Here is a 228,189-nt window from a genome sequence, read left to right on the forward strand (position 1 = left end):
ACGACGTATCGAGCCGATACATCGCGCCGACACCAGGGACGGAGCAGGGTGCCCCGCCGGACCGACGTGATCGAGCTCGCCGTACTCGGCGTCCTCGAGGACGCGCCCATGCACGGCTACCACCTGCGCAAGCACGTGACCGCCCTGCTCGGCCCGTGGCGGGCCGCGCTCAGCTTCGGCACGCTCTACCCGACGCTGCGCCGGCTGCAGGCGGGCGGGTACGTCCGGGCCCAGGGCTCCCCGGTGGCCGCGGCCGGCGGCGTCACCCCGACCAAGGTCGTCTACCAGGTCACCGAACCCGGCCGGGCCCGCTTCCGGGAGCTGCTGGCCCACCCCGGGGCGGCGCTGGGCGACGACGACGCGTTCGGCGTCAGGTTCGCGTTCTTCGCCCGGCTGGCCCCGGCGGACCGGGTGCGCGTGCTCGAGCAGCGCCGCGCCCGGCTGCTGGACCGCCTCGAGCACGCCCGCGGCCGGGGCTGCGCGGAGCCCGCGGATTCCCGCGACCCGTACCGGAGGGCCTGGGCGCAGCGCGGTGTCGCCTCGGTCGAGGCCGAGCTGCACTGGACCGACGCGCGCCTGGCCGCCGAGCGCGCAGGCGTGGACAGCCCCTCCACCGGGTAGCAGCCCCCGACGCACCCGCAGACCACCTGAAGACCACCCGAACCGCACCAGCACCCCGCACCATCCCCACGACCGGGTCACCGGTCACGAACAGGAGACAACGCATGGGTTCCATCCGTCTCGCCGTCGTCGGCGTCGGCAACTGCGCCGCCTCGCTCGTCCAGGGCGTCCACTACTACGCGGACGCCGCGCCGGACACCGAGGTCCCCGGCCTGATGCACGTCGAGTTCGGGAAGTACCACGTGCGCGACATCGAGTTCGTCGCCGCGTTCGACGTCGACGCCAAGAAGGTCGGCTTCGACCTGTCCGAGGCCATCGGCGCCAGCGAGAACAACACGATCACCATCTGCGACGTGCCGCCGCTGGGCGTCACGGTCCAGCGCGGCCCGACCCTGGACGGGCTGGGCAAGTACTACCGGGAGACCATCGAGGAGTCCGACGCCGAGGCCGTCGACGTGGTCGCCGCCCTGCGCGCCGCGAAGGCCGACGTCCTGGTCTGCTACCTGCCCGTCGGCTCCGAGGACGCGGCCAAGTTCTACGCCCAGTGCGCCATCGACGCGGGCGTCGCGTTCGTCAACGCGCTGCCCGTGTTCATCGCCTCCGACCCGGAGTGGGCCGCGAAGTTCACCGCGGCCGGCGTCCCGATCGTCGGTGACGACATCAAGAGCCAGGTCGGCGCCACCATCACCCACCGGGTGCTGGCGCGGCTGTTCCAGGAGCGCGGCGTGGTGCTGGACCGGACCTACCAGCTCAACGTCGGCGGCAACATGGACTTCAAGAACATGCTCGAGCGGGACCGCCTGTACTCCAAGAAGGTCTCCAAGACGCAGGCCGTCACCAGCAACGTCGACCACGACCTGGGTGCGCGCAACGTGCACATCGGGCCGAGCGACTACGTGCAGTGGCTCGACGACCGCAAGTGGGCCTACGTCCGGCTCGAGGGCCGTGCGTTCGGCGACGTCCCGCTGAACCTGGAGTACAAGCTCGAGGTCTGGGACTCGCCCAACTCCGCCGGCGTCATCATCGACGCGGTCCGCGCGGCCAAGATCGCCGCCGACCGCGGCCAGGGCGGGCCCGTCATCGCCGCCAGCACGTACTTCATGAAGTCCCCGCCCGAGCAGAACCCCGACGACGTCGGGCGCACCATGCTCGAGGCGTTCATCCGCGGCGAGTGACACCGCCGGCCGGCCGGGAGCCCCGCGAGGGCTCCCGGCTGTCCCGGGTCTACCGGCACTCCCTGACCCGGTTCCTGGTCTTCAGCGGGATCGGGCTGTCGTTCGACCTGACGGTGCTGGCGCTGCTGGACACGTTCACGCCGCTGCCGTACCAGGCCAGCGTGACCATCGCGTTCGTCCTGACCTACTCGCTGAACTTCATGCTCAACCGCTGGTTCGCCTTCGACGCCGCCCACGGCCGGGTCGCGGGCCAGCTGGGCCGGTTCCTGCCGCAGGTCACCGCCGACTACCTGCTCGTCGTGTTCGGGGTCACGCTGCTGGTCGAGCTGGGCCTGCCGCTGCTGCCCGCCCGCGTGCTGTCGGCGTTCACCAACGCCGTGCTCGACTACTGCGCCTACCGCTGGTGGACGTTCCGCGACGGCGCCGGCGGGGGCGGGGTGCCCGGTCGGGGCCACGAGGTCGACGGGCCGCACGACCCGGACCCCCGGCGGACGACGCCCGCGTGAGCCGGACCAGCCGCACCGGGGGCTTCGCCGAGGTCCTGCGCTCGAGCCCCTACCGGCGCCTGCTGTCGGTCCGGCTGGCGAGCCAGCTGGGCGACGGCGCGTTCCAGGCCGGGCTGGCCAGCTTCGTGCTCTTCAACCCCACCGAGGCCCCCACGGCCCCGCTGGTCGCCGGGGCCCTGTCGGTGGCGGTGCTGCCCTTCACCGTGGTGGGCCCGTTCGCCGGCGTGCTGCTGGACCGCTGGTCGCGCCAGCGGGTGCTGCTGGTGAGCAACCTGGTCCGGGTGGTCCTGGTCACGCTGGTGGCCGGGGTCGTGCTCGCCGGCGGGGGCGCGTTCACCGGGGGCGTCCTGGTCGCGCTGTACGTGCTGGTCCTGGCCACCCTGACCGTCAACCGGTTCCTGCTGGCGGGGCTGGGCGCGGCCCTGCCCAAGACCGTCCCGGCGCGGCTGCTGGTGCCGGCGAACTCGATCACGCCCACGCTGGGCACCGGGGCGTTCGGCACCGGGTTCGGCCTCGGTCTGCTGGTCCGGCTGCTGGTGGGCGCGGCGCCCAGCACCGACGCGGCGGTCCTGCTGCTGGCGGGCGGGCTGTTCCTGACTGCGGCGCTGCTGGCCCTGCGCATCGACCGCCGGGCCCTCGGCCCGGACGAGCGGACCGCGGCCAGCTCGACCGAGGCCGTCGCCGCGGTCCTGCGGGGCCTGCGGGAGGGAGCGGTGCACGTCTGGCACCGACCCGCCGCCCGCAACGCCATCGCCGTGGTGGGGGCGCACCGCTTCGCGTTCGGGCTGTCGACGATCGCCACGTTCCTGCTCGCCCGCGGCTACCTGTCCGACGACGTGGACGTGGGCCTCGGGATCCTGGGCCTGGCCGGGGGCGCCGCGGCGGCGGGGGCGCTGCTGGCGGCCGCGGCGACCCCGACCGCGACCCGGTGGCTGGGCGCCCTGCCGGGGCGGCGGCGGTTCGGGCTGGGCGGCCTGGACGCCTGGGTGGCCGCCGCGCTGCTCGTAGCGGCCGGAGTCGAGGCCCTGTACACGCTGGGGGTGGCGGTCTGGTCCCTGACCGCGGGCGCCCTGGTGCTGGGGCTGTGCGGCCAGGTGGTCAAGATCGCCGCCGACACGCACGTGCAGACCGGCGTGCTGGAGTCGGTGCGCGGCCGGGCGTTCGCCTTCTACGACGTCGTGTTCAACGCCGCGTTCATCCTCGCCGCGGCCCTGGGGGCGCTGGTCATCCCCGACGACGGCTACTCACGCCTGCTGTACGGCGCCATCGCGGCGCTGTACCTGGTGACGGGGCTCAGCTACGTCCGCGTGACGCGCCGGGCCGGACCGGTGGCCCGCGAGGGCCGCCCCGGCCGGGTGGCTCAGGAGTAGCGGCCGAACACCTGCACGCCCCACAGGCGTCCGCGCGAGTCGACGACCCGGCCGATGCCGACGCTGGAGAAGTTGCCCAGCATGTTGGCGCGGTGCCCGGAGCTGTTCATCCACATCGAGTGCAGGACGTCCTCGGGACGGGAGTGCCCGGCGCCCACGTAGCCGACGTTCTCCGCGGCGCTCATCCAGCCCGAGGGGATCTGCGAGCTGTAGCGGGGGTTGTGGCGCAGGCTGCCGGAGCGGGCGAGCTCGGCGGCCCAGGCCTGGGCCACCCTCGCCAGCGACGTGGCCCGGTACAGCTTGCGCCGCCCCGCGCGGACCCGCGAGACGTCCAGGCTGTTGTACATCCGGGTGACCCCGGCGGCGGCCGGGGCCGCCGTCAGCAGGGACCCGGCGCCCAGCGCACCCAGCGTGAGCCCGCCGGTCAGCAGGGAGCGGCGGTCGAAGGCGGACGTGGTCGGCTCGGCGGTCTCCATGCCCCGACCCATCGGCACGGGCGCCGGGAGCCTTGAGGAGACGACGAGTCCTGCATCGCTACGTGTTTGTCTTAGCACGGAGCGTCACGATACAGCCTGTCAGCGGTTGGCTGACTCCGGCTGCTCGGCCCACCAGCGCCGCAGCTCCGCCTCGGCGGCCCCCGCGTCCAGCGGCCCCGTGTCCAGCCGCACCGCGAGCATGTGCTTGTAGGCGCGCCCGACCACCGGGCCGGGGGCGAGGTCGAGCAGCGCCATGATCGCCGTCCCGTCCAGGTCCGGGCGCACCGCCTGCAGCTGCTCCTGCTGCTGGATCACGTCGATGCGGCGCTCCAGGTCGTCGTAGGCCAGGCGCAGCCGCTGGGCCTTGCGGGCGTTGCGCGTGGTGGAGTCCGAGCGCGTCAACCGGTGCAGCCGCGGCAGCAGCGGCCCGGCGTCGGTCACGTAGCGGCGCACGGCCGAGTCGGTCCACGACCCCTCGCCGTAGCCGTGGAAGCGCAGGTGCAGCTCGACGAGGCGGGCGACGTCCTTGGTGGTCTGCTTGTCGAAGCGCAGCGCCTTCATCCGCTTGGCCGTCATCTTGGCCCCCACCACCTCGTGGTGGTGGAAGCTGACCCCGCCGCCGGGCTCGAACCGACGGGTCGCCGGCTTGCCGACGTCGTGCATGAGGGCGGCCAGCCGCAGCACGAGGTCCGGGCCGGGCACGACGGCGTCGGGGTCGCGGTGGTCGTCCTCCAGCGCGATGGCCTGCTCGAGCACGGTCAGGGTGTGCTCGTAGACGTCCTTGTGCCGGTGGTGCTCGTCCACCTCCAGGCGCAGCGCGGGCAGCTCCGGCAGCACGAGGTCGGCCAGGCCGGAGCCGACCAGCAGCTCCAGGCCCGCGCGGGGGTCGCGGCCCAGCAGGAGCTTGACGAGCTCGTCGCGCACCCGCTCGGCGGAGACGATGGCGATGCTGCCGGCCATGTCGCGCATGGCCGCGAGCGCCGCCTCGTCCGGCGCCATGCCCAGCTGCGAGGCGAACCGCGCGGCCCGCATCATGCGCAGCGGGTCGTCGCCGAAGCTCCGGTCGGGCGCCCCCGGGGTGCGCAGCCGGCGCGCCACGAGGTCGTCGGTGCCGCCGAACGGGTCGACGAACTCCAGGTCCGGCAGCCGCACGGCCATGGCGTTGACCGTGAAGTCCCGCCGCTCGAGGTCGTCGGTCAGCGACGACCCGAACACCACCACGGGCTTGCGGGTCTCGCCGTCGTAGGCGTCGGTGCGGTACGTCGTGATCTCGACGACCTGCTCGCCCTTGCGGGCCCCGATGGTGCCGAAGTCCCGGCCCATGTCCCAGGTGGCGTCGGCCCAGCCGGCGACCACGCGCTCGATCTGCTCCGGCCGCGCGTCGGTGGTGAAGTCCAGGTCGGGCGAGACCCGGCCCAGGAAGGCGTCCCGCACGGGCCCGCCCACCAGCGCCAGCTCGTGGCCGGCGTCGACGAAGCGGCGACCGAGCTCGTCGGTCAGCGGGGACAGCCCGGCGAGCGCCTTGGTGGCGCGGCGCAGGGCGGCGGAACGGTCTTCGGGCACGGCGGTCAAGCGTGCCACGGCCACGCAGGTGCTCGCCGTACCCTGGTGCGATGACGCCGCCCCCGACCAGGACCGAGGTGTCCTCGGGCGGTCTGGTGGTCGACATGGCGGCCGACCCGATGCGCGTGGCGGTCATCTGCCGCCGGAACCGGTCCGGTCGCCTCGAGTGGTGCCTGCCCAAGGGCCACCTCGAGGGCGAGGAGACGCCCGAGCAGGCCGCCGTCCGCGAGATCGCCGAGGAGACGGGCATCGACGGCCGCGTCCTGGACTCCCTCGGCGCCATCGACTACTGGTTCTTCGCCGACGGGCACCGGATCCACAAGACCGTGCACCTGTTCCTGCTGCAGGCCACCGGCGGCCGGATCACCGTCGAGAACGACCCCGACGCCGAGGCCGTCGACGCGGCCTGGATCGGTCTGGACGTGCTGGAGGACCGGCTGGCGTTCCCCAACGAGCGCAAGGCGGTCCGGGCGGCGGTGGCGCTGCTGGACGGACCCGTCGCGCGTCGCGCCGGCGGCCACGGGTGACCACGACCGGACAGGGCGCACCCCCCGGTCCCCGCCAGGGGCTCGCCCGCGCCACGGCGGTCATGGCGGCCGGCACGCTGGTGTCCCGCCTGCTCGGGCTCGTCAGCAAGGCCGTGCTGGCCGTGCTGCTCGGCACCACGGCGGCCAACCTGGCCTCGAACGCCTTCGACGTCGCCAACAAGCTGCCCAACCTGATCTACGCCCTGGTCGCCGGGGGCGCCCTGAACGCCGTGCTGGTGCCGCAGATCGTGCGCGCGGACCGCGGCGGGCCCCGCGGCCGCGAGTTCCTGGACCGGCTGTTCACCATGGCCGTGGTCGGGCTGCTGCTGCTGACCGTGGTCCTCACGCTGCTGGCGCGGCCGCTGGTCGGGCTGTACACCGGCGGGGAGTGGGCCGCGCCGCAGTTCGACCTGGCGGTCGCCTTCGCCCTGTGGTGCCTGCCCCAGCTGTTCTTCTACGGCGTCTACACGCTGTTCGGGCAGCTGCTCAACGCCCGCGGCTCGTTCGGGCCGTATATGTGGGCCCCCGTGGTCAACAACGTCGTGGCCATCGCCGGGCTGCTCGTGTTCTGGGGCCTGTTCGGGGTGCAGCAGCTGTCGGACCCGCTGACCTGGACCCCGGCCATGGTCGCGCTGCTGGCCGGGTCGGCGACGCTGGGCGTCGTGGCCCAGGCCGCGGTCCTGCTGTGGCCGCTGCGGCGCATCGGGTTCTCCTACCGGCCCCGCTGGGGCCTGCGCGGCGTCGGCTTCCGCAGCGCCGGGGTGGTCGCCGCGTGGACGTTCGCCGGCATCGTGGTCAGCCAGCTGGTCTTCGTCCTGGTCTCGCGGGTGGGTGCCGCGGCGAGCGCGGCGACCGAGGGCACGGCGCAGGCCGCCGTCACCGCCTCGAACTCCGCCTGGACCTACGCGTTCCTGCTCTACATGCTGCCTCACGGCCTGCTGGCGGTCAGCCTGGTCACGGCCGTGTTCACCCGGGTCAGCGGGGCCGCCCAGGCCGGGGACACCGCCGGGGTCGCGGACAGCACCCGCCGGATGATGCGCGTGCTGCTGGTGGGCATCACGCTGCCCGCGGCCGGGCTGGTGCTGTTCTCCGCCGAGATCACGGCGCTGCTGTTCCGCCAGTTCGGCGAGCAGGCGGACGTCGTCGGGCACGTGACGGTGGCCATGGCCCTGGGCCTGCCGTTCTTCAGCGTGCTGTACCTGGTGCGGCGGGTGTTCTACGCCTACGAGGACGGCCGCACGCCGTTCCTGGTCACCCTGGCCACCGCGGGCGTCTGGGCCGCCGGGACGCTCCTGGTGCCCTACCTGCTGCCGCCGACCCAGTGGGTCGCGGGCGTCGCGGTGTCCATGACGCTCGGCGAGGTCGCCGGGCTCGTGGCCGCCGTGTGGTTCCTGCACCGGCGCACCGGCGGGCTGGGCGTGCGCGGCTTCCTGTGGGTGCTGCTGCGGCTGGTCCTCGTGCTGGCCGTCGTCGGACCGCTCGCCGTCCTGGCCGCCGGCGCGGCCGGGGGGACCGGTTCGCAGCCCGAGGCCCTGCTGGCCCTGCTCGCCGGCGGCACGGTCCTGGTGCTCGGCTACCTCGTCGGCACCCGGGTGCTGCGGGTCGGCGAGACCACTGAGCTGCTGCGGACGTTGCGCGGCCGGTTCGCCCGAGCGGGTGGCGGGTCCTCAAGCCGGACCTGACCGCGGTCGACGTCCCGGACATGCAGAAGGTCCGGACGGTGCGTGCCCCCGACGCCGGTGACGTCGTCGTCGGCTGGCTGGTCCGGCTGGTGGCGGTCTTCGCCGTCGTCGGCGTCCTGCTGTTCGACGGCGTGTCGCTGGGCATCGCCGAGCTGGCCGTCACCGACACCGCGGCCGCCGCGGCCCGGGCCGCCGGCCAGGAGCTCGACACGGGCGCCACCGCCCAGGAGGCCTACCTCGCCGCCCGCGAGGCCGCCGACACCGACCACGACCTCAACGACGTCCCGGCCGACCGGTTCCAGGTCACCGCGGACGGGGCCGTCACGCTCACGGTCCGCCGGACCGTCCCCACCCTCGTGCTGCACCACGTCCCCGGCAGCGACGCCTGGCTGGTGGCCGAGGCCACCGCCGGCCACGACGCGGGCTGACGCACCCGTGAGGACCACCACCGCTCGGGTCCCGCGCGCCCGCGCGTCGGCCCTGCTCGCCGGCCTGACCACCGTGCTCGTGCTGCTGACGGGGCTGCCGGCGCAGGCCGTGGGCCCAAGCGGCGCGACCCGGGTCCCCGCCGCACCCGCCGTCCCCGCCGCGCCCGCCGTCCCCGCCCAGCCCGCCGTCCCCGCCCCGCCCGGCAGCGCCGAGCTGCGCGAGCAGGTGCGCGAGCTCACCGCCCAGGTGGAGGAGCTCGAGGTGGCCGCCGAGGTCGCCGCCGAGTCGTGGAACGAGGTGCGCTCCGAGCTGGACGTGCTGTCCGTGGAGGAGGTCCGCGCCCAGGTCGAGCTCGACGAGGCGGGCCGCACGCTGGAGGCCGACCGCGGCGCGGCGACCCGCCGGGTCCGGGCCCTGTACCGCAGCGGCGGCACGGTGGGGCTGGCCTGGACGGCCCTGCAGGGCTCGGGATTCGCGCAGGCGGCGACGACGTACCGCACGGCCCGGGTGGTGCTGGCCGCCGACGCGGCCACCGTCGAGGAGTCCGGCCGCAGCGTCGAGGTGGCCGTCGAGAGCTCGACGCAGGTGCAGCAGCTGCGCCGCGAGCGCCGCGCCCTGGAGGCCGAGGCCGAGCAGCGCCGGCTGGAGACCGAGACGACGCTGCAGGCCCGCGAGGCCCTGCTGGCCGGCACGGACCGCGACCTGGTCCAGGCGCTGGAGCGCGAGCGGGTGGAGGCCGAGCTGGCCGCGGTCGCCTACGCCCAGGCCCAGGCCGCCGAACGGGCCGAGGCCCGCGCCCGGGCCGCCGCGCGACCCGCGGCCGGCGGGACGGACGACGAGACGTCCACCACGTCCGCCGGGGCCGTCGCCGGCCCCGCGGGGGGCACGGTGCCGCCGGGCTACGTCGGCGGCGACGTCGACGAGCAGGCGATCATCCAGGCCGCCGTGGCCGCCGCGCCCAGCGCCGCCGCCGCCGAGGCCATCCGCGTCGGGTCGACCCGGCTGGGGATGCCGTACGTCTGGGGCGCGACCGGGCCGTCGACGTTCGACTGCTCCGGGCTGACTATGTGGTCCTACCGCCAGGCCGGGGTCAGCATCCCCCGCACGTCGCGCCAGCAGTACGCCGGCCTGCCCAAGGTGGGTCTGGACGAGCTGCTCCCCGGCGACCTGATCTTCTACGCCAACGGCTCGGCGCCCTCGTCCATCCACCACGTCTCGATCTACCTGGGCGACGGGCTGATGCTCACGGCCCCCCGCACGGGGGACGTGGTCAAGATCAGCGCGGTCTGGCGCAAACCGGTCTACGGCGCGGTGCGCCCCGCCGACTGACGCGGCCTCGACCGCGGCGGCTTCGCCCTACAGTGGTCCGACGGCAGCGCCGGCGTCCTGACGAGCGCCGGTGCGGAGACGACTCGGACTGGAGGCGCTGGTGGACCGGATCGGACCGGGCACTCTCCTCGCTGGCCGCTACCGCCTGCAGGAGCGCGTGCGAGCCGACGAGACCACCTCGTCCTGGCGGGCCGAGGACGCCACCCTCGAACGCCCGGTGGGCGTCACGGTGCTCTCGGCCGACCACGCCCGGGTGCAGAGCACCCTCGACGCGGCCCGGCGGGCGGCCCTGGTCGACGACGCGCGCCTGCAGCGCGTGCTGGGCGTCGGCATCGAGGCCGGCTCCGGCTACGTGGTGCTCGAGTGGGTCACCGGCCAGGACGCGGCCGCCCTCGCCGGACGGGTGTCGGAGCAGGAGGCCGTCCGCATCGTCACCGAGGCCGCCGAGGCGCTGCGCACGGCCGCGACCCGGTCGCTGCACCACGGCCGGCTGGGGCCGCACCAGGTGGTGCGCGCCTCCGACGGCTCGGTCCGGGTGCTCGGCACCGCCGTCGACGTGGCCGCGACCGGGCAGCCCACCCCGGCCGCCGCGGCCCGGCCCGAGGCCCGCGACGTCCGCGACCTGACGGCCGTGCTGTACGCGCTCGCCACCGGCAGCTGGCCCTTCGGTGCGCTGGGTGGCCTGGCCGCCGCCCCGACCGAGCGCGGTCGCCCGGTGCCGGCGCAGCAGCTGCGCGGCGACCTCAGCACCCCGCTGGACCGGCTGCTCGACGAGACGCTGGCCGGCTCCGGGATCGACTCGCTCGACCGGCTGGTGCGGGCGCTGCACGAGACCCGGGCCGCGTCGAGCGCCGCCACCACCCAGGGGGGCCCGGCCCCCGTGGCGACCAGCCCGGCCGCGGCCTCGTCGGCCCCCGGCGCCGGCGCGCCCGACGACACCGACGTGATCACCCCCGTGGCGGCCCGCCCCGGGCCCGGGACCGCCGCAGCGGCGGCCGGCGGTGCGGCTGGGGCGGGAGGCGGGGCCGGGCTCGTCGCCGGAGCCGGGGCGAGCGCTGGGGCCGCGGCTGCGGGTGCCGGGGCTACGGGTGCCGGGGCTGCCGGTGCCGGGGCTGCCGGTGCCGGGGCTGCTGGAGCGACCGGAGCCGCCGCCGGAGCGACCGGAGCCGCCGGAGCCGCGGCCGGCGGTGCGGCCGGGGTGGCCGCGGCCGGGATGGCGGCGGCCGGTGCCTCGGGCCCGACCGTGCCTCCCGTCGCGAGCGCAGCACCGCCCCCCGCGTCGAGCCCCGCCGGACCGCCGACCTCCCCTGGGCCGACGCCTACCGGATCGACGAGCGGGTCCGCCGCGGCTCCCGTCCCCACCTCACCCCCCGCACCCACCGGTCGGGTCCGCAGCGCCGGCCCGGCGCCCGGCCCCGCCCCACGACCTGTGCCGCCGACCCCGGAGGACGACGGCTGGGACCTGCTGCCGGTCGCCGACGACGACTGGGACGGCCAGGACGCCGAGGCCGTCGGCGGCTGGGACCCGGCGGCGTACGGCCCCGACGGGGTCTGGGACGAGCCGCAGCCCTGGGACGACGACCGGTGGCCCGGGCCCGGTGACGACCGCACGGTCGAGCAGCCCGGCGCCGCGCCCGTGCTGCCCGGCGGCCGGTCCGCGCCGCCCCGCCGCCGTCCGGCCGGGGCGGGCACCGGGGTCATCGTGGTGCTGGTCATGGGCGCGTTCGTGGTCGGCGGCCTGGTCTGGGCCCTGGACCGCGTCGGCGACGCCGAGCAGGTCGCCGCCCCCCAGCCCACCGTCACCGAGACCGTGGCCCCGCCCTCGCCCGAGCCCTCCGCCCCACCGGCCCCCGACCCGTCGGTCGAGCCCAGCGAGGCCGTGGTCGAGGTCATCAGCCCCGCCGGCGTGCAGCCCCTGGACCCCCAGGGCGACGGCGAGGAGAACGACCAGGACGCGCCCCGCGCCATCGACGGCGACCCGGAGAGCGGGTGGAACTCGCAGCGCTACAACAGCCAGCCGTTCGGCGGCCTGAAGGACGGCCTCGGCCTGTCGTTCGACCTCGGCGAGGCCCGCGAGGTCAGCTCGGTGATCATCGACGCGCCCGGCTCGGACGGCACGTTCGAGGTCCGGGTCGCCGACGGCCCCGGCTTCGAGGGCTCCACCGTGGTGGCCGAGGGCCAGACCGGGGACGGGGCCGAGGAGATCGAGCTCGACGAGCCGGTGGACAGCCAGTTCGTCCTGGTCTGGTTCACGTCGCTGCCCGACAACGACGGGGACTGGCGCGCGGTCGTCAACGAGGTCGAGGTGCAGGTCCGGTGACCACCGGCGCCAGCGACGCCGGCCTGCTGGACGCGCACCTGGCCGGCGACCCGGACGCCTTCGGGGAGCTGGTCCGCCGGCACCGGGACGTCCTGTGGGCGGTGGCGCTGCGCACCACCGGCAACCCGTCCGACGCCGAGGACGCGCTCCAGGAGGCCATGGTCTCGGCGCTGCGCTCCGTCGAGCGGTTCGAACGTCGCTCGGCCGTCCGGACCTGGCTCTACCGGATCGTGGTCAACGCCTCCCTGGACCGGCTCCGGCGCAACGCCGCCCGACCCAGCACGAGCCTCGAGGGCCACGACCCGGCCCACCCGGTGGACGACGCCGGCCGGGTCGTCGACCGGTTGGACGTGATGACCGCGCTGCAGCAGCTCAGCCCGGGCCAGCGGGCGGCCGTCGTCCTGGTCCACGTCGAGGGCATGTCCGTGGCCGAGGCCGCCGAGGTCCTCGACCTGCCGGAGGGCACCGTGAAGTCGCGCTGCTCACGCGGGCGGGCGCAGCTCGCCGGCCTGCTGGGGCCAGGGAACCACGAGCCTGCGCCGCACGTCGAAGACACGGGCGGACGACGACCAGGGGCCACGACGAGCGGGACGGCAGGTGATCCGACGTGAACGACGACTGGGTGGCACGCCTGCTCGCCGGGTCCGAGCGACCCGTCATGCCGGCCGACGTGGCCGACCGGCTCGAGCGGACGGTCCGCGACCAGATCGCGGGCGGCGCCGCAGCGGTAGACCCCGTCGAGGACGGGGACGTGGCCCAAGACCCGGTCGCCGGGGGCCCTGTGCTGCCCGCGCCCGCCGCCGAGGCGCCGGCCGGGCGCGCACCCGTCGGTGCGTCGGACGGCAGCGGTCACGAGCCGTCGGAGCCTGCTCCCGTCCCCTCGGACAACCGGCCGGTCGAGCGACCGGTGACGGGGTCCCGGCCGGGTGGTGCCACCGACGCCGTCCCCGCACCCGCCGCGCCCGCACCCGCCGTGCCCTCGCCCGCCGTGCCCTCGCCCGCCGTGCCCTCGCCCGCCGTGCCCTCGCCCGCCGTGCCCTCGCCCGCCGTGGTGCCGCCGACCGCAGGCGCGGGCGCCTCGGCGCCGCTGCGCGCCGGCGGGTCCGCGACGGAGGGCGGCTCCGGGACCGGCCAGGCCGACGACGAGCTCGCCCGCGCCCGGGCCGCCCGACCGGCGGGCACGTCACGCCGCGAGCAGCGGGCCGACGACCAGGGTGAGCGACGTCGCCGGCTGCTGACCCGCTGGGTGCCGGTCGCGGCCGGGGTGCTCGTGCTGGGGGCGGCCGGGATCGCCGCCGTCAACGTCCTCGACGGCTCCGGGGCGGACACCACGGCGGCGGACGAGCTGCAGGAGGCCTCGGCGGGCGCCGCGGCCGAGAGCGTCGCCCCCCGCTCGCTGGTCGCCACCGGGACGGAGTACACGACCGCCGACCCCGACGCGTTCGCCCAGCAGGTCCGTGAGCTGGTGGCCCTCGCCTCGACCGGGGACGGCACGGCCGCCGCGACGCCGCAGGAGGACGCCCCGCAGGACGACGCCGACGCCGGGACCCTCTCCGAGGGGGCGGACGACTCCGCGGCGGCCGGCGGGGACGTCACCTCGGCCCGCGCCGAGGCCGCCGGGAGCCCGCTGGCCGACCCCGCCGCACTGACGGAGTGCATCGAGGCGGTCACCGAGGGTGCGGACGACTCCGCCGCCGCGGTGGACCTCGCGGTCGTCGACGGGGTCGAGTCCACGGTCGTCGTCGTCCCCGACCCGGCCGGCGAGCGGCTGTTCGTCTACGTGGTCGGACCCGACTGCAGCGCCGTCGACACCCAGTTCGACTTCTTCAACGTGGTGCCGTGAGGCCCGCCGCCCCCACCGGAACAACCCCGCCTGCTGCCCGGTTGACGACAGCGGACCCCACGAGGAGGACACGGACATGAGCACCACCACGACGCCCGAAGGCGTCCGGCAGGTAGTCGTCGTCGGCTCCGGACCCGCCGGCTACACCGCCGCCATCTACGCCGCCCGGGCCGAGCTGGCCCCGCTGGTCTTCGAGTCGTCGGTCGAGGCCGGCGGCGCGCTGATGAACACCACCGACGTCGAGAACTACCCCGGCTTCCCCACCGGCGTCATGGGCCCGGACCTGATGGAGCAGCTGCGGGCCCACGCCGAGCGCTTCGGGGCCGAGCTCGTGGCCGACGACATCGTCGAGATGCGGCTGGACCGCGACGTCAAGGAGCTCGTCACGGGCTCGGGCGAGACCGTGCGCGCCCTCAGCGTCATCCTCGCCACCGGCAGCGCCTACCGCAAGATCGGCGTGCCCAACGAGGACCGGCTGTCCGGCCGCGGGGTCAGCTGGTGCGCCACCTGCGACGGCTTCTTCTTCAAGGAGAAGGCCATCGTCGTGGTCGGCGGGGGCGACTCCGCCGTGGAGGAGGCGACCTTCCTGACCCGGTTCGCCCGAAGCGTCACCCTGGTCCACCGCCGGGACGAGCTGCGCGCCAGCAAGATCATGCAGCGTCGCGCCTTCGACGACCCCAAGATGCGGTTCCGCTGGAACAGCGAGGTCGTCGACGTGCTCGGCGAGAACGCCGTGACCGGGGTCCGGCTGCGCGACACCGTGACCGGCGAGGAGTCCGAGCTCGAGGTCAGCGGCCTGTTCGTGGCCATCGGCCACGACCCGCGCACCGACCTGGTCAAGGACCAGGTCGCGCTGGACGAGAACGGCTTCATCAAGGTGGACGGCCGCTCCGGGCGCACCTCGCTGCCCGGGGTGTTCGCCGCCGGCGACGTGCTTGACCACGAGTACATGCAGGCCATCACCGCGGCCGGCTCCGGCTGCGCGGCCGCCCTGGACGCCGAGCGCTACCTGGCGGCGCTGTCGGACACCGAGGACACCCTGGAGGCCGCCGCCGAGGCGTTCCCCGAGGCGACCGAGGAGCACCCGACGCCCAGCCTCGCCACCGTCGACTGACCGACCCGGTCCCGACCGCCACGCACCCACCACAGACCACAGAACGGGAGACCGCCACATGGCCACCACCGCCACGACCGACGCCGACTTCGACAAGGACGTCCTGCAGTCCGACAAGCCCGTGCTCGTCGACTTCTGGGCGCCCTGGTGCGGCCCGTGCCGCCAGGTCGGCCCGATCCTCGAGGAGCTCTCCGAGGAGTACGCCGACAAGATCACGGTCGTCAAGGTCAACACCGACGAGAACCCCCGCACCGCGGCCGCGTACGGCGTCGTCAGCATCCCCACGCTGAACGTCTACAAGAACGGCGAGCTGGTCAAGAGCCTGGTCGGCGCGCACCCCAAGCCGCGCCTGGTCAAGGAGCTCGAGGACTTCGTCGGCTGAGCCACGCCCCGTCCCACGGAGCCGTCCCGCCCCCCGGGTGGGACGGCTCCGTCACGTCCGGGCCGTGACACACTCGGCGTGACCGACGGCCGAACGGGAGGACGCTGCGTGACCGGGAACAGGCTCGACCGCTGGCACTCCTCCTACAGCCGTCGTGCCGCCGGCATGACCGCCTCGGAGATCCGCGCCCTGTTCGCCGTGGCCAGCCGGCCCGAGGTGGTGAGCCTCGCGGGCGGCATGCCCAACTTCGACGCCCTGCCGCTGCCGGAGATCGCCGAGATCGTGCGCCGCTGCGCCGCGGAGCAGTCCGCCGTGGCCCTGCAGTACGGCTCCGGCCAGGGGGACGTCGCGGCGCGGGAGCAGATCGTCGACGTCATGACCACGGTGGGCACCGTCTGCGACCCCGACGACGTGGTCGTCACCACCGGCTCGCAGCACGCCCTGGACCTGCTGGTCCGCATCCTCGTCGACCCCGGCGACGTCGTGCTGGTCGAGTCGCCCAGCTACGTGGGGGCGCTGGGCGTGCTGCGCAGCTACGAGGCCGACATCCGCCACGTGGAGACCGACGAGCAGGGAGCGGTGCCCGCCTCGGTGGCCGCCCACGTCGCCGCCGCGCGCGCCGAGGGCAAGCCGGTCAAGGCCGTGTACCTGGTGCCCCACCACCACAACCCGAGCGGGGCCACCACGAGCCTGGCCCGGCGCCAGGAGCTGGTCGAGCAGTGCCGCCGGGACGGCGTGCTGGTCGTCGAGGACGACCCCTACGCCCTTCTCGGCTTCGACACCGACCCGCTGCCCTCGATGCGGTCCCTGGACCCCGAGGGCGTGGTGTACCTCGGCTCCTTCTCCAAGACGTTCGCGCCGGGTCTGCGGGTGGGCTGGGCCGTGGCCCCGCCGGCCATCCGGGCCAAGCTGGTCCTCGCGGCCGAGGCGTCGGTGCTGTGCCCGTCGATGTTCTCCCAGCGGGTCGTGGCGACCTACCTGGCCGACAGCGACTGGCGGGCCCACGTCAAGGTCCTGCGGGGCGTGTACCGGGAGCGTCGTGACGCGCTGCTCGGCGCGCTGGAGCAGCAGGTGCCCGACGCGTCGTTCACCCGGCCCGACGGCGGGTTCTTCACCTGGGTCCGGCTGCCGGGGGACCTGGACGCCACGGCCATGCTGCCCCGGGCCGTCGCCGCCCGCGTGGCCTACGTGCCGGGGACCGCGTTCCACGCCGACGGCCGGGGCCGGCAGCACGTGCGGCTGTCCTTCTGCTTCCCGACCCCGGAACGGATCGTCGAGGGGGTCCGCCGGCTCGCCGGGGTGGTGCGGGCCGAGCAGGAGCTGCACCGGACGTTCGGACCGTCCCTGCAGGACCGGCCAGCGCCCCCGCCCGACGGGGAGTTCGCCCGGCCGGCCTCGGACACGGCATGACCGGCGGGGACCTGGACGTGCTCGTCCTGGCCGGCGGGCTGTCCGCCGAGCGCGAGGTGTCGTTGGCCTCGGGCCGTCGGGTCGTGGCCGCGCTGCACGAGGCCGGGGTGCACGCCGAGGCCGTCGACGTCGGGGCCGACCTGCTCGACGTGCTCCGCCGCCGCGCCCCGGACGTCGTGTGGCCGGTGCTGCACGGCGCGGGTGGGGAGGACGGCTCGCTGGTCCAGGTGCTCGAACTCGTCGGGCTGCCCGTCGTCGGCTCGGCGGCCGGCCCCGCGCGCACGGCCTGGGACAAGACGGCGGCGGCCACCGTGGTCGCACACGCCGGCATCGCCGTGCCGCGCGCCGTCACCCTCAGCCACACCGTGCTGCGGGACCTGGGGGCGGCCGGGATCCTGCCGCACGTCAGCCGCTCCCTGCCCCCGCCCGTGGTCGTCAAGCCGGTGCACGGCGGCTCCAGCCTGGGGGTCGGGGTCGTCCGGCACGAGTCCGAGCTGGCCCGAGCCATGATGGCGGCCCTGGGCCACGACTCCTCCTGCCGGGTGGAACAGCTGGTCAGCGGGGTCGAGGTGGCGGTCGCCGTGGTCGACGACGGCCAGGGACCTCGCGCCCTGCCCCCGGTCGAGATCGCCCCCGACTCCGGCGCCTACGACTACGAGGCCCGGTACACCGCAGGGGCCACGGAGTTCCACTGCCCGGCCCGGCTGCCCGACGACGTCCTGGCCCGGGTGCAGGAGCGCTCGGTGGTGGTCCACCGCGAGCTCGGCCTGGCGCGGCTCAGCCGCAGCGACTGGATCGTCGACGCGGCCGGCGAGCCGTGGTTCCTCGAGGTCAACACGTCACCCGGGATGACGGGGACCAGCCTGCTGCCCCAGGCCGTCGTCGCCGCCGGGGAGTCGTTGCCGCACCTGTACCGCGCGCTGGCCGAGGCCGCGGCCGACGCCGGGGCGGCCGCGCCCGGGCCTGACCCGGCCGGATCGCACACCCCGGCCGGCCAGGTGACGGACGTGCTCAGCGGTAGCTGACGTCCTGCGCGTCGACACCCTGCGCGTCGACGTCCTGCGCGTCGACGCCTTCCGGGTCGCCGACGGTCACGATGTCGTCGGTCCGCCGCCCCGCGGCGTCCGCGGCCGCGGGGACGGCGCCGTCGACGGCAGCCGTGTCGTCGGCGTCGTCTCCGGGGGGCCGCACAACACCGGGGCCGCCGGGGTCGAGCACGGCCAGGATCCGGTCGAGGTCGTCCACCGAGGCGAACTCCACGGTCAGTCGACCGCGGTTCTTGCCGAGGGCCACCTTGACCCGGGTGTCGAGACGGTCCGACAGCCGTGAGGCCACCACGTCCAGCAGCGGCAGGTGGCGCCCGGCCCGGGGCGGACGAGCACGCTGCACCCGGGGGCCCTGGGACGCGACGATCTCCTCCACGGCTCGCACCGACAGGCCCTCGGTGACGACACGGTGGGCGAGCTTCTCGGCCGCCATCGGGTCCTCGAGGGCGAGCAGCGCACGCGCGTGACCTGCGGCGATGACCCCGGCAGCCACCCGGCGCTGCACCGCGGGCGGGAGCCGCAGGAGCCGGATCGTGTTCGAGATCTGGGGTCGGGAGCGGCCGATCCGGCGTGAGAGCTCGTCCTGGGTGCAGCCGAAGTCCTCGAGCAGCTGCTGGTAGGCGGCGGCCTCCTCCAACGGGTTCAGCTCGGCCCGGTGCAGGTTCTCCAGCAGTGCGTCCCGCAGCATGACGTCGTCGTCGGTGGCGCGGATGATCGCGGGCACGGTCGCCAGGCCGGCCTCGGTGCTGGCCCGCCACCGCCGCTCACCCATGATGAGCTCGAACCGGGCCCCGTCGGCGTCGGGCTCAGCCAGCGGCCGCACGACGACGGGCTGCAGCACGCCGATCTCACGGACGCTGTGCACCAGCTCGCCCATGGCGTCCTGCTCGAACACCTGACGCGGCTGCCGGGAGTTGGGGCGCACCCACTCGATCGGGAGCTCGGCGAACGTCGCGCCCGGCACGGGCAGCAGGTCCTGCTCGCCGTCGTCCCGGTCCTCAGGGACGGCCACGGCCGGACCGGTTTCACGTGAAACGCCCGTTGCCTCGGGCACGAGGTCCGTCGACTCATCGGCATCAACGGCTGTTTCACGTGAAACGGCGGCGGCGACCGCGGTCTCGACGTCGCCAGGGGAAGGCACCCCTGCATCCGTCGACTCTGACACCGGCTGTTTGCTGGGTACCGGTTCTGTCGCTTCCTCGTCCGCCACCGCGGGCACCGGCGTCTCCGTCGGCGTTTCACGTGAAACGGGGGCTCGCTCCTCGGGCCGGCCTCCGGGACCCGCCGGGAAGAACACATCGACCGGCCGACTCCGTCCCGTGGTGGGAACGCCCGACGAGTCGGGGGCGGGCGGGATGAGGGCGCCGATGCCGCGACCGAGGCCGCGTCGCTTCTCACTCATGATGTGCTCCTCGGTTCGAGATCTCCTGCGCCGCTTCCAGGTACGACAGCGCGCCGGTGGAGGTCGGGTCGTACGTCATCACCGTCTGCAGGTGACTGGGGGCCTCGCTGACCCGCACCGAGCGAGGGATGCTCGTGCGTAGGACGCGATCGGTGAAGTACTCCCGCACCTGCGCCGCCACGTCGGCCGCGAGCCGGGTCCGGCCGTCGAACATGGTCAGCAGGACCGTGGTCACCTCGAGCTCGGGGTTCAGGTTCTGTCGGACCAGCTCGATGGTCCGCATCAGCTGGGTCACCCCCTCCAGTGCGTAGTACTCGCACTGGATCGGGATGAACACCTCGCGGGCTGCGACCAGCGTGTTCAGGGTCAGCAGGCCGAGGCTGGGCGGGCTGTCGATGATGACGTAGTGCGGTGGCTCGTCGGCCTCCTTGACGTACCGGTCGATCGCGCGTCGGAGCCGGTACTCCCGCGCGACCACGGGCACCAGCTCGATCTCTGCACCGGACAGGTCGAGCGTGGCGGGGGCGCAGGTGACACCGGACAAGGCCGGACTCGGTTGGACGACCTCAGCGAGGTCCATCTCACCCATCAGCACGTCGTAGATGCCGGCGACGTCACCGTGGTGCTCCACCCCCAACGCGGTGCTCGCGTTGCCCTGAGGGTCTGCGTCCACCACAAGGACTCGCAGGCCCCCTTGGGCCAGGGCGGCGGCCACGTTCACCGCGGTCGTCGTCTTGCCGACGCCGCCCTTCTGGTTCGCCACCGTCATGATGCGCGTGTGCGAAGGCGTGGGGAAGGTGCGACCGTGCAGCCGAAGTCGGCGGCGAGCGTCGGACGCCAGCTCTTGGGCGAGGGGCGTCTCGTCGTCCGTGCTCGGCAGCGCCGCCGCCACCTCGTCGCGCCAGTCGTCCGGCCCGGGCGTCGCCGCGGCATCCGTTCCACGTGAAACATCGACCGCGCCGGCCGCGCCCTGACCGTCGGAATCCGCGTCGTCGATCGCGGCACTCACAGCGTCAGTGACACCGCCTACGGCGACCGCATCCTCTGTTTCACGTGAAACACGCTGCGGCGCGGGGGCGTCCGTCTCCGACCCGTTCCGCTCGGCCGATGTCGTAGCAGCCGGACGCACGTGATCCACCGCTTCGCTGCTCTGGGCTACGGTCACCGCGTCCGGGGATGCGGGCTCCGGGCCAGCCGTCCCGTGCTGGGCCGAGGCAGTCGGCACACGGTCACCGTCCCCAGCGGCCGCGGTTTCACGTGAAACGGGAGGCTGATCACCGACCTCAGGGTGCGCGCCCGACTCCAGCTGCTCCGCCACCGCCGTCCTCGCCGCGTCCCGCGCCTCGGACACTCCGACCTCCATCCTGAGCCGGGCGGCGGCCTCGGAGCTGACGTCTTCCCGGTCCGCCTCGTGCATCGCCCCAGGTTCCGATTCCTTGGCCATCCCCGTTTCACGTGAAACACGGTCCGCGGGGCCACCCGGAAGGGCGTCAGCCAACGCGCCGCGCAACGACGACCGTCGTCTCCTCTGCAGAAACCCCACGCCCGCATCGTGCCACGTCGAGACTGGCCACCCGCCACGACGAGCACCGACTGCGGACAGCCTCCGCCTCGTCCACAGCCTGGTCCCCCTTGAGGGCCAGTACCAGCCCGCCGGGACGCACGAGGGGGACGCACATGGGCAGCAAGCGCTCCAGCGGGGCCACCGCCCGGGCGGTCACCACGTCCACCTGGCGGGGACCGATCACCGCCACCTTCCCCCGCGTCACCACGACCTGTGGTGACAGCCCCAGGTCCGCGACGACCTCGTCCAGCCAGGTGGTGCGCCGCAGCAGCGGTTCCACCAGCTCGACCCGAAGGTCCGGTCGCGCGAGGGCCAGCGGGATGCCGGGCAGGCCGGCCCCGCTACCCACGTCGACGACGGACGCCCCAGCCGGCACCAGCTCCTGCACCACGGCGGAGTTGAGCAGGTGCCGCTCCCACAACCGGTCACCCTCACGGGGACCGATCAGACCGCGCTCGGTGCCCGACCCCGCGAGCAGCGCGACGTACCGCTCTGCCTCCGCCAGCCGGTCACCGAACAGCCCGGCGGCCGCCGCCGGCGCCGCAGCCACGCCTCAGGCCGGGTGGATGACGACGAAGCGGTGGGGCTCCACCCCGTCGGAGTCGCTGCGCAGGCCGGCGTCGGCCACGGCGTCGTGCACCGCCTTGCGCTGGTAGGCCGGCATCGGGTCCATCTCGACGCTCTCGCCCTCGGCCTTGACGCGCTCGATGGCCTCCTTGGCCAGGGTGGCGGCCGTCGTGCGGCGACCCTCGCGCCACCCCGCGATGTCCAGCAGCAGCCGGCTGCGCTCACCGGTCCGGGCCTGGGCCGCGAGCCGGGTCAGCTCCTGCAGCGCGTCCAGCACCTCACCGTCCGGGCCCACCAGCACGGCCAGGCCGTCCGCGTCGTCCTTGTCCGCGAGGACGGCGACGCTGGCGCGGCCGTTCTCGACGAAGATGTCGATGTCACCGTCGAGGTCGGCGATGTCGAGGAGCTCCTCGAGGTAGTCCGCCGCCGCGTCCCCCTCCTGGTCGAGCAGCCTCTGCTTGTTCGACGGCTCGGCGCCGTCGGCGCGGTCCCGCGTCGTCGCGGGGGCGTCGGTGCTGCCGTCCTCGTGGACGACCGCCTCGGGAGCAGCGGCGCCTGCGGTGCTGTCGGCCGTGGTGTCCACGGTGCCTCCTAGGAACGCCCCTACGGGGCGGTGCCGGGCCGTCGGGTTCGATCGGCGTTGGTCGGTGCCCGTCTCGACGAGGTGCAACGGCCGGCCGGGGGACGGGTGCCCCGGTCGGCCGTGGTCTCAGGCGGGTCCGGAGGTGGTCTTGCGCTTGCTCTTGGGCTTGCGCTTGGGCTGCTGTCGGACCACCGGGGCGACGGGCTCCACGGCCTTGGGCTCGGGCCGGCCGAGGATCTCGTGCACCGGCTTGCCGGTGCGGGCGGACTTGCGCTCGGCCTTCTTGAGCCGTCGCGCCTCCAGCTCCTTCTCCGCGGGGGAGCCGGGCGCCGGCAGGGACCGGATGACGATCGACTGCTGCACGGCGGAGTAGAGGTTGGTCACGCACCAGTAGATGAGCACGCCGATGGGGAAGGCCACGCCGGACACCGCGAACACCACGGGGAGGATGTACAGCAGCATCTTCTGCTGCTTGAAGAACGGGCTGTCCAAGGCGGCCTGGCTCATGTTCTTGGTCATCAGCATGCGCTGCACGTAGAACTGCGAGGCGGACATGATGATCACGAGCAGGGCGGCCAGCACGTAGGTGCCGGCCCCGGTCGGATCGAGGAACGTGGCCGACAGCTGCGAGCCGAAGATGCGCGCGGCCTGCGCCTCCTCGACCTTGGCCTGGTCGAACACGCCCACCGGGTTGCCGGTGCGGATGCCGTTGAGCACCCGGAACAGCGCGAAGAAGATCGGCATCTGCAGCAGGATCGGCAGGCAGGAGGCGAACGGGTTGGTCTTGGAGCTCTTGTAGAGCTCCATCGTCTCCTTGGTCATCGCCTCGCGCGACGCCGGGTCCGTCTTGCCCTTGTACTTGTCCTGGACCTTCTTCAGCTCGGGCTGGATGATCTGCATCTGCCGGGACGCCTTGATCTGCCGCACGAACAGCGGGATCAGGGCGGTGCGGATCACCAGCACCAGCGCGACGATCGACAGCACCCAGGTGAGGCCGCCGTCCGAGGGCAGCCCGAGCGTGGTCAGCAGGTCGTGCGCCGTCACCATGATCCAGGCGACGGCCCATTCCAGCGGGTAGAGGATGGTGCCGAAGAAGTCGGACATGCGGTCCAGGTCCTCCTCAGGACGTCGTGGTGCTGTCGTGCGTGAGTGCCTCGTCGTTGCCGTGCGTGCGGCCGTGCCGGCCACCACGTTCGGGTACCGGATCCCAGCCCCCGTCGTTCCAGGGGTGGCACCGCAGCAGCCGACGCGTCGTGAGCCAGCTGCCGTGCAGCACCCCGTACCGGCGGACCGCCGTCACAGCGTACGACGAGCAGGACGGCGCGAACCGACACACGGGACCCAGCAGCGGGGACAGGGTCAGCTGGTAGACCCGCAGCAGCAGCACCACGAGCTCGCGTGGCAGGTGCCACAGCAGGCGGCCGACCCGGGCCGCGGACCAGCCGGGGCTGCCGGACCGACCGGGCCCGTGGGCACCGCCCGGCTCAGGCACGCTCATCGGTGAGCACCCCCAGCCGGCGAAGTGCCTGGTCGAGCTGGTGACCCAGGGCCGCGGAGTCCGCGTCGGTGCTGGCCGGCAGCAGCCGCAGGACCAGGTCGACGTCGGCGCTCAGCGCACCGCCGGCGACGAGCCCAGTCAGGTGCGCCTGCAGCCGGCGGCGGGTGCGGTTGCGGCGCACGGCCGACCCCACGGCCCGCGGGGCGACGAACGCGATCCGCGGTCCTCGCACTTGCGTCGACCCGGTCCCGCCGGGCTCGCGCCGCGTCACCGAGGTGACCGCGGAGGCCGTGCTACCCGAGGAGAGCGTGGTGCCCGTGGTGCCCGCCGCCGCTGGGGCGTCCCGGGTCGGACCGGGGGCGACGGGGGCACGGCGCAGGCCGTGCACGACCAGCCCGCCGCTACGGGCCCGGGAACCACGGCGGACGGCGGCGGTGATGTCGGCGCCCCGGCGCAGCCGCCGGTCAGCCGGCAGGGCCACGGCGCACGCGACACACACGACAGCACCCCTGCCACGGTGCCGCCGGGGGGCGCATCCGTGCAGGGGTGCCGGGGTCGGGATCAGGTCGACGGTGTCGTCGTCCTGTCAGGCCGAGAGCTCGCTGCGGCCCTTGGCGCGGCGGGCGGCGAGAATCGCGCGGCCGGCGCGGGTCGACATGCGGGCCCGGAAGCCGTGGGTGCGGGCACGCCGCCGGTTGCTGGGCTGGAACGTACGCTTGCTCACTGGAACCTCTCACCGATCCTCGGGGACTGTGCTCCACCCACGGGGGACCGGGGGCAGACAACCGCACAAAGGTACGTGGCCTGCGTCTACGGGGTCAAACCCCGACCGCGGACGGGACGTAGCGTAGCGGCTCGGGCACCGCGCGGGAGCGACGCCGGAACCGGTCGAGATCGGGTCCGGAGGATGGCTGCGTGACCACGATCAACCGTCTACAGTCGCAGAGCGCCGACGACGAAGACGTGAGGCGCGCGGGACGGCCGGCACGATCAACGGCCTGGGGCGACCGGGCGACTTGCACAGCGGACGCTGCGGCCGTTAGGTTCCGTGCGCTTCCCGGACGCCGTGATCCACACCTGTGGACAGAGGTGTGGACAGACCCATCAGTCGGAGGAAGCCAGTGACAGACGCAGGACCGGCTTCGCCGTCGGAGACGCTCGCCGCCACGTGGGCCGCCAGCATCCAGGCGATGCCGTCCGACCTGTCACCGCTGCACCGGGGCCAGCTCCGCTCGGCCCGGCTGATCGCCCTCGACGGCGACACGGCCCAGGTGGCCGTGGCCTCGTCGTTCGACCGCCAGCTGATCGAGACCAAGCTGCTCGACACCGTCGTGGACGCGTTGAGCGCCACCACCGGCGCCTCCTGGCGGCTGGCGGTCGTGGTGGACCCGCGGCTGGGGGCGCTGGACGGCGAGCACGTGCTGCACGTGGACCAGCACGTCGTCGACCTGACCGGTCGCGACGACGACATGGACCACGACGACCCGGACCTCGACCAGCTCCGCGGCCGCCACGCCGACCGGCGCAACGGCCACTTCGGCGCGCCGACCCGCCGTCGGACGCTGGCCGAGGAGGCCGAGGCACGGCTCAACCCCCGCTACGTCTTCGAGACCTTCGTCATCGGCGCGTCCAACCGGTTCGCCCACGCCGCTGCGGTCGCCGTCGCCGAGGCGCCGGCCAAGGCGTACAACCCGCTGTTCGTCTACGGCGACTCCGGGCTGGGCAAGACGCACCTGCTGCACGCCATCGGGCACTACGTGCAGAGCCTGTACGGCGGGATGCGGGTGCGGTACGTGAACTCCGAGGAGTTCACCAACGACTTCATCAACTCGATCCGCGACGACCGGGCCGCGGCGTTCCACAGCCGCTACCGCGAGGTCGACGTGCTCCTGATCGACGACATCCAGTTCCTGCAGAACAAGGTGCAGACGCAGGAGGAGTTCTTCCACACCTTCAACGCGCTGCACAACGCCAACAAGCAGGTCGTCATCACCAGCGACGTCCCGCCGAAGCAGCTGCAGGGCTTCGAGGACCGGATGCGCAGCCGCTTCGAGTGGGGCCTGCTGACCGACGTGCAGCCGCCCGACCTCGAGACCCGCATCGCCATCCTGCGCAAGAAGGCGATCGTCGACTCGCTCAACGTGCCCGACGAGATCATGGAGTACATCGCGTCGCGGATCTCGACCAACATCCGCGAGCTCGAGGGCGCCCTGATCCGGGTCACAGCCTTCGCCAGCCTGCACCGCCAGCCGCTGACCACCCAGCTGGCCGACGTGGTCCTCAAGGACCTGATCCCGGCCGCGGACCAGCCCGCCATCACGGCGCCGCAGATCATGGCGGAGACGGCCACGTTCTTCGGGGTGACGGTCGAGGACCTGCACGGCAGCTCCCGCTCCCGGGTGCTGGTCAACGCCCGCCAGATCGCCATGTACCTGTGCCGGGAGCTGACCGAGCTGTCCCTGCCCAAGATCGGCCAGGCCTTCGGGGGCCGTGACCACACCACCGTCATGCACGCCGAGCGGAAGATCCGCGGCCTGATGAGCGAGCGGATGGCCGTCTACAACCAGGTCACCGAGCTCACCAGCCGGCTCAAGCGCCAGTCCGGCAACCGCTGACCGCACCCGCCCTGATCCGGGGCATAGCCCTGTCCACATCGTTGTCCACAGGCTGTGTGCACATCAGGTGACCCCGTTCGCACCGTCGGTGGCCACGTCCGGCGACGTTCGGCACCGCCCACGACGCTGTCGCACGGTTGTCCACAGAACCTGTGGACAAGGTGTGCACGACGGGCTCCTGCTGTGGGCGGGGACGCCCGACGCGGGGTCGTCCTTGTGGGCCGAGCCCGCTCGACCGACGCCCTCCACAGCCCGGCCCGTCCAGGTCCCCGCCCGGTCCACAGGTCCTCCACCGGGTCGACGACGGCCGCGGCGGGGACGGCGACGCAGGTGGGCCCGGCGTGGCGCGACGCCCGCCGGCTCGTCGTCCACAGGATCCACACGCCCTATGACTACGACAAGTCCCTACCTGATGTGTTGGCCGACCCGACGCACACCACTGTGGACGGACGAGGACCGGTGAACCGCCGGTGAACACCACCGACGTGCCCAGGACAGGTGCGGCACGGACGGGGCTTCCGACTAGTCTCGGCACTCCGACCCACACCTGTAGGCCGAACCACACCTCGTCCCAGCCCGGGGACGACCAGCTCTGACTCGTGCAGCGCTGCACCACCGATGCGCCACTGGAGGCTCCGTGCGACTGCAGATCGACCGTGACGTGCTCGCGGAGGCCGTCGCCTGGACCACGCGCGTCCTGCCGGCCCGCCCGCCGGTGCCCGTGCTGACCGGGGTCCTGCTGGTGGCGGTGCCGGACGGCCTGCAGCTGTCGGCCTTCGACTACGAGGTCTCGGCGCGGATGACGGCCACCGCCCAGGTGCAGGAGGAGGGCCGCGTGCTGGTGCAGGGTCGGCTGCTGGCCGACATCGCCCGCACGCTGCCCAGCAAGCCGGTGACGCTGTTCCTGGACGGGGCCAAGCTGCGCGTCGAGGCCGGCAGCAGCCGCTTCGCCCTGCCGTTGATGCCGGTCGAGGAGTACCCGCAGCTGCCGCCGCCGCCGGAGCGGGTCGGCACGGTCGCGGGCGAGGTCTTCGCCGCCGCCGTCAACCAGGTGGCCATCGCCGCCGCCCGCGACGAGACCCCGCCGGTGCTCACGGCGGTCCGCGTCGAGATCGACGGCAGCTCGCTCAGCCTGGTCGCGACGGACCGCTACCGGCTGGCGCTGCGCGAGGTGGACTGGCACACCGACGACACCGGCCAGGAGCGGGCGTTCCTGGTCCGGGCCCGCACCCTGAACGAGATCGCCAAGAGCCTGGGCGGCGGCAGCGACGTCGAGATCGGGCTGTCCAGCGGCCCGGGCGAGCTGCTCGGCGTGTCCGCGGGTGGGCGCCGCACCACCGTGCCGCTGATGGACGGGGCCTACCCGCCGGTGCGCCGGCTGTTCCCGGAGTCCTCCGACACCACCGTCGTCGTCGAGACGGCCCTGCTGGTCGACGGCGTGCGACGGATGGCCCTGATCGGCGACCGGGCCCCGGTCCGGCTGACCGTCACCGAGAACGAGATCGTGCTGGACGCCGGCACGGGCGAGGACGCCCAGGCCAGCGACGCCCTCGCGGTGGAGGTCGTCGACGGACCCGGGCTGTCGATCGGCTTCAACACGGGCTACCTGATCGACGGTCTGGGGGCCACGGGCGCCAAGTACGTCCGGCTCGCCTTCACCCAGCCGTCGAAGCCGGTCCTGCTGTCCGGTCATGACACCCCGGACGCGTCGGACTCGCGCGGCTACACGTACCTGCTGATGCCGACCCGGGTGGCAGGTCGCGCCGACGGCTGACGCGCGTCAGCCTGGACGGACGGTCCCGGGCACCCCGACCCGGACCGACCCCGACGAACAGGAGCGACATCGTGCACATCGGCCTGGTGGGTCTCGGCAAGATGGGCGGCAACATGCGCACCCGGCTGCGTGCCGCCGGGATCGAGGTCACGGGCTACGCGCCCGACCCGTCGACCACGGACGTCGACAGCCTCGCCGCCATGGTCGCGGCCCTGCCCGCCCCGCGGGTCGTGTGGGTGATGGTGCCCAGCGGCGACATCACCCGCGGCACCGTGCGCGAGCTGGGTGAGCTGCTCGAGGAGGGCGACCTGGTCATCGAGGGCGGCAACTCGCGCTTCGTCGACGACCGGGTGCACGCGCACGAGCTGGCCGGCAAGGGCGTCCGCTACCTCGACTGCGGCGTGTCCGGCGGCGTGTGGGGGGTGACCGAGGGCTACGGGCTGATGGTCGGCGGCGACGCGGCGGACGTGGAGCGGGCCATGCCCGTGTTCGACGCGCTGCGCCCGGAGGGTCCCCGGCAGGAGGGCTTCTCCCACGCGGGCCCGGTGGGCGCCGGCCACTACGCCAAGATGGTCCACAACGGCGTGGAGTACGCGATCATGCAGGCCCTCGCCGAGGGGTACGAGCTGCTCGAGGCCAGCGACGCCGTCGACGACGTCCCCGCCATCTTCGAGGGCTGGCGTCGCGGCACCGTCGTGCGCTCCTGGCTGCTGGACCTGATGGTCGCGGCCCTGGAGGACGACCCCAAGCTGGCCAAGGTCAGCGGGTACGCCGAGGACTCGGGCGAGGGTCGCTGGACCGTGATGGAGGGCATCGAGAACGCCGTCCCCACCCCCACCATCGCGGCCGCGCTGTACGCGCGCTTCGTGTCGCGGCAGGAGGACAGCCCGGCGATGAAGGCGATCGCGGCGCTGCGCAACCAGTTCGGCGGTCACGCGGTCCGCACGGCGACGGCCGACGAGCCCACGGGCCCGGCGTGAGCCCGTGCACGTCGAGCACCTGTCGCTGACCGACTTCCGGTCCTACCCGGTCGCCGAGGTCCCGCTCGGACCCGGCGTCACCACGCTGGTCGGCGACAACGGGCAGGGCAAGACCAACGTCGTCGAGGCGCTCGCCTACCTGGCCACCCTCGGCAGCCACCGGGTGGCCACCGACGCGGCCCTGGTGCGCGCGGGGGCCGAGCGGGCCGTGGTCCGCGGTCGGCTGCGCCGAGGCGGTCGGGCGGCGCTGCTGGAGCTGGAGATCACGCCCGGCAAGGCCAACCGGGCCCGGGTCAACAAGTCCCCGACCCGCCCGCGCGAGGTGCTCGGCCTGCTGCGGACCGTGGTCTTCGCCCCCGAGGACCTGGCGGTGGTCAAGGGCGAGCCGGACCAGCGCCGCCGCTTCGTCGACGACCTGCTCGTCGCGCTCAGCCCGCGCTTCGCCGGCGTCCGGTCGGACTACGAGCGCATCGTCCGCCAGCGCAGCACCCTGCTCAAGAACGGCCGGGGCCTGCGGGGCGAGGCACGGGACGGCCTGCTCGCCACCCTGGAGGTGTGGGACTCCCACCTGGCCCAGACCGGGGCGGACCTGCTGCACGCCCGGCTGCAGACCCTCGAGCAGCTGAGCCCGTACGCCGAGCAGGCCTACGCCGACGTGTCGGGCGTGCCCGGGGCGCTGACCACGGCCTACCGGGCCCGCGGCCTGCACCCGGGGGTGCGCTCGGCCGACACCTCGGCCCTGCCCGTCCCGCCCACCGACCGCGAGCAGCTGCGCGACATGCTGCTGGCGGCCGTGCAGCAGGCCCGCGGCGCCGAGCTCGACCGCGGCACGACGCTGGTGGGACCGCACCGCGACGACGTCGACCTGGTCGTCAACGGGCTGCCGGCCCGGGGCTACGCCAGCCACGGCGAGTCCTGGTCGACGGCCCTGGCCCTGCGGGTGGGGTCGTTCGACCTGCTGCGCGACACGGGCGGCGAGGACGGCGAGCCCGTGCTGGTGCTCGACGACGTGTTCGCCGAGCTGGACGTCCGGCGTCGGCGTCACCTCGCGTCCCGGGCCGTGCAGGCCGAGCAGGTGGTGGTCACCGCGGCCGTGGCCGAGGACGTCCCCGCCGAGCTGGTCGGCCGGGTGCTGCGGGTCCGGCGGGACCCGGCCAGCGGCATCAGCACCGTGGAGGGCGCGGTCGAGGGCCCGGCGGAGCAGCCCGTGGACCCGCCGGCGGCACCGGTGGAGCCCGTCGAGACGGCGGACGAGGTCGTCGAGACGGCGGACGAGCTCGTCGAGACGCCGGACGAGCTCGCCGAGACGCCGGTCGAGCCGACGGAGCTGCCCGCCGAGGCGTCGGTCGGGACGCGGTCCCAGCCCGCGGATCCGCCGGTGCAGCCGTGAGCGAGCCGCCGGCCGAGGCCGAGCCGGACGCCGTCGGGCTGGCCTGGCAGCGCGCGCTGGCCGCGGCCCGGGCCCGGGGCCTGCGGCCGGGGATGCCCGGCGGGGCGCTGGCCGGACGGGCTCGGACGACCGGACGGTGGCGGGCCGGTCGGGAGGTCACGATGTCCGGGCCGGGCCGTGACGGCCGTGACCCGGCGGGCATCGGCGCCGTCGCCGAGGGCCTGGTCGCGGCGGCGGGCTGGACCGACGCGGTCGCGGTGGGCGGGGTGATGGGCCGCTGGACCGAGGTCGTGGGTCCCGAGGTGTCCGAGCACTGCGTGCCGACGGGCTTCCGGGACGGCACGCTGACCGTGCGGGCGGCCACCACGGCCTGGGCGACCCAGCTGCGCCTGCTCGTCCCCGACGTGCGCCGCCGTCTGGACCAGGTGGTGGGTGAGGGGGTGGTCGGCCACATCGAGGTCCTGGCCCCCGACGCCCCGTCGTGGAAGCGCGGCCGGCTCAGCGTGCGCGGCCGCGGCGCCCGCGACACCTACGGCTGACCAGCGTGGTGGGCGGTGCGGTCGGCGGGGTGGTCGGCGGCGGTCCGGTCGGCGGCGGTCCGGTCGGCGGGCGGGGTGGCCTTTGGGCCGCGGCCGCGTACCGACCAGCGACACGAGACGGGGTCCCGGCGGGCGAGACCGCCCGTGGGCCCCTCCTGTGTCGTCGGTCGGTACGCCCGACCCGCCGCCCGCCGCCCGCCGCCCGACCCGCCGCCCGACCCGCCGCCCGCCGCCCGCCCGCCGCGCCGCCCGCCGCGCCGCTGCAGAGCCGCTTGCCGTGCCGCCCGCCGCCCGCCCCTGACGGCCACGGCGTCTTCGCCGCCGGCGGGGCCGTCGTGGGGGTCCCCACGCGAACGGGGGTCTCGCGGGCGAGAGAGCCCGTGCAGGGCCGCAGAACGACGACCACCGGTGTGGACGGTCGGGTCCGTCGACGCCGCCGGGGTAGACTAGGAGGGTTGTCCGCCATCTGAGGAGCCTTGCCGCGTGACCGACGGGAACCCGACTTCCGAGTCCTCCCCCAGCACCGCACCCGACCAGGCGGCACCGGACTCCGCGTCCGGCTACGACGCCAGCAACATCTCGGTCCTCGAGGGTCTCGAGGCCGTCCGCAAGCGCCCCGGCATGTACATCGGCTCGACCGGTCCCCGGGGTCTGCACCACCTGGTCTACGAGGTGGTCGACAACTCCGTGGACGAGGCGCTGGCGGGGCACTGCGACTCGATCGAGATCACGCTGCTGGACAACGGCGGCGTGCGCGTCGTCGACGACGGCCGCGGCATCCCGGTCGACATGCACCCGGTCGAGAAGAAGCCGGCCGTCGAGGTCGTCCTCACCGTCCTGCACGCCGGCGGCAAGTTCGGCGGCGGCGGCTACGCGGTCTCCGGCGGCCTGCACGGCGTCGGCGTCAGCGTGGTCAACGCGCTGTCCAAGCGGCTCGAGGTCGAGGTCCGCCGGCAGGGCTACCACTGGCGGATGTCCTTCGTCGACGGCGTGCCCACCGGCCCGCTCGAGCGGGGCGAGCCCACCGAAGGCACCGGCACCTCGGTGACCTTCTGGGCCAACGAGGACATCTTCGAGACCGTCGAGTACGACGCGGAGACCCTGCGCAGCCGGTTCCAGCAGATGGCGTTCCTCAACAAGGGCCTCGAGCTGACCATCGTCGACGAGCGCACCGCCCACGTCACCGACGGCGAGGACGTCGTCGACGGCGGCGACCGCAGCGACGCCTCCCGCGAGATGCGGACCACGTACCGCTACGAGGGCGGCCTGGTCGACTACGTCAAGCACCTCAACTCCTCCAAGAAGAGCGACCCCGTCCACGACGAGGTGCTCAGCTTCGAGGCCGAGGCCGACGACAAGCACATCAGCGTCGAGATCGCGATGCAGTGGACGCTGGCCTACAGCGAGTCCGTGCACACCTACGCCAACACCATCAACACGCACGAGGGCGGGGCGCACGAGGAGGGCTTCCGGGCCGCGCTGACCGGGCTGGTCGGGCGCTACGCGCGCGACAACAACATGCTCAAGAAGGACGAGACCATCACGGGTGACGACATCCGCGAGGGCCTGACCGCCGTCATCAGCGTCAAACTGGCCGAGCCGCAGTTCGAGGGCCAGACCAAGACCAAGCTGGGCAACACCGAGGCGCGCAGCTACGTGCAGAAGGTGCTGGGCGACTCCCTCGGCGACTGGTTCGCCGCGCACCCGCGCGAGGCCCGCGACATCATCCGCAAGGCCCAGCAGGCGGCCGCCGCCCGGGTCGCGGCCCGGCGCGCCCGCGAGGCCACCCGCCGCAAGGGCCTGCTGGAGTCCAACTCCATGCCGGGCAAGCTGAAGGACTGCCAGTCCAACGACCCGGCCCGCTGCGAGATCTACATCGTCGAGGGCGACTCGGCCGGCGGCTCGGCCATCGACGGCCGCGACCCCGAGACCCAGGCGATCCTGCCCCTGCGCGGCAAGATCCTGAACGTCGAGAAGGCCCGCCTGGACCGCGCGCTGGGCAGCGAGGCCATCCAGGCGCTCATCACGGCCCTGGGCGCGGGCGTGGGCGAGGACTTCGACGTCTCCAAGGTCCGCTATCACAAGATCGTCCTGATGGCCGACGCCGACGTCGACGGCCAGCACATCCGGACGCTGCTGCTCACGCTGCTGTTCCGGTACATGCGGGGCCTGATCGAGGCCGGCTTCGTGTTCCTCGCGCAGCCGCCGCTGTACCGGATCAAGTGGACCAACGCCGAGCACGAGTACGTGTTCAGCGACCGCGAGCGCGAGGCGCTGGTCCAGGCGGGCACGTCGTCCGGCAAGCGGCTGCCCAAGGACCAGGCGATCCAGCGCTACAAGGGTCTCGGCGAGATGAACTACGAGGAGCTGTGGGACACGACGATGAACCCGGCCACCCGCACCCTGCTGCGCGTCACGCTCGACGACGCCGCGGCGGCCGACGCCATGTTCGGCGTGCTCATGGGTGACGACGTCGAGTCCCGCCGCTCGTTCATCCAGCGCAACGCCAAGGACGTCCGCTTCCTCGACATCTGACGCCTGACCGGCCTGACCGAGCGCAGGCACCCCGGGCCCACCGCACCACGGCCGACAGCCACACCCCCGACGGAGGCACCGCAGCGTGACCGACACCACCGAGATCCCGCCCGGCGACCGGATCGAGCCGGTCGACATCCAGGCGGAGATGCAGAGCTCCTACCTGGCCTACGCCATGAGCGTGATCGTCAGCCGGGCGCTGCCGGACGTCCGCGACGGGCTCAAGCCCGTCCACCGCCGGGTGCTGTACGCGATGTACGACGGCGGGTACCGCCCGGACCGGCAGCACTCCAAGTGCACCCGCGTGGTCGGCGACGTCATGGGCCAGTACCACCCGCACTCCGACACGGCGATCTACGACACCATGGTCCGCCTGGTCCAGCACTGGGTGATGCGGTACCCGCTGATCGACGGGCAGGGCAACTTCGGCTCCCGCGGCAACCAGGGCGCGGCCGCCCCCCGGTACACCGAGTGCCGGCTGCAGACCATCGCGATGGAGATGGTCCGCGACATCGGCGAGGAGACCGTCGACTTCGGCGAGAACTACGACGGCCGCACCCAGGAGCCGCTGGTCCTGCCGTCCCGGTTCCCGAACCTGCTGGTCAACGGCTCGGCCGGCATCGCCGTCGGGATGGCCACCAACATCCCGCCGCACAACCTGCGCGAGGTCTCGGCCGCGGTGCAGTACGCGCTGGACCACCCGGACACGTCCGGCCCGGAGCTGCTGGACGCGCTGATGGAGCGCGTCCAGGGCCCGGACTTCCCCACCCACGGCGTGATCATGGGCAAGCAGGGGATCGAGGACACCTACCGGACCGGTCGCGGCTCGATCACGATGCGCGCGGTCGTCGAGGTCGAGGAGATCCAGGGCCGCACCTGCCTGGTGGTGTCCGAGCTGCCGTACCAGGTCAACCCCGACAACCTCGCCGAGAAGATCGCCGAGATGGTCAAGGACGGCAAGCTGTCCGGCATCGCCGACATCCGCGACGAGACGTCCGGGCGCACCGGGCAGCGGCTGGTCATCGTGCTGCGCCGCGACGCCGTGGCCAAGGTCGTGCTCAACAACCTCTACAAGCACACCCAGCTGCAGTACAACTTCAGCGCCAACATGCTCGCCCTGGTCGACGGCGTGCCCCGCACGCTCAGCCTGGACGGGTTCATCACCCACTGGATCACCCACCAGCTCGAGGTCATCCAGCGCCGCACCGCCTACCGGCTGCGGCAGGCCAAGGAGCGCCAGCACCTGCTCATCGGCTACCTCAAGGCGCTGGAGAACCTCGACGACGTCATCGCGCTGATCCGGCGCTCGGCCACGGTCGAGGACGCCCGCAACGGCCTGATGGAGCTGCTGGAGATCGACGAGGTCCAGGCGCGCGCCATCCTCGCCATGCAGCTGCGCCAGCTGGCCTCGCTGGAGCGGCAGAAGATCGCCGACGAGTACGCCGAGCTCACGGCCCAGATCACCGACTACGAGGACATCCTCGCCACCCCGACGCGGCAGCGGAAGATCGTCTCCACCGAGCTGCAGACCATCGTCGACAAGTACGGCGACGACCGCCGCTCCACGATCGTCCCCTCCGCCGGCGAGGTGTCGATGGAGGACCTCATCCCCGAGGAGGAGGTGGTCGTCACCATCACCCGCGGCGGCTACGCCAAGCGGACCCGGGCCGACTCCTACCGCGCCCAGCGGCGCGGCGGTCGCGGCATCCGGGGGGCGGCGCTGCGCGGGGACGACGTGGTCGAGCACTTCTTCACCACGAGCACCCACCACTGGCTGCTGTTCTTCACCAACCTGGGCCGGGTCTACCGGGCCAAGGCGTACGAGCTGCCCGAGGGGGCGCGCGACGCCAAGGGCCAGCACGTGGCCAACCTGCTGGCGTTCCAGCCCGACGAGCGGATCGCCCAGGTCGTCGACCTGTCCGACTACGAGGAGATGCCGTACCTGGTCCTGGCCACCCGGCAGGGCCTGGTCAAGAAGTCGCGGCTGACCGACTACGACTCGCCCCGCTCCGGCGGGCTGATCGCGGTCAAGCTCCGCGACGGCGACGAGCTGGTCGCGGCGCGGCTGGTCGACTCCGGCGACGACCTGCTGCTGGTGTCCCGCAAGGGCATGAGCATCCGCTTCACCGCCGACGACGAGCAGCTGCGCCCGATGGGTCGTGACACCTCCGGGGTGACCGGGATGCGGTTCCGCTCCGACGACGACCTGCTCAACGCCTCCGTCGTGCCGGCCGGGTCCACCGGTGACGTCATCGTCGTGACCGAGAACGGGTACACCAAGCGGACGCCGGTCAGCGACTACCGGGTGCAGGGCCGCAACGGCTACGGCATCAAGGTGGCCAAGGCCAGCGACGAGCGCGGTGACCTGGTCGCGTCGCTGATCGCCGGCGACGGGGACGAGATGATGGTGATCATGGCCTCGGGCCGGGTGATGCGCTCCCGCGTGGCGGACATCCGCTCCAGCGGCCGCGACACCTACGGGGTCATCCTGACCAAGCCGGGCAAGGACGACGCCGTGATCGGCGCCGCGCTGAACAGCGAGGTCCGCATCGACGACGACAGCGCGGGCGACGGCGAGGCCGACAGCGCGGCCGACGGTGCGGCCGAAAGTGCTGCCGACGGCGCAGCCGAGGTGGCGAACCCGGGCGAAGTGCCCGCAGCGACGGATGACGGGGTACCGTCGTCCGACGAGGAGCCTGACGGCTCGACCCGCGAGGTAACGGGAGGTGACGGGTGAGCACGACCGAGTCTGGTCCCAACTCGCCCACCGCGGTGGGGTCCCGTCCGAGCGGTGCCGAGGCACCGTCGGGCACACGTGCGCAGGGGGAGCGCCCGCAGGGGGAGCGGCCGCACCGGGCCGACGCCCCACGGGGCACGGCTCCCGTCCGCACGACGACGGCGCCGCCGCAGCCGGGCCAGCCCCGTCCGACGGGCCAGCCCCGTCCGACCGGTGGCCAGCCGCCGCTGCGTCCCGGTCAGCCGGGTCAGCCGGGTCAGCCGGTCCGGGGTGGCCAGCCCCGCCCGGGCGCCCCGGTGCCGGCCGGTCAGCCGGGTCAGGCGCGTGCCGGCCAGCCGCGACCGGGTCAGCCCCGACCGGGTCAGGCCCGTCCGGGTGCCCGTCCCGGACCGGCGGCCGCCCGCCCGGTCCGTCGCGGGCCCCGCAAGGCCCGCCTGTCGCTGGCGCGCCTCGACCCCTGGTCGGTGCTCAAGCTGTCGTTCCTGCTGTCGGTCGCCCTCGGCATCGTCGGTGTCGTCGTCACCGCGGTGGTCTGGAACGTCGTGGACGGCATGGGCGTCTTCGCCGACGTCAACGACATCGTCGGTCAGGTCACCGGGGACAGCGACGAGTTCGACATCTACTCCTACGTCGGCTTCGAGCGGATGCTGTCGCTGTCGGTGGTCATCTCGGTGGCCAACGTGCTGATCCTGACCGCCCTGGCCACCCTGTTCGCGTTCGTCTACAACATCAGCTCGGGTCTGGTCGGAGGGCTGCACGTCACCCTCACCGACGAGTGAGCCGCTGATTTCGGTCGGGGTGCCCACCTCGGGTACCCTCAGCAGGCGCGCGAGCGCACGGGCCTATAGCTCAGTCGGTCAGAGCGCTTCCCTGATAAGGAAGAGGTCGGTGGTTCAAGTCCACCTAGGCCCACCCCCCCGTCCACGGTCGGTCCGGCAGCGTCGCCGGCCGGTCGGGACGGTCCTCTCACCGGCCGCGGCCCCCGCCGTCGTGCTGGCCGTCGCGCTGGTCCTGACCGGTTGCGGCCCGGCGGTCGACCAGGCCACCGGTCCGGGTTCGGCACCCCCGTCGCCCACCGTGTCGACCGGCCCGACCCTGGGCCCGGGGGTCCCGTCGGTCGCTCCCTCCCCCGCCGCGCCGCCGACCTCGGCGCCCGCGTCAGCCGGGCCCGCGACCCCGGGGCCGACCGACCCGCCGGCCTCGACCGGCGGGGCAGCTCCGAGCGGTGCGCCCGGACCGACGCCGTCGCGGCCCGTGCTCGGGCAGCCCGGTACCGGGGCGGCCACCCCGGCGCCGTCGTGGCTGGGGACCCGCGCCCTGGCCAGGGCCGGCACCGGGCCGGTCGACCCGCAGGACACCCCGCCGGAGCTGCTCGACCGTCGCATCGTCACCGAGGACGTCCTGCCGCCGCCGCCGGACGAGGAGTTCCGGCACTCGGTCGGCCCGGTGCCCGACGACCTGCTGGCCCGGTCCACCTGGGTCCCGGGCTGCCCGGTCGCGGCCGAGGACCTGCGCCGGGTGCTGGTGGCCTTCTGGGGCTTCGACGGCCGGCACCACACCGGCGAGCTGCTGGTCAACGTCGACGCGGTCGACGCCGTCGTCGCGGCGTTCGAGGCCATGCACGCCGAGCGTTTCCCACTGGAGCAGGTCCGTGTGATCGGGGCCGCGGAGCTCGACGCCGCCCCCACGGGCGACGGCAACGTCACGTCGGCGTTCGTCTGCCGACCCTCGGTGGGCGGCGGGGGCTGGTCGGAGCACGCCTACGGCCGGGCGCTGGACGTGAACCCGTTCCACAACCCGTACGTCAGGAGCCGGGGCCGGGTGGTGATCCCCGAGCTCGCCACCGCCTACACCGACCGGGAGCGGGTCCTGCCCGGCATGCTGGCCGACGACTCGGCCGCCGTGCGCGCGTTCCGCGAGGCCGGCTGGACCTGGGGCGGGGACTACCGCACGCTCAAGGACTGGCAGCACTTCTCGGCCACCGGCGGCTGAACGGCCGTCGTCGCCGCCTCCCGGGCTGCTCTACAGTTGGCACGCACCACCCGTCCGTCAGACCCGAGGAGCAGCATGAAGCGAGTCCTCGTCCTCGCCTTCGCCGGCATCGCGGCCCTCGCCGCGTGGCGGAAGTGGACGGATCGTCGCCACGAGGCCCAGCTGTGGGCCGAGGCGACCGACCCGGTCTGACCCGACGCAGCACCTGTTCGACCCGGACGGCTCCGGGGGCGTGGCGCAATTGGTAGCGCACCTGCTTTGCAAGCAGGGGGTTAGGGGTTCGAGTCCCCTCGCCTCCACTCAGGCCGGGGTCCCTCTCGTCTCGCCACGAAGGGGTCCCGGCCTGTTCCCGTCCGACCGGAGCGCCGCCCACAGCGCCATGTCGACGCGCCGCCCGCCGATCTCCTGGTGCCCGCGCAGCAGGCCCTCCCGTCGGTAGCCGGCGGCCTCGGCCGTGCGCAGCGAGGCCACGTTCCACGGCTCGACGTAGAGCTCGACCCGGTGCAGGTCCGGCCGGGTCCACGCGAAGCCGGTCAGCGCGACGAGCGCGTCGGCGGCGAGTCCTCGACCGCGCGAGCGGGGGGCGATGCTGTAGCCGGCGGAGGCGCGGCCCTGCTCCCGGGCGGTCAGGGTCAGACCGGCGGCGCCGACCGCCTCGTCGGTCTCACGGTCCGTCACGCAGAAGGAGAACCCCTTGCCGGTCCGGGCCCGCTCGTGCTGGCGCGCGATCCAGGCGAGGCCGCCGGCCTCGTCGGTGTCGCGGGGCAGCGACCCGATGGTGGGGACGTAGGGGTCGGTCGCCAGGTCCAGGACCATGGCCAGGTCCCCGGTCCCGAAGGCGCGCAGCCGGACCCGCCCGTGCTCCGGCCCGGGGACCGGCAGCACCAGGACCTCGGGGGACGACACGGCTGCAGGCTGGCAGTCCGTCGCGGCCGGCTCAAGCCACCGCGGGTGCGGACCCGCACGGGCCGGCCTGCTGCGGCAGCATGGAGCCATGACCACCGCGGCCACGTCCGTCCTGTTCGTCTGCGTCAAGAACGGCGGCAAGTCGCAGATGGCGGCCGGCCTGATGCGCCAGCAGGCGGGGGTCGGCCTCGACGTCTCCTCGGCCGGGACCCGGGCGGGCGGTGCGCTCAACCCGCTGTCGGTGCAGGTGCTGCAGGAGGTCGGCGTGGACATCTCGCAGGAGTCCCCGCGCCAGCTCACGGCCGAGCTCGTGGCGGCGGCGGACCTGGTGGTCGTGGTCGGCACCGAGGCCCACGTCGACGGCGTCGATAGCACGCGGGTCGTGGTGTGGGACGTGGACGAGCCGTCCACGCGCGGGATCGAGGGCGAGGAGCGGATGCGGCTGGTCCGCGACGACATCGCCCGCCGGGTCGACGCCCTGGCCGCGGAGCTGCGCGCCCCCTGATCCGCCGGTCCTGATCCGCTCCCACGCAGACCGCGGCGGCGCCGACCCCGCCGCCTACCATCGGGCCATGCCCTCACGAACCGGCGGCCCGCCCCCGACGTCCACCAGCGACCGGGAGCGCGGCCTCCGCGCCGCCGGCCCGACCGGGCGGCGGTGACCGGGATGGGTCTGGACGCGGCGCTGGTCCTGGTGTTCATCCTCGTCGGCGGGCTCTTCGCGGGCAGCGAGATCGCGCTGGTCTCGCTGCGCGACAGCCAGATCGAGGGGCTGCGACGCCGCGGCGGACGCGGTGAGCGGGTGGCCCGGCTGGCCGCGGACCCCAACCGGTTCCTGTCCGCGGTGCAGGTGGGGGTCACCGTCACGGGGTTCTTCTCCGCGTCGTTCGGGGCGGCCACCCTGGCGCCGGCCCTGGCCCCCGGCCTGGTCCGGCTCGGTCTGAGCGAGGGCGCGGCGCAGACCACGGCGTTCATCGGGGTCACCCTGCTGATCGCCTGCTTGTCGCTGGTGCTGGGCGAGCTGGCCCCCAAGCGGCTCGCGCTGCAGCGGGCGGAGGGGCTGTCGCTGCTGGCGGCCGGCCCGCTGGACGTGATCGCCCGGATCCTGCGCCCCGTCATCTGGCTGCTGTCCAAGGCCACCGACGTCGTGGTGCGGCTGCTGGGCGGCGACCCGAACGCCAGCCGCGAGGAGATCGGCGAGGAGGAGCTGCGCTCGCTGGTCCGGGAGCACGAGTCGCTCGACCCGGACGAGCGACGCATCGTCAGCGAGGCCCTCGACCTGGCCGCCAAGTCCGTCCGCGACGTGCTGGTGCCACGCACCGAGGTCATGTTCCTCGACGGCTCCCTGTCCGTGGACGAGGCGCTCGACGTCGCGGTCGACCGGCCGCACTCCCGCTACCCCGTCGCCGGCGAGACCGTCGACGACGTCGTCGGGTTCATCCACGTCCGGGACCTGTACGGCGCGGTCCGGCAGGGCCGCGGCTCGGAGCTGCTGGCCGACAACGTGCGCGAGGTCCCGCTCATGCCGGAGTCCCTGCCGGTGCTGACCGCCATGAGCACCATGCGAAAGGCCGCGGTGCACCTGTCGGTCGTCATCGACGAGTACGGCGGCACCGCCGGCATCGTCACGCTGGAGGACCTGGTCGAGGAGGTGCTGGGTGACATCCGCGACGAGTACGACACCCAGCTGCTGCCCGGCGCGACGCTGCCCGACGGCAGCATCGAGGTCGACGGGCTCACCCACGTCGACGACGTGCGCGACGTCGTGCCGGGCCTCGACCTCGCCCTGACCGCGGCCGGCGAGGGCTACGAGACCATCGCCGGCTTCGTGCTGGCCACCGTCAACCGCATCCCCGAGGTCGGCGACACCGTCGAGACCGGGGGCCACGAGATCGTCGTGGTCGAGATGGACGGCCGCCGGGTGGCCAAGGTCCGGGTCCGACCGGTCGCGGACCGGGTCGACTGACCGCTCGCGGGTCAGGTGGCGCGGACCTGCCCGGGCGAGGCCAGCACCGTCCCCCGGCACAGCGACAGCGCGCCCTGCAGGGCGGAGTCGGCGCCGTGCCGGGCGGCGATGACCTGCGGTGCCCCGGGCAGCCCGGCCGGCCCCAGGCCGTCGTCGCCCTCGTCCAGCAGCAGGTCGCGGACACGGGCCAGGTAGCCCCCGAGCACGACCACCCGCGGCTGCAGCAGGACGCACACGTTGACCAGGGCCAGCCGCAGCCACGCCGCGTTCTCGCGGACCGCGCCCACCGTGGTCGCGTCGCCGGCGTCGTGGCGGGCGAACAGCTCGTCCAGGGCGGCGGGGAAGCCCGCGTCGGCCGCCAGCCCGTCGAGCCCGGCCGCCCGCAGCAGCACGTCCGGCCCGGCCACGGTGACCAGGCAGCCGCGCTTGCCGCACGTGCAGGCCGGTCCACCGGGCACGGTCACCACGTGACCGGGCTGGAACACGAACGCGGTCGTGCCGCGCAGCAACCGCCCGGCCACGACCACCCCGCCCCCGATGCCGGTGTCGGCCTTGAGGTACACCAGGTCGTCGGCCGGTCCGCCGGCGCGCCGCTGGGCCACGGTCTCGGCGTGCGTCGCGGTCTGGGCGTCGTTGAGCACCATGACCCGGCCCGGCGGGTCGGGCAGCCGGTCGCGCAGCAGCGCGGCGAGGTCGACGTCGCGCCAGCCGAAGTCCACCGAGAACGCCACGTGGCCGCTGGTGGGGTCGACGGGCGCCGGCGCGACCACGGCCAGCGCGACCGGCCGTGCGCCGGCCGCCCGCAGGCCGGCCAGGCCCGCCACGGTGGGCGCCACCAGCACGTCGGCCAGGGCCGCAGGGTCACCCACGGGCGTCGACAGCGCCAGGGTGCGGTCGTGCAGCGACCGGCCCGCCAGGTCGGTGCCGACCACCCGCACCTGCCCCATCAGGAACTGCACCACCAGGAACCCCAGGTCGCTGCCGTCGATCTCGACGATCTCGGTCGGCCGACCCCGACGCGGCGGGCGGGGGCCGGCGCCGGGCTCCGACGCCCCGGCTGGTCGGACGAGTCGGGCGTCCCGCAGCTCCTGCACCAGCGACGACACCGCACCCGAGACCAGCCCCGTGGTGGCCGACAGCTCGGCGCGGCTGGCCCGGCCCACCAGGTCCAGGTGCGCCATGACGGCGGCCAGGTTGTGCGCACGCACGTCCTCGCTGCGTGCCGCCCCCGTCACGTGGTCCACGCCCGATCCTGACACGTCGGGGCCGGCGTCCGGGCGGGTCTGGCCGCGGCCCGCACCGCCGGGGTTGTGTCCGGGGTCGTCCGTAACGTCCCGTCATGGCCCGCACGCAGACCCAGCCCCCGGTGACGGACGTCGTCGCCTCGGCGGCGGCGACGGTCGGGACGCTGCAGGACAGGCTGGCGGCGGAGCGGGCGTGGCGGCTCGGCGAGGCCGAGCTGCTCCAGGCGTGCGGCTCGCTGGCCCGGCTGCGGTCGGCGGTGGAGGCTGCCTACCTGTCCGCGGTGGCGGAGGTCGACCGCCGGCGTGGGGGACAGGTCCCCGACGGCCCGCGGGGGGCGGGGACGGGCATCGGCTCCTCCACGGAGTCCTTCCTGCGCACCAGCGCACCGCTGACCCCGGGCCAGGCCCGGTCCGACGTGGCCGCAGCCCGGGCGCTGGCCCCGGACGGCGACCTGGCCGGGCTCGCGCCGCAGCTGGCGCAGGGCGACATCACCCGGGCCCACGTCGACGTCGGCACCCGCTGCCTGGCCCGGATCCCCGCCCACCTGCGCGCGCGTGACGAGCAGCGCGCGGCCATCACCCGGTACTTCGCCGAGCTGGCCCCCACCCGGCACGCGGCCGAGCTGAGGCGGGCCGCGGCCGCGCTGCTGGAACGGCTCGCCCCCGAGGTCGCGGACCGGTTCGACCCGCAGGCCCACGACCGGCGGTTCCTCGACACCACCACGGACCTGACGGGCATGGTCGTGGGGCACTTCGCCCTCGACGCCGTGGCCGGGGCCGCCCTGCTGACCGCGATCGACCTCTGCTCCGCCCCGCTGGCCACCGACGGGGACGGCCGAGACCGGCGCACCGCGCCGCAGCGTCGGGCCGACGCCCTGACCGCGATCGCGGAACGGGCCATGGCCGTCAACGGTCCCGTCCGCGGGGAGCGGCCCCGGATCGCCGTGCACACCACGGCCGAGCAGCTGGTGGGGATCCTGGCGGCCGGCCCGTCGGTGGTCGGGCCGCACGCCGGACGGACGGAGGGCGGTCAGGACCTGGGCGTCACCGCCCTGCACCGCCTGGCCTGCGACGCGGTGCTCCAGCGTGTGGTGTGGGACCAGGACGGCACGGTGCTGGCCTCGGTCCCGCTCGACCTGGGGCGCGAGGCCCGGCTGGCGGACGTCCACCTGCGCCGCGCCCTGGCGGCGCGTGACCGTGGCTGCATCATCCCCGGCTGCCAGGCCAAGCCGGTGCACTGCGACGCCCACCACGTGGTCGGCTGGGCGGAGGGCGGCCCGACCTGCCTGAGCAACCTGTGCCTGCTGTGCGGGTCGCACCACACCGCCGTGCACGCCGGGGTGTGGGTGATCCGCCTCGACGACGACGGCATCCCGTTCGTGATCCCGCCCGAACGCGTCGATCCGCTACGACGCCCCCGCCGCGCCCCGCACCACGACGTGGGTGACCTGCTGGAGGCCTTCCGGCGCGGCCGGGACGACCGGGACGACCGGGACGGCCGGGACGACCGGGACGGCCGGGACGACCGGGACGACCGGGACACGCGTGACGGGCCGGACGCCGACCCACCCTTCTGAGGCACGCGCTGCTGAGGCACGGGCTTCCGACGTACGCCCTCCTGACGCCCGACCCCGCGGACGACGAAGGGCGCCCCCGCCGAAGCGGGGACGCCCTTGATCAGGTGCGGGTGCGGGAACTCAGGACTTCGCGTCGTCCTTGTTGTCGCCCTCGTTCTCGTCCGTGGCCCCGTCGGTCACGCTGTGCTCGCCGGGCGCGATGTCGGCGATGTCCGTCTCGGGCCGCTGCTCCTCGTCCTCGTCCTCCTCCGACGCGGTGTCGTCGTCCGACCCCGTCGTCGGGGCGGCGGGCGTGGAGGTCGGCTGCACGGGCGCCGGCGGGTAGGTCGGGTACGGCTGCGCCCACGGGTCGGTGGCGTCGTCCTGCTTGCGCAGCAGGAACGCGATCACCCCGCCGATGGCCGCGGTGATGCCGAGGAACACCAGCAGCTTGCGGCCCTTGCGGCCCTTCGACTTCTTGGTGGTGGCGACCGCGTCGCCCTTGAGCACGTGCACGGCCCCGGAGCCGCGCTCGCCCGCCGTGGCGCTCGCGGCGGCGGCCGCGGCGGCGGCGGTGCCCACCGTGTCGACGACCTTGGGCAGCCAGCCGTCCACGATGGTGTCGCGGGCGCTGTCCACGGCCGGGGCGATCTTGCCGGCGGCGGCCTCGACCTTGGGCGCGGCGTACTGCACGGTGGCGTCCTTGGCCTGGCGCAGCCGGGGCTCGGCCCACTCCTGCGCGTGCTTGACGCGGGGCTCGGCCCACTCCTGCGCGTGCTTGACCTTGGGCTCGGCCCAGTCGCCGGCCGTCTTGACCTTGGGCTCCGCCCAGCCCTTGGCCGTCTTCACCTTGGGCTCGGCCCACTGCCGCGCGGAGTCGATCCGCAGCTTGGCGGCGGCCTTCTCCGCCGCGACCGCCTCACCGGCGCTGGCGACAGCACGTTCGGCCGCTCGGTTCGCCTTCTTCTCGGCCTTGCGCGCCTTCGTCGTCGTCCTCGACATGGATCCTCCCGAGGTCGTGGTCGTTCCCAGGACACCGTGCCCCGGGCCCATCCTGCCGTGATCAGGCCTCGGACGCACGGGCGCGCCACGCCTGAGACAATGACCGCATGCTTGCGACCCAGACCGCGACCATCACCACCACCAAGGGCGACATCCGCGTCGAGCTCTACGGCAACCACGCGCCCAAGACGGTGGCCAACTTCACCGGCCTCGCCACCGGTGACAAGGAGTGGACGGACCCGACCACGGGCGCCTCCCGCACCGACCCGTTCTTCGACGGCCTCGCGTTCCACCGGGTCATCGCCGGCTTCATGGTCCAGGGCGGCTGCCCGCTGGGCACCGGCACCGGCGGCCCCGGCTACACCTTCGACGACGAGATCCACCCCGAGCTCACCTTCGGCGAGCCCTACCTGCTGGCCATGGCCAACGCCGGCAAGCGCGGCGGCAAGGGCACCAACGGCTCGCAGTTCTTCGTCACGGTCGTGCCGACGCCGCACCTGCAGGGCAAGCACACGATCTTCGGCAAGGTCGCCGACGCCGAGTCGCGTGCGGTCGTCGACGCCATCGCCGCCGCCTCGACCGACAACCGGGACCGTCCCCGCGAGGACATCTCCATCACCGGTGTCCAGCTCTCCTGACCCATCGGGACCGGCCGGGACCGATGGTCCCGGCCGGTCCGACGGGCCGCCGGCGCCGCAGCCGGTGTGCCCGCGCCACCGCGACCGGGTCGCCTACGTGCGGTGCCAGCGCTGCGAGCGGCCGGCCTGCCCGGACTGCCAGCGCCCGGCCGCCGTGGGCATCCACTGCGCGGACTGCGTCCGCGCCCAGCCGGCCGCCGTGGCCCGGACCGTGGCCGGGGCGCCGCTGACGCAGGCCCGCCCCCTGCTCACCCAGACCCTGCTCGGCGTGCTCGTCGTGGTCTGGCTCGCCCAGACCCTGCTCCCGCCCCTCACCGAGGCCCTGTCGTTCCGCCCGGTCCTGTCGGCCGCCGAGCCGTGGCGGTTCCTGACCCTGGGGCTGGTGCACTCCCCCGGCCTGCCGCTGCACCTGCTGCTCAACGGCTTCGCCCTGTGGGTGGTCGGCCGTGAGCTCGAGGCCCAGCTGGGCCGGTGGCGCTACGGCGTGCTGCTGGTCGTGTCGACCTTCGCCTCCGCCGTCGGCGTCCTGTGGCTGACGCCGACCACCTCCGACTCCTGGTTCGGGCTGACCGTCGGTGCGTCGGGGGCCGTGTTCGGGCTGCTGGGCGCCGCGGTGGCCCTCAACGGCCGCCGTGGGGAGCCCGTGCTGCGCCAGGTCGGCGTCCTGGTCGTCCTGGCCGTGGCGGGGCTGCTGCTGCCGAACATCTCGTGGCAGGGCCACCTCGGTGGCCTGGTGGGCGGGCTGCTGGTGGGAGGCGTGCTCGTCCTCGCTCCCCGCGCCCGCCGCACCAGGTGGCAGGTCGTCGGCCTCGTCGCCGTCGTCGTGGGCCTGCTGGTGCTGACCGTGGTGCGCTGGCTGGTCGTCGGTCCCGACGTCCTGGCCTGAGGTCCCGGTCAGGTTGTACACACTGTGGACAACCGCTGGGGACAACTCACACGCGTGTAGTTCCGCAGGTCAGCGCCACCGGGTGGTCATCAGGAAGCCCACCATGGCCAGCGCGAAGCCGATCCCCAGGTTCCACAGGCCCACGCCCGGCACCGGGTAGGCCTGCTGCGTGATGTAGAAGACGACGATCCACACCAGGCCCAGGACCATCAGGCCCACCATCACGGGCACCCACCAGCGCGGGTTGGGCTTGGGGGCGGCGGGACCCGTCGTGACGGGTGCCGTGGCGGCCGGCTTCTTGCGTCGGCTGGACTCGGGCACGTCTGCTCCTCGGTTCGGTGTGACCGGGGACGCGACGCGCCCCGGCTGCTCCGCACAGGGTACGGCGACGGGCACGCACCCCGGCAGGTCACAATGGGGACGATGGACACCGGTGAGGAGCCCACGAGCCCCGTGACCCCCGACGAGGACCGCCGCGGCGGTCGCGCGGGGCTGCTGCGCGCCCTGCGGCAGGGCCCGGGCGCCGGCGTCGCGGTCGTGCTGGGGGCCGCCGGTCTGCTGTTCGCCGCCTCCGGCAGCACGGCGCAGGGCACCGACCTGCGCGACGACTCCGTCGACCTGGCCTCGCTGGTCGGGCAGGAGCGGGCGCTCGCCGAAGGCTCGACCACCCTGGTGGAGTCGCTGCGCGCCGAGGTCGCCGAGCTCGAGGCCGGCACGGCGGGGGCCGACCCGGAGCTGGAGCAGGCCGTGGCCGCGATGAGCGAGGTGGCCGGGATCCAGCCCGTCACCGGTCCCGCCGTCCGCGTGGTGCTCGACGACGCCGACTTCACCAGCCGCCGCGCCGCCCAGGCCGGCTCGCCCGACGACCTCGTCGTGCACCAGCAGGACGTGCAGGCCGTCGTGAACGCGCTGTGGCTCGGCGGGGCCGAGGCCATGATGCTGATGGACCAGCGCGTGATCTCGACCAGCGCCGTCCGCTGCGTGGGCAACACCCTGAGCCTGCAGGGCCAGCCCTACTCCCCGCCCTACGTCATCACCGCCGTCGGCGACCCCGAGGCGCTGCTCGCGGCCCTGGAGGCCTCCCCGACGGTGGACGAGTACCGCCGCTACGTCGACGCGTTCGGCCTGGGCTACGACGTCGACGACATCGGCGAGACCGAGCTGCCCGCCTACAGCGGCCCGCTGGAGATGCGCTTCGCCCGGGTCCGCGACGCATGACGCGGGGCCGGCGGTGATCCGCGCCCTGGTCCGCGGGCTCGGCGAGCTGCTCGTCACCAGCGGGGTGCTCGTCCTGCTCTTCCTGGCCTACCAGCTGTGGTGGACCGACGTCGTCGGGGACCGGGCGCAGCAGCGCACCACCGACGCCCTGGCCCAGCAGTGGGGCGACGCGGCCGCGCCGGAGACCGAGGACGCGGCCTCGGCCGAGGGGACGACCACGGCCGAGGCCGAGCAGGTGCTGGCCGACCTGCCCGCCGACGTCGTCGCCCTGCTGCGGGTGCCGCGCTTCGGCGAGGACTACGTCCGGCCCGTGCTCGAGGGCACGACCGACGCCGTGCTCGAGGACGGCGTCGGGCACTACGACGGGGCGGCGCTGCCGGGTGAGGTCGGCAACTTCGCCATCGCCGGGCACCGCACCACGTGGGGTGCGCCCTTCAACCCCATCGCCGAGCTCGTCGAGGGCGACGCGGTGGTCGTGGAGACCGAGACCGAGTTCCACGTGTACCGGGTGCAGGTCACCGAGATCGTCCTGCCCACCGACGTCCGCGTGATTGCCCCGGTCCCGTCGCAGCCGGGCGAGACCCCCACCGAGGAGTGGCTGACGATGACCTCCTGCCACCCGATGTTCAGCGCCCGGGAGCGCTACGTGGTCCACGCGCTGCTGGAGGCCACCACCCCGCGCGCGGACGGCCCGCCCGACGCGCTGCAGGAGCTCACCTGATGTACGCGGCGCTGTGGCGGCTGCTGCCCGGGCCGCTGGCCGTGCGGGTGGTCCTCGCGCTGCTGCTGCTGGTGGCCGCGGTCACGGCCTGCTTCCTGTGGCTGTTCCCCGCCGTCGCGCCCTACGTGCCGTTCAACCAGCAGACCGTCGAGGAGACCCGCCCGTGACCCAGCCGCCCCCGGTGCACGACCCGTCCGGCACCGTCCCGCCCGCCGGGCCGGGCGTGCGCGTCCTGGTCGTCGACAACTACGACTCCTTCGTCTTCACCCTGGTCGGCTACCTGCGCCAGCTGGGCGCGACGGTCGACGTGGTCCGCAACGACGAGGTGGGCCCCGAGCACGCCGACGGCTACGACGGCGTGCTGCTGTCGCCCGGACCCGGCACACCGGGCGAGGCGGGCATCTGCGTGGCCACCGTGCGCCGCGCGGCCGAGCGGGGCCTGCCGCTGCTGGGGGTCTGCCTGGGCCACCAGGCGCTGGCGGAGGCGTTCGGCGCGACGGTCACGCACGCCCCGGAGCTGCTGCACGGCAAGACCAGCCCCGTGCTGCACGACGGGGCAGGCGTCCTGGCCGGCCTGGCCTCGCCGTTCACCGCCACCCGGTACCACTCGCTGGCCGTGGTCGACGACACCGTGCCGGGCGAGCTGCAGGTGACCGGGCGCACCCACGGCGGGGTCGTCATGGCCCTGCAGCACGAGTCGCTGCCGCTGTTCGGGGTGCAGTTCCACCCCGAGTCCGTCCTGACCGAGGGCGGGCACCGGCTGCTGGCCAACTGGCTCGCCGTCCTGGGCGACACCGACGCGCCGGCCCGCGCGGAGGGCCTCAGCCCCCTCGTTCGCCGCTGACCCACCCCCGGGGCCGCCGCTGACCCACCCCCGGGGCCGCCGCTGACCCGCCGCCGGGGCCGCCACCGAAGCAGGCGGCCCCGGGTCGGACCCGGGACGGACCTGCCTCAGCCGCCCTCGGAGGGCTCGCCGGACGGCTGGCCGGTGGGCTCACCGCTGGGCTCCGGTTCCGGCTCGGGGTCGGGCTCGGGCTCGGGGCTGGGCTCGGGGGTGACCGTGACCACCGACGGCTCGGGCGGCGGGGCGACGGCGATGGTCAGGGCGACCTGCTCGCCGATGTCCAGGCGACGGTCCTCGGTCCCGTCCTGGGCCAGCACGGTGCCGGGCTCCTCCTCGTCGGTCTCCTGGTTCTCGGTGGTCACGCCGAAGCCGGCGTCCTGCAGCAGCTGGATCGCCTCGGTCTGCTGCCGGCCGATCACCGACGGCACGGTGTTCTGGCCGCTGGCCAGCACCAGGGTGACGGCGGTGCCCTCCTCGACGGTCTCGCCCGAGGCCGGCTCGCTGCTCAGCACCCGGCCACGTTCCACGTCCGGGTCGTCGGCCTCGTCGGTGCCGGCGAACTCCAGCCCCGCCGACAGCAGGGCGTCGCGGGCCTCGGCCTGGGTCAGCCCGCTCAGCTGGGGCACGGCCACCTCGCCCGGGCCCGCCGCGACGGTGAGCGTGATCGGGGTCTCCAGCGGGTAGAGCGTCAGGGTGTCCGACGGCGGCGGGTCCTGCTCGGTCACCACGCCCGCCTCGGCGTCGGCGTCCTCGTCGGTGGTGACGGTCACGTCGGTGAAGCCGAGCTCGGCCAGCTGCTCCTCGGCGTCGGCCTGCTGCACCCCGACCACGTCGGGCATGCGGACCTCGTCGACGGGCTCGTCCCCGCCGCTGGACAGGAACCAGAACACCCCGCCGATCATGGCCAGGGCCAGCAGGACGAGGAGCACGTACAGCCAGGTCCGGCGCTTGGGCTGCTCCTCCTCCTCGTCGGCGGCCTCGTCCAGCTCGTCGCCGGGCCAGGTCGGCTCGGGCTCCGGGGCCGGGGTACGCGGAATCCGCGAGGTCATCGCGGCCGTGTCGCCCAGGCCCGCACCGGCCAGGGCCGCGGCCCCGCCCGCCGCGGCCGCGGGGGCCAGCACCGGCACCCCGGTCGCCACCCGGTCGAGGTCGGCGATGAACGCCTCGGCGTCCTGGTAGCGGTCCTCGCGGGCCTTGGCGAGCGAGTGCAGCACCACGGAGTCCAGGTCCGCGGGCACGTCCGGGTTGAGCGAGCTCGGCGCGGCGGGCGTCTCGCCCACGTGCTGGTAGGCCAGCGCCAGGGCGTTCTCACCCACGAACGGCGGGCGGCCGGTCAGCAGCTCGTACAGCAGGCAGCCGGCGGAGTACAGGTCGGAGCGGGCGTCGACGGTCTCGCCGCGGGCCTGCTCGGGCGACAGGTACTGCGCCGTGCCCAGGACGGCGTTCGTGCCGGTCATGGTGGCCGAGGTGTCCGCCATCGCCCGGGCGATGCCGAAGTCCATGACCTTGACCTCGCCGGCGTCGGTGACCATGACGTTGCCGGGCTTGATGTCGCGGTGGATGATCCCGCCGCGGTGGCTGTACTGCAGGGCGTCGAGGATGCCGGCGGTGATCCGCATGGCGTCGTCGATGTCCAGCGGCGACGACTCCTGCAGGATCTGCTTGACGGTCCGGCCGTGCACCTGCTCCATGACGATGTACGGCTGCGGGGCCGGCGCGCCGTAGGGGTCGAGCGCGCTGTCCTCGCCGGTGTCGTAGACCGACACGATGGCCGGGTGGTTGAGCGAGGCCGAGGACTGGGCCTCCCGCTTGAACCGCGCCTGGAACGACGGGTCGCGGGCCAGGTCGGTGCGCAGCAGCTTGACCGCGACCGACCGGCCGAGCCGCTGGTCGTGGGCCGACCAGACCTCGGCCATGCCACCCCGGCCGATCGGCTCGGTCAGCTGGTAGCGGCCGCCCACGAGCCGCGGCTCGCCTGTCGTCTGATCCGTCATCGTCCGTCCTTGTCGATCGTGGCCCACGGGGAGCCTGTCACATGCGTGAGGGCAGCCGTGGACGATCCGTCCCCGCTGCCGAGCAGGCCGAGGGCCTGGAGCAGGGTTGCGAGCAGCAGCAGGGCCACCAGCGCGAGCAGGGCCACGAGCGGGGCCCGCAGCGGTCGGCGGCGGCGGGAGGGGGTGCTGCGGGCCGGCGTGACCCGGGCGGCCCCGGGCCGCACGGCGGCACCGGTCGTGCCCCCGGTCGCGGGAGCGGTCCCGGTCCCGGACGCCCCGGAGGTCGCGGAGGTCGCGGCCGCGGGGTCGGTCCCGGAGGTCCCGGCCCGGACCGGGATCACGGGGATCTCCCGGGTGCGGGGCACGGCCGGCCCGGCGGGTCGGGGCGCGCTCGCCGGTGCGGCTGGGGCCGCGGCCACGAGGTCCGCGGGCTCGGGCCCCCAGGCCGACGCCTCTCCGCCACCCGACCGGCCGGCCGTGCTGCCCGTGCCGTCGTCGGCCGTGCCGTCGGCCACGGCCCGCAGCCGGGTCGCCAGCGCGACGACGTCGGGGCGGGCGGCGGGGTTCTTGGCCAGGCAGCGCACGACGGTGGCCCGCATGGCCGCCGGGACCGAGTCCGGCAGCGGGGGCACCGGGTCGTGCACGTGGGCCCGGGCCACGTCGGCCGGGGCGTCGGCGGTGAAAGGCGGCTCCCCGGTGAGCAGCTCGTAGGCGACGACGCCGAGGGAGTAGACGTCGGAGGCGGTGGTGGCCCGCTCACCGCGCGCCTGCTCCGGCGACAGGTACTCCGCGGTGCCCATCACCAGCCCGGTCCGGGTCACGGGGACGGCGTCCGCGGCCCGCGCGATGCCGAAGTCGGTCACGGTGACGTCGTCACCGCCCCGCTCGTCCTGCGGGCCGGAGACCACGAGGTTGGCGGGCTTGACGTCGCGGTGCACCAGGCCGATCCGGTGCGCCGCGGCCAGGGCGTCGGCCACCTGGGCCAGCAGGGCTGCGACCCGCGCCGCGGGCAGCGGGCCCGAGCCGGCCAGGAGGGCGTTGAGCGGGGTCCCCTGCAGCAGGTCCATCACCAGGTACGCCGTGGCGCTGCCGCCCGTGCGCACCGCGGGGTCCTCGCCGTAGTCGTGGACCGCGGCGACGTGGGGGTGGCGCACCGACGCGGCGTGGCGCGCCTCGGTGCGGAACCGGTCGAGGAACCCGTCGTCGTCGGCCAGCTCCGGCCGCAGCACCTTGACCGCGACGTCGCGGTCGAGGCGGTCGTCGTGGGCCCGCCACACCTCGCCCATGGCGCCGACGGCCACCTGGTCGAGCAGCCGGTAGCGCCCGGCCAGCACCTGGCCGGTCCCCGTCCCGCTCACGGCTCCAGCACCGCTTCCATCACGGCGCGGGCCACAGGGGCCGCGACCCGGCCGCCGCTGGTCTCGCTGCCGGCGCTGCCGCCGTTCTCGACCACCACGGCCACCGCGACCTGGGGGTCGTCGGCGGGGGCGAAGGACGTGAACCAGGCGTGCGGGGCCTCGTCGTTGCCGGTCTGGGCGGTGCCGGTCTTGCCCGCGACCTGCACCCCGGAGATCTGGGCCGACGAGCCGGTGCCGTCGTCGACGACGGCGACCATCATCGCCGTGAGCGCCTCGGCCGTGGCGGGCTCGACCGGGTCGCCCAGCACCTCGGGCTCGACCTGGTCGACCACCTGCAGGTCGGGCCCGCGGACGGTGCGGACCAGCTGCGGGCGCATCATGACGCCGTCGTTGGCGATCGCGGCGCTGGTCATGGCGACCTGCATCGGTGTCACCCGGACGTCGAACTGGCCCACGGCCGCCTGGGCGCTCTGCGGGGCGTTCAGGCCCTCGGGCACCCGCGACGGGGTGACGGTCAGCGGCACCGACAGGTCGTCCTCGTAGCCGAAGCGCTCCGCCTGGGCCCGCAGCGCGTCGCCGCCCAGGTCGATGCCCAGCTGGCCGAAGGCGCTGTTGCACGAGATCCGCAGCGCGTCGGCCAGCGTGGTCAGGTCGTCGGGCCCGCACGGGCGGTCGTCGTAGTTGGGCAGCACCGCCGTGGTCTGCGGCAGGTCCAGCGCGGCGGGGCCGGGCAGCTCGGACTCGGCGGTGTAGTCCCCGCTCTCCAGCGCCGCGGCCGCGGTGACCAGCTTGAACACCGAACCGGGCGGGTAGGTGCGCCCGGCGATCGCCCGGTTCTCCAGCGGCCGGCCCTCGTCGGCGTTGAGGCTGTCCCAGGCCTCGCGGACGGCGCCCAGGTCGTGCGAGGCCAGCGTCGCGGGGTCGTAGGACGGCTTGCTGACCATGGCCAGGATCCGGCCGGTGGAGGGCTCGATGGCGACCACGGCGCCACGCTGGTCGCCCAGGGCGTCCCAGGCGGCCTGCTGCGCCGCCGGGTCCAGGGTCAGCTCGACCGACCCGCCCGTGGGGTCCTGGCCGGTGAGGACCTGGCCGATGCGGCTGTAGAACAGCGAGTCCGCGGTGCCGGCGAGCACGTCGTTCTCGGCGTCCTCGGTGGCGGTGGTGCCGTAGACGATCGAGTAGAAGCCCGTGGCGTGCGCGTACAGCTCGCCCCCGGGGTACTCGCGCAGGTACTGGTAGTCCCCGCCGACCTCGGTGCTCGTGGCGACCGGGTCACCGGCCACCACGATCGGGCCGCGCTCGCGGCCGAACTCGCGGTAGACCTCGCGGACGTTGCCCTGCCCGGCCGCGATCGACGTGGCCCCGACGTACTGGATCCAGGAGGTCGACAGCAGCAGGCTCGCGAAGAGCAGCCCCACCACGACGGCCAGGCGGCGCAGGGGGGAGTTCACGGCAGCCTCACCACCTGGGTGCTGGCGTCGTCGGCGGGGCTGACGGGCGGCTGGCCCCGGGGCGGCTCGGGCAGGTCCGGGCGCCGGGCCAGGTCGGACACCCGCAGCAGCAGCGCGACGATGATCCAGCTGCCCAGCAGCGAGGACCCGCCGTAGGCCAGGAACGGCATCGTCAGACCCGTCAGCGGGATCACCCGGGTGACGCCGCCGGCCACGACGAACACCTGCAGCGCGATCGAGAACGCCAGGCCGCAGGCCAGCAGCTTGCCGAAGCCGTCGCGGACGCCGATGGCGGTCCGGATGCCGCGCTGGACGAGGATCCCGTACAGCGCCAGCAGGGCGAACAGCCCGGCCAGGCCCAGCTCCTCACCCAGCGCGGCCACGATGAAGTCGCTCTCGGCGAACGGGACGATCTCGGGGCTGCCCCGGCCGAGCCCCGTGCCCAGCAGGCCGCCGTCGGCCATGCCGTACAGCCCCTGCACCACCTGGTACGACCCGCCGGTGGCCTCGATCAGGCGGGGGTCGAAGGGGTCCAGCCAGACCGCGACCCGGTTCTGCACGTGCCCGAACAGCCGCCAGGCCAGGACGCAGCCGCCGGCGAACAGGGCCATGCCGATGACGATCCAGCTGACCCGCTCGGTGGCGACGTAGAGCATCGCCACGAAGATCCCGAAGAACAGCAGCGACGTGCCCAGGTCGCGCTCGAAGACGAGGACGCCGACCGACGCCAGCCAGGCCACGAGGATCGGGCCCAGGTCGCGGGCGCGGGGCAGCCGAAGCCACAGCACCTTGGGCCCGACCAGGGACAGCGTGTCGCGGGCCACCACCAGGTAGCCGGCGAAGAACACGATGATCGCGATCTTGCCCAGCTCGGCCGGCTGGAACGTGGTGACGCCCAGGTCGATCCAGATCGTCGCGCCGTTGACCGTGCTGCCGATGCCCGGCACCAGGGGGAGCAGGAGCAGGCCCAGCCCGACCACCATCGCGGTGTAGGTCCGCGCCCGCAGCCGGCGGTGGTCGCGCAGCACGACGAGCACGATGGCCGCGGCCACCACGGACACGGCGGTGGCGCCCAGCTGGCGCACCGCCAGGGACGTGTCCTCGGCCAGGTCGAGGCGGTGGATCATCACCAGGCCGATGCCGTTGATCAGCAGCGCGATCGGGATCAGGACCGGGTCGGCGTAGGGCGCGACGACCCGCACGACCACGTGCAGCAGCAGGCCCAGCCCGAGCAGGCCCGCACCGACGGCCAGCAGCCGCACGGGCAGCGTGCCCTCCACGGCCAGGCCCACCAGGGCGTAGGCCGTGGTCGAGATGGCCACCGACACCAGGGTCAGCAGCAGCTCGAACCCTCGCCGGGTCCCGGGGGCCAGGGCCGTGACGACGGTGGTCACCGGCTCACCCGGTGCCCAGCTGGTCGCGCAGGTCCGCCACGATCCGCCGGGCCTCCTCGAGGTCGTCGGCCTGGATGCCCTCGGCGACGATGGCCTGCTGGAAGAACGGCAGGTCCTCGACGGCCACGTCGCTCAGCTCGTCGACCGCGGACAGCCGCACCGGGCCGACGTCCTGGGTGAGACCGCGGTACACCGCGACGACCTCCGTGCCGCTCGGGTCCTCGGCCGCGCCGACGAAGTACTGGTCCTGCGACCAGGTCCAGGCCAGCCAGACCGAGCCGGCCAGGCCGGCGGTGACGGCCAGCACGACCAGCCAGAACACCCAGCGGCGGCCCCCGTGGCGGTCGTCGTCGTCGTGGTCGTCGTCCGGCCGGGCCTCGCGGCCGAGCGAGGCCGCGCGGGCGGCGGGGCTGTCGTCGGTGGGCGGGGCCGGCGTGGTGCCCTTGCGGGTCCGGGCGGCCGCGGCGCCGACGACCTGGGGCGCCGTCGAGGGCGGGGAGTCGAGGTCGACGACGTCGGCGACGATGACGGTCACGTTGTCGGGCGCGCCGGAGCGCAGCGAGAGCCGGACCAGGTTCTCGGCCGTGGTCCCGGGGTCGTCACCGGCGGCGAGGGTGTCGTGCAGGGTGTCGTGGCTGACGAAGCCCGACAGCCCGTCGGAACAGAGCAGCCACCGGTCGCCGGGTCGGCCCTCGCGCACCGACAGGTCGGGCTCGTCGCCGTGCTCGCCGGTCAGCACCCGCATGACGACGTTGCGCTGCGGGTGGTTCTCGGCCTCCTCCTCCGTGATCCGGCCGGCCTCGACCAGGCTCTGCACGTAGGTGTGGTCGGTGGTGACCTTGACCAGCTCGCCACCGCGCAGCAGGTAGGCCCGGGAGTCGCCGATGTGGGCGAGGATCAGCCGCGAGCCGGCCCGCATCAGGGCCGTGACCGTCGTGCCCATGCCGGACAGCTCGGGCTGGTCCTTGACCCGGTCCTGCAGGGCGGTGTTGGTGCGCCGCAGCCGCTCGGCCAACCGGGTCTGCGCCTCGGTGCTGCCCAGCGCCTCGCCGTCCAGGTCGGCCAGCTCCCCCACGGCCAGCGAGCTGGCGACGTCACCGCCGGCGTGACCGCCCATGCCGTCGGCCACCACGAGCAGGTGGGGCCCGGCGTAGCCGGAGTCCTCGTTCTTGGTGCGGACGAGGCCCACGTCGCTGCGGGCCGCGTAGCGCAGCGCGATCGACACTAGGCCCTCAGCTCCAGCACGGTGCGGCCGATCCGGATCGGCACCCGGACCTGCAGCGCGACCGGGCCCTGGACCTGCTCCTTGCGCAGGTAGGTGCCGTTGGTCGAGCCGAGGTCCTCCAGCACCCACTGCCCCTCGTGGCGCGAGATGCGGGCGTGCCGGCCCGACGCGAACTCGTCGTCGATGACCAGCGTGCAGTCCGCGGCCCGCCCGATGGTGATGGCCGACGTGCTCAGGGTGATGGTGGTGCCCTGCAGCGAGCCCTCGGTGACGACGAGCTGGCGGGGAAGGGCCGGCGGGCGGGGCTCGGGGGGCTGCCGGGCGCCGGGGGCCTGCCGCGGCCCCGCCTTGGGCGCCCGCGGCTCGGCCGGTGCCTTGGCCGGGCGCGGCGGCTGCCGGACGGCGACGCGGGTGCCGTAGAGGTCACCGCGCAGCACGCCGACGACCCCCAGCACGAACAGCCACAGCAGCACGAGCAGACCGAGCTGCAGGACCGTCAGGGTGAGCTCGCTCATGCGCCGGCCCTCATCCCGCGTCCCGCACGACGATGCGGGTGTGGCCCAGCGACACCACGTCACCGGCCTGCAGCGCCTGGTGGCTGATCTGGTGCTCGCCGACGAACGTGCCGTTGGTGGAGCCCAGGTCGAGCACCGACAGCACGGTACGGCCGGAGGAGGAGTCCACGCGCAGCTCGGCGTGGCGGCGCGAGACGCCGTTGTCGTCCAGCACGATGTCGGCGTCCGAGCCCCGGCCGAGGGCGGTCACCGGCCCGGTCAGGACGTAGGCGCGGCCGTCGACCTCGATCACGGGACGCCCGGCGGTGGCGGTGCGGGTGGTCGCCGGCGCGACGGCGCCCTTGACGGTCTGGCTGGCCACGTCGAACAGGCCGACCTCCAGCTGCTCGTCGCGGTCCAGGGTCACGGTGACGGGCCCGACGAACGCGTACCGCTGCTTGTCGGCGTGCTCCATGGTGGCCGCGGCCAGCTCGTCGGCCAGCGCGTCCTCCCACTCGGCCAGGCGGTCGTGGTCGTCCGGGCTCAGCGTCACCGTGAAGTGGTTGGGCACCAGGGTGCGGTTGCGCCCCAGCACCGCGGCGCGGTCGTCGAGCTCGCGACGCAGCGCGGAGGCGATCTCGACCGGCTGGACGCGGGACTTGAACGTGCGGGCGAAGACGCCGTTGACGGCGCGCTCGACCCCCTTCTCGAACTTGTCGAACAGACCCATGGCGGACCACCTCCTCTCCGGCTGCGACCGGTCACGTGAGGGCGCGACAGCACCCCGAGACGTGCCCGGCCGCCTCGCAATGTACCGGCGGGGGGACGGGATCGTGGAACGCGAGGTTCGGGCGGGCTCCGGAGTCGGTGTACGCTCTCGGCTGCGCGCGAGTGGCGGAATAGGCAGACGCGCACGGTTCAGGTCCGTGTGTCCGAAAGGACGTGGGGGTTCAACTCCCCCCTCGCGCACGCAGTCCCGGAGACGCTCCGGGAGACGTAGGCCGGGTCACCCGAAGTGGTGGCCCGGCCTTCGTCGTCCGCGACGTGCACCCGGCGCCCGGTGGCCCGCCGCCTCCGGGGGCAGCCCCACGGCAGGCCCCCCCTGCCAGCCCCCCGGGCGGGACGGCGGCGCCCCGGATGGGTCCGTGCGGGGCCGAGCAGTTGGCTGGACGGCATGCTCCCCCTCCTGCCGACGACGGCCCCCGAAGCCGTCGGCCTGCTCCCCGCCGGCCCCGTCCCCGTCGCCACCGGCATCGTCCTCGCTGTCGTCGCGGCGGTCCTGGTGACCGTCGGCACCGGGGTCCAGGCGCGCACGGCCGGGCGTGGCGCGTGGTGGGCCGGTACGGCCGTCCTCGGCGCCGGGAGCGTCGTGGGTGCTGCCGCCCTCGTCCTCGCGCCGGTGTCCGTCGTGCAGCCGCTCGGCGTCCTGGCCCTGCCGTTGGCCATCGGGTGGGCGGCCAGGCGTGCGCGCACCCCGGTCGGCGCCTCCCGGGTGCTGGCCGCGGCCTGCTGCGTCCTCGGTGTCGCGGGCCTGGTCGTGCTCCTGCTGCCCGGGGCGGCACCCGCCGCCGCCGGGCCGGGGCCCACCGGGGAGCAGGTGGCGACCTGGGGCGCGGTGGCCCTCGTCGCGGCCGCGACCGTCGGCGCCCTGGGCTCCGTGCTGGCCTCGGTGGGGGCGCGGGTGGTGCTGCTGAGCGCCGCGACCGGCGTGGCCTTCGGCGCTGTGGCGGTGATGACCCGCCTCACCCTCCTGCCCCTGCTGGACGGACGACCGCCGCCCGCGACCGGCGCGGTGCTGCTGGCGCTGCTGCTCGGACTGGGGCTGTGGGCGCTGCACCGGGCGCGGGACGCCGGCCGGCACGCCCTGCTCGTGGCGACCCTCACCCTGGTCGACCCGCTGGTGGCGGTCCTGCTCGGCACCACCCTGCTGGACGAGCAGCTGCCCGACGGCGCCGCCGGTTCGGCCGCCGCCGCTGCCGCGGCGCTCGCCGCGCTCGGGGTGGTGCTCCTGGCCCGCTCGGGCGCAGACCCGGGGGTGGCGACGCCGCCCCCGGCCAGGACGGTCCCCCCGGGCGCACCGCCCCACCGGGCTGCCGACCGGGGGCGCGGCGTCCGCCGTGCCCCCCACGTCTCGACGGAAGGTGCCCTCGCATGAGCCTGCTCGACACCCGCGGACCGGTCCGGGAGGTGGCCCTCCCGGGACCTCGTCGGGTCCTCCTCGGCGCCGACACCTTCGCCCCCGACGTCAACGGGGCGGCGCGCTTCGCCGAGCGGCTCGCGCTGGGCCTGGCCGGTCGCGGGCACGACGTGCACGTCGTGAGCCCCTCGACGGACGGCCGGTCGGGTCGGGAGACGATGGGAGCGGTCACCGTGCACCGGGTGGCCTCCGTCCGCACACCCGTCCACCCCACCTTCCGCGTCGCGCGCCCCTGGCGGGTCGCCGGCGACGCCCGGCGCCTGCTGGCGGACGTCGCGCCCGACGTCGTGCACCCGCAGTCGCACTTCCCGGTCTCGCGGTCGCTCGCGGCCGCCGCGGGCGAGGCCGGGGTGCCGTTGGTCATGACCAACCACTTCATGCCCGAGAACCTGTTCGGCCACGCCCGCGTGCCGGCCGCCCTGAGGCGTGCGGCGGCCCGCTGGGCGTGGCGGGACCTGGCGCGGGTCTTCGCGCAGGCCCAGGTCGTGACCGCTCCGACCCCGCGAGCCGTCGAGCTGCTGGCGGCCTCCGGCGGTGTGCTCGGGGCCCGGGCCGTGTCGTGCGGGATCGACCTGGCCGGCTACGGCCGCGACCTGCCCGCCACCGGGGCTCGCGACGGCGCGGACGCGACACCCGTGGTGCTGTTCGTCGGCCGGCTGGACGAGGAGAAGCGGGTCGGCCAGCTGCTCCGGGCCGTCGCCGCCCTGCCACCGGAGCTGCCCGTGCGCCTCGACGTGGTCGGTGACGGCACCTGCCGGCGGGAGTGGGAGCAGCTGGCGGTGGACCTGCGCCTGGGTTCCCGGGCCCGGTTCCTCGGCCGGGTCGACGAGGACGTGCTGCGGCACGCCTACGCGAGCGCGACCGTCTTCTGCATGCCCGGCGTCGCCGAGCTGCAGAGCCTGGCCACGCTGGAGGCGATGGCCTCCGGGGCCGCGGTCGTGGCCGCCGACGCGATGGCGCTGCCGCACCTGGTGGAGGAGGGCGCCAACGGCTGGCTGTTCCCGCCCGGCGACGTCGCCGCCCTGGCCGACCGGCTCCTGCGCGTGCTGGCCGACCGGGAGGGGGCACGCCGCATGGGTGAGCACAGCCGCCGTCTGGCCGCCGGGCACGACATCGAGACGACGCTCGACGCGTTCGAGGCCGTCTACGCCGAGGCCGAGGGGCTCCGGGCGCTCCACGGCGGCCGCCGTCGGCTCCACTGACCGACGGGCCGGCCACCGCCACGCCGCAGGGCTGCGACGTCCACCCGGGGACCGGCCGGACCGCCGAGCCACCGGCCCAGCCAGCCCGGCCCGGTCGCCACGGCCCAGCGTGCCCGGCGCAGCGCGCCCGGCCGGTCGTCACGGTCCGGTCGTCACGGTCCGTCGTCTCCGGGGTCCCCGGGCCAGACCCGCGTAGAACCGCACGTGGGCCCGGGCCGCCCGTTCCCACGTGTACGTCGCGGCCAGCGCCCGCCCGGGCGCCGGGTCGGGCCGCTGCCCGAGCACGGCGAGCAGGGCGCGGGCCGTGGCCGGCGGGTCCGTGGCGTAGCGGACGGTGCCCCGGAGCACCTCGCGCAGCACCTGCAGGTCGCGCGCCACGACCGGTACCCCTGCGGCCAGCGCCTCCATGGCCGCCAGGCCGAAGCCCTCCTTGGTCGACACCATGGCCAGAGCGCCGGCCTGGGCGACCAGGGCCGGCAGGGCGTCCTCCGCCACCGTCCCCAGCACCTCCGGCACCACCCCCAGCGCCACGGCCCGGGCGTCGAAGGCCGCGCGGTAGTCGCGGTAGTCGAAGAGGGTCTCGCCGCCGCCGAGGACCAGGCGGACGTCCGGCTGCTCCCGGCGCACGAGGGCGACGGCCTCGAGGAGGTCGATGCTGCCCTTGCGGGGCTCCACGCCGCCCAGGGCCAGCACGTAGCGACCGAGCCGCTGCGCCCACGCCGCCCGTCCGGGCCCGTCGAGGGCCCCCGCGGCGAAGCGGGCCGCGTCGACCCCGTTGGGGATGACGACGGGCTCCAGGCCCCAGCCCGCCCGGACCTCGGCCGCGACCGCGGCCGACACGCACACCCGGGCCGAGGGGGCGACGAGGGCGCGCTCGTGGCAGGCGGCGAGCTCCGGGGTGGTGAACCGGTCGAGGTGGTGGACGGTGCGCACGCAGGGCAGCGCGGCGTTGGCCGAGATGCAGTCCTGGGCGTGCACGACGTCGTAGCCGTGGCGCCGGTCGGCGAACGCGTCGCGCAGCACGGTGATGCTGCGAACCACCCGCTGCCCGACGGACTCGTCGTCGCGGGCCTCGAAGGGGACGGCGTGCACGCCCACGGTCGGGTCGAGCGGACGGAAGAACGTCGTGTCGCCGCCGCGGGCGAGGGTCCACACGTCCACCGCGACCCCCTGCGCGGCCAGGGCCTCGGCCAGGGCGAGGGTGTGGACCACGCCACCGCGGGGGCGGGTGGAGTACGTGAGCAGGGCGACGCGCACGTCAGGTCCCGGCCGGGGCCGCGACCCGGGGGGCGTACGCACCCGGCACCCGCTCGAGCAGGTGGTGCAGCACCCGCCGCGACCGTGCGACCTCGGCGGCCACGTCGAGGGCGGCCACGGCGAGCCCTCCCTTGGACGTGGTGCGGGCGAGGACGTCACCGCCGGGGCCCACGACCTTGGCCTGGCCGAGGAACCGCAGCCCGCCCGTCACCCCGGTCTGGTTGGACGACACCCACACCACCTGGTTCTCCGCCGCCCGCGCCTGGTCGTACAGGTCGAACAGCCGTGACTGGCGGTCCGCGGGCAGGCGCGAGGCCCGGTCGGTGACCGACGCGGGCCACGCCGACAGGCAGGCGAGCACCTGCGCACCGTCGGCGGCCAGGGCCCGGGGGGCCTCGGGGAACGTCTTGTCGTAGTCGATGAGCAGCCCCAGCCGGCCGACGGGGGTGTCGAAGGCGTCGAACCGGTCGCCCGCGGCGTAAACGAGCGACTCCCCGGCGGGCTGGTGGACCTTGCGGTGCAGCCCGAGGACACCGTCGCCGCTGACGCAGAGGGCGGAGTTGAAGAGCCGGGGTCCGTCGGGGCCGTCGTCGCCGCGCTCGGAGAAGCCCAGGCACACGACGACCGGCCCGGCCATGGCCACCACCTGCCGCACCTCGGGGGAGTCGAGCGCCAGGGCGGGCGGGACGGCGGCGGGGTCGGGGTGGCGCAGGTCCGACAGGTACCCGCCGAGCGTCGCGTCCGGCAGGACCAGCAGACCCACCCCCGCGGCCCGCGCGTCGGCGAGGATGCCCTCGAGCTTGACCAGTGCCCGGGGCAGGTCGCGGCCGAAGTGCGCGGCCACGGCCCCGATGCGCAGCAGGCCCACCGGTCAGCGACCCGCCGTCGCGGTGCGCCCCCCCGGGACCGGGCGGCGGTCGGTCCCGGTGATGCAGGCGGTGACGTGCTCGGCGTCCACGGCCACCCCGAGGAAGCGGCCCGAGCCCCAGGTGTGCAGCCACGGCAGCCCCAGCAGGTACAGGCCCGGCACCCCGGTCACGCCCCGGGTGTGGCTGGGCCGGCCGCCGCCGGTGAACACGCCCACGTCAACCCACGACCAGTCGGCCCGGTACCCGACGGCCCACACGACGCTCGTCACGCCCGCCTCGTGCAGGTCGAGCTCGGTGTGCTCCGCCGCGGGCCGCCACACCGGCTCGTAGGGCGCAGCGGACGGCGCGTCGATCCCCTGCGCCTCGATCCAGGCGTCGACGTCGCGGTTGATGGACGCGTAGACGGCGTCGGCCGCGTCCAGGGCGGCCCCCACGGTGGGCGTGACCTGCACGGTCCGTCCCGCCCCGCCGGTCACCCGGCCGTGCAGGACCATGCCGTCGCGGGCGAAGGCCCGCAGGTCCACGTCGCGCCCGCCGCCCCGGCCGGTCACGTAGTGGTTGGTCTTCTCCCGCGCGGGCACACCGCCGGGGGTGGTGCCGACCGGCCGTTCGTACACGCCCATCTGCGCCAGCCAGGTCATGACGTCGCGGCCGCGGTGGCGTCGGGCCACGCGCGGGGCGCTCCCCACGGCCAGGTGCACCGACCGCCCGGCGAGGTGCAGGTCCTCGGCGATCTGCGCCCCCGACTGCCCCGTCCCCACCACGAGCACCGCGCCGGGGGGCAGGGCGTCCGGGCGGCGGTACTGCGCCGAGTGCAGCTGCACGAGGCCGTCGGGGAGGCCCGGGTCCAGCGACGGGGCCCACGACGGCACGACGGGGCGGTGGTAACCGCCCGTGGCCAGCACGACGTGCTCCGCCTGCCACAGCTCCGGCCCGTCCGGCCCCTCGGCGGCGACCAGGAACCCGCCGGCGCCGTCCTGCGACAGCCGCGTGACCCGGGTGCGCTCGCGCAGCGGCGGGCCGAAGGTCCGCGGGTAGCCCGCGAGCCAGGCCACGACCTCGTCGCGGGTCATGAAGCCGTCGGGGTCGGGCCCGTCGTAGGCGTAGCCGGGCAGCCGGCACTGCCAGTTGGGCGTGACCAGCGTGAAGCTGTCCCAGCGCGTGGACGCCCACTCGTGCCCGGCCGTCACCGCTTCCAGGACCACGTGGTCGACCCCGTCCCGGCACAGGAACCAGCTCGCGGACAGCCCCGCCTGGCCCCCGCCGACGACGACGACCTGGGTGCGTCGCGGCGCGGGGGCGCCGGTCACCCCGGTCACCCCGGTCACGACCGGGCCGCCGGCGGGAGGGGCGGGTGCAGCCGCACGACGGTGGCGGGCGCGTCGGGCGCGTACGCCGCCGCCCGGTCCCGCAGCGCCCCGGCGGAGGCGACTGCGGCCGTGCAGGCCATCCCGTAGCGGGCGCGCACCCGCTCGCCGGCCAGGTCGAGGGCGTGCTCGAGGCGCCGGACCAGCTCGGCGACGGGGTACGCGGCGCCCTGGGTCACGTGGTCGTGCAGGACGAGCGACGGCGACCAGCACTCGTGCTGGGTCCCGTCGGGCCAGCGCACGGTGGCGGTCATCTCAGGCACGGGCGGGCTCCCTCGGCAGGTCGACCGGGGCCGTGGTCCCGTAGGACTCCGGGCGCCGGTCCCGCAGGTGGAACATCGACCGGCGGGCGGTCTCCAGGGACCCGGCGACGTCGACCGTCGCGACGGCCGTTCCCGGGGCCGTGCCGGTGGTGGCGAGCACCTCGCCGCCGGGACCGACGACCTTGGCGCTGGCCACGAAGCGCAGCGAGCCGAACGACCCGGACTGGTTCGCGGACAGCCAGACGACCTGGTTCTCCAGCGCTCGCGCCCGGTCGAACAGGTCGAAGCGGTGGGTCCACCGGTCCTCGGCCAGCGAGCCCGCCGAGGCCGTGCGCGAGGCCGGCCAGGCCGACACGCACGCGACGACCGACGCACCGTCCAGCGCCAGGGCCCGGGCGGCCTCGGGGAATGCCTTGTCGTAGCAGATCAGGGCCCCCAGCCGGCCGATGGCCGTGTCGACGGCCCGGAAGCCCTCACCGGCCGCGTAGTGCAGGCCCTCGCCGAGGGGTTGGTGCACCTTGCGGTGGACCCCCAGCACGCCGTCGCCGCACACCACGGCGGCGCTGTTGTAGCGCCGGCTGCCGTCGGACTCGCAGAAGCCGACTACGACGGTCATCTCGCGGGCGACTGCGGCCACCCGGGCCAGCTCGGGCCCGGTGACGTCCATGGCCGGGGGCAGGGAGTCCGGCTCCTCGTCGTGGCTGCCGTCCCGGCCGCGGCCCAGCACGGACAGGTAGCCGCCCAGGCACGCCTCCGGCAGGGCCAGCAGCGCGACCCCCCGTTCCCGGGCCGCCTCGACGAGGGCGGCGACCCGGGCCAGGTTGGCCTCGACGTCGCGGCCGAAGGCGCCGGCCACCGCCGCGACCGTCGTCGGGCTCACGCCGGCCCCATGCCGGTGACCGGGCCGACGGCCTCGGTGACGGTCCCGTCCGGCCAGCGCAGCCCCACCCCGGACCCGGCCGTCAGCCGGCCGCACACGCCGGTGGTGACTGTGCCCGGCAGGGCGGCCACGCCGGGGGACGGCGCGGCCTCCGCCGTGAGGACCGCGAAGCCGGGGAAGCACGTGAGCCAGTCGCCGGCGGTGGCGGCCGCGGGCCGAGGCACGGCGGCGACGTCGACCTCGGCGCGGCAGCCGCTGGCCTCGGCGAGCATGCCCGCGGTGCCGAGGACGCCGGCCATCGACACGTCCTTCGCCGCCGCGGGGGCCAGCGCCGGCACGACGTCCTGCTGGTGGCGCAGCTGCTCGCCGGTGCGGTGCGAGGTGGAGTCCCACTGGGCCCCGGTGTAGCCGGGTCGCCAGCCCCCGCCCAGGTCGGCGCTGAGGCGCAGGGCGTGGCCCGGCCGACCCCCGCCACCGGGCACCGGGGTGGCCGTACGCCCCAGCGCGGTCACCGACAGCGCAGCGGGCACGCCGAGCTGGGTGTGACCGCCGAGGACCGGGACGCCCCAGGCCTGCGCGGCCTCGCCGAGACCACGAAGCACGCGGCGCGCGAACGACGCGTCCCGGGCGCCAACGGCGTCGAGCAGGCCGACGGGCCGAGCACCCATCGCGGCCAGGTCGTTGACGTTGACCAGGACCGCGCACCAGCCGGCCCACACCGGGTCGCGCTCGACCATCGACGGCAGGATCGCGTCCGAGGCGGCCACCAGGTCGGAGCCGGGCACGGGCGCCGCGTCGTCGCCGAGGAAGCCGACGGGCGTGCCGAGCGGGCCACCCAGCAGGCCCGCGAGCAGTCCGCCGAGCGGCGCCTTGGTCGCCGCGGCCAGGCGACGGGCCCGCTGCACCGGCCAGTCGACGTGCACGTGCGCCCGGCCGCGGTGCTCGACCGGACCGACCACCCGCCAGCCGAGCCTCGAGAACAGCACGGCGCTGCGGGCCTGGACCAGGGCGTCGAAGCGGAGCGCCCCCTCGGCCTCCGCGGCCGCGCACGCCGCCCGGACCAGCGCGGCCCCCACGCCGCCGCCACGCCGGGCCGCGTCGGTGACGACGAGCCTCGAGCCGCGCCACCAGCCGATGTCACGACCGGCTGCGGCCGCCGGGCCGCCCGGGTGGTCCACGGCCCGGTCGGCGGGGTGGAGCCGCACCCCGCCGAGCACCTCCCCGCCCGGTCCGCGGGCGACGAGCACGCGGGTGCGCGGGTCGTCGTCGACGTCGTCGTGGTCCGAGCCCGCGAACAGGCCCTGCTCGTCGACGAAGGCCCGGTGGCGCAGCCTGCGGTGGGCACGCAACCCGGCGGGGTCGTCCGCCGGCACGACCACGAACGGCGCCGCGGCACCCCCCGGCAGGCCGCCGGTGAGGACCACGTGGTCGAGCGTCGCCGTCACGACTCCTCCCCGCACGCCTGCAGGGCGGAGCACGCTCCGCAGGCGGCGCACCCGGCGGACTGCCCGGCGCTGGTCATGCCCGCCTCGCGCAGCAGCGCCGCGACCCGTCGGGTCACGTCGTAGACGAGCTCACGCGGCGGCGCCGTGACGCCGTCGACGTCGGTGGCCAGGGTGCCGGCGATGGGCCGGAAGGGGACCACGAAGGGGTACACGCCCAGGGCGACGAGCTCACGTGCCCCGGCCACGAGCTCGTCGGGGTCCTCCCCGAGGCCGACGATCAGGTACGTCGACACCTCGTTCCAGCCGAAGACGCGCACGGCCTCGACCCAGGCGGCCCGGTACTCGGTGAGGGGGACGGTGCCCTTGCCCGGCATCCACCGCCGCCGCACGTCGTCGTCGAGCGACTCCACGTGGATGCCGATGGAGCTGGCCCCGGCGTCCTTCAGCGCCGAGATGGAGGCGAGGTCGGCGGGGGGTTCGCACTGCACCTGCACGGGCAGGTCGGGCAGCACCTCGTGCACGGCCCGGACGCAGCGGGCCAGGTGCGTGGCACCGCGGTCGGCCCCCCGCGAGGTCCCCGTCGTCATGACCATCTGCTGCACGCCGTCCAGCGCGTGGGCGGCGACCGCGACCTCGGCGAGCTGGGCCGGGGTCTTGACCGCAGTGGTGGAGCCCTGCCGCAGCGACTCCTCGATGGCGCAGAACCGGCAGCGCTCCGCCTCGTCGTACCGCGCGCAGGTCTGCACCACGGTGGTGGCGAGCACCGAGGCGGAGTGCAGGCGCGCGATCTGCTCGTAGGGCACGCCGTCGGCCGTCCGCAGGTCGTAGAACCGCGGCCGGGCCACCGCCTCGACCCCCATGCCGGTGTCGGCACCGTCGAGCAGCAGGCGCCCGCCGCTCACGGTGTAGGGGCTGCGGGGGTTGAGCGGGACCGCCGCGCCGGCCCCGTCGAGCAGGACGTGGCCGTCGTCGCTGGGCCCGGCGCCCGCGCGGCGGGCGACCGGCGCGTCGAGGTGCCGGATGCCCTGCAGGGCGACGTCGACCCGGGTTCGCCCGGTCGTAGGAGCCGTCACGGTCGGGACCTCAGAGGTTGTAGGTCGAGTTGATGATGGCGCCCTTGCGGGCGTAGTGGATGATCGCGTCCTGCACGTCCAGCGGGTGGGCCGGCACCACGCCGGCGATCAGGTCCTCCTCGCGGCAGCCGTGCAGCGCGAGCCCGAAGCGGCAGCAGTACACCGTGCCCCCCTCGCCGATGAACGTCGTCAGCGCGTCGTTCAGGTTCTGGTTGCCGGGGAACGCGGTGTCGCCCGTGGTGGGGAACCCGCGGGTCGCCATGCACGCCAGGGTCCCGGGCCCGTAGAAGTAGATCGCCGACTCGAAGCCCTTGCGCAGCGCCCGGGTGGCCTGCAGCACGGCGACGAAGCTGACCGAAGACTCGTGCGGGATGCCGTGGACGAGGGTGAAGTACGTCTCGCCCGCCTCCGCCTGGTAGTCGGGGAACAGCTTGGTGGAGCCGTACAGGTTGGTGCCCTTGTCCTGGGAGGGGTGGGGCACCTCGTTCAGGGCCTTGTCCATGTTGGCCCTGAGCTCGGCGTCCAGGTCGGTGGTGCTCGTACCCGAGGTGGTGGTCGTGGTCATGAGGGGCTCCTGTCGCGGGGGTGGGTGGGACGGGTCAGCCGTACAGCGCGGTGAAGTTGTCGCGGAAGAAGGCGCGCGCGAGCTCGCCGTCGCCCGCGGCGGCGGCGAGGCGGTGCAGCTCGCCCGCGTGGTCGCCCCACGGGGTGTCGGTGGCGAAGAGCACGCGGTCGTGGCCGATCCCGCGCGCCTCGATCTGCTGCACCAGCCAGGTCGGGGCGAAGCCGATGGCCCACGAGGTGTCGGTCCACACCAGCTTTCCGGCCTCGATCCAGTCGAACAGCCGGCCGCCGACCAGCTTGAGGTGCCCGCTCATGCCACCGCCGAGGTGGACGAGGTGGATGCGCACGGTGTCGCCGTAGCGGTCGACGAGCCGGCCCACCTGGTCGACGTCCGACGTCGACCCCGGTGAGGTGTGCACGTGCACGACGAGGGCGTGGGCGGCCGCGGCGGCGAAGATCCGGTCGAGCTGCTCCCTGCACCCCGGGTCGTCGACCGCCCCGCCGAGCAGGAAGCTCGTCTTGAGGGCGGCCACGCCGCGCTCGCCCGCCAGGGCCAGGGCGCCGGTGTTCCGCTCGGCGTCGGAAGCCTTGGGCGACACCCAGAAGCCCGGCCAGCACCCGGTCGTCGCGCTGGGCGGCCTCGACCGCCAGGTCGTTCAGGTCGAAGGCGACCCGGGCGTCGGGCACGCCGTAGTTGGGCAGGACGAGGGCCCGTTCCACCTGCTCGGCGTCGAGCTGGGCGAACAGCTCGTCGACGGTGGCCGCGGCGCGGACGTCGGGCTGCACCGGTGGACCGCCGTAGAAGCCGTGCGCGGGCAGCACCCCGATGTGGCGGTGCGCGTCGTGCGTGCTCCCGGTGAGCGGCATGGGGGAAGCCTCTGACCGGCAGGTTTCGGTCTGGTTTCAACTGGAAACCGGCTCGGAGGCGATCTCGTGCCCGGGGTGTTTCGACCCGGCCCGTCGGGCTCCAGCGGGTGAGGTGGCCCGGCCGCGCGGCTAACGTCCGGACCGTGGCGGTGGTGTCGATCGGCCGAGCGTTCGCCGTGCTGGCGGCCCGGGACCCCGACCGGGTGGCCGTGCGCGACGGCGAGCAGGTGCTGACCCGGCGCGAGCTGCACGAGCGCACCGACCGGCTGGCCCGTGCCTGGCGGCGCCGCGGGCTGCGCCCTGACGACCTGGTGACCGTGACGCTGGGGACCGGGGTGGCGGCGGTCCTGGCCAACGTGGCCGTGTGGAAGGCCGGGGCCACGCCGCAGCCGCTGTCGCCCCACCTGGCCCCGGCCGAGCGTGAGGCCGTGCTTGCTCTGGCCCGGCCCGCCCTGGTCGTCAACGACGACGCGCAGGTGCTCGACGCGCTGGCGGCGGAGGCCGTGGACGGTACCGGCACCGACCCCCTGCCGGACCTCGCCGCCTCGTCCTGGAAGGCGCCGACGTCCAGCGGCAGCACGGGGCGCCCTCGCCTGGTCCGGGCCGCCGCCTCGGCGCACGTCGACCCCGACGCGGCCGTCGCCGCCTTCGTGCCGCGAGATGCCGTCCAGCTCGTGGCCGCGCCGCTGTGGCACGCGGCGTCCTACGTCTACGCCTTCCGGGGCCTGATGACCGGCCACGAGCTCGTGCTGCTGCCCCGTCCCGACCCGCAGGAGTGGCTGCGGGCGGTGGCCGCGCACCGCGTGACCTGGGCCGTGCTCGCCCCCGACCTGATGCAGCAGGTGTGGCGCAGCCCCGACCGGGCCGGTGCCGACGTGGGCAGCCTCGAGGCCGTGCTGCACCTGGGGTCGCGGTGCCCGCCGTGGCTCAAGCGCGCGTGGCTGGGCTGGCTGGGTCCGGAGCGGGTGTGGGAGCTGTACGCCGGCACCGAGTCGCAGGGCCTCGCGCTGGTCGGCGGCCGGGAGTGGTTGCAGCGTCCGGGCACGGTCGGCCGCGGCGTCGGGGGGTCTCGCTTCCGGGTGGTCCGACCCGACGGCACCGAGTGCGACCCCGGCGAGACGGGTGAGGTGCTCATGCGGCGAGGGCACGACACCTACCACTACGTGGGCTCTCCGGCGCGGGTGCGCGACGGCTGGCACACCCTCGGTGACGCGGGCCGGCTCGACGCCGACGGGTACCTCTACCTCGCGGACCGGCTCGCCGACGGGATCGAGACGCCGGGCGGCACCGTCCACCCCGCCGACGTCGAGCAGGTCCTCCAGGAGCATCCCGGGGTGCGCTGCGCCGTCGTGGTCGGCCGGACCGGAGACGGTGGGACGCAGCACGTGCACGCCGTGGTCGAGCCCGAGCCGTGGGCCGGGCCGGGGAGCGCGGAGCTCGTCGCGTGGGCGGCCGCACGGTTGCACCCGCACCAGCAACCTCGGTCGGTGGAGCTCGTGGACCGGCCGTTGCGCGACGACACGGGCAAGGTGCGACGCGCCCGGTGGCGGTGAGGCCCTGAGCGGTCCTCAGCCCCGCTCGGCGGCGGCCGCGATGTCGTCCAGGTCGGCGCGCAGCGTCTTCTCCACCGCGCGGCGGGTCAGCGGCGCCGTCAGCCGGGTCAGCGCCTTGGCCAGGCCCCCGGACGGCTCGCCGCCGAAGCTCATCGCCATCCTCGTGCCGCCGTCGGGCGCGGGCGCGAAGGTGAACGTCGAGGAGTAGTGGGTGCGGCGGCTGTCCGCCTCGGCCGTGTAGGAGCGCTCGGGCGCCACGGCCGTGACGACCATCTCCTCGCTGGCGGTCCGGCCGAGCATGGTGCGGGTCTCCCGCCACCGCGTGCCGACCCCGAACGGCCCGGGGGTGAGCACCGTGACGGCGTCGATGTCGGCGATGACCGAGGGGGCACCCGCCAGGTCGGTGGCGACGGCCCACACGCGGGCGACGGGCGCGGCGACGTGCCGGGTGACGGTGAAGGTCTGCACGGGGGCCTCCGGGGGCTCGGGGGCGCCCAGGGTGGCAGAGCCGGCCGTCAGTCCCGGAGCGCGACCGGATCGCCCTGGCCGTCCGCGGCGGGTGCGCCCCCCAGCGCGGCCACGGCCGCGGGGACCGACGGTGCGACGTCCGGCTCCTCCTGCGGGTCCTGGCCGCCGGCCGTCGGCGGGACCGCGTCCCGGTAGGCCGCGCTCAGCCGTCGGTAGGGCCGGCTGGCCATGGCCGCCAGGGTGAACAGCAGCCCGAGCACCCCGGTCACCACGAACACCAGGGCGATCCCCCGGTCCGGACCGGTGCCGAACCAGCCTCCGACGAGCCGGGCCGCCGCCCCGTCGGTCATGGCGGGGATCACGACGAGCTCGGTGAACGGCGCGACGAGGAAGGCGGTGAGCGGGGAGGCCGCCTGCTCGATGCTCTGCGCGAAACCGAACACCCGGCCCTGCCGCTCGAACGGGACCACCCGCTGGAGCACGGTCTGCTCGGCCGCCTCCGCGAAGGGCGACAGGAGCATGAACACCATCATCCCGGCGGCCAGCAGCCAGATGTTCGAGCGCAGCGGGAACAGGATCATGACGGTCCACAGCACGAGGTTGACCAGCAGCAGCGTGCGGACCGGGCTGCGGCCGAGGCCGACCTTGGCCACCACGAGCCCACCGACGATCACCCCGGTGCTCAGCACGCCCCACAGCAGTCCCCAGGCCTGGACCGACACCATCGACAGCCCGTAGGCGTCCATCAGGGCCATGAACGACCCGCCCAGCACGTTGTTGATGCAGGAGAAGACGATGAGCGCGGGCAGCCCGGGCACCCCGCCGACGATCCGCAGCGTGCCGCGCAGGTCGACGCCGTGACCCTCGTCGCCGGCGACGGTCCGCGTGGGCGGCGGCTCGGGGACGTCGAGCGAGGCCAGGTGGACCACGGAGGCGGCGAGCACCACCAGGGCGAGGACCAGGACCGAGCGCATCCCGTCCCAGCCGACCAGGAGCCCGCTGATCACCGACGTGACGAGGAACGAGACCCCCGTGGCCGTGCCGACCAGGCCGTTGGCCCGGTCCCGGGACGGCGCGGGGACGAGCAGCGTGACCAGCGTGGGCACGGCGATGCCGCGCAGGTTGCCGGTGATGATCCCGGCCATCAGCAGCACCACGAGCACCCACAGCAGCGGCTGGCCGGGGTCGGTGAACGAGCCGTCGGGGGCGAGCAGGTACAGGGCCAGGCAGCCGGCGTAGAGGACGAACGACGCGGCCGCCGAGGCCTGCATCACCGCGACCTTGCGGTGGTGGTCGACCAGGCTGCCGAACCAGATCCCGGTCAGCGCGGTGGCACCAAGGAACAACCCGGCGATGAGCCCCGTGGCCAGCACCGACAGCGTCTGCAGGTACACCCAAAACGTCACGGCGAAGAAGACGGTGAAGTTGACCACCGACACCACGAGGCTGCTGACGAGCACGTGGGCGAAGACCCGCTGGCGCGGCTCGCGCAGGTCGAGCGGCCGGCCCTGCGGCTCGGACGTCCCGGACTCCCCGGACGGGGTGCTGGTCATGGCTGCTCCTCCCGGCCCCGCGGGGGCTCCGCGGGTCACGAGGGGTGGGACCGGTGCACCGCCCCGGAATCATCGCCGGGACATCGCCCGGATCCATCGCGGCCGGGCGTCGCGTCCGGCCGGGGGCGCGCCTACGGTGTCGGCATGGCCACGCCCAAGGCACCGGCGGTGGAGATCGACGTCGACGGTCTGACGGTGCGCCTGTCCAGCCCGGACCGGGTCTACTTCCCGGCCCGCGGCGAGACCAAGCTCGACCTGCTGCGGTACTACCTCGCCGTCGGCGACGGCATCGTCAACGCCCTGCGCGAGCGGCCGTGCATGCTGCACCGCTTCCCCAAGGGCGTCGCGGGCGACAAGGTCCACCAGAAGCGGGTCCCGGCCGGGGCGCCGCCGTGGGTCGAGACCGTGCGGCTGCACTTCCCGCGCTGGAACCGCACCGCGGACGAGCTGTGCGTCACGCACCTGGCCCAGGTCGCGTGGGCCGTGCAGATGTCGACGGTGGAGTTCCACCCCTGGAACAGCCGCCGGGCGGACACCGAATCCCCCGACGAGTGGCGCATCGACCTGGACCCCGGACCGCTGTCGGACTACGCCCAGGTGCGCCGCGTCGCCCACGTGGTCCACGGGGTCCTCGACGAGCTGGGCGCGGTCGGCTATCCCAAGACCTCCGGCGGCAGCGGCATGCACGTCTATGTCCGGGTCCCGCCGACGCACTCGTTCACCGACGTCCGACGGGCCGCGCTCGCGTTCGCCCGCGAGGTCGAGCGGCGCGCCCCGGACGACGTGACGACCACCTGGTGGCGCAAGGACCGCGACCCGCACGCCCTGTTCGTCGACTACAACCAGAACGCCCGGGACCACACCATCGCGGCGGCCTACTCGGTGCGGGGCAACCCCGAGGGCACGGTGTCCACGCCGCTGCGCTGGGACGAGGTCGACGACGCCGAGCCCGGCGACTTCACCATCGCCACCGTGCCGGAGCGCTTCGCCCGCCTCGGCGACCTGCACGCCGACATCGACGGGCACGTCTTCGACCTCGCCCCGCTGCTGGAGTGGGCCGCGCGCGACGAGGCCGCCGGGGCCGAGCCGCCGGCCGAGCCGGAGCCCGAGCCGCCGGCGTAGGGGCCGGCGGGTCGCTCGTATCAGTGGGCCCCGGCGCGTCTCCTCCGCCTGTGACGACCGAGGTCCGTCCCGACCGCCAGCGCGCGCGACCGGTCGTGCACGGCCGTCTCGCGGAGCGGCGGGCCCTGGACGAGCACGCCGACCGGCTGCGGACCGGCGTGCCCTCGCTGGTCCTGGAGGGTGAAGCCGGCATCGGCAAGACGACGCTGTGGCGCTACGGGTTGGACGCCTGCCGTGACCGCGGCGCCCTCGTGCTGGACACCCGGCCGGGGGAGGAGGACCGGCACTGCCCCGGGCAGGGGCTGCTCGACCTGTTCGGCCCGGGGCGGCCCGGGGCGGGACCGGGCGTCGGTGCCGCGCTGCGCGACCACCTGCCGGTCACCGACCTGTCGCGGCTCGTGCTGGACCACCTGCGTGGTCTCTCCGCCGGAGGGCCGGTGCTGCTGGGCGTGGACGACCTGCCGTGGCTCGACGAGCTGACGCTGCGCACGCTGCGCTTCAGCCTGCGCCGGTTGTCCGACCGCGCCGTGTCCCTGCTGGCCACGGCGCGCACGTGGAGCCCGTCGGACCGGGGTGCCCCCGTCCCCGTGCCGCAGCTGGACTGCGACGTCCGATCGGTGCCCGTGCCCCCGATGGACGCCACCGAGCTGCGGTGGCTGGTCCGCGCGGCGCACCCGGCGACCACGGGGCCGGCTTCCCACCGGATCGGTCTGACGGCGCACGGCAACCCGCTGTTCGCGCTCGAGCTCGCGCGCTCCGCGGTCGGCGGCGCGGCGACGGAGCCCGCCTCCAGGTCCCTGTCGGCGGCGCTGGCCGCGCGCGTGTCCGGGCTGCCGCGCCCGACGGTGCACCTCGCCCGTCTGCTGGCGGTGGCGGGCCCGACGCAGCTGTCCGTCCTGGGCGACGCCTACGGGGACGGCAACGGCGTCGACCTGGCCGACGCCGTGCACGCCGGTCTGGACTCCGAGACCTTCGTGCTGGAGGCCGACTTCGTGCTGCGCTTCGCCCACCCGCTGATGGCCACCGCCGTGCTCGACGCGACCAACCCGCTCGACCGGTGCGGGCTGCACGGGCTGCTGGCCCGGACCGTCGAGGACCCGGATGCGCAGGCCGTGCACCTGGCCCGGGCCACCGTGGTCCCCGACGCCGCCGTCGCGGACCGGGTCGAGGAGGCAGCCGCCCGGCTCGCCCGCCGCGGCGCGCCCAGCCCGGCGGCCGAGCTGCTGGGCCACAGCGCACGGCTGACCCCGGCCGACGACGTGGGGGCCCGCACCCGACGGCTCCTCGGCCGGGTCAGGCACTGCGCAGCCGCCGGGGACCTGGGCACGGCCCTGGCGCTGGTCGAGTCGCTGCTGGCGGACGTCGGTCCCGGCCCGCTGCGGGCCGAGGTGGTGTCCACCCGCGTGGAGCTCGACTTCACCGATGCCGAGCAGTTCCTCCGGGCGTCGCTGGCCGACCTGCCCGCCGCCGGGTCCCGGGCCGTCGAGTGCGTGCGCGGACGGCTGCACGGGTTGCTCGGCTGGCTCCTCTCGCTGCAGCTGGGTCGGGTCGACGAGGGCCTGCGGCACGCCGGGGCCGGACTCGCCGTGGGCCGGCTGCACGGCGACGCCGTCCTGACCGCGCAGACCGCGGCGACGGTCGCGACGGCCTCGTTGCTGCTCGGCCGGCGGCAGGACGGGCTGATGGTCGAGGCGGTGGAGGCCGCCGACGAGGTCGAGGACCGTCACCTGGTGATGTGGCCGCGGGTGCTGCTCGGGCGCCAGCAGCTCTGGGACGGTCACCTGGCCGAGGCGAGGGCCAACCACGAGACGAGCTACCAGCGCACGCTGCGCCAGGGTGGCGGGTTCCAGGTGGGCTACCGCCTGTCCGACCTGGCTCGGCTCGAGCTCGCGGCCGGGGACCTCGACCACGCCGAACGCCTCGTCGACGACGGGCTGGAGAGCACCCTCGTCTCCGGCGACCAGGAGGCGGCGGCGTGGCTGTCCTACCCCGGCGGGCTCCTCGCCGCGCTGCGGGGGGACGCCGAGGCCGCCGGCGCCGCCGCCGAGCGGCTCGACCGCTGGGCGGCGAGGGTCGGCGAGCGACCCAGGTCGGCGATGGCCGCGCACGTGCGAGGCGCCCTGGCCGCGGCGGCACGCGACTGGGACGGTGCCCTCGAGCACCACCTGGTGGCGCTGGCGGTCCTGGACGACCTCGGCATCTGCCACCCGGGGGTGGTCCCGGTGCTGCCGGGCGCCGTCCAGCTGGCCGCGCTCGCCGACCGTCCTGACGTGGTCGACCGGCTGGCCGACCGCCTGCAGGGCCAGGCCGCGTCGCTGGCCGCTCCGTGGGTCGACGCACACGTCACCGCCGCGCGCGGCCAGCAGCAGCTGCTCGTCGGGGACCCGGCGAGCCTCGGCTGCCTGCTCGAGGCCCGGCAGCGTCTGGTCGGCCTGGGCCACCACCTCGACGCCGCCCGGCTCGGGTGCACCGTGGCCGCGGCCGGGTTGCGCTGGGGTCACCGTCGTCGCGTGCGGGCCGCGGTCGAGGAGTCGGCGGACCTGCTGGCCGGGCGCGGCGTCCGGGGGTGGTGCGACCTGGCCGACGAGCTGCGGCAGCGGGTGCGGGGCGGCGGTGAGGTGGAGGAGCTCACCACCACGGAACGGCAGGTCGCAGGGCTCGTCGCGGACGGGCGGCGCAACAAGGAGATCGCCAGGGCCCTGTTCGTCAGCGAGTCGACCGTCGAGGCCCACCTGACCCGGATCTACCGCAGGCTGGGCCTGCGCAACCGCGCCGACCTCACCCGCCACCTGCGGCAGGCCGACGGCCGGGCGGGCGCGGGCGTGCTCGGGTCCTAGGGCTCCGCGGGGGTTCTCCCGCTCGTCGGGGCCGGCCCCACGTTCGTAGCGTCGGCAGGGCCGGCCAGCCCGGTCGGCCCGGGTCAGCGGACCCACGACACGAGAGGACCACCGACATGTCGATCCTGAGCGACCTCAAGGACGAGGTCGAGAGCTACCCGCACGAGTTCCTGGACATCGAGATCGTCGAGGTGGCGCCGGCTACGGGCAGCGCCATCAACAAGGACGAGCCGGTCACCTTCAAGTTCCAGGTGACCAACCGCGGCGCGCTCGACGTCGAGAACGTCAGCTTCCTGATCGAGGGGCTGAACGGCACCCAGGTGAAGGAGGGCAACGGGGCCGGCGCAGCCTGGGGGACGGAGTACACCACGACGCCGGGCTACTTCCCCCGGCTGCCGGCGCACCAGCCGAACGACCCCGTCCTGTCCAACGGCAGCCCGTACACCTTCCGGCCCAGGAGCACCTCCACCGCCGCGCAGGACCTGGTGCGGGTCTCGGTGGCGGGCTGGGACACCGACCTGGACCACATCCTGATGAGCCACAGCCGGGCCGACGACCAGGCCGGTGCCACCCACCAGGCGGTCGTGCACCCCAAGTGATGGGTGCGTCCGCCCCGGTCAGGTGCCGCGCGCCCCCAGCACCACCACGTCGTCCACGTGGCGTGCCTGCTCGGCGGACCCGTGGTCGGTCAGGTCGTGCACGACCGCGTCCACCATGTCCCGCAGCGGGCGACCGGCGTGGGCGGTGGCGGCCGCGCGCAGCAGCGCGAGCCCGGTGTCGATGGGCCGGTGCCGTCGCTCCACCAGGCCGTCGGTCACCAACAGCAGCGTCGAGCCGGGCGGCACGGTGGCCTCGTTGTCGCGCCGGGTGGCGCCGGCCTGCACGCCGAGCATCAGGTCGGTGGTCCCCTCCAGCAGCCGGGCCCCGCCGTCCGGCACCGCCAGCAGGGGCGGCAGGTGACCGGCGCTGCTCCAGCGCAGCCGGCGGGCGCCGTCGGCCGCGGGGGCGTCCAGCCGGGCCACCAGGGACGTGGCCAGCGACTGCACGCCCAGGCCGGCGGCGGCCTCGTCGACCCGGCCCAGCAGCCCGGCCGGGGTGTCCCGCAGCGCCCACGCCAGGGCCCGGGTGGTCGCGCGCAGCTGCCCCATGGCGCCCGCGGCCGCGGAGTCGTGGCCGGCCACGTCGCCCACGACCAGCACGGTGGAGGAGTCGGGCAGCACGATCGCGTCGTACCAGTCGCCGCCGATCTGCTCGGTGTGCACGGCGGGCTCGTAGCGGGCGTGCACGGTCAGCCGCTCGGCCACGGGCAGGTCCGTGAGCATGGCCCGCTGCAGCTGCTCCGACATCCGCCGGGTGACGGCCACGGCCTCGCGCTCGGCGACCCGGACCCGCGCGCGGGACTCCGCCGCCCCGACGGCGTCGGCCATCAGGCGCAGGAACTGCCGGTAGGCGCCGTCCAGCGGCTGGTGCTCGCTGAGCAGCACCAGCAGGGCGTTGCCCAGGTCCCCGTCGCCCCGCACCGGCAGCCAGGCCACCGTCCCGTCGGCGGTGGCCGTGGTCGTCAGCCCCGAGCCGGTGTCCTGCGAGCCGGCCGGCGGGGACAGCGCCAGGCGGTGGTCGCGGTCGGGCTCCGTGCCCCGGCCGGGCCCGACGAGCTCGACGGCCGGCAGGTCGAGGGGGAAGCGGCGCAGCAGCGGCAGCACCAGCGCCCCCAGGTCCGCCGGGTCGTCCAGGCCGACCAGGGCGTGGCCCAGCCGCGCGAGCAGCTCCAGCCGACGGCGGTCGACCACCTGCGCGGTGGTCTCCGCCGCGATGTCGACGACCCCGAGCACCCGGCCGTGGTCGTCCCTGACCGCGGAGTAGGAGAACGTGAAGAAGCACTCCTCGGCGAAGCCGTGGCGGTGCAGGAACATCCGCTCGTCCTGCGACCAGGTGGGCTCCCCGGTGTCCGCGACCCGCTGGAACATGGGGCCCACCAGGTCCCAGATCTCGGGGAAGACGTCCTGGGCGGGCCGGCCCAGCGCGGCCGGGTGCTTGTCGCCGATCAGGTCGGTGTAGGCCCGGTTGTAGACCATCACCAGGTCGGGGCCCCAGAACAGCGCCACGGGGTACCGGGTGGCCGAGGCCAGCGCCACGGTCCAGCGCAGCTCCGGTCCCCAGCCGGCGGCCGGACCCAGCGGGGTGGCGGCCCAGTCGACCCCGGTCAGGAAGTCGTCGAGCGGCGGTCCGGGGGTCTGCTGCTCCTGCACCGGCCGACGGTAGACGAGGTGGGTCCGACGGCGCAGGCGGCTGCCCCGGTCGGGGGCCCGTTTCACCCGGGCGGGCCGGGGTACCCAGCGGGTGCGCCGACCGGCGTCAGGACCGACCGCACGCCGAGCCGAGGAGCGCGCAGCATGGCTGGACCGCACGACGACACGACCGGCCCGGACCGGACCACGCGGTCGGACGACATGACGGGGCAGGACCCGGTGTCCAGCACCGCCGAGGGCGACAGCGACCCGGGGTCGGCGGCGCTGGCCGAGGCGGGGGAGCCGGTGGACGGCCCGGCGCACGGGGCGACGCCCACCCCGCCGGCCGAGGCGTACGACGACACCCCGGTGACGGACGCCGTGCCGGAGGAGAACCTGGGGTTCCCGGAGTCGTAGGCGTGCGGCCTTGAGGTGGACTTGACGTCCGCCGCAGGTGCGCTTTGCGTGGCGGGGGCGAGCCTTCGGTCGGTCGGACACACCGGCCCACGACCCTAGGAGCCCACCATGAACCTCCCCCGCCCCCTCGTCGTCCTCGGCGCCGCCGCCTCGGTCGCGCTGGCCGTGACCGGCACCGCCTACGCCGCCTCCGTCGCCACCGCCCCGGTGCAGTGGCCCGCAGCCGTCTCCGACGACGACGGCACGGCCGACCAGGGCCACGGCGACGTCGCCGTCCCCGCTCCCGCCGCCACCCGCACCCCGTCCAGCAGCCCCACCCGGACCCCGTCGGCCACCCCGTCGGCCACTGCGTCGGCTTCGGCCACCCGCAGCACGGACGACTCCGGCCGGGACGGCGGCGGGGACGACGGCACCGCCGACCAGGGTCGCGGCGACCGACCCACCGCGACGACGGCGCCCCGCACGCCGACGGCCTCGCCCACCCGCAGCACCGGCTCGGACGACTCGGGCCGCGACGGTGGCGGGGACGACGGGACCGCGGACCAGGGCCGGGGTGACCGGGGCGGCTCGGACGACTCGGGCTCGGACGACTCGGGCCGCGACGGTGGCGGGGACGACGGGACCGCGGACCAGGGTCGCGGTGACCGGGGCGGCTCGGACGACTCGGGCTCGGACGACTCGGGCCGCGACGGTGGCGGGGACGACGGGACCGCGGACCAGGGTCGCGGTGACCGGGGCGGCTCCGACGACTCGGGGCACCACGGCGGCGACGACTCCGGCCACGACGACTCCGACGACGACGACTCCGACGACTCCGACGACTCGGGTCACCACGGGGACGACGACGACTCCGGCCACCACGGTGGCGACGACGACCGCCACTCCGACGACGACTGAGGCGTCGGACGTGCTGCTACGCCCGCGGCGGGCCGAGGACCAGGACCGCCCTCGTCCCGCCGAGGGCGTCGGCGGTCAGGTCCAGCCGCCCGCCGGACCCCTCGCTCACGCGCCGCGCGATGTCCAGGCCCAGCCCGCTGGAGCCCGCACCGCTGCGGCCGCGCTCGACCGCCTCCGGGCCCCCGGGCCCCGGCCCGCGGTCCGTCACCACGACGCGGTACCCCCGCCCGTCCGCCTCGACGGCCACCGCGAACGGCGAGCCGTCCGGGGTGTGCGCGAAGACGTTGTCCAGCAGCGCGTCGACGGCGTCGGCCAGGTCGGCGGCGTCCGCCGCGACCCAGGCCGGACCGTCGGGCAGCGACACCTGCAGGTCACGCTCCTGGTCCTCGGCCAGGGCGGACCAGAAACCGCACCCGCTCGGCCACGACCGCGGTGGCGTCGCAGCGCCGCACCAGCTCGTCCTGCACCCCGCGCCGGGCCTGGGCGATCAGCTGGTCGACGGTCCGCACCAGGTGGTCGACGTGACCGCGGAGCTTGTCGGCCACCTCGGCGTCGCGCACCAGGTCCACGTCCAGGCGCAGGGCGGTGACCGGGGTGCGCAGCCGGTGCGACAGGTCGGCCACCTGCTCGCGCTCCAGCCGGAGCAGGTCCACCACGCGGTCGGCCAGCCGGTTCATCGCCCGGCCCAGGGCGTCGACCTCCGCCGGGCCGCCGCGGGCGGCCCGGGCGCTCAGGTCGCCGTCCCGCAGCCGGCCGGCCACCTCGGCCAGGTCGGTCACCGGGCGTCCGGCCCAGCGGCCGACCCGGTCGGCGGCCAGCACGGCCAGACCGAGCAGGCCCAGCCCGAGCGCCCCCAGGGTCAACCAGGCCGGGACGACGCCGGCCCGCAGGTCCGCGTACGGGACCGACGCGGCCACCACGGCCGTGCCGTCCCCCGTCACGACGGGGCTGAGCAGCAACCGGCCCAGGTCGTCCGTGGTGTCGACGGCGCGCCCGGCCGACGCCGCGACCAGGTCCGGGTCCCCGGGGTCCGGCAGCCCCGACCCGATGCGGCTGCCGTCCGGCATGAGCGCCCCCACCCGGCGGGGCGACCGTTCGTCGACCAGCTGGACGAACGCGGCCACGGTGGCCGGGTCGGGCTCGGCGACCAGGAACGTGGACACCTGCTGGACGTCCTGGACCGCGGCGCTGACCGCCCGGTCCTCCGCGACCGTACGCACGAGCAGAGCGAGAGGGACGACGAATGCGAGCACGACCGCTGAGGTGCTGGCCGCGACCAGCAACGAGATCCGCCGCCGCATCAGCCGCCCGCCCCGGGGTCCACCAGGCGGATGCCCACCCCCCGCACGCTGTGCAGGTACCGCGGTGCCGCCGCCGACTCCCCGAGCTTGCGCCGCAGCCACGACAGGTGGACGTCCACCGTGCGCTCGCCGCCGCCGTAGGGCAGCCGCCACACCTCGGCGAGCAGCTCCCGCTTGGTGACGACCTGACCGACGCGGCTCGCCAGCGCGTGCAGCAGGTCGAACTCCTTGCGGCTCAGGTCGACGCCGTGCCCCGCCAGCGTCACCGTGCGGGCCCCCGCGTCGATCGACAGCTCGCCGACCGTCAGCGAGGCGACCGGGCCGTCGCTGCTCGCGCGACGCAGCACCGCCCGGACCCGGGCCTCGACCTGGGCCAGGTCGAAGGGCTTGATGACGTAGTCGTCGGCCCCGGTGTCCAGGGCCCGGACCACGTCGGTCCCGTCGCGGGCCGTCACCACGATGACCGGCACCTGGCTGACCGCGCGCAGCATGCGCAGCACGTCGAGCCCGTCCACGTCGGGCAGGCCCAGGTCCAGCAGCACGACGTCGGGGTCGCCGTCCACGACGGCCTGCACCCCGCCCAGCCCGGTCGGCGCGGACTGCACCACGTGGCCGTGCTCGCCGAGGCCCCGCAGCAGCGCGGTACGGATCGCCGGGTCGTCCTCGACGACCAGGATGGAGGCCACCAGCCGACGTTAGCCCTCCGGGCCCTCGTCGTGGTGCCGCTCCGGCTGGGAGGCTGGACCCGTGGTCGCTGACACGGACGCCGGGCCCCGCTGGGGTGTCACGGTCCTCGCCGCGCTCGCCTGGCTGCTGGTCGTCATCGCGGCGGTCACCATCGCCTCGGTCGCCATCGGGCGGGCCGGGCAGCACGTGCTCGACCCGCTGGCCGCGGTCGCGGTGGCGACGCCGTCGACCCCCGCCAGCGGGGTGAGCACGCCGGCGGGGGCCGGGCCGTCGCCCGGCTCGTCGGCGTCGGTCCCCGTGGTCGTCGGCAGCGCCTCGGCCGCACCCGCCCCCGGCACGACGTCGACCCCGACCCCGACGTCGACCCCGACCCCGACGCCGACCCCCACCCCGACGCCCGACCGGACCCCGGTGGCCGACGGCGGCTCCGACGACGGTCCCGGGAACGGCGACGACGACGAGGGTTCCGGGGGAGAGGACGAGGGCGAGGCGCAGGCCGACGCCGCGGCGGTCGCCCGGGACGAGGTCGTCACGGTCGCGGGCGGGCAGCTGGGGGTGCGCTGCCTCGGTGGTACCCCGACGGTCCGGTTCGCCCAGCCGCAGCCGGGCTGGACGGTCAGCACCGGGTCGAGCGACGGCGGGACCCGGGCCCGCGTGGAGTTCGAGCCCGACGAGGGCGAGCGGATCCGCGTGGAGGCGACCTGCGGGGCCGACGGTGCCCCGCGGGTGACGGTCGAGGGCTGAGTCGACCGTCACCCGCCGGGGTCAGCCGCGGAGCCCGCCCAGCAGGTCGGTGAACGACGGCGCCGTGTCGAAGGCGTCGGTGACCTGCTTCGGCTCGCGCGCGGCGATCAGACCGGCCAGCTCGCCGGCGGCGCGCTGCACCCGTCCGGCCAGGGCACCTGCCGCGTCCCCGTCGCCGCCCCAGTCCTCGCTGGCGGCGAAGACCCCGGTCGGCACGGTCAGCGCCCGCAGGTAGCTGAACAGCGGCCGCAGGGCGTGGTCCAGCGCGAGGGAGTGCCGGGACGTGCCGGCCGTGGCGGCCAGCAGCACCGGGGTGCCGTCGAACGCGGCCTGCCCGAGCAGGTCGACGAACGACTTGAACAGCCCGGTGTACGAGCCGCTGTAGACCGGGGTCACCGCGATCACGCCGTCCGCGGCCAGCACCGCGTCGAGGTCGGTCTGCAGGTCCGGGCTCGCGAAGCCGGTCAGGGTGGCGTTGGTGATGTCGTGGGCCCGCTCCCGCAGGTCCACCACCGTCACCTCGACGGACAGGCCGAGGCCGCTCAGGGCCTCCGTGGTGGCGGCGGCCAGCCGGTCGGCGAGCCGGCGCGTGGCCGAGGTCTCGCTCAGGCCACCGCTGATGACGACGACGCGTCGGGTCACGACGACACCTCCTGGGTCTGCTGGTCGTTCTGCCGGGCCGCCACCAGCGTGGCGTGGGTCGGGGCGTCCGGCACGTGGGCGGGGCGTCCCTCGGCGAACTCCGCCCGCAGCACGGGCAGGACGTGCTCGCCCAGGTAGTCCATCTGCTCCAGCACCGTCTTCAGGGGCAGGCCGGCGTGGTCGAGCAGGAACATCTGGCGCTGGTAGTCGCCGACCACCTCGCGGTAGGCCAGCGTCCGCTCGATCACCTGCTGCGGCGAGCCCACGGTCAGCGGGGTCTGGTCCATGTACTCCTCCAGCGTCGGGCCGTGGCCGTAGACCGGGGCGACGTCGAAGAACGGCCGGAACTCCCGGACCGCGTCCTGGCTGTTGGGCCGGACGTAGACCTGCCCGCCGAGGCCGACGTACGCCTGGTCGGCCGGGCCGTGGCCGTAGTGCTCGAACCGCTGCCGGTAGAAGCCGACCATCCGCTCCACGTGCTGCTTGGGCCAGAAGATGTTGTTGTGGAAGTAGCCGTTGCCGTAGTACGCGGCCTGCTCGGCGATCTCCGGGCTGCGGATCGAGCCGTGCCAGACGAACGGCGGCACGCCGTCCAGCGGGCGCGGGGTCGAGGTGAAGCCCTGGAGCGGGGTGCGGAACTGGCCCTGCCAGTCCAGCACGTCGGTGCGCCACAGCTGGTGCAGCAGGTCGTAGTTCTCGACCGCGAGCTTGAGCCCGTCGCGGATGTCCTTGCCGAACCAGGGGTAGACCGGGCCGGTGTTGCCGCGGCCGAGCATCAGGTCGACCCGGCCGTCGGACAGGTGCTGCAGCATCGCGTACTGCTCGGCCATCAGCACGGGGTCGTTGGTGGTGATGTGGGCGATCGACGTGGAGAAGACCAGCCGCTCGGTCTGCGCGGCCAGGAACGCACCCATGGTGGTCAGCGCCGACGGCACGAAGGGGTGGTCGTGGTGCTCACCGAGCGCGAAGACGTCGAAGCCCACCTCCTCGGCCTTGAGGCCGATCTGCATGAGCGCCTTGATCCGCTCGTGCTGGGTCGGGGTCCGACCGGTAGTCGGGTCCGGGGTGATGTCGCCGACGCTGAACACGCCGAGCTGGATGCCGCTCACCGGGGTGCCTCCTAGATAGTTGACGCTTCTACGACCCCGAACGTCCGGCGGGCGCCGGTTATGCCGGACGAGGATGCCCCGCCGGTGTGTCGGGCCCCCCGTGACCGCGACCACCGCGCCTCGCCCCACGTCGTCCCTCCCCGCTCGCCGTGCCCCACGCGGGGACCCGTCCGGTTCAGCCCATCACATCTGCTTGCGCCACTTCATCCCCGGGGGTCGCCCGTCCGGGTCGATGACGACCCGGTAGAAGCCCGCCGACAACCGGCGCTGCCAGGCCGGGGGCACCTTCAGGCGGTGCGGGCGGAGCCGGCCGGGCGGCCGCTCGCCCACCCGGCCGTCGGCGTGCCAGCGGTCCAGCGTCGCGGCGCCGTCGCGCAGCGCGGCGACCGCCGAGGCGGGGTCCACCAGGTCCTCGTCGTCGTCCTCGGCCCGGTCCAGGTGCTCGCGCATCAGCTCCAGGCGCAGCTCGCGGGCGAACCGGCGGGCCCCGTCACCCAGGCCGGCGGGGTCGCGGGGCTCGCGCGGGTCGCGGGTGGTGTCCAGCACGGCGGCGGTCAGCTCGGAGTCGTGGGTCCAGCTGCGGCGGTTGAAGTTGTCGCTGCCCACGGTGGCCCAGACGTCGTCGACGACGCAGACCTTGGCGTGCACGTAGACGGCCTCGCCGCGGCGGTTCTCGACGTCGACGACGTGGACCCGCTCGCCGCCGGCCTCCTCGACCATGGCCAGCGCCTGGGCGTGGCCGTGGTGGACCGCCGGCAGCCGCAGCCGGCCCTCCTGGTCGGGGTACCGGGGCACCACGGCGACCAGGTGCAGCTCCGGCTCGCGGCGCAGGGCGTCGGCGAACACCTCGGCCACCTGCGTCGACCACAGGTACTGGTCCTCGATGTAGACCAGCCGCCGGGCGCGGCGCAGCGCCTTGGCGTACCCGCGCGCGGCGCTGCGCTCGCCGTCGGGGGCGAACGGGTACCCCGGGTGCCGGTTGGGATAGGTCCGCAGCAGCTGCACGGCGCAGCTGCCGGCCGCGGGCGGGTCGGGGCGCGGCTCGGGCAGCGTGGAGGCGTCGCGGTCCAGGCGGCGCAGCACGTCCGGCAGGACGTGCCACGGCATCCGGGTCAGCTGGGCCGGGTCCTCCCAGCGCTCGCGGAACACGTCCTCGACGTCCCGGACCGCGGGCCCGCGCAGCCGGACCTGCACGTCGTGCCAGGCCGGGCTGTCGCCGTAGCGGGACGAGAACGGCTGGGTCTGCGGGTCGCCGCCGTGCTCGGCGTCGTCGCGGCGGCTGTGGCCGAGGTCGATGCCGCCCACGAAGGCCACGTCGGTCTCCGGGCGCTCGGCGTGCCGGACCGCGACGAACTTCTGGTGGTGGCTGCCCATCGGCCGCACGCGCTGGTCGAGCAGCACCTCGCCCTCGTCGTCGTTGACGTCCCCGGACAGGTCACGGTTCTGCTCGGACGAGAACTGGAACCGGTCCCAGTGCGAGCGCCACAGCAGGCCCTTGACCATCGCGCCGCGCCGCGCCACCTCGCTGAACGCCTTGCCGACCGTGGGGCCGTCGTCGGTGAGCAGCTCGTCCGGGTCGCCGCGCCAGTCCGCGAACACGACCAGGTCGCCGGCACCGGCTCCCTCCAGGGCCCGCAGCAGCTCGGGGAAGTAGGTGCGCCCGTGCACCAGCGGGACGACCTCGTTGCCCTCGGTCCACGGCCGCAGCCGGGTGGCGTCGTTGCCGCGCTCGGCCGCGCTGAGGAACCAGTGGCGCACGTCGCCGGCGGGCGGCGGCTCGGGGGACGGCATCGCTGCAGGATCGCAGCCCGGCCCGGTGCTGTCGTGCGGAGCGGGGCCGACGCGACCTGACCGTTCGCGTCCGCCCGCCGGGTGCGGTTGCCTGTACGCATGAGCGGTCAGCGCGTGTTCCTCGTCCGGCACGGCGAGACGGAGTGGAGCCGGGCGCACCGGCACACCGGGCGCACCGACGTCCCGCTGACCGACGCCGGGCGCGACCAGGCGGAGCGGGCCGGGCGCGCGCTCGCCGGCCTGGACCTCGGGCTGGTCCTGTGCAGCCCGCTGGGCCGGGCCGTCGACACGGCCGGCCTGGCCGGTCTGGGCGGTACCGCCGAGCTGGTCGACGACCTCATGGAGTGGGACTACGGCGTGGCCGAGGGGCGCAGCACCGCCGACATGCAGACCGAGGTGGCGGACTGGACGGTCTGGACCCACGGCGAGGGCCTGGGCGAGCAGGTCGAGGCCGTGGGCGAGCGGGCCGACCGGGTCATCGAGCGCCTCGAGGCGGCGGACGGCGACGCCGCGGTGGTCGCGCACGGCCACATGCTCCGCATCCTCACCGCCCGCTGGCTCAGGCTGCCCGCGCTGCACGGACGCAGCTTCGTGCTGGGCACCGCGACGCTGAGCCGGCTCGGGTACGAGCACGGCAACCGGGTGGTCCAGGTCTGGAACGACGACAGCCACCTGCGCGACTGACGAGGAGAGTCCCCGCCCTACCGACCGTCGGCGTCGAGCCGCTCCGGCATCCCGAACCGGGCGAACAGCCGGGTGTCCAGGAACGACGTGATCGCCGCGATCCGACCGTCGACGACCTCGAGCACGTGGATGCCCCACGGCTCGAACCCGCCGCCGGCGGCGGGCTTGTACTGCGCGAAGGCCGGGCAGCCGTTGGCGTCCGGCGCCCGCAGCACGGTGGAGCCCTTGCAGCCGATGCCGGGCCCGAGCATCCAGTCGCCCAGGTCGCGCGCGCCCTGCAGCCAGAGCGCGAACGGCGGCATGTTCTGGGTGGCGTCCTCGTGCAGCAGGGCGACGAACGCGTCGATGTCGTAGCTCTCGAACGCCTCGACGTAGCGCCGCAGCAGCTCCTGCTGCGCCTCGTCCAGCGGGTCGAGCGGGCGGGGGTCGCCGTGGTGGGTGGCCAGGGTCGCCCGGGCCCGCTGCAGCGCGCTGTTGGCCGAGGCCACCGTGCTGCCGAGCAGCCCGGCGACCTCCTGGGCGCTGAAGCGCAGCACGTCGCGCAGGATCAGGACCGCCCGCTGCCGCGGCGGCAGGTGCTGCAGCGCGGCGACGAAGGCCAGCCGGACGCTGTCGCGCTCCTCGGCCTGGTCGGCGGGGTCGGTGGAGGCCGGGGCGACGCCGCGCCAGGGCAGCGGCTCCAGCCACTCCTCGTGCGGGCGCGGGTCCCCGAGCGAGGACTGCACGGGTGCGGAGGGGCCACCGATCTCCAGCGGCGAGGCCCGGCGCTTGCGCCCCGCGATGGCGTCCAGGCACACGTTGGTGGCGATCCGGTACAGCCACGACCGGACGCTGGAGCGGCCCTCGAAGGAGCCCATCGACCGCCAGGCCCGGACCATGGTCTCCTGCACCGCGTCCTCGGCGTCGTGCACCGAGCCGAGCATCCGGTAGCAGTAGCCGGTCAGCTCGCCCCGGTGCAGGGCGAGGTCGGCCTCACCCACCAGACCCGTGCCGGGCTGCTGCGCCACCTGCGTCATGTCGGTCCCCTCTCGGTCGCTGCGCCGACGCTAGACCCGGCCACCGACGACGCGGAAGGGCCGGACGCGCAGGCGTCCGGCCCTCCCGTCGGTCGACCCGTCGCTCAGTCGACCAGCCGGACGTCGTCCAGGTGGAACGGGGTGCGGCCCGGCGTCCGCAGCGACCAGCCGTCGACCTCGGTGAGCGTCAGCCCGTCGTCGGGCGCGCCGGCCGGCTGCTGCCGGTCACGACGGAACGACGACCACGGGACCGTGACCTGCTGCCAGCCGCTGGTGTCCTGGAACGACGCGGTGAATCGCTCGGCGGTGTCGGGCGCGCCGAAGACCTCGACGTAGTCGACCAGGTACTCACCCGGCAGCTCGAGGTCGGCCCCGAGCGCACCGCCGAAGTTGCCGCCCAGGGCGGTGTTGAGCAGCAGCGTGTAGGGCTTGTCGAACGGCCAGCCGTTCGGCGCGACGTCCTCGGGCGTGGCCTCGTGGAACTTGACGCCGTCCAGGTACCACTCGATCAGGCCGGGCTGCCACTCGGTGGTGATGGTGTGGAACTCCTCCGGCACCGGCCGGTCCAGGGTGATGGTGTCGCCGAAGGACTCCCCGCCGGAGTAGCCCGGGCCGTGGATGGTGCCGAACACGTCGAACGGCTCGCGGCCGACGAACTCGTAGAAGTCGATCTCGCCCGTGGTGGGCCAGCCGACGTCGCGGAAGTCGTTGCCCAGGCTCCAGAACGCGGGCCAGATGCCCGTGCCCGCCGGGGCCTTGACCCGGGCCTCTATGCGGCCGTAGCGGAACTCGGCGTTGCCCTCGGTGACGAGCCGGGCCGAGGTGTACTCGCAGGGGCCGTACCAGCAGGGCAGGTCCGCGGCCTCGGGGTCCTCGACCTCGGCGGTCCGGATGACCAGGTTGCCCTGCCCGTCCAGCGAGGCGTGCTCGGGTCCCTCGGCGTAGTACTGCAGCTCCTGGTTGCCCCAGCCCCAGCCACCGGTCTCGAAGGACCACTTGTCGGGATCGGGCAGGCTGCCGGCGGGGCCGTCGAAGTCGTCGGACCACTTGAGCTCCCAGCCGTCGGGGCCGGGGTCGGGCGCGCTGTTGTCGGCCAGCTCCAGCTGGACCCGGCCGCGCGAGCCGGTGCCGCGGTACCAGAACGACAGGCCCTCGGAGCCGGAGAAGTCCTGCGGCTCGGCGAACGTGCGTCCGATGGTGCCGGGCCCACGACCGGTGACGACGTCCTCGGTGTACTGCTGGCCGGGGCGCGCGAGCGCGTCACCGACCTCGACCTCGGTCACGCCGACGGTGGCGCGCGGACCGGCCTCGAGCAGGCCGGGCTGCTGGCCGTCCTCGACCAGCGCGGGGTCGCGGGGGTCGTCGTCGGCCAGGCTGACGACCCCGCGCGTCGCGGGCCCGCCGGGCAGGCCGTCGGTGTCGGTGAGGACGACCTGGTAGGACTCGTCGACCTCCCAGGTGTCGTCCTGCACGCCGGGGATGCTGAGGAACGCGTCGCGCTCGCCGGCCGGGATGGTCACCGTGCCGGAGCTGGGGACGTAGTCCCGGTCGGGCGTGGCCACGACGTCCTCGGTGGCGGTGCGGTCGGTGGAGTCGCTGGTGGCCCAGTCGACGGTGACGTCGCGGTCGGTGGCCCGGCTGAGCCGGATCCGCGGCTCGGCCGTCTCGCCCTCGCCGACCCGGGTCACAGGCGGGTCGAAGGCGACGGTCAGGGGCCGCTCGCCGAACAGGGCGACGTCGTCGAAGGCGAACTGCCGCTCGCCGCCGCCGGTGCCCAGGGTGCCGAAGCCGTAGCCGTTGATCTCCTCCAGCGTGAGGCCGTCGTCCGGGGCGCCGTTGCCGATGTTCTTGAACGCGAACTCGTCCCACTCCCACGACAGCGTCCGCCAGCCGGGGGTGTCGTCGATCCAGGACACCGTCCAGCGGCCGGCGTCGTCGCGGGTCGAGCCCGCCGAGCGGTTGTCGAGCAGGTCGAGGAACATGCCGGTGCCGGACCCGGTGCCGAAGAACCGGACCGAGAACCCGGCCGAGGCCGAGGCGTCGACGGGCGCCCAGTCGACCGGGTCGCCGCCGGTGAAGATGCGGATCAGACCGGCGAAGCTGCCGGTGTTGGACCCGAGCACGAGGCTCTCGCCGCCGCCCGGGCTCGGGGTCCACGGCGGGGTGGTGCCGGCGCCGACGTAGCTGTAGGCGTAGCCGTCGCCGGAGAACTCGAAGACGCCGATGGCGTTGCCGTCGGGGTCGCTGACGCGGGGCAGCTGGCCGTCCTCGAAGTCGTCGAGGACCACCACCGGCTCCGGTAGCGGGTCGTCCACCGCGGCACCGGCCGGGCCGGACGCGAGCAGGGACACGGGGACGACGAGCGCGGTGCTGAGCAGGGCGACGACGGTGGTGCGCAGGGGGGATGGGCGGGTCCGCATAGGTCCTCCTCGACCAGGTGCGACGGGTCGCCGCACCGGCCGGGGGCCGCGGGAGACCGCTGGTTGTGGGGCAACGATCACAAATCCCGGCTGAATCCGCAAGCGCTTGCAGATTGTCAGATCACGTGTCAGGCTCAGTTTGAGCGCGGGTACGACGTCGGCCGACGAGGGCCGGGTGCGGACGGGCGCGAGTCAGCCGGGACCGATGACGGTCCGGCCGGCGCAGCAGGGCCCCCGTGCGCGGGACGGCCCGTGAGGAGCACACCCATGTCCGTCCGTCTCCGGGGCGCCGTCGCGACGTCCCCCCCGACCCCGCGGCGCTCCCGCCGACCGGCGCGGACCGCCGCCGCCGCGGTGGCCGCCGTCCTCGCCCTGTCAGGACTCGGCGTGGGCAGCGCCCGGGCCGACACCCGGGCCAGCGACGCCGACCCGGTGCCGGTCGGGGCCGGCAGCTTCACCACCGACCAGGTCGGGCCCGCGCCGGAGGGCTGCGCACCGCTGGCCACCGACGCCCGGGCCTTCGTCACCGACGACGCCCCGGCCGGGGCGGTGCCCACCAACGACTGGTGGTCCTCGCTGCTGTTCAAGAAGTTCGACTGCGCGATGAGCGAGCCGCTGCACGCGCACCCCGCCTCGTTCAAGCCGACGCCCGCAGGGCTCGGGGTCTCGCACACGCAGACCCCGACGCTGTACGGCACGCCCGGCGGCATCGGGGAGTTCCACTTCCCCTACGCCCAGGACCTGCTGGTCGGGGTCGAGGGCCTGGCCGCGCCGACCGTCGAGGTGGCCGACTGGAGCGACTGGACCGTCACCCCGTCCTGGAGCGACGGCACCCGCTCGATGACCGCCACGATCGGCCACGGCCTGCCCTTCACCTGGTTCGAGCTGACCGGCGGCGACGCAATGCTGCAGGGTGCCGGCGACCTGCGGGTCTGGCTGCGTGACGACGAGCGCGTCGGGTTCAGCTCCGGCGGTGCGGACTACGTCGCCTTCGCCCCGACCGGGGCGACCTGGGCCACGTCGGGCACCACGCTGAGCAGCGACCTGGCCGGCGAGGGCTACCTGTCCCTGGCCGTGCTGGCGACCGGGCCGGGCGACACGGACACCGACCGCGTGGCCGAGGCCGACGCGTTCGCGCCGTACGCCTACGCCGAGGTCACCGGCACCCGGGCCGACTACGTGTACGACGAGTCGACCAGCCTGGTCGAGACCGTCTACTCGGTGCAGACGGAGGCGCACGAGGGCACGGCCGAGGGCACCGTCCTGGCGCTGTACCCGCACCAGAGCGCCTACCTGGACGGCACGACCGGCGACGGCCCGTCGGCCGGGGCGGAGTCCGAGCGCACGTACGTGTCCGCCCGCGGCCCGATGACGACCCTGGTGGGCGCGACGTCCTTCACCACCGCGACCCCGTTCACCGGGGTGCTGCCGGAGCTGCCGTCCGTGGCCACTGCCGAGGGCGACGCCAACGCCCGCCTCGACGTGCTGCTGGACGCGGAGGCGGCCGACCCGATGAGCATCGACGCCGACGACACCTACTGGACCGGCAAGGCCCTGGGCCGGGCCGTGCGCATCGCCGAGATCGCCGACCAGCTCGACCGCACCGCGGTGCGCGACCGGGCGCTGGAGCAGATCGAGGAGACCCTGACCGACTGGTTCACCGCGGACCCCGGTGAGACCGAGCAGGTCTTCGCCTACAACGAGAGCTGGGGCACGCTCGTCGGCTTCCCGGCCTCGTACGGCTCCGACAAGGAGCTCAACGACCACCACTTCCACTACGGCTACTTCATCCTGGCCGCGGCCACGCTCGCCCGGTTCGAACCGGACTGGGCCGCGCAGGCCGGCTACGGCGGCATGGTCGACGAGCTGATCGCCGACGCGAACGGCTTCGACCGCGACGACCCGCGCTACCCGTACCTGCGCGACTTCGACATCTACGCCGGCCACGACTGGGCCTCCGGTCACGGCGCGTTCGTCAACGGCAACAACCAGGAGTCCAGCTCCGAGGGGCAGAACTTCGCCAACGGGCTGATCCAGTGGGGCACCGCCACGGGCGACCTCGAGACCCGCGACGCCGGCGTGTACCTCTACGCCACCCAGACCGCCGCCATCCAGCAGTACTGGTTCGACGGCTCGGGCGCCATGCCCGAGGGGTTCGGCCACTCCACCGTCGGCATGATCTGGGGCAGCGGTGGCGCCTACGCCACCTGGTTCAGCGGCGAGGCCGAGATGATCCAGGGCATCAACACCCTGCCCATCACGGGCGGGCACCTGTACCTGGGGCTGCGACCCGACGACGTCGTGAGCAACTTCGACGAGATGGTCGCCGTCAACCGGGGCGAGCCGACCGTGTGGCAGGACATCCTCTGGTCCTACCTGGCCCTCGGCGACGGGGACCGGGCGCTGCAGGCGCTGGACGGCGACCGGGAGTACCCGGTCGAGGAGGGCGAGAGCCGGGCGCACACGTTCCACTGGATCGCCAACCTGGCCGAGCTGGGCACCGTGGACGCCGAGGTCACCGCCGACCACCCGGTGGCGGCCGTGTTCAGCGACGACGGGGCGCGCACGTACGTCGCGGCCAACGTCACCCAGGAGCCGCTGACCGTGCGGTTCTCCGACGGCACCTCCCTGGACGTGCCGGCCGGGCGGACCGTCGCCACCGGGGCGCACACGTGGAGCGGGGGCGGGGCGCCCAGCGGCACCGAGGAGCCCGGTGAGCCGACCGAGCCCCCGGCGCCCGCCGCCACCGAGCTCTACCTGACCGCCGCCGGCGGCCTGTCCACCGAGCCCGGCACCACGGCCACGGCGACGCTCGGGGCCCGGGTGGGCCCGGACGCCGTCGGTGACCCCAGCACCGGTCTGGTGGCCACCGCGCACGGCCTGGACGGCACCTTCGGCGGGCTGCGCACCTCCTTCGACCTCGGGATCGACGCCGAGGGCAACGTGGGCAACGGCACCCGGGCCCGGGTGTCGTACGACCTTGACGGCGACGGGACCTGGGACCGGGTGGAGAGCTACGGCTACTTCGCCACCGACCCGACACCGGGCTTCGAGCGGTACACCTCGGCCGCACGGCCGGTGGAGAGCGTCGAGGGCACCCTGACCGACATGGTCGACGGCTCGATCCGGGTCGAGGTCTGGAACGTCCTCGGCAACGGCCCGTCGCTGCTCGACCTCACCGGGTCCACCGTCCGGGTGCCGTTCGGCCCCCTCACCCCCGCCGGCGACGGCGACCCGGACCCGGACCCCAACCCGGAGCCCGACCCGGACCCGGAGCCGCAGCCGGTCGTCCGGCCCGGGGCGCCCGGTGAGGTGTTCGCCACCGCCGTGGGCGGTTCGCGGGTCACGGTGACGTGGGATGCGCCGCACCTGCCGGGCACGTCCGAAGTCACCGACTACCGGGTGCAGTACCGGGTCGCCGGCACGCAGCAGTGGCAGCCGTACTTCGACGCGGTGACGGCCACGACCGGGGCGACCCTGTCCGGGCTGGAGCCCGGCACGGCCTACCAGGTGCGGGTACGGGCCGTCTCCGACGCCGGGGCCGGCACCTTCGCCCGGCCGGTCCAGGCCACGACGTGGTCGCCGCCCGCCGCCCCGCGCGGGCTCACCGGCGAGCTGCGCGGCCGGTCGGTCCTGCTGGCCTGGACCGCCCCGGTCACCGACGGCGGGTCGCCCGTGACCGACTACGTCGTCCAGGTGCGCCCGGCCGGGGCCGAGCGCTGGGCCACGGTCGGGGAGGGGGTCGGCACCGGGACCACCGCCACCCTGACCGGGCTGGAGCGCCGGTCGACGCACGAGGTCCGCGTCGCGGCGGTCAACGACGTCGGTCGGGGCGGCTGGCACAGGTCCGCCGTCACGACGCGGTGACCTGAGCCGCCGGGTCGACGACCCGGGCACCGGTGGCCCCGTCCTGGGCAGGACGGGGCCACCGGCGTGGGCGGTGCCGGTTGGCGGGTCGTGCGCGGACCACGGATGATCACGCCAGCCCCGACGAGACGAGCGTGACGCCGTGACGGACCCCACCCTGCCCAGGCTGCACCGCCACGGGTCCGGGCGACCCCTGGTGCTGGTGCACGGGCTGGGGGCCACGCACGACTGCTGGCGCCACGTCGTCCCGCTGCTGCACCGCCACCGCGAGGTGGTGACGTTCGACCTGCCCGGCTTCGGTCACGCCCCGCCGCTGCCGGGACCCGTCACGGTGACCACGCTCACCGACCACGTCGAGCGGCTGCTGGCGCGGGCCGACCTGCTGGGCGCCGACCTGGTGGGCAGCTCGATGGGTGCGGAGATCGTGCTGGAGCTGCTGCGCCGGGGGCACGGCGGCGATGTGGTGGCGCTCGCGCCCAGCGGGTACTGGGGGGCCGGCGGGCGGCGCTGGTTCCTGCTGGTGGCCTGGGCCGCGCTCGTGCTGGTGACCGTCCTGCGGCCCGTGGCCCCCGCCATCCTCGCCACGCGGCTGGGCCGCGAGGTCCTGCTGCGACCGCTGTCGCCGCGGCCCCGCCACCTGAGCGACGTCGTGCCGGACTCGTCCCGGCTGTTCGGCTCGACCCCCTCCTTCGTGCCGGGCCTGCGGCACCTGGGGCGCCGTCGCGAGCCCGTGACCGTCCCCGCCGAGCGGCTGCACGGACGCACCGTGACCGTGGCGTGGGGGCGCCACGACGGGCTGTGCCTGCCGGGTCAGGCGCAGCGGGCCCACCGGGCGGTCCCGGGGGCGCAGCTGCACTGGTTCGAGCGGTCCGGCCACCTGCCGCCCTGGGACGAGCCGCTGGCCACGGCCGAGCTGCTGCTGCGGGCCACCGGCGGGAGCCGGACCGCCCATGTGTCCGGCCCCGGTGGCACTCTCGGCTGATGGAGCTGGGGTCGGTACGGGAGCTGAAGCAGTCGTGGTCGGCGCGGGTCACCACGCGGGAGGTCGCCGCCGGTCAGGTGCCCGCGGCGGGGCCGGTCGCCCTGGGGGCGGCGCCGCGCGGGTCGGGCTACGCCCTGGCCGTGCGGTACCGGCACGAGGGCCCGCTGGTGGCGCGCCTGGTCGAGCAGCTGCGGGCCGAGGTCGGGGACGGCGAGGTCGACGTCCGCCGGATCGGTCCGGTCCGGGCGCTGACCTCGCCCGCCCCGGAGCAGCTGCAGGGCCGGCTGCGTCCCCTGGTGCCGGGCTGCTCGGTCTGCCACGAGGCCGACACGGCCGGCACCCTGGGGGCGCTGGTCGAGCGGGACGGTGAGCCGTTCCTGCTGTCCAACAGCCACGTGCTGGCGCGGGCGGGTCTGGCCTCCCCGGGTGACGTGGTGCGGCAGCCCGGCCCGGCCGACGGCGGCACGGCCGAGGACCGGGTGGGGGTGCTGGAGACCGCCGCCGCGCTGGACCCGGCGGCGGGCAACCGGGTCGACGCCGCGCTGGCCCGCCCCGACGCGGGGATCGAGGTGGACGTGACCGGCGCCCCCACGGCCACGGCCCGGCTGGACGGCGACGAGCTGGTCGAGAAGCTGGGCCGCACCACCGGTCTGACCCGGGGCCGGGTGACGGCCATCGAGGTCGACGACGTGGTGGTGGACTACGGGGCCGGGGTCGGGCTGCTCCGCTTCGACGGCCAGATCGAGGTCGGCGGCGCGGCCGGCGGGCCCGACGGGACGGCCGGACCGTTCTCGCGCGGCGGTGACAGCGGCTCCCTGGTGCGTCTGGCCGACGGCGGCAGCGCGGTCGGGCTGCTGTTCGCGGGCAGCGAGGCCGGCGGGGACGACGGGCTGGGTCTGACCTACTGCAACGTGATCGACGACGTGCTCACCGAGCTGGGTGCCATCCTGGCGGGGTGACCGACCGGGACACCGCGCGCGCCGCCAAGGAGCAGCTGCGTACCGAGCTGCGCCGGCTGCCCGGCGTGGCCGCCGTCGGCCTGGGCCGGCGGCCGGACGGCTACGTCATCACCGTGACCGTCACCGAGCGGTCGACCTGCGCCCACGTGCCGCCGCACTTCCACGGGGTGACGGTCGAGGTGCGCGTGTCCGGCCCGGTCCGGGCGCTGCCCGCCGAGGGGGCCGCGGGGAGCGGTCGCACCGACGCCCCGGCCGAGAGCCCGTCCCCCGGCGTCAGCAGCGAACCCGGTGTCACCAGCGACCCCGGCGCGGGGCCGGCGGCCGCTCCCGGGGCCGCAGCACGGCCCTGACCTGGTCTCCCTCGTCGACGGCCTCGGCGCGACGGACGTGCGCGGGCAGCGCCAGGAACAGCGTGCCGTCCCCCATGGGCATCAGCGACGTGTCCCAGGCGGACCCGCCGACCCTCGCCGCCACCGGGACGAACCCCCGGCGGGCCCCGGCACGCAGCTGCTGCGACCGCGCCGGACCGAGCCGGAGCACGTACCAGCCGCCCACCCCGGGCAGCCGTTCCAGCTCGCCCGTCAGGTGGTCGACGGCCTCGTGGGACCCCTGCTCCGGCACGGGCCGACGGTAGGCGGCGGGACCGACAGCGCCCGGGTGCGAGCCGCCCCCGCGGGGCCGAGGATGGCGGGGTGGAAGTCGACGACGCGGTGTCCTTCGCCACCGAGCACCGGCGCAGCGTGCTCATCACGCTCAAGCGGGACGGGCGACCGCAGTCGTCCAACGTCATGCACGTGGTGCAGGACGGCCGGTTCGTGGTCTCGGTCACCGACGACCGGGCCAAGACCCGCAACGCCCGCCGTGACCCGCGGGTGTCCCTGCACGTGAGCGCCCCGGACTTCTGGAGCTACGTCGTCATCGAGGGCGAGGCCACGACGACGCCGGTCGCCCGCGCGACCGACGACGCCACGGTCGAGGCGCTCGTGGACTACTACCGGCACGCGGCCGGCGAGCACCCCGACTGGGACGAGTACCGCCGGGTCATGGTGCGCGAGCGGCGGCTGCTGCTGAGCCTCACCCCGAGCCACGCCTACGGCATGCTGCCCGGCCGTGGCTGAGCGGGACGGCGACGACGCCCCGGCCCCCGAGCACGTCCGCCCGGCCGGGGTCGACGACGCCACGGTCTCGGCGCTGGGCAAGCTGAGCGAGGCGCTGGAGACCGTCGAGCACGCCCGTGGCCTGCTGTACGGCTTCCACCGGCTGTCCGGCCGGGCCGACATCCTGCTGGGCGAGGCGGTCGACGAGCTCGCCGGGGCGGGGCACGAGGACCTGGCCGCCCGGCTGCGCCACGACCTGCTCGGGCGCAACGTGCTCGCCGGCCGGTGGACCTTCCAGGTCGTCGAGGAGTACGACGACGGCTACTGGAGCCGGTTCCGGGACCACGAGCGGGACGCCCGGGAGCAGCTGGTGCAGGGGCGGCGGCACCTGCTGGAGGCCGAGATGAAGGAGTCCGAGCGGACCCCCGGCCGCCCGGGGCACGAGGCCACCCCGGCCTGACCGGCCGGGTCGGCCCAGGGCAGGGCTGGGCTGGTCGAGGCGGTCCGGGGGCAGGTCAGGCCTTCGGGCTGCCGGTCGGCGGACCGCCCACCTCGGCCGGGGGCGGCTCCGGCTCGTGGGCCCGGGCCTCGCCGTCGAGCCAGGCCATCACCGGCGTCGCGGTCACCCCGTGGAGCACCACCGACAGCAGCACCGTGAACCCGACGGTGGCCCACAGCTCGCTCTCCTGGCTGAACGACCCCTCGGTCGTGGCGTAGGCCAGGTAGTAGAACGACCCGATCCCGCGCACGCCGAAGAACGCCAGCGCCGACCGCTCCCGACGCCGCGTCCCGCTCCCGATCAGGGACAGCCACCCCGCCACCGGGCGCACCACGACCACCAGCAGCACCCCGGTGGCCACGCCCACCCAGGTCAGGTCGTCGAACAGGCCCCGCGCGATGGCCACGCCGAACATGAGCAGCAGCGTCATGGTCAGCAGCAGCTCGATCTGCTCGATGAACGAGTGCAGCACGTGGTGGTAGTCGTGCCGGCTCTCGTGCGAGCGGATCACCATGGCGGCGGCGAACACGGCCAGGAACCCGTACCCCTGCAGCGTCTCGGCGACCCCGTAGGCCAGCAGCACCGCGCCGAGCGCCACCACGGCCTCCCCGGCCTCGGCGAACCGGAACGTCGCGCTGGGTGCGCGGAAGGCCACCCGGGCCAGCAGCCAGCCGACCGCGCCGCCCACCAGCAGGCCCACGACCACCTTGCCGAGCAGCTCCCACAGCACCCACCGCGGCCCCCACGCCCCGATGACCCCGGAGGAACCGACGAACAGGGCGAGGTAGACGAACGGGAACGCCAGGCCGTCGTTGAGGCCGGCCTCGCTCGTCAGCCCGAAGCGGACCTCGTCCTCCTCACCGCTGTTCGGCCCGCCGACCTGCACGTCCCCGGCCAGGACGGGGTCGGTGGGGGCCAGCACCGCCGCCAGCAGCAGCGCGCTGGCCGGCAGCAGCCCCATGAGCCCCCAGCCCAGCAGGGCGACGGCGGCGATGCACAGCGGCATGGCGATGCCCAGCAGCCGCCAGGTCGTCCCCCAGGCCCGCCACGACAGGGGCCGGTCCAGCGCCAGGCCCACACCCATGATCGCGACGATCACGGCGAGCTCGGTGAGGCGTTCGGTCGACTCGCCCTGCTCCAGCGGGTTGAGCTCCGGCAGGGGCAGCGGGAGCAGACCGACCACCACGCCGACCCCGGTGAACGCCATGGCGGCGGAGACGGCGCGGCCGCGGATCAGCCGGGGCAGCACGGCCGCGGTGAGCAGACCGACCCCGCCGACCACGTACACGACGTCGGCGCTGGTGATCTCGGGCACGGGCAGGCCCGTGATGGTGGTGAGGGGGAGCACGAGCGGAGCGTGGCACGGGACCGCGGGTCCGGCCACGTGCCGGTCCCGACGGGCGGTCCGGGGCCCCGTGCGTACGGTGGTCCGATGGTGCAGCAGGGTCCCCGCGAGCTCGACGTCGTCGTCCACGGTGCCACGGGTTTCGCGGGCAGGCTGGTGGCCGAGCACCTGGCCCGCCACGCACCGCCCGGGGTCTCGGTCGGGCTGTCCGGGCGCTCGGCCGACCGGCTCGCGCAGGTGCGTGACGGATTGGGCGCGCGGGCGCAGCAGTGGCCGCTGCTGGTGGCCGACGCCCACGACGACGACGCGCTGCGCGACGTGGCCCGGCGCGCCCGGGTGGTGGCCAGCACCGTGGGTCCGTACGAGCGCTTCGGTCTGCCGCTGACCCGGGCCTGCGCCGCCGAGGGCACCGACTACGTGGACCTGACCGGCGAGGTGCTGTTCATGCGGACCAGCATCGACGCCAACGACGAGACCGCCCGGGCGACCGGCGCGCGGCTGGTGCACGCCTGCGGGTTCGACTCGGTGCCCTCCGACCTGGGGGTGCTGCTGCTGGCGCGGGCCGCCGCGACGCACGGGCTGGGCGAGCTGGGCCGCACCCGGTTCGTGCTGACGGGCGCCTCGGGCGGGTTCAGCGGCGGGACGGTGGACTCGATGCGGGCCCAGGTCGACCGGATGCGCGACGACCGCGAGGCCCGCCGCCTGGTCGCCGACCCGTACGCCCTGAGCCCCGACCGGGCCGTCGAGCCCGACCGCACGGTCGACGGCCCCGGGGACGGGCCGGACTCCTGGGGCGTGTCCTGGGACGCCGACGCCGGCCGCTGGCTGGCGCCGTTCGTCATGGGCCCGGTCAACAGCCGCGTGGTCCGCCGCAGCAACGCCCTCAGCGGCTACGCCTACGGCCGGGGGTTCACGTACCGGGAGGCCGTGGGGATGCCGGGCCGCGTGCTGGGCGCCCCGCTGGCCGCGGGCCTGGCCGCGGGCACCGGTGGGCTCGGGCTGGCCATGGCCGTGCCCGTCACCCGTCGGCTGCTGGACCGCGTCCTGCCGGCCGTCGGCACCGGCCCGGACGAGGCCGCCCGCGAGGCGGGCTGGTTCGCGGTGCGGCTGCACTCGCGGACCAGCACCGGCCGGTTGGTGCAGGCCCGGGTCACCTCACCGGGCGACCCGGGCTACGCCGCGACGGCGCGGATGCTGGGCGAGAGCGCCCTGGCGCTGGTGCTGGACCGTGACCGGCTGCCCGACCGGGCCGGCGTGCTGACCCCGGCCACGGCCCTGGGCGAGGTGCTGGTGGACCGGTTGCGGGAGGCGGGGATGACGCTGCGGGTGTTGTGAGCCCGGCCGCCGGGCGTCGGGTGAGGTGGTGCCGGTCGGGGGAATCGGGGCCCCGCCCACGGGGTTGACCCGGCATGAAGGCTGAGTGGAACGGCACCGTCATCGCACGCTCCGACGACACGGTGGTCGTCGAGGGCAACCACTACTTCCCGCTGGACTCGGTCGGGGCGGAGCACCTGGTCCCCGACGACGCCACGTCCGTCTGCCCGTGGAAGGGCACCGCGTCCTACTACGACGTGGTCGTGGCCGGGCAGGTGAACGCGGGCGCCGCCTGGTACTACCCGCAGCCCAAGGACGCTGCGGCCGAGATCAAGGACCGGGTCGCGTTCTGGAAGGGCGTCACCGTCAGCGACTGACCGGTCCGCGACCGCGGCCGTCCGCGACCGCCCCGTCGGTCGACGCGACCGGGCGGTCTGCGCGGCTCACGCCGGGCGGAACCGGACGTGCTGGCCGGGTCGGGCCTGGGCCAGCCGGTCCACGTCGGAGCGCCGGTCGTCGTCCAGCAGGTAGGCCAGCACCGGGTAGCCGCCCGTGACCGGGTGGTCGGCCAGGAACACCACGGGTGTGCCGGACGGCGGCACCTGCACCGCGCCGCGCAGCACCCCCTCGCTGGGCAGCTCGTCCTGGCCCGCCCGGTGGTCCAGGGCCGGGCCGGTCAGCCGCACCCCGACCCGGTCGCTGTCGGTGCCGACGACCCGCTCCGTCGCCAGCAGGGTGGCCCAGGCCCGGTCCCCGAAACGGTCCAGCCGCGGGCCGGGCGTCACCCGGACCGTCACCGGACCACCGGGCGGCGGGTGCACCGGGGCGACGTCCACCCCCGGCATGGCCGTCACGGCCCCGCCGACCGGCAGCCGGTCGCCGGGGCGCAGCGGCGGCGGCCCCAGGCCCGACAGCGTGTCGGTGGCGCGGGACCCGAGCACGGGGGTGACGTCGATGCCGCCCCGCACGGCGACGTAGCTGCGCAGGCCCACCGGCGGGGCGCCCAGACGCAGGACCCGGCCCGGGAGGAGCTCGAAGGGTGCGTCCAGCGGGGTGCCGCCGCACGGCGCACCGGTGACGGCCAGGGTGACGGGCCGGTCGCAGGCCAGCTCGAGCCCGCCCAGCAGCACCTCCAGCCCCGCGGCCCCCGCCCGGTTCCCGACCAGCCGGTTGGCCAGCCGGTACGCCGCCCGGTCGCAGGCGCCCGAGCGCGTCACGCCCCACGAGGCGTACCCGGACCGGCCCTCGTCCTGCACCGTGGTGGACATCCCGGTGGCCCGCACGTGCAGCACGGCCTGCGGCGCCGACCTCATCGCGGCTCGGCCACGAAGCGCACCCGCACCGCCGGGCGCAGCAGGGCCGGGGGGTCGCGGTCCAGGTCCCAGACGGCGGTGGCGGTGCGGCCCAGCAGCTGCCAGCCGCCCGGCGAGGCCGCGGGGTACACGCCGGTCCAGCCGTCGGCCACCGCCACGGACCCGGCGGGCACCCGGGTCCGCGGCTCGTGCCGCCGGGGCACCTGCCACCTCGGACCGGTGTCGGCCACGGCGTAGGCGAAGCCGGGGGCGAAGCCGCCGAACGCGACGGTCCAGGTCGTACCCGTGTGCCGGGCGACCACGCCGTCGGCGCCCCAGCCCGTCAGCCGGCCCACCTCGGCCAGGTCGTGGCCGTCGTAGACCACGGGGACCTCGACGAGGTCCGGTCCCGCCGCACCGCGCCGGTCCGCGGCGGACGCGGTCGGGACCGTCGCCCCGGGCAGGGCCCGCAGCCGCTCGGCCACCGTGGCCGGCGACGTGGCGCCCGGGTCCAGCACCAGCAGCACCGTGCGGGCGGCGGGCACCAGGTCGACCACCCCGGGCAGGTCCGCGTCCCGCAGCCGGGCGTGCAGGGCCATCACCTGGTCCAGGTCGTCGAGCTCGACCAGCACGCCGCGCGAGCCGGACGGCAGCAGCCTCATCGGGCGAACGCCGCCACCCGCACCCCGGCCCGCTCCAGCCCGGCGCGGACGGCCCGGGCCGTCGTCACGGCCCCGGGGGTGTCGCCGTGCAGGCACAGCGAGCGCGCGTCGACCCGCAGCGGCGACCCGTCGACGTCGGTCACGGGCCGACCGGTCGCCATGGCCACGCCGCGGGCCACCACGGTGGCCTCGTCGGCCACGACGGCGCCCTCGACCGTGCGGGGCACCAGGGTGGCCTGCGCGGTGTACGCGCGGTCGGTGAACGCCTCGGTCACGGTCGTCAGGCCGGCGGCGGCGGCCAGTTCCAGCACCACCGAGCCCGGCAGGCCCAGCAGCGGCAGGGCGGGGTCGAGCGCGGCCACGGCCTCGACCACCGCCCGGGCCTGGCCCTCGTGGTGCACGACGGCGTTGTAGAGCGCCCCGTGCGGCTTGACGTAGCGCACCCGGGCCCCGACCGACGCGGCCGTCCCGACCAGGGCCGCGACCTGGTAGACGACGTCGTCGCGCAGCTCGTCGGGCGCCACGTCCAGGAACCGCCGCCCGAAGCCCGCCAGGTCCCGGTAGCCGACGTGCGCGCCGATGCTGACCCCCCGCTCGCGGGCCGCGACGCACAGCCGTCGCATCGTGCCCGGGTCCCCGGCGTGGAAGCCGCAGGCCACGTTGGCGCTGGTCACCACCTCGAGCAGCGCCTCGTCGTCGGTCAGCCGCCACCGGCCGAACCCCTCGCCGACGTCGGCGTTGAGGTCGACGGTCGGGGGCTCGGCGGCGGTCATGCCCCCGATCCTCCCGCGCCCGGTCCGGGTTGTCCCGTCCCGTCAGCGCCCGAGCGTGCGGGCCAGGGCCGCCACCTGGTCGGGGCCGACCCGGCAGCAGCCGCCCACCAGCCGCGCCCCGGTGTCGACCCAGCCGCGCACCGCGGCCAGGTCGACTTCGGGCCGACCGGTCCAGGCCCGGGCGGTTCCGTCCCACACCTCCCCGCTGTTGGGGTAGGCCACCACCGGCAGACCGGACGCGGCGGCCGCGACCGTGACCGCGGCCCCCACCCCCGCCGGGTCGCAGCAGTTGACGCCGACGGCCACCACCTGCGGCACGTCGCGGGCCAGGGCGAAGACGTCCGCAGCGGGCTCGCCGCGCCGGGTGCGCACCACGCCGGCGGCGTCCACGACCGTGGTCAGCGACAGCCACACCGGGGCACCGACGTCCGCGGCGGCCAGCAGCAGCGCCTCGGCCTCCGCCCGGGCGGGCACGGTCTCCAGGGCCAGCACGTCGGCGCCGGCCTGGGCGAGCGCGGCCATGCGCTCGCGGTGGAAGGTGCGCAGCGTGGCCACCGTCTGCGGCGGGGTGCCGTCGGGGCCGGGGTCCAGGTAGTCACCGGTGTACTCCTGCCCGCCGGCCAGCACGGCCCCGTACGGGCCGACGGACCCGGCCACCCAGGCCGGCCGGCCCGTGCGGGCCACCGCGTCCCGCGCGACCTCGACCGAGCGCGCGACCAGGGCCAGCGCGTGGGCCGGGTCCAGGCCGAGCCGGGCGAAGCCCTCGACCGAGGCCTGGTAGGACGCCGTCACGACCACCTCGGCCCCGGCGCGCAGGTGGTCCTCGTGCGCGGCCCGGACGGCGGCGGGGTCGTCGCGCAGCAGCCGGGCGGACCACAGGTCGCCGGACAGGTCGTGCCCGCGGGTCTCCAGGTGCGTGGCCAGGCCGCCGTCCAGCACGACCGGCCGCTCGGCGAGCGCCTGCCGCAGCCCGGCGCCGGCCGGGGTCACCGCACCCGGTCCAGTCCCGCGGCCAGCGCGGCCAGGTCCGGGGCGGGGCGGCCGTCCGGCACGGCCAGGAACGGCAGCGCCGCGTGGTGGCCCGCGGCCTCGACCGGCCCGACCTCGCGACCGAGCTCGTGCAGCCGCGCCAGCATGGCGATGCGCTCGCCGTCGTCGGCCACCCGTCGCTGCACCACGGGCGCGTCCTCGGCCACCTGCACCCGGTAGCCCCGCTCCCGCAGCAGCTCGGCCAGCGGGTCGAGGTCCACCCACCGCAGCACCATGCCCGCGACCCAGGGTCGGCCCTCGGCGACGTCGAGCAGCCGCGCGAAGGTCCGGGGCCCGACGTAGCCGATGCCCCCGGTGACCACCAGGCCGCCGGCATGTGCCAGCGGCGCCAGGTCCACCTCGTCGTCACCCTCGACGTCGGCGGCGACGCCCTCGGCCAGCAGTCCGGCGTCGACCCCGTAGGCCACGGCCGCGGCCGAGGCGTCCAGGCCGAGCACCGGCACGGCCGTGTCGCGACGCAGGCCGGCGTAGAAGCCGCGGTCCCGGGCGACGAGCTCCTCGCGCGACAGGTCGGCCACGTCGTCGGCCGTGTAGTGGGCGAACAGCTCGGGCCCGCTCAGGTGGTGGTTCAGCAGGGCGGCGTCCTGGCCGTAGGACGAGCAGACGTCCACCACGGCACCGGGGTCGCCGACCTCGGCGAGCACGCGTCGGTACAGCTCCGCCCCCGCGGCCAGGACGCGGTAGTCCTGGGTGGCGAAGTAGCGCATGTACGGCCGGGGGTCCGGGCTCGTGTACAGCCGGCTGAAGTCCTTCTTGCCCGGGGTGGTGGTCGAGGCGGGGGTGACGGCAGGGGTGGTCATACCTGCTCCAGCACCGCCATGGCCGCGGATCTTCCGGGGATGCCGCTGACACCGCCGCCCCGTCGGGCCCCCGCCCCGCCGAGCAGCACCTTCGCGTGCGCCGTGCCCACCCCCCAGGTGCCGACGTCCTCCGGCCGCTCGGCCCAGGGCCAGGACAGGTCGCGGTGGAAGATGTGGCCGCCGGGCAGGCCGACGTCGCCCTCCAGGTCGACCGGGGTGCGCACCTCCAGGCAGGGCCGGCCGTCGGCGTCGGTGAGCAGGACGTCCTCCACCGGCTCCGCCAGCACCGAGCCGATCGAGGCCAGCGTGGCCCGCAGCGCCTGCTCGCGGGCGCCGTCGGGGTCGGCCGTGAACAGCCGTGCGGGCATGTGCAGCCCGAACAGCGTCATGGTCTGCACCCCCTGGGCCCGCAGGTCGGGCCCGAGGATCGAGCGGTCGGACAGGGTGTGGCAGTAGACCTCGCACGGCGGCAGGTCGGGGATGCGGCCGGCGGAGGCCTGGGCGAACGCCGTGGCCAGCTGCTCGGCGTTCTCGTTGACGTGGAAGGTGCCGGCGAAGGCGTCCTCCGGGCTGACGTGCGCGTCGCGGAGCCGGGGCAGCCGGCGCAGCAGCATGTTGACCTTCAGCTGCGAGCCCTCGGGCGTGGCGTCGCTGAGCGGGTCGCCGGACCCGCCGTGGTGCGCCGCCCCGGCGGCCGCCAGGGCGCGGTCCAGGGCCGCCGGGGCACCGGCCCACACCACGTGCTCCGCGGTGACGACGAGCTCCTCGCCGGCGGCGTCGACGACCAGCCGGCCGTCCGGGTCCAGCGAGACCACGCGCGACGACGGGCGCAGGTCGGCGCCCGCGGCGCGGGCGGCGTCGGCCAGGGCGCCCGACACCGCTCCCATGCCGCCCACCGGGACGTCCCAGTCCCCGGTGCCGCCGCCGATCACGTGGTAGAGGAAGCAGCGGTTGGCCAGCAGGTCCGTGCCCGGGTCGGCGAACGTGCCGATCAGCGCGTCGGTCAGCGCGACCCCGCGGACCAGGTCGTCCTGCACCGCCTCGGCCACCCCGACCCCGACCGGCCGCTCGACGAGCAGGTCCCAGACGGCGGCGTCGCCGATCCGGGCCCGGGCCTGCTCCCGCGACAGCAGCGGGTCGGTGACGGTCGGCCACAGCGCCTGCGCGGCCCGGGCGGTGCGGGCGTACAGCCCGTCCCAGCCGGCGCGGTCGGCCCCGGCCCCGATCCGGTCGAACGACGCGGTCGTGGCCGCCTCGTCGTCGGTGACCAGCAGCCCGGCGGCGCCACCGCGGCGCGGGTCGGGCGTGTACGACGACACCCGGCGCCGCACCAGGCGCAGGTCGAGGCCCAGCTCGTCGCGCACCTGCCGGGGCAGCAGGCTCACCAGGTAGGAGTAGCGGGACAGCCGGGCGTCGACGCCGGCGAAGACCTGCTCGCTGACCGACGCACCGCCCAGGTGGTCGGCCTGCTCCAGCAGCAGGACCCGGCGGCCCGCCCGGGCCAGGTACGCCGCGGCGGTCAGCCCGTTGTGGCCGCCCCCGACGACGACGACGTCGTGGTGGGTGTCATGCATGGCTGCATCCTGCCGTGCCGGTCCGCGGCGCGGTCGTGCCCTGGGTTCATCGCGGGCCCGCTGGGTACGTTCAGCGGGTGAGCGACACCACTGCGCGGCGAGACCGCTGGAACGACGGCCTGGGCGGCGCGGCGACCCGCAGCCTGCAGATCCTGCTGGTGCTGGCGGCGGTGACCGTCGTGGCCTTCGTCGGGGTCCAGCTGCGGCTGGTGGTGGTCCCGGTCCTGATCGCCGTGCTGCTGGCCGCGGCGGCCGGTCCGCTGGTGGACCTGCTCGACCGCCGGCTGCCCCGGGTGGTGGCGGTCTGGATCACGCTGCTGCTGGGCTTCGCCCTTCTCGGCGGGGTCGGCTGGCTGGTCGGTGACGCCGTGGCCTCGCAGTGGGGTGAGCTCCGCGACGGGGCCCTGCAGGGCTTCGACCAGCTCCAGGACTTCGTGGAGTCCGGGCCGTTCGGGCTGCCGTCGGTCGACGTGGAGGAGATCACCGGGCAGCTGGAGTCCGTGCTGCAGGGCTCGGCCGTGCAGTCCGGTGCGATCACGGGCGCCACCGCCGTCGCCCAGGTCGCGACCGGTGTGCTGCTGGCCCTGGTCGTGCTGTTCTTCCTGCTCAAGGACGGCCGCCAGATCTGGGCCTTCTTCCGGGCGCAGCTGCCGCCCCGCGAGCACCGGCGCTTCGACCTGGTCGGGATCCGCGCGGTCCAGGTGCTGGGCGGCTACGTGCGCGGCACAGCGACCGTCGCCCTGGTCGACGCGGTGTTCATCGGGATCGGCCTGACCCTGCTGGGCGTCCCGCTGGCCCTGCCGCTGGCCCTGCTCGTGTTCGTCGCCGCCTTCGTGCCCATCGTCGGAGCGGTCGCCGCGGGCGCCGTGGCGGTCCTGATCGCCCTGGTCTCGAACTCGCCCGGCACGGCCCTGGCGGTGCTGGCGTTGGTCGTGGCGGTCAACCAGATCGAGGGCAACTTCCTGCAGCCGGTGCTGATGGGCCGCTACCTGTCCCTGCACCCGTTGGTCATCCTGCTCGCCCTGACCGCCGGGTCGATCGTGGCCGGCATCATCGGCGCGATCCTGGCCGTGCCGTTCGCGGCCGTCGCCTGGTCCGCGGTGCAGGCCTCCCGCGAGGCCAGGGCCGACCAGCGGGCGGTGGACGAGGAGGTCAGACGCTCGGGGGTCCCGGACGACCCCGACCTGGGCGACACCGGCGACGTCGAGGGCGACGGGGTGGCCACGGCTGACGCGCGGCCGCGGCGCCGCTCGCTGGCCGGGCGGGTGCTCGCCCGCCTCGGCCGCGGCTGAGCCGCACCCCCCGGCCCGCACGTCGGCCCGGGGCCGGCCCGCACGTCGGCCCGGGGCCGGCCCCGCTGCCCGGTGCCGGCGACCGTGCGCGTACCGACCAGCGACACGACAGGCGGGCTCGGCGGGTCACCGTGCCGTATCGGGCCGTCCGGTGTCGCTGGTCGGTACAGGCGGCGCGGTACAGGCGGCGCGCGGTACAGGCGGCGCGGTACACCCCGGTACACCCCCGCTCGGTCGACGACTGGCTGCGGCGGTCGGTGACGCGTCTCAGAGCGTGCGGAGGGCCTCCGCCAGGTGGCCGACGGCCGCGTCGAGCTGGTCGTCACGCAGGTATGGCGCCGGCCCGAGGCGCAGCACCTCGCCGCGGTGGTCGGTGAGGACGCCGCGCTCACGCAGGGCGGTCTGCAGGGCCGCGGCGTGCGGCGTCCGCAGCGCGAGGAACCCGGCCCGGGCGTCGGGGTCCGGCACTTCGAGCACGAGCCGCTCCTCCTCGACGTCCAGCGCCGCCACCCCGTTCGCGAGCCGGCCGACCTGGTGCCGGCTGACCGCACGCAGCCAGGCCGGCGTGAACCCCTGGACGTCGAAGAAGTCGAGCACCCGCGCCGCCCGGTAGTGGCTGGTCGGGTCGTAGGTCGACCCCGCGAAGCGCTCCGGCCCGTCGCCGTAGCCGACCTGCCCGGCCGGGGTGGCGGCCAGGTCGGCGAACTCCGCGAACCAACCCGTCACCACCGGCCGCAGCCGGGACCCCGCGGGCCGGCGCAGGAAGCACGAGCCCTCCCCGTGCTGCAGGTACTTGTAACCGCCGCCGACCGCCCACGCGTCCAGCAGGTCGTCCTCGGCCAGCGACCAGTCCAGCGCCCCGAGCGCGTGGTACGTGTCCACGACCAGGACCGCGCCGTGGTGCCGCGCCGCCGCGGCGGTGGCGGCCAGGTGCGGGACCACGGCGCCCGTGCCGAACAGCACCTTGGACACCAGGACCAGCGCGGTCCGCCCGTCCACCTGCGCCGCCACCCGCTCGGCCAGCGTGGCCACCGGCCCGGCGGGCACCCGGACCACCTCGACGCCGGTCTCGGCCAGGCGGTCCAGCTGGCGGCGGGCCGAGTGGAACTCGCCGTCGGTGGTGACCACCCGCGGCCGGCCGGCCAGGTCGAGCGCCGACAGCAGCCGGACCAGCAGGGTGTGCGTGCTGTCGGCCAGGGTGACGACGCCCGACCCGTCGTCGCCGAGCCAGCGGGCCCAGCCCTGCTGCACCCGGGCCGCCTGCGCCAGCGCCCGGTCCCACTTCTCGTCGACCAGCTCCACCGCGTCGTCGAACGCCGCCAGCTGCCCCTCGCGGGCGACGTCCGGCCAGGCCTGGTGGCTGTGCCCGGTCAGCAGCAGCCGCTCGTGCACCCGGGCCGCGGTGTAGTGCGCGGCCACGGCCCGGGCGTCGTGCGGGACGTCGGGGGAGGGGGCGTCAGGGGTCGGGGCCGGACCCGAACCGGGAGCCGGCATCAGAACCGGCTCCGGATGGACCACAGCAGGGGGAACGCCGGGCGCAGCGTGGAGCGCAGGTACTCCGCCCCCGCCGAGCCGCCGGTGCCCATCTTCGCGCCGATGGTCCGCTCGACCATCTTGACGTGGCGGTAGCGCCACTCCTGCAGCCCTTCGTCCAGGTCGACCAGGCTCTCGCACAGCCCGGCCGCGTCGGGGTCGTGCCGGTACAGCTCGACCAGGGCGTCCTCGACGGCCGCGTCGTCAGCCGGGTCCGCGGGGTGGCCGGTGCGCGACAGGTGGGCCAGCAGCGCGTCCCACAGCGACGGCGCCGCGAGACGCGCCTGCAGCCGGCCGCGCGCCGCGTCGTGCTCGGCCCGGCGGACGGCGGCGGCGTCCTTGAGCCCGAGCACGAACTCGACCTCGCGGAACTGCGCGGACTGGAACCCGGAGCCGGACTCCAGGTGGGCCCGGAACGACGCGAACTCCAGCGGGGTCATGGTCTCCAGCACGTCGAGCTGGCTGACGAGCACCTTGACGATGCTGCGGACCCGGCCCAGCGAGTGCCGCGCCCGGGCCCGGTCGTCGGTGGCGAGCAGGCGGACGACCCGGTCCAGCTCCCACAGGATCTGCTTGAACCACAGCTCGTAGACCTGGTGGATGGTGATGAACAGCAGCTCGTCGTGCTCCGGGGGGTCGGAGCTGAGCCGCTGCAGCCCCAGCAGGTCGTCCACGCGCAGGTAGGTGCCGTAGGTCAGCGGTGCCGCCGGGGGCGGGGGGTTCTCGGCCACCGGCCCATCATGGCCTGGGGCAGACTGGGCCGGCGTGAGCGCACCCGAGCTGACCCGCGACCTCGTCCGTCGCACGGCCCCCTACGTCGACTCCTGGTGGGCGTTCCGGCGCCGGCACCACCGGGTGCCCGGGGTGCAGGGTGCGCTGGGGCTGGCCGGCGAGCTGCTGCTCAGCACCGCCCACGGCCACGCCGACCTCGAGCAGGGGACGGCCCTGGGCACCGACCACGTGTTCCGGGTGGCGTCGCACTCCAAGACGTTCACCGCCACCGTCGTGCACCAGCTCGCGGCCGAGGGGACGCTGCGCCTGGACGACCGGCTCGCCACCTGGCTGCCGTGGACGGGTGAGGTGTCCGCGGCGGTGGGGGCGGTGACGCTGCGGCAGCTGCTCAACCACAGCGCCGGCCTGGTCCGGGACGGGGCCGACGGCGACCAGTGGCAGCTGCGGCGGCCGTTCCACGACGAGGCCGACCTGCGCGCGGTCGTCCGGGACGCCGTGGTCACCGAGCCCGACGTGGCGTTCAAGTACTCCAACATCGGCTACGCCCTGCTGGGCCTGGTCGTCGCGGCGGCGACGGGGGCGACCTGGGCGGAGGCGGTGACGCAGCGGGTGCTGCAGCCGCTGGGGCTGACGGCCACCGCGCCGGACCTGGCGCCGGGCGACCCGCTCGCCGCGCGGGCGGCGACGGGCTACACCTCGCTGGCCTACGCGGACGCGAGGGTGCCGGTGGACCAGGTCGGCACGGGCGCGATGGCGGCCGCGACCGGGTTCTGCTCCACGGCCGAGGACCTGTTCCGGTACGTCTCGGCGCACCGCGACGGCGACGGCGACGAGGCCGACCCGCGGCTGCTCGACCCGACCGCCCGGCGGCAGCTGCAGCACCCGTGGTGGGACGTGCCGGGGACCGCGGGCGACGGCTACGGGCTGGGGATGGCGGTGAGCACGGTCGGCGAGCGCCGGCTGGTCGGGCACGGCGGCGGCTGGCCGGGGCACATCACCCGCACCCTGCTGGACCCGGGCAGCGGGCTGGCGGTGTCGGTGCTGACCAACGCCATCGACGGTCCCGCCCTGGAGCTGGCGGTCGGCGCGGTCCGGCTCGTGGACCTGGCCGCCTCACCCACCCCGCACCGGCAGGACGCGGAGCAGCAGGCCCTGGCCGGTGACCTGGTGGGCCGGTGGGCCACGCTGTGGGGGGTGCAGGACGTCGTGCTGCTGGGCGACCGGCTGCTGCTCCTGAACCCGTCGCTGGCCGACCCGGGCGCCGCGGTGGTGGAGCTCGACGTCCTCGACGCGAACACCCTCGCCATGGTCAGCGGGCCCGGCTACGGCGCGGTGGGCGAACGCGTCCGGGCCACCCGCGACGACACCGGCCGCGTCGCGACGCTGCGGACCGCGAGCGGCATGACCACCTGGCGGGCGGCGGAGCTGCCCCTGCCGGCGCGGGTGTCGGTCGGGTCGCTCTGAGCCGGCGCGTCGACCGGGCCCGGTCCGGCACCGCGGGGGAGACGGCCGGCGGGGGTCCGCGCCGCCTCCCCCGCGGACGTCACGGGGTGCGGACGCGCACGCGCGAGATCTCGCTCCAGGACGACAGCGTCGCGTAGCTGTACTCACCCTCGGCGTTGTCGAAGACCATCGGCCCGATCCGACCGACGATGGTGGCCTCGCGGCCGACCTGGCTGTACGAGGAGCGGTAGACGACCGTCCCGTCGCTCCAGCGCGAGCTGTACCGGTCGGCGAACGTCGTCGCCGTGCCGGTGAGCCGGATGTCGACGACGGGGTTGCCCAGCGGCGTGCCGTGGTCGCTGACGGCCAGGGTGCCGGTCAGGCGCGCGCTGCGGTTGCGCTTGTCGTGCACCACCGTGAGGTCGCCGCCGTCGATGGTGCGGAACGCCACGGCCTCGCAGAAGGGCCCCTCGGGCTCCTCCTCGCCGTGCCCGCCGCCGTCGTCGGGGGTGACGCCGGGCGGGCACTCGAGGTCGACCACGTCGCCGAACACGTACGACCCGCTGCCGTCACCGGGCGTCTCCACCGTCATGTACCCCTGGTGGTAGTTGCCCAGGACGCCACCGGGCAGCCGGCCGACCTCGAGCCAGCTCATGCTGATCGAGCGGCCGGTGGCGGAGTTGCTCCCGTTCTGGGGCGGCTCCACGTCGGCGGCCAGGGCCGCGGGGGCCGAGGCCAGGGACAGGGCGAGGGCGGCGCCCGCGGCGGTGAGCGCGGTCGCGAGGCGACGGACGGTGCTGGGCATGAGGTCTCCTGGGTCGGTGGGTGGTGACCTGACCGGGTGGTCGGGGCGGTGGTGCCGGGGTCGGTGGGGGCCGGGCGGGCTCAGCGCCGGGTGCGGAGGCGCGCGACGACGAGCTCCCCGATCTGCCGGCCCTGCAGCAGGCCGGCCTCGATGCCCCACGGGTAGTGGATCCCGCCGAACAGGCGGGAGCCGGCGGCCTCCAGGGCGGCGTCGTCGTAGGAGGAGAACCGGCGAGCCGGGTAGCCGCGCTCGTCGTGGGAGTCGTCGGTGAACGGGAACGACCCGAGCAGGTCGGTCAGCACGACGGCGGCCGCCGCGGAGGACACGGAGTGCCCCGAGGTGTGCTCGGGGAACTGGGGCGTGTTCACGAACGGCAGCCAGGTGGGGTCCACGTACCGCTGCACGTAGGTGACCGGCCGGAGCAGGTTGCTGCGGTACTTCTCGGTCCAGCAGGCCAGGAACGCGTCGTTCATCACCACGCCCAGCCGGACCAGTGCCTCCAGGGTCCGGTCCAGCCGCAGGCCCAGCTGCCGCGTGGTCTGCGAGGCGATCAGCATCCAGTGCCCGGTGGGCAGGCCCGTGGGCGTGCCGGCCGGTGGCGTGAACGAGCCCGGGTTGTCGGTCCAGAACCGCGCGATCTCGCGCTCCTCCGCGCCGTTGGCCCGGCTCTGGGCGACCACGGCCATCGCCTGCGCGTGGAAGTCCGAGCCCTCGACGTCGGAGAACGGCACGTGCGGGGCGGCCGCCACCTCGTCGGTGGTGCGCAGCAGCATGGGGCGCACGTCGGCGCAGTACGGCTCGATCGCGGGCCGGTAGTTGGGCGGGGTCGACTGCCATGCCCAGGGTGGTCCGGACAGCGGGGTGTAGGCGCGGGCGCTCGCCTCGGCGTGGCCGTCGCCGCGCAGCCAGGCGACCAGCCAGGCCGCCACGGCCCGGCCGTGGCCCAGCGAGGCCTGCAGCCGCGCGGTCGGTACCCCGGCGGCCCGGCGGTCCTGCAGCACCTGGGCGTGGGTCCGGGCCAGCACGCCCGCCGTCGCGGCCGAGCGGTGCGGCAGGACGGAGGTCAGGACGTCGAGCGCGGCCACGGACGCCGCCGCGGCCCAGTCGACGTCACCCCGGTGCCGGAGGGTGCGCGCGGCGACGGGCAGGCCGTTGAGCCGGCCGCCCAGCGAGACGTGGTGGGGCATGCCCGGCGCCGCCGCCTCGTACATAGCCACCGTCAGGTGGGCGTAGGCCCGGGCCGCGGTCGGCGGGGTCAGGTTCTCCAGCAGGACCGCCTGGTAGGCCGCCCGGACCCACTGGTGGGCCACGTCGGCGGGGGCCGTGGCGGCCGTGCCGGGGCCGGCCGCGGCCGGGGCGGCACCCACCCCGACGGCTGCAGCGATACCGACACCTGTTATCAACAAATGACGTCGACCGATCCGCTCGGTGCCGCGCATCCACTCCCCCTGGGCCGTGGTCCCCGGTGCGCACCCCACGTGCGCTGGCATATCTGACTGCCCCGTGGGGGGTCTGCGATAGGCCGGGACCCCATCGTTACCCGATCGTTACCGGGCGACCGGATGATGCCCGGTGGGCGTCGTCCCGTAGGTGGCCGCGACCTGCGAGGGGACCCTGTCCACAGGCGTCGCGGACCGTCCGCGCCGCGACCCCGACCTGTGCTTGACTTCGGCGCGGACGCCCGGGGGACGAGCCCCGGCGGGACAAGGGGGGCTGCAGTGACGACGTTCCTCGTCATCGGCGGGGTCGGTCTGCTGCTGCTCGTCGTCGCGCTCCTGCTCGGCGACCTGGTGGACGGCCTGGTCGACGGCTTCGGGCCCGACTGGCTGTCCGGCACCGCCGTGGCGGCCTTCCTGGCCGCGGTGGGCTTCGCGGGGGCCCTGGCCCTGCAGGCCGGGGCCGGCACGGGCGTGGCCTCGGCGGTCGGCGTCGGGGCCGGTGTCGGCGCCGGCGTGCTCGCCGGCCTGCTGACCCGGTCCCTGACCCGCGAGGACGACGGCTCCACGCCCCGCAGCAGCAGCCTGGTCGGTGCCACCGCGACGGTGGTGTCCGACGTCCCGGCGGACGGCTACGGCACCGTCGCCCTGGTCGTCGCCGGCCACCCCACCCGCCTGAACGCCCGCACCGCGGGCGAGGTCGCGCTGCGCAGCGGGGCCGTCGTCCGCGTCAGCGCGGTCATCTCCGCCTCGGCCGTCCAGGTCGAGCCCCTAGCGGCGTCCGCTGACGCCGAGAACGGTGAGAACCCCTGATGTTCGGTCTCGACACGACCCTGGTGCCCGTCATCGGGCTGGTCGTCCTCGTCCTGCTCGTGGTCGTCGTCGTGGTCCGCCGCTACAAGGTGGCCGGCCCCGACCAGGCGTTCATCGTCACCGGCCGCCGCGGCAGCGGGGCGACCGTGCCCGGGCAGGCCGACGTGTCGGGGCAGAAGGTCGTGCTGGGCGGCGGGGTGTTCGTCGTCCCGCTCGTGCAGCGGCTGCACATCATGGACATGTCCAGCCGTCGCATCCCGGTGCAGATCAAGAGCGCCGTGTCGGGCCAGGGCATCAAGCTCAACGTCGAGGGCGTCGCCATCGTCAAGGTCGGCGGCAACGAGGACTCGATCCGAGCCGCGGCCCAGCGGTTCCTGTCCCAGCAGGACGACATCACGCCGTACACCCAGGAGGTGCTCGCCGGTGCGCTGCGCTCGATCGTCGGTGCGCTGAGCGTCGAGCAGATCATCCGCGACCGGGCCGCCTTCGCCCAGCGGGTGGCCGACGAGTCCGAGAACTCCCTGACCGGTCAGGGCCTGGTGATGGACACCTTCCAGATCCAGGACATCAGCGACGACGGCACGTACCTGGCCGACCTGGGCCGGCCCGAGGCGGCCCGGCTGCTGCAGACGGCGTCGGTCGCCGAGGCCAACGCCCGGCAGGAGGCCGAGCAGGCCCGGATCCGCGCCGAGGAGCAGATCGCGATCTCCAACCGCGCCCTCAACCTCAAGCAGGCCGAGATCAAGGCCGAGACCGACGCCGCCTCCGCGCAGGCCGCCGCCGCCGGTCCGCTGGCCCAGGCCGACCGCGACCAGGCCATCCTCGCCGAGCAGGAGAAGGTCGCCATCCGGCAGGCGTCGCTGACCGAGCGCCAGCTCGACACCCAGGTCCGCAAGCCCGCCGACGCCGAGCGCTACCGGGTGGAGCAGGAGGCCGAGGGCCGCCGCAACGCCGACATCTTCACCGCCGAGGCCCGCAAGGCCGCCTCGATCGCCGCGGCCGAGGCCAAGGCCGAGGAGACCAAGCTGTCCGGTGTCGCCGAGAAGGGCCGGCGTACCGCGCTCGCCGAGGCCGAGGCCATCGAGGGCGCCCGCACCGGTGAGGCCGAGAAGGCCCGCCGCTCCGCCATCGCCGAGGCCGTCCGCCTGGAGGGCGAGGCCGAGGCCGCCGCGACCCTGGCCCGCGGCAACGCCGAGGCCGAGGCCATGCAGCAGCGCGCCGAGGCGTTCAGCCACTACAACGAGGCCGCCGTCCTCGACCTGTTCGTCAAGATCCTGCCCGAGGTGGCCCGCGAGCTGGCCTCGCCCATGTCGTCCATCGACAAGCTCACCGTCATCTCCACCGACGGCGCCGGGGCGCTGCCGCGCCAGGTCACCGACAACCTGGTGCAGACCCTGGAGCTGCTCAAGGGCGCGACCGGTGTCGACCTGCAGCAGATGATGGCCCGCGTCACCGAGAGCACGGGCAGCACCTTCGCGCCGTCCTCCCGCCCCGGTGGCACGGCCCCGGCGGGCGCGGCCGCGACGCCCGCCGCCGGCACCTCGGTGGAGCCCGCGACCACCGAGGGCTGAGGGTGACGGGCGGGCCCACGACCGCCGGCCGGGACCCCGCGGCGGCGGACCCGCCGCTGGTCGCGCACCTGCGCGAGCAGGCGGACGCGTGCGCCGGCATGGGCTCGCCCCTGTACGCCGACCTGCTGCGCCGCTGCGTGGCCGACCTGGTCGACCCAGGGGCCCCGGACACCGTCCGGGCCGTGCTGGCCGGGCGGCACGACGCGCCGGGCCCCGCGGCCACCGGGCTGCGGCTGCTCGGGGCGGTGCACCACCTGGTGCTGACCGGGCGGGCGCCGGCCCTGGCCGCCCACTACCCGAGCGTGGGCGGCACCCCTGGCCCCGGCACCTGGCCGGTGGTGCGGGACGTCCTGGCCGCGCACGCCGACGAGGTCGTCGCGTTCCTGAACGGACCGCCGCAGACCAACGAGGTCGGCCGGTCGGCCGCCCTGGTCGGCGGGCTGCTCCGGGTGCTGGCGGGGCGGGACCTGCCGGTCCGGCTGCACGAGATCGGCAGCAGCGCCGGGCTCAACCTCAACGCCGACCGCTACCGCGTCCAGGCCGGCCCGGACGGCGGCTGGTGGGGCCCGCCGGGCTCACCGGTGCAGCTGGCCGACGCCTGGCACGGCACGGTCCCCGACGTCACCGCCCCGCTGCGGGTGGTCGAACGCCTCGGCACTGACGTCGCCCCCGTCGACCTGCGCCGGCCCGGGGCGGCGGAGCGGCTGCTCGCCTACGTCTGGGCCGACCAGGTCGACCGGGTCCGGCGCACCCGCGCCGCGCTCGCCCTGGCCGCCGTCCACCCCGTCACCGTGGAGCCGGTGGACGCCGTGACCGCCGTGGGTCGACTCGAGCTGCGGCCCGGTCACCTGACCGTGCTGTGGCACTCGGTCATGTGGCAGTACCTGTCGCGGCCGGACCAGGCGCGGGTCGGTGAGCTGCTGGCCCGGTTCGGGGCCACCGCCACGGCCGACGCGCCGCTGGTCGAGCTGTCCCTGGAGCCGGAGCGCCCGGCCCCCGGCGCCCGGCACGAGTTCCTCGTCGCGGCCCGCACCTGGCCCGGCGGCGAGCGGGTCGTGCTGGGGACCAGCGTCGGCCACGGGGTGCCGACCCGCTGGCACTGACGGTCCCTACCCTGGGGGGATGAGCCCGACCGCACCCAGCCCCGAGTCCCGCCGCCGCGGCGGCAGCGACCGCAGCGGCAGTGACCCGGGCGGCCGGACCGCGCCCGTCGTGCCGACCGGCCTGGTGGCCGCCGGCTCGCTCGTGACCGGGTTCGCCGTCGCCCAGGCCACCGACGTCCGGGCCCTGGGCGGGCTGGTCCTGCTGGCCGGCGCGGCCTGGTGCGGGCGGCAGTGGTGGCGGCAGGGGCCGCCCACGGCGGTCGGGCTGCTGGCCGGCTACGCGGGGGCGTTCGTCGGCAGCCACGCCCTGGCCCGGGAGGTCGGCGCCTGGCCGGCCGTGCTGAGCGTCTCGGCCGCCGTCGCCGCCGCTAGCTGGGTCGCCGCGGACCGCCACCGGCGATGACGCACGTCCTGGTCGTCGGCGGTGGCCTCGCCGGCCTGCTCACGGTGCAGGCCCTGCTCGACCGGGCCGACGACCGGGCCGCCGGGCCGACGGCCGGGCCGACTGACGGGCCGACGGCCGGGCCGACCGACGGCCTGACGGTGACGTGGCTCGTCCACCGGCCCGGGGACGGCACCGCCTCGAGAAGCGGGGGCCTGGCCCTGCGCTACGCCTCGACCGACCCGCGCGGTGACGCCTGGACCGCCCGGTCGGCCGTGCTGGCCGCGGCCCTGGCCGACCGGCACCGCCACGTGCGCCCGTTCGTCGGCACCACCGAGGCCCTCCTTGTCTCGCACCGCGGCCCGGTGACCGGGTACCCGGGCCGGATCGTGGACCCGGCCGACGCCGGGCTGCCGCACCCGCACGGGCTGCGGCACGAGGCCGGCCCGCAGTGGGACCCGTGCGGTCTGCTGCCGCGCTGGCCGGCGGTGCTGGTCGCCGACCCCCGGGTCCGGCTGCACCCGCTGCCGGCGCCCCTGACCGGTCTGGCGGACCTCGTCGACCTGCACGACCGGCACGACGCCACCACCACGGTCGCCTGCCTGGGGCTCGGCGCGCACGTGCTGGGCGACGACCGGTTGCGGGGCCGGCTCGGGGTGCTGCTGCGCGGCCCGCTGCCCGCGGGATCGGTGCACGCCGAACGGGCGGTCATCGACGACGACGACGAGCTGCGGCCGCGCTACACCGTGCCCCACGGCTCGTCCGGCCAGGACGGTTCCGGTCGTGACGGCCACCTGCACGTCGGGGGGACCTACCTGCCGGTGGACAACCCGGCCGACTGGGACGACCCGTCACGACTGGCGGACAGGGCTCACGCCGAGGTCCCCGCCCTGCTGGCCGACGTCGCCCGGCGGTTCCCGGACCTGGCCGGCTGGCAGCCGGACCGCCCGCCCTGGTGGGGCATCCGCCCGGTACGCGACGAGGTGGCGCTGGGGCGCGTGGCGCCGGAGCTCGTCGGCGGTCGTGAGGTGGTCGTCAGCCACGGCTACGGCGGGTCGGGCTGGACCATCGGCCCCGCCGTCGCCGAGGAGGTCGCGATGTCCCTGCTGCCCGACCCCGCACCCGCTTCCGCGTGGGGCCCGGGCAGCACCGACCCGCTGGCCCGGCACGGCCACTGGCGCCCGTGAGCCGGTCCGGGCGCTCCCGCCGTGGCCTCGACGAACCCGCGGGCGACACCGGTCCCTGGCCGGTCGCCGGGGGGACGGCCACGCTGGTCAACGAGCCGGCCGGGTCCGACGGCTGGCTGCTGGCCGTGGACGACGTCCCGCAGTCCCACGTCGACCTGGCCGATGCGACGGTGCTGGTGTTCGAGTACGTCCGCTGGATCGGCGGGCTCGTGGACTGCCTGGCCCCCGAGGGTGACGACCTGCACACCGTCCACGTCGGGGTGGGGGCCGGCACGTTGGCCCGCTACGTGGCCGCCACCCGGCCCGGGTCCCGGCAGGTGCTGCTGGACCCCGACGCCGCGCTGCTGGACCTGGTGCGGGAGCGGCTGCGGCTGCGCAGCGGGCGCTATCTCAAGGTGCGCGCCCAGGACGGCCGCGACGGGCTGGCCGGGTGCCGTCCCGGTGGCTTCGACCTGGTGGTCCGCGACGCGTTCGCCGACGCCGGCGTGCCCCCGTCGCTGACGACGCGGCAGTGGTGCGAGGCGGTGGCCGGGGTGCTGCGCCCCGGTGGGGTCCTGGTCTGCAACCTGCCCGACTCCGCCCCGTTCCCGCACACCCGGGCCGAGGTGGCGACTCTGCGCACCCGGTTCCGGCACGTCCTCGCCGTGGCCGAGCCCGGCACGCTGCGCGGCCGCCGCACGGGCAACGTGGTCCTGGTCGCCTCCGACGCCGACCTGCCCATCGCGACCTGGGGTCGCCGGCTGGCCGGGGACGCGGTCACCCCGGTCCGGCTGCTCGACCTGGCCCAGGTCCGGGACCGGTTCGGCGGCGGGGAGCCCATCGACGACGCCGGGCCGTTCCTGCCGCCGCCGCCCCGGCCCCAGTTCCGCTGAGGAGCAGCCGGGCGGGTCGTCCTGCCGGGTCGCGCGGAGGCAGGGTCCGTCCCCGGAGGCGCGCCTACCCTCGGACGGTGGAGACGAGGTCCGTCACGACCGGGCTGCTCACGGCCGGGCTGCTCGCCGCGCTGCTGCTCGCGACCGGGTGCGCGCCCTCGACGCCCGAGGACGCGGGTCCGGCGGGCACCACGGGACCAGGGTCCCCGTCCGACCCCGCCGGGCCCGGGCCGGGCGCCGACGCGAGTGCCGGGCCGGGCGCCGACGCGGGTGCCGACCTGGCTGCTGACCTGGCTGCCGACCTGAGCGCCGAGGTCGTGCAGTACCGCCGCGACGCCCAGCGCGGCGTCGTGCAGGTCAAGGTCACCAACGGCGGGGACCGGACCCTGCAGGTGAGCAGGGTGACCGTCGACAGCCCGACCTTCGTCACGCCCGCCGCCGCCGACAAGGACTCGGCGCTCGGGGCGGGGTTGTCGGTGGACCTGACGGTGCCGCTGGGCGAGCCCGCCTGCGGGGGACAGGTCGGCGCGGCCGGGGAGCACACCGCCCTGGTCGAGGTGGACGGGACCACGGTCACGCTGCCCGTGGCCGGGCGGGTGCTGGAGCAGGTCCGCGACCAGCGGTGCGCCGAGGCTGACGTGGCGGGCGTCGTCGACCTGGCCTGGCAGCCGACCTGGCAGGACGCCGATGAGGTCGACGGCGAACCGGGGCTGCGGGGTCGTCTGGTGGCGACCCCCACCGCCGGTGACGTCCCGGTGGACCTGGCCGTCGGCGACGCGACGACCCTGTTCACCGTGGACGAGCCGGTCGCGGCCACGGTGACCGGGGACGCGGTCGTCCTGGAGGTGACCGTCACCGTCACGCGCTGCGACGCCCACGCGGTCGCGGAGGACAAGAAGGGCTACCTGTTCCCGGTCCGGGTGCGCGTCGACGGGGCCGAGGAGGTGCTGCTCGAGGTGGCCGTCCCCGTGCCCGAGCGGGCGGCCCTGCAGGACCTGATCGACCGCACCTGCGCCTGACACGACGAGGGCGGGGCCCCGGGCCCGGCACGTCGTGCGTGCCGGCCCGGGACCCCGCCCTGCGGTGGTCAGGTGGTGCGGGTGGTGCGGGTGCGTGCGCCGGGGTCAGCCGCGCGGGCTGCGGACCGGGCTGCGGGGCGAGCAGGCGTTGCCGACATCCACGGACTCACCGCGCTCGACGAACACCTCCTTGACCGACTTCACGGTGCCGCGACGGTCGGTGCACGTGAGGATCCACGGCTCCGGCTCGTTGACCACGCGCGGCGTGGGGCCCCGGAAGTCCAGCGTGCCGGTCCAGTCACCTGCACCCTCGGCGCCGCGGGCGTAGTTGAAGGCGACGAGCTCGTACGTGCCCGGCTGGGGGTCCCGGATGGTGATGACCTCCGGGGTGTCACCGGTCGCCGCGCTGGCCACGACCTCGCCGTCGGCGTTGCGGACGTAGAAGTCCCAGTCGGCGTTGGTGTCCCAGTCGAACCGCAGGTCGGCGTAGGCGTTGTCGAAGCCCTCCTCGATGACGAAGGTCGTCGACTCCAACGGCCCGTTGAAGGACAGCTGCGGGTTGGGCGCCGGGATGCCGGGCGGGTTGGTGACGGCGCTGCCCGGCTGGGCCGGCCCGGTGGGGTCGCGACCGTCACGGCCGGCCACGACGGGCCGGGTGGACGGGTTCACCGCGAAGGAGAACCGGCCGCCGTCGGAGTCGTAGGTGCTGGACACCGAGTCCTCGAAGTACTGGACCTCGTTGCCCTGACCGATCACGGGGCTCGTCGCGGTCATGAACTCCTTGCTGACCTCGAGCTCCCAGCCGGACGGCGCGGTCCCGGTGATGACCGAGTGGTACGTCGGGTCGGCGGTGGCGCGCTGCACCTCGAGGTAGGCCTCGCGGTTGCCGCCGAGGCCGGCGCCCGCGGCGGGCTCCAGACCGGCGTACTCCGCGACGACGGCCCGCTCGAAGGCCGGGTGGAAGTTCTCGTCGCCGATCTCGGGGGTGAACCCGAGGCCGCCGGCGGTCCAGAACGTCCAGTCCTCCGTGCCGCCCGTGGTGTCGTACAGCTCGTAGGACGGGATGGACGCGTAGTTGTTGTGCGAGGCCGCGGCGTCACCGAGGGCCTTGTACAGCGGCTCGTCCAGCGGCTCGCCCGTGGCCTGCACGCCCGGAGGACGCAGCCACAGGTTGGAGAAGGTGTGGTTGGTGACCAGCGTGGTCACCGAGCGGGAGCCCACCAGGTTCTTGACGTTGCGGGTCTCGGGCTCGGAGAACGGGCCGTCGCCGCGGTAGGTGTCGCTGGACCAGCTGGCGCTGGCGCCGGGGCCGCCCCAGAAGCCGCCGTAGTTGCGGTTGAGGTCGGTGCCGCGCAGCCGGCCGGCGTTGTTGGCCGAGCAGGTGCCGGTCGTGAAGTTGGCGGGCGTGTTGGCGGAGATGGCGCAGTTCTTGCGCTTGTTGTCGTAGCTGAACGTCCCGAACGTGTCGGTCGTCGCCGCCTCGCGCGAGATGGTGAACCCGTCGGGGTTGACGACCGGCACGATGATCGTGCGGGTGGTCTCGACCAGCTCGGTGATCTCGTCGTCGGAGCCGTAGCCCTGCAGCAGCTCGTAGGCCCACTCCATGGTGTGCTCGCCGGCCGGCCACTCCCGGGCGTGGTGCAGGCCCATGTGCAGGAAGATCGGCTTGCCGTCGTTGACGTCGTCGGCGTCGGTCGTGATCTCGATGCCGTGGACCATCCGGCCCTCGATGGTGGGCTCGTCCAGCGTGATGGGCTCCACCAGGTCCGGGTAGGTCTCGGCCAGGGCCTTCATCTCGGCCTCGTAGTCGGCCAGGCGGCGGTACTCGGTCCGCCCGCTGGGCAGGACGGAGGAGTCGACGGCGGCGGCGAAGCGGGCGTCGGCGCTCCGGTCGGCAGCGGAACGGGCGGCCATGTCGGCGATCTCGACGTCCCACGTGAAGCCGGCGTCCTCCAGGACCTCGGCATCGGCCTCGCCGTACAGGACGACGTCGATGCTGGTCGTGTCGGCGTGCTCGGTCAGGTCCAGCTCCAGGGCCTGCAGCCGCTCCTTGTCCGCGCGCTCGGGGGTGTCGACGGACACCAGCTGCGTGACCTCGGGCTCGCCCTCGATCTCGAGGAACGTGAGGTCGACGTCGACCGACCCGGCACGGCCGGACAGCAGGCAGCCCTGCACGGTGAGCTCGGTGCCGGCGTCCACGAAGCCGGTCGCCTTCTCGGTGCCGGTGAACCCGGCGCTCGCGGCCACGACGTCACCGTCGTCGTCGAAGACGGCCAGGTCCCAGTCGCCGGTGCCGGCGATGCCGGCCTCGACGATGCCGGAGGACGGCGCGGTCAGCGTGTAGGAGTCGACGCCACGGCCCCGGGCGGGGCCGTCGGCGCAGGTGCGGGCCTGCGCGCCGCGCACCTCCAGGACGTTGGTCGGCCCGGCCTGGGCCGAGGGGAGCGTCACGAGCGCCCCGGTCGCCACGAGCAGGCCGGTGAGGCCGATCGCGGTGCGGGCGCGGGTGCGGGAGCGGCGGTCGGCCGTGCCCTGGGAACCCTGGTCGGGCTGCCCGGGCGGGTCGAACGTGGCGGGAGCTGGCATGTGGTGTCGCCTCTCGTTCGGATGAGTTACCGGAACCTAGGCGCGACCCGGGACACAAGGGAAGACTCTGCGTGACATCAATGGGTCCGCATGGGTGATTTACCGTTCATCCGTTCGGTAGATCACTGCGCAGGTCACGGTCCTGCGTCGGTCGGCGGCAGCCCTTGACACCGGCGCCCCTAGATGCGACGCGGCCTCACGCCCGGTGACGTCGGACGCGGGGCCGGTTCCGTCCGGCCCAGGTGGCAGGCTTGTCGCCATGACCGACCGTCAGTTCGGCTTCCGGACCAGGGCCCTGCACGCCGGGGCCACGCCCGACCCCACGACCGGGGCCAGGGCCGTGCCGATCTACCAGTCGACGAGCTTCGTCTTCGAGGACACGACGGACGCGGCCAACCTGTTCGCGCTGCAGAAGTACGGCGTCATCTACTCCCGGATCGGCAACCCGACGGTCGCGGCGCTGGAGGAGCGGCTGGCCAGCCTGGAGGGTGGTCTGGGTGCGGTGGCCACCAGCAGCGGGCAGGCGGCGGAGTTCATCACGTTCGCCGCGCTCGCCGGGGCCGGTGACCACGTCGTCGCCGGGGCCAGCCTGTACGGCGGCACGATCACGCAGCTCGACGTGACGCTTCGCCGGTTCGGCGTCGACACCACCTTCGTGCGGGGCTCGGACCCGGCGGACTTCGCGGCGGCCATCACGGACCGCACCCGCTTCGTGTTCGCCGAGGTGGTCAGCAACCCCGGCGGCGAGGTCGCCGACATCGCGGGCCTGGCCGAGGTGGCCCACGCGGCGGGTGTGCCGCTGGTGGTCGACGCCACCACCGCCACGCCGTACCTGTGCCGTCCCATCGAGCACGGCGCCGACATCGTCATCCACTCCACGACCAAGTTCATCGGCGGGCACGGCACGACCATCGGCGGCGTGGTCATCGACGCGGGCACGTTCCCCTGGGACAACGGCCGCTTCCCGTCGATGACCGAGCCGGTCGCCAGCTACGGCGACCTGACCTGGTGGGGCAACTTCGCCGAGTACGGCTTCCTGACCAAGCTGCGCAGCGAGCAGCTCCGCGACATCGGCGCGACCCTGAGCGCCCACTCGGCGTTCCTGCTGCTGCAGGGCGTCGAGACGCTGCCCCAGCGCATGCGCGAGCACGCGGCCAACGCCCGCCGGGTCGCGCAGTGGCTCGACGGCGACCCCCGGGTGGCCTGGGTCCGCTACGCCGGTCTGCCCGGCCACCCCGACCACGACCGGGCCGCCCGGTACCTGCCCGAGGGCCCCGGCGCCGTCTTCGCGTTCGGGGTCGCCGGCGGCCGCGAGGCGGGCGAGCGGTTCATCAACTCGGTCGAGCTGTGCAGCCACCTGGCCAACATCGGCGACGCCCGCACGCTGGTGCTGCACCCGGCGTCCACCACGCACCAGCAGCTCAGCGAGGACCAGCTCCGCTCCGGCGGGGTCGACCCCGACCTGGTGCGCATCAGCGTGGGCCTGGAGGACGTCGACGACGTGCTGTGGGACCTGGACCAGGCCCTGGCGCGGGCCACCGGCACGACCACGACGGGGGAGCAGGCGTGAGCGAGACCGAGGTCGGCGAGTACGCGGGCGGCGCGGCCGAGGTGCCGGCCGCCACCACCGGGCGGGGCACGCGCACCTGGGAGGGCCCGAGCGCCCAGCAGCGCCTGGGCGTCCTGCGGCGCACCCGCACCGTCGCGGTGGTCGGGGCGTCCGACAACCCGGCCCGGGCCAGCTACTTCGTCTCGACGTACCTGCTGTCGACGTCGCCCTACGAGGTGTACTTCGTCAACCCGCGGGTCACCGAGATCCTCGGCCGGCCCGTCTACGACAGCCTGGCCGCCCTGCCCGTCGTGCCGGACCTGGTCGACGTGTTCCGCGCCCACGACGCCCTGCCCGGGGTGCTGGCGGAGACGGTGGCGGTCGGGGCACGCACGCTGTGGCTGCAGCTGGGTCTCTGGCACGAGCAGGTGGCCCGCGACGGCGAGGCCGCCGGGCTCGAGGTCGTCATGGACCGCTGCCTCAAGATCGAGCACGCGCGGTTCCACGGCGGGCTGCACCTGGCCGGTTTCGACACCGGCGTGATCAGCTCCCGGCGCCGGAAGGGCTGAGCGCCGCGACCTCGACGGCGACCTGGGCCAGCTGCTCCAGCGCGACCCCACCGCCGTCGGTGTCCCCGGGGCCGGACGGGTCCGGGGTCAGCCGGGCCGACACCGAGACCACGACCCGGCTGGGGGTGCGCAGCAGGACCTGCGTGACACCGTCCTCGCGGCTGACGACGGCCAGCTCGTGGCCCGGCGCGACGGGCGGCAGCGCGGCCGCCTGGTCGGGGTCGGCGCTGCGGAGCAGGTCGGCGCCCGGTGCGGCGTAGGCGTGCGGCCAGGCCAGGACGGCGACCGACTCCACGTGCACCAGCACCTCGCCGGCCGCGACGGTCTGCAGCGCCACCCGTGAGGTGGTCGCCCCGAACGCGTCGGTGACGACACCGCCGGACCCGGCCGTGGGCCGCAGGCCGGCCCGGCGCGCCGCGTCGGCCGTGAGGCCCACGGGCGTCACCCCGGCCCGGGCGTCGGGCCGGGCAGCGGGGGTGGTCCGCTCGGCCACGACGAACCGGGGTGCGGCGGGGTCGCACGCCGCGGGCACGCCCGACGGGTCGACGAGCGCGGCGGTGACGTCCGCCCGCGCGGTCCCGTCGGCGCCGCGGGGGACCGGACCGCCGGCGGGCACCCCCGCGAACCGGACCAGGTGCCCGACGTCGGTCCGCACCCCGGCCACGGCCAGCGAGGGGGGCGCGTCGAGCCAGGCGGTGGTCCGGTTCGGCAGGACCGGCACCCAGCGGGTCCGCCCGTCCTGCACGTAGAGGCAGTCCCCGTCCAGCACGGCGACCCCCCGCAGGTCCGGTTCCCTCACGTCCCGGACGAACCCCGCCGACGGGTAGGTGGCGAGCGGACCGGTGGGGGCGACGCGCTCGTCGAGGCCCGGCGCGGCGAGCGTCCGTCGCCACTGGTCGGCCGTGCCGGCGTCCCAGGCCCGGGTGCGGCCGCACCCGGACGCCACCAGGGCGCCGTCCCGGTCCTGCCAGTCCCGTCCGGACACCAGCAGCCGTGTCCCCGGGCCCGGCTCCCCGCCGTCGCCGCTGGGCTGCGGCACGGTGCCCGGCTCCAGCCACACCGTCACCGCGCCCAGCGGTGGGCCCAGGAACCACTCCCGCACCCGCAGGGTGACCCGCGACGCACCCCGACCGGCAGGGACGTCGAGGTCGACGACGGTCCCGTCCAGGGCGAACCCCGTGCCCCGGCCGAGCGGGTCGCCGGAACCGGGGCAGCCCTGGTCGACGGCGGCCTCGATCCGGGCCACGTCGGTGGCGGACAGGCTGCTCGGCGGGTCCCGCGCCACCAGCGTCAGGCCCAGCACCACGGCCGTCGTGAGGCCGAGCAGCAGCGCCACCCGGACGGTTCCGCGTCCCGGGCGGGTCGCCGTTCCTGGCCTGGTCGCCATCGACGCTCCTCGTCGAACAGGTATAGCACCGGCCCGGCCGCGGTGACAGGGCCGCGGGCGCCCGCGGTCGCGTGGCCGTCCGCGCGGTGCGGCACCATGGCGAGGTGACGACAGACACCACCGCCCACCCGTCCGGCAACGCCTCGCCCCTGGAGCACGTCGACGCTGCGGTCCGCCCGCAGGACGACCTGTACCGCCACGTCAACGGCAGGTGGCTCGCCACGGCGACCATCCCCGACGACAAGTCCAGCTACGGCAGCTTCTACGTGCTGCGCGAGCAGGCCGAGGCCCAGGTGCGCGCCATCATCGAGGAGGCCGCCGCGGCCGAGCCCGCACCGGGCACGGTCGAGCGCAAGGTCGGCGACCTGTACGCCAGCTTCCTGGACACCGAGCGGGTCGAGGCGCTGGGCGCGGCACCGCTGGGGCCGGTGGTGGCCCGGATCGACGCCGTGACCGACCTCGATGGCCTCTGGCGGCTGCTGGGCGAGCTCGAGCGCGCGGGCATCGGCGGCGTGTTCGGCTCCTACGTCTGGGTCGACAAGGGCGACCCCACCCGCTACCTGCTCCACCTGTCGCAGGGCGGGCTGAGCCTGCCCGACGAGTCCTACTACCGCGAGGAGCAGCACGCCTCGCTGCGCGACGAGCTGCCCGGCCACGTGGCCCGCATGCTCACCCTGGCCGGTGTCGCCACGGGGGCTGACGCCGAGGCGGCCGCGGCCACGGTGCTGCGCCTGGAGACCCGGCTGGCGGCCTCGCACTGGGACACCGTGCAGGCCCGCGACGCGGTCAAGACCTACAACCTGATGACCGGGGCGCAGGTCGACGAGCTGCTGCCGGGCTGGCGCGGTTGGGCCGAGGGCCTCGGCGTGCCCGAGGCGGGCCGCGCCGAGCTGGTCGTGGGCGAGCCGGACGCGCTGCGGGGCCTGGCCGAGGCGCTGCGCGACGAGCCGCTGGCCGACTGGCTGACGCTGCTGCGCTGGCGCGTGGTGTCCGGCACGGCGGCCTACCTGTCGCAGCCGCTGGTGGCCGAGAACTTCGCGTTCTACGGCACCACGCTGAGCGGCGTCCCCCAGATCCGGGAGCGGTGGAAGCGCGGTGTCTCGCTGGTCGAGGGCGTGCTGGGTGAGGCCGTCGGCGAGCTGTACGTCGCCCGGCACTACCCGCCGGCCGCGCACGAGCGCATGGTGCAGCTGGTCGACAACCTGATCGCCGCCTACCGCGAGCGCATCGAGGCGTTGGACTGGATGAGCCCGCAGACCAAGGAGCGGGCGCAGGCCAAGCTGTCCTCGTTCACGCCCAAGATCGGCTTCCCTGTCCGCTGGCGGGACTACTCGGCCGTCGACATCGACGCCACCGACCTGCTGGGCAACGTGCGACGCGCCACCGCGGCCGAGACCGACCGCGAGCTGGCCAAGCTGGGCGGGCCGATCGACCGCGACGAGTGGCTCATGACGCCGCAGACGGTCAACGCGTACTACAACCCCGCGATGAACGAGATCGTGTTCCCGGCCGCCATCCTGCAGCCGCCGTTCTTCGACCCCGACGTCGACGACGCCTACAACTACGGCGGGATCGGCGCGGTCATCGGCCACGAGATCGGCCACGGCTTCGACGACCAGGGCAGCCGCTACGCCGGTGACGGCTCGCTCGAGGACTGGTGGACCGCCGACGACCGCGCCCGCTTCGAGGAGCGCACCAAGGCCCTCATCGCGCAGTACGACGGCTTCGCGCCGGCCGAGGCGCCGGACCGGCACGTCAACGGGGCCTTCACCTTGGGCGAGAACATCGGCGACCTCGGCGGGGCCGAGGTGGCCCTGCACGCCTACCGGCTGTCGCTGGGCGGTCAGGAGGCGCCGGTCGTGGACGGCCTGACCGGCGTGCAGCGTTTCTTCATGGGCTTCGGCCGGATCTGGCAGCAGGTCATCCGGTCCGAGGAGGCGGCCCGACGCCTGGCCACGGACCCGCACTCCCCGGCCGAGTTCCGGGCCAACGTGGTCCGCAACGTCGACGCGTTCCACGACGCGTTCGCCACCGCCGCCGGCGACGGGCTCTGGCTGGACGAGGCGGAGCGGGTCCGCATCTGGTGAGCCGCGCCCGGTGCCCGGTCGGGGTGCTCAGGCCAGCGGCCCGAGCACGTCGACCGGCGCCAGGTCCAGGTCGTCCAGGTCGTCCAGCAGGTGCAGGATCTCGCGCTCCTCGTACCGGAAGTGGTTCTCCATGATCGCCCCGACCCCCTCGAGATGACGGAGGGCCTCCTCCCGACCCACCCCGGAGGACATCGCCGCCTCGAGACCGCCCAGCAGGTGGGCGATCATCGAGTGGTCCTGCTCGAGCCGGGCGACGACGGGGCGCAGCTCCAGCGCCTCCCGCAGCCGGTGGTGGACCTGCTGCATCTCGTGCGACCACGCCCGAGCCCTGGATAGGTCGTCGTCCATCGGTGGTCGACGCTAGACCCGCTGCCGTCGGGACGTCCTGCCGACGGGCCGGACACCCACGCGCGCGTGACCTTCGGCCGCCGGGCTCAGATCCAGCCCAGCCGGCGGGCCTTCGCGCAGGCCTCGTGCCGGTTGCCCGCGTCCAGCTTGCCCACCGCGCTGCTCAGGTAGTTGCGCACCGTGCCGGGTGACAGCGACGCCCGGCGCGCGATCTCGTCCACCGGGAGGCCGTCGGCCGCCAGCTCCAGGACGTCGGCCTCCCGGGGGGTGAGCGGGCTGTCACCGGCGCTGATGGCCTCGGCCGCCAGCTGCGGGTCGACGTAGCGCCCGCCCCGGTGGACCGTGCGCACCACCTCGGCCAGCGTGGCCGCCGACGTCGTCTTGGGCAGGAAACCCCGCACCCCCGAGGCCAGGGCGCGCTTGAGGTGACCGGGCCGACCGTGGCTGGTCACGATGACGCAGCGGCAGCCGGGCAGCGCCGCGGCCAGGCGCTCGGCCACGGTGATCCCGTCGGGCCCGGGCATCTGCAGGTCGAGCACCGCGACGTCGACGCCGTGGTGCACGGCCGCGGCCAGCGCCTCGTCACCCGTGGCGGCCTCGGCCACCACGGCCAGGTCGTCCTCCAGGTTGAGCATCTGCGCCAGCGCGGTGCGGATCAGGTTCTCGTCGTCGGCCAGCAGCACCCGAACGGGGCCGTCGGTGCCGGTCACCGTGCCACCCGCCGGCCGACGTCGACGTGGCCGTCCCCGTCGGCCGGCCCGCCCCGCGCCGGGTCGGCCACGGTCGGTTCGGCCCGCGCCACGGCGGCCGCTCCGGGGTCGGTCGCGCCCGGGTCGGCCACGCCCAGGTCGGCCCGCAGCACGAACCGGTCCGGCTCCCGGTGGGCCGAGACGTCCCCGCCGAGCGGCCGCAGCCGCTCCCGCAGCCCCAGCAGCCCGGACCCGCCGGTCATCGGGTCGAGCGTGACCGGGGCGGCCGGGGGGCCGTCCCGGGTCGGCCCGTCTGCTCCCGGTCCGTCGAGCCCGTCGTTGCCCACGACGAGGGCGACGCCGTCCCAGGACAGGTCGACCGTCCTGGCGCGGGAGTGCCGCAGCACGTTGGTCACGGCCTCGCGGACCACCCAGGCGGCGGCCTCCTGCCGCTCGGGCGGCACCTCGTCCACGGCCACCCGTAGGTCGATCCCCGCCGAGCGCAGCAGCGACGTGGCGCCGTCCAGCTCGGTGGCCAGGTCGGTGGCGCGGTAGCCCCGGGCGAGGTCGCGGGCCTCCCGCAGCGCCTCGTGCGCCCCGGCCCGCACCTGCAGCATCTGCTCCGCGGCGCGCGGGTCCCCGCGGCCGGCCAGCGCCGCGGCCAGCTCGGACTGCACGGCGATGGCGGCCAGCCGGCGCCCCAGCACGTCGTGGACGTCGCGGGAGAACCGCAGCCGCTCCTCGGCCACCGCCAGCTCGGCCCTGGTGCTGCGTGCCCGGTCCAGCTGACGGACCACGTCCTCCAGCCACAGCGACACCCGGACGGTGAAGAGCACGAACAGACCGATGAGGAACCCCAGAACCGTCGGCCAGACGCTCCCCCCGAGGGCGGGGACGGCGACCGAGGCGATCACGGTGGCCACCGTCCAGGCCCGCGACCGCAGGCCCGACAGGGTCCACACCAGCGGCAGCCACACCAGCAGCGGGGCTGTCGGACGGAGCTCGGTCGGCAGCAGGGGGACCAGCGCCAGCGCGAGGACCGAGCCCATCAGCAGCGGGACCAGGTGCCGCCAGGGGGTCGGGCCGGGGGCCGGGTACAGCCGGATGGCGGCCCGCATGGCCGGCACCGAGGCGACGGTCAGCAGCAGGGTGGCCAGCCCGACCGGGACCAGGACCTCGGGCTCGTCGGATCCTTGCCCCACCACCTGGACGAGCAGGACCGCCTGGACCGGCCAGAGCACGAGGTACAGAGACTGGCGGGTGTACAGCTCCACCAGCTGCACCTGCGTCCGCCGGGGGCGTCGGACGCTCGGCTCGGCGGTGGTCATCCGACGACTGTAGGAGCCTGCGCACCCGGTCGGCGCGGGACGCCTGCCGTGCTGCTCACGTGCGCGGCTCCCACCGCATCGACCGCCGGGCCAGCGCCAGCGCCAGCACGGTCCAGGCCAGCAGCACCAGCAGCGGCTGCGCGGCCTCGCCCCACGTGCTGCCGGTCCCGGCGCCCAGCCAGGACAGCCGGACCAGGCTGTCGAGCGCCCCGCCCGGCGTCCGGGACAGGACCTCGGCCAGGGGGCCCGGCAGCATCATGACGAAGGCCCCGGCGGTGGCCAGCAGCAGCACGGGCGCGCTGGTGAGCTGCGCGGCCTCCGCCGACGCGGTCCACGCCGCCGTCCACAGCGCGAACGCGACGAACATGACGCAGGCCAGCAGCACCATCACGGCGTACAGCAGCGGGTCCTGCGGCAGCGGCATGCCCAGCGCGACCGCGACGGGCACGACCAGCACGGCCAGCACCACGGCCACGACCACGCCCGGCAACGACATGGCCAGCACCAGCTCCACGTCGCGGGCCTCACCGGTGCGCAGCCGTTTGAGCACGAGCTCGTCCCGCCGGGTCACCACGACCGACAGCAGGTTGTAGAAGACCGGGAACAGGTAGGCCAGCAGCAGGGCCGTGCCGATGGTGGAGGTGCCCGCGGTGGGGTCCTCGGCCGTGATCAGCAGCAGCCCGAGCGGCAGCAGCGGCAGCAGCAGGGCGTAGGTGAGGGTCAGCCGGTTGCGCACCAGCAGCCGGGTGTTGGCGGCGGCCAGGCCACCGACCCGTCGGGTGTCGGGCAGCAGGTCACGGGTGGTGCTCATGCGTCGGTGCCTCCGGCGGCGATGGACAGGAAGACCTGCTCGAGGTCGGCGGTGCGGGCGTCGAGGCCGTCGAGGCGGACCTCACGGGCGCGCGCCCAGGTGAGCAGGTCGGTCAGGGTGGGCTGCAGGTCGGTGGTGCCCAGCGAGGTGCGACCACCCTGCTGCTCGACGGTGACGTCGCGCTGCTGGAGGCCGAGCTCGGCGACCATGGTTTGCAGCAGGGCCGGGTCCAGCCGGGCGAACGTGATGCTCGACCGGTGGCCGGCGGTGATCTCGGCCGGGGCGCCCGCACGCACCAGCCGGCCCTCGTGCATGATCGCGAGCCGGTCGGACAGCGCCTCGGCCTCGTCCAGGTAGTGCGTGGTGAGCAGCACCGTGCGGCCCTCGTCGCGGATGGTGCGCAGCAGCTGCCAGACCTCGCGCCGGCTCTCGGGGTCCAGGCCGGTGGTCGGCTCGTCGAGCATGACCAGGTCGGGGTCGCCCATCAGGGTGCAGGCCAGGTCCAGCCGCCGGACCTCGCCGCCGGACAGCGAGCGCACCCGGGTGCCGGCCCGGTGGGCCAGGTCGAGGCGCTCCAGGGACTAGGCCACCGGACGCGCGCCGGTCACGGTGCTCGCCCACATCCGCAGCGTCTCGGTCACCGTCAGGTCGCCGGAGAACCCGCTGCTCTGCAGCAGGACCCCGGTGCGCCGACGGACCTGGGCCCGGTCCCGGACGGGGTCCAGGCCGAGCACCTCCACGGTGCCGGCGCTCGCGGGCCCGAGGCCCTCGATGACCTCCAGCGTGGAGGTCTTGCCGGCGCCGTTGGTGCCCAGCAGCGACGTGATGCTGCCGCGAGCCACGTTGAGGTCGATGCCGCGGACCGCCTCGTACGCCGAGGCGCCGTGGCCGTAGGTGCGGCGCAGGCCCCGCACGCGCACGGCGAGCCCGCCGTCGGGGGAGGCGGGGTACGGGTGGTCGACGGCCGGCTGGGAGCCGGGGGGCGGTGAGGTGGTCTCGGGCACGGCTCCAGCCTGCCGCCGGGCGGACCCCGCAGCCGGTGCGCGGCGTCACCGGTCCCGCTCAGCCGTTCACCCCTCGGCCATGACATCTGTCATGCGCTCTGCCCGGCCGAGCGCGACCGCTCAGCCGCCCAGGGCCCCGGCCACCACCTCGCGCGCCGCGTCCTGCACCTGGGCCAGGTGCTCGGGACCCCGGAAGGACTCCGCGTAGATCTTGTAGACGTCCTCCGTGCCGGACGGCCGGGCCGCGAACCAGGCGTTCTCGGTGGTCACCTTGAGCCCGCCCAGCGCCGCGCCGTTGCCGGGCGCCTCGGTGAGCACCGCGGTCACCGGGTCCCCGGCCAGCTCGGTGGCGGTGACGTCGGACGCGCTGAGCGCGGCCAGCTTGGCCTTCTCCTCCCGCGAGGCGGGGGCGTCGACCCGGGCGTAGACGGGGGCGCCGTAGCGGGACTCGATGTCGGCGTAGGCGGCGCTGGGCGACGCCCCGCTGACGGCGGTGACCTCCGAGGCGAGCAGGGCCAGGATGATCCCGTCCTTGTCGGTGGTCCAGACCGTGCCGTCGGTACGCAGGAACGACGCCCCGGCCGACTCCTCGCCGCCGAAGCCGACGCTGCCGTCGACCAGGCCGGGCACGAACCACTTGAACCCGACCGGCACCTCCAGCAGCCGCCGGTCCAGGCCGGCCACGACGCGGTCGATGATCGAGCTGGACACCAGCGTCTTGCCGACGGCGACGTCCGGGCCCCACGACCGGTTCGCGAACAGGTGCTCGATGGCCACGGCCAGGAAGTGGTTGGGGTTCATCAGCCCGCCGTCGGGCGTGACGATGCCGTGGCGGTCGGAGTCCGCGTCGTTGCCGGTGGCCACGTCGAACGGGGCGCGGCCGTCGGGACCCAGGTCGCTCATCCGCTCCCGCAGCGAGGCCATCGCCCACGGGCTCGAGCAGTCCATCCGGATCTTTCCGTCGCGGTCCAGCGTCATGAACCGCCAGGTCGCGTCCACCTCCGGGTTGACCACCGTCAGGTCGAGGCGGTGCGTCTCGGCGATGGCGCCCCAGTAGTCGACGGCCGCGCCGCCCAGGGGGTCCGCGCCGATGCGCACCCCGGCCGAGCGGATCGCGTCGAGGTCCACCACCGAGGGCAGGTCGGCCACGTACGTGCCCATGAAGTCGTAGGACCGGGCGTGCGGTCGCGCCCGGGTGAACGGCACCCGGGCGACCGAGTCGGCCCGGCCGCTGCCGGCGCGCAGGATCTCGTTGGCCCGCCGCGCGATCCACGACGTGGCCCCGGAGTCGGCCGGGCCGCCGTGGCTCGCGTTGTACTTGAAGCCGCCGTCGCGGGGCGGGTTGTGCGACGGGGTGACGACGATGCCGTCGGCGCGGGTGGGGTCGTCGGCCGCCTTGCCGCGGTTGTGCCGGAGGATCGCGTGCGACACCGCCGGCGTCGGCGTGTACCGGTCGGCGTCGTCGACCAGCACGGTGACGTCGGCGGCGGCCAGCACCTCCAGCGCGGTGGCCCAGGCCGGCTCGGACAGCCCGTGCGTGTCGCGGCCCAGGAACAACGGTCCGGTGATGCCCTGCTCGCGGCGGTACTCGACGATCGCCTGCGTCGTGGCCACGATGTGCTGCTCGTTGAACGCGGTGTCCAGGCTGGAGCCGCGGTGCCCGGACGTGCCGAAGGCGACCTGCTGCGACACCTCGTCGGGGTCCGGGACGAGCGTGTAGTAGGCGGTCACGAGGTGGGCGACGTCGACCAGGTCCTCGGGCAGCGCCACCTGTCCGGCGCGCGGGTGATCACTCATGGCCCCGATCCTGGCCCGAGCGGGCGCCCGCCACCAGGCGTGGCTACCGTCGGAGCATGACCGAGACGCCGGGAACCGCCCGCACCACCGCCGACAAGGCCGCCGAGCTGCAGCGCCTGCACGCCGACCCCGAGCTGCTCGTGCTCGTCAACGTCTGGGACGTCATCACCGCGACGACCGTGGCCGACGTCCCCGGCACCCGGGCCCTGGCCACGGCCAGCCACTCCATCGCGGCCTCGGCGGGCTACCCCGACGGTGAGGTCATCCCCGTCGCGGAGATGATCGCCGCCGTCGGTCGGATCGCCGCCGCGGTCGACCTGCCCGTCAGCGCCGACCTCGAGGCCGGGTACGGCGACGCCGGGGCCACCGTGTCCCGCGCCATCGACGTCGGGATCGTCGGGGCCAACCTCGAGGACCAGATGAAGCCGCTGGCCGAGTCCGTGGCCGCCGTGCGCGCCGCGGTGGCCGCGGGCGAGGCGGCCGGCGTGCCGTTCGTCCTCAACGCGCGCACCGACGCGTTCCTCAAGGCCGGTGACCGCGACCCGGCCGAGGTCCTGGCCGAGGCGGTCGAGCGCGGCAAGGCCTACCTGGACGCCGGTGCGTCCACCTTCTTCGCCCCCGGCAAGCTGGACGAGGCGCAGGTCGGCACCCTGGTCGAGGCGCTCGGCCCGCAGAAGCTCAACCTGATCGCGATCTCCGGCGCGCTGCCGCTGCGCCGGATGCAGGAGCTGGGCGTGGCGCGGGTGTCCTTCGGGCCGTGGAGCCAGAACGTCGCCCTCACGGCGCTCGCGGACCTGGCCGCCGGCGCCCACGGCGGCGACGGGCTGCCCGAGGGGACCCGCAAGCTCAACTGACGCGCGCACCCGCCGAGCCGTACCGACCGGCCACACCCGTGGCTCCTCACGGGCCCACAGATGACCTCGACCCACGGAGGAACCGCATGGCCAGCATCACCGTCAGCACCGAGAACGGCCACGACGTCGACCTGCACGTCACCGACCAGGGCAGCGGGCGTCCCGTCGTCCTCGTCCACGGCTGGCCGCTGAGCGGCGAGTCCTGGAGCAACCAGGTCCCCGCCCTGCTGGAGGCCGGCTACCGCGTCGTCACCTACGACCGCCGCGGCTTCGGCCAGTCCTCGCAGCCCGAGGGCGGCTACGACTACGACACGTTCGCCGCCGACCTGCGGTCGCTGGTCGAGCAGCTGGACCTGCGGGACGCCACGCTGGTCGGCTTCTCGATGGGCGGCGGGGAGGTGGTCCGCTACCTGGGCCGCTACGGCAGCGACCGGGTCTCGCAGGCCGTGCTCGCCGCGGCCGTCCCGCCGTACCTGTACCAGTCGGACGACAACCCCGACGGCGGTCTCGACGACGCGACCATCGAGCAGTTCGAGTCCGGCGTGAAGACGGACCGCGCGGCGTTCCTCGACGGGTTCACCACCGAGTTCTTCTCCGCCGACGGCACGCTGACGGTGAGCGAGGACGTGCGGCAGGACGCGATCCGGATGGCGCTGCCCGCCTCACCGGTCGCCACGCTGGCGTGCATCCGCGCGTTCGGTCAGACGGACTTCCGCGCTGACGTCGCCTCGATCGACGTGCCGACGCTCGTCGTGCACGGCGACTCCGACGCGGTCGTGCCGTTCGAGGTCAGCGGCAAGCGCTCCGCGGCGTCGATCACGGGCGCCCGGCTGCACGTCGTCGCCGGCGGGCCCCACGCGATCAACGCCAGCCACGTCGAGGAGTTCAACCGCGAGCTGCTCGCGTTCCTGGCCGGCTGAGCCACGGTGGCGCGCGGCTGGGCCCTGCGGCCCAGCCGTGCGTCGGCGGCCGCGCCATGATGGGCGGCGTGACGCACGACCACGGCCCCGCCCCCTCCGGCGCCTACACCGCCCCGGCGGTCGTCCCCACCCCCGTCCGGGTGGCCCGGGTGCTGCTCGTCGTGACCGCGGCCGTCAGCGTGGTGACGGTGGTGGCGTTCCTGTCCGTCGCGGGCCTGGACCCCGCCACGGTCGGCCTGGCCGTGTGGACCCTGGTGCCCGCCGGCCTCGCCCTGCTCCTGGCCGGCCGGCTCGGTTACGACCGGCCGCGGGTGCTGTGGGCCGTGGTCGCGCTGGAGGTCTTCTTCGTGCTCCAGGCCCTGGTCCGGGTGGCCGACGGCGACCCGCAGGGCCTGACCAACCTGCTGCTGCCGGTGGCCGTGATCGTCTGCGTCACCCGCCCGTCGGCTCGGGCGTACCTGCGCGGGCGCTGACGGCCGCTGCCACCAAGGGCCCCAGGGCCCATCCCGGACCGGCGGCCCGCGCCTAGCGTGCCGAGCATGGTGCAGGTCGACGACCCGGTGGCGCGTCCGGCCGTGTCCCCCCGGGGCCCCCGGGACCGGGGAGCGGGGGCGCTGGAGTACATCGGCATCCTCGTCATCCTGTCGAGCCTGGTCGCCCTGCTCGTCGTGGCGTTCGCGCCCGGCCCGGCCACCGAGGCCACCCGTGGGGCGGTCTGCACGTTCCTGGACGGCCCGGGCTGCGGCTCCGGTGGCCAGGCGGCCGGCCAGACCGGCGACCAGACCTCCGGTGAGGACGGGTCCGACGGGTCCGACGGGTCCGACGGGTCGGACGGGGACAGCCCGTTCGCCGGGGCCGAGGCGTCCGGCAGCGCGACGGTCGAGGACGAGGGCTGCCAGGGGTTCTGGGGCTGCACCGGGGCGGTCGTGGGCCAGGTCGGCAGCGGCCTGTACAACGTGGGCAAGGGCGCGGTCGACGAGGTCGTCGGCATCGGCGAGATGGTCATGAACCCGGGCTCGATCGTCGACGGCGTCGCCGCCATCATCGACGACCCCGGTGCGGCCGCCCAGCAGATCGTGTGGGACGACGAGTCCAGCGGGATGTGGGACGACGGCGACTACGGCGGCGCCATCGGTCGCACCGTGTGGAACGTCGGGTCCTTCTTCATCCCCGGGGTCGGCGTGGTCAAGGCCGGCGGCAAGGCTGGTGACCTGGCCCGGGTCGGGGGCCTGGCCGACGACGTGGTCGCGATCGGCAGCCGCGTCGACGACGCCATCGCCCGCGGCGACCTGGGCGAGGCGGCCGACCTCGCCGCCGACGCGCGCCGCCAGGCGGACGAGATCGAGGCCGAGGCCCGTCGTGAGGGCTGCCTGAGCGCCGGCCCGGGCGGTTCCGTGCTCGTGCTGGCCGCCGGCGGGCGGGGGTCCGTCGGGGTCGTCGTGCTGGCCTCCGGGTCCTGCGACGCCGCCGCCGACGCGGCCCAGCAGGCCGACGAGGCCGCCGACGCCGCCGAGGAGGCCGTCGAGGAGGCGCTGCAGGAGGCCGACCTGCCTTCCCCGGACGGCATCCCGCCGGGCCTGGACCGGGGTGAGCTGGGCTTCGACCCGGCGGTCGGTCGGTTCCGGCAGGCCGAGTACGACACCGCCGTGCGCATCCAGGACGAGCTCGGGGTGCGCCTGGAGCGGGCCGAGGGTGGTCGGGCGGACTGGGTCGACTCGCAGGGGCGGACCTACGACGCGGTCGGCAACTTCCCCAGCGAGTACTTCGACCGGCAGTGGCCCACGTTGCAGGTTCGCATCGTCGACCACCTGGACAAGGCCGACGTGGTGCCGGTGGACGTCTCGCAGTTCACGGCCGCGCAGCGGGCGCAGGTGCGCGACTACGTCGACTCGCTGCCGCAGGCGCAGCGAGACCGGATCCGTGTCGTCGGGGGTGGCTGAGTGGCGGGCATGCTGCGGGCGGGAGGCGGCACCTGGACGGCGTCGTTCGGGCTGTTCGACTGGGTCGTGGACGCCGTGGCCGACCGGGTGACGGACCCGGCCGTTGCCGCCACCCTGCGGGAGATCACCGAGCACGGCCTCGGCTACCTGGACCCCGCCGAGCTCGGCGCGGCCGGCGAGGCCGAGGTGCTGGCGATCATCCCCGGCCTGCCGGAGGTGGCCGAGCGAGAGCTGCCGGCCTCGTCGGGGCGGGCCGACGTCCTGGCGCACGTCCGTGAGCTCGCGGACCTCGTCCGGGCCGCCCCGGGCTGACCCCAACGGCCCGACACCGCTGGACGGGTCCCAGCGGGCCGGCCCGGCCTGACCCCAGCGGTCCGACACCGCTGGACCGGTCCCAGCGGGCCGACCCGGGCTGACCCCAGCGGCCCGACGCCCGCCGGGTGCGTACCGGCCAGCGACGCAGCAGGCGCATCAGGCGGCGTCGTCCCGTCGAGACCCCTTCTTGCGTCGCTCGTCGGTACGCCCCCCGACGGCGCGTCGCCGGTCCAGCACCGACGTCACCTGCTCGACCACCCACCGGGGCCGGTACATCACGTGCTCCCAGGCGAAGCGCAGCGTCACCCAGCCCAGCACGAGGAGCTCGTCGTGCCGCTGCAGGTCCGCGGCCAGCTGTGCGCGCCGTCCGTGCACCTCGAACCCGTCCGCCTCGATGGCCACCCGGCGGGCCGGGTCGGCCAGGTCGACCTGCGCGAAGAACCCCGGCCCGGTGACGACGTGCTGCGGGACCAGGCCGCGGACCCCGGCGAGCAGCAGGTGCCCCCGCAGTCCGGACTCGAACGCGTTCGCGGCGCGGGCGTCCGCGTGCCGGGCGACCCGACGGACGTCCGCCGCGCCGTGGCCGTGGAACACCGACGCGGCGTCCTCGAGCTCCTCGCGCAGCACCGAGCCGTCGCGCAGCGCCGCGTCGGCCACGGCCAGCGCGTCCACGAAGGGCAGCGACGCCGCGCACTCCAGCACCGTGGCGAGCGGTCCGGTGCGACCGGCCCGTCGCTCGTCGGCGCTCAGGCCGCGCCGCCGGTAGGTCACCCCCTGCACGGGGGTGACCCGCTGACCGGGCAGAACGGCGACCACGGCGTCGTCACGGCGGTGCAGGGTGCGCCAGCCGTGCGCGTGGGCCGCCGACACCCCCGCCAGCACACCGGGGGCCGCGACCGCCGCCGTGACCGCCCGCCCGCTGCCGGGCAGCACGAACCGACCGCGCGCGACCCGCACGACGAGCCCGGCGTCCAGGGCGTGCTGCAGCGCGCGGCGGCCGCACAGCGGGACCAGGTCGCAGGTCCGGGCCGTGCCCCCCAGCAGCTCCAACGCCGTGACCGCGTCCACGGGCCCGATGCTGCCGTGGACCGACGACGTCCCGCGGGCGTGGTCCACAGGCCCCGCTCCGTCCGGTCCGAACCGACCGGCGACGCACGACGGCCCCTCGCCGGCCGGCTGGCCCCGTCCGGTCCGTACCGACCAGCGACGGACGACGGCCCTGCACTTGCCGGCTCGCCCGTCGGGTCCGTACCGACCAGCGACGGAAGACGGCCCCTCGCCGGGTCAAGCCGCTGCATCGGCCGCGCGGTGTCGCTAATCGGTACGCCGAAGGCCGCCGCCGTCACCGCCGTCACGGCCGCCGCCGTCACCGCCGTCACGGCCGCCGCCGTCACCGCGGCCGTCACCGTCGCCGTCGGCGGCGCGCCCCCGCGGCCCCGGCCTCAGCCGCTGACGGCGGCGCCCAGGGCGGCGACGTCGGCCAGCAGCGTCTCGACGCCCGCGGTCGGCCGGGCGGAGGCGAGCACTACGCAGTCGGCCCCGGCGGCGTGCCGGGCCGCGACCCCCGCCCGCACGTGGTCGGCGTCGCCGCGCAGCACGAGCAGGTCGAGCACGTCGTCGCGCAGCGGCTCCGTCCCGTCGCGGACGGCGGCGACGTGCTCGGCGGACGGCCCGTCGAGGTCGACCAGGTGCGCCTCGACCCCGCCGTGGCGCAGGGCGTCGACGCAGCGTGCCCGCAACAGCTCGTCGGCCTCGTCCGGGTCCAGGTGGTCGCCGGTGAGGGCCCAGGTGTAGACGCTCAGCCGGCGCGGCCCGGGACGTCCGGACGCGTCGGCCGCCTCCCGCAAGCGGGTCCGGGACGCCGTGATGTAGGCCGGCGGCGAGGGCTCGGCCAGCACGAGCCCGTCGGCTCTGCGGCCGGCCAGGTCGACCGAGCGCTGCCCACGCACACCCAGGCTGACCGGGGGGACGACCTCGGGCGGGAACGACAGGGTGACGGCGTCGAGGTGGACGTGGTCCCCGTCGGTGGTGACGGTCCGCCCGTGCAGCAGGTCGCGCACGGCCTCGGTGGTCTCGCGCAGCGAGGTCAGCCAGGAGTCCGGGGTGGCACCGACCTGCGCCATCCACGGCAGCACGCCGTGGCCGAGCCCGGCGTGGAGCCGGCCGGGGAACGCACCGGCCAGGGTGGCGAGCTCCATCGCGGTGAACGCCGGGTTGCGCACGACGGCCGGCAGGATGCCGATGCCGACCCTGATGCGCTCGGTCGCCGCCAGGGTGAGCGCGGCCGTCGTCAGGCCCCCGGTGAAGAAGCAGTCGTCGACCACCCACACCTCGTCGAAGCCCGCGTCCTCGCACGCCCGGGCGACCCGCGCGACGTCGGCCGGCGGCACCTCCCGCGGCAGCATCACGCCCACGTCACCGGTCCGGCTCATGCGGTCGGTCTACCAGGCCCCGCCCCACGGCGCGAGGTCCGGCCGGGACGGCGCGGGCCCGCGGCCGGCGTACCGACCAGCGACAGCACCGGCGCCCAGCACGGACTTGCCCCACCGGGACCCCGAGTCGTGTCGCTCGTCGGTTCGGCCGGGTCTGCGTCAGGTACGGCCGGGCCTGCGTAAGGCGCCAGGCGGGCCCGCGGTCGCCGTACCGACCGGCGACATCGCAGGCGCCCATGAGGGACTTACCCCGCCCGGGCCCCGAGTTGGGTCGCTGGTCGGTACGCCGCCGGACCCTCGTCAGGCGCCGGCGGGCTCGGCGGACGTCCGCTCCGCCGGCGGCGCGCAGTCGGCGAGCCGGCGCGGCAGGGCCAGCGCGCTCAGGCCACCCGCCACCAGCAGCCCCGCGCAGACCAGCATCGACAGCCGGTACCCCTCGGTCAGGGCCACCGGGTCCGCGTAGTCCTGCGCGCCCAGCCCGGCCAGCGTCGGCAGGGCGGCCACGGCCAGCAGCCCCCCGGCGCGGCTGACGGCGTTGTTGACCCCGCTCGCGGTCCCGGTCAGCCGGTCCGGGGCGGCGGCCAGCACGGTGGTGGTCAGCGGGGCCACGAGCAGCGACAGGCCGGCGCCGAACAGCAGCACCCCGGGCAGCACGTGCAGCAGGTAGGAGTCACCCGGCGACACGAACGCCAGCAGCGCCACCCCCGCGGCGGCCACCAGCGGGCCGGTCAGCAGCAGGAACCGCGGCCCGGTGCGGGTCGCCAGGTCGCCCGCCCGGGACGAGAACAGCAGCAGCAGGACGCTGGCGGGCAGGGCCGCCAGCCCGGCCACGACCGGCCGGTAGCCCAGCGACGTCTGCAACTGCAGCACCAGGAAGAAGAACAGGCCGCTGAGCGCCGCGTACACCGCCAGGGTGAGCAGGTTGGCGATGGTGAACGTGCGGTTGGCCCACAGCGACGGCGGCACCATCGGGTCGGAGGCCCGCCGCTGCCACCACACGAACCCGGCCCCCGTCACGACAGCGAGGACGGCCGCCGCGGGGACGAGCCCGGCCAGCACGTCACCCCCCTCGCCGCCGCCCCCGCCGACCAGCGCCACGGTGAGCGCGCCCAGCGCCAGGACACCCAGGACCGCGCCCGGCCAGTCCAGCCCCCGGGCGGCGTCCGGGTCCTTGCTCTCGGGGACGTAGCGGGCGGTCAGCACGAGTGCGAGCGCCGCGACCGGCAGGTTGATGAGGAACACCAGCCGCCAGTCGATCTCGGCCAGGAACCCGCCCAGCGGCGGGCCCAGCGCCGGGGCGATGGCCCCGATGCCGGCCCAGGTGCCGATCGCGCGGCCGCGGTCGGCTGGGCGGAAGCTGGCCTGGATCACCGCGAGCGACCCCGGGGTCAGCAGGGCCCCGGCGACGCCCTGCAGCAGCCGGGCCGCGACCAGCACGTCGGCGGTCGGGGCCAGCGCGCACAGCAGCGAGGTCACCGCGAAGCCGGCGATCCCCCAGACGTAGACGCGGCGCCGGCCGACCCGGTCGCCGAGCGAGCCGCCGATCAGGATGAACGCGGCCAGCGTCAGGGTGTACCCGGTCACCACCCACTGCAGCTGGGCGAAGCTCGCGTCGAGGTCGGCGCCGATGCTGGGCAGCGCCACGTTGACGACCGTGGAGTCGAGGAACGCGATGGCCCCGCCGAGGACCACCGCGGCCAGCAGGCCACGTCCCCGGGCCGTGCCGTAGGCGACCGTCCCCGCTTCGCTCACGGGTCCAGCATGCGCCTGGATCGCCGAGGCGGGAAGGCCGACGTACGGTGACGGCGTGACCGATACCCCGCAGAACCCCCACCAGAACGTCAGCTTCGCCTCCAACGGCGGCACCGCGCACGGCTACCTCGCGACGCCGGAGTCCGGCACCGGGCCCGGCCTGGTCGTCATCCAGGAGTGGTGGGGCCTGACGGAGCACATCAAGGACGTCACCGACCGGTTCGCGGCCGAGGGCTTCGTGGCCCTGGCGCCGGACCTGTACGGCGGGCGGACCACGCACGACTCCGACGAGGCGGGCCAGCTGATGCAGGACCTGCCCGTGACCAAGGCCGCGACCGACCTGGCCGGGGCCGTCGACTTCCTGCTGTCCCACGACGCCGTCACCTCGAGCACGGTCGGCGCGGCCGGCTTCTGCATGGGCGGCGGCTTCGTCCTCGTCCTGGCCGCGCAGCAGGGCGACCGGATCGGCGCGGCCGTGCCGTTCTACGGCGTGGGCGGCTACGACCAGGTCGACCTGGCCGGCATCACCGCGCCCGTGCTGGGCCACTTCGGCACCGAGGACGGCTTCGCGCCGCCGGAGCAGGTCGACGCCCTCGAGGCCGAGCTGCAGGCCAAGGCGAAGGGGTCGGTCGAGATCGTGCGCTACCCGGGCGCCGGGCACGCGTTCTTCAACGACGAGGACCACATGGGCACCTACGACGCGGACCTGGCGAAGCAGGCCTGGGCCCGCACCCTGGAGTTCCTGCGGGCCAACCTGGCCTGAGCCGCGACCGCCCCGGGCTACGGCCGCGCCCGGGGCGGGGCCAGCGGTCGCGGTGGGGGAAGTGGTCGCGGTGGGGGAAGTGGTCGCGGTGGGGGAAGTGGTCGCGGTGCGGGAAGTGGTCGGCACACCAGCCCGTACAGGGTCCAGGCGACGACGACCGCCCGGTTGGAGGTGTCGAACGGCGCCAGGACGTACGGGAGCAGGAACACCACCGCACCCAGCAGCGGGCTCGCCAGCAGCACCCACAGCCGGACCCGGCGCAGCCGCGACACCGCAGCCACGACGCCCAGGTGGCACACCCAGCCCACGCTGCCGAACGTCATGGCCAACAGGACGACGTCGGGCAGGAACAGCGGGCCCCCTTCCGAGGGCAGCAGCGACAACGGTGGCAGCGCGAACGCCGCGGCGGGGGCGGCCGTGCAGAGCAGCAGCAGCAGGTAGTTCGCCATGGCCCACGCCAGCACCCGCAGCGCCGCCTGGCGGGGCGCGGCCAGGTGGCGGTCGAGGGCTGACAGCCCGCCCCCGCCCGACCGCCCGCTGCTCCCCCGCACGGGTGCACCGTGCCAGCAGGACGGCGACCGCGCTGGGCCCCAGGACCCGGTCCCGCCGTCGCCGGGACGGGGTGGCGGACCGGGCCGGGCTCGTCGGGCCGTCGACGTCGAGGCTCGGTAGGGTCGAACCGTGCCCGAGCTCCCCGAGGTCGAGCTGGCCCGGTCCACCATCGAGCGGGCCGCGCTGGAGCGGACCATCAGCGACGTCGACGACACCGACGACTGGGTCTGCCGGCCGCACGCGCCCGGGCAGATCCGGGACGCGCTCGTCGGTCGGCGGCTGACCGCCGCGCACCGGCGCGGCAAGACCATGTGGTGCGATACCGACGGCGACGGCCCGCAGCTGGGGCTGCACCTGGGGATGAGCGGGCGCGTCATCGTGCGGACCGCCGACGGCGGCGTCGAGCACGGCGGCGACCCGGTGCGCGGGGCGGACGGCACGGACGCCTCCGTCGCGTCGCCGCAGTGGTACCGGTTCACGCTGACCTTCGACGACGGCGGGTCGATGCGGCTGTTCGACAAGCGCCGGCTGGGGCGGGTGCGCCTCGACCCCGACCTGACCGACCTGGGCCCGGACGCCGCCGAGATCGGGGTCGCCGAGTTCCGGACGCGGGTCGGTCGGGGCAGCGCCCCGCTCAAGGCACGGCTGCTGGACCAGTCGGTGCTCGCCGGGGTGGGCAACCTGCTGGTCGACCAGACCCTGTGGCAGGCCCGCCAGGACCCGCACCGCCCCGCGGGCGACCTGAGCGCCGACGAGCTGACCGCGCTGCACCGCACGCTGCGCGCGGCCACCCGGTCCGCGATCAAGCACGGCGGCGTCCACACCGGTGAGGTCGTCCGGCACCGGGTCCGGGGCGGGCGGTGCCCGCGCTGCGGCGCGGACATGGCCACCGGGCAGGTCGGTGGCCGAACGACGTGGTGGTGCACCCGGGAGCAGGTAGCGTCGCCGGCATGACCGTCCCCGGCCCGTCCCCCGCCGAACGGGCCCGGCTGCGCTGGCAGCTGGTGTTCGCGCCCCTGGTCGGCGGGACGGTCGGCATCGCCGTCGGCGTGCTGCTGCTCGTGGTCGGCGCGCAGGCGCCCGTGCCGTGGTGGCCGTTCCTGCTGGGCGGGCTGGGCCTGGTCGGCTACGCCCTGCTGGTCGGTCGTCGGCTGGTGGCCCCGCCCGACCGGTGACCGGCCCGCCCGACCGATGACCGGCCGGGTCGGCCGGGACGGTCCGGCTCAGCCCACCCGTTCGTAGGCCGAGCGGTACCCCGGGGCCTCCTGGACGAAGTCGGTCTCGTCGCAGGCGTAGGACACGTCACCCGTGCCGGGCTCGATCGGGCGCTCCTCGGCCACCTCGCCGTCCGGGCCGATGATGGTCACCGTCCCGTCGGCGGACACGAGCTCGAACGACATCGTCGACCCGCTGGTGCTGGCCACGTAGACGACCGACCCGTCGAAGACCGCCGGCAGCGCCCCGACCTGGGTGGTGATGGTGGCCCGCGAGGAGTCGTAGGTGATGGTCTGCCGCCCGTCGGGACCGAACTCGATGGTCCGCTCCAGCTCGGCGATCGACGCCGGCCCCTGCTCGGTCTCGTAGCTCTCGGAGTGCTCGGTGCTCTGCCAGGTCCCGACCAGGCACTCGTCGAACCCACCGCCCGCACCGGCCCCGCCGGACGGGGCCGGGGCGGGGGCGCCCGGCGTGACGTCGTCCGGCGCCGGGGCGCCCGGCGTGACGTCCGCCGGGGCCGGGGCCTCGTCCCCCGGCAGCACCGGGGCCGGTGGCAGCGGCTGGGCCAGCTGCGAGGCGGTGCCGCCACCGACCCGCCCGGCCACGAACCCCACGGCGACCCCCGTGACGAACACGACGCCGACCAGGGCCACCGCGCCCAGCGTGATCAGGACGACGACCCAGGCGGCCGGGCCGCGACGCGGCGGGCGGGCGGGGTCGGGGAAGGGCGGCGACATCATGCGCGCCGGGACCGGTGGCCGCTCACCCGTCGACCGGCGCGACCTGGAGGCCGCCGATCGAGAGCTGGTCGGGCGCTTCCAGGGCCACGGTCGTCAGGTCCGCCGGGAGCGGCCCGTACATGACGTCCATGACCATCGGCGTCGAGGACAGGGTGAAGGACTGACCGAGGTTCGGGCACACGCACGAGTTGGGGGGCCGTCCGCGGGCGCCGGGTCGTCGGTCGCCACCCGCAGCCAGGACAGGGGGTAGTGACGCACCCCGTCCTGGGCGTCGAACAGGTTGAGGCGGTCGAGGAACTCCCGGTTGGGCGAGCCCCGGTCGGAGAACGTGCCGTACTCCGGCAGCCCGACGGGCTCGGCCGTGGACATCTGCAACCGGAGCAGGGTGGCGTCCCGGGTCCGTCGCAGCTCGAGCACGTCGACCGTCACGTCCGCCGCCGGCCCGCCGCTGACCTCGATCCGGACGGTCTGGCTACCCAGGGGAGCGGGCAGGTCGGCGGCCGCGAGGGCGATCAGGTCCGCCGACATCTGCTCGGGCGTGGGGCCGTCGGGGGTCTGCGACGGGCTGGGCGGCGCCGTCGACCCGGTCGACGGGGCGGCGGCCGCGTTCGTGGCCGGCGTCGGCTCGGAGCCGGACAGGGTGCAGCCACCCACCACCAGCGTCCCGGTCAGGGTCAGCGCCAGGGCCGCGAACCGTCGCGTGGCCACCCGTCGCATCAGTCCTGTCCTGCCGTCTCGGTGAAGCCCAGGCTGACCCGACGGTTCAGCTGGCGGCCCTGCTCGCTGCCGTTGTCGGCCACGGGCTCGGTCTCACCCCGCCCCTGCACCACCAGCTCCAGGTCCGCGTCGGCGAGGGCGGGGCGCAGGACCTCGGCCACGGCTGCGGCCCGCCGCTCCGACAGGTCCTGGTTGTAGTCGTCCGGACCGTTGTCGTCGGTGTGCCCGACCACCTGCAGCTCCCCGGACGCGGCCCGCGTGGCCACCTCGGCGGCGACCTCCTCCACCCGCGCCACCGCGGCTGCCGACAGATCGTCGGAGTCGAAGGCGAAGAGCACGTCCGCGGCGATGTCGAGCACCACCTGCTCGCCGACCTCGGCCTCCCGGGCGAACCCGTCGTCGTCCTCGGTCACCGCCGACAGGGGCCGCACGGAGAACGCCGGTCGGGCGGGGGTCGTGAGCCACTCCTGCGGGACCTCGGGCCAGCCGGTGCCGACGGGGACCTGGTCCTCGGCCACCGTGGGCTCGAGCAGGCCGTCACCCACGGGGACCCCGGTGACGACCCCGGAGTGGCCCAGGGTGACGTCCACCGTGTCGACGCCCTCGGGCAGGGCCGGGAGCACGGCGAACAGCACGTTCATCTGACCGGGCGCCTCGGGCAGGGCGGAGGTGGCCGACGACAGCCCCACGGGCGTGCCGTTGGCGTCCTCCGGGTCCGGGACCGCGTAGAGCAGCAGGCCCTGCTCCGGCATCACGACGTTGACGAAGGTCGCCGAGCCGTAGTCGTTGAGGATGCGGCTGTCGGACGGAGCGCGCCCGACGAAGCTGAAGCCGTCGGCGCCGTCGCCCTCGGACCACCCGATCGAGAAGTAGACCACCGTGGCGTCCTCGACCCGTTGCACGGCGTGCACCGCCTGGTAGACGGGGGGAACCGTGGTGTCCAGCGACGGGGCCACCCGAACGGTGCCGTAGGTGGTGACCTCGACGCCCTCGCTGGAGGTGACCGGCTCGCCCGGGACGACGGAGCCGGACCCCGACGCCTCGACCGACGGGGTGCCGGACGGTTCGGCCGTGCCCGCGTGCGCGCCCACAGGTACGGCGAGACCCGCGCAGAGCGTGACGGCGCACAGGCCTCGTGACATCGAACGCACTCGTTCCCCCCGGTGTGACTCGACTTGCGACGAACGCTACCCGAGGCACGGTCGGAGCCGTCGAGGACCGGCGCACCACGCACCCCGGAGGAGGTGCCCGGGTGTCCGCCGTCCGGGTGGCCCACGACTAACCGGGCCCGTGGGCCCATCCTCCGGGACGCCGGTCGTGGTTGGGTCTGCCCGTGCCGTCGCCCATCACCGCCCGGACCGGCTCGCGGTGAGCCGTGCCACCCGCCGCTACGTCTCCGGCCGCCGACGGGTGCTGGGCGCCCTGTCGTGCCTGGCGCTCGCCGGCGGCGCGGGCGCAGCCGCCCTCGGCTGGCACGTGCAGACCACGCCGGAGGACCGCACCCCAGTCCCCTTCGCCGCCGGCGAGGTGGTCACGGTGGGCGAGCGGGTGGCGTTCGTCGGGGACCTGGTCGTGTACGGCGCGGCTGACGGCGGGCGCCCCGAGCTGGAGGCGCTGGGCTGCGAGGTGACCGACGGCGGCGGCCCGCTGTCGACCGAGGAGGCCGCCGGGCAGGACCGCATCGTGGTCGACGGCGTGGGCCTGGTGCCCCTGGTGTCGTTCCCCGGGCGCGAGGGCTACGGCCTGGTGTGCACCGGGCCGGCCGCCGTCGCGGCCGCGCCGCTGTACCTGGTCCCGGGGGCCACCAGTCGGTCGCTGGTGCCGCTCGGGGCCTACTCGGTGGCCGCGCTCGGCCTGCCGCTGGGCACGGTCGGGCTGCTCATGCTCCGCGCCTCGCGCGACTGAGCCGACGGGTCGCCGGCCCGTCAGCCCGCGGCGGGCTCGATCGTGAGGCCGGGGATGGACAGGTCGCCAGGCGCGACCAGGTCCACGGTGGTGACGTCCTCGGGCAGCGGGCCGTACAGCACGTCCATGAGCAGCGGGGTCTGCGACAAGGTGAACGACTGCCCGCGGTAGGGGCACAGGCAGGAGTTCGGCGGTCCGTCCGGCGGGGCGCTCTCGCTCGCCGACGGCCGCAGCCACGACAACGGGTAGTGCCGGACCCCGTTCTCGGTGTCCTCCAGGCCGAAGCGGTCGAAGAACTCGCGGTTGGGGGTGCCCCGGTCGCTGAACGCCGACTGGTCCAGCGACCCGACGGACTCCGTGCTGGACAGCCGCAGCAGCAGGTGGGTCGCGTCGCGGGTCCGCTCCAGCGAGACGACCTCGACCGTGACCGGCACCGGGTTGTTGGCGTTGTCGAGCACCTCGACGGTCTGGCTGCCGACGGCCTGCCCCGGCTCGGCCGCCGCCTGCTCGAGCAGGTCCGCGGAGATCTGCTCCGGCGTCGGTCCCTGCGGCGTCGGGTCCGCGCTGGGCGCGGTCGACGGCTGCTCGCTGCCGACGGCCTCGCCCTCGGTCGGCGGGGTCGGGTCCGGGTCCGAGCCGGACAGCGTGCAGCCGCCCAGGGTGAGCGTGGCCGCGACGGCCAGCGCGAGGACGGTGGTCCGCGAGGTACGCATCAGTCCTGACCCGTCGTCTCGGTGAAGCTCACGCTGACCCTCCGGTTGAGCTGGCGACCGTCCTCGGTGGCGTTGTCCGCGACGGGCTCGCGCTCGCCGCGCCCCTCGACGACCAGCTCCAGGTCCGCGGAGGCCAGCGCCGGGCGGAGCACGTCGGCCACGGACTCGGCGCGGCGCAGCGACAGGTCGTCGTTGTACGCGTCGGAGCCGTTGCTGTCGGTGTGTCCGACCACCTGCAGCTCGCCCGGCGCGGCCCGGTCCGCCACCTCGGCGGCGACCTCCTCCAGGCGGGCGACGGCGGCGTCGGACAGGTCGGCGGAGTCGAAGGCGAAGAGCACGTCGGCGGCGATGTCCAGCGTCACCTGCTCACCGGCCTCGGCCTCGCGGCTGAAGCCGTCGATGTCCTCGGTGACCGCGGCCAACGGGCGCACGGAGGCGGCCGGTGCGGCCGGCGGCACCAGCGAGGAGGCCGGGACCTCGGGCCAGCCCGTGCCCAGCGGGACCTGCGCCTCGGTGACCGTGGGTTCGAGCAGGCCGTCACCGACGGGCACCCCGGTGACGATGCCGGCGTGGCCGAGGGTCACGTCCACGGTGTCCACCCCGTCCGGCAGCCCAGGCAGCACGGCGTACATCGCGTTCATGACGCCGGGGCCGTCCGGCAGCGCCTCGGTGCCGGACGACAGGGCGCGCGGCGAGCCACCGGCGTCCTCCGGGTCCGGCACGGCGTAGAGCAGCTGGCCCTGCTCGGGCAGGGCGACGTTGACGAACGTCACCGACCCGTAGGTGTTGAGGATGTCGGAGTCGAACGGGCTGCGGCCCAGGCTGCTGAAGCCGTCCGCGCTGGTGTCGTCGGCCCAGCCCACGGAGAAGTAGACGACGGTGACGTCCTGCACCCGCTGGACGGCGTGCACGGCCTGGTAGACCGGCGGGGCGTCGCTGTCCAGCGACGGCGCGACCCGGGTGGTGCCGTAGGTGGTGACCTCCACGCCCTCGCTGGACGTCACGGTCTGCGCCTCGGCGGGCGTCGACGCAGCGCCGGAAGGGGCGGCCGGGGAGGGGGCGGGAGCGGTACCCGATGCCGTGGCGGGCGCCGCGGCCAGCCCGGTCAGCGCCAGGGCGGCGAGCGCGGCGGCAGCCGGGCGTGTGGTCGAGCGCATCCGTCCCCCAGGGGTAGGCACGAGCCGGTCGGGCACTTCTCGGGCATTCCGCCCGGTCGCCGGGACCATACCGGAGGTGGCTGGGCGGGCCGGTGGTCCGCTCAGCGGACGAGCCGGGGCTCGAGGTCGTTGTAGAGCTCGTTCGGGTTGGTCGGGTCGAGCAGCGTGATGGTCGGCCAGATCCCCGTGACGTTGCCCAGGGTGTACTCGGCGCTCCAGGCCCCGCAGGTCAGCGTCGCGTCGAAGGTCAGCGGCCCGGTGCCGGCCGGCGGCGGGGGCGACACGGGTGGCAGCCGGTTCCAGCGGCAGGCCGTCAGGTCGACGTCCATGTCCGCCGTGGCCGTGGCCTCGGCGTACCCGGTGTCGGCGTCGGAGGTGCGCTGGGCCCGCACGTCGAACCGGATCCGGCTGCGGCCGTCCTGCACGCTCGGGACGCAGCCTGTCATCATCGCCTCGTTGCGGGCCGCGTAGGTGGACCCGGAGCCGCACCCGGCCACGGTGGCTGCGGCGGCGGTGGGCAGCGCGGTCACGTAGGTGAGGACGCCGGCCCGGGTCCCGGTGTCCCAGGCCTCCCGGTTGCCCTGCACCGCGGCCAGGGCGGCGGCGTCGGCGGCGGTCTGCGCCTGGGACTTCTCGGTGGTCGCGTTGCCCCACGGCACGAGCAGCGACATCAGGATCACCAGGACCGAGAAGGCCACGAGCACCATCAGCGGCAGCATCCCCTGGCCGGAGTCGTCGAGACGGACCCTGGACCTCATGAGAACCCTCCCGGCTGCTGGTGGTGGGGTGACACCGGTCCGGGGCCAGTCGTGGACTGGCCCCGGACCGGGTGGTGCTGCCGTGCTGCGGATCAGGTGTTGAGGAAGTCCGAGATCGCCGTGGTGATGGCGGTGTTGATGTTGCCCTGCTGCTCGCCGAAGACGACGAGGACGGCGGCGACGACGATGCCGATGATGATCAGGATGCCGATGTACTCCAGGGCGCCCTGGCCGGCGTCGCCACGGAGCCGGCTGTTCATCGCGGACTGGAAGCGGACGAGGTGCTTGGTCATGGTGTGCTCCTCCGGCGGTCAACCGCCTGGCTGGTGGTGCGGGCCCTGCCGGCCCCCTGCTGGTGAGGAAGACGTTACGGACGTGCCGGGGGCCTGGGCAGGGCCCGAGGGCCCAACCCCGGGCCCAACCTGACGGGTCCGGACCGGGTCACAGCGGGCGCAGGTCGTCGGCGCGGGCCCCGCCCAGCCACACGGCGACCGCCTCGGCCCGGGTCCGCACCCCGAGGCCGGCGAAGATGTGGTTGATGTGGTTCTTGACCGTCTTCTCGGCCAGGAACAGCGCGCCGGAGATCTCGGCGTTGCCGCGCCCGGCGGCCACCAGGTCCATGATCTCGGCCTGACGCTGGCTCAGCCCGAACTGCGAGCGGTCGGGGGCGGGCGTGGGCCGGCCCAGCCGCAGCGCGGCCAGCGCGGGCCGGCCGAACACCCCGCTGCCGCCGGCGGCGGCCAGCACGGCGGCCACCAGGTCGTCCGCCTCGAACGTGCCGTGGACCAGGTAGCCGACCGCCCCGGCCTCGACGGCGGCGTGGACCACCTCGGGGGTCTCGGTGAAAGTGGTCATGATGATCGCGGTCAGGTCCGACAGCTCCCGCGCGGCGCTGACGCCGTCCCGGCGCGGCATCTGCACGTCCAGCAGCACGACGTCGGGGCGCAGCCGGCGGACCACCTGCACCGCCTCCTCGCCGTTGGCGGCCTCGCCCACGACCGCCACGCTGTCGGTCAGGCCCAGGATCGACACCAGCCCGCTGCGGACCACGGCGCTGTCGTCGACCACCACGACGCGGACCGGGGTCCCGTCGACGTCGTCGGGGGCGGAACCGTCGGGGGGGTTCACGAGACGATCCTCAGCACGGGTGCCTCCCGGTCGTGGTCGGCGGCGACCGCCGCGGGCGCGGACAGCGTCACGGTGGTCCCGGTCCCCGGCGCCGACACCAGGTCGACGCGCCCGCCGACCGACTCCAGCCGCTCCCGCAGGCCCAGCAGGCCGTAGCGGCCCTGCCGCACGGCCTCCCGCTCGCGGTCGGCGTGGAACCCCGGGCCGTGGTCGCGGACCACGAGCACGACCAGGTCGCCGACCTGCCGCAGGCTCACGTCCACGGCGGCGTCGGCGGCGTGCCGGTCGACGTTCTCCAGCACCTCGCAGGTGGCGGCGCGCAACTCGCGGCAGGCCCGGGCGGACAACGGGGCGACCGCGGCGATCTCGGCCGTCACGGCCGGCCCGCGACCCGCCCCCCACTCCGCCAGGCGCTCGCTCAGCCACCCCTCGAAGCGCGTGTCGTCGCCGGCGGCGCGCAGGCCCGTCAGCAGGGCGCGGGCCTCGGTGACCGCCTCGCGGGCGCTGGTGGCGACCAGGCCGGCGTGGGTGACCGCGCGCCGCTGGTCGCGCTCCACCCACTGCGGCAGGCTGGCCGCGAGCAGGGCCACGCCCTGGACCGACTTGGCCACGGTGTCGTGCACGTCGCGCGCCAGCCGCAGCCGCTCCTCGGCCGTCGCGGCAGCCTGCCGGTCGGCGGCGGCCTGCTCGTCCTTGCGCCGGGCCTGCTGCGCGACGTGGCGGAAGCCCGCCCCGATGGCGGCCATCGACATGATGACCACCGGGGTGCCGACCATGTCGTTGAGGGTCAGGTCGGCCACCCCCGGCAACGACAGGGCGTGACCGGCGAGCAGGGCGACCACCAGCAGGGGCGACACCCACCAGCGGAACAGCACGCCGATGATGAGCGCCGACGTCAGCGCGGCGAGCACGGCGGGATGCCGCGGCCCGAGCAGCACCATCGCGGTGCTCACCAGCAGCACGTCCACCAGGGCGAGGGCCGGGTGCCGCTCGACCAGGCGCAGCACGCGGGTGCTGTGCAGCCCGAGCTGGCTGGTCAGCAGCAGGGCGATCACCACCGCGAGACCCGTCCACGAGGTACCCGTGACCAGCGTGACCAGCGCGGCTGCGGCCAGGGCGATCTGGCGGACCAGCAGCGCGACGCGGACGGTCGGGGTGGCCAGGTCGTCGACGGCCGCCGGGGAGCCGGACCGCTGCGCGGCACGCCTCACGTGAGCCCCCCGAGCAGCCCGCCCAGGTCGAGGTCGGCGCCGAGGATGAACCCCGTGAACAGCAGGGCCAGGGCGCCGGGAACGAGCACCATGGACGTGACCAGGGTGACCCGGGGTGCGACGCGGGCCGCGCGCTGCCGCTGCGCCTGGGCGCTGGCCCGGCGGGTGTCCTCCGAGATGCGGGTCAGCGTGCGGGCCAGGGGCGCGCCCAGGTCCTCCGACTGCAGGAACGCGCTGACGAACTGCGACAGCGCCTCGGAGTCGTTGCGGCGGCGGAGCTTCTCGAACGCGTCCCGCACCGAGCTGCCGTTGCGGATCTGCTCCAGGGCCAGGCTGACCTCCTCGCCGAGCGGTCCGCCGAAGCGCCGGCTCACGGTGTCCAGGGCCGCGCGGAACCCGACCCCGGCCGCGACGGTCACGGCGAGCACGTCCAGGAAGTCCGGCAGGTTGGTGCTGATCGACTCCTGGCGCAGCCGGCGGGCCCGGGTGATGCCGGCCAGCGGGAACACCACGACGGCCAGCGGCACCACCAGCAGCACCCACGGCTGGCCGTAGGCGGCGAAGAACACCCCGACCGGCACCGACAGCACGACCATGCTGGCCATGCGCGACAGCACCGAGTCCACCGTGGCGCCGTCGGGGCGGCCGGCCAGCTCGATCATGCGCTTGAGCCGGGCCTCCAGCGTGGGTCCGATCGCCCGGCGCAGCAGGGGCACCAGGGGCGCCGCGAGCCGTTCCACGGGGCCGCGGCCCTCGGCCCGGCGCCGCTCCTGCGGCTTGAGCAGCGCCAGGTCCTCGACCTCGAGGCCCTCGACGGCGTCGGAGCGCAGCAGCCGGACCCCGAGCGCGAACAGCGCCACGCAGGCCACGACGACCAGGCCCGGGACCGCGGGCAGCAGCGGCGTCACGCGTCGATCCGGGTCATCCGGCGGATGACGAGGAACCCGCTCGTGAACACCACGGTGGCGAACACCAGCGCCGCCTGCCCGAACGGGTTACGGGTCATCGTCTCGACCGTGCCGGGGTTGACCAGGTTGAGCAGCACCAGGATCAGGAACCCGAGCACGATGACCGTGTAGCCGGTGGTGACGCTCTGGGCCAGGGTCGTCCGGATCTCGCGCCGGGTCTCCTTCCGCTGCTCCAGGGTGTCGGCGATGCTGCGCAGCGACGTGACGAGCGAGCCGCCGCTGCGGGCGCTGACCAGCAGCGTCGACATGAGCACGGCGACCTCGCGCGAGGGCACCCGCTGCTCCAGCTCGGCCAGCGCGTGCTCCAGGCTGCTGCCGAACGCCTGGCTGGACGCCACGCGGCGCAGCTCGGTGCGGGCCGGCTCGTCCATCTCGTCACCCGCCACGGCGACGGCGGTGCTGATCGACAGACCCGCGTTGGTGGCGTTGGCCAGCACCCGGGCCAGCTCCGGCATCTGCGAGATGAACGCCTCGCGCCGGCGCTCCTGCCCGCGCTTGAGGTACGCGCGGATGAGCAGCACCGAGGTGAGCACCCCGATGACGCCGATGACGGGGGCGAGCAGGTTCCACAGCAGCGCCCCGATGGCGATGCCGGCCGCCAGACCGACCAGCAGCACGACGAGCGGGCTGCGGGTGCTGCCGGCCAGCATGAGCTCGCGCTCCAGCAGCTGGCCGAGGCGGGTGCGGTTGAACGACTGCTGTAGCCGGGCGGCGCGGGTGGGCCCGGCGTCGTCGGCCTGGCCGCCCACCACGGAGGCCACGGCGCGTCGCTGGGCCAGCGGCGCGGAGGCGAAGTCCAGCAGCGCCGCGACCAGCAGCATCATCGCCGCGCTCAGCAGCAGGACCGTCAGGAGGACCACGAGACGCCGCCACCCTCCTCGCCGTCGTCGGTGGCCACGGTGAACCCGTCGGGCACCGGTTCGTCCTTGGCCCGGAGCTTGGCCACGAAGCCGGCCGGCAGCGGGTGCCGCTCGAAGCCGCCCCGCCCGTCGGTGCCGCCGTGGGGGTCGAAGTGCATGACGCGGGCCAGCCGGTAGTCCTCGCGCCGTCGTGAGGTGAGGAAGTCCACCGCGACGGTGCGCCGGGTGCCGTCCGCGGTGCGCAGCAGCTGCACGACCACGTCGACCGCGCCGTTCACCTGGTCGTGGATCGCGGCGAAGGGCAGCTCGACCTCCGACATCGACGCCAGCGTCTCCAGCCGGCTCAGCGCGTCGTCCGTGCTGTTGGCGTGCACGGTGGCCAGCGACCCCTCGTGGCCGGTGTTCATGGCCTGGAGCATGTCCAGCGCCTCACCACCACGGACCTCGCCGACGATAATCCGGTCGGGGCGCATGCGCAGCGAGTTGCGCACCAGGTCGCGGATCGTCACCTGGCCCGAGCCCTCGACGTTGGCCGGCCGGGTCTCCAGCCGGATGGTGTGCTCCTGGAGCAGCACCAGCTCGGCGGCGTCCTCGACGGTGACGATGCGCTCCTCGTTGGGCACGAACGCCGACAGCGCGTTCAGCATCGTCGTCTTCCCCGAGGCCGTACCGCCGGAGACGATGATGTTGAGCCGGGCCCGCACGCACGCCGCGAGCAGCTCGGCGGTCGGCTCGTCGATGCTCTTGTACTGCAGGAGGTCGGCCATGCCCAGCGCCTTGGGGAACAGCCGGATGGTGACGGTGGGCCCGTTCAGGGCCAGCGGCGGCAGCACCACGTTGACGCGGGCGCCGCGCGGCAGCCGGTTGTCGGCCGGCAGCCGGGCGTCCACCATCGGGCTGGACTCGTCGACCCGGCGGTTGACCGTGGACACGATGCGGTCGATGGTCTGCAGCAGCTGCGCGTTGCTGGAGAACGTCGTCGTCAGCCGCTCGAGCCGGCCGAAGCGCTCGACGAAGATCGTGTCGTGGCCGTTGATCATGATCTCGCTGACGGCCGGGTCGGCCAGCAGCGGCTCCAGGATGCCGAGGCCGATGGACTCGTCGACGACGCGCCGCACCAGCCGGTTGCGCTCCCGCGTGGTGAGGATGATCCCCTCGCGCGAGACCAGGTGGGCGATGACGCGCTCCAGCCGGAGCCGGCGCTGCGCCACCTCCAGGCGGCCGAGCTCGTGGAGGTCGACCTCCTCGAGCAGCAGCTGCTTGAACCGCTCGACCAGCGGCTTGTCGACGTCGGCGGCCAGCGCCGAGCGGGTCGGGGCGGCGACCTGCTCGACGCCGAAACCCTCGTAGGAGCGCATCAGCGTTCCGTCACGTCGGGCATCTCGGCGCTGCGGGAGATCCGGACGTCGTCGAAACCGGGCACCAGGATCGGGGCCCTGACCTGCAGGGCGACCGTGCCGCCCCCGGCCGAGCAGGACGACGGCACGATGGTGAGCGAGCCCGACAGCGCGGCCTCGGCGGCGGAGCAGCCGTCCTGGCCCATCGAGCTGGCCCGCGCCCCCTGCCGGGCGGCCTCGGTGGTGTCGGTGATGGCCCACGCGATGGCCCCGACCTGCAGCAGCAGCCCGGTGAGCAGCAGCACCACGGGCAGCATGGCGATCAGCTCGAGGGTGGCCTGGCCCCGGTCGTCACCGCGTCGCCGGCTCACAGCTCCGGCTCCATCACCACGGAGCGGGAGCTGGCGATGGTGGTCGGCAGGCCGGGTAGGAACACCCCGGCCACGTTCGGCACGCCCACGCTGACCCGGATCTGACCCACCCCGTCGTTCCGCACCTGGATCTGCGACGGGTCCCAGTAGTCGTCGAGCCGCCGCTGCGCCGCGGTCTCGGCCGCTCCCACGTCGCCGTTGATCGAGTACTCGCGCACCGCGACCGACGACGCCGCCGACTGCAGCACCGACGCGTACCCGAGCACGGCCACGTGCCAGGCCACGAGCGCCACCAGGGCGAACACCGGCAGCAGCGCCACCATCTCCAGCGACGCGGAGCCGGCCTCGGCCGCCCGGCGGGCCTTGCGGCCGCGCCCGGAACGGCCGGAACGACCGGGCCGGTCGACGGGCGCGGGGGCGGGCTGCTTCTCGGGCTCCACGGCCCGCGCGGTGTCGCGCCGGCGGGGCGACGGGTTCTGGGTCACGAGGTTGATCTCCCTCCCGACCCTGCGCAGGTCGGTCCACCACTGCGGTTGGCGCACCTCGAGCGGGTTCCGGCTGTTGATGGCCGGCTCCAGCCGCCGGAACGAGGCCGGCACGGTGGTCTCCAGCACCGAGGCGCGGGTGAGCTGGCGGACCGTGTCGAGCGAGACCGTGACCTGCTTGCTCTGGCGGTTGAGCAGTACCCGGACGTCCGTCTCCTTGAACACGCCCAGGGACTCCCAGGCGTTGAACGTGCGACGCATCCCCCGCATGGAGGCCACGTCGGGGTTGGTCACGACGACCACCTCGTCGCACAGCTCGAGCGCGGTGGCCTGCACCGGGGTCACGTGCGAGCCGAGGTCGAGCAGGATCAGGTCGTACTCCTGGCGGACCGCCGCCACCACCTGCCGGAAGGCGCGGGGGGTGACGGCCTCGACGTCGCGGATGTCGGTCGGGGCCAGCAGCATGTCGACGCCGGACTCGTGCCGGCTCATGGCGTCGGCCACGGTGCCCGACGACAGGTCGTCGGAGACCTTGGCCAGGTCGGCGATGCTGATCCGGTGCCGCACCTCGACCAGGGCCGGCACGTCGCCCTTCTCCAGGTCCAGGTCGACCAGGCAGACGCTCAGGCCCGGGACGGTGCGCGCGATGTCGAGGGCCACGTGGGTGACCATCGTCGTCACCCCGACCCCGCCCTTGGACCCGGCGAAGCCGACGATGCGGGCCCGGCCGGTCAGGTCGTCCTGCCCGCCGGACGTCGGGCCCGCGGAGATCATGCGGCGGATCTGGGCCGACCACTCCGCGGCCGCCTTGAGCCGGCCCTGCATCTGGGCGAAGGACAGCGGCAGCGTGACGATGCCGCGCGCCCCGACCTCCATCGCGCCGGTGACCGTCTCGGCGTCGGAGGAGCCGGTGACGAGCAGCGACGCGGTGGCCGGTCGCCGGACGCCCAGGTCGCGGACCAGAGGCAGCACCGGGTCCGGACCCAGCAGGTCGTGCACGAGCAGGATGTCGGCGTCCTCGCGCAGCACCGCCTGGGTCAGCTCGGTGGTGGTGGCGGCCACGAAGGCGAGCTCGGTGTCCTCCATCTCGAGCAGCGTCGACTGGATCTCGCGGGCGAGCGCCTGGTCGGCCGCTCCGATGATGACGCGGGTCACGGGATCAGCCCTTCCAGGTCGGGGAGGCCCTCGAGGCCCTCGGGGATGGCCGTGCCGCCCAGGTTGCCGGCGTCGAACTGCTCGATGTCCTCGGAGCGGTCCAGGTCCGTGTCGGTGGGCAGGGCCACCAGACGAACCTCCTCGGCGAAGGCGTTGGCGTAGGTGACCGCCAGCGACTCGTCCGGCTCCAGCGCCAGCGTGACCGGGATGACGTCGGCCTCGCTGACCCCCTCCTCGCTGCTCTCGACCACGGTCTGCACGCCGCCGATCGACACGATCCGCACGTCGCGCACCAGCACCCGCACCTGGGCCGGCAGCCCCGGCACGTCGGCGAAGACGCTGTAGAGGTCGACCCGGTCACCGGTCCGCACCCGCCCGGCGACGCCGGTGACGGCGTCGACGTTGATGGCGATCTCGCGCTCGGTGGGGCTCAGGTCCGACGGGGGCACCAGCATGTCGCGGGTCACCACCGTGCCGGCCTCCACCGGGAAGCCCACCCGACGGCCCTCCAGCTCCGACAGCTGCAGCTGGGCCGACTCGCTGGTCCAGCGCTGCGGCACCTCGTACGGCTCCAGGTTGCCGGTGCCGAGCGGGTCGTAGGCCTCGATCGGCGCGACGGCCCGGTAGACGGTGGTGCTGGGACCGACCTGGCTGCTGACCGCCTGGACGTAGTTGGTGAGGATGACGAACACGGCGATCGCGACGATGACGCTCAGCACCATGAAGACGATGCCGCGACGCTGACGGGGGTTCACGAGGGGTCTCCCACGGGTTGGGGGGGCGAGGTCGGCGAGGTCGGCCCGGTGCCCGAGGGCCGGGTCCGGGTGCGGCAGAAGGGGCACACCGGGTCGGCGGCGTGCAGGCCGCACGTGTCGCAGGGTGCCGCCGGGGCCCTGACGTGCAGCGCGACGTCGGCGGGCAGCAGCGCCAGCTGCAGCTGCTCGGACAGGCCGTAGACCCCCGGCCAGCCCGCCAGCCCCTCGACGGTGCGCAGGCCGGTGGGCGCCACCGCGGAGACGACGTGCCGGACGACCTCGTCGTCGCTGCCGGCGGTGACGAAGGCCTCCAGACCGCGCCGGGGCAGGTCGGCGATCAGCTCGTCCACGCGGGCGGCCGGGACGCTGCGCGGGTCGTCGCCCTGCCGGACGACGAACCGGCTGCTCGGCCACCAGGAGCGCAGGTGCTGCGACATCGTGGGGTTGGGGCGGCTGAGCCGGGTGACCGACGACAGCACCGCGGCGGACCAGGTGTGCTCCAGCACGTCGCGCCAGGCGCTCACGGCGTGCCCGGCGTCGCGGGCCAGCGAGGCCGCCTGGTCCAGCGCGGCGGCCGCGGCCAGCGGGGCGTGGTGGGTGACGCCGTGGGCGACCAGGCGCCCGGGCTGGTTGGCGGCCACGTACGTCGCCAGCACCGTCAGCCTCGACGCGGTGCTCGCGTGACCGATGAGCACCAGCGGGTCCTCGGAGTCGGCCAGCTGGACGGCGGCGGCGGCCGGTCGCCGCACGTCGACGAGGCGGATACGGCCGAGCTCGGCGTCACGCTCGTCGGTGGTGACGAAGACCGGCTGCCACACGTGAGGAACCCCCCCGGTCTGCGCGCTGATCAGAATGGAACAGACCAGGCGGAACGCCTGCTGCCCGGGCGACCATAGCCAGGCCCGGGCCCGCCTGGTGGGCCGCTGGACCCAAAATGAGACCGGACGACGTCAGCCCGTCACGGTGGGTGACACGACCTACGCTGAACGGAGTCGGGCGCGGCCGGGCGGCGAGGCGGGCGGTGGTCCGACGGGGCCCGCCGACCGCACTCGGAGGGGGCTGCCGCCTCAGGGCGCCGCGGTCGGGCAGGCTGCGCGGTGACGGCGCACCGGCGCCGAGGAGCGGGGGACGGCGTGACCGGTCAGGCCGGACGAGATGCGCGGGCGCGGCTGCTCGTCGGCGGGCGGGACGTGTCCGACGTCCTGCTGGCCGACACCTACTGGCGACGGCTGCGGGGCATGCTCGGGCGCCGGACGCTGCCCCCGGCGCTGCTGCTGCACCCGGGCGGCAGCGTCCACGGCATGGGGATGACCCGGTCCCTGGACGTGGCCGTGCTCGTCCCCCGGGACCGGCCCGACCGCGGCCGGGTCCCGGTGGACGCCCCCATGCGCGTGGCCAAGCTGGCCGTGCTGCGGCCGTTCGCCCTGGTCACCGGGGTGCGAGGGGCCTGCGCGACGCTCGAGGCCCCGGTGGGCGGCTTCGCCGGGTGGGGGCTGTCGGTGGGCGACGAGGTGCAGGTGGTCCGCGCCGCGGCGGGCGGGACGGCTCAGCTGTAGCTGGGCTCGTCCGGGTCCTCCCGTGCGCCCGTGCGCCGGCGCCACAGCAGGTAGCCGACGCCTCCGCCGACCGCCAGCAGGATGACGAGCAGCAGGGGGACCGGGGACGTGCTGGGCGGCGGCGGCAGCTCGGCGTCGCCGGCGACGGGGGACGCGGCCGGCGACGGCAGGGCGGGCGCCTGGGACGGGGCCGCCGCGGACGGCTCGGTGCCCGCCCCCGTCGACGGCGCGGCCGAGGCCGACGGGTCGACCGCGGCCTGCCCGTCCGGCAGCAGCTCGAGCACGAAGTCGTGCGCCGCGTCCGTCGGGAAGCCGCCGGTGCGCACGGCCAGGTAGTACAGACCCGGCTCGCGGGCCGCACCGAAGGGCGACCGCGACCCGTTGGCCTCGCCCGTGCTGGTCGCCAGCGTGCTCGCCTGGCCGCGGCTGATGCCGTTGAGCAGGCCCACGTCCACCCGGCGGGCCTGCGGGTCCTGCCACTCCAGGGCCACGAGCGCCTCGGCGGGCACCTCGGCGGTGCGGATGGTGAGGCGCGCCGTCATCGACCCGCCCTGCGGGACGTCCACGGCGTACCAGAGGGTCTCGCCGTCGAGGATGCTGTCGGAGTAGGTGCCCGGCTCCAGCACGGTCGCGTCGATCAGCGACGGCCCTCCGGCCACCGCCTCGCCCCGCGGCTCGAACACGCGCAGCGCCCGGTTCTGCGCCGCCGCCAGCGCCTCGGCCAGCAGGCCGGCGTCCTCCACCGAGGTGAACTGGCCGCCGCCGGCCTCGGCCATGCACTGCAGCTGCTCGGCCCCGGACTCCTCGACCTGCAGCCCGATGGTCTCCAGGCGCAGGTCGACGCCCTGGGCGATCAGCTGCTTGGTCACCTCGCACGGCTCGGGGCCGAGGTCGTCGGTGAAGCACTCGTCGGCCCCGTCGGAGACGAGGATGACCGTGCTCGGGACGCCTTCGGGCAGGTCCTGCGCGGCCTGCTGCAGCGACAGCCCGATGGGGGTCTCGCCCAGCGCCTCCAGGCCGTCGACCGTGGCCCGCAGCCCGTCCCGGTCCAGCGGCCCGACCGGTACCGCGAGCTCGGTGTCCTCGCAGGCCGCCGCCTTGTCGGCGCTGGGCACCCGGTGCCCGTACACGCGCAGGCCGACGTCCAGGTCCTCGGGCAGGGCAGTGATGATCTGCCCCAGCGCGTCCTTGGCGGCCTGGATGCGCGTCGACCCGCGCCCGTCCGGCTCCTTCATCGACCCGGAGTAGTCGACGATCAGCAGCAGGGCCTCCGACGCCGGGCGGTTCGGTGGACCGGTGGGCTCCGTGGCCTGGGCGGGGGTCGGGGCGAGGGCGGTCGATGCCAGCAGCACCGCCGCGGTGAACCTGCTGAGCGCGCCCCCGACCGACACGGCCGTCAGCATACGCACGGGGGCCCGCCGCGAGGGGTCGGTCTCGCGGAGCGCGGGGGCGCCGGCCGTCGGACCCGTTTTGGGCCCTCGGGCCCGGCGGGCCGGCCCCGGTCTCGGCCACCCTGGAGCGGTGCCTGCCGTTGCTGACGCCGTGACCGACGCCGAGCCGACCGCGGGCGTCCGGTGGCGACGTCGGCTGCCGCGGGGCAGCGCCGGGGCCGGTGCGCTGGAGTACCTGGGGGTGCTGGGCGGCATCGCGGCCCTGGTGGCGGCGGTGGCGGTCGTCCCCGTCGCGGAACCCGCCCGGGTCGGCGTCACCACGGCGATCTGCAACCTGCTCGGCGGGCAGGACTGCGGCGGATCCGAGCAGGCCGCCGAGCGGCCGCTGCCCAGCTGCGTCACCAGCAGCCGCGACCGCACGATCGGTGCGTCGGGGACGGTGGCCAGCGTGCGGCTGGGCCGGTCCGACACCGTGTCCGAGATCGAGCTCGGTGACGGCGGCGGTCGGCTGATCCTCAAGGACACCGGGGAGCTGGGGCTAGAGGCGTCGTTCGGGGCCAAGCTGGACATCGGCGACATCGCCAAGCAGCTGGAGGCCAAGGGCTACGGCGAGCTCGGGATCACCGGGTCCGGGTCCTACGCCCTGGTCTACGAGTTCGACGACGTCCAGGACATGAGGGACTTCGCCGACGACCGGCGGGGCGTCCTGCAGCAGGCGGCCAACTACCTGGGTGGTCCGGTGGCGGACGGCATCGAGCAGGGCGTGGACTGGTTCGGCCGGTGGACCGGCTGGTACGGCGAGGACACCCCGGCGCCGTCGGCCATCGCCTTCGACGTCGGCGCGCAGGGCTCGGGCGGTGGCGGGTTCGGCGCCTCCACCCTGGCCGGAGCGGGCGGTGAGCTGCAGGCGGGGGTCAAGGGCACGGTGGAGATGAAGCTGGACGGCAGCGGGTCGTCGTTCAGCGGCGAGATCTCGGCCGCCGGCGAGGCCGACGGTGCCCTGGCCCTGCTGACCGCCGAGGCCGGCATCACGGGCAAGGCCGGGTACACGGTCGAGATGGACGGCGAGGGCCGGCCGGTCTCCCTCGTGCTGGAGGGCGAGGCCGCACCCTCGTGGTCGTTCGGCAAGAACAACGACGGCCTGCCCATCCCGAGCCCCGACAGCAGGGTCAGCGCGGACGGCAGCGGGGGGGCAGGCACCGCGTACACCCGCAGCTTCACGCTCGACCTGACCAACCCGGACAACCGGGCGGCGTTCGACCAGGCCTTCGTCACCGCGGGTCCGGTCGCCGCCCCCCGCATCCCGCGGTCCCTCGCGCCGGGTACCTACCTGCCCGACCCGGCCGACTCCGTCCGGTTGTACGGTCCCCTGGTGGATCGGTTGGCACAGGACGCGGTGTACGTGCAGGCGGAGTACGCCGGCACCCAGTTCGGCGGCAGCATCGGCGCCGAGGGTGGTGGTGGCCTCAAGTTCGGCCTCACCCTGACCGGCGGGGGCCAGGAGCGCGAGCTCGTGGAGGCCCTGAGCCGGGACTTCTCGGTGCCGGGCTCCCAGCTGGCCCCGCTGTCCTCGTGCGGAGGGTGACGGTGCGTGGTGCACGCCTGGCCCGCCCCGCCGGTCTGGCGGCCGTCGTGCTGGTCGCGCTCGTGACGGCGTCCTGCACGGTCTCCGGCGGCACGAGCGGGGAGGCCGCCCCGTCGCCGGAGGACGCCGTGACCCAGGACACCCCCCAGGACGACGCCGGGGCCCAGGGGAGCGGCGAGGTGCCCGACTCCTGGACCGCCCACGAGGTCGAGGGCCTGGCCTTCGCCCTGCCCGACTACATGCAGTCCACGGCGGACCTGATCCCGGGCACGGTGGAGACCCTGCGGGCCTCGGCGGCCGAGGGCGAGGTCCCGGCCGCCGCCGGTGTGTTCGTGGAGACGGGGGACGTCGGGCCGCTCGAGCTGCGCGCCGACCTGATCCGCCAGGTCCGCGTGGACCAGCTGGGGGCTGAGCCGGTCGGTGAGCCCCGGGTGGTGGACGTCGCCGGCGCCGCCGGGGCGGTGGTGCTGACCTGGGAGTGGGACTACGACTACCCGGGCGGTCCCACGGTGGCCAGCCGCCAGGTCGAGGTCGTGATCGCGGTCGAGGGCGAGCAGCAGTACGGCATGCTCGTCGGCGGCCCCGAGGACGTGCTCACCGAGGAGGTCGTCGACGACTTCCTGGCCAGCCTGCAGGTCACGGCGGCCGGCGGGCAGGCGTGAGCGCGTCCCGACCGACCCACCGCTGAGGCGGACGCGGGTCGGGGATGGACGTCCGGACGGTTCTCGTGGTGCTCGTCGTCATCGGCGTGGTCGCCCTCGTGGTCGGGGTGGTGGCGATCCGGGCCGGCTCGGGCCGACGTCGGCGGGAGCGGGCGGCGGTCCCGGCGACGGGGGTGGTCCGCTCGGTGCTGTGGACCGACAACGGCTCGTCGGTGCGGCTCGGCCTCGCGTGGCGCGCCCCCGACGGCAGCGGGGAGCGGGAGGGCGTGTGGCACGGCGGCGGGGGCCTCGGCGTCGACTACGGCATCGGTCAGCAGGTGCCGCTGCGCGTGGGGCGGGACGACGACTGGGTGCAGCTGGCGTCCGCGCCGCGGCAGTCGGTCGTCGACGGCTGCGTGGGTGCGGGCTTCCTCGTCGTCGGGGTGGTCGTGCTGCTCGTCGCGGCCGCCACGGCGGTGCTCACGGGCTGAGCGGCCCGTCGTCCGGCCCGCCGGCATCGACGACGGTCAGCCGCCGGAGTACGGCGCGGGTGCGGGTGCGTGGGGCGCGACCGCCGCGGCCAGCCCGCCCACCGCTCCGGCCAGCACCGTGCTCAGCACGGGCCCGGTGAGGAACGTCAGCACTCCCGCCCCGGTGGCGAGCAGACCGACCACGGCCAGCAGCCCCGGCACGAGCAGGTAGCCCGCGGCCGCGCCGGTGGCGGCGCTCAGCCCCGAGACGGCCCGGCCCTCGCCCGCCCGCCGGGCCGTCTCGCTGCCGAACCAGCCGGCGAGGAACCACGTCAGCACGGCCCCCACCGACGTGATGACGAACACGGGGCCGGCCCCGACCCGGCTCGCCAGACCGTCGGCGAGCAGGGCGACCAGCCCGCCGAGCAGCAGCAGCAGCACGACGAGCAGGACGGCCACCAGCACGACCGTGCGGGTGTGCAGCGCGACGCGTCCCCCGGGTCCCATGTCGCCTGAGGCTAGTGCGCGCGGGCCCTGACCGTGGCCGTACGAATGACGCCGCGACCGGCCCGCGGCGGTCGCTACGGTGGCCCACGGGGGACGAGCCCCTCGACGCCGGGGGGCGCGTCGCCAGGTGTCCGCCCCCTGGCCACCTGCACACGTTCGACCGGAGGACCCTCGGTGCCCCACGTCCCGCACGACCCTCGTCGCCCCGGTCCGGGTCGCCGGGCGGCGACCGGATGAGGACCGTGACGCCGCCACCACCGCCACCGGAGGTGCTGGCGGCCCAGCCGCCGGACTGGTTCCCGTGGGCCGGGGCCGCCGTCGGCGTGCTCCTGGGGCTGGTGGGCCTCGTCTGGCTGGTGCGCGTGGTGCCCCGGCTCGCCCGCGCGCGGACGACACCGGGCGTCGTGGTGGCGGTCGGCCGGGAGACGGGGCTCGAGGGCCCTCCGATGTGGCGCCTGGACGTCGAGTTCACCGACGGCGCCGGCGCCCTCCGACGAGGGCTGTGGATCGGCCAGTCGTCGTTCGACCTCACCACGTACCGGCCGGGGACGCCGGTCCCGGTCCGCTACGACCCACGCGACGGCGGGGTGGTCGACCTGCCCGGTGGGGGCCGGCCCCACGCCGTGCTCGTCCCGTCCCTGCTGCTCGCGTTCGGGCCCCTGTTCGCCGTCGGGTTCTGGTTCCTCACCTCCTGACGGTGGCGGGCGTCGGGCCCGCGGGCTGTGCCGGGCGGCCCCGGTACGGCACGATCGGTCCGTGCCCGAGCTGCCGGAGGTGGAGGCGCTCGCCCGGTTCCTCGCCGAGCGGGCCGTCGGACGCGTCGTCGCGAGGGTCGACGTCGTCGCCCTCAACGTGCTCAAGACGTTCGACCCGCCGCCCACGGCGCTGCACGGGCTGCAGGTCACCGGGGTGTCCCGGCACGGCAAGGTCGTCGACCTGGACGTCGACGGGCTGCACCTGCTGGTCCACTTCTCGCGTGCCGGCTGGGCGCAGTGGCGCGACCCCGCGCCCACCACGCCGGCCCGGCCGGGCAAGGGGCCGCTGGCGCTGCGGCTGCTGCTGGACGACGGCGACTCGCTCGCCGCGCTGGACCTGACCGAGGCCGGCACGCAGAAGCGCCTCGCGGTCCACGTCGTGCACGACCCGGCGGACGTGCCCTACGTCGCCCGGCTGGGGCCGGACCCGCTGGGCCTGGACGCCGCCGGGTGGGGCGAGGTGCTGGGCTCGACCCGGCAGCGGCTCAAGACCGTGCTGACCGACCAGCAGGTCGTGGCCGGCATCGGGAACGCCTACTCCGACGACATCATGCACGCGGCCCGGCTGTCGCCGTTCGCGCCCGCCGGTGGTCTGGACGAGGCCCGCCTCGAGCGCCTCACCGAGGCCGTGCAGCAGGTGCTCGGGGTGGCCGTGCAGCAGGCCGTCGGCCACGAGCCGGGAAAGCTCAAGGACGCCAAGCGCGGCCGGATGCGGGTGCACGGCCGGACCGGTCAGACCTGCGACGTGTGCGGGGACACCGTGGCCGAGGTGTCCTACACCGACTCCTCGTTCCAGTACTGCCCGACCTGCCAGACCGGCGGGCAGAAGCTCGCCGACCGGCGGCTGTCGCGGCTGCTCAAGTAGGGGCGCGGCCCGGGCCGTCGGGCCTCAGGTCGTCCCGCCGTACGGGCTGAGCACCGCGCCCAGGCGCTGCCAGCGGTCGATCTCGCAGCCGTCGGTCAGCGCGAACGTGCCGGCCACGTCGACGGGACCGCCCTCGGCGTCGAGCACCGCCCCGGTGACCTCCGCGGTCGCGTCGCCGCCGTAGACCTGCGTGCACATGGCGTCCGGCGCCACCGGCGTGAACGGGTTGCCCGCGCCCAGGGCGACGAGCAGGTCGGCGCAGGCCCGCTCCGGGTCCGGGTGCGAGCCGGTGGCCGTTCCCGCGGACCAGTCGCACGACAGCGTCACCGGACCGCCCGCGTCGGGCCCGCCGACCACGATGGTCAGCTCGGCCCCGGCGGGGTCCGCGGGCAGGTCGGCGGCCCCGAGGGGCGGCGAGGACGGCAGCAGCACGTCGGGCTCGGTGCCCCCGGTCGTCGGTCCGGTCGTGCCCTGGTCCTGGTCCACGTCGTCCTCCGTCGTCGTCGCGTCCGTCGGTGCCCCGGTCCCGGTCGGCCCGGGGTCGTCCCCGCCGCCGGCGGCGTCACCGCCTGTGCCGGCCCCGCAGCCGGCCAGCAGCACCGCGGCCAGCAGCAGACCGCCCGAGGTCGCCGGCGTCGCGTGGTGCACCCGTCCGGTCGTCGTCCGTCGCCGCGTCATGACCATCGGACGAGCCAACCACGTCCCGGGTTCCACCGGAGGACGGGATGGGAGAGGATCGGCCCGTGAGCGAGGTACCCACGGTCCGAGTCGCCGACCTGCCTGACGACGCCACCCTGCTCGACGTCCGCGAGGACGACGAGTGGCAGGCGGGGCACGCGCCCGGTGCGCTGCACATCCCCCTGGGCCAGGTGCCGTCGCGGCTGGCCGAGGTCCCCGACGGCGAGGTGCACGTCATCTGCCGCTCCGGCGGTCGTTCGGGCCAGGCCGTCGCGTGGCTGACCCGCAACGGCTACGACGTGGTCAACGTCGCCGGCGGGATGCAGGCCTGGCTGGAGGCCGGTCGGCCGATGGTCGCCGAGTCCGGTGCCGAGCCGACCGTCCGCTGACGCGCCGCCGTCCCGGCGTGCGCGCCCGGCGGGACCGTCGCGGTGAGGCGTCCGCCCCTGCCGCCGGCGGCCCGCCCGCTGGTGATCGCCCACCGCGGCGCGAGCCTGGCCGAGCCCGAGCACACCATGGCCGCCATGCGCCGGGCGGTGCAGGACGGGGCCGACGCCGTCGAGTGCGACGTCCGGCTGACCCGGGACCGGCAGCCCGTCTGCCACCACGACGCCGACCTGGACCGCACCTCTGACGCCACGGGCAAGCTGTACAAGCGGAGCCTGGCCGAGCTGCAGGACGTCGACTTCGGTGACGGGCCCGGCGTGCTCACGCTGCGGCGGCTGGTGGAGTTCTGCCGCGACCAGCCCCGCCCCGTCGGGCTGTCGATCGAGACCAAGCACCCCAGCCGCTGGTCCTGGCAGGTCGAGCGGATGGTGGTCGCCGAGCTGGTCCAGGCCCTGGGTCGCGACCTGACGCAGGCGCTGCCGCTGCTCAACGTCATGTCGTTCTCGCCCGTGGCGGTGCGGCGGCTGGTCGCGCTGGCCCCGGCGGTGGAACGGGTCCGGCTGCGCTCGCACCGGGCGCCCATCCCGGTGTTCACGACCTCGCAGGCGACCGGCCTGGACGTCCGGCTGGTCCGGGCCGACCCCAGCGTGGTCCGCGACTGCCACGAGTACGGCCAACGGACCTACGTGTGGACGGTCAACCGGCCCGAGGACATGGACCTGTGCGTCCGGCTCGGCGTGGACGGCATCATCACCGACGACCCGGCCACCGCCCGGGCGCTGGTGGACGAGGCCTACGGGCGCCGCGACGGCTGAGGCGCGGGTTTGGTGCCCCTGCGGTCCGGGTATCCACAGTCCGACCTAGGAGCAGTTGATGGTGGAAGGTGAGGACATGGTCTCGGGGACCGCGGTACGGACCGAGCGTCGCTGGGACCTCCCGCACGCCGCCTCAGCGGTGCCGGGTGCCCGCGAGGAGCTCACCGAGCTGCTCTGCGAGCTCGGTGTCCCCGAGGAGACCGTGTTCGAGGCCGAGCTCACCGCCAGCGAGCTGCTGGGCAACGCCGTGATGCATGGCCGACCCGACTCCCGGGGCGTCGTGTCGCTGCGGGTCCGGGTGCGCGACCACGTCGTCGAGGTCGCCGTCACCGACGGGGGCCCCGCGGACGGGCAGGTCGTGGACATCCGGCCCCGGCGCACCTCGGTCGTCGCCACCCGCGGGCGCGGCCTGCGCATCGTCCGCAGCATCGCCCACGAGTGGGGCGTCATCGTCGACGACAGCGGCGGCGACACCACGGTCTGGGCCGCCATCGGCGGCCCGTCCCGGCGCCGCGCGGTCTGAGCCTGCTGGACCTGGGCCGGGCGTCCCGCCCGGTGCTCGGGCGCCGCGGTCCGAGGAGGTCGCGACGGCCTGGCATCCTCGTCCCGTGAGCAGCAGACGACGCAGCAGCACCGCGACCATCGACCCCGCCACCCCCGTCGAGCCGCCCAAGGGTGGGCTCCGGGCGCCGTGCCCCTGCGGCTCGGGCAAGCGCTACAAGCAGTGCCACGGCCGGCTCCGGACCGGGACCGAGTTCGTCTCCCGGCCGTTCGAGGGCCTGCCGCGCGAGACCGACTGGGTCGCGTTCCGCGAGATCGTCCCGGCCGCCACCATGCGCACCCGCACCACGGACGGCACCGAGGTCACCTTCGCCACCGTCCTGCCCGTGGCCTGGCCGGCGCTGCGCCGGGTGGACGGCAGCGTGTTCGTCGGCGTGCAGGCGGCCGACGCCAGCTCCGACGCCAGCCGCGACCTGGCCGCCGCGCTCGACGCGGCCCTCGCCGCCGAGGGCCCCGGGCCCGTCACTCACCTGGACGCCCGGACCTCCACGGCCCGGCTGCAGGACCGGCTCGACCTGTCCGTCGACCCCGTGGTCGAGGTGCACGAGGGCTTCGACTTCTGGCTCGACGGCGTGCTGGACACCGACGAGGGGTCCGACGACCCCGCCGCCGCCCTGGCGCCGCAGGTCCGGGCGTCGCTCGAGCGGGCCAACGAGGCCGTCGTGCCCACCGAGAAGCTGACCAGCGCCGACAGCGCGTACTGGGCCCGGATCGGCGAGAGCACGCACCTGCGGTGGATCATCTCGACGCCCGAGGACGCGTTCCTCGACGCGCTGGCCCGGCTGCACGCCCAGCGCGACGAGGCCGGCGCACCGCTGTCGACCCTCGGCGAGGGCACCCGGTTCGCGGGCTTCTTCCGCGCCTACGGCCTGGTCGTGCCGGTGTGGGACCTCGCCGCCGACGCCACGGCCGAGGCCACCGAGGAGCCGCTGGCGGCCTTCGTCGAGCGCTTCGAGGCCGCGCTGGCCCAGACCGGACCGCTCGACGGCGAGGCCCGCCGCGCCCGGGCCGGCCTGCTCTCCCGCCAGGTCACCCTGCGCTGAGCCCGTTCGTCGGCGCGGTTCGGGCCAGGGGGTCGCGGACCACGGGGCAGCTCATGCACCGCGGGCCACCGCGGCCCGAACCCAGCTGGTCGCCCGGGATCTCCAGCACCTCGATGCCGGCGTCGCGCAGGGCCGCGTTGGTGCCGGTGTTGCGCTCGTAGGCGACCACCACACCGGGCGCCACGGCCAGGGTGTTGTTGCCGTCGTCCCACTGCTCGCGCTCGGCCGAGACCGGGTCCAGGCCGGTGTCGACGTGCCGGATCCGGGACAGGCCCAGCGCCTCGGCGACCGCCGGCAGGAACGGGCGCGCCGCGCCGACCGTCAGCTCCACCTCACCGGGCGGCACCTGCGAGCCCCGGGTCCCGGCCGTGCCGTTGGCCGCCGTCAGCGGCAGGGCGAGCAGGCTGGTGGCGACGTTGGGGTAGATGACCACGGCGTCGCGGTCGACCATGGTGCAGACCGTGTCCAGGTGCATCGTGGCGCGCTCCTGCGCGATCGGGACCGCGAGCACCGTGTGGGCCAGGCCGCGGCCGATCGCGGTCCGGGCCAGCCGCTCGACCCCGGCCGGGGTGGTGCGCTCGCCGGTGCCGACGGCCAGCACGCCGGGCCCGACGACCAGCACGTCGCCGCCCTCGACGTGCTCCCAGGACGGCTCGTAGGCCGTGACCACCCCCGTGAAGCGCGGGTGGTGGGCGTAGACCAGGCCCAGCAGGTGCGTCTCGCGCTCCCGGGCGGGCATGGCCAGGCTGGCCACGGCCACCTCGTCGCCCAGCCAGACGCTGGAGTCGCGGGTGAACAGCAGGTTGGGCAGCGGGTCGACCACGAAGTCGTCGTCACCCAGCAGGGCCGCGACCAGCCCGGACCGGCCGGGCACCTCGTCGTTGCGGACCCCGGCCACCAGGGCGTCGGTCAGGCCGTCGGCGTCCAGGGACTCCAGGTGGTCGCGCACCCGTGACTTGAGCGTGTCGCCCATCCGCAGGTGGGTGGCGAAGTGGTCGGTCAGCACGTCGGAGATCGCCTGCGCCCGCACGTCGGCGTCGCCCAGCACGTCGCGCAGCAGGTCGGTGACCAGGTGCACGACGACCCCGCGGGCGCGCAGGGTGTCGGCGAAGGCGTCGTGCTCCACCTGGGCCCGGTCCACCCACGGCAGGCCGTCGAAGAGCAGCCGGTCGTTGTTGCGCGGCGTGAGCCGGCGCAGCTCGTTGCCGGGCCGGTGCAGGATCACCTCCCGCAGCGTCCCGACCTCGCTGTCGACGAACCCTCCGCTGACCGTGCCGCTGCTGTCCACGGGCGACATCGAACCACCAGCGGGGGCCTCGTCGACCACCTGATCTGGTGAACGACACGCGTCAGCCCTGGTCACATTGGTTGGTCACGATCTATCTTCACCGCATCCGACATCCCCGGGGGAAGGTCATCCGTGAAGAAGCTGCTCACCGTGGGGACGATCACCGCACTCGCTGCGCTGCCCATCGTCGCCCTGCCCGTCTCGTCCGCATCGGCCGAGGAGGACCCGACGCTCGCCGACGCCCTCCGCACCCAGCTCGCGCTCGGCCTGCAGACCGCGCCGAAGTCGGCCGCCGGCCCGGCCGCCCGGTCGGCGTCCACGAAGCCGCCGGGCGCCAACCCGTTCCTCGGGCACGTACTCGACGCCAACGAGGCCGACTACTACAGCTGGTCCCGCTACCTGGCTGCCGGGGCGGAGAAGGCCGAGGCCGCCCGTGACGCGGCCGCGAGGAAGTCGGCCGACCCGGCGGTCGTGCAGAACATGCTGCTCGCCGCCACGACGCCGCTGCCCGTGGGGGAGCAGGAGCCGCCCGACGTGATCGGGGACAACGACTCGGTCGAGGACGCCGAGCTGGTCGAGGGGCTGGGCAGCGGGCGACGCGACAACGCGCGCTCCGTCGTGGCCGGGACGCTGGCCCAGGCACCGGTGGGCGAGACGAACGAGGCGGACTTCGACGAGGACGACGGGGCCATCCCGCTGTCCAACGACACGGGGGTGTCCGAGGAGTTCGACGTCATGACCACCTCGGCCGAGGTCGGGGACGGCCCGCACGGCAGCGAGGGGTCCGGCACGGGTGACTTCGACTTCTACGAGGTGACCGCCGCGGCCGGCGAGACCGTCGTCGCGGAGACGACCGTGTCGGGAGGCACCGACACCGTCGCGTTCCTCTACGACGACGAGGGCACCGTGCTGGCCACGAACGACGACGGCGGGGTGGGGCTGGCCAGCCTGCTGCAGTACCAGGTGCCCACCGACGGGACCTACCACGTGATGGTCTCCGGCTTCGGGTTCGGCACGACGGTGCCCGTGGACCCGTTCGACCCCGCCAGCGGGCTGGGGGCCGGCAGCGAGGGGCCCTACGACATCGAGGTCGCGGTGACCGAGACCGACGTCGACTACTACGCGGTCGACCTGCGGCCCGGCGACGTGCTGGGAACCTCGTTCGGCGGTGGGGCCGGCACCGTCCAGGTTGTCCGCCCCGACGGCACCGAGGGGGTCGGATCCAGCCAGGACCTCAGCTCGCTCTACCCGCCCGCCTCGCCGCTGCCCGGCGGGGGCAACGGGGTCGCCGCGTACGTGGTCGCCCAGGCCGGCCGGCACCACGTCGCGATCTCCAACGGCACGGGCGCCTACACCGGCGAGCTGGAGGTGTACCGCGCCGGGCTCGAGGTCGACGGGGCCCGTGCGGTCCAGACCGTCTTCCTGGACTTCGACGGCGAGCGGCTCAACACCGCGGTGTTCGGCGGTCCGGGTGTGCGCACCCTCAGCCCGCTCAGCAGCTACCTGGCCGGCTGGGGGCTCACCCCGGACGACGAGCCCGCGCTCATCGACGCCATCACCGCCGAGGTGCAGGAGGACCTGGAGGCGGACCTGGCCCGCTCGGGGCTCAACCGGTTCTTCGACGTCGAGGTGCTCAACAGCAAGGACGACGAGGACCGGTTCCTCGTCGACCGGAACGTCAGCCGGGTGGTGGTGGGCGGCTCGATCGCCGAGTCGGGCATCTCGACCATCGGCATCGCCCAGTACATCGACCCGGGCAACTTCGGTCACGAGGCCGACTCGATCGTGCTGCTGGACCTGCTGAGCACGACGGCCGGCAACCCCAACTCCATCAACACGTTCATCACCGACGAGACCGACGACGTCATCGAGGCGGTGGCGCAGGGCGTGGGGAACATCACGGCGCACGAGGCCGGGCACTACCTGGGGAGCTACCACACGTTCCAGTTCAACGAGGTGGCGAACATCATGGACCAGGGCGGTGCGCTCGGGAACATCATCGGGGTCGGCCCGGACGGCGTCATCGGTACGGCCGACGACGTCGACGTCGACTTCGGGCGCGACGTGTTCGTGCCGAGCGAGGGGCTGACCGGCGTGGAGGACACGCTGACCAACACCGAGTTCGGCCTGACCCGGGGCCGAGGCGCCCCGCAGTGAGCCGACGCGTGGCCGCCGGGCACGGGGTCGCCCGGCGGCCACGCGTCATCGCACGACGCACCGCAGGACCTATCGCCACGACCCACCGAGAGGACCATCGATGAGCAGGTGCCTCCCGACCGCAGGACCACCTCACGCGAGCACGCGACCGCGCAGCCGCTGGGGCCGGGCCGCTGCCTCGGGGCCGACGTCGACGCCGATGTACGGCTGCGCCTCCTCACCCCGCGTCCCCGTCCGCGCGGCAGGTCGGTCGCGTCGCACCGCCTGCCCGGGCCGCTAGCCGTGCTCGGCGGCAGCCCCGCGTCAGCCCCGCGTCGGCACCGACGGGAGGCTGGCGCGGGTGCGGTCAGCCGCGGTGGTCCTGGGCCAGCGCCGAGGCCCGGGCCAGCACCTGCTTGGCCGGCACCCCTGTCCGGGCGGCGGCCACGGCGACGTCCTCCCACTCCGGCTGGACGTTGACCACGCGGCCCTCCAGCCAGGCCCGCTTGACCCGGACCCGGTCGCCGTCGACGTCGACGGCCACCTCGTCGCGGGGCAGCGCGTGCTTGGCCACGGCCTGCACCCGCATGCCGATGGCGCTGGTCTCGGTGACGACCACGTCGCGTACGGCCTGGGCCAGGGACGGGTCGCTGAGCACGTGCAGGGTGTGGGCCGGGCGGCCCTTCTTCATCAGGATGGGCGCGAGCCAGGCGTCGGACGCACCGACCTCGAGCAGCCGGGCCAGCACGCGCGGCCACAGCCGGGGGTCCAGGTCGTCGACGTTGGTGCTGGTCACCAGGGCGACGTCGACGCCGGTGTCGCCCAGCGGCCCGACCGGCGCGCCCAGCACGACCCGCAGGGCGCCGAACCGGCCCGGGGTCGGCCGGGTCCCCGCCCCGGCGCCCAGCGCCGAGGGCCGCAGCGGCGGAAGCGGCCCCCAGGCGTCGGCCAGGGTGGCCAGCAGCGCCATGCCGGTCGGGGTGCAGGACTCGCCGGCGCCCTCGCCGGCCAGCACGGGGGCGCCGGCCGCGGTGGCCAGGTGCAGCACCGCGGGGACCGGGGCCGGGACGCGACCGTGGCCGTGGCTGCCGGCGGCGTCCTCGCCCCGGCCCAGGGCGACGGGCGTGACCACGACGCGGGTGACACCCAGGCTCTCGATCGCGGCGACGACGCCGACGACGTCCCCGATGGAGTCGTGACCACCGACCTCGTGGAAGTGGACCCGGTCGACGTCGGTGCCGTGGATCTCGGCCTCGACCCGGGCCAGCGCCGCGAACACCGCCGTGCTGCGCTCGCGGACCCGTTCGGGCAGCGGTGCGGTGGCCAGCGCCCGGCGGATGTCGGCCCAGCGCCGGTCCGGGCCGGTGGCCAGGTCGTCGGCGTCGGGCACCACGTCGGCCCGGGCCACGCGGAAGCCGTCGCGGACCTCGTGGTGGAAGGTGATGTCCGCCGGGACCACCGCGCGCACGGCGGCCCGGACCGCGGTGGCGTCGGCGCCGGCGTCCCACAGCGCGCCGAGCAGCATGTCCCCGGCGGCCCCGCGGCCGGCGTCGATCCACAGCGTCGTCACGGTCGGTCAGTCTGCCGTGGGTCGGTCGCGGCCGCCGTGCGCGAGCCGGCCGGGCCCGCGGCCGCCCGGGCGACCCGGGCGGCGTGCACGCCCGCGCCGTAGCCGTTGTCGATGTTCACCACGACGACACCGGGGGCGCAGGAGTTGAGCATCGACAGCACGGCCGCGATCCCGCCGGCCCCGGTGCCGTAGCCGACGCTGGTCGGCACCCCCACCAGCGGCACCCCGACCAGCCCGGCCACCACGCTGGGCAGGGCGCCCTCCATGCCGGCCACGACCACGAGGCAGTCCGCCTCGGCCAGGGTGTCCCGCACGGCCAGCAGCCGGTGGATGCCGGCCACGCCGACGTCGTCGACGCGGCGCACGCCGGCGCCGTGGACCCGGGCGCTGACCGCGGCCTCCGCGGCGACCGGCCCGTCCGACGTGCCGGCCGCGACCACCTGCACCAGCCCCCGGGGCGGCGGCAGCGGGCCCAGCACGGCGGTCCGGGCGGCGGCGTCGACGTCGGCGTCGGGCAGCTGCGCGGCGACGGCGGCCAGCGCGCGCTCGTCCAGCCGGGTGGCCAGCACGGCGGTGTCCGGGTGGGCGGCGTTCAGGGTGGCCAGGATCTCGACCACCTGGTCCGGGCTCTTGCCCGCGCCGAAGACCACCTCCGGGTCGCCGGTCCGGGCGCGGCGGTCCACGTCGATGCGGCTGTGACCGAGGTGGACGGTGCCGGGAGCGGGGTCGGTGGCGTCGGGGCGGTGCACGTCCTGGGTCACGCAGGGAGCGTAGGTGACGGGGGAGCCGGGGTCCGCCCGGGCCGGAGCCCGGGTCACGGTCGCGAACGCCGGTGTCTCTCTGCCGGAGCACCACTTGCGGCCGCCAACCACTTTGCACTACAAACTAACCATGGTTTGCATCGCAAAGTGGCCGGTCCAGTGAGCACCGCCGGGTCCGGCGCGCCCGAGGACGTGCGTGGACTCCTCGCCGACGTGGCGCGCCAGGACCGACTGGTCCGGGCCCGGACCGACGCCGACCCCCGGCTGGTGCTGGGGGTGTGGGGGGCGGCCCAGCTGCTCGGCTTCGGCGCCGTGGCGGCGGCCTGGCCCGTGCCGGGCGGCCCGCTGCTCCCGGTGCCGGTGCTGGCCGCGGTCGGGCTGTACGCGGTGCTTGTCGCCGTCGCGGTCGTGGTCACCGTGCGCCACACGGGGGTGGTCGCGCGTGGCCTCGACGGGCCGTCGCAGCGGGTCCGCCGGCTGCACGGCCTGAGCTGGCCCGTGGCGTTCAACGCGGTGGCCGCCCTGGTGCTGGCCATGGGGCTGGCCGGGGCCGGGGTCGAGCTGCTGATGCTGCTGTGGCCCGCTCTGACCGGGCTGGTCGTGGGGCAGCTGTACCTGGCGGCCGCCGCCATCTGGCAGGACCCGCTTCGCCTCGGGCTGGGCCTGTGGATGGTCCTCGTGGCGGTCGTCGCCCCCTTCGCAGGTACCCCCGGCAACTACGTCGTGATGGCCCTGGCCGGGGGCGGCGGGTTCCTCGTCGCCGCGGTTGCCGTCGCGTTCCACGCCCGACGCGGGGTCATGGCGGTGGCCCGGTGAGCGCCGACCGACCCGGCGGGACCACCGACCCCGCGGCCCAGCTGCGTCTCGCGGCCGAGCAGCAGGCCCGCACCCGCCGGGCCCTGGCCCCCGACGAGCGGCTGCTGTTCGGCGCGTGGGGGATCGCCTGGTTCGTCGGCTTCGGCGTGATGTGGCTGGCCACGCCCCTGCGGGACGGCGGGCCGATCGTCGCGGTCCCCGGCCTGGCCGTCGGCCTGCTGTTCTTCGTGCTCCTCGTGACGGCGGGCGTCGTCACCGCCGTGCACTCGGTCCGCGCCGGCCGCGGCGTCACCGGCGCCTCCGCCCGGACCGGGGCCATGTACGGCTGGGGCTGGTTCCTCGGCTTCGCCATGCTGCCCTGCATCGTGCTGTCGGCGCAGCGGCTGGGTGCCTCGCCCGAGACCCTCGCGCTGCTGTGGCCGGCGGTCTCCGGGTTGATCGTCGGCCTGCTGTACGTCGGGGGCGCGGCCGCCTTCGACGAGCCGCTTCAGTTCGGCATCGGCGCGTGGATCATCGTGACCACCGGGGCCGGGTGCCTGCTCGGCCTGCCTGGGCTGTACCTGGTGATGGGCCTGGCCGGCGGGGGCGGCTTCCTGGCGACGGCCGCCTGGTTCGCCCTGCGCGGCCGTGGCCGGGCCCCGTCGGACGGTCGGACGTGAGCGCCGACGCCGACGCCCGCCCGGTCGAGCTCGACCCCGTCATCCACGCCCAGGCCCGGCTGCGGCTGACCACGACCCTGGCCGCGCTGCCGCCCGGGGACCGGATCGCGTTCCCGCGGGTGCAGCAGCTGCTGGACATGACCGCGGGCAACCTGGCCACCCACCTGCGCAAGCTGGAGGACGCCGGCTACGTCGAGGTGACCAAGGCCCACCGGGGTCGCTCGCCGGTCACCTACCTGGCCCTGACCCGCACGGGTCGCCACGCCTACGAGGACTACCTGGCGGCGCTTCGCGCCCTGCTGGAGGCCGCCGCACCCGGTGGCGCCGAGACCACCGACCGACCCGAGGGGGATGCACCATGACCGAGACGCTGGCCCGCTGGCAGGGGGTGACCCGCCGCTACGGCGACGTCCTGGCCCTGGACGACGTGAGCCTCGACGTGGGAGCCGGGCAGGTCGTCGGCCTGCTCGGACCCAACGGCGCGGGCAAGTCGACGCTCATCAACCTGCTGCTGGGGCTGCGCCGCCCGGATGCGGGCCGCGTCGAGCTGTTCGGCGGCGACCCGCGGGTGCCGGCCAACCGCCGGCTGCTGGGCTGCACGCCGCAGGAGACCGCACTGCCGGCGACGCTCAAGGTGCGCGAGGTCCTCGACTTCGTCGCCGGGCACCACCCCGACCCGGTGCCGACGGACCAGCTGCTCGACGAGCTCGGCCTGACCGAGCAGGCCGGGCGGCAGACCGGCGGGCTGTCCGGCGGCCAGCGGCGCCGGCTGTCGGTGGCGCTGGCCCTGGTGGGCCGCCCCCGGCTGCTCGTGCTGGACGAACCGACGACCGGGCTGGACGTCGACGCCCGGCACCTGCTGTGGCAGAAGGTCCGCGACTTCCACGCCGGCGGCGGCACCGTGGTCGTCACCAGCCACTACCTGGAGGAGATCGAGGCCCTCGCCGAGCGCGTGGTCGTCGTGGCGTCGGGCCGGGTGCTGGTCGACGACAGCCTGGACGCCGTCAGGTCCCGGGTGCAGCAGCGCCGGGTCAGCGTCCGGGCCGGCGCCCTGCCGGACCTGGCACACGTGGCCCGGTCCGAGGCCCACGCCGACGGTCGCTGGTCGCTGTTCACCGCCGACTCCGACGCGCTGGTCCGCGAGCTCGTGCGGGCCGACGTCGACTTCCGCGACCTCGAGGTCGCCCCCGCCTCGCTGGAGGAGGCGTTCCTCGCCCTCACCGCCACCACCCGGACGGAGGCCCCCGCATGAGCCTGGTCGCGCTGCACACCCGCTACATCGCGCTGGAGACCCTGCGCGTGCCGATCGCCATCGTCGGCACGGTCATGTTCCCCGTGCTGTCGTTCCTGTTCTTCGTCGTGCCGTTCGACGCCGTCTCCGGCGACCCGGTGGCCGCGACGGGCGCCGTGTCGCAGCTGAGCCTGTTCGCGGTGTTCTCGGTCTGCCTGTTCCAGTTCGGGGTGGGCGTGTCCGACGACCGCAGCACGCCGTGGGACCCCTACGTCCGCACCCTGCCGGTGGGGGCGGGACCGCGCATCGTGGCCCGGCTGCTCAACGGCGTGCTGTTCGCGCTGCTGGGGCTGCTCCCGCTGCTGCTCACCGCGGCCCTGCTGACCGAGGCGACCGTCACCCCGGCCCAGGCACTGCTCGGCCTCGCCGCCCTGGGGGTGGCCGGCGTGCCGCTGCTGTTCCTGGGGGTCGCCGTCGGGTACTCGCTGCCGGTCAAGGCGGCCATCCCGGTCGCGCAGGTGCTGCTGTTCCCGCTGGCGTTCGGTGGCGGGCTGTTCATCCCGCCGGACGGGTTCCCGGCCTGGCTGGACGCGGTGTCGCAGGGCCTGCCCACCCGGGCCGGGCGCGACCTGGTCATCGCCGCGACCACGGGTGCGGACCTGCCCGGGTCGGCCCTGCCGGTGCTCGCGGTCTGGGCCCTGGTCGCCGGCGCGGCGGCGGTGTGGGCCTACCGCCGGGACGAGGGCCGCCGGTTCCGCTGACAGCGGGGCCGGGCGCCGCGGCTTGCCCCGGCGCCGGGGCCGTGAGGACAGTGGCGGATGTGGTTCGACAGCTGGTCCGACCTGCTCCGCGTCGCCCTCGTCGGGAGGGCGGCCTACGCCTGGCTGGTGCTCGTGCTCCGGGCCACCGGCAAACGGACCCTGGCCAAGCTCAACGCGTTCGACCTGGTGGTCACCGTGGCGCTGGGCTCCACGCTGGCGACCATCCTGCTGAGCACCGACGTCTCGTGGTCGGAGGGGGCCCTGGCGCTGGTGCTGCTGGCCGGGCTGCAGCTGGCGGTGGCCGCCACCACGTCCAGGCTGCCGGGTGGGCGGTCGTTCGTCACGGCCCGGCCCACCCTGGTGCTGCGTGACGGCGTGCTCGACCGTGACGCACTGCGGGGTCAGCGGCTGACCGCGGGCGAGGTCCGGCAGGCCGTCCGTGCCTCGGGCACCGGTGACCTGGCCCGGGTCGCCGCGGTCGTGCTGGAGTCCGACGGCAGCCTGAGCGTCATCGGTCGGGAGGCCGCCGGCGACCTGTCGGCCGCCGTCGACGTCAGCGGGCTGCCGCCCGGGCGTACGCCGCCACGCCGGGAGCAGCCGTGACGCCGTGGGCCACCGTGCTCCCGACGACGACCAGGGTGCCCGCGGCCAGGACGACCGGGTCCAGGGCCAGCCGCTCGGCCTCCAGGCTCAGGTAGAAGACCGCGGACACGCCCACGGGTCCGAACCAGCCCAGGTAGGTGGCGTCCAGCCACGACAGCCGCAACGGCCGCCGGGCGAGCAGCACGGCCGGCAACCGACGCAGCAGCAGCATCCCGACCACCAGCACAGGCCCCCGCCACGACAGCTCCGCCCACTCCTGCCACGGCAGCGCGGCCCCCAGCAGCAGGAACAGCGGCAGCACCAGGAACCGGTTGACCGCCTCGTCCACCTGCACCTCCGTGCTCCGGTCCCCGCGGGTGACCACCGCGTTGAACGCCAGCCCGGCCACGAACACCGCCAGCACGCCGTCGGTGCGCAGCAGCCCGGCGGCGCCCAGGGTGCCCAGCGCCAGCGCCAGGGTCAGCAGCAGCACGGGACCCGGCTCGGTGGAGCCGTGCGCCTCACCCGCCCGGACGGCGCGACCGCACAACGCCCCGAGCAGCACCCCCAGCAGCACGGCGCCGAGCACCTGCCACAGCGACTCCCGGAGCACGTCCGCGGCCGACCCGCCGCCGGCCACGGCGACCGCCACCAGCACCAGAGGCAGGGCCAGCCCGTCGTTCGCGCCCGACTCCGTGGACAGCATCCGGCGCAGTCGCGAGGGCAGCGCCGCCTCGGCCGGGGCGCCCGTGACGGTGCTCGAGGCCAGGACCGGGTCGGTCGGTGACAGCGCGGCGCCCAGCAGCAGGGCCACCGGCAGGGACACCCCCAGGGCCACGGCGGTGACCCCCGCACCCAGCAGCGCCGTCGCGGGCATGACCACCCCGAGGAGGACGAGGGCCGGTCCGGCGACCTCACGGACCCGGGGCAGGGGGTATCGCAGGGCGACGGCCATCACCGACACCGCGAGCAGCAGGCGGCTGCCCTCGTGGAAGGCGGCGGGGGCCTGGGTGACCGTGCCCGTCCGCAGCACGTCCAGCACCGCGGGTCCCAGCAGGACCCCGGTGAGCAGGGCCAGCAGCGGCTCGGACACCGGCAGGCGACGCAGCCGCCCGGACAGCGCCGCGACGGCGACCGCCAGCCCGCCGGAGCCGAGCAGGACGAGGTCGAGGTGGGTCACGGGACCACCCTGGCCCAGCCGGCCGGCGCGGTCCCGTCCGTGCGCGCGCCGGGCGGTGCGACCGTCGTCGGGCCGCGAGAGGGTGGTGCACCATGGGATGGCTCGTGACGGCAGCAGGGTTCGGGCTGGTCCTGGTGGCCCTGACCGACATCTTCAGCACCCTGTGGGTGCCGACCGGGCGCGGGCGTCTGACCCGGTGGGTGATGTCGTCGACGTGGCGGGTCCTGCGGCGGGCGTCGGCGCCCGCCCGCACGCGGGGGCTGCTGGACCGGGCCGGCCCGGCCGCGATGATCGCCGTCATCGTGGTGTGGGCGGCGCTGCTGGTGCTGGGCTGCGCCCTGGTCTACGGCCCGCACCTGCCGGGCTCCTTCTCCTACCCGCCGGGGTCCGACCCAGGAACCCGGTCGGTGGTGGTCGACGCGCTCTACGTGTCGGCCGTCGGGCTGGCCACCCTGGGTCTGGGCGACATCGTCCCGACGGCCGCGTGGCTGCGGCTCGTGGTCCCTCTGCAGGCCCTGCTCGGCTTCGTCCTGCTCACGGCGGTGGTGTCCTGGGTGCTGCAGGTGTACCCCGCGCTGTCGCGGCGGCGGACGCTGTCGCTGCGGCTGTCCCAGCTGGAGCGCGCGGCGGACGGCGACCCCGGGCGGGCCGCCGACACCTCGACCCGCGCCCAGCTGCTGCACGACCTGGCGGCGGACGTGGCCCAGGTCCGGGTGGACCTGTCCCAGTACGCCGAGACCTACTACTACCGGGACGGTGACCGGGAGGTCGCGTTGCCGGTGTCGCTGGGCTGGGCGCACGCCCTGGCGGTCCGCGCCTCGGGGTCGAGCCAGGAGGACGTCCGCCTGGCCGGTGACGAGCTGGGCCAGGCCCTGGAGCACCTCGTCGCTCTGCTGCGCGGGTACTTCGGGCTCACGGGGGACGACGTCGGTGCCGTGCTGCGCGGCTACGCCGTCGACCAGCGCCACCACCCCGCCGCCGCGCTGCTCTGAGCGCGGTCGGCGGGGCGAGGTGTCCTCGGCTCAGCGCCAGCCGAGCTCCGGGGCCACGTGGGTCAGCAGGGACTCCAGCAGGTGGGCGTTGTAGTCCACGCCCAGCTGGTTGGGGACCGTCAGCAGCAGGGTGTCCGCCGCCGCGACCGCCTCGTCCTGCGCCAGCTGCCGCACCAGGGCGTCGGGCTCGCCGGCGTAAGTCTTGCCGAAGCGCGCCCTGCCGCCGTCGATGTAGCCGACCTGGTCACCCGTCCCGCCGTCGTTGCCGAAGTACATCCGGTCCGCCGCGGTGGTGATCGGGAAGATGCTGCGGCTGACCGAGACCCGCGGCTCGCGCGGGTGACCGGCGTCGGCCCAGGCCTTGCGGAAGCGCAGGATCTGCTCGGCCTGCAGCTCGTGGAACGGCACGCCGGTGTCCTCGCCCAGCAGGGTCGAGCTCATCAGGTTCATGCCCTGCTGCGCGGCCCACTCGGCCGTCGCCCGGGTGCCGGCGCCCCACCAGATCCGCTCGCGCAGGCCCGCCGAGTGCGGCTCGACGCGCAGCAGCCCCGGCGGGTTCGGGAACATCGGGCGCGGGTTCGGCTGCGCGAAGCCCTCGCCGCGGAGCACGTCCAGGAACCGGGCCGTGTGCTCGCGCGCCATGTCGGCGTGGTCGGAGCCCTCGGCCGGCGTGTGGCCGAAGTACCGGTACCCCTCGACGACCTGCTCGGGCGAGCCCCGGCTGATGCCGAGCTGCAGCCGGCCGTCGGACAGCAGGTCCGCGGCGCCCGCGTCCTCCGCCATGTACAGCGGGTTCTCGTAGCGCATGTCGATGACGCCGGTGCCGATCTCGATCCGGCTGGTGCGCGCCCCGACCGCCGCCAGCAGCGGGAACGGCGAGGCGAGCTGCTGGGCGAAGTGGTGCACCCGGAAGTACGCGCCGTCCGCCCCCAGCTCCTCGGCCGCCACGGCCAGGTCGACGGACTGCAGCAGCACGTCGGAGGCCGACCGGGTCTGCGAGTGGGGCGAGGTCGACCAGTGTCCGAACGACAGGAACCCGATCCGCTTCATGCCGGCTTCAACAACGTGTCCGCCCGGTTGTTCCGCACCGCGTCGCGCCCGCCATGGCCTAGCGTGGCCGGGCGTGAGCAGCCCCGGCCCGTCGGCCCCCGCCACCCGCGTCGCGTTCCTCGGCCCGGCCGGGACGTTCACCGAGGCGGCCCTGGACGGCGTGCTGGCCGAGCACGGCACCCCGGCGGTCGAGCGGGTGCCGATGGCCACGGTCGGACGCTGCTTCGAGGCGGTCCGCGACGGTGAGGTCGCCGCGGCCGTCGTGCCGATCGAGAACTCGCTCGAGGGCGGCGTCAACGCGACCCTGGACGCGCTCAGCGCGAGCACGCCGCCGCTGGTCATCGTGGCCGAGCAGCTGGTCCCGGTGACGTTCGTGCTGGCGGCCCGGCCCGGCACGGGCCTGGCCGACGTGCGCCGCGTCGCCAGCCACCCCCACGCCGAGGCGCAGTGCCGCGCGTGGCTGTCCGACACCCTGCCCGACGTCGCCGTGGAGCCGGCCATGTCCACCGCGGCCGCCGCGGCCGGCCTGGCGCAGGCCGGCGAGCACGCCTACGACGCCGCCATCTGCGCGCCGTCGGCGGTCGAGCGGTACGGCCTGCAGGTGCTCGCGGCCGACATCGGCGACCGGCCGGCCACCACGCGCTTCGTGGTGGTGTCGCTGCCGGGGGCCGTGCCGCAGGCCACGGGCTCGGACCGGACCAGCCTGGTGGCCTACCTCCGGGAGAACCACTCCGGGGCGCTGCTGGAGCTGCTCGAGCAGTTCGCCGCGCGCGGGGTCGACCTGACCCGGATCGAGTCGCGCCCCACGGGGTCCGGCTTCGGCGAGTACTGCTTCTCGATCGACCTGGACGGCCACGTCCGCGAGCCCCGGGTGGCCGAGGCGCTCAAGGGCCTGCGCCGGCTCAGCCCGCACACCCGGTTCCTGGGCTCCTACCCCCGGGCGGACAAGGCGCCGTCGCGCGTGCCGACCTGGACCGGGGCCGAGGGGTTCGCCGAGGCCGACACCTGGCTCGCGGGGCTGCTGGGCGACGACCCGGCGGCGGAGCAGGCTTGACCCTCCCCTCGGTGGAGGCGGCAGCCTTGCCGTCATGATGAGCATCGGCGAGTTCGCCCAGCTGACCGGTCTCGGGGTCAAGGCGCTCCGCCACTACGACGAGCGCGGGGTGCTGCAGCCGGCGCACGTGGACGCGGGTTCGCGCTACCGGCGCTACGGGTTCTCGCAGCTGACACCTGCGCTCCGGCTGCGCGCCCTGCGTCTGGCGGGGATGCCGCTGACCGAGGCCGGAGTGGTGATGGCGGGTGGGGCGCCCGCTGCTGCGGTGGTGACCACGTTCCGCGAGCGGGTCGCCGCCGAGCGCGAGGCGCAGGACGAGGCGCTCGACGGGCTCGAGCGGCACCTGGGCGAAGTCGGGGCCGAGGACAGGTGGCCGGTCGTCGAGCGGGACCGGCCGGCGCAGCGCTGGGTCGGGGCGCTGCTCCCCGTGAGTGCCGACGAGGCCGCGGGAGACTCCGACGACGAGGCCACCGAGCGTGCCAACCGGGCGTTCGCCGCGCTGTGGCGCGGGCTCGACGAGGTCGGACGGCGTCCCACCGGCCAGCCGTGGTCGGCGTTCCGGGTGGCGCCCGGTTCCGAGGACTCGCTGCAGCTGCTCTGCTGCTGGCCGGTGGACGGTGACGTGCCGGACGGCTGGGACCCTCCGGGTGTCGACACGGTGTCCGGGTGCGTCCCGGCGGGTCCGCATCTGGTCAGTCGGTGGTCGCACGCCGATGAGCCCGTGCTGACGTCGGACCAGCTGCACCCGGCCGTGCTGGCCCTCCTGGTGGAGGCCGACCGACGGGGGGCCGACCTCCGGCTGCAGGACCTCCGTCAGGTCGTGCTGCTCGCCCCGGACGGCGCGGTCGGAGGTGTCGAGGTCACGGTGCCGTTGGTGCGATGACGGGGGCGGTCCTCGGTGCGCGCACCGTGAACCAGCCGAGCGCCAGCTGCACGACCGGGCCGATGGCGAGGGCGTAGAGCACCGTGCCGACGCCGACCGTGCCGCCGATCAGCCAGCCGACGGCGAGCACCGTCAGCTCGATGGTGGTGCGGACCAGCCTGGTCGAGCGTCCGGTCACGCGCACCAGGCCGGTCATCAGCCCGTCCCGGGGTCCGGGGCCGAGGCCCGCCCCGATGTAGAGCCCGCCGGCGATCCCGTTGCCGACGACACCGGTCAGCAGGAACGCGATGCGGACGGCCAGGTGCTCCGGCTCGGGCAGCAGCCAAAGAGCCGCGTCCACGGCGACGCCGATGACCACGACGTTGGCCACCGTGCCGATCCCCGGACGCTGGCGCAGCGCGACCCACGCGAGCAGGACCACGACGCCCACCAGCACGGTCACGGTGCCGAAGGTCAGGCCCGTCAGCCCGGACAGCCCCTCGTGCAGCACGTCCCACGGGTTGAGCCCCAGGCCCGAGCGGACCATCAGCGCCATCGTCACGCCGTACAGGACGAGCCCGAGGAACAGCTGGACGAGGCGACGGGGGACGGGGCGGGGGAGCATGTCGTCCACTGTGGACCTCGATTGGCCTTCCATCCCAGAGCCAATCCAGCCACACTGGCCCGATGAGGACGCGGATGGGGGCCTTGACGCTGGGCCGCCTGCTGGGTGAGCAGTGGCGGAGCGCGGGCCCGACGTACCTGGGTCTGGCGGGGCGGCTGCGCGCGCTCGTGCTGGACGGCCGGCTGCCGCTGGACGTCCGCGTGCCCAGCGAGCGCCAGCTCGCCGAGCAGCTGCACCTGAGCCGGACCACGGTCACGGCCGCCTACGACCACCTGCGTGAGGACGGTTTCCTGCGCTCGCGGCAGGGCTCGGGCTCGTGGACGGCCGTGCCGGGCGGCGTCCGTCCGACCGGCGGGGCCATCGCGCCGGCCACCTCCTCGGAGCTGGCCGGTGACGTCATCGACCTGGCCGCGGCCACCCTGCCCGCCGACGGGGTCGCCGTGCGGGCCGCCTACGAGGCCGCCCTGCTCGAGCTGCCCCGGCACCTGCCCGGCGTCGGCTACGACGCGGCGGGCGTGCCCGAGGCGCGCCGGGCGGTGGCCGAGGCGTTCGAGGCCCGGGGCCTGCGAACCGACCCGTCGCAGGTGGTCGTCACCTCCGGCGCGGTGTCGGCCTGGGCCCTCCTGCTGCGGGTGCTCGTGCAGCCGGGCGACCGCGTCGTGGTCGAGCAGCCCACCTACCCCAACGCCCTGGAGGCGGCCCGCCGGGCGGGCGCCCGCCTGGTCCCGGCCCCGCTGGGCGACCTCGACGAGCCGTCGTGGGACCTGGACGCGTGGCGGGCCGTGCTGCGGCAGAGCGCCCCGACCCTCGGCTACGTGCTGCCCGACTGCCACAACCCCACCGGCGCGGTGATGGGGGCGGCCCAGCGGGCGGAGCTGGTGGCCGCCGCCGACGCCGTCGGGACCACGCTGGTGGTGGACGAGACCCTGGTCGACCTGCGGCTGGACGGCCGGGCGCCCGAGCCGCCGCTGGCGTCGTTCTCGGACTCGGTCGTGACGGTCGGCGGGGTGAGCAAGTCCGCCTGGGCCGGTCTGCGGCTGGGCTGGGTCCGCGCCCCGCGGGACCTGGCCGACCGGCTCGTGGAGGCCCGCCTGTCCTGGGACCTGGGCACGGCGGTCCTGGGTCAGCTCGCGCTGGCGCACCTGCTGCGCGACCCGGACCGCGAGGCCCACGCCCAGGCACGTCGTGACGAGGTCCGCGTCCGCCGTGACGTGCTGGAGGTCGCGCTGCGCCGTGAGCTGCCGGCCTGGCGCTGGCGGACGCCGCAGGGCGGGCTGTCGCTGTGGGCCGAGCTGGACCACCGCTCGAGCAGCTCGATGGCCGAGATGGCCGGGGCGCACGGCCTGCGGCTGGCGGCGGGACCGCGCTTCGGCGTCGACGGCGCGCTCGAGCGCTACCTGCGGCTGCCGTTCGTGGTCCCGGCCGACCGGGTCGACGAGGCCGTCCGGCGCCTGGCCGGCCTGGCCGCCGCGGCCGCTGACCAGCGCCCCACCCGCCTGGTCGTCTGAGGCGGGCGCCCATGCGGCCGCGTGGCGCCCGGGGGCGTCAGGTGGGGTCGGGGGCGATGACCTGGAGGGCGCCGGGGCGCAGGGTGACCTCGATGCGGGTGACCTCGCCGACCGGGTCGCCGTCGACCTGGGCCTCGGTCTCGCGCGGGCACTCCACGACGACGTTGCGGGTGGAGCGCAGCACGTCGACGTTGGCGCCACGGGCGTCGCGGCGGCTGACGAGCCGGCCCAGCTGCCAGACCAGCTCGAAGTGGCTGCGCGGCGAGGCGATGACGGTCTCGATGGTGCCGTCGTCCGGGGTGGACTCCTCGAGCAGGCGCAGGCCGCCGACCAGCTCGCCGCACGTCATCACGAGGATCGAGCGGATGGTGCGCTGCTCGACGCCGCTGCGCAGCAGCGGGGCGGACACGTCGGACACGTCGTCGGCGATGCGGACCTTGAGGGCGTGACGGCGGATGGCGCGCGCGCCCGAGAACACGTAGGCCAGCCAGCCGGCTCGCTTCTTCAGGTTCTCGTCGACGCCGGCCATGATGTCGGCGTTGTAGCCGATGCCGAGCCCCACCAGCGACAGCTCGGTGGTGCGGGTGCCGTCGGCGTGGACCAGCACCGCCTCCATGACGTCGACGTGGCGGCGGTGGACCGTCTCCAGCAGGGCGACCGCCTCGGAGCGGTTGGTGTGGCTGATGCCGAGGCCCCGGGCCAGCAGGTTGCCCGTGCCGGCGGGCAGGATCGCCATGGGCGTCGACCCGCCGACCAGGGCGGAGGCCACCGAGCGGACCGTGCCGTCACCACCGGACACCGCCACGACCGTGGCCCCGGCCTCGACGGCCTCCTTCGCCTGCGCGGCCCCGGTCTCGTCGACCGTGGTCTCCCAGAAGCGCGGCTCGCCCCAGCCCGCGCGGGTGGCCAGCTCGGACACCTCGCGACGGACCTCGGTCATGTCCGTCTTGCCGGGGTGCGCGACGACAGCGACCCACTTCTGCGCGGGCGACTGCTCGCCGCCCCCCGAGGGCTCGTTGTCCACGCCTGGAGCGTAGTGCCGCACGGCCCGCCCGCCCGCGCCCGACCCCCGTAGTCTCGGGGCGTGATCGACATCAAGGCGCTCCGGGACGACCCGCAGACCGTCAGGGACAGCCAGACCCGGCGCGGGGCCGACCCGGCCGCGGTCGACGCGGCCCTGGCGGCCGACGTCTCACGGCGTGAGCAGGTGGCCCGCTACGAGCAGCTGCGCTCGGAGCAGAAGGCGTTCGGCAAGACCGTGGCCGCGGCCGCCAAGGACGACAAGGCCGCGCTGGTCGCCCAGGCCAAGCAGCTGTCCGACGCGGTCAAGGCGGCCCAGGTCGAGGTCGACGCGGTCCAGGCCGAGCTCGACCGGTCGCTGCGCGCCATCGACAACGTGGTGCTGGCCGGGGTGCCCGCCGGCGGCGAGGACGACTACGTCGTGCTGCGCGAGGTGGGTCAGGTGCGCGACTTCGAGGCCGAGGGCGTGGTCGACGCCGCGGGCGCCGTGCCCGACCACCTCGCGGTGGCCGAGGGGCTGCGCGCGATCGACGTCAAGCGCGGCGCCAAGGTCTCCGGCAGCCGGTTCTACTTCCTGACCGGGGTGGGCGCGCGGCTGGAGCTGGCGCTGCTGCAGCTGGCCATGGACACCGCCTACGAGGCCGGCTTCACGCCCATGATCACCCCGACCCTGGTCCGGCCCGAGATCATGGCCGGCACCGGGTTCCTGGGCGCGCACGCCGACGAGGTCTACCGCCTGGCCGCCGACGACCTGTACCTGGTCGGCACCAGCGAGGTCGCGCTCGCCGGCTACCACTCCGACGAGATCCTCGACCTGACCGACGGGCCGCTGCGCTACGCCGGTTGGTCCGCCTGCTACCGCCGCGAGGCCGGCAGCCACGGCAAGGACACCCGCGGCATCATCCGCGTCCACCAGTTCCACAAGGTCGAGATGTTCGCCTTCGCCGACCCGGCCGACGCCGAGCACGAGCACGAGCGGATGCTGGCCCTGGAGGAGGGCATGCTGCAGGCCCTCGGGCTGCCCTACCGCGTCATCGACGTGGCCGCCGGCGACCTGGGCTCCAGCGCCGCGCGCAAGTACGACTGCGAGGCGTGGCTGCCGTCGCAGCAGCGCTGGCTGGAGCTGAGCAGCACGAGCAACTGCACGACGTTCCAGGCCCGTCGCCTGGACATCCGCTCCCGCGGCGAGAACGGCACCAGCCCCGTGGCCACCCTGAACGGGACCCTGGCCACGACGCGCTGGCTCGTGGCGCTGCTGGAGAACAACCAGCAGGCGGACGGCTCCGTCGTGCTCCCGCCGCCGCTCGCCGCCCGGCTCGGCACCGACGTGCTGGCGCCCGTGTGAGCGGCGCTGCGGGCAGCGGCACCGGCCGGGGCGGGCCGCGTCGGGCGCTGGTCGGCATCGACATCGACGGCACGATCGTCGACCACGACGACCGGCTGAGCGAGCGGGTCCGGCGCACCGTCCGCGCCGCCAGCGAGGTCGCCCACGTCGTCATCGCCACCGGCCGCAGCACCGACGGCACGCTGGAGGTGCTCGACCGGCTCGACCTGCTGAGGGGTACGGCCGTGGTCAGCAACGGGGCCGTGACGCTGGGCCTGGACCCCGACCTGCCCCGGGGCTACGAGGTGACCGAGTCGATCTCGTTCGACCCCGCGCCGGCGCTCGCCCTGATCCGCGAGCACCTGCCCAGCGCGCTGTACGGGGTCGAGACGGAGTCGCTGGACAAGCTGCTCACCCAGGCCTTCCCCGAGGGCGAGCTGAGCGGTCCCTACCGGGTCGGCTCGTTCGAGGAGCTGTCGGCCACGCGGGCGCTGCGGGTCATCGTGCGCAGCCTGGACCACACGCCGGAGGAGTTCGAGCAGATCGTCCAGCGGATCGGGCTGAACTCGGTGGCCTACGCCGTGGGCTGGTCGGCCTGGCTGGACCTCGCCCCCGAGGGGGTGTCCAAGGCCAGCGCGCTGGAGTCGGTGCGGCGCCGGCTGGGCGTGGAGCCCGGGGACACCTACGCCATCGGGGACGGCCGCAACGACATCGAGATGCTGCAGTGGGCGGCGCGCTCCGCCGCGATGGGCAACGCGCTGGACGACGACGTGCGCGCCGCTGCGGACGAGCAGGTGCCGCCCGTCACCGAGGACGGCCTGGCCGTGTTCCTGGAACGGGTCCTGGACCTCGACGTCGCGGCCTGAGGACGGCCTCGCCGACCGGGGCGCCGACCCGCGCCGGCCGGGCCCGCGCCGGAGGGTCGTCCGGCCCGGCGGGTCCGGCCTGGGCGGCCCGCTCGGCCCGGCGCATCGCGACGTCCACGGTCAGGTCGGTCCCGGACCGGGCGGTGGGCAGCCGGCTCACCCGAGCCTCGCCGACAGCCGGGCCGCCTCGTGCTCCCCGCGGCCGCGGGCGACCGCGGCCACCACGAGCCCGGCCAGGACGGGCAGCAGCACGACGATGAGCCCTATCCACCCCCAGGGGACGACGACCAGGCCGGCGTCCAGACCCACGTCGACGAACGTCCACGAGTCGAAGCCAGGCGGGGAGCTGCTGCCCGCCGTCCTCGTCGCCTGCCAGGCCACCACGGCGCCCGGGGCCAGCCCGACCAGGGTCCCGACGACGGCGCCGCTGCCGGCCACGAGCGCGGCGGTCCACCCGGCCTGGGCCCGGCGGGACCGCGGCGAGGCGCCCACCGCGGTCATGACGGTGCGGTCCCGCCTGCCGTCGGCGAGGGCCAGGGCCGTGGTCGTGAACGTCGCGAGGAGCAGGACCAGCGTTGCGGCCGTGACGGCCAGGTACTCCAGCCACCGCAGCTGGCCGGGGCTGTACCCGCGCTCGACCTCGACCGTCGGCACGACGCCGAGCGCGCCCTCCAGCCCCTCGCGCAGCGCCTGCACCGACGCCTCGTCACCGGGGCGCGTGCCCACCAGCACCTCGCTGGGTCGCCAGGCACCCACCTGCCGGGCCGCGGCCTCGCCGACCACCAGGGAGGCGCGCTGCGGCAGGCCGCGGTCGTAGCGCATGACCGTGACGGTTGCCGTCGTGGCCGTGCCGTCGCTCACCACGGCCCCGTGAGGCAGGACGAACGCGGTGAGCTCGACCGTGCCGTCCTCGTCGCCCACGACGTCGGCCGTGTCGTCGAGCAGGATGCCGCCGGCGGCCAGGTGCCCGCGCTGCTCGGCGGTCAGGTCGTAGCCGAGCAGGTCCAGGGCGTCGGGTCCGGCCACCTCCACCGGGACGCCCGGGAGCACGGCGCCGTCCGACCACGAGCCGGTGCACCGGTCGGGGTCGGTGGGCTGCACGACGGGGCAGCCCGGGGTCGGCAGGAAGAGCTCGACGGTCGCGTCGGGGGCGAACAGGCGGCCCCGTGGGGCGACCGCGGCCCCGGGTACGGCGACCGTGGCCGCCGCGACGACGGGGGCCGGGTCGTCCGACGCGCTGACCGAGCCGGTGGCGTCCACCGTGGTCACCCCCAGCGAGACCCGGCTGACCCCCGGTGCGGCGGTCGGGACGTACTCGCGGCGCTCGACCGTCGCGCTGCTGGCCGTGTAGGTCATCACCCCGACCAGCGAGGCGGCCGCCACGGCGACGGCGGCGACCGCCGCGGTGCTGCGAGCCGCGGCCCGGGCCTGCTCGCGCCCGGCCAGGCGCAGCGCCAGGGGCAGCCGGGACGTCGCGCGCCCGCCGGCGGCCACCACCACGGGCACCACCAGCACCATGCCCACCGCGACGAGCAGGATCCCGGACGACAGCGGCGCCGCGTTGTCGAAGGGCTCACGCTGCGACGACACGAGCATCGTCGCGGGGCCCAGGACGAGCAGCGCGGCTCCGGCGACGGCCCGGCGCCACGGCCAGCCCGTCGTGCCGGGGTCCCGCGTCGTCGTCACCCCGCCCGCCAGTCTCCGCGCGACCGTGGTGGCGGGGACGAGGCACGCCGCGACCGCCGCCGCCGTGCCCGCGACGACGAACGCGAGCAGGTAGAGCCAGGGCAGCTCGACCGGGCCGAACGACACCGCGAGGCGGTAGCGCCCGAGCTCCTGGACGGCGACGCCGGCGAGCGTGCCGACCCCGACCCCGACCAGCGAGGCGCCGCCGCCGACCAGAACCCCCTGCGCCAGCACCACCCGTCGCAGCGCACGCTCGTCGCCGCCGACCGACGCGACCAGGGCCAGGGTCCGCTGCTGGGACCGCACGCCGACCGCGAACGCAGGACCGGCCAGCAGGGTGATCTCGAGCAGCACGAGAACCACGCCGACGGCCAGGACGACCGCGCTGCCGGTGGTCGTACCGGGGGAGGACTCACCGCTGCGCCAGGAGGGGTCGGCCAGGGCCGTCCGCGACACCGCGGCCACGCCGGCCCGACCGAGCTCCGCCACCTCCTCCGAGGGCATCGGGTCGCGTCGGTCGACCAGCCAGTAGGAGGCCGGGCCGTCGGGCAGCGCCACGGTCCCCGGCAGCGCGACGACACGGTCGAGCCTGGCGTCGCCGTAGCGACCGACGGCCAGCCCGGTGACCTCGACCTCGCGGCCGCCGACGACCACCTCGTCCCCGGGGCGGGCGCCGAGCCGGTCGGCGAGGCCCGGGGTGACGGCGACCTCGCCGGTGTCCTGCGGCAGCTCGCCGGCCAGCAGCACGACCAGGCCGTCGGTCACCGGTTCGGACAGGTCCGTCACCAGGACGTCGGAGACCAGCGAGCCGCCGTCCGGCCGGGCCACACCCACGGCCCCGGTCACCATGGCGACCACCTTCTCGCCCACCCGGGCCGCCACCGCCTCGGCGTCGAGGTCGACCTGCTCGACCCCGGTGCCCGTGTCGACGGGGCGGCCGAAGCCGTCGGTGTCCACCGGGCCGGACCACACGGAGTCGACCAGCGCCTCGGCCGAGGCGAGCCGGAGCCCGGCCTCCTGGGCGGGGTCGTAGGCGTTGGACTGCACGAGCACCGCGACCAGCGCGGCCAGCGCGGTCGGCACGAGGATCATCACCGCCGCCGCAGCGGTCCGGCCCCGGTGCCGCGACGCGTCGCGGCGGGCCAGGCGCAGCGCCGGCCCCCAGCCCCGGGTCCCGCCCAGCGGCCGGTGGTCGTCCCCCGTCGCGGTCACGGCTCGGCGTCCACGGCAGGCGCCAGGCCGAGGAACGCCGCGGCGTCCGTCGTGGGCGCCGTGCTGTCGACCAGCCGACCGTCCCGCAGGAACACCACCCGGTCCGCCCAGGCCGCGGTGCGGGGGTCGTGCGTGACCAGCAGGCCGCCCGCGCCGGCGTCAACCCGGCCGCGCAGCACGGCCATCACGTCCTCGCCGGTCACCGAGTCCAGCGCACCGGTCGGCTCGTCGGCCAGCAGCAGCCGTCGTGGTCCGACCAGGGCCCGGGCGATGGCCGCCCGCTGCCGCTGCCCGCCGGACACCTCGTCGGGGAACCGGTCCGCGCCGGCCTGCACCCCCACCTCGGTCAGGGCGGCCACCGCCTGCTCGCGGGCGGGGCCCCGGCGCAGGCCGTCCAGCTCCAGCGGCAGGGCGACGTTCTCGGCCAGGGTCAGCGTGCTCACCAGGTTGAGGTCCTGGAACACGTAGCCCACGGCCCGGCGCCGCACTGCGGCCAGCCGGGTCCGGTCCAGGCCGCCGAGGTCCAGGCCGTCCACGGTCACGGCGCCGCGGTCGGGGACGTCCAGCCCGCCCGACACGTGCAGCAGGGTCGACTTGCCCGCACCGGACGCGCCCATCACCGCCACCAGCTCGCCGGGGGCCACCGCGAGGCTGACCCCGTCCAGGGCGACCACCCGGGCCTCGCCCTCGCCGTAGCCGCGGTGGACGTCGTCCAGCCTCAGCAGGTCGTGTCGTGCGGTCATGGGGTCCCCCCGGTGGTGCCAGCGGTCGGTGCAGGGCGGGTGCGGTAGGTCTCGCTGTCGGTCTCGCGGTCGGTCCCGTCGTCGGTCCCGGCGCGGCCGGCCGGCCGGGTGACGGGTCCGCCGCGGCGGCGCAGCGACGCCTCGACGTGGTCCAGCCACTGCGCCTCGGCCTGGGCGTCGAAGCTGAGCCGGTCCAGCACGAGCGACCAGGCCAGGTCGCCCTCGGCCGCGGACCGGGCGCGGTTGAGCGCCTGCAGCAGCTGCAGGCTGGCCGTGCGCTGCCGGCGCAGGATGTCGCCGACGTCGACGCCGGGGGTCGTCACCGCGAGCGCCACCTTGATGGTCAGCTCGTCGCGGGTGGGAGCCGCCCGGTCGACCGTGCCGGACCACCACTCGCCGACGGCGGAGCGGCCGTGCGGCGTGATCTCGTACGTGACGCTCCCGTCCGGCCCGGGCTCCTGGGCCGACACCAGGCCGTCACGCTCCAGGCGCTGCAGCGTCGTGTAGACCTGGCCGACGTTGAGCGGCCAGGTGCCCCCGGTGCGGCGCTCGAACTCGGCCTTGAGGTGGAAGCCGTGCTGCGGCTGCTCGTCCAGCAGCGTCAGCACGGCGTGCCTGATGCTCACGACGTCCCCCGTCCCCAGCCCTGCGCGGCCCGAAAGGACTGCATACCGGGTATGTATACGCGGTATGCGGTCCGGAGCGCAAGGGCCTCGGCACGTCCGGGCGTGGCCGGTCGCCGGTCCGCCCTGCCCCGCTGCGGGTCCTCCCCCACAATGGGCGCATGCGTCTCCTGGCCAGCGACATCGACGGGACGCTGCTGCCGCGGCTGGGTCCGATCAGCGACCGCACGGTCGCCGCGCTGCGGTCCGCCGTGGCCGCCGGGGTGCACGTCGTCCTGGCCACGGGGCGCCCGCCGCGGTGGATGACCGAGATCGCGAGCCGGACCGGCATCACCGGTCACGCCGTGCTGGCCAACGGAGCGGTCGTGGTCGACCTGCAGCGGGTGGGGGAGGCGGACCAGGGCGTGGTCCGCACCCGGACGATCCCGGTCGACGACGTGCTCGGCCTGGCCCACGACCTGCGGGCGGAGCTGCCGGGGGTCCACTTCGCCGTGGAGTCGGTCGACTGGTTCGGGGTCGAGCCGGGCTGGCCGCAGGCCATCGAGGCCGACCTGCCCCGCGCCGACCTGGCCGAGCTGCTGCGCCGTAGCGGACCGGTGGTCAAGCTGCTGGCCAAGGCGGCCGAGGGTGACGACCCGTTCGCGCCCGCCGACCCCGACGGCCCGGCGACCCACGCCTCGAGCTCGACGGCCGGCGACGACATGCTCGCCGTGGCCCGGCGGGTCACGGCCGGTCGCGGTGAGCCGACCCACTCGGGCTCGCAGTTCCCCCTGGTCGAGATCGGTCCCCCCGGCGTCGACAAGGCCGCCACCCTGGCCGAGGTCGCGGCCGACCTGGGCGTGGACCGGGCCGACGTCGTCGCCTTCGGTGACATGCCCAACGACGTGGCCATGCTCCGCTGGGCCGGCACGGGCTACGCCATGACCGACGGCCACCCGGCCGCCGTGGCGGCCGCGGACCACCTGGCCCCGCCGTGCGCCGAGGACGGGGTCGCGCAGGTCGTCGAGCGGCTGCTCGCCGAGCGCGGGTCCCGACCCGTCGCCGCCGGAGGTCGCGCCGACGCATGACCTCCACGCGCGACGACAGGGCCGAGGGGGACAGGGCCGAGGGGGACAGGGCCGAGGGGACGACCGAGGCCGGGGGAGGACCGGCTGCGGCTGCGACCCCTGCGGCCGCCGGACCCGCCGCCGGACCCGCCGCCGGACCTGCCGCCGGACCTGCCGCCGGCCGGCCGCGCGGTCGGCGTCGTTGGCTGCGCGTCACGGCGTTCGTGGTCGCGTCGCTGCTGCTGCTGGCCGCCGGGCTCGTCGCCGGGGTCGCCTGGTACTTCTCCGGTATCGCGCTCGCGGTCGACCGGGGCGGGGCCCCGCCCGTCGGGCTCAGCGCCGGGGTCGACGACGCCGGTCGCCCCGACGGCACCGTCGTGCTGCCGGACACGCCGGGGATGGCCGTCGAGGGCCTGCACGGGATCCGCTGGCAGGACGAGGACGGGTCCGGCTGGGGGATCACCGGCGACGTGCTGAGCCGCGCCGACGGCCGGGTGGTCCGGGAGTGGGAGGACCGCTCGGGCACGCTGCCGCGGGCCGGGGCGAACGGTCAGGTCGACCAGGACGTGTTCCTCGGCGACCCCGGGGTGGTCGGCATGGAGTTCGCCGAGGTCACCCTGGAGGGCGAGCTCGGCGAGCTGGCCGCCTACCGGGTGCCCGCCCCGCTGCGTCCCGACGAGCAGCAGCGGGCGGCGCAGGGGACGTGGATCGTGTTCGCGCACGGCCGGGGCGGGCAGCGGGAGGAGGCCAACCGCTACCTGCCGCTGTGGCACGAGCTGGGGTTCGAGGTGCTCGTCCCGCAGTACCGCAACGACGCCGGCGCGCCGCAGGACCCGTCGGGCCGCTACGGCCTGGGCGCCACCGAGTGGCGCGACCTGGACACCGCGGTCGGCTACGCCCTGGACAACGGGGCCGAGCAGGTGGTCCTGGCCGGCTGGTCGATGGGTGGCGCCATCCAGCTGCAGGTCCTGGACCGCTCCGAGCACGCCGACGCGGTGGTCGGGCTCGTGCTGGACGCGCCGGTCGTCGACTGGCGGGACACGTTGGAGCACCAGGGCGACCTGGCCGGGCTGCCGCGGTGGGTCACGTCGCTGGCCATGCGGTTCGTCGAGCTGCGCGGCGACCTCGACCTGGACGAGCTCGACTTCGCGTCGCGGGAGGACGCGGCCGTGGTCGTCGACGTGCCGGTCTACCTGGTGCACTCCGACGACGACGCGTTCGTCCCGAACGGGCCCAGCCGGACGCTGGCGGACTACCTCGGCCCCGAGCGGGCGACGACCCGCTTCGAGGGGCCGGGCGACCACACCCGGGAGTGGAACGTGGACCCCGAGGGCTACGACGAGGACATGCGGGCGTGGTTGTCCGAGGAGCTGCTCGACGCCTCCTGACCCGTCAGCCCGTCAGCCCGAGCGCGGTCTCGGCCTCGACCGAGCGGGCGGTGGCCTGGGCCATGGCCCGCTGCGCGGCGGCGGGGTCGGACTCGGCGATGACGAGCGCCTGGGCCGCCTGCGACACGGAGGTGGCGGCCCGCGACACGGCGTGGTGGACGGCGGCGAGGTCGTCGTCACCGGGGACGTCGGTGTCGGTGCCGGGGGCGCGGGCCACGGCGGCCAGGCAGCAGCGCCAGACCCGGTCGCGGCAGGCCGTGAGCTCCTCGACGAGCTGCGGGGCCTCGCGACCCTGGTGGGCGAGCACCTGCAGGACGCGCCCGCTGGCCCGGTCCACCCGGTCGAAGTCCCGTCGCCACAGACCCTCGCCCAGCGGGTGCGGGGGCGGGCCGACCCGGCGGACCAGCCGGTCGATCAGCCCCATGCGCGCACCACGACCGGCAGGGGAACCGGCGGCACGGGACCCGGCGGCACGGGCCGGCTCAGAGGTACTGCCCGGTGGCGGTCGGGCCGTCCGGGCCACCCGGGCCGGTGGCGGGTCCGGGCAGGGCCTGCCGGCGCATCTGCTCCAGCTGCGCCCGGGCGGCCACCTGCTGGGCGAACAGCGTGGTCTGGATGCCGTGGAAGAGACCCTCGAGCCAGCCGACCAGCTGGGCCTGCGCGATCCGCAGCTCGGCCTCCGTCGGGGTGGAGTCGGGGTCGAACGGCAGGGCCAGACGGCGCAGCTCGGCGGTCAGGTCGTCGGACAGGCCGGTCTCCAGCTCGGCCACCGAGCGGGCGTGGACGTCGGCGAGGCGGGCGCGGCCGGCCTCGTCCAGCGGGGCGCTGCGCACCTCCTCGAGCAGCTGCTTAATCATGCTCCCGATCCGCATGACCTTGGCGGGCTGCTCGACCATCCCGGCCAGGTTCTCCTCGCTGGTGTCGGTGGTCACGCTCATGCCCTGCGGCGTGACCACCACGACGCGGTCCTCGCCCCTGGGCCCGGGCTCGACGCCCGGACCGGTGCTGGCGTCGGTGGTGGGGTCGGTGCGGTCGTCCGGCTGCTCGTCCACCGGACCATCGTCGGACATCACGGCACCAGGAGCACCTTGCCGACGTGCTCGCCGGCCTCCAGGACCCGGTGCGCCTCGGCGGCGTCGGCCAGCGGCAGCACCCGGTCGACGACAGGACGCACGGCCCCGCGGGCCACCAGCGGCCACACCTCGGCCACCACCCGGGCGCACACGTCGGCCTTCTCGGCCCAGGGCCGGGCCCGCAGCGTGCTCCCGTGCACGGCGGCCCGCTTGGCCATGAGCGCGGCCAGGTCCAGCTCGGCGGTGCGTCCCCCCATCAGCCCGATCACGACGAGCCGGCCGCCCGTCGCGAGCACCTGCAGGTGGGTCCCGAGGTAGCGCGCGCCGACCGGGTCGAGCACGACGTCGACCCCGGCGCCGCCGGTCAGCTCGTGCAGCCGGGCCACCAGGTCGTCGGCGCGGTAGTCGAGCACGACGTCGGCACCGAACCCGGCGGCCGCGGCCACCTTCTCCGGCGATCCCGCCGTGGCGTAGGGCGTGGCGCCGAGGGCCCGGACCAGCTGCGTGGCGAAGGTGCCGATGCCGCTGGTCGCGCCGTGGACCAGGAACGTCTCGCCGGCCCGCAGCCGGGCCGTGGTCACGACGTTGCTGTGCACCGTGGCGGCGGCCTCCGGCAGGGCCGCGGCGGAGACCAGGTCCACCCCGGCCGGCACCGGCATCACCTGCGTGGCGCGCACCGCCACCTGCTCGGCGTAGCCCCCGCCGTCCAGCAGCGCGCAGACCTCGTCACCGGTACGCAGGTGCCGGACCTCCTCGCCCACCGCGACGACCACGCCGGAGCACTCCAGCCCCGGCCAGGCGGGCGTGCCGGCGGGCGGGTCGTACCGGCCCTGCCGCTGCAGCAGGTCGGCCCGGTTGACGCCGGCCGCGGCCACGGCCACGACGACCTGGTCCGGGGCGGGGACCGGGTCGTCGACCTCGCGCAGCTCGAGCGACTCGGGCGGACCGGGCGTGGTGACGACTGCAGCTCTCACCCGGTCGACCGTACGACAACCAGCGACACACCCGCGTCGGTGCGCCGATCGGGTGAGCGATGACGGGGTGGAGGTTCACCCGGGAGCACAACGTGCCGAACGACCTACCGACCGGCTGTGAAGGCGGTCGGTCATCGTCGTCTCCTGGAAGGCTCGCCATGCTGCGCTCTGCCGGTATCCGGTCGAAGATCCTCGCGGTCCTGGTCCTGCCCCTCGTGCTGCTCGGCATCACGGCGGGGCTGCTGGCCGCGGCCCAGGTCGACCGAGCCCGCCAGGCGTTCGAGGTCGAGAAGATCGCCGCGATCGGTGCGGACTTCGGCACGCTGGTGCGCGGGATCGAGACGGAGCGGGCGGTCACCGCCGCCGCGATCCAGGACGACCCGGCCGCCCTGGAGGCCCTGCCCCAGGTCCGGGCCCAGGTCGACGAGGGGCTGGCCGCCTCGCGCGAGGCGGTCGCCGAGATCCGCTTCGAGCGGCTGTCGCCGCAGGCCGAGAGCGCCCTGGACCGGGTGCAGAGCGCCCACGTCGAGCTCGGCATCATCCGCCAGCGCGTCGACGGCGGCGGCGCCTCCCTCGACGACGTCATGGCCGACTTCGACGACGTGCTCCGCGAGGACCTGGCGATGCCCGGTCGCGTGGGGGCCGGGGTCGCCGACCAGGAGACCGCCGAGCTGCTCGCAGGCTTCGGCCACCTGCTGACCACGCGCGACCTGGCCCTGCGCGAGCAGGAGATCGGCCTGCGGATCCTGGCGCGCGCCGCGACCGCCGGTGACAGCCGGGCGTTCCCCGCCCTGGCCGAGGCCCAGACCGAGGAGATCGCCGCCTGGGAGTTCGCCGTGGGCTCCGAGGCCGCCGGCGACGCCGCCGAGCTCATGGGCATGCAGCGCCAGGAGGTCTGGTCGATCGGCCGGGCCCGCGTGGCGCTCAGCTCGCCGGCCACGGTCGGCCAGACCGGCCTGACCCCCGAGATCTGGCTGGAGACCACCGAGGGTCGCGTCGCCGGGCTGGACACCGCCCTGACGCAGATCACCGGCGACGTCGAGGCCAGGGCCGCCGCGGTGTCCCAGCGCGCCTCGCTGCTGGCGACGCTCGCCGTCGCGGCCGCCGTGCTCGGCGTCGGCGTCACGGTCCTGCTGTCGCTCGTCCTGGCCCGGCGCATCGCCCGGCCGCTGCGTGAGCTGACGGCCGCCGCCACGTCGGTGCGCGAGCAGCTGCCCCAGATGGTCGAGCAGATGCGCAGCCCCGGCCAGATGCCCGACGTGGAGCTGCCGCACATCGCCGTGGACGGCGACGACGAGGTGGCCCGCCTGGCCGCCGCGTTCAACGCCGTCAACTCCACCGTGGTCGAGGTCGCCGAGGAGCAGGCCGCGCTCCGTGGCTCGATCGCCGAGACCTTCGTCAACGTGGCCCGCCGCAACCAGGTCCTGCTGTCGCGCCAGCTGTCGTTCATCGACCAGCTCGAGCAGCAGGAGGAGAACCCGGACACCCTGGAGAACCTGTTCCGCCTGGACCACCTGGCCACGCGGATGCGCCGCAACGCGGAGTCGCTGCTGGTCCTGGCCAACATCGACGCCGGCCGCCGGCTGCGCCAGCCGCTGGCCCTGTCCGACGTGATCCGCACCGCCGCCAGCGAGATCGAGCAGTACGAGCGCGTCAACCTGGCCCTGCAGGTGGACCCGCCCACCATGGGCCACCTGTCGCTGCAGCTGGCGCACCTGCTGGCCGAGATCCTCGAGAACGGCACCAACTTCTCCGAGCCGCACACCCCGGTGCTGGTGGCCACGAGTCGGACGTCGGCGGGCATCCGCATCACCGTCACCGACGAGGGTCTGGGCCTGAACGACGAGGAGATCGCGGCGGCCAACGCCAAGATCTCGGACTTCGGCGCCGACGACGTCGTGACCTCGCAGCGCCTCGGGTTCTTCGTGGTGGGCCGCCTGGCCCGTCGCCTCGGCGTCACCGTGGGCATCCGTCGCGGGGCGTCCAAGGGCCTGGTCGTCACCGTCGAGCTGCCGCCGTCGCTGTTCGTGCCCGGCACGGTCAAGGCGGTCACGCCGCAGCCGGGGGCCGAGGCCCCGGGCTCCGCCCCCGCCCCCGTGCTGCCGCCGTCGCGGCAGCAGGACGGCCCGCCGGCCCCCGGCGCCCGCCCCACGCCGGCGACGGCTCCGGGCGCCGCCGCTCCCGCCGGTCCCGCTGCTCCCGTCGGTCCTGCCGCTCCCGCCCGGCCGGCGACCCCGGCCCCGGTCCCCGCCGCTCGTCGCGCCCCCGGCACCCCGATCGCCATGCCGTCGTCCGCCCCCGAGGCGGACGTCGCGCCGGCCGTCACGGTCACCCCCGGTGGCCCCACCCTGCCCCGTCGCGGCCAGCCGGCCGCAGCCGCACCGGCTCCCGCCGCACCGGCCCCCGGACCGGCCCCCGCACCGGTTGCCGCACCGGCTCCCGTCGCGTCGGCTCCCGTCGCGCCGGCCCCGCCCGTCGCCCCCGCCCGGGCGCAGGCCGACCCCACGGGCGACCTCACCGGGGACGCCCCCGCGCTGAGCCCGGTGGTCAGCGGCGACGGCCCCGCGCTGCCCACCCGGGCCCGCCGCGAACCGGCCGCCCCCGCGGCACCCGACCAGGCCGCTGACGCCACCCGGGGCGGTCACCTGGCCGTCGCGACCCAGTCCGCGCCTTCCGCCTCCCCGACCGCTCCCGTCGCCCACACCGGGCCCCGCCAGGTCCCGGCCCAGGGCGGGCCCCGCACGGCCGTCCCCGACGGCGGTGCCGCGGCCGGCCAGGGCAGCGACGTGACGTCCGGTGCTGGCTCCGGCCGCGGCGGCACCCCGCCCCGGCGGGCCGGTCTCTTCGGCGCCTTCCGGGCGCGTCGCGACGGGCTGGACGCCCCGGCGGGCAGCACCGCGCCGGCCGTCCCCTCGTCCCCGTCCGTCCCCGACCGCCCGGTGCCCGCACCCGACGCCACCGCGGTCGCCCCGGCGCCCGCACCGGTGGCTCCCGCCGCCGGTCCGAGCACGCCCCCGCTCGCGTCGCGGGTCACGGCCCCTGTCCCGGCGTCGGCTCCGACCGCGGCTCCGACCCCGCGTCCGGCCGCTCCGGCCGCGCCGGACGTCGCGGCCCCCCTCGCCTCGCGACCGGCACCGGCTCCCGCAGCCACCCCGGCCCCGACCCCGGCGCCCGTGGTCTCCCGACCGGCACCGGCTCCCGCAGCTGCGGCACCGGCTCCCGCAGCTGCGACGCCGTCGCCCGTACCCCGGCCCGCGACCCCGGCCGCACCGACGGCGCCTCCTGCCCCGGCTGCGGCCGCCCGTCCCACCCCGGTCGCCCCGGCGCCCGTCGAGCCGCCCCGGCCCGCGCTGGCGCAGCCCGTCGACATCCTGCCCGGCGGCGCCCGCCGCCGCGGCCGTCGCAGCCTGTTCGGCGGGGGCGCCAAGCCCGCGCCGACCGTCGCGCCGACGCCCACCCCGGTGCCGGCCACCCCGGTCGTCCCGACCGGCCCCGTGGCCGGTCCGCGGCCGGGACCCGTCGGCGCGCCGGCCCCCGTCGCCGGTGCCGGGCCGGCGCCCCAGACCCTGCCCGAGGCCGCGGCCTTCGTGACCCCCGCGCAGTCCTCGGTCCCCACCGCCGGCCTGTTCGGCTCACCGGCCCCCGCGGCCGCACCCGCCCCGGCGGCCCCCACGGCCCTGCCCGACGGCGACTCCGTGCGCCAGCGCTCCATGCTGGCCTCGGAGGCGCTGAGCGAGCTGAGCCGGCTGTCGGCCTACAGCCCGAGCGCGGTCGAGGGCCGCAGCGGCCCCGCGCCGCTGGTCCGCCGCCAGCCGGCGGCCAGCGAGGCCGCCAAGGTCCACACGCCCACGGGGCCCGCTCCCGAACGCCGTCAGCGCAGCGCCGCCGACGTCCGCAGCATGCTGTCCGGCTTCCAGTCGGGCGTCACCCGTGGCCGGGGCGAGGACGCCGACGCGTCCCTGCCCCCGACCAGCAGCACCCATCCCAGCACCACCGACACCCGCACCACCGACTGACGGAGGACCCGGACCGTGACCACGATGAGCACCGAAGCGACCAACTTCAGCTGGCTGCTCGACAACTTCGTCCGCAGCGTCCCCGGCGTCACGCACACCCTCGTGGTGTCGGCCGACGGCCTGCTGATGGCGATGTCGGACCAGCTCGACCGCACCCAGGGCGACCAGCTGTCCGCGATCGTGTCGGGCATCTCGTCCCTCACCCGCGGCGCCGCACGCCAGCTGAACGCGGGGGAGGTGCGCCAGGCCATCGTCGAGATGGACTCCATGTTCCTGTTCTCGATGGTCGTCTCCGACGGCTCCGTCATCGCGGTGATGGCCGACGCCGGCTGCGACGTGGGCCTGATCGGCTACGAGATGGCCCTGCTGGTCAGCCGGACCGAGCAGACCCTGACGCCCCAGCTGGTCGGCGAGATGCGTTCCCGCCTGCCCGTCTCGGGCGCCACCCGGACCACGGTCGGCTGAGGCTCGTGGACGAGCGACGCAGGCCCGGTGTACCGGGCCCACGCCACGCCGACGGCGACGACTTCCACGTCCGTCCCTACGCCCTGACGCGCGGCCGCACCCGGCACGCCAACGGGGCCTCCCTGCCGCTGGAGGCGCTGGTCCAGGCCGTGGCCCGGCCCAGCGTGTCCGACACCCCCGAGCAGCGCCGGATCCTCGAGCTGTGCGCCGACAAGTTCGAGTCGGTCGCCGAGATCGGCGCCCACCTCAAGCTGCCCGTCGGGGTGGTCCGCATCGTCGTGGGAGACCTGCTGGAGTCCGGCCAGGTCCGCGTCCACGGGCTCACCTCGTCCACGTCCAACTCGTCGTCCACGATCTCGCTGAGCGTTCTGGAGAGTGTTCTCGATGGCATCTCATCCCTCTGACCTGGCCGCCCCGGTGGGGGCGGTACCCGATCAGGTCGTCGCCCCGACGGTCGTCAAGATCGTGGTCGCCGGCGGCTTCGCGGTCGGCAAGACCACGTTCATCGGGTCGATCTCCGACATCGAGCCGCTGTCCACCGAGGCCGCGATGACCGAGCACAGCCTGGGCGTCGACGACGCCGGCGGGGTCAGCGACCGCAAGACGACCACGACGGTCGCCATGGACTTCGGCCGCATCGGCCTGCCCGGCAACCTGTGGCTGTACCTGTTCGGCACCCCCGGGCAGGACCGGTTCCTGTTCATGTGGGACGACCTGGTGCTCGGGGCGATCGGCGCCGTCGTGCTGGTCGACACCGACCGGCTCGAGCAGTGCTTCCCGGCCGTGGACTACTTCGAGTCCCGCGGCATCCCGTTCGTCGTGGCGGTCAACTGCTTCGACGGCGTGGCCAAGCACCACCTGGAGGACGTCCGCGAGGCGCTGCAGGTGCCGGCCCACGTCCCGCTGCTCTACACCGACGCCCGTTCGCGCGCGGCCACCAAGCAGGCCCTCGTCAACGTCGTGCGCCTGGCCATGGAGCGGGCGAAGGCCGACGTCCAGCCCGTCGGCTGAGCCCTCGCGCCCCCGCCCGAGCGGTGCGGGAGGGGACCGGCGACCGGCCGGGCCCCTCCCGCGTTCACTTCTCGCCCGACACGGTGCACAATCCGTGATCACAGGCGAGGAGGCTGACGGTGGCGTCGATCGAGGACGTGGCCCGCGCCACGGGTGTCTCGACCGCGACGGTGTCGCGGGCGCTCCGTGGGCTGGCCTCGGTGGCGGAGCCGACCCGTGCCCGGGTCCAGCTCGCCGCGCAGGCGCTGGGCTACGTGCCCTCGGCCGCGGCCGCCAGCCTGGCCAGCGGGCGCACCAAGGCCATCGGCGTGCTCACCCCGCACGTGTCGCGGTGGTTCTTCGCGGTCTGCATCGAGACGGTCGAGGCCGTGCTGCGCACCCACGGCTACGACGTCCTGCTGGTCATCCTGCCGCCCGGCGGCCGCACCACCCCGGGCCCGGCCCGGACCCTGCCGCCGTCGCGGCCGATGCTCGAGGCCGACCTGCTGCGCAAGCGGGTCGACGCGACCATCGTGCTCACGCTGCCCCTGGTGCCGGCGGAGCTGACCACCCTCCAGGGCCTCGGCCACGACCTGGTCTACGTCGGCGGCGTGGTGCCCGGCCTGCGGTCCGTGGGTATCGACGACGTCGCGGTCGGTCGGGCGGCCACCCAGCACCTGGTCGACCTCGGTCACCGCGAGGTCACGTTCGTCGGCGGGTCGCTGTCGCCGGCCGACTGGGCCCCGCCGCAGGAGCGCTACCGCGGCTACCAGGCGGCGGTCGCGGCCAACGGCCTGGTGGAGCAGGAGGTGGTGAGCGCGGACCTGACGGTGGCCGACGGCCGCCGGGTCGGTCGCGACCTGCTGCGCCGGCGCCAGCTGCCCCCCGCGCTGGTGTGCGCCTCCGACGAGGTCGCGATCGGGGTGCTGCACGAGCTGCGGGTGGCGGGCGTCGACGTGCCGGGACAGGTGTCGGTGATCGGCGTCGACGACCACCCGCACGCCGTGCTGCACGACCTGACCACCATCGCCCAGCCCGTCGCCGAGCAGGCCGAGCTGGCCACCCGCTGGCTGCTGGCCGCGCTCGAGGGCGGCGACGGCGCCGCGACGGTCGCCGGCGAGGGGGTCGAGCTGCTCCAGACGAGGCTCGTGGTGCGGGGGACGACCGCTCCGCCGACCTGACGGACCCCTTGGTGGGAACGTGCCCACCAGTAGCAGACCGGGACGAAACGGACGCATCCGGACCCTTCTGGCCTGCAGTTCCGTCATGTTGCCGGATCGTTACGGCGGCGTGACACGAAGCCCTTGTATCTCGCGAGGTGCAAGCGTTTACATGACCCGTACGTCGAACCAGGTCCGCACAGGTGCGGCCGGACGAGAGCCATCAACGAGGAGGCACACCCATGCGCAACCGCCTGAACAGGCGTGTCGCTGCTGCAGCGAGCGCCGGCATCGGCATGACGCTGCTGCTGGCCGCGTGCGGCGCGGACGCGATCGAGAGCGGGGGTGACGCCAGCGGTGGAAGCGACGGCGGCGTCGACACCTCGGCCGGCATCGACTGCGCCCCCTACGAGGAGTTCGGTGAGATCGACGGCACCACGGTGTCGCTCTACACCTCCATCCTCGCCCCCGAGGACCAGCCCTACATCGACGCGTTCGCCCCCTTCACGGAGTGCACGGGCGTCACGGTGAACTACGAGGGCTCGGCCGAGTTCGAGGCCCAGCTGCTCGTCCGCGTCCAGGGCGGCAACCCGCCGGACATCGCGCTGTTCCCGCAGCCCGGACTGCTGCAGACCATCGTCCGCGACACCGGCAGCGTCGTGCCGGCCCCCGACGCGGTCGAGGCCGCGGTCGACGAGTTCTACGGCCCGGACTGGAAGCAGTACGGCACCGTCGACGACGAGTTCTACGCCGCGCCCAACAGCGCCAACGTGAAGTCGTTCGTCTGGTACTCGCCGAGCGCCTTCGAAGAGGCCGGCTACGAGGTCCCCGAGACCTGGGACGACATGCTCGCCCTGTCCGACCAGATCGTGGCGGACAACCCCGGCGGCGAGGTCAAGCCCTGGTGCGCGGGCATCGGCTCCGGCGACGCCACCGGCTGGACGGCCACGGACTGGATGGAGGACGTCATGCTCCGCACCGCGGGCGCCGACGTCTACGACCAGTGGGTCAACCACGAGATCCCCTTCAACGACCCGGCCGTGGCCACGGCGCTGGAGACCGTCGGCGGCATCCTCAAGAACGAGGACTACGTCAACGGCGGCATCGGCGGCGTGCAGTCCATCGCCTCCACCACGTTCCAGGACGGCGGCCTGCCGGTCCTCGACGGCTCCTGCTTCATGCACCGTCAGGCCTCGTTCTACGCGGCCAACTGGCCCGAGGGCACCGAGGTGGCCGAGGACGGCGACGTCTTCGCGTTCTACTTGCCCCCGATCGAGGAGTCGGCCGGCGAGCCGATCCTCGGTGCCGGTGAGTTCGTCGGCGCCTTCGCCGACCGCCCCGAGGTCCAGGCGTTCCAGCTGTACATGACGTCCTCGGACTTCATCAACCTGCGGGCGCAGGGCGGCCAGTTCATCCCGCCGCACAGCGAGCTGGACACGGCCAACCTGACCAACCCGATCGACACCCTGTCGGCCGAGCTGCTCACCAGCGAGGACACGACGTTCCGCTTCGACGCCTCCGACCTGATGCCCGGTGCCGTCGGCGCCGGCTCGTTCTGGACGGAGATGACGGCGTGGATCGCCGAGGACAAGGCCGACGCCGAGGTCCTCGACGCCATCGAGGCCTCCTGGCCGCAGTGACCCGCTGAAGGTCCGCGGCACCCCGCCTCGTGAGGGGGGTGCCGCGGACCTTCCCGGTCGGGGGGTGCGCGAGTAGCGTCACGCGAGCCCCCCTGCACCCGCCCGCCCCCTGCGCCACCCGCCGAGGCGCTCGACGCCCGGCACCCCCGCCCCGCCCGATCGCCCTTCCGACATCACGACGAGGAGATGCGCGGACATGGACTTCCTGACCGACGCCGGCACGGCCCCGGAGAAGCTGCTCGTGATGGTGGTGGCGATCGCTCTGTTCGTCGCCGTCATGGGCATCCTTCTCTTCGCCGTGGACCGGCCCAAGAACATGCCGAACTGGTTGGCCTTCGTGGCCTTCGTCGGCCCCTCAGCAGCGTTGCTGATCTTCGGCCTGATCCGCCCGGCCGTCATCACCATCTACCAGTCGTTCTTCGACCGGACCGGGGCCAACTTCGTCGGCTTCGGCAACTTCGTCGACCTGTTCACCTCCAACGACCTGCGGACCGTCCTGCTGAACACCGTGATCTGGGTGCTCATCGTCCCCGTCGCGGCCACGTTCCTGGGCCTGCTGTACGCCGTCGTCGTCGACAAGTCCCCGGTCGAGGCGCTCGCCAAGGCCCTGATCTTCCTGCCGATGGCCATCTCGCTCGTCGGCGCCAGCATCATCTGGCGGTTCATCTACGAGTTCCGAGCCGACATCGGCGACAACCAGCAGATCGGCCTGGCCAACCAGGTGCTGGTCTGGCTGGGCTTCGAGCCCTACCAGTTCCTGCTCAACGGCCCGTGGAACACGTTCTTCCTCATCGTCGTGTTCATCTGGGTGCAGACCGGCTTCGCGATGACGATCCTGTCGGCGGCCATCAAGGCCATTCCCGACGAGATCACCGAGGCCGCCCGGCTCGACGGCGTCAGCGGCGGGCAGATGTTCCGCTACGTCACCGTCCCCGGCATCCGCCCGGCCCTGGTCGTCGTGCTCACCACGATCGCCATCGGCACGCTCAAGGTGTTCGACATCGTCCGCACCATGACCGGCGGCCAGTTCGGCACCTCGGTCGTCGCGAACGAGTTCTACACGCAGGCCTTCCGGCAGTCGAACATCGGCCTGGGCGCCGCGCTCGCGGTGATCCTGTTCGTGCTGGTCATCCCGATCGTCGTCTACAACGTCAGGCAGATGCGGCTTTCGGAGGAGGTCCGATGAGCACCACCGACCGCGACCAGGGGTCCCAGCCGAGCGCGTCCACCGCGCCGGGTGACAAGCAGAGCGACTTCGTCGCGGGGCGCACGGCCGAGAAGGGCCAGCTCCAGGGCCGGGCCCGCAAGGTCCGCAAGGGCCTGACCAGCCCCTGGGCCTCGTTGATCGCGGTGGTCCTGGCGGTGCTGTGGACCATCCCCACCTTCGGGCTGGTGCTGAGCTCGATCCGCTCCGAGACCAACATCAAGACCACGGGCTGGTGGACCTGGTTCAGCAACCCCGAGTTCACCGCCAACAACTACAACCTGGTGCTCTACGGCGGGCAGAACAACTTCGCGTCGTTCTTCATCAACTCCCTGGTGATCACCCTGCCGGCGGTGGTCATCCCCATCACGCTGGCCCTGCTGGCCGCCTACGCGTTCGCCTGGATCGAGTTCCCCGGCCGGGACTGGCTGTTCGTCGCCGTGTTCGCGCTGCAGATCGTGCCCATCCAGGTCACGCTCATCCCGCTGCTGCGCGACTACGTCGACTGGGGCCTGAACGGCTCGTTCTGGCCCATCTGGCTGTCGCACTCGATCTTCGCCCTGCCGCTCGCGGTGTTCCTGCTGCACAACTTCATGCGGGACATCCCCAAGTCGCTGATCGAGGCGGCCCGCGTCGACGGCGCCGGGCACGTCAAGATCTTCTTCCAGGTCCTGCTGCCGCTGCTCACCCCCGCCATCGCGGCGTTCGGCGTGTTCCAGTTCCTGTGGGTCTGGAACGACCTGCTGGTCGCCCTCACCTTCGGCAGCTCGCAGACCACGGCCCCGCTCACGGTCCGCCTGGCCGAGATGGTCGGCTCCCGCGGCACGGAGTGGCACCTGCTCACCGCGGGCGCGTTCATCACGATCATCGTCCCGCTCGTGGTGTTCCTGTCCCTGCAGCGCTACTTCGTCCGCGGCCTGCTCGCGGGCAGCGTCAAGGGCTGAGGACGAACCCCACCCAACCGGCACCGACCGAACGGCCCCGAGCACCCGCTCGGGGCCGTTCGGATGTCTGCCCCCTGACGACGCCCCTGCTGCACTAAGGTCCGGCCCCGCCGGAGCCGATCATCGGATCGACGTGTTCACCGTGACCGCGTCGTGTACCCGATGGAGGCCTCGTGAGCGGCGTGACGGACAGTGCCGACGGGATGGACGAGATCGTCCAGGAGTTCCTGGTGGAGAGCCACGAGAACCTGGACCAGCTCGACCGTGACTTCGTCGAGCTCGAGCAGGACCCGCACTCGCGGGACCTGCTGGCGAGCGTGTTCCGGACGATCCACACCATCAAGGGCACGAGCGGGTTCCTCGGCTTCGGCAACCTCGAGCGGGTCACCCACGTCGGCGAGAACCTGCTGGCCAAGCTGCGCGACGGCGACCGGACGCTCGACGCCCGCACCACCGACGTCCTGCTGCTGATGGTGGACGCGGTCCGGGCCGTGCTGGCCGAGATCGAGTCCGTCGGCGTCGACGAGGCCTGCGACGTCAGCGCGACCGTCGAGGCCGTCCGGGCCATCCTCGAGCAGCCCGCGGGACCCGAGGCCGTCGTCGATCCCGAGCCCGTGGCCGAGCCCGTGGCCGAGTCGGTCGCCGAGCCGGTCGCCGCCGCCGAGCCCGAGCCCACCGACGAGCCCGCGCCCGAGCCGGCCGACGAGCCCGCGCCCGTCGAGCCCGCGACCGCCGCGCTCGTCGACGCGGAGCCCGTGGCCGACCTCGAGCCCGAGGTGACGGCCGAGGCCGCGGCCCCGGTGCCCCCGGTCGTTCCCGCCCCCGCCGTGCCGGCCTCCGCCGCGCCGGCACCCGCGCCCGCCAAGGCGGTCGAGGTCGAGCCCGAGACCGCCGCTCCGGCCGGCAAGGCCCCCGCCGACGCCAAGAAGCGCTCGGCCGTCGATTCCTCGATCCGGGTCGACGTCGACGTGCTCGAGAACCTCATGCAGCTGGTGGGCGAGCTCGTGCTGTCCCGCAACCGGGTGCTGCAGCTGGCCGCGGACTCCTCCGACACCGACCTCGTGCGCTCCGCCCACCACCTGGACCTGATCTCCTCCTCGCTGCAGGAGGCCGTCATGAAGACGCGCATGCAGCCGATGGACTACCTGTGGGCCAAGCTGCCCCGCGTCGTCCGTGACCTGTCCGCGCAGTGCGGCAAGGAGATCGACCTGGTGATGCACGGTCGCGAGACCGAGCTCGACCGCACGCTGCTCGACGCGGTCAAGGACCCGCTGACCCACCTGGTGCGCAACTCGATCGACCACGGCGTCGAGACCCCCGACGTGCGGCAGGCGGCCGGCAAGGCGCGCCGCGGCACCCTGACCCTGCGGGCCTACCACGAGTCCGGCCAGGTCGTCATGGAGATCGGCGACGACGGCAAGGGCATCGACCCCGACATGATCGGCCGCAAGGCGGTCGAGAAGGGCCTGGTCACCGCCGACGAGCTCGCGGCCATGAGCCGTCGGGCCGTGCTGGACCTGATCTTCCGGCCCGGCTTCTCCACCGCCGACGCGGTCACCAACGTGTCCGGCCGCGGCGTGGGCATGGACGTCGTCCGCACCAACATCGAGAAGATCGGCGGCAGCGTCGACCTGACCAGCACCCCGGGCCACGGCACGGTCATGCGGGTCACCATCCCGCTGACGCTGGCCATCATCCCGGCCCTCATCGTCCGGCAGGGCGAGGAGCGCTACGCCATCCCGCAGGCCAACCTGCTCGAGCTCGTCCGGATGAACCCCGACGACCCGACCAAGGGCGTGGAGTACGTCGCCGGCGTGCCGGTGCACCGCCTGCGCGGCCGGCTGCTGCCCCTGCTCGACCTGGGTGAGCAGCTGGGGGCGGACTCCGAGCGCCGCGCCGAGGCCACCATCGCGGTCCTGCGCAGCGACAACAACGAGTTCGGCCTGGTCGTCGACGAGGTCCTGGAGACCCAGGAGATCGTCGTCAAGCCGCTCGGGGCCGCGCTGACCTCGCTGCAGCTGTTCGCCGGGGCCGCCGTCATGGGGGACGGGCGCATCGCGCTCATCCTCGACGTGCTGGGCCTGGCCGGGGCCGGTCGGGTGTCGCACTCCGCGGCCAGCATCACCTCGACCATGCAGCAGGAGGCCGGCCTGACCGGCGAGGAGTCGGACCTGACCAGCCTGCTGGTCGTCCGCACCGACGGGGCCCGCAACGTGGCCGTGCCGCTGGACAAGGTCGCCCGCCTGGAGGAGGTCCCGGTGACCGCCCTGGAGCACGTCGGCTCGTCCACGGTCGTGCAGTACCGCGGCGACCTGCTGCCGGTCGTCGAGGTCGACGGCGGCGGCTGGGGCGGCGGCTTCGTGCCCAGCCAGGGCGGGCCGCCGGACTCCGAGTCCTACGGCGAGGCGGTGGTGGGCCACGTGCCCACGGTCACCCTGGTCGTCTACCAGCACGGGGAGCGCCTGGTCGGTCTCCGGGTCAAGGAGATCGTCGACATCGTCGAGGTCCCGCTGGTGCTGTCACCGATCGGCGCCCGCAGCGGCAGCCTCGGTTCGCTCGTCGTCAACGGCCACATCACCGACGTCCTCGACGTCTCCGCGCTGGCCGCCCCGTTCGCCACCGAGGAGCTGTCCTATGTCCACTGACCTGCTGACCGCCCCGCGCGCCGGGGGCGAGGTCGCCGGCGACCTGATCCAGTACTGCACCTTCTGGGTGGACGAGCTGTACCTCGGCATCGACGCCCTCGCGGTGCAGGAGGTGCTGCGCAACCCGGGCCTGACCCCGATCCCGCTGGCGCCCCCCGCCATCCGTGGCCTGATCAACCTGCGCGGCCAGATCGTCACCGCCATCGACCTGGGCGCCCGCCTGGGGCGCACCCCCACCGAGCGCCGGATGAACGTGGTCGTCCGCTCGGGCGAGGGCTCCGCGAGCCTGCTCGTGGACAAGATCGCCGACGTCGTCCAGGTGCCGCGCGCCGGGCACGAGGCGGTCCCCACCACCCTGACCGGCGTCGCCCGGGAGCAGCTGCGGGCCACCTGCCAGCTGGAGGACTCCCTGCTGCTCATCCTCGACGTCGCCCGGGTCACCGCCATCCGCAAGGACGGCGACACCCCCGCCCGCTGACCTGCCGGCGCACCCGCGCCACCCCCGCTCCACCCCACCCCAACCACCCCGCGCCGCCTGACCCCCTAGGAGCACCCCGTGAGCACCACCGCCGCCCCAGCCCGGAAGGCCGGTCGACCCTCGATCGCCAACTGGTCGCTGGCCGTCAAGATCGTCGCGCTGTCCGCCGTCACCCTGCTCGTGCTGGTGGGCATCGCGGCCAGCAACCAGTACATGAGCAACGTCCGCTCCGACGCCAACGGCGACTTCCGCAAGATCGCGTTCGCCGAGACCGAGCTGCTCCTGCTCGGCAACCGCGCGTCGGAGATCAAGGCCGGCTCCTACCTCGTCGGCCTGAGCGGCGACGTGGACAAGGCGCAGGCCGACCTGATCGACGACACCGCCACCGTCGAGGAGCTGTTCGCCAACTTCGACGCTCTCGGCCTCCCGGCCGAGGAGCAGGCCCTGGTGGACAGCCTCAAGCCGCAGTTCGACACCTTCGTCGCGGCCAACGCCACCTACCTGGCCGCGGTCGAGGCCGACCCGGCCCGCACGTCGGAGCTCTGGCCCGACGTGCTGGAGGCGGAGGGCGTCGTAGGTGACGCCGTCGGCGCGGTCGAGGACTCGCTCGAGCAGTCGCTGGAGACCACCAACACCCGCGCGACCGGTATGGCCGACACCAGCAGCCTGACCCTCTGGGTCAGCGTCGCCCTTGGTTCGCTCCTGGTCGCGCTCGCCTCGTTCTACCTCTACCGCCTGACCGCCCCGCCCCTGCTGTCCACCGTCAAGGCGCTGGAGACGCTCGCCGCCGGCGACCTGCGGGTCAAGGCCGAGATGGGCCGCACCGACGAGGTCGGCCGGATCGGCACCGCCGTCGACGGCCTCGCCGCCACGCTGCGGGAGTCGATGGGCCAGGTGCAGGCCGGTGCCGGCGAGCTGCTCAGCTCCGCCGAGCAGATGAGCGGCTCCTCCACCGAGGTGGCCGCGGCCGCCGAGGAGTCCAGCCAGCAGGCCAACGTCGTGGCCGCCGCCGCCGAGCAGGTCACCCGCAACGTGCAGACCGTGGCCGCCGGCGTCGAGGAGATGGGCCAGTCCATCCGCGAGATCGCCCAGAACGCCCAGGAGGCCGCCTCGGTCGCCGGGGACGCCGTCACGGTGGCCGGCGAGGCCAACGAGATCGTCGTCCGGCTCGGCGAGTCCAGCCAGCTGATCGGCGAGGTCGTCCGGGTCATCACCTCCATCGCCGAGCAGACCAACCTGCTGGCGCTCAACGCGACCATCGAGGCCGCCCGCGCCGGTGAGGCCGGCAAGGGCTTCGCCGTGGTCGCCACCGAGGTCAAGGAGCTCGCCACCCAGACCGGCAAGGCCACCGAGGACATCGGCCGCCGGGTCACCGCCATCCAGGCGGACTCCTCCGACGTCGCCGTCGCGATCGAGAAGATCGAGTCGACGATCGCCCGGATCCACGACATCCAGACCACCATCGCCTCGGCGGTGGAGGAGCAGACCGCGACCACGTCGGAGATGGGCCGGTCCCTGTCCGAGGCGGCCGCCGGTTCCGGCGAGATCGGCGCCGGCATCACCGCGGTCGCGGCCGCGGCCGAGCAGTCCTCGGCCCAGGCCCAGACCAGCGCGGACCACACCCGTGGCCTGAGCGCGCTGAGCGAGCAGCTGGAGGCCACGGTCCGCCGCTTCACGCTATGAGCGGTCACCGACCCGGCCGGGCCGTGAGCCCGGCCGGGTCACCGTCCGTCGTCGGTCCGTCCCCGTCCGTCCGAGCCGCTCACCCGGTGGCGTGAAGCGCGCCTCCGGGGGGTGCCCACGGGCCGGGCAGGGGTCACGATGACGACATGGTCTACAGCCTGACCAACGCCAGCGCCCTCGGCCTCGACCTCGCCCGCACCCCGGGCGGGGCCGAGGCCGCCGGCGTCCTGCTGCGGGGCCTGCTGGCGCCGCCCCCGGCCGCCGCCGGCCCCGCCCCCGTGCGGGCCCCGGTGGACCTGCCCCCCGCCCGTACCCGGGCCTGGGCCCTGGTGGGTCCCGGTGGCCCGACCGTGGTCGACGTCACCGACCGCGCCGCGGAGGCGGCCGACGCGGACGGCGACGAGCTGGCCCGCACCCTGCGGCGAATGCTGCGCCGGTTGGGGGCCGTGTCGTTCGGCACCGTGGCCGACCTGACCGCGCTGGCCGCCGACCTGGCCACCGAGCTGCCCGCCGGGGCCGCCGCACGGCGGCCGACCGGTGCCGGCGACGCCGCACCGCAGGTGCTCGACGCGGACGTCGTCCGCCGCGGCGAGCTGCTCGCCGACGCGCTGCTGGCCGCCGTGGTCGTCGCCGGCCCCGACCCGGCGGGCCCCGTGCTGGCCCGGGCCCTGCGCCACCGGCTCGACCCGCCCGCCCCGCAGCCGCCGGCCCTGCCCCCGGCGCCGGCCCCCGGGGACGCCGTGCGCGGTCGTGACCCGGTGTCGGTCACCGGCCCCACCGCCGACCTGCTGGGCGCCCTGGCCGCCGTCGACGACCCGACGCGGCTGCTGCTGACGCACGGGCCCGCGCCGCACGTGTGGGCCGAGCACATGCACTCCGCCGCCTGGGCGGTGGAGACCACCGGGCGGACCCGCGTGGCCGCCGCGGCCCAGCTGGACCTCGTCCGGTGCCTGGCCGCCGCCGGGGTGACCCCCGCCCACTGCCTGGCCGGGGTGTGGAACACCTGCAGCGCCGCCGTGCAGGCCCACGTGGTGGCCGACGTGCTGGGCGCCGACAGCTGGACCGTGCTCACCGCCGACCTGCTGGAGGCGCTCGAGCACGGCTGAGCGTCGTCCGTCACCCTCCTGGATCCTCAACTCCGGCCCGCCGGTGCCGATCTCATGACCTAGCGGCCCCAGTGGCCGGTCGTGCATGGAGGACCGCGGTGGCACAGGGCCAACCCAAGATCCGGGTCGTCTCGGTCGACGACTCGGTCGTGGTCCGACGGCTCGTGTCCGACGTGCTGCAGACCGACCCCGACATCGAGGTGGTCGCGACGAGCAGCAACGGCCGGCTCGGCGTCGAGGCGGTCCGCCGCCTCAGGCCGGACGTCGTGATCATGGACATCGAGATGCCGGTCATGACCGGCATCGAGGCGGTGCGCGAGATCCGCACCACCGACCGGCGCACCCCCATCATCATGTTCAGCACGCTGACCGAGCGCGGCGCCCGCGCCACGTTCGAGGCGCTGGACGCCGGCGCCACGGACTACGTGACCAAGCCCGGTCAGGCCTCGGCCGTGGGCAACGGGCTGGAGTCCGTCCGCCGCGAGCTCATCCCGAAGGTGCGCGCGCTGGCCGGACGGCCGGCCCGTCCTGGTGCCCCCGCCCCGCGCAGCGCGCTGGCCGCGGCCCGCGCCGCCGCGGCCCGCACGGCCGTCCCCGCCCAGGCCGCCGCCGGTGCGGGCCGCGGACCCGTGCTGCTGCGTCGACCCTCGCTGCTGGCCATCGGCTCCTCCACCGGTGGGCCGGAGGCGCTGGCCAACGTGCTCGGCGCCCTGCCGGCGTCGCTGCCCGTCCCGGTCGTGGTGGTCCAGCACATGCCCGCGGAGTTCACGCAGCTGCTCTCGGAGCGGCTGGACCGCACCTGCGCCATCCGGGTGCAGCACGCCGTCGACGGTGAGCCGCTCGTGCCCGGCACCGTGGTCATCGCCCGCGGCGGCCGGCACCTGGAGGTGGCCCGCGAGCAGGGTCGCCTGGTCAGCCGGCTCAGCGACGCCCCGCCCGAGAACTTCTGCAAGCCGGCCGTCGACGTCCTGTTCCGCTCGGTCGCCCACGCGGTCGGGGGCGGCGTGCTGGCCGTCGTGCTGACCGGCATGGGCTCCGACGGGACCGCGGGTGCCGTCGACCTGGCCACCGCCGGCGCCACCCTGTGGGCCCAGGACGAGGCGACCTCGGTCGTCTGGGGCATGCCCGGCAGCCTCGTCGGCGCCGGCCTGGCCGGCTCCGTCATGCCGCTGCCCGCCATCGGGCCCGCGATCGTCCACGCCGTCGGCGGCCCCCTCAGGCCCGCCGCGTTCGCCACCACCGCACCCTCGAGAGGAGAGGCCCGTGCCTGAGCACCGCACCGCCGCCGGGACAGCTCCCGGCCGGCCGGTCCCCATGACCCCGGCGGACGCCGTCTGGCTCCGTGACCTCGTCCGTCGCCGCTCGGCCATCGTCCTGGACGAGTCCAAGCAGTACCTGCTGGACACCCGGCTCGCACCGCTGGTGCGCAGCGGCGGCTTCGCCTCCGTCGGTGACCTGGTCGCCCGCGCCCGCGCCGGCGACCGCCACGTCACCGGGCTGATCGTCGACGCCATGACCACCAACGAGACGTCGTGGTTCCGGGACAACGGGCCGTTCGAGGCGCTGCGCACCGTGGTCCTGCCGGCCCTGGTGCGTGAGCGCGCCGCGGAGCGCCGGCTGCGGGTCTGGTCGGCCGCCTGCTCGTCGGGCCAGGAGGCCTACTCCATCGCCATGATCTGCACCGAGGTCCTGCCACCGGGCTGGAGCGTCGAGATCGTCGGCACCGACCTGTCGCCCGCGATGGTCGAGCGGGCCCGGGCCGGTCGCTACTCCCAGCTCGAGGTCAACCGCGGCATGCCCGCGCCCCACCTGGTCCGCTGGTTCGTCCGGGACGGGTCGCACTGGCAGGTCTCGCCGCAGCTCAAGGCCATGACCAGCTTCCGCGAGGGCAACCTCGCGATGCCGTTCACCGACCTGGGCCGCTTCGACGTCGTGATGCTCCGCAACGTGCTGATCTACTTCGACGGCGCGACCAAGTCCGACATCCTGCGCCGCACCCGCGGCGTCACCCGCCCCGACGGCTTCCTGTTCCTCGGGGCGGCCGAGACCGCCCTGGGGATGGACGTCGGCTGGTACCGCGAGCAGGCCTCCAGCACGTCGGTCCTGCGGCCGGAGGGCGCGACGCCCCTGGCCCCGCCCCGGCCCCGGGCGGGCGTCCCCGCCCAGGCCGCACCGCCGCGCGCACCGCTCGCGGCCCCGCCGGCGCCCCGGACCCACCCCCGGGTCACCCTGCCCCCCCTGCCCACCCCCGCCCGGACGAGCCCCACCTCGTTCGAGCCCCGCCACCCGACCACCCCCAGCTACGGAGGCCGCTGATGCACGCCCTTGTCGTGGACGACTCCCGGGCGATGCGCCGCATCGTCGCCGGGATCCTCACCAACCTGCACTTCGAGACCGCGGAGGCCGACAACGGCGCCACGGCTCTCGCCGAGCTCGAGCAGCTGACCGCGGCCGACACGGTCCCTCAGCTGGCTTGCATCGACTGGAACATGCCCGTCATGGACGGCCTGCAGCTGGTCTCGGCCATCCGGGCCGACCGCCGCTGGCGCGACATCACCCTGATGATGGTGACGACCGAGAGCGAGCACGGGCAGATCGTCCGGGCGCTGGCCGCCGGGGCGCACGAGTACCTGATCAAGCCGTTCACGGCCGACGCCATGGCGGACAAGCTCCGCTACCTGGGCCTGGTCCCGGCGGGGGTCGGCGCGTGAGCGTCGACGGCGAGGTCCTCGCCGAGCTGACGCAGGCGGTCTGGGAGTCCTTCGTGGACGCCGAGCTGCCGCTGGTCGACCTGTACGGCGCCCCGCTGGACCCCGGTCCGGACGGCGTCGTGGTCGGCACCATCCTCATCCACGGCCCGCACGCGGGCCGCATCAACGTGTCGCTGCCGGCGCAGGCCGCCTCGGCGGCCGCGGCGCGCATGCTCGACATGGCGCCCGGCGACGTGGTCGAGGCCGACGTGCACGACGCGACGGGCGAGCTGGCCAACATGATCGGCGGCAACGTCAAGGCCATGCTGGAGGGCGAGCACCACCTCGGTCTGCCCTCGGTCACCGTCGCCCCCACCGACCCGTACGACGCGGTCGCCTCGGCGACCCTGCTGTGGGGCGAGCACACCCTGCTCGTCACGCTCGAGACCGCTCCCGGAGGCACGTCATGAAGGTCCTCGTCGTCGACGACTCGCGCGTCATGCGCCAGATCGTCGTCCGCACCCTGCGCCAGGCGGGCTTCGACGGCGTCGACGTCGTCGAGGCCACCAACGGCGCCGAAGGGCTCGACGCCGTGTCGAACGAGCGCCCGGACATCGTCCTGTCGGACTGGAACATGCCCGAGATGACCGGCATCGACTTCCTCACCAGCCTGCGGGCCCGCGGCGACGACACCCCGTTCGGGTTCGTCACCTCCGAGGGCTCGCCCGAGATGCGCGAGCGGGCCTCCGGCGCCGGCGCGCTGTTCCTCATCGCCAAGCCCTTCAACGCCGACACCTTCGCCGACACGCTCAGCCCCATCCTGGGCTGAGCCAGACCCCGAGGAGCCCACGCCGTGGCCTTCACCATCACCCCGCTCGTCGTCCCCGTCCCCACGCTCAAGTCCGTCCGAGACCTGCTCGGCGACCTGACCGGCAAGGAGATCGAGGTCGCCTCCGGCGCGGAGCCCGTCGCCGTCGGCGGCGACTCCGGGTCCGTGGTCGGGCTCTACGTCGACGCCGAGCTCAAGAGCCGGGCCGTCATCGCCTTCGACCTGCGCCTGGCCGCGTACAGCGGTGCGGCGCTCGGCCTCGTGCCGCCCGGCGGCGCGCAGGACGCGATCGACGAGGGCACGCTGCCGGCGACCCTGCTGGAGAACTGCACCGAGGTGCTCAACATCATGGCCTCGCTGTTCAACCAGGTCCGGGCGCCGCACCTCAAGCTGTACGCCACGTTCCCTCCCGGCGAGCAGCTGCGCCCCGACGTCCGCGAGCTCGCCGTCCGCACCGCCCCCCGCGACGACATCAGCGTCGACATCGCCCGCTACGGCACCGGCCGGATGTCCGTCGTCGTCGTCCCCTGACGCGGCCCCCCGTTTCCGACGCAACGGCACTCGGCGTCGGTCTATCCGACGCAAGGTGCCGTTGCGTCGTCTCGTTCCCGACGCGACGGCACTCTGCGTCAGGGGCGGGGGAGGAGCTCGACCGGGGTCGAGGGGTCCCAGCCGGGCGGCACGAGCGCGACGGCGTCGGCGGCGGCCAGGCCGCGCAGCTGGGCCGGGCCGGCGGGCCCGGACGGCTCGACCCGGCCCGGGCCGGCGTGGCGAACGGGCACGAGCGAGGTGACCGGCCGACCGCGCGGCTGCCAGCCCGTGAGCAGCGCGTGCGGCGGCGGTCCCGGCTCGGCCCCCGTCATGCCCGCGAGCAGGGGCCGGAGCAGCACCAGCAGGGCGGCCACGGCGGCCAGCGGGTTGCCGGGCAGACCGACCAGCGGGCGCCCGTCGGGCAGCTGGGCCAGCACCTGCGGGTGACCGGGCCGGACGGCCACGCCGTCGACCACGAGCCGCGCCCCGACCTGGGCCAGCCAGGGCCGCAGCCGGTCGGCGGGCCCGGCGCCGGCCATGCCGCAGGTCAGGAGCACGTCGGCGTCGCTGGCCAGCATGGTCTCCAGCGCGGCGTCCAGCTCGCCGACCGCGTCGCCGCAGCGCTCCGACGCGCTGAGCGTGCCCCCCAGGGTCCGCACCGCGTCGGGCAGCAGCGGGCCGACCGCGTCACGCACCTGGCCGGGCACCGGTAGCCCGGAGGTGACGATCTCGTCCCCCGTCACCAGGGCGTGCACCCGCGGCGGGCGGCGGACCTGCAGCACGTCGGTGCCGGTCCCGGCGGCCAGCCCCGCTACGGAGGCGGTCACCCGCCTACCGGCCGGCAGCAGCTCCTCCCCCTGCACGCACTCCTCGCCCCGGGGCCGGACGTGCCGCCGCCCCGGCTCGTCGCCGACCAGGCGCAGCACGCCCGCGGCCACGTCGACCACCTCGACGGGCAGCACGCGCTCGCAGCCGGCCGGGACCAGGGCGCCGGTCGCCACCTCGACGGCGTCCCCCGGCTGCAGCGCCGCGGCGGGCGCACCGCCGGCCAGGACGCGCCCGCGCACCTGCCACGGCCCGGGCCCCGACACCGCGAAGCCGTCCATGGCCGAGGCGTCCGCCGCGGGCACGTCGGAGCGGGCCCGCAACGCCTCGGCCAGGACGGCCCCGAGCGCGTCCGCCGGCGCGAGCCCCACCGGCGGCGGCAGCCGGTGCGTGCCGAGCCGGTGGGCCCGGTCGCGCGCCTCGGTCACGTCGGCCCCGGGCCCGTGGTCCCGACCGCCGGGGGACCGGGACGCCCCGGTCGGCCCGTGCGGGTCGACCGGGGCAGCGGGTGCGTCCTGCGGGCTCAGCGGGCCACCGGCACGGGAGCGTCGGTGCGGGCGACAAGCCGGACCACCAGCGACTTGCTGGCCGGGGTCCCGCTGATGTCGGCCTTGTGCCCGAGCGGGACCAGCACGTTGGTCTCGGGGTAGTACGCCGCCGCGCAGCCCTTGGCCGTCGAGTACGTCACGACCCGGAAGTTCTCGGCCACCCGCTCGTGGTCGGTGAACTCGCTGACGATGTCGACGTGCTGGCCGTCGACCAGGCCCAGCTCGACCAGGTCCTCGGGGTTGACGAACACCACCCGGCGGCCGTCGCTGATGCCGCGGTAGCGGTCGTCCAGGCCGTAGATCGTGGTGTTGAACTGGTCGTGGCTGCGCAGCGTCTGCAGCAGCAGCCGCCCCGCCGGCACGTGCGGGTACTCCAGGTCGTTGGCGGTGAACAGCGCCTTGCCGGACTCGGTGTTCCAGCGCCGCTCGCGCGCGGCATGGGGCAGGACGAACCCGCCCGGGCGGGCGATCTTGGCCTCGAAGTCGTCGAAGCCCGACACCACGCGCTCGATCCGGGCGCGGATGGTGCGGTAGTCGTCCTCGAAGGCCTGCCAGTCCGCGTCGACCCGGTCGCCCACGACCCGGCGGGCGAGCCGGCAGACGATGGCGACCTCGGACAGCAGGTGGTCCGAAGCCGGTGCGAGCCGACCGCGGGTGGCGTGCACCGCGCTCATCGAGTCCTCGACGGTGACGACCTGCTCGCCCGAGCGCTGCACGTCGACCTCGGTGCGGCCCTTGGTCGGGAAGATCAGGGCCGTGCCGCCGGTGACGACGTGCGAGCGGTTGAGCTTGGTGGACACCTGCACCGTCAGCGCGCAGCCGCGCAGCGCGGCCTCGGTGACGTCGGTGTCGGGGGTGGCGCGGACGAAGTTGCCGCCCATCCCCATGAACACCTTCGCCTTGCCGTCGCGCATGGCCTCGATGGCCGCGACGGTGTCCATGCCGTGCTCGCGGGGCGAGGCGAAGGCGAACTCCTTGTCGAGGGCGTCGTGGAACGACGACGGCATCCGCTCGAAGATGCCCATGGTGCGGTCGCCCTGGACGTTGCTGTGGCCGCGGACCGGGCAGACGCCCGAGCCCGGTCGGCCGATGTTGCCCTGCAGCAGCAGCAGGTTGACGACCTCGCGCAGGGTCTTGACCGAGTGCTTGTGCTGGGTCAGGCCCATGGCCCAGCAGACGACGGTGCGCCTGGAGGCGGCGAACCGGTCGGCCAGGCCCTGGATGGCCTCGCGGCTGAGCCCGGTCGCGGTGGTGACCTCGTCCCAGTCCAGCTCGGCCAGGTTCGCGGCGTACTCCTCGTAGCCCGTGGTGTGGCCCTCGACGAACGCGCGGTCGACGACGCTGCCGGGGCTGTCGCGCTCCTTGTCCAGCAGCAGCCGGGCGACGGCCTGGAACAGGGCCATGTCGCCGCCGACCCGCACCTGGACGAAGTCGTCGGCCAGCTCGGTGCCCGCGACCAGGCTGAGCGGCTTCTGCGGGTTCTTGAACTTGATCATGCCGGCCTCGGGCAGCGGGTTGACCGCGACCACCACGGCGCCGTTCTTCTTGGCCTTCTCCAGCGCGCTCAGCATGCGCGGGTGGTTGGTGCCCGGGTTCTGGCCCGCCACGACGATCAGCTCGGACTCGTACAGGTCCTCGAGCATGACCGAGCCCTTGCCCACGCCGATGGTCTCGCCCAGGGCGGAGCCGGAGGACTCGTGGCACATGTTGGAGCAGTCGGGCAGGTTGTTGGTGCCGTAGCCGCGCACCATCAGCTGGTACAGGAACGCGGCCTCGTTGGAGGTCCGGCCCGAGGTGTAGAACACGGCCTCGTCGGGGCTGTCGAGGCCGTTCAGGTGCTCGGCCACCAGGTCGAATGCCGCGTCCCACTCGATGGGCTCGTAGTGGCTGGCGCCCTCGCGCCGGATGACCGGGTGGGTGATGCGGCCCTGCTGGCCCAGCCACCAGTCGGTCCTGGTCTCCAGGTCCGCGAGGGAGTGCTCGGCGAAGAACTCCGGCGTGACGCGGCGCAGCGTCGCCTCCTCGGCGACGGCCTTGGCGCCGTTCTCGCAGAACTCCGCCGGCGACCGGTCGGCCGGGTCCGGCCAGGCGCAGCCGGGGCAGTCGAAGCCGTGCTTCTGGTTCAGCCGCAGCAGGGTGCGGCCCGTGCGGACCGTGCCCATCTGCTGCCACGACATCTGCAGCGACTTGGCCACCGCAGGGACCCCCGCGGCGTACTCCTTGCGCTCCTCGACGGTCAGGTCGCTGTCGTCGAAGTCCTCGCGGGGGGCCTTGGTGGCCACGGTGGTTCTCCTCTGGGTCGGTGCCGTTCGGGCCGTACGGGTCTACCTCGAGTGTGCGGTCATCCGAACAGGGCCGCGACGCGGACCGCGGTCTCGCCGACGCCGTAGACCAGGGCCACGCCGACGAGCACCCACAGGGCGATCGCGGCGGTGCGCTCGGCGGCCTCGGAGGCGCTGGAGTGCTGACGGGGGGTGCCGGTCTCGTCGTTCATGGCGGGCTCCTGTCTCAGCGCTCGCCGGCGAGGGCGGGCTCGGCGGCGGTGGACGGCTCGTGGAAGCGGCTGCTGACGGGGCGGACGAGCAGGTTGGCGACGAAGCCGACGACCAGCACGCCGACCATGATCGACAGCGACAGCGTGTAGAGGTCGGCACCCTCGGCGCCCCGACGGGTCTGCAGGTCGATGATCGAGCTGACGATGATCGGCCCGGCGATACCGGCGGCGGACCAGGCGGTCAGCAGCCGGCCGTGGATGGCGCCCACCTGGTACCCGCCGAACATGTCCTTGAGGTAGGCGGGGATGGTCGCGAACCCGCCGCCGTAGAAGCTGAGGATGACCACGGTGAGCAGCACGAACACCGGCAGCGACAGCGTGCCGAACAGGGTCACGAGCAGGTACAGGACCGCCCCGACGCCCAGGTACATGATGTAGGTGTTCTTGCGGCCGATGACGTCCGACGTCGAGGACCAGACGATGCGCCCGGCCATGTTGGCCAGGCTGAGCAGGCCGACGAACCCGGCCGCCTCGGCCGCGCCGACCGAGTCGCCGAAGAACGACTGGATCATGGGCGAGGCCTGGGCGAGGATGCCGATGCCGGCGGTGACGTTGCAGAACAGCACGACCCACAGCAGGTAGAACTGCGGGGTCCGGATGGCGTTCGTCGCGCTCACGTTGGCCGTGGTCCGCATGGCGGAGGTCTCGGAGGCGGCGGGCGGGGTCCAGCCCTCGGGCCGCCAGTCCGGTGCCGGGACGCGCACGAAGTAGGCGCCCAGGCTCATCAGCACGGCGTAGGTGACACCCAGGACGAGGAACACCGGGACCAGGGCGTCCTCCGGGTTCTCGGCGAACACGCCGAGCAGGCGGTTGCTCAGCGGGGACGCCACGAGCGCGCCGCCGCCGAAGCCCATGATGGCCAGGCCGGTGGCCAGGCCGGGACGGTCCGGGAACCACTTGATCAGCGTCGACACCGGCGAGATGTAGCCGATGCCCAGCCCGATGCCGCCCAGGAACCCGTAGCCCAGGTAGACCAGCCAGAGCTGGCCGGAGGAGATACCGACCGCGGCGACCAGGAAGCCCAGGCTCCAGCAGGTGGCCGACAGGGCCATCGCCTTGCGGGGGCCGTTGCGCTCGACCCAGGTCCCGCCGAAGGCGGCCGACAGGCCGAGCATGACGATGGCGATCGAGAAGATCACGGCGACGGGCGTGGCCTCGACGCCGAACCGGGTCTCCAGGGGGGAGTTGAAGACGCTGAACGCGTACACCTGGCCGATCGACAGGTGCACGGCCAGGGCGGCCGGGGGTACCAGCCACCGGTTGAATCCGGGACCGGCGACGGTCCTCTCACGGTCGAGAACTGCGAGCATCCTTGCTCCTCCGGTGCTGGCCGTGGACGGAGGTCCACGCGGTCGGGCTGACGGGTCTGTGTACGTGTGGTTCAAACTGCAAGCAATTCGGGGACGCGTTCCGGCGCCTCCCGTGCGACGAGCGGTACCTCTGGCACGACGAACGGTCGTCGCCGTCGTCGGGTGGGTACCCCGCGGACGCCGGCCGCATACTCGCCAGGTGCCGATGACGACCCGCCGCCGCGTCCTGCGCCACGACACGACGACCGGGGCCACCACGCAGCGCCCCGACTCCCTCGCGGTCGAGGAGCCGTTGGAGGTGCGGCTGTCGGGCAAGGCGTTCACCGTCACCATGCGCACGCCGGGCCACGACATCGACCTGGCCCTGGGGTTCCTGGTGGGCGAGGGGGTGATCGGCGCCGCCGAGGACGTGGTGACCGTCCGCTCGCTCGACGCCGCCGTGGACGTGGTCCTGGCCCCGCACGTGCCACCGCCCGACCCGTCGCTGGAGCGGCACGTCTACACCTCGTCGGCCTGCGGCGTCTGCGGCAGCGCGTCGCTGGAGGCCGTCGACAAGGTGGCCCGGTTCGACGTCTCGACCGACCCGCTGCGCCTGGACCCGGCGCTCGTCGCCGGGCTGCCGGACCGGTTGCGCGAGCGGCAGGCGGCGTTCGACTCCACCGGCGGGTTGCACGCGGCCGGCCTGGTCGACCCCGACGGCGAGCTCGTCGTCGTCCGCGAGGACGTGGGTCGGCACAACGCCGTCGACAAGGTCGTCGGCTGGGCGCTGCGCGAGGGGCTGGTGCCGCTGGTCGGTCACGTCCTGCAGGTCAGCGGCCGGGCGTCGTTCGAGCTGGTGCAGAAGGCCAGGCTGGCGGGCATCCCGGCGCTCCTCGCGGTGTCCGCACCGTCGTCTCTGGCCGTCGAGCTGGCCGACGACGCCGGGATGACCCTGGTCGGGTTCAGCCGCGGCGGCCGGTTCACCGCCTACACGCGCTCCGACCGGCTGGACCTGCCGGCCTCCTGACGAGCACGGCCTGCCCCGGCGGTGGAGGCGTTCCACCGGGGCAGGCCGTGGGCTGGTGACCGGCCGGGCCCGTGCGGGCCCGGCCGGCGGCAGGGGTGGCGCCGCCGGGGAAGCGGCGCTCGCGGGGGGAGGTGCTAGCGCAGGCCGGCGGCGCGGGCGGCAGCCCGGCCCCCGACGACGGGCAGGGTGATGCTGCTGCGGGGCGCGCCGATGGAGATCTCGGCCCGGTTCTGATCGGCCACGCTGGGGTAGCCGCTGTAGGAGCCGAGGATCACGACACCGATCCGGTGACCTGCCTCGAAGACGTAGTCCTCGGGCAGCAGCTCGAAGTCCACGTCGTTCACCGCCCCCGGCACCAGCGGGGTGGCCGCGGTGATGCTGTCGAGGTTGAGGGCGTCCTGGATGCCCTGGGTGACCATCTCCTGCGGGTTGCTGGCGACGGTCTTCTCGGTCTCGCGGTAGCAGGGGTCGTCGGCCGCGCTCGACAGGCCCCAGCAGGTCTCGCTGTCGGCGCCCAGGGTGCGGATGCCGTCGCCGGAGGTGCTGAACCGCTCCCGGGTGCCGTAGTCCACCAGCACCGCGGCGAAGTTCGTGTCTACGTCGTCGACCTTGGCCTTCAGCGTCACGTACGGGCTGCCGGAGATGTGCAGCGGGGCCGTGAGCGGCGCCGAGCGGTAGACGAGCCGGTTGGGCTCGGCCGCCGCGGGCGGGGCGATCGCCTGGTTGCGGGACGTGCTCGTGCGGTCGGTGAACGTGGTCCACGCGGCGCCGCGGCCCGGGCTGGTGCCCAGCCCGCCCGAGCCGTTGTCGGCCCCCGGCTGCAGGAAGACGTCGACCGGGGCCGCGTTGGGCAGCGGCCAGGTCGGGTGGGTCTCCCACTCGTCGGGGTTGCGCTCGATATCGACCATCGGCTCGTCCATGATCCCGTTGTCGATGTCGAACAGCTCGTGGTCGAACCAGCGGTGGATGGTGTCGACCCACTCCTCGCGGCGGAAGTCGAACGGGTCGATGTGGCCGGTGCCGGTCAGCCACAGCTTGCGCTCGACGTCGTTCTCGGCGAGCAGGTCCCACCACTGGACGAGGTGGTCGGTCTTGACGTTCCAGTCGTTGATGCCGTGGACCACGAAGACGCTCGCGGTGACCTTGTCGGCGTCGGGCAGGTAGTTCCGCTCGTACCAGTAGGGCGTGTAGTCCCCGGACTCGTCGCCGTCGTTCGCGCTCAGCTCCGTCCGGACCGGGGCGCAGTACGCGCGGCGCGAGGGCGTGGTCACCGTGTTGGACAGGCTGGCCGGGTAGTTCGTGTTGAACCGGATGCCGTTGCTGCGCGAGTACAGGTACCAGTTGCTGATGGCCGAGATCGGGACGCTCGTCTCCAGTCCCTCGACGCCCGTCGCGGCGGCCG

At 75.1% G+C, this 228,189-nt stretch carries 219 protein-coding genes, 3 tRNA genes and 1 pseudogene (1 of these 223 cut by a window edge); 121 read left to right on the forward strand and 102 right to left on the reverse strand.

The window, feature by feature from the left end:
- Window positions 1-48 precede the first annotated feature (48 nt).
- From SJY06_RS02235 to SJY06_RS02250, 4 genes are all read left to right on the forward strand, one after another.
- Window positions 49-621, forward strand: coding sequence for a PadR family transcriptional regulator (locus tag SJY06_RS02235; protein ID WP_380164199.1), 573 nt, complete (start codon window positions 49-51; stop codon window positions 619-621).
- 104 nt (window positions 622-725) lie between these two features.
- Window positions 726-1,796 (forward strand): inositol-3-phosphate synthase, encoded by a 1,071-nt coding sequence (locus SJY06_RS02240; RefSeq protein ID WP_380164201.1) that lies wholly within the window; start codon window positions 726-728, stop codon window positions 1,794-1,796.
- Window positions 1,793-2,302, forward strand: a complete 510-nt coding sequence (locus SJY06_RS02245) for a GtrA family protein (protein ID WP_380164203.1) — start codon at window positions 1,793-1,795, stop codon at window positions 2,300-2,302. Before SJY06_RS02240 ends, SJY06_RS02245 begins: the two co-directional genes overlap by 4 nt.
- Entirely contained in the window at window positions 2,299-3,672 is a 1,374-nt protein-coding gene (locus tag SJY06_RS02250; RefSeq protein WP_380164205.1) for a hypothetical protein, read from the forward strand. Before SJY06_RS02245 ends, SJY06_RS02250 begins: the two co-directional genes overlap by 4 nt.
- Here the strand turns inward: SJY06_RS02250 and SJY06_RS02255 are convergent.
- The gene (locus tag SJY06_RS02255; protein ID WP_380164207.1) at window positions 3,663-4,148 is read right to left on the reverse strand and encodes a CAP domain-containing protein; all 486 of its coding nucleotides are present in this window, start codon (window positions 4,146-4,148) and stop codon (window positions 3,663-3,665) included. The genes SJY06_RS02250 and SJY06_RS02255 overlap by 10 nt on opposite strands.
- 99 nt (window positions 4,149-4,247) lie before the next feature.
- Entirely contained in the window at window positions 4,248-5,711 is a 1,464-nt protein-coding gene (locus SJY06_RS02260; RefSeq protein ID WP_380164209.1) for a CCA tRNA nucleotidyltransferase, read from the reverse strand.
- Window positions 5,712-5,761: 50 nt separating this feature from the next.
- On the opposite strand from SJY06_RS02260, the gene SJY06_RS02265 reads away from it, so the two are divergent.
- The 11 genes from SJY06_RS02265 to SJY06_RS02315 all read left to right on the forward strand — a co-directional run bounded on the left by SJY06_RS02265 (window position 5,762) and on the right by SJY06_RS02315 (window position 17,772).
- Window positions 5,762-6,238 (forward strand): NUDIX hydrolase, encoded by a 477-nt coding sequence (locus SJY06_RS02265; protein ID WP_380164211.1) that lies wholly within the window; start codon window positions 5,762-5,764, stop codon window positions 6,236-6,238.
- Entirely contained in the window at window positions 6,235-7,920 is a 1,686-nt protein-coding gene (gene murJ / locus SJY06_RS02270) for a murein biosynthesis integral membrane protein MurJ (protein ID WP_380164213.1), read from the forward strand. The genes SJY06_RS02265 and murJ overlap by 4 nt, the downstream gene beginning before the upstream one ends.
- Before the next feature lie 20 nt (window positions 7,921-7,940).
- Window positions 7,941-8,348, forward strand: a complete 408-nt coding sequence (locus SJY06_RS02275; protein ID WP_380164216.1) for a hypothetical protein — start codon at window positions 7,941-7,943, stop codon at window positions 8,346-8,348.
- A gap of 7 nt (window positions 8,349-8,355) precedes the next feature.
- Window positions 8,356-9,678, forward strand: a complete 1,323-nt coding sequence (locus tag SJY06_RS02280) for an NlpC/P60 family protein (RefSeq protein WP_380164218.1) — start codon at window positions 8,356-8,358, stop codon at window positions 9,676-9,678.
- 70 nt (window positions 9,679-9,748) lie between these two features.
- Entirely contained in the window at window positions 9,749-11,998 is a 2,250-nt protein-coding gene (locus SJY06_RS02285) for a hypothetical protein (protein ID WP_380164220.1), read from the forward strand.
- A complete protein-coding gene (gene sigM / locus SJY06_RS02290; protein WP_380164222.1) occupies window positions 11,995-12,609 on the forward strand; it encodes an RNA polymerase sigma factor SigM in 615 nt (204 codons plus the stop codon). The genes SJY06_RS02285 and sigM overlap by 4 nt, the downstream gene beginning before the upstream one ends.
- On the forward strand, window positions 12,606-13,841 hold the full coding sequence (locus SJY06_RS02295; RefSeq protein WP_380164224.1) for a hypothetical protein: 1,236 nt from the start codon (window positions 12,606-12,608) through the stop codon (window positions 13,839-13,841). Before sigM ends, SJY06_RS02295 begins: the two co-directional genes overlap by 4 nt.
- 76 nt (window positions 13,842-13,917) lie before the next feature.
- The gene (gene trxB, locus SJY06_RS02300) at window positions 13,918-14,955 is read left to right on the forward strand and encodes a thioredoxin-disulfide reductase (RefSeq protein ID WP_380164226.1); all 1,038 of its coding nucleotides are present in this window, start codon (window positions 13,918-13,920) and stop codon (window positions 14,953-14,955) included.
- A gap of 58 nt (window positions 14,956-15,013) precedes the next feature.
- Complete coding sequence (gene trxA / locus SJY06_RS02305; RefSeq protein WP_380164228.1) at window positions 15,014-15,337, forward strand: thioredoxin; 324 nt, start codon at window positions 15,014-15,016, stop codon at window positions 15,335-15,337.
- A 108-nt stretch (window positions 15,338-15,445) separates the two neighbouring features.
- The gene (locus tag SJY06_RS02310; protein WP_380164230.1) at window positions 15,446-16,747 is read left to right on the forward strand and encodes a PLP-dependent aminotransferase family protein; all 1,302 of its coding nucleotides are present in this window, start codon (window positions 15,446-15,448) and stop codon (window positions 16,745-16,747) included.
- Window positions 16,744-17,772 carry a D-alanine--D-alanine ligase gene (locus SJY06_RS02315; protein WP_380164232.1) on the forward strand — a complete coding sequence of 343 codons (1,029 nt, stop codon included), beginning with the start codon at window positions 16,744-16,746 and terminating at the stop codon, window positions 17,770-17,772. Before SJY06_RS02310 ends, SJY06_RS02315 begins: the two co-directional genes overlap by 4 nt.
- Here SJY06_RS02315 and SJY06_RS02320 read toward each other — a convergent pair.
- From SJY06_RS02320 to rpmH, 8 genes are all read right to left on the reverse strand, one after another.
- Window positions 17,759-18,805 carry a ParB/RepB/Spo0J family partition protein gene (locus tag SJY06_RS02320; protein ID WP_380164234.1) on the reverse strand — a complete coding sequence of 349 codons (1,047 nt, stop codon included), beginning with the start codon at window positions 18,803-18,805 and terminating at the stop codon, window positions 17,759-17,761. The two genes, SJY06_RS02315 and SJY06_RS02320, sit on opposite strands and share 14 nt — an antisense overlap.
- A 382-nt stretch (window positions 18,806-19,187) precedes the next feature.
- Window positions 19,188-20,612 carry an AAA family ATPase gene (locus SJY06_RS02325; protein WP_380164236.1) on the reverse strand — a complete coding sequence of 475 codons (1,425 nt, stop codon included), beginning with the start codon at window positions 20,610-20,612 and terminating at the stop codon, window positions 19,188-19,190.
- Window positions 20,613-20,685: 73 nt separating this feature from the next.
- Window positions 20,686-21,309 (reverse strand): 16S rRNA (guanine(527)-N(7))-methyltransferase RsmG, encoded by a 624-nt coding sequence (gene rsmG / locus SJY06_RS02330; RefSeq protein WP_380164238.1) that lies wholly within the window; start codon window positions 21,307-21,309, stop codon window positions 20,686-20,688.
- 3 nt (window positions 21,310-21,312) lie between these two features.
- Window positions 21,313-21,909 carry a protein jag gene (locus SJY06_RS02335; RefSeq protein ID WP_380164240.1) on the reverse strand — a complete coding sequence of 199 codons (597 nt, stop codon included), beginning with the start codon at window positions 21,907-21,909 and terminating at the stop codon, window positions 21,313-21,315.
- 126 nt (window positions 21,910-22,035) lie between these two features.
- On the reverse strand, window positions 22,036-23,013 hold the full coding sequence (gene yidC, locus SJY06_RS02340) for a membrane protein insertase YidC (protein ID WP_380164242.1): 978 nt from the start codon (window positions 23,011-23,013) through the stop codon (window positions 22,036-22,038).
- Window positions 23,014-23,029: 16 nt separating this feature from the next.
- On the reverse strand, window positions 23,030-23,407 hold the full coding sequence (gene yidD, locus SJY06_RS02345) for a membrane protein insertion efficiency factor YidD (protein ID WP_380164244.1): 378 nt from the start codon (window positions 23,405-23,407) through the stop codon (window positions 23,030-23,032).
- Window positions 23,394-23,888 carry a ribonuclease P protein component gene (locus tag SJY06_RS02350; protein ID WP_380164246.1) on the reverse strand — a complete coding sequence of 165 codons (495 nt, stop codon included), beginning with the start codon at window positions 23,886-23,888 and terminating at the stop codon, window positions 23,394-23,396. The genes yidD and SJY06_RS02350 overlap by 14 nt, the downstream gene beginning before the upstream one ends.
- A 105-nt stretch (window positions 23,889-23,993) precedes the next feature.
- A complete protein-coding gene (gene rpmH / locus SJY06_RS02355; protein ID WP_380164248.1) occupies window positions 23,994-24,131 on the reverse strand; it encodes a 50S ribosomal protein L34 in 138 nt (45 codons plus the stop codon).
- Between the two features lie 466 nt (window positions 24,132-24,597).
- On the opposite strand from rpmH, the gene dnaA reads away from it, so the two are divergent.
- The 12 genes from dnaA (at window position 24,598) to SJY06_RS02415 (ending at window position 38,268) form a co-directional block, all read left to right on the forward strand.
- Window positions 24,598-26,022: a chromosomal replication initiator protein DnaA gene (gene dnaA / locus SJY06_RS02360; RefSeq protein WP_380164250.1), complete on the forward strand. Its 1,425-nt coding sequence runs from the start codon at window positions 24,598-24,600 to the stop codon at window positions 26,020-26,022.
- Window positions 26,023-26,659: 637 nt separating this feature from the next.
- Window positions 26,660-27,796 carry a DNA polymerase III subunit beta gene (gene dnaN / locus SJY06_RS02365; protein ID WP_380164251.1) on the forward strand — a complete coding sequence of 379 codons (1,137 nt, stop codon included), beginning with the start codon at window positions 26,660-26,662 and terminating at the stop codon, window positions 27,794-27,796.
- Between the two features lie 71 nt (window positions 27,797-27,867).
- Window positions 27,868-28,776, forward strand: a complete 909-nt coding sequence (gene gnd / locus SJY06_RS02370) for a phosphogluconate dehydrogenase (NAD(+)-dependent, decarboxylating) (protein ID WP_380164252.1) — start codon at window positions 27,868-27,870, stop codon at window positions 28,774-28,776.
- Window positions 28,777-28,780: 4 nt separating this feature from the next.
- A complete protein-coding gene (gene recF / locus SJY06_RS02375; RefSeq protein ID WP_380164253.1) occupies window positions 28,781-30,166 on the forward strand; it encodes a DNA replication/repair protein RecF in 1,386 nt (461 codons plus the stop codon).
- A complete protein-coding gene (locus SJY06_RS02380) occupies window positions 30,163-30,705 on the forward strand; it encodes a DUF721 domain-containing protein (protein WP_380164255.1) in 543 nt (180 codons plus the stop codon). The genes recF and SJY06_RS02380 overlap by 4 nt, the downstream gene beginning before the upstream one ends.
- A gap of 576 nt (window positions 30,706-31,281) precedes the next feature.
- Window positions 31,282-33,240 (forward strand): DNA topoisomerase (ATP-hydrolyzing) subunit B, encoded by a 1,959-nt coding sequence (gene gyrB, locus SJY06_RS02385; protein WP_380169661.1) that lies wholly within the window; start codon window positions 31,282-31,284, stop codon window positions 33,238-33,240.
- A gap of 85 nt (window positions 33,241-33,325) precedes the next feature.
- The gene (gene gyrA, locus SJY06_RS02390; RefSeq protein ID WP_380164257.1) at window positions 33,326-35,977 is read left to right on the forward strand and encodes a DNA gyrase subunit A; all 2,652 of its coding nucleotides are present in this window, start codon (window positions 33,326-33,328) and stop codon (window positions 35,975-35,977) included.
- Between the two features lie 296 nt (window positions 35,978-36,273).
- A complete protein-coding gene (locus SJY06_RS02395) occupies window positions 36,274-36,756 on the forward strand; it encodes a DUF3566 domain-containing protein (protein WP_380164259.1) in 483 nt (160 codons plus the stop codon).
- 59 nt (window positions 36,757-36,815) lie between these two features.
- A tRNA-Ile gene (locus SJY06_RS02400) sits at window positions 36,816-36,889 on the forward strand.
- A gap of 342 nt (window positions 36,890-37,231) precedes the next feature.
- Window positions 37,232-37,969, forward strand: coding sequence for a M15 family metallopeptidase (locus SJY06_RS02405; RefSeq protein WP_380164261.1), 738 nt, complete (start codon window positions 37,232-37,234; stop codon window positions 37,967-37,969).
- Between the two features lie 75 nt (window positions 37,970-38,044).
- Complete coding sequence (locus SJY06_RS02410) at window positions 38,045-38,161, forward strand: DLW-39 family protein (protein WP_380164263.1); 117 nt, start codon at window positions 38,045-38,047, stop codon at window positions 38,159-38,161.
- A 34-nt stretch (window positions 38,162-38,195) separates the two neighbouring features.
- Window positions 38,196-38,268, forward strand: a tRNA-Ala gene (locus SJY06_RS02415).
- 1 nt (window position 38,269) lies between these two features.
- Here SJY06_RS02415 and SJY06_RS02420 read toward each other — a convergent pair.
- Window positions 38,270-38,875 carry a GNAT family N-acetyltransferase gene (locus tag SJY06_RS02420; protein WP_380164265.1) on the reverse strand — a complete coding sequence of 202 codons (606 nt, stop codon included), beginning with the start codon at window positions 38,873-38,875 and terminating at the stop codon, window positions 38,270-38,272.
- Between the two features lie 88 nt (window positions 38,876-38,963).
- Here SJY06_RS02420 and SJY06_RS02425 point away from each other — a divergent pair, with 88 nt between their 5' ends.
- Complete coding sequence (locus SJY06_RS02425; RefSeq protein ID WP_380164267.1) at window positions 38,964-39,380, forward strand: low molecular weight phosphatase family protein; 417 nt, start codon at window positions 38,964-38,966, stop codon at window positions 39,378-39,380.
- A gap of 162 nt (window positions 39,381-39,542) precedes the next feature.
- The gene (locus SJY06_RS02430) at window positions 39,543-40,841 is read left to right on the forward strand and encodes a hemolysin family protein (protein ID WP_380169662.1); all 1,299 of its coding nucleotides are present in this window, start codon (window positions 39,543-39,545) and stop codon (window positions 40,839-40,841) included.
- A gap of 11 nt (window positions 40,842-40,852) precedes the next feature.
- Here the strand turns inward: SJY06_RS02430 and SJY06_RS02435 are convergent, their stop codons facing one another.
- Entirely contained in the window at window positions 40,853-42,085 is a 1,233-nt protein-coding gene (locus tag SJY06_RS02435) for an ROK family protein (RefSeq protein WP_380164269.1), read from the reverse strand.
- Between the two features lie 95 nt (window positions 42,086-42,180).
- On the opposite strand from SJY06_RS02435, the gene SJY06_RS02440 reads away from it, so the two are divergent.
- Window positions 42,181-43,662 carry a DUF222 domain-containing protein gene (locus tag SJY06_RS02440; RefSeq protein WP_380164271.1) on the forward strand — a complete coding sequence of 494 codons (1,482 nt, stop codon included), beginning with the start codon at window positions 42,181-42,183 and terminating at the stop codon, window positions 43,660-43,662.
- Between the two features lie 120 nt (window positions 43,663-43,782).
- On the opposite strand, the gene SJY06_RS02445 is transcribed toward SJY06_RS02440, so the two are convergent.
- Window positions 43,783-44,643, reverse strand: a complete 861-nt coding sequence (locus SJY06_RS02445) for a hypothetical protein (RefSeq protein ID WP_380164273.1) — start codon at window positions 44,641-44,643, stop codon at window positions 43,783-43,785.
- A 107-nt stretch (window positions 44,644-44,750) separates the two neighbouring features.
- On the opposite strand from SJY06_RS02445, the gene SJY06_RS02450 reads away from it, so the two are divergent.
- The gene (locus SJY06_RS02450; RefSeq protein ID WP_380164275.1) at window positions 44,751-45,281 is read left to right on the forward strand and encodes a peptidylprolyl isomerase; all 531 of its coding nucleotides are present in this window, start codon (window positions 44,751-44,753) and stop codon (window positions 45,279-45,281) included.
- Between the two features lie 97 nt (window positions 45,282-45,378).
- Window positions 45,379-46,167 (forward strand): rhomboid family intramembrane serine protease, encoded by a 789-nt coding sequence (locus SJY06_RS02455; protein ID WP_380164277.1) that lies wholly within the window; start codon window positions 45,379-45,381, stop codon window positions 46,165-46,167.
- Between the two features lie 69 nt (window positions 46,168-46,236).
- Here SJY06_RS02455 and SJY06_RS02460 read toward each other — a convergent pair whose 3' ends face one another.
- Complete coding sequence (locus SJY06_RS02460) at window positions 46,237-46,488, reverse strand: cell division protein CrgA (RefSeq protein ID WP_380164279.1); 252 nt, start codon at window positions 46,486-46,488, stop codon at window positions 46,237-46,239.
- Between the two features lie 102 nt (window positions 46,489-46,590).
- Here SJY06_RS02460 and SJY06_RS02465 point away from each other — a divergent pair, with 102 nt between their 5' ends.
- Genes SJY06_RS02465 through SJY06_RS02480 form a run of 4 tightly spaced genes read left to right on the forward strand, consistent with a single transcriptional unit; the run spans window position 46,591 to window position 48,950 of the window.
- On the forward strand, window positions 46,591-47,385 hold the full coding sequence (locus SJY06_RS02465) for a DUF881 domain-containing protein (protein ID WP_380164281.1): 795 nt from the start codon (window positions 46,591-46,593) through the stop codon (window positions 47,383-47,385).
- A gap of 13 nt (window positions 47,386-47,398) precedes the next feature.
- Entirely contained in the window at window positions 47,399-48,106 is a 708-nt protein-coding gene (locus SJY06_RS02470) for a class E sortase (protein ID WP_380164283.1), read from the forward strand.
- Window positions 48,106-48,273: a hypothetical protein gene (locus SJY06_RS02475; RefSeq protein WP_380164285.1), complete on the forward strand. Its 168-nt coding sequence runs from the start codon at window positions 48,106-48,108 to the stop codon at window positions 48,271-48,273. The genes SJY06_RS02470 and SJY06_RS02475 overlap by 1 nt, the downstream gene beginning before the upstream one ends.
- A gap of 56 nt (window positions 48,274-48,329) precedes the next feature.
- Complete coding sequence (locus tag SJY06_RS02480; protein WP_380169663.1) at window positions 48,330-48,950, forward strand: aminodeoxychorismate/anthranilate synthase component II; 621 nt, start codon at window positions 48,330-48,332, stop codon at window positions 48,948-48,950.
- A gap of 107 nt (window positions 48,951-49,057) precedes the next feature.
- Here the strand turns inward: SJY06_RS02480 and pknB are convergent, their stop codons facing one another.
- Genes pknB through SJY06_RS02515 form a run of 7 tightly spaced genes read right to left on the reverse strand, consistent with a single transcriptional unit; the run spans window position 49,058 to window position 57,596 of the window.
- The gene (gene pknB, locus SJY06_RS02485; protein WP_380164287.1) at window positions 49,058-50,944 is read right to left on the reverse strand and encodes a Stk1 family PASTA domain-containing Ser/Thr kinase; all 1,887 of its coding nucleotides are present in this window, start codon (window positions 50,942-50,944) and stop codon (window positions 49,058-49,060) included.
- Entirely contained in the window at window positions 50,941-52,302 is a 1,362-nt protein-coding gene (locus SJY06_RS02490; RefSeq protein WP_380164289.1) for a serine/threonine-protein kinase, read from the reverse strand. The genes pknB and SJY06_RS02490 overlap by 4 nt, the downstream gene beginning before the upstream one ends.
- The gene (locus SJY06_RS02495) at window positions 52,299-53,753 is read right to left on the reverse strand and encodes a peptidoglycan D,D-transpeptidase FtsI family protein (protein WP_380164291.1); all 1,455 of its coding nucleotides are present in this window, start codon (window positions 53,751-53,753) and stop codon (window positions 52,299-52,301) included. The genes SJY06_RS02490 and SJY06_RS02495 overlap by 4 nt, the downstream gene beginning before the upstream one ends.
- On the reverse strand, window positions 53,750-55,147 hold the full coding sequence (locus tag SJY06_RS02500; RefSeq protein ID WP_380164293.1) for an FtsW/RodA/SpoVE family cell cycle protein: 1,398 nt from the start codon (window positions 55,145-55,147) through the stop codon (window positions 53,750-53,752). The genes SJY06_RS02495 and SJY06_RS02500 overlap by 4 nt, the downstream gene beginning before the upstream one ends.
- 4 nt (window positions 55,148-55,151) lie before the next feature.
- On the reverse strand, window positions 55,152-56,372 hold the full coding sequence (locus tag SJY06_RS02505) for a protein phosphatase 2C domain-containing protein (RefSeq protein ID WP_380164295.1): 1,221 nt from the start codon (window positions 56,370-56,372) through the stop codon (window positions 55,152-55,154).
- On the reverse strand, window positions 56,372-56,887 hold the full coding sequence (locus SJY06_RS02510) for an FHA domain-containing protein (RefSeq protein ID WP_380164297.1): 516 nt from the start codon (window positions 56,885-56,887) through the stop codon (window positions 56,372-56,374). The genes SJY06_RS02505 and SJY06_RS02510 overlap by 1 nt, the downstream gene beginning before the upstream one ends.
- Window positions 56,888-56,897: 10 nt before the next feature.
- Entirely contained in the window at window positions 56,898-57,596 is a 699-nt protein-coding gene (locus SJY06_RS02515) for an FhaA domain-containing protein (RefSeq protein ID WP_380164299.1), read from the reverse strand.
- A 155-nt stretch (window positions 57,597-57,751) separates the two neighbouring features.
- Between SJY06_RS02515 and SJY06_RS02520 the strand changes: the two genes are divergently transcribed.
- The 3 genes from SJY06_RS02520 (at window position 57,752) to SJY06_RS02530 (ending at window position 60,265) form a co-directional block, all read left to right on the forward strand.
- A tRNA-Leu gene (locus SJY06_RS02520) sits at window positions 57,752-57,835 on the forward strand.
- A 205-nt stretch (window positions 57,836-58,040) separates the two neighbouring features.
- On the forward strand, window positions 58,041-59,021 hold the full coding sequence (locus tag SJY06_RS02525; protein ID WP_380164301.1) for a hypothetical protein: 981 nt from the start codon (window positions 58,041-58,043) through the stop codon (window positions 59,019-59,021).
- On the forward strand, window positions 59,018-60,265 hold the full coding sequence (locus SJY06_RS02530) for a glycosyltransferase (protein WP_380164303.1): 1,248 nt from the start codon (window positions 59,018-59,020) through the stop codon (window positions 60,263-60,265). Before SJY06_RS02525 ends, SJY06_RS02530 begins: the two co-directional genes overlap by 4 nt.
- 138 nt (window positions 60,266-60,403) lie before the next feature.
- Here the strand turns inward: SJY06_RS02530 and SJY06_RS02535 are convergent, their stop codons facing one another.
- From SJY06_RS02535 to SJY06_RS02575, 9 genes are read right to left on the reverse strand one after another with little or no spacing between them, the layout of a single operon-like run.
- Window positions 60,404-61,522 carry an MSMEG_0565 family glycosyltransferase gene (locus tag SJY06_RS02535; RefSeq protein WP_380164305.1) on the reverse strand — a complete coding sequence of 373 codons (1,119 nt, stop codon included), beginning with the start codon at window positions 61,520-61,522 and terminating at the stop codon, window positions 60,404-60,406.
- A gap of 1 nt (window position 61,523) precedes the next feature.
- Window positions 61,524-62,390 (reverse strand): carbon-nitrogen hydrolase family protein, encoded by an 867-nt coding sequence (locus SJY06_RS02540; protein WP_380164307.1) that lies wholly within the window; start codon window positions 62,388-62,390, stop codon window positions 61,524-61,526.
- A gap of 3 nt (window positions 62,391-62,393) precedes the next feature.
- Complete coding sequence (locus SJY06_RS02545) at window positions 62,394-63,719, reverse strand: MSMEG_0569 family flavin-dependent oxidoreductase (RefSeq protein WP_380164309.1); 1,326 nt, start codon at window positions 63,717-63,719, stop codon at window positions 62,394-62,396.
- On the reverse strand, window positions 63,716-64,012 hold the full coding sequence (locus SJY06_RS02550) for an MSMEG_0570 family nitrogen starvation response protein (RefSeq protein WP_380169664.1): 297 nt from the start codon (window positions 64,010-64,012) through the stop codon (window positions 63,716-63,718). Before SJY06_RS02550 ends, SJY06_RS02545 begins: the two co-directional genes overlap by 4 nt.
- Before the next feature lies 1 nt (window position 64,013).
- Window positions 64,014-64,901: a carbon-nitrogen hydrolase family protein gene (locus tag SJY06_RS02555; protein WP_380164311.1), complete on the reverse strand. Its 888-nt coding sequence runs from the start codon at window positions 64,899-64,901 to the stop codon at window positions 64,014-64,016.
- On the reverse strand, window positions 64,898-66,346 hold the full coding sequence (locus tag SJY06_RS02560; protein WP_380164313.1) for an MSMEG_0567/sll0787 family protein: 1,449 nt from the start codon (window positions 66,344-66,346) through the stop codon (window positions 64,898-64,900). The genes SJY06_RS02555 and SJY06_RS02560 overlap by 4 nt, the downstream gene beginning before the upstream one ends.
- A complete protein-coding gene (locus SJY06_RS02565) occupies window positions 66,343-67,419 on the reverse strand; it encodes an MSMEG_0568 family radical SAM protein (RefSeq protein WP_380164315.1) in 1,077 nt (358 codons plus the stop codon). Before SJY06_RS02565 ends, SJY06_RS02560 begins: the two co-directional genes overlap by 4 nt.
- A gap of 10 nt (window positions 67,420-67,429) precedes the next feature.
- Window positions 67,430-67,984, reverse strand: a complete 555-nt coding sequence (locus SJY06_RS02570) for an MSMEG_0572/Sll0783 family nitrogen starvation response protein (RefSeq protein WP_380164317.1) — start codon at window positions 67,982-67,984, stop codon at window positions 67,430-67,432.
- Between the two features lie 34 nt (window positions 67,985-68,018).
- Window positions 68,019-68,582 carry an amidohydrolase family protein gene (locus tag SJY06_RS02575; RefSeq protein ID WP_380164319.1) on the reverse strand — a complete coding sequence of 188 codons (564 nt, stop codon included), beginning with the start codon at window positions 68,580-68,582 and terminating at the stop codon, window positions 68,019-68,021.
- Here SJY06_RS02575 and SJY06_RS02580 point away from each other — a divergent pair.
- Entirely contained in the window at window positions 68,572-68,865 is a 294-nt protein-coding gene (locus SJY06_RS02580) for a hypothetical protein (protein WP_380164321.1), read from the forward strand. The genes SJY06_RS02575 and SJY06_RS02580 overlap by 11 nt on opposite strands.
- Before the next feature lie 137 nt (window positions 68,866-69,002).
- On the forward strand, window positions 69,003-70,403 hold the full coding sequence (locus tag SJY06_RS02585) for an AMP-binding protein (RefSeq protein WP_380164323.1): 1,401 nt from the start codon (window positions 69,003-69,005) through the stop codon (window positions 70,401-70,403).
- Between the two features lie 15 nt (window positions 70,404-70,418).
- Here SJY06_RS02585 and SJY06_RS02590 read toward each other — a convergent pair whose 3' ends face one another.
- Window positions 70,419-70,871 (reverse strand): SRPBCC family protein, encoded by a 453-nt coding sequence (locus SJY06_RS02590; RefSeq protein WP_380164325.1) that lies wholly within the window; start codon window positions 70,869-70,871, stop codon window positions 70,419-70,421.
- A gap of 47 nt (window positions 70,872-70,918) precedes the next feature.
- Window positions 70,919-72,424, reverse strand: a complete 1,506-nt coding sequence (locus SJY06_RS02595; RefSeq protein WP_380164327.1) for an MFS transporter — start codon at window positions 72,422-72,424, stop codon at window positions 70,919-70,921.
- A 144-nt stretch (window positions 72,425-72,568) separates the two neighbouring features.
- Here SJY06_RS02595 and ligD point away from each other — a divergent pair, with 144 nt between their 5' ends.
- The 3 genes from ligD (at window position 72,569) to SJY06_RS02610 (ending at window position 76,982) form a co-directional block, all read left to right on the forward strand.
- Entirely contained in the window at window positions 72,569-73,546 is a 978-nt protein-coding gene (gene ligD, locus SJY06_RS02600) for a non-homologous end-joining DNA ligase (protein ID WP_380164329.1), read from the forward strand.
- 50 nt (window positions 73,547-73,596) lie between these two features.
- Window positions 73,597-76,383 carry a LuxR C-terminal-related transcriptional regulator gene (locus SJY06_RS02605; protein WP_380164331.1) on the forward strand — a complete coding sequence of 929 codons (2,787 nt, stop codon included), beginning with the start codon at window positions 73,597-73,599 and terminating at the stop codon, window positions 76,381-76,383.
- A 116-nt stretch (window positions 76,384-76,499) separates the two neighbouring features.
- The gene (locus SJY06_RS02610) at window positions 76,500-76,982 is read left to right on the forward strand and encodes a hypothetical protein (protein WP_380164333.1); all 483 of its coding nucleotides are present in this window, start codon (window positions 76,500-76,502) and stop codon (window positions 76,980-76,982) included.
- 18 nt (window positions 76,983-77,000) lie between these two features.
- Here the strand turns inward: SJY06_RS02610 and SJY06_RS02615 are convergent, their stop codons facing one another.
- Window positions 77,001-78,632: a SpoIIE family protein phosphatase gene (locus tag SJY06_RS02615; protein WP_380164335.1), complete on the reverse strand. Its 1,632-nt coding sequence runs from the start codon at window positions 78,630-78,632 to the stop codon at window positions 77,001-77,003.
- Between the two features lie 144 nt (window positions 78,633-78,776).
- On the opposite strand from SJY06_RS02615, the gene SJY06_RS02620 reads away from it, so the two are divergent.
- Window positions 78,777-79,028, forward strand: a complete 252-nt coding sequence (locus tag SJY06_RS02620; protein ID WP_380164337.1) for a hypothetical protein — start codon at window positions 78,777-78,779, stop codon at window positions 79,026-79,028.
- A 108-nt stretch (window positions 79,029-79,136) separates the two neighbouring features.
- A complete protein-coding gene (locus SJY06_RS02625; protein WP_380164339.1) occupies window positions 79,137-79,925 on the forward strand; it encodes a hypothetical protein in 789 nt (262 codons plus the stop codon).
- Between the two features lie 16 nt (window positions 79,926-79,941).
- On the opposite strand, the gene SJY06_RS02630 is transcribed toward SJY06_RS02625, so the two are convergent.
- The 3 genes from SJY06_RS02630 to SJY06_RS02640 all read right to left on the reverse strand — a co-directional run bounded on the left by SJY06_RS02630 (window position 79,942) and on the right by SJY06_RS02640 (window position 81,912).
- A complete protein-coding gene (locus SJY06_RS02630; RefSeq protein ID WP_380164341.1) occupies window positions 79,942-80,289 on the reverse strand; it encodes an ATP-binding protein in 348 nt (115 codons plus the stop codon).
- Window positions 80,290-80,296: 7 nt separating this feature from the next.
- Window positions 80,297-81,145 (reverse strand): HAMP domain-containing protein, encoded by an 849-nt coding sequence (locus tag SJY06_RS02635; protein WP_380164343.1) that lies wholly within the window; start codon window positions 81,143-81,145, stop codon window positions 80,297-80,299.
- Window positions 81,146-81,225: 80 nt separating this feature from the next.
- Window positions 81,226-81,912 carry a response regulator transcription factor gene (locus SJY06_RS02640; protein ID WP_380164345.1) on the reverse strand — a complete coding sequence of 229 codons (687 nt, stop codon included), beginning with the start codon at window positions 81,910-81,912 and terminating at the stop codon, window positions 81,226-81,228.
- Between the two features lie 61 nt (window positions 81,913-81,973).
- On the opposite strand from SJY06_RS02640, the gene SJY06_RS02645 reads away from it, so the two are divergent.
- A complete protein-coding gene (locus SJY06_RS02645; protein WP_380164347.1) occupies window positions 81,974-82,657 on the forward strand; it encodes a hypothetical protein in 684 nt (227 codons plus the stop codon).
- Window positions 82,658-82,678: 21 nt separating this feature from the next.
- Here SJY06_RS02645 and SJY06_RS02650 read toward each other — a convergent pair whose 3' ends face one another.
- The 3 genes from SJY06_RS02650 to SJY06_RS02660 all read right to left on the reverse strand — a co-directional run bounded on the left by SJY06_RS02650 (window position 82,679) and on the right by SJY06_RS02660 (window position 86,199).
- The gene (locus SJY06_RS02650) at window positions 82,679-83,299 is read right to left on the reverse strand and encodes a CE1759 family FMN reductase (protein ID WP_380164349.1); all 621 of its coding nucleotides are present in this window, start codon (window positions 83,297-83,299) and stop codon (window positions 82,679-82,681) included.
- Window positions 83,296-84,408: an LLM class flavin-dependent oxidoreductase gene (locus SJY06_RS02655; RefSeq protein WP_380164351.1), complete on the reverse strand. Its 1,113-nt coding sequence runs from the start codon at window positions 84,406-84,408 to the stop codon at window positions 83,296-83,298. Before SJY06_RS02655 ends, SJY06_RS02650 begins: the two co-directional genes overlap by 4 nt.
- A 183-nt stretch (window positions 84,409-84,591) precedes the next feature.
- Window positions 84,592-86,199 (reverse strand): phospholipase D family protein, encoded by a 1,608-nt coding sequence (locus SJY06_RS02660; protein ID WP_380164353.1) that lies wholly within the window; start codon window positions 86,197-86,199, stop codon window positions 84,592-84,594.
- Window positions 86,200-86,298: 99 nt separating this feature from the next.
- Between SJY06_RS02660 and SJY06_RS02665 the strand changes: the two genes are divergently transcribed.
- Window positions 86,299-86,883 carry a histidine phosphatase family protein gene (locus SJY06_RS02665; RefSeq protein WP_380164355.1) on the forward strand — a complete coding sequence of 195 codons (585 nt, stop codon included), beginning with the start codon at window positions 86,299-86,301 and terminating at the stop codon, window positions 86,881-86,883.
- A gap of 17 nt (window positions 86,884-86,900) precedes the next feature.
- Here SJY06_RS02665 and SJY06_RS02670 read toward each other — a convergent pair whose 3' ends face one another.
- Together SJY06_RS02670 and SJY06_RS02675 are read right to left on the reverse strand one after the other, a co-directional pair.
- The gene (locus tag SJY06_RS02670; RefSeq protein WP_380164357.1) at window positions 86,901-87,899 is read right to left on the reverse strand and encodes a sigma-70 family RNA polymerase sigma factor; all 999 of its coding nucleotides are present in this window, start codon (window positions 87,897-87,899) and stop codon (window positions 86,901-86,903) included.
- A 104-nt stretch (window positions 87,900-88,003) separates the two neighbouring features.
- Window positions 88,004-90,319, reverse strand: coding sequence for a family 16 glycosylhydrolase (locus SJY06_RS02675; protein WP_380164359.1), 2,316 nt, complete (start codon window positions 90,317-90,319; stop codon window positions 88,004-88,006).
- A 267-nt stretch (window positions 90,320-90,586) separates the two neighbouring features.
- Here SJY06_RS02675 and SJY06_RS02680 point away from each other — a divergent pair, with 267 nt between their 5' ends.
- The 4 genes from SJY06_RS02680 (at window position 90,587) to SJY06_RS02695 (ending at window position 96,477) form a co-directional block, all read left to right on the forward strand.
- Window positions 90,587-94,186, forward strand: coding sequence for a glycosyl hydrolase (locus tag SJY06_RS02680; protein WP_380164361.1), 3,600 nt, complete (start codon window positions 90,587-90,589; stop codon window positions 94,184-94,186).
- A 142-nt stretch (window positions 94,187-94,328) separates the two neighbouring features.
- Entirely contained in the window at window positions 94,329-95,168 is an 840-nt protein-coding gene (locus tag SJY06_RS02685; RefSeq protein ID WP_380164363.1) for an alpha/beta fold hydrolase, read from the forward strand.
- Window positions 95,168-96,127, forward strand: a complete 960-nt coding sequence (locus SJY06_RS02690) for a hypothetical protein (protein ID WP_380164365.1) — start codon at window positions 95,168-95,170, stop codon at window positions 96,125-96,127. The genes SJY06_RS02685 and SJY06_RS02690 overlap by 1 nt, the downstream gene beginning before the upstream one ends.
- Window positions 96,124-96,477: a hypothetical protein gene (locus SJY06_RS02695; RefSeq protein ID WP_380164367.1), complete on the forward strand. Its 354-nt coding sequence runs from the start codon at window positions 96,124-96,126 to the stop codon at window positions 96,475-96,477. Before SJY06_RS02690 ends, SJY06_RS02695 begins: the two co-directional genes overlap by 4 nt.
- On the opposite strand, the gene SJY06_RS02700 is transcribed toward SJY06_RS02695, so the two are convergent.
- Window positions 96,419-96,748, reverse strand: coding sequence for a DUF1905 domain-containing protein (locus SJY06_RS02700; RefSeq protein ID WP_380164369.1), 330 nt, complete (start codon window positions 96,746-96,748; stop codon window positions 96,419-96,421). The genes SJY06_RS02695 and SJY06_RS02700 overlap by 59 nt on opposite strands.
- Window positions 96,749-96,819: 71 nt before the next feature.
- On the opposite strand from SJY06_RS02700, the gene SJY06_RS02705 reads away from it, so the two are divergent.
- Together SJY06_RS02705 and SJY06_RS02710 are read left to right on the forward strand one after the other, a co-directional pair.
- Window positions 96,820-97,245, forward strand: a complete 426-nt coding sequence (locus SJY06_RS02705; RefSeq protein WP_380164371.1) for a PPOX class F420-dependent oxidoreductase — start codon at window positions 96,820-96,822, stop codon at window positions 97,243-97,245.
- Window positions 97,238-97,684, forward strand: a complete 447-nt coding sequence (locus SJY06_RS02710; protein ID WP_380164373.1) for a hypothetical protein — start codon at window positions 97,238-97,240, stop codon at window positions 97,682-97,684. The genes SJY06_RS02705 and SJY06_RS02710 overlap by 8 nt, the downstream gene beginning before the upstream one ends.
- A 55-nt stretch (window positions 97,685-97,739) precedes the next feature.
- On the opposite strand, the gene SJY06_RS02715 is transcribed toward SJY06_RS02710, so the two are convergent.
- Complete coding sequence (locus SJY06_RS02715; protein ID WP_380164375.1) at window positions 97,740-99,071, reverse strand: cation:proton antiporter; 1,332 nt, start codon at window positions 99,069-99,071, stop codon at window positions 97,740-97,742.
- Between the two features lie 84 nt (window positions 99,072-99,155).
- On the opposite strand from SJY06_RS02715, the gene SJY06_RS02720 reads away from it, so the two are divergent.
- Together SJY06_RS02720 and SJY06_RS02725 are read left to right on the forward strand one after the other, a co-directional pair.
- Entirely contained in the window at window positions 99,156-100,403 is a 1,248-nt protein-coding gene (locus SJY06_RS02720; protein WP_380164377.1) for a saccharopine dehydrogenase family protein, read from the forward strand.
- A 74-nt stretch (window positions 100,404-100,477) separates the two neighbouring features.
- Window positions 100,478-100,759 (forward strand): DUF427 domain-containing protein, encoded by a 282-nt coding sequence (locus SJY06_RS02725; protein WP_380164379.1) that lies wholly within the window; start codon window positions 100,478-100,480, stop codon window positions 100,757-100,759.
- Between the two features lie 66 nt (window positions 100,760-100,825).
- On the opposite strand, the gene SJY06_RS02730 is transcribed toward SJY06_RS02725, so the two are convergent.
- From SJY06_RS02730 to SJY06_RS02755, 6 genes are read right to left on the reverse strand one after another with little or no spacing between them, the layout of a single operon-like run.
- A complete protein-coding gene (locus SJY06_RS02730) occupies window positions 100,826-101,695 on the reverse strand; it encodes a biotin-dependent carboxyltransferase family protein (protein ID WP_380164381.1) in 870 nt (289 codons plus the stop codon).
- Window positions 101,692-102,336 (reverse strand): allophanate hydrolase subunit 1, encoded by a 645-nt coding sequence (locus tag SJY06_RS02735; protein ID WP_380164383.1) that lies wholly within the window; start codon window positions 102,334-102,336, stop codon window positions 101,692-101,694. The genes SJY06_RS02730 and SJY06_RS02735 overlap by 4 nt, the downstream gene beginning before the upstream one ends.
- The gene (locus SJY06_RS02740) at window positions 102,333-103,109 is read right to left on the reverse strand and encodes a LamB/YcsF family protein (RefSeq protein WP_380164385.1); all 777 of its coding nucleotides are present in this window, start codon (window positions 103,107-103,109) and stop codon (window positions 102,333-102,335) included. The genes SJY06_RS02735 and SJY06_RS02740 overlap by 4 nt, the downstream gene beginning before the upstream one ends.
- Before the next feature lie 42 nt (window positions 103,110-103,151).
- Entirely contained in the window at window positions 103,152-104,099 is a 948-nt protein-coding gene (gene mmuM, locus SJY06_RS02745) for a homocysteine S-methyltransferase (RefSeq protein ID WP_380164387.1), read from the reverse strand.
- Window positions 104,096-104,959, reverse strand: coding sequence for a hypothetical protein (locus SJY06_RS02750; protein ID WP_380164389.1), 864 nt, complete (start codon window positions 104,957-104,959; stop codon window positions 104,096-104,098). The genes mmuM and SJY06_RS02750 overlap by 4 nt, the downstream gene beginning before the upstream one ends.
- Window positions 104,956-106,533 carry a phytoene desaturase family protein gene (locus SJY06_RS02755; RefSeq protein ID WP_380164391.1) on the reverse strand — a complete coding sequence of 526 codons (1,578 nt, stop codon included), beginning with the start codon at window positions 106,531-106,533 and terminating at the stop codon, window positions 104,956-104,958. Before SJY06_RS02755 ends, SJY06_RS02750 begins: the two co-directional genes overlap by 4 nt.
- A 77-nt stretch (window positions 106,534-106,610) precedes the next feature.
- Between SJY06_RS02755 and SJY06_RS02760 the strand changes: the two genes are divergently transcribed.
- A complete protein-coding gene (locus SJY06_RS02760; RefSeq protein WP_380164393.1) occupies window positions 106,611-107,825 on the forward strand; it encodes an AI-2E family transporter in 1,215 nt (404 codons plus the stop codon).
- Window positions 107,826-108,092: 267 nt separating this feature from the next.
- Here the strand turns inward: SJY06_RS02760 and SJY06_RS02765 are convergent, their stop codons facing one another.
- Together SJY06_RS02765 and SJY06_RS02770 are read right to left on the reverse strand one after the other, a co-directional pair.
- Window positions 108,093-109,319, reverse strand: a complete 1,227-nt coding sequence (locus SJY06_RS02765; protein WP_380164395.1) for an aminotransferase class V-fold PLP-dependent enzyme — start codon at window positions 109,317-109,319, stop codon at window positions 108,093-108,095.
- Complete coding sequence (locus SJY06_RS02770) at window positions 109,319-110,089, reverse strand: tryptophan 2,3-dioxygenase (protein WP_380164397.1); 771 nt, start codon at window positions 110,087-110,089, stop codon at window positions 109,319-109,321. The genes SJY06_RS02765 and SJY06_RS02770 overlap by 1 nt, the downstream gene beginning before the upstream one ends.
- Before the next feature lie 34 nt (window positions 110,090-110,123).
- Between SJY06_RS02770 and SJY06_RS02775 the strand changes: the two genes are divergently transcribed.
- A complete protein-coding gene (locus tag SJY06_RS02775; RefSeq protein WP_380164399.1) occupies window positions 110,124-111,554 on the forward strand; it encodes a serine hydrolase domain-containing protein in 1,431 nt (476 codons plus the stop codon).
- A gap of 79 nt (window positions 111,555-111,633) precedes the next feature.
- Here the strand turns inward: SJY06_RS02775 and SJY06_RS02780 are convergent, their stop codons facing one another.
- Complete coding sequence (locus tag SJY06_RS02780; RefSeq protein WP_380164401.1) at window positions 111,634-112,338, reverse strand: hypothetical protein; 705 nt, start codon at window positions 112,336-112,338, stop codon at window positions 111,634-111,636.
- Between the two features lie 80 nt (window positions 112,339-112,418).
- The gene (locus SJY06_RS02785) at window positions 112,419-113,705 is read right to left on the reverse strand and encodes a vanadium-dependent haloperoxidase (protein ID WP_380164403.1); all 1,287 of its coding nucleotides are present in this window, start codon (window positions 113,703-113,705) and stop codon (window positions 112,419-112,421) included.
- Between the two features lie 351 nt (window positions 113,706-114,056).
- Between SJY06_RS02785 and SJY06_RS02790 the strand changes: the two genes are divergently transcribed.
- The 7 genes from SJY06_RS02790 to SJY06_RS02820 all read left to right on the forward strand — a co-directional run bounded on the left by SJY06_RS02790 (window position 114,057) and on the right by SJY06_RS02820 (window position 120,721).
- Window positions 114,057-114,587 (forward strand): hypothetical protein, encoded by a 531-nt coding sequence (locus SJY06_RS02790; RefSeq protein ID WP_380164405.1) that lies wholly within the window; start codon window positions 114,057-114,059, stop codon window positions 114,585-114,587.
- Window positions 114,587-116,158, forward strand: coding sequence for a flotillin family protein (locus tag SJY06_RS02795; RefSeq protein ID WP_380164407.1), 1,572 nt, complete (start codon window positions 114,587-114,589; stop codon window positions 116,156-116,158). Before SJY06_RS02790 ends, SJY06_RS02795 begins: the two co-directional genes overlap by 1 nt.
- Window positions 116,159-116,160: 2 nt before the next feature.
- The gene (locus SJY06_RS02800) at window positions 116,161-117,261 is read left to right on the forward strand and encodes a DUF2332 domain-containing protein (protein WP_380164409.1); all 1,101 of its coding nucleotides are present in this window, start codon (window positions 116,161-116,163) and stop codon (window positions 117,259-117,261) included.
- Between the two features lie 19 nt (window positions 117,262-117,280).
- Window positions 117,281-117,664 (forward strand): hypothetical protein, encoded by a 384-nt coding sequence (locus tag SJY06_RS02805; RefSeq protein WP_380164411.1) that lies wholly within the window; start codon window positions 117,281-117,283, stop codon window positions 117,662-117,664.
- Window positions 117,661-118,830 carry an FAD-dependent oxidoreductase gene (locus tag SJY06_RS02810; protein WP_380164413.1) on the forward strand — a complete coding sequence of 390 codons (1,170 nt, stop codon included), beginning with the start codon at window positions 117,661-117,663 and terminating at the stop codon, window positions 118,828-118,830. Before SJY06_RS02805 ends, SJY06_RS02810 begins: the two co-directional genes overlap by 4 nt.
- Window positions 118,827-119,702 carry a spermidine synthase gene (locus tag SJY06_RS02815; RefSeq protein ID WP_380164415.1) on the forward strand — a complete coding sequence of 292 codons (876 nt, stop codon included), beginning with the start codon at window positions 118,827-118,829 and terminating at the stop codon, window positions 119,700-119,702. The genes SJY06_RS02810 and SJY06_RS02815 overlap by 4 nt, the downstream gene beginning before the upstream one ends.
- Before the next feature lie 77 nt (window positions 119,703-119,779).
- Window positions 119,780-120,721 carry a hypothetical protein gene (locus SJY06_RS02820; protein WP_380164417.1) on the forward strand — a complete coding sequence of 314 codons (942 nt, stop codon included), beginning with the start codon at window positions 119,780-119,782 and terminating at the stop codon, window positions 120,719-120,721.
- A 105-nt stretch (window positions 120,722-120,826) separates the two neighbouring features.
- Here SJY06_RS02820 and SJY06_RS02825 read toward each other — a convergent pair whose 3' ends face one another.
- Window positions 120,827-123,307, reverse strand: a complete 2,481-nt coding sequence (locus SJY06_RS02825) for a M14 family metallopeptidase (protein WP_380164419.1) — start codon at window positions 123,305-123,307, stop codon at window positions 120,827-120,829.
- Between the two features lie 259 nt (window positions 123,308-123,566).
- Here SJY06_RS02825 and SJY06_RS02830 point away from each other — a divergent pair, with 259 nt between their 5' ends.
- On the forward strand, window positions 123,567-124,877 hold the full coding sequence (locus tag SJY06_RS02830; protein WP_380164421.1) for an O-acetylhomoserine aminocarboxypropyltransferase/cysteine synthase family protein: 1,311 nt from the start codon (window positions 123,567-123,569) through the stop codon (window positions 124,875-124,877).
- Window positions 124,874-125,425 carry a CoA-binding protein gene (locus SJY06_RS02835; RefSeq protein ID WP_380164423.1) on the forward strand — a complete coding sequence of 184 codons (552 nt, stop codon included), beginning with the start codon at window positions 124,874-124,876 and terminating at the stop codon, window positions 125,423-125,425. The genes SJY06_RS02830 and SJY06_RS02835 overlap by 4 nt, the downstream gene beginning before the upstream one ends.
- Here the strand turns inward: SJY06_RS02835 and SJY06_RS02840 are convergent.
- Window positions 125,400-126,812 carry a hypothetical protein gene (locus SJY06_RS02840; protein WP_380164425.1) on the reverse strand — a complete coding sequence of 471 codons (1,413 nt, stop codon included), beginning with the start codon at window positions 126,810-126,812 and terminating at the stop codon, window positions 125,400-125,402. The genes SJY06_RS02835 and SJY06_RS02840 overlap by 26 nt on opposite strands.
- 104 nt (window positions 126,813-126,916) lie before the next feature.
- Between SJY06_RS02840 and SJY06_RS02845 the strand changes: the two genes are divergently transcribed.
- Window positions 126,917-128,899, forward strand: coding sequence for a M13 family metallopeptidase (locus SJY06_RS02845; RefSeq protein WP_380164427.1), 1,983 nt, complete (start codon window positions 126,917-126,919; stop codon window positions 128,897-128,899).
- Between the two features lie 27 nt (window positions 128,900-128,926).
- On the opposite strand, the gene SJY06_RS02850 is transcribed toward SJY06_RS02845, so the two are convergent.
- From SJY06_RS02850 to pgm, 6 genes and pseudogenes are all read right to left on the reverse strand, one after another.
- Window positions 128,927-129,247, reverse strand: a complete 321-nt coding sequence (locus SJY06_RS02850; RefSeq protein WP_380164429.1) for a hypothetical protein — start codon at window positions 129,245-129,247, stop codon at window positions 128,927-128,929.
- Between the two features lie 86 nt (window positions 129,248-129,333).
- Window positions 129,334-129,957 carry a response regulator gene (locus SJY06_RS02855; protein ID WP_380164431.1) on the reverse strand — a complete coding sequence of 208 codons (624 nt, stop codon included), beginning with the start codon at window positions 129,955-129,957 and terminating at the stop codon, window positions 129,334-129,336.
- On the reverse strand, window positions 129,954-131,264 hold the full coding sequence (locus tag SJY06_RS02860; RefSeq protein ID WP_380164433.1) for a sensor histidine kinase: 1,311 nt from the start codon (window positions 131,262-131,264) through the stop codon (window positions 129,954-129,956). The genes SJY06_RS02855 and SJY06_RS02860 overlap by 4 nt, the downstream gene beginning before the upstream one ends.
- Before the next feature lie 55 nt (window positions 131,265-131,319).
- Complete coding sequence (locus SJY06_RS02865) at window positions 131,320-132,075, reverse strand: ABC transporter permease (protein ID WP_380164435.1); 756 nt, start codon at window positions 132,073-132,075, stop codon at window positions 131,320-131,322.
- Window positions 132,072-133,079: pseudogene (locus tag SJY06_RS02870) on the reverse strand (ABC transporter ATP-binding protein). The gene SJY06_RS02865 and the pseudogene SJY06_RS02870 overlap by 4 nt, the downstream one beginning before the upstream one ends.
- A 120-nt stretch (window positions 133,080-133,199) precedes the next feature.
- Window positions 133,200-134,876 carry a phosphoglucomutase (alpha-D-glucose-1,6-bisphosphate-dependent) gene (gene pgm, locus SJY06_RS02875; protein WP_380164437.1) on the reverse strand — a complete coding sequence of 559 codons (1,677 nt, stop codon included), beginning with the start codon at window positions 134,874-134,876 and terminating at the stop codon, window positions 133,200-133,202.
- 56 nt (window positions 134,877-134,932) lie between these two features.
- Between pgm and SJY06_RS02880 the strand changes: the two genes are divergently transcribed.
- From SJY06_RS02880 to SJY06_RS02900, 5 genes are all read left to right on the forward strand, one after another.
- Window positions 134,933-135,730 carry an isocitrate lyase/phosphoenolpyruvate mutase family protein gene (locus tag SJY06_RS02880; RefSeq protein ID WP_380164439.1) on the forward strand — a complete coding sequence of 266 codons (798 nt, stop codon included), beginning with the start codon at window positions 134,933-134,935 and terminating at the stop codon, window positions 135,728-135,730.
- Between the two features lie 86 nt (window positions 135,731-135,816).
- Entirely contained in the window at window positions 135,817-136,650 is an 834-nt protein-coding gene (locus tag SJY06_RS02885) for an alpha/beta fold hydrolase (protein ID WP_380164441.1), read from the forward strand.
- 68 nt (window positions 136,651-136,718) lie between these two features.
- On the forward strand, window positions 136,719-137,123 hold the full coding sequence (locus SJY06_RS02890; RefSeq protein WP_380164443.1) for a hypothetical protein: 405 nt from the start codon (window positions 136,719-136,721) through the stop codon (window positions 137,121-137,123).
- A 66-nt stretch (window positions 137,124-137,189) separates the two neighbouring features.
- The gene (locus SJY06_RS02895) at window positions 137,190-138,590 is read left to right on the forward strand and encodes a hypothetical protein (RefSeq protein WP_380164445.1); all 1,401 of its coding nucleotides are present in this window, start codon (window positions 137,190-137,192) and stop codon (window positions 138,588-138,590) included.
- Window positions 138,591-138,599: 9 nt separating this feature from the next.
- Window positions 138,600-138,902 carry a hypothetical protein gene (locus SJY06_RS02900; RefSeq protein WP_380164447.1) on the forward strand — a complete coding sequence of 101 codons (303 nt, stop codon included), beginning with the start codon at window positions 138,600-138,602 and terminating at the stop codon, window positions 138,900-138,902.
- 159 nt (window positions 138,903-139,061) lie between these two features.
- Here the strand turns inward: SJY06_RS02900 and SJY06_RS02905 are convergent, their stop codons facing one another.
- The 3 genes from SJY06_RS02905 to SJY06_RS02915 all read right to left on the reverse strand — a co-directional run bounded on the left by SJY06_RS02905 (window position 139,062) and on the right by SJY06_RS02915 (window position 143,089).
- Complete coding sequence (locus SJY06_RS02905; RefSeq protein ID WP_380164449.1) at window positions 139,062-139,973, reverse strand: DUF559 domain-containing protein; 912 nt, start codon at window positions 139,971-139,973, stop codon at window positions 139,062-139,064.
- A 374-nt stretch (window positions 139,974-140,347) separates the two neighbouring features.
- Entirely contained in the window at window positions 140,348-141,337 is a 990-nt protein-coding gene (locus tag SJY06_RS02910; RefSeq protein ID WP_380164451.1) for an LLM class flavin-dependent oxidoreductase, read from the reverse strand.
- Between the two features lie 300 nt (window positions 141,338-141,637).
- Window positions 141,638-143,089, reverse strand: coding sequence for an MFS transporter (locus SJY06_RS02915; RefSeq protein WP_380164453.1), 1,452 nt, complete (start codon window positions 143,087-143,089; stop codon window positions 141,638-141,640).
- Between the two features lie 55 nt (window positions 143,090-143,144).
- On the opposite strand from SJY06_RS02915, the gene SJY06_RS02920 reads away from it, so the two are divergent.
- Entirely contained in the window at window positions 143,145-143,852 is a 708-nt protein-coding gene (locus SJY06_RS02920; RefSeq protein WP_380164455.1) for a dienelactone hydrolase family protein, read from the forward strand.
- A 17-nt stretch (window positions 143,853-143,869) separates the two neighbouring features.
- Here the strand turns inward: SJY06_RS02920 and SJY06_RS02925 are convergent, their stop codons facing one another.
- Entirely contained in the window at window positions 143,870-144,403 is a 534-nt protein-coding gene (locus tag SJY06_RS02925; protein ID WP_380164457.1) for a hypothetical protein, read from the reverse strand.
- Between the two features lie 130 nt (window positions 144,404-144,533).
- Between SJY06_RS02925 and SJY06_RS02930 the strand changes: the two genes are divergently transcribed.
- Window positions 144,534-145,358 carry an Fpg/Nei family DNA glycosylase gene (locus SJY06_RS02930; protein ID WP_380164459.1) on the forward strand — a complete coding sequence of 275 codons (825 nt, stop codon included), beginning with the start codon at window positions 144,534-144,536 and terminating at the stop codon, window positions 145,356-145,358.
- A complete protein-coding gene (locus tag SJY06_RS02935) occupies window positions 145,355-145,579 on the forward strand; it encodes a hypothetical protein (RefSeq protein ID WP_380164461.1) in 225 nt (74 codons plus the stop codon). Before SJY06_RS02930 ends, SJY06_RS02935 begins: the two co-directional genes overlap by 4 nt.
- A gap of 48 nt (window positions 145,580-145,627) precedes the next feature.
- On the opposite strand, the gene SJY06_RS02940 is transcribed toward SJY06_RS02935, so the two are convergent.
- The 3 genes from SJY06_RS02940 to SJY06_RS02950 all read right to left on the reverse strand — a co-directional run bounded on the left by SJY06_RS02940 (window position 145,628) and on the right by SJY06_RS02950 (window position 148,218).
- Window positions 145,628-146,359, reverse strand: a complete 732-nt coding sequence (locus SJY06_RS02940) for a hypothetical protein (protein WP_380164463.1) — start codon at window positions 146,357-146,359, stop codon at window positions 145,628-145,630.
- Window positions 146,360-146,452: 93 nt separating this feature from the next.
- A complete protein-coding gene (locus SJY06_RS02945) occupies window positions 146,453-147,067 on the reverse strand; it encodes a hypothetical protein (protein ID WP_380164465.1) in 615 nt (204 codons plus the stop codon).
- A gap of 8 nt (window positions 147,068-147,075) precedes the next feature.
- Entirely contained in the window at window positions 147,076-148,218 is a 1,143-nt protein-coding gene (locus SJY06_RS02950; RefSeq protein ID WP_380164467.1) for an OmpA family protein, read from the reverse strand.
- 226 nt (window positions 148,219-148,444) lie between these two features.
- Between SJY06_RS02950 and SJY06_RS02955 the strand changes: the two genes are divergently transcribed.
- Window positions 148,445-148,981, forward strand: coding sequence for a hypothetical protein (locus SJY06_RS02955; protein ID WP_380164469.1), 537 nt, complete (start codon window positions 148,445-148,447; stop codon window positions 148,979-148,981).
- A 20-nt stretch (window positions 148,982-149,001) separates the two neighbouring features.
- Here the strand turns inward: SJY06_RS02955 and SJY06_RS02960 are convergent, their stop codons facing one another.
- From SJY06_RS02960 to SJY06_RS03020, 13 genes are all read right to left on the reverse strand, one after another.
- Complete coding sequence (locus tag SJY06_RS02960) at window positions 149,002-149,694, reverse strand: hypothetical protein (RefSeq protein WP_380164471.1); 693 nt, start codon at window positions 149,692-149,694, stop codon at window positions 149,002-149,004.
- Window positions 149,694-150,851, reverse strand: a complete 1,158-nt coding sequence (locus SJY06_RS02965) for an OmpA family protein (RefSeq protein ID WP_380164473.1) — start codon at window positions 150,849-150,851, stop codon at window positions 149,694-149,696. Before SJY06_RS02965 ends, SJY06_RS02960 begins: the two co-directional genes overlap by 1 nt.
- 101 nt (window positions 150,852-150,952) lie before the next feature.
- Window positions 150,953-151,609 (reverse strand): pilus assembly protein TadG-related protein, encoded by a 657-nt coding sequence (locus SJY06_RS02970; RefSeq protein ID WP_380164475.1) that lies wholly within the window; start codon window positions 151,607-151,609, stop codon window positions 150,953-150,955.
- Between the two features lie 92 nt (window positions 151,610-151,701).
- Complete coding sequence (locus SJY06_RS02975; RefSeq protein ID WP_380164477.1) at window positions 151,702-151,902, reverse strand: hypothetical protein; 201 nt, start codon at window positions 151,900-151,902, stop codon at window positions 151,702-151,704.
- 148 nt (window positions 151,903-152,050) lie between these two features.
- Window positions 152,051-152,737 carry a response regulator gene (locus tag SJY06_RS02980; protein WP_380164479.1) on the reverse strand — a complete coding sequence of 229 codons (687 nt, stop codon included), beginning with the start codon at window positions 152,735-152,737 and terminating at the stop codon, window positions 152,051-152,053.
- On the reverse strand, window positions 152,734-153,948 hold the full coding sequence (locus tag SJY06_RS02985; RefSeq protein ID WP_380164481.1) for a sensor histidine kinase: 1,215 nt from the start codon (window positions 153,946-153,948) through the stop codon (window positions 152,734-152,736). Before SJY06_RS02985 ends, SJY06_RS02980 begins: the two co-directional genes overlap by 4 nt.
- Window positions 153,945-154,856 (reverse strand): type II secretion system F family protein, encoded by a 912-nt coding sequence (locus SJY06_RS02990; RefSeq protein WP_380164483.1) that lies wholly within the window; start codon window positions 154,854-154,856, stop codon window positions 153,945-153,947. The genes SJY06_RS02985 and SJY06_RS02990 overlap by 4 nt, the downstream gene beginning before the upstream one ends.
- A complete protein-coding gene (locus SJY06_RS02995; protein WP_380164485.1) occupies window positions 154,853-155,776 on the reverse strand; it encodes a type II secretion system F family protein in 924 nt (307 codons plus the stop codon). Before SJY06_RS02995 ends, SJY06_RS02990 begins: the two co-directional genes overlap by 4 nt.
- Window positions 155,764-157,134 (reverse strand): CpaF family protein, encoded by a 1,371-nt coding sequence (locus SJY06_RS03000; RefSeq protein ID WP_380164487.1) that lies wholly within the window; start codon window positions 157,132-157,134, stop codon window positions 155,764-155,766. The genes SJY06_RS02995 and SJY06_RS03000 overlap by 13 nt, the downstream gene beginning before the upstream one ends.
- Window positions 157,134-157,484, reverse strand: coding sequence for a TadE/TadG family type IV pilus assembly protein (locus tag SJY06_RS03005; RefSeq protein ID WP_380164489.1), 351 nt, complete (start codon window positions 157,482-157,484; stop codon window positions 157,134-157,136). The genes SJY06_RS03000 and SJY06_RS03005 overlap by 1 nt, the downstream gene beginning before the upstream one ends.
- Window positions 157,481-159,124: a CpaE family protein gene (locus SJY06_RS03010; protein ID WP_380164491.1), complete on the reverse strand. Its 1,644-nt coding sequence runs from the start codon at window positions 159,122-159,124 to the stop codon at window positions 157,481-157,483. The genes SJY06_RS03005 and SJY06_RS03010 overlap by 4 nt, the downstream gene beginning before the upstream one ends.
- Window positions 159,121-159,879 (reverse strand): Flp pilus assembly protein CpaB, encoded by a 759-nt coding sequence (gene cpaB / locus SJY06_RS03015; RefSeq protein ID WP_380164493.1) that lies wholly within the window; start codon window positions 159,877-159,879, stop codon window positions 159,121-159,123. Before cpaB ends, SJY06_RS03010 begins: the two co-directional genes overlap by 4 nt.
- Complete coding sequence (locus SJY06_RS03020) at window positions 159,876-160,697, reverse strand: hypothetical protein (protein ID WP_380164495.1); 822 nt, start codon at window positions 160,695-160,697, stop codon at window positions 159,876-159,878. Before SJY06_RS03020 ends, cpaB begins: the two co-directional genes overlap by 4 nt.
- Window positions 160,698-161,012: 315 nt before the next feature.
- On the opposite strand from SJY06_RS03020, the gene SJY06_RS03025 reads away from it, so the two are divergent.
- Window positions 161,013-161,435, forward strand: coding sequence for a hypothetical protein (locus tag SJY06_RS03025; RefSeq protein WP_380164497.1), 423 nt, complete (start codon window positions 161,013-161,015; stop codon window positions 161,433-161,435).
- Here SJY06_RS03025 and SJY06_RS03030 read toward each other — a convergent pair.
- Window positions 161,426-162,826: a VWA domain-containing protein gene (locus SJY06_RS03030; protein ID WP_380164499.1), complete on the reverse strand. Its 1,401-nt coding sequence runs from the start codon at window positions 162,824-162,826 to the stop codon at window positions 161,426-161,428. The genes SJY06_RS03025 and SJY06_RS03030 overlap by 10 nt on opposite strands.
- Window positions 162,827-162,956: 130 nt before the next feature.
- Between SJY06_RS03030 and SJY06_RS03035 the strand changes: the two genes are divergently transcribed.
- The 3 genes from SJY06_RS03035 to SJY06_RS03045 are packed head-to-tail and all read left to right on the forward strand — an operon-like array spanning window position 162,957 to window position 165,543.
- Window positions 162,957-164,411 (forward strand): hypothetical protein, encoded by a 1,455-nt coding sequence (locus tag SJY06_RS03035; RefSeq protein WP_380164501.1) that lies wholly within the window; start codon window positions 162,957-162,959, stop codon window positions 164,409-164,411.
- Window positions 164,412-164,413: 2 nt separating this feature from the next.
- The gene (locus SJY06_RS03040) at window positions 164,414-165,073 is read left to right on the forward strand and encodes a hypothetical protein (protein ID WP_380164503.1); all 660 of its coding nucleotides are present in this window, start codon (window positions 164,414-164,416) and stop codon (window positions 165,071-165,073) included.
- 44 nt (window positions 165,074-165,117) lie between these two features.
- Window positions 165,118-165,543: a hypothetical protein gene (locus tag SJY06_RS03045; RefSeq protein ID WP_380164505.1), complete on the forward strand. Its 426-nt coding sequence runs from the start codon at window positions 165,118-165,120 to the stop codon at window positions 165,541-165,543.
- Between the two features lie 36 nt (window positions 165,544-165,579).
- Here the strand turns inward: SJY06_RS03045 and SJY06_RS03050 are convergent, their stop codons facing one another.
- A complete protein-coding gene (locus tag SJY06_RS03050) occupies window positions 165,580-166,029 on the reverse strand; it encodes a hypothetical protein (RefSeq protein WP_380164507.1) in 450 nt (149 codons plus the stop codon).
- Between the two features lie 242 nt (window positions 166,030-166,271).
- Here SJY06_RS03050 and SJY06_RS03055 point away from each other — a divergent pair, with 242 nt between their 5' ends.
- Together SJY06_RS03055 and SJY06_RS03060 are read left to right on the forward strand one after the other, a co-directional pair.
- Complete coding sequence (locus SJY06_RS03055) at window positions 166,272-166,724, forward strand: DUF3592 domain-containing protein (RefSeq protein WP_380164509.1); 453 nt, start codon at window positions 166,272-166,274, stop codon at window positions 166,722-166,724.
- A 61-nt stretch (window positions 166,725-166,785) separates the two neighbouring features.
- Window positions 166,786-167,649 carry a DNA-formamidopyrimidine glycosylase family protein gene (locus SJY06_RS03060; RefSeq protein ID WP_380164511.1) on the forward strand — a complete coding sequence of 288 codons (864 nt, stop codon included), beginning with the start codon at window positions 166,786-166,788 and terminating at the stop codon, window positions 167,647-167,649.
- Window positions 167,650-167,673: 24 nt separating this feature from the next.
- Here the strand turns inward: SJY06_RS03060 and SJY06_RS03065 are convergent, their stop codons facing one another.
- A complete protein-coding gene (locus SJY06_RS03065) occupies window positions 167,674-168,297 on the reverse strand; it encodes an SSI family serine proteinase inhibitor (RefSeq protein WP_380164513.1) in 624 nt (207 codons plus the stop codon).
- A gap of 95 nt (window positions 168,298-168,392) precedes the next feature.
- Between SJY06_RS03065 and SJY06_RS03070 the strand changes: the two genes are divergently transcribed.
- From SJY06_RS03070 to SJY06_RS03085, 4 genes are all read left to right on the forward strand, one after another.
- Complete coding sequence (locus SJY06_RS03070; protein WP_380164515.1) at window positions 168,393-168,716, forward strand: rhodanese-like domain-containing protein; 324 nt, start codon at window positions 168,393-168,395, stop codon at window positions 168,714-168,716.
- A 42-nt stretch (window positions 168,717-168,758) separates the two neighbouring features.
- Window positions 168,759-169,529, forward strand: coding sequence for a glycerophosphodiester phosphodiesterase (locus tag SJY06_RS03075; protein WP_380164517.1), 771 nt, complete (start codon window positions 168,759-168,761; stop codon window positions 169,527-169,529).
- A 58-nt stretch (window positions 169,530-169,587) separates the two neighbouring features.
- Complete coding sequence (locus SJY06_RS03080) at window positions 169,588-170,052, forward strand: ATP-binding protein (RefSeq protein WP_380164519.1); 465 nt, start codon at window positions 169,588-169,590, stop codon at window positions 170,050-170,052.
- Window positions 170,053-170,137: 85 nt separating this feature from the next.
- On the forward strand, window positions 170,138-171,133 hold the full coding sequence (locus tag SJY06_RS03085) for a DUF5926 family protein (protein ID WP_380164521.1): 996 nt from the start codon (window positions 170,138-170,140) through the stop codon (window positions 171,131-171,133).
- Here SJY06_RS03085 and SJY06_RS03090 read toward each other — a convergent pair.
- A complete protein-coding gene (locus SJY06_RS03090) occupies window positions 171,120-172,421 on the reverse strand; it encodes an arginine deiminase (RefSeq protein WP_380164523.1) in 1,302 nt (433 codons plus the stop codon). The genes SJY06_RS03085 and SJY06_RS03090 overlap by 14 nt on opposite strands.
- 132 nt (window positions 172,422-172,553) lie before the next feature.
- On the opposite strand from SJY06_RS03090, the gene SJY06_RS03095 reads away from it, so the two are divergent.
- Window positions 172,554-174,578: a PPC domain-containing protein gene (locus SJY06_RS03095; protein ID WP_380164525.1), complete on the forward strand. Its 2,025-nt coding sequence runs from the start codon at window positions 172,554-172,556 to the stop codon at window positions 174,576-174,578.
- A gap of 346 nt (window positions 174,579-174,924) precedes the next feature.
- On the opposite strand, the gene larC is transcribed toward SJY06_RS03095, so the two are convergent.
- Window positions 174,925-176,127 (reverse strand): nickel pincer cofactor biosynthesis protein LarC, encoded by a 1,203-nt coding sequence (larC, locus tag SJY06_RS03100; RefSeq protein ID WP_380164527.1) that lies wholly within the window; start codon window positions 176,125-176,127, stop codon window positions 174,925-174,927.
- A complete protein-coding gene (gene larB / locus SJY06_RS03105) occupies window positions 176,124-176,888 on the reverse strand; it encodes a nickel pincer cofactor biosynthesis protein LarB (RefSeq protein ID WP_380164529.1) in 765 nt (254 codons plus the stop codon). Before larB ends, larC begins: the two co-directional genes overlap by 4 nt.
- Before the next feature lie 147 nt (window positions 176,889-177,035).
- On the opposite strand from larB, the gene SJY06_RS03110 reads away from it, so the two are divergent.
- The 6 genes from SJY06_RS03110 to SJY06_RS03135 are packed head-to-tail and all read left to right on the forward strand — an operon-like array spanning window position 177,036 to window position 180,958.
- Window positions 177,036-177,704: a hypothetical protein gene (locus SJY06_RS03110; protein WP_380164531.1), complete on the forward strand. Its 669-nt coding sequence runs from the start codon at window positions 177,036-177,038 to the stop codon at window positions 177,702-177,704.
- The gene (locus SJY06_RS03115; protein WP_380164533.1) at window positions 177,701-178,363 is read left to right on the forward strand and encodes a hypothetical protein; all 663 of its coding nucleotides are present in this window, start codon (window positions 177,701-177,703) and stop codon (window positions 178,361-178,363) included. The genes SJY06_RS03110 and SJY06_RS03115 overlap by 4 nt, the downstream gene beginning before the upstream one ends.
- The gene (locus SJY06_RS03120) at window positions 178,360-178,725 is read left to right on the forward strand and encodes a transcriptional regulator (RefSeq protein WP_380164535.1); all 366 of its coding nucleotides are present in this window, start codon (window positions 178,360-178,362) and stop codon (window positions 178,723-178,725) included. The genes SJY06_RS03115 and SJY06_RS03120 overlap by 4 nt, the downstream gene beginning before the upstream one ends.
- Window positions 178,722-179,615 carry an ABC transporter ATP-binding protein gene (locus SJY06_RS03125; protein WP_380164537.1) on the forward strand — a complete coding sequence of 298 codons (894 nt, stop codon included), beginning with the start codon at window positions 178,722-178,724 and terminating at the stop codon, window positions 179,613-179,615. The genes SJY06_RS03120 and SJY06_RS03125 overlap by 4 nt, the downstream gene beginning before the upstream one ends.
- A complete protein-coding gene (locus SJY06_RS03130) occupies window positions 179,612-180,355 on the forward strand; it encodes a hypothetical protein (RefSeq protein WP_380164539.1) in 744 nt (247 codons plus the stop codon). Before SJY06_RS03125 ends, SJY06_RS03130 begins: the two co-directional genes overlap by 4 nt.
- Before the next feature lie 57 nt (window positions 180,356-180,412).
- A complete protein-coding gene (locus SJY06_RS03135; RefSeq protein WP_380164541.1) occupies window positions 180,413-180,958 on the forward strand; it encodes a DUF421 domain-containing protein in 546 nt (181 codons plus the stop codon).
- Here SJY06_RS03135 and SJY06_RS03140 read toward each other — a convergent pair.
- Window positions 180,909-182,117: a cation:proton antiporter gene (locus SJY06_RS03140; RefSeq protein ID WP_380164543.1), complete on the reverse strand. Its 1,209-nt coding sequence runs from the start codon at window positions 182,115-182,117 to the stop codon at window positions 180,909-180,911. The two genes, SJY06_RS03135 and SJY06_RS03140, sit on opposite strands and share 50 nt — an antisense overlap.
- 104 nt (window positions 182,118-182,221) lie before the next feature.
- Here SJY06_RS03140 and SJY06_RS03145 point away from each other — a divergent pair, with 104 nt between their 5' ends.
- Entirely contained in the window at window positions 182,222-183,109 is an 888-nt protein-coding gene (locus SJY06_RS03145) for a potassium channel family protein (RefSeq protein ID WP_380164545.1), read from the forward strand.
- A gap of 30 nt (window positions 183,110-183,139) precedes the next feature.
- On the opposite strand, the gene SJY06_RS03150 is transcribed toward SJY06_RS03145, so the two are convergent.
- Window positions 183,140-184,159, reverse strand: coding sequence for an LLM class flavin-dependent oxidoreductase (locus tag SJY06_RS03150; protein ID WP_380164547.1), 1,020 nt, complete (start codon window positions 184,157-184,159; stop codon window positions 183,140-183,142).
- 73 nt (window positions 184,160-184,232) lie between these two features.
- On the opposite strand from SJY06_RS03150, the gene pheA reads away from it, so the two are divergent.
- On the forward strand, window positions 184,233-185,213 hold the full coding sequence (pheA, locus tag SJY06_RS03155) for a prephenate dehydratase (protein ID WP_380164549.1): 981 nt from the start codon (window positions 184,233-184,235) through the stop codon (window positions 185,211-185,213).
- A 34-nt stretch (window positions 185,214-185,247) separates the two neighbouring features.
- Window positions 185,248-186,096 (forward strand): MerR family transcriptional regulator, encoded by an 849-nt coding sequence (locus SJY06_RS03160; RefSeq protein WP_380164551.1) that lies wholly within the window; start codon window positions 185,248-185,250, stop codon window positions 186,094-186,096.
- On the opposite strand, the gene SJY06_RS03165 is transcribed toward SJY06_RS03160, so the two are convergent.
- Window positions 186,074-186,700, reverse strand: coding sequence for a YitT family protein (locus SJY06_RS03165; RefSeq protein ID WP_380164553.1), 627 nt, complete (start codon window positions 186,698-186,700; stop codon window positions 186,074-186,076). The genes SJY06_RS03160 and SJY06_RS03165 overlap by 23 nt on opposite strands.
- Window positions 186,701-186,762: 62 nt before the next feature.
- Between SJY06_RS03165 and SJY06_RS03170 the strand changes: the two genes are divergently transcribed.
- Window positions 186,763-188,208, forward strand: coding sequence for a PLP-dependent aminotransferase family protein (locus SJY06_RS03170; RefSeq protein WP_380164555.1), 1,446 nt, complete (start codon window positions 186,763-186,765; stop codon window positions 188,206-188,208).
- A 37-nt stretch (window positions 188,209-188,245) separates the two neighbouring features.
- Here SJY06_RS03170 and SJY06_RS03175 read toward each other — a convergent pair whose 3' ends face one another.
- Complete coding sequence (locus SJY06_RS03175; protein WP_380164557.1) at window positions 188,246-189,232, reverse strand: diacylglycerol/lipid kinase family protein; 987 nt, start codon at window positions 189,230-189,232, stop codon at window positions 188,246-188,248.
- A gap of 60 nt (window positions 189,233-189,292) precedes the next feature.
- Here SJY06_RS03175 and serS point away from each other — a divergent pair, with 60 nt between their 5' ends.
- Window positions 189,293-190,573, forward strand: coding sequence for a serine--tRNA ligase (serS, locus tag SJY06_RS03180; RefSeq protein ID WP_380164559.1), 1,281 nt, complete (start codon window positions 189,293-189,295; stop codon window positions 190,571-190,573).
- Window positions 190,570-191,418 carry an HAD family hydrolase gene (locus SJY06_RS03185; RefSeq protein ID WP_380164561.1) on the forward strand — a complete coding sequence of 283 codons (849 nt, stop codon included), beginning with the start codon at window positions 190,570-190,572 and terminating at the stop codon, window positions 191,416-191,418. Before serS ends, SJY06_RS03185 begins: the two co-directional genes overlap by 4 nt.
- Before the next feature lie 156 nt (window positions 191,419-191,574).
- Here the strand turns inward: SJY06_RS03185 and SJY06_RS03190 are convergent, their stop codons facing one another.
- Genes SJY06_RS03190 through SJY06_RS03200 form a run of 3 tightly spaced genes read right to left on the reverse strand, consistent with a single transcriptional unit; the run spans window position 191,575 to window position 195,685 of the window.
- Complete coding sequence (locus SJY06_RS03190) at window positions 191,575-194,316, reverse strand: hypothetical protein (protein ID WP_380164563.1); 2,742 nt, start codon at window positions 194,314-194,316, stop codon at window positions 191,575-191,577.
- Window positions 194,313-195,059 (reverse strand): ABC transporter ATP-binding protein, encoded by a 747-nt coding sequence (locus SJY06_RS03195; protein ID WP_380164565.1) that lies wholly within the window; start codon window positions 195,057-195,059, stop codon window positions 194,313-194,315. Before SJY06_RS03195 ends, SJY06_RS03190 begins: the two co-directional genes overlap by 4 nt.
- Entirely contained in the window at window positions 195,056-195,685 is a 630-nt protein-coding gene (locus tag SJY06_RS03200) for a PadR family transcriptional regulator (protein ID WP_380164567.1), read from the reverse strand. Before SJY06_RS03200 ends, SJY06_RS03195 begins: the two co-directional genes overlap by 4 nt.
- A 158-nt stretch (window positions 195,686-195,843) precedes the next feature.
- Here SJY06_RS03200 and SJY06_RS03205 point away from each other — a divergent pair, with 158 nt between their 5' ends.
- Together SJY06_RS03205 and SJY06_RS03210 are read left to right on the forward strand one after the other, a co-directional pair.
- Window positions 195,844-196,749 carry an HAD family hydrolase gene (locus SJY06_RS03205; RefSeq protein ID WP_380164569.1) on the forward strand — a complete coding sequence of 302 codons (906 nt, stop codon included), beginning with the start codon at window positions 195,844-195,846 and terminating at the stop codon, window positions 196,747-196,749.
- Between the two features lie 203 nt (window positions 196,750-196,952).
- Entirely contained in the window at window positions 196,953-198,116 is a 1,164-nt protein-coding gene (locus tag SJY06_RS03210) for an alpha/beta hydrolase family protein (protein ID WP_380164571.1), read from the forward strand.
- A gap of 4 nt (window positions 198,117-198,120) precedes the next feature.
- Here the strand turns inward: SJY06_RS03210 and SJY06_RS03215 are convergent, their stop codons facing one another.
- Genes SJY06_RS03215 through SJY06_RS03225 form a run of 3 tightly spaced genes read right to left on the reverse strand, consistent with a single transcriptional unit; the run spans window position 198,121 to window position 200,163 of the window.
- Window positions 198,121-198,540 carry a hypothetical protein gene (locus tag SJY06_RS03215; RefSeq protein ID WP_380164573.1) on the reverse strand — a complete coding sequence of 140 codons (420 nt, stop codon included), beginning with the start codon at window positions 198,538-198,540 and terminating at the stop codon, window positions 198,121-198,123.
- Between the two features lie 58 nt (window positions 198,541-198,598).
- Entirely contained in the window at window positions 198,599-199,168 is a 570-nt protein-coding gene (locus SJY06_RS03220) for a bacterial proteasome activator family protein (protein ID WP_380164575.1), read from the reverse strand.
- Window positions 199,169-199,185: 17 nt separating this feature from the next.
- Window positions 199,186-200,163: an NAD(P)H-quinone oxidoreductase gene (locus tag SJY06_RS03225; RefSeq protein ID WP_380164577.1), complete on the reverse strand. Its 978-nt coding sequence runs from the start codon at window positions 200,161-200,163 to the stop codon at window positions 199,186-199,188.
- Window positions 200,164-200,321: 158 nt separating this feature from the next.
- Here SJY06_RS03225 and SJY06_RS03230 point away from each other — a divergent pair, with 158 nt between their 5' ends.
- The 18 genes from SJY06_RS03230 to SJY06_RS03315 all read left to right on the forward strand — a co-directional run bounded on the left by SJY06_RS03230 (window position 200,322) and on the right by SJY06_RS03315 (window position 220,544).
- A complete protein-coding gene (locus SJY06_RS03230) occupies window positions 200,322-204,179 on the forward strand; it encodes a nitrate- and nitrite sensing domain-containing protein (RefSeq protein WP_380164579.1) in 3,858 nt (1,285 codons plus the stop codon).
- Between the two features lie 24 nt (window positions 204,180-204,203).
- Entirely contained in the window at window positions 204,204-204,644 is a 441-nt protein-coding gene (locus tag SJY06_RS03235) for a roadblock/LC7 domain-containing protein (RefSeq protein ID WP_380164581.1), read from the forward strand.
- A gap of 5 nt (window positions 204,645-204,649) precedes the next feature.
- Window positions 204,650-205,048: a DUF742 domain-containing protein gene (locus SJY06_RS03240; protein ID WP_380164583.1), complete on the forward strand. Its 399-nt coding sequence runs from the start codon at window positions 204,650-204,652 to the stop codon at window positions 205,046-205,048.
- A 61-nt stretch (window positions 205,049-205,109) separates the two neighbouring features.
- On the forward strand, window positions 205,110-205,655 hold the full coding sequence (locus SJY06_RS03245; RefSeq protein WP_380169665.1) for an ATP/GTP-binding protein: 546 nt from the start codon (window positions 205,110-205,112) through the stop codon (window positions 205,653-205,655).
- Window positions 205,656-205,774: 119 nt separating this feature from the next.
- Window positions 205,775-206,815 (forward strand): LacI family DNA-binding transcriptional regulator, encoded by a 1,041-nt coding sequence (locus SJY06_RS03250; RefSeq protein WP_380164585.1) that lies wholly within the window; start codon window positions 205,775-205,777, stop codon window positions 206,813-206,815.
- 221 nt (window positions 206,816-207,036) lie between these two features.
- Window positions 207,037-208,434, forward strand: coding sequence for an ABC transporter substrate-binding protein (locus tag SJY06_RS03255; protein ID WP_380164587.1), 1,398 nt, complete (start codon window positions 207,037-207,039; stop codon window positions 208,432-208,434).
- A 196-nt stretch (window positions 208,435-208,630) separates the two neighbouring features.
- A complete protein-coding gene (locus tag SJY06_RS03260) occupies window positions 208,631-209,620 on the forward strand; it encodes a carbohydrate ABC transporter permease (protein ID WP_380164589.1) in 990 nt (329 codons plus the stop codon).
- Window positions 209,617-210,582: a carbohydrate ABC transporter permease gene (locus tag SJY06_RS03265; protein WP_380164591.1), complete on the forward strand. Its 966-nt coding sequence runs from the start codon at window positions 209,617-209,619 to the stop codon at window positions 210,580-210,582. Before SJY06_RS03260 ends, SJY06_RS03265 begins: the two co-directional genes overlap by 4 nt.
- Before the next feature lie 173 nt (window positions 210,583-210,755).
- Window positions 210,756-213,227, forward strand: coding sequence for a chemotaxis protein CheA (locus SJY06_RS03270; protein WP_380164593.1), 2,472 nt, complete (start codon window positions 210,756-210,758; stop codon window positions 213,225-213,227).
- On the forward strand, window positions 213,217-213,705 hold the full coding sequence (locus SJY06_RS03275; RefSeq protein WP_380164595.1) for a chemotaxis protein CheW: 489 nt from the start codon (window positions 213,217-213,219) through the stop codon (window positions 213,703-213,705). Before SJY06_RS03270 ends, SJY06_RS03275 begins: the two co-directional genes overlap by 11 nt.
- Window positions 213,706-213,783: 78 nt before the next feature.
- On the forward strand, window positions 213,784-215,388 hold the full coding sequence (locus SJY06_RS03280; RefSeq protein WP_380164597.1) for a methyl-accepting chemotaxis protein: 1,605 nt from the start codon (window positions 213,784-213,786) through the stop codon (window positions 215,386-215,388).
- Between the two features lie 146 nt (window positions 215,389-215,534).
- Window positions 215,535-216,494 carry a hypothetical protein gene (locus tag SJY06_RS03285; protein WP_380164599.1) on the forward strand — a complete coding sequence of 320 codons (960 nt, stop codon included), beginning with the start codon at window positions 215,535-215,537 and terminating at the stop codon, window positions 216,492-216,494.
- A 98-nt stretch (window positions 216,495-216,592) separates the two neighbouring features.
- A complete protein-coding gene (locus SJY06_RS03290; protein WP_380164601.1) occupies window positions 216,593-217,765 on the forward strand; it encodes a chemotaxis response regulator protein-glutamate methylesterase in 1,173 nt (390 codons plus the stop codon).
- Window positions 217,758-218,810, forward strand: a complete 1,053-nt coding sequence (locus tag SJY06_RS03295) for a CheR family methyltransferase (protein ID WP_380164603.1) — start codon at window positions 217,758-217,760, stop codon at window positions 218,808-218,810. Before SJY06_RS03290 ends, SJY06_RS03295 begins: the two co-directional genes overlap by 8 nt.
- On the forward strand, window positions 218,810-219,205 hold the full coding sequence (locus SJY06_RS03300) for a response regulator (RefSeq protein ID WP_380164605.1): 396 nt from the start codon (window positions 218,810-218,812) through the stop codon (window positions 219,203-219,205). The genes SJY06_RS03295 and SJY06_RS03300 overlap by 1 nt, the downstream gene beginning before the upstream one ends.
- A complete protein-coding gene (locus SJY06_RS03305; RefSeq protein WP_380164607.1) occupies window positions 219,202-219,654 on the forward strand; it encodes a chemotaxis protein CheX in 453 nt (150 codons plus the stop codon). Before SJY06_RS03300 ends, SJY06_RS03305 begins: the two co-directional genes overlap by 4 nt.
- Entirely contained in the window at window positions 219,651-220,013 is a 363-nt protein-coding gene (locus tag SJY06_RS03310; RefSeq protein WP_380164609.1) for a response regulator, read from the forward strand. The genes SJY06_RS03305 and SJY06_RS03310 overlap by 4 nt, the downstream gene beginning before the upstream one ends.
- A 24-nt stretch (window positions 220,014-220,037) precedes the next feature.
- On the forward strand, window positions 220,038-220,544 hold the full coding sequence (locus tag SJY06_RS03315; protein ID WP_380164611.1) for a hypothetical protein: 507 nt from the start codon (window positions 220,038-220,040) through the stop codon (window positions 220,542-220,544).
- 98 nt (window positions 220,545-220,642) lie between these two features.
- Here the strand turns inward: SJY06_RS03315 and SJY06_RS03320 are convergent, their stop codons facing one another.
- The 4 genes from SJY06_RS03320 to SJY06_RS03335 all read right to left on the reverse strand — a co-directional run bounded on the left by SJY06_RS03320 (window position 220,643) and on the right by SJY06_RS03335 (window position 225,781).
- Complete coding sequence (locus tag SJY06_RS03320) at window positions 220,643-221,797, reverse strand: molybdopterin molybdotransferase MoeA (RefSeq protein WP_380164613.1); 1,155 nt, start codon at window positions 221,795-221,797, stop codon at window positions 220,643-220,645.
- A gap of 95 nt (window positions 221,798-221,892) precedes the next feature.
- Window positions 221,893-224,199, reverse strand: coding sequence for an FdhF/YdeP family oxidoreductase (locus SJY06_RS03325; protein ID WP_380164615.1), 2,307 nt, complete (start codon window positions 224,197-224,199; stop codon window positions 221,893-221,895).
- A gap of 59 nt (window positions 224,200-224,258) precedes the next feature.
- Window positions 224,259-224,411: a hypothetical protein gene (locus SJY06_RS03330; RefSeq protein WP_380164617.1), complete on the reverse strand. Its 153-nt coding sequence runs from the start codon at window positions 224,409-224,411 to the stop codon at window positions 224,259-224,261.
- 14 nt (window positions 224,412-224,425) lie between these two features.
- On the reverse strand, window positions 224,426-225,781 hold the full coding sequence (locus SJY06_RS03335) for an OFA family MFS transporter (protein WP_380164619.1): 1,356 nt from the start codon (window positions 225,779-225,781) through the stop codon (window positions 224,426-224,428).
- A gap of 205 nt (window positions 225,782-225,986) precedes the next feature.
- On the opposite strand from SJY06_RS03335, the gene fdhD reads away from it, so the two are divergent.
- Complete coding sequence (gene fdhD, locus SJY06_RS03340) at window positions 225,987-226,787, forward strand: formate dehydrogenase accessory sulfurtransferase FdhD (protein ID WP_380169666.1); 801 nt, start codon at window positions 225,987-225,989, stop codon at window positions 226,785-226,787.
- Window positions 226,788-226,921: 134 nt separating this feature from the next.
- Here the strand turns inward: fdhD and SJY06_RS03345 are convergent, their stop codons facing one another.
- A protein-coding gene (locus SJY06_RS03345) for a Xaa-Pro dipeptidyl-peptidase (protein WP_380164621.1) crosses the window boundary here: on the reverse strand, window positions 226,922-228,189 show its 3' portion. Its footprint extends 655 nt past the window's final position; only the last 1,268 of its 1,923 coding nucleotides appear in the window; its start codon lies off the right edge, out of view; its stop codon occupies window positions 226,922-226,924.

It is taken from the genome of Jannaschia sp. R86511 (assembly GCF_042466345.1).
Taxonomy (GTDB): Bacteria; Actinomycetota; Actinomycetes; order Actinomycetales; family JBBAYJ01; genus Aquipuribacter.

Coding starts and splice junctions, on each gene's coding strand:
- SJY06_RS02240 (WP_380164201.1), top strand. CDS start 726: ATGGGTTCCATCCGTCTCGCCGTCGTCGGCGTCGGCAACTGCGCCGCC.
- SJY06_RS02255 (WP_380164207.1), bottom strand. CDS start 4,148: ATGGAGACCGCCGAGCCGACCACGTCCGCCTTCGACCGCCGCTCCCTG.
- SJY06_RS02265 (WP_380164211.1), top strand. CDS start 5,762: ATGACGCCGCCCCCGACCAGGACCGAGGTGTCCTCGGGCGGTCTGGTG.
- SJY06_RS02275 (WP_380164216.1), top strand. CDS start 7,941: ATGCAGAAGGTCCGGACGGTGCGTGCCCCCGACGCCGGTGACGTCGTC.
- trxB (WP_380164226.1), top strand. CDS start 13,918: ATGAGCACCACCACGACGCCCGAAGGCGTCCGGCAGGTAGTCGTCGTC.
- trxA (WP_380164228.1), top strand. CDS start 15,014: ATGGCCACCACCGCCACGACCGACGCCGACTTCGACAAGGACGTCCTG.
- SJY06_RS02315 (WP_380164232.1), top strand. CDS start 16,744: ATGACCGGCGGGGACCTGGACGTGCTCGTCCTGGCCGGCGGGCTGTCC.
- SJY06_RS02325 (WP_380164236.1), bottom strand. CDS start 20,612: ATGCACGAGGCGGACCGGGAAGACGTCAGCTCCGAGGCCGCCGCCCGG.
- yidC (WP_380164242.1), bottom strand. CDS start 23,013: ATGTCCGACTTCTTCGGCACCATCCTCTACCCGCTGGAATGGGCCGTC.
- yidD (WP_380164244.1), bottom strand. CDS start 23,407: ATGAGCGTGCCTGAGCCGGGCGGTGCCCACGGGCCCGGTCGGTCCGGC.
- dnaA (WP_380164250.1), top strand. CDS start 24,598: ATGCCGTCCGACCTGTCACCGCTGCACCGGGGCCAGCTCCGCTCGGCC.
- SJY06_RS02410 (WP_380164263.1), top strand. CDS start 38,045: ATGAAGCGAGTCCTCGTCCTCGCCTTCGCCGGCATCGCGGCCCTCGCC.
- SJY06_RS02425 (WP_380164267.1), top strand. CDS start 38,964: ATGACCACCGCGGCCACGTCCGTCCTGTTCGTCTGCGTCAAGAACGGC.
- SJY06_RS02430 (WP_380169662.1), top strand. CDS start 39,543: ATGGGTCTGGACGCGGCGCTGGTCCTGGTGTTCATCCTCGTCGGCGGG.
- SJY06_RS02440 (WP_380164271.1), top strand. CDS start 42,181: ATGGCCCGCACGCAGACCCAGCCCCCGGTGACGGACGTCGTCGCCTCG.
- SJY06_RS02445 (WP_380164273.1), bottom strand. CDS start 44,643: ATGTCGAGGACGACGACGAAGGCGCGCAAGGCCGAGAAGAAGGCGAAC.
- SJY06_RS02450 (WP_380164275.1), top strand. CDS start 44,751: ATGCTTGCGACCCAGACCGCGACCATCACCACCACCAAGGGCGACATC.
- SJY06_RS02465 (WP_380164281.1), top strand. CDS start 46,591: ATGGACACCGGTGAGGAGCCCACGAGCCCCGTGACCCCCGACGAGGAC.
- SJY06_RS02475 (WP_380164285.1), top strand. CDS start 48,106: ATGTACGCGGCGCTGTGGCGGCTGCTGCCCGGGCCGCTGGCCGTGCGG.
- pknB (WP_380164287.1), bottom strand. CDS start 50,944: ATGACGGATCAGACGACAGGCGAGCCGCGGCTCGTGGGCGGCCGCTAC.
- SJY06_RS02510 (WP_380164297.1), bottom strand. CDS start 56,887: ATGAGCGAGCTCACCCTGACGGTCCTGCAGCTCGGTCTGCTCGTGCTG.
- SJY06_RS02515 (WP_380164299.1), bottom strand. CDS start 57,596: ATGGGTCTGTTCGACAAGTTCGAGAAGGGGGTCGAGCGCGCCGTCAAC.
- SJY06_RS02525 (WP_380164301.1), top strand. CDS start 58,041: ATGCTCCCCCTCCTGCCGACGACGGCCCCCGAAGCCGTCGGCCTGCTC.
- SJY06_RS02530 (WP_380164303.1), top strand. CDS start 59,018: ATGAGCCTGCTCGACACCCGCGGACCGGTCCGGGAGGTGGCCCTCCCG.
- SJY06_RS02550 (WP_380169664.1), bottom strand. CDS start 64,012: ATGACCGCCACCGTGCGCTGGCCCGACGGGACCCAGCACGAGTGCTGG.
- SJY06_RS02570 (WP_380164317.1), bottom strand. CDS start 67,984: ATGACCACGACCACCACCTCGGGTACGAGCACCACCGACCTGGACGCC.
- SJY06_RS02595 (WP_380164327.1), bottom strand. CDS start 72,424: ATGACCAGCACCCCGTCCGGGGAGTCCGGGACGTCCGAGCCGCAGGGC.
- ligD (WP_380164329.1), top strand. CDS start 72,569: ATGGCCACGCCCAAGGCACCGGCGGTGGAGATCGACGTCGACGGTCTG.
- SJY06_RS02610 (WP_380164333.1), top strand. CDS start 76,500: ATGTCGATCCTGAGCGACCTCAAGGACGAGGTCGAGAGCTACCCGCAC.
- SJY06_RS02620 (WP_380164337.1), top strand. CDS start 78,777: ATGGCTGGACCGCACGACGACACGACCGGCCCGGACCGGACCACGCGG.
- SJY06_RS02625 (WP_380164339.1), top strand. CDS start 79,137: ATGAACCTCCCCCGCCCCCTCGTCGTCCTCGGCGCCGCCGCCTCGGTC.
- SJY06_RS02660 (WP_380164353.1), bottom strand. CDS start 86,199: ATGCCGTCCCCCGAGCCGCCGCCCGCCGGCGACGTGCGCCACTGGTTC.
- SJY06_RS02665 (WP_380164355.1), top strand. CDS start 86,299: ATGAGCGGTCAGCGCGTGTTCCTCGTCCGGCACGGCGAGACGGAGTGG.
- SJY06_RS02670 (WP_380164357.1), bottom strand. CDS start 87,899: ATGACGCAGGTGGCGCAGCAGCCCGGCACGGGTCTGGTGGGTGAGGCC.
- SJY06_RS02675 (WP_380164359.1), bottom strand. CDS start 90,319: ATGCGGACCCGCCCATCCCCCCTGCGCACCACCGTCGTCGCCCTGCTC.
- SJY06_RS02680 (WP_380164361.1), top strand. CDS start 90,587: ATGTCCGTCCGTCTCCGGGGCGCCGTCGCGACGTCCCCCCCGACCCCG.
- SJY06_RS02690 (WP_380164365.1), top strand. CDS start 95,168: ATGGAGCTGGGGTCGGTACGGGAGCTGAAGCAGTCGTGGTCGGCGCGG.
- SJY06_RS02720 (WP_380164377.1), top strand. CDS start 99,156: ATGGTGCAGCAGGGTCCCCGCGAGCTCGACGTCGTCGTCCACGGTGCC.
- SJY06_RS02725 (WP_380164379.1), top strand. CDS start 100,478: ATGAAGGCTGAGTGGAACGGCACCGTCATCGCACGCTCCGACGACACG.
- SJY06_RS02730 (WP_380164381.1), bottom strand. CDS start 101,695: ATGAGGTCGGCGCCGCAGGCCGTGCTGCACGTGCGGGCCACCGGGATG.
- SJY06_RS02735 (WP_380164383.1), bottom strand. CDS start 102,336: ATGAGGCTGCTGCCGTCCGGCTCGCGCGGCGTGCTGGTCGAGCTCGAC.
- SJY06_RS02740 (WP_380164385.1), bottom strand. CDS start 103,109: ATGACCGCCGCCGAGCCCCCGACCGTCGACCTCAACGCCGACGTCGGC.
- SJY06_RS02750 (WP_380164389.1), bottom strand. CDS start 104,959: ATGACCACCCCTGCCGTCACCCCCGCCTCGACCACCACCCCGGGCAAG.
- SJY06_RS02755 (WP_380164391.1), bottom strand. CDS start 106,533: ATGCATGACACCCACCACGACGTCGTCGTCGTCGGGGGCGGCCACAAC.
- SJY06_RS02765 (WP_380164395.1), bottom strand. CDS start 109,319: ATGCCGGCTCCCGGTTCGGGTCCGGCCCCGACCCCTGACGCCCCCTCC.
- SJY06_RS02780 (WP_380164401.1), bottom strand. CDS start 112,338: ATGCCCAGCACCGTCCGTCGCCTCGCGACCGCGCTCACCGCCGCGGGC.
- SJY06_RS02795 (WP_380164407.1), top strand. CDS start 114,587: ATGTTCGGTCTCGACACGACCCTGGTGCCCGTCATCGGGCTGGTCGTC.
- SJY06_RS02805 (WP_380164411.1), top strand. CDS start 117,281: ATGAGCCCGACCGCACCCAGCCCCGAGTCCCGCCGCCGCGGCGGCAGC.
- SJY06_RS02810 (WP_380164413.1), top strand. CDS start 117,661: ATGACGCACGTCCTGGTCGTCGGCGGTGGCCTCGCCGGCCTGCTCACG.
- SJY06_RS02825 (WP_380164419.1), bottom strand. CDS start 123,307: ATGCCAGCTCCCGCCACGTTCGACCCGCCCGGGCAGCCCGACCAGGGT.
- SJY06_RS02830 (WP_380164421.1), top strand. CDS start 123,567: ATGACCGACCGTCAGTTCGGCTTCCGGACCAGGGCCCTGCACGCCGGG.
- SJY06_RS02840 (WP_380164425.1), bottom strand. CDS start 126,812: ATGGCGACCAGGCCAGGAACGGCGACCCGCCCGGGACGCGGAACCGTC.
- SJY06_RS02850 (WP_380164429.1), bottom strand. CDS start 129,247: ATGGACGACGACCTATCCAGGGCTCGGGCGTGGTCGCACGAGATGCAG.
- SJY06_RS02860 (WP_380164433.1), bottom strand. CDS start 131,264: ATGACCACCGCCGAGCCGAGCGTCCGACGCCCCCGGCGGACGCAGGTG.
- SJY06_RS02865 (WP_380164435.1), bottom strand. CDS start 132,075: ATGAGCACCACCCGTGACCTGCTGCCCGACACCCGACGGGTCGGTGGC.
- pgm (WP_380164437.1), bottom strand. CDS start 134,876: ATGAGTGATCACCCGCGCGCCGGACAGGTGGCGCTGCCCGAGGACCTG.
- SJY06_RS02880 (WP_380164439.1), top strand. CDS start 134,933: ATGACCGAGACGCCGGGAACCGCCCGCACCACCGCCGACAAGGCCGCC.
- SJY06_RS02885 (WP_380164441.1), top strand. CDS start 135,817: ATGGCCAGCATCACCGTCAGCACCGAGAACGGCCACGACGTCGACCTG.
- SJY06_RS02895 (WP_380164445.1), top strand. CDS start 137,190: ATGGTGCAGGTCGACGACCCGGTGGCGCGTCCGGCCGTGTCCCCCCGG.
- SJY06_RS02900 (WP_380164447.1), top strand. CDS start 138,600: ATGCTGCGGGCGGGAGGCGGCACCTGGACGGCGTCGTTCGGGCTGTTC.
- SJY06_RS02910 (WP_380164451.1), bottom strand. CDS start 141,337: ATGAGCCGGACCGGTGACGTGGGCGTGATGCTGCCGCGGGAGGTGCCG.
- SJY06_RS02935 (WP_380164461.1), top strand. CDS start 145,355: ATGACCGTCCCCGGCCCGTCCCCCGCCGAACGGGCCCGGCTGCGCTGG.
- SJY06_RS02940 (WP_380164463.1), bottom strand. CDS start 146,359: ATGATGTCGCCGCCCTTCCCCGACCCCGCCCGCCCGCCGCGTCGCGGC.
- SJY06_RS02950 (WP_380164467.1), bottom strand. CDS start 148,218: ATGTCACGAGGCCTGTGCGCCGTCACGCTCTGCGCGGGTCTCGCCGTA.
- SJY06_RS02960 (WP_380164471.1), bottom strand. CDS start 149,694: ATGCGTACCTCGCGGACCACCGTCCTCGCGCTGGCCGTCGCGGCCACG.
- SJY06_RS02965 (WP_380164473.1), bottom strand. CDS start 150,851: ATGCGCTCGACCACACGCCCGGCTGCCGCCGCGCTCGCCGCCCTGGCG.
- SJY06_RS02970 (WP_380164475.1), bottom strand. CDS start 151,609: ATGAGGTCCAGGGTCCGTCTCGACGACTCCGGCCAGGGGATGCTGCCG.
- SJY06_RS02975 (WP_380164477.1), bottom strand. CDS start 151,902: ATGACCAAGCACCTCGTCCGCTTCCAGTCCGCGATGAACAGCCGGCTC.
- SJY06_RS03000 (WP_380164487.1), bottom strand. CDS start 157,134: ATGCGCTCCTACGAGGGTTTCGGCGTCGAGCAGGTCGCCGCCCCGACC.
- SJY06_RS03045 (WP_380164505.1), top strand. CDS start 165,118: ATGGACGTCCGGACGGTTCTCGTGGTGCTCGTCGTCATCGGCGTGGTC.
- SJY06_RS03050 (WP_380164507.1), bottom strand. CDS start 166,029: ATGGGACCCGGGGGACGCGTCGCGCTGCACACCCGCACGGTCGTGCTG.
- SJY06_RS03080 (WP_380164519.1), top strand. CDS start 169,588: ATGGTGGAAGGTGAGGACATGGTCTCGGGGACCGCGGTACGGACCGAG.
- SJY06_RS03125 (WP_380164537.1), top strand. CDS start 178,722: ATGACCGAGACGCTGGCCCGCTGGCAGGGGGTGACCCGCCGCTACGGC.
- SJY06_RS03130 (WP_380164539.1), top strand. CDS start 179,612: ATGAGCCTGGTCGCGCTGCACACCCGCTACATCGCGCTGGAGACCCTG.
- SJY06_RS03135 (WP_380164541.1), top strand. CDS start 180,413: ATGTGGTTCGACAGCTGGTCCGACCTGCTCCGCGTCGCCCTCGTCGGG.
- SJY06_RS03150 (WP_380164547.1), bottom strand. CDS start 184,159: ATGAAGCGGATCGGGTTCCTGTCGTTCGGACACTGGTCGACCTCGCCC.
- SJY06_RS03160 (WP_380164551.1), top strand. CDS start 185,248: ATGATGAGCATCGGCGAGTTCGCCCAGCTGACCGGTCTCGGGGTCAAG.
- SJY06_RS03165 (WP_380164553.1), bottom strand. CDS start 186,700: ATGCTCCCCCGCCCCGTCCCCCGTCGCCTCGTCCAGCTGTTCCTCGGG.
- SJY06_RS03170 (WP_380164555.1), top strand. CDS start 186,763: ATGAGGACGCGGATGGGGGCCTTGACGCTGGGCCGCCTGCTGGGTGAG.
- SJY06_RS03195 (WP_380164565.1), bottom strand. CDS start 195,059: ATGACCGCACGACACGACCTGCTGAGGCTGGACGACGTCCACCGCGGC.
- SJY06_RS03205 (WP_380164569.1), top strand. CDS start 195,844: ATGCGTCTCCTGGCCAGCGACATCGACGGGACGCTGCTGCCGCGGCTG.
- SJY06_RS03215 (WP_380164573.1), bottom strand. CDS start 198,540: ATGGGGCTGATCGACCGGCTGGTCCGCCGGGTCGGCCCGCCCCCGCAC.
- SJY06_RS03230 (WP_380164579.1), top strand. CDS start 200,322: ATGCTGCGCTCTGCCGGTATCCGGTCGAAGATCCTCGCGGTCCTGGTC.
- SJY06_RS03235 (WP_380164581.1), top strand. CDS start 204,204: ATGAGCACCGAAGCGACCAACTTCAGCTGGCTGCTCGACAACTTCGTC.
- SJY06_RS03255 (WP_380164587.1), top strand. CDS start 207,037: ATGCGCAACCGCCTGAACAGGCGTGTCGCTGCTGCAGCGAGCGCCGGC.
- SJY06_RS03260 (WP_380164589.1), top strand. CDS start 208,631: ATGGACTTCCTGACCGACGCCGGCACGGCCCCGGAGAAGCTGCTCGTG.
- SJY06_RS03265 (WP_380164591.1), top strand. CDS start 209,617: ATGAGCACCACCGACCGCGACCAGGGGTCCCAGCCGAGCGCGTCCACC.
- SJY06_RS03275 (WP_380164595.1), top strand. CDS start 213,217: ATGTCCACTGACCTGCTGACCGCCCCGCGCGCCGGGGGCGAGGTCGCC.
- SJY06_RS03285 (WP_380164599.1), top strand. CDS start 215,535: ATGGTCTACAGCCTGACCAACGCCAGCGCCCTCGGCCTCGACCTCGCC.
- SJY06_RS03300 (WP_380164605.1), top strand. CDS start 218,810: ATGCACGCCCTTGTCGTGGACGACTCCCGGGCGATGCGCCGCATCGTC.
- SJY06_RS03310 (WP_380164609.1), top strand. CDS start 219,651: ATGAAGGTCCTCGTCGTCGACGACTCGCGCGTCATGCGCCAGATCGTC.
- SJY06_RS03330 (WP_380164617.1), bottom strand. CDS start 224,411: ATGAACGACGAGACCGGCACCCCCCGTCAGCACTCCAGCGCCTCCGAG.
- SJY06_RS03335 (WP_380164619.1), bottom strand. CDS start 225,781: ATGCTCGCAGTTCTCGACCGTGAGAGGACCGTCGCCGGTCCCGGATTC.
- fdhD (WP_380169666.1), top strand. CDS start 225,987: ATGACGACCCGCCGCCGCGTCCTGCGCCACGACACGACGACCGGGGCC.